Here is a 230686-nt window from a genome sequence, read left to right on the forward strand (position 1 = left end):
CCGCTTTGATGGCGGGCTGCGGCAAGTCAGAAACGACAAGCGGCAGCAGCGATGATCCGATCCAGCAAATCAAAGACAAGGGGAAAGTGGTTGTCGGAGTCAAATATGATACATATTTATTTGGCTACAAAGATCCGAAAACCGGAAAAGTGGAAGGTTTTGATATTGATATTGCCAAAGCGATTTCCAAGAAAATTTTCGGCGATAAGGTAAAAGTGGAACTCAAGGAAGTCACGTCCAAAACACGGATTCCGATGCTGCAAAACGGTGATGTGGATATGGTCGTCGCTACCATGACCATCACGCCGGACCGCAAAAAAGTCGTCGATTTCTCGGATGTATACTTTGACGCCGGTCAATCGCTCCTTGTGAAAAAAGGCAGCAAGATTCATAGCGTCAAAGATTTGAAAAAAGGGACAAAAGTATTGACGGTAAAAGGTGCGACGTCCGGAGACAACGTCAAGAAAGCCGCACCGGATACGCAAGTGCTCGAGTTTGAAAACTACCAGGAAGCATTCACAGCTTTGAAATCCGGAAAAGGCGATGCGCTGACAACCGACAATTCGATTCTTTATGGCATGGCTGCTCAAGATCCGGATTATCAGGTCGTTGGCGGTACATTTACGAATGAGCCGTACGGCATTGCGATGAAAAAAGGGAATACGAAACTCGTGAAAGCTGTAAACAAGGCTTTAAAAGAACTGAAAGACAGCGGAGAATACGACAAAATCAAAAACAAATGGATCAAAGAATAATAATCCGGAAAGGGGTGGGCAAAAAAATCGCCCATCCCTTTCCACTGATTGAACCGTAAAGGAGTGAAACAGGTATGCTCGATTTTTCGATCCTTACTGACTATTTAGATTTATACATGCAGGGCTTCGTCAATACGATTAAAATCAGCATTATCGGTCTGATTGCCAGTTTCATTCTTGGCAACATCATTGCCGTTTTCCGGCTGGCCCCTGTCAAGCTGCTGAATTTTATCGGCGCCTTCTACGTGGAAGTAGTCCGCAACATTCCGTTAATTCTGATCGGTTTCTTTTTCTACAACGGGCTCAGTTATTTCCATATTAACTTAAGCGGATTTATCGCAGGGACCATTGCGCTTTCCATCTACACAGCCGCCTTTATTGCAGAAGCCGTGCGTGCCGGCATCCAATCGGTCGATAGGGGACAGCTTGAAGCTGCGCGTTCCACAGGCCTGACTTACATCCAGGCGATGCGTTATATTATTTTGCCTCAAGCGATCAAAATCGTAATCCCGCCGATCGGCAACCAATTCCTGAACTTGGTTAAAAACTCTTCCATTCTTGGGGTTTTTGCAGGGCTCGACCTTATGTACTACGCCGATATCATCCACGAAAAAACGTGGATTACGTTTGATACGTATATTTTTGTCGGCATGTTTTATCTCGTCCTGACCATTCCGCTCAGCTTGCTGGTCAACTACCTGGAACGCCGGCTGGCAAGAAGCGAATAACGACGCATAAACAAATCATTTGGAACGATACAAGGAGGGGAACGTTATGGACTTTGCCGGAGCTTATTCAGGCGAAAATTTGGCATATTTACTGCAAGGCTTTGCGGTGACATTGAAAGTTGCCGTTGTGTCCATTATTTTAAGCTTCATCTTCGGCTGTGTACTCGGCATTTTGCGTTACACAAAAATTCCGGTTTTATCGAGTGTGGTTGCGCTTATAGTGGAAGTCATCCGGAACTTGCCGCTGATTTTGATTATTTTCTTTACATATTTTGCCTTGCCGGAAGTCGGCATCAAAATGAGCGTTACGATGGCGGCGATTGCAGCCCTGACAGTGTTCGAATCGGCCATGATAGCCGAAATCGTGCGCGGCGGCTTGAACTCGATTCCAAAAGGGCAGATTGAAGCCGCCCGTTCATCAGGCCTTAATTATATCCAAACGCTGTGGCATATCATCCTGCCGCAAGCTTTGAAAAAAATGATCCCGCCGCTTGTGAGCCAGTTCATCTCGCTGTTAAAAGATACTTCTCTTGCGATTATCATTTCGCTGCCGGAACTTTTGCACAACGCAAAAGGCATCTACAGCGGGGAAAGCGGCGCAAAATACATTATCCCGATTCTGCTTCTTTCCGCATTTATGTATTTCATCGTCAACTATTTGCTGTCCATCTTGGCCAGAAAACTTGAAAAACGCCTTGATCCGGATCGCTCCACCGCCAAGCAGCTCGCCAACACGACTGAAAACATGATTTAAAAGCGGAAAAAGGTATCTCAAAGCGATTGGGATACTTCTTTTTATAGTAAGTAAGATTTGTTTTAAGCTTTAGATGGATTTTGCTGGATTTCTGCCAAATGTAAAAGAGTAAACGCCAGTGATGGACGAAATCAACAAGAACTGCGCCACCTTCCCTACTCGATTGGAAAATGTGAATGGCTGAAGTAAAGAGGAATCGAATTCTGTCTGTCATCCGTATATCTTGCCGGACAATAATGAATGAGGAAGGAAAGAAAAAGAATATTTTAGAGAATTTTAGGAAATCTATATCAAAAATATTGAATATGGTGTATAATACATAATGTATCTTCGCTCCAAAATTATTTTATCTTTAAAATATTCATTTATTGATATTCCTCAAGATGAAGCAAGTATTATTAAAATTTAAGGAGTGTGATTGAGGAATGGTAACAATATACACTTCACCAAGTTGTACATCTTGCCGAAAAGCAAAAGCATGGTTGGAAAAGCATGATATTCCATATACGGAACGAAATATTTTTTCCGAACCTCTCACCATTGAAGAAATTAAAAGTATTTTAAGAATGACGGAAGATGGAACGGATGAGATCATCTCTACCCGTTCGAAAATATTCCAAAAATTAAACGTTGATTTGGACGCTCTTCCGCTTCAAGATTTGTTTGAATTGATCCAGGCTAACCCTGGTCTGTTAAGAAGACCGATTATTATGGATGAAAAGCGCCTTCAAGTGGGATACAACGAAGATGAAATTCGACGCTTTTTACCTAGAAAAGTACGGACATTCCAATTGTTGGAAGCTCAAAAAATGGTGAACTAAGCTTTTGCTTCGATAGACGTTTTTCGATAGGGCTGGTTTTCTTTAAGAAAATCAGCCCTATTTTTATGAGCTTTTCCATATCCTAGTGACATGTGACTCCAAGAATTATACAATGAATGGTAATCATAAATGGATAAGGTGGTCAAGATGAAGAATCATTTTCTTTCGATCCCATTATAATAGACAAAAAGAACAAGAAAAAGAGGCAATTTTCATTGGACAAAGGAGAAAGACATCCACATGAATAAACTTTGGCTTAGAATCTTCTTAACCTTTTTTGCGCTTTTGTTGGCCGTTCTCCTTGGGATTGGGTTTGTCATTGCGGACATCATGAAAAATACTTACATGGATATGATCCGAAACCAATTGTCCCAGACCGCTGATATCATTGTCAAAACGGTTGACACCAAGTCCATGTTTCAACATTCAAATGAGCTTCAAAACTATATTCACCACTATTATTCTTATCACGATCCGCGGATCACGATTATTAGAGCAGATGGGAAAGTGCTTGCAGACTCCGACCGTGATCCTCGCAAAATGGAAAATCATTCAAACCGTCCCGAATTTCGTGAAGTGATTCGCGAACATCGTTCATATGGGGAATCTATTCGCCGCAGCCCGACGCTTGGCTATAGCATGATTTACATAGCGAAACCGATCCAAAAAGACGGAAAGTCCATTGGCGTTGTACGGATTTCCGTTACTTTAAAAAAAATTGAACACACGCTCGATCAACTATGGATCAGTCTCGGTTTGGCCATGGTGATGACCTTAACGGTTTCCGGATTCATCGGATTCAGAATGGCTAAACGGTTTACACGGCCGATTGAAGCGAGCATTCAAGTTGCGAATCGCCTAATTGAAAAAGATTATGACAGCAGAGTGAAAACAAAGGCGAGCGGCGAGTTGAAACAGCTCGTGAATGCGATCAATGACTTAGCCATCAGTTTAAAGCAGCAGATGGAAGAAATCCGTGAAAACCAGCAGCGGCTGACTGGGGTATTGGCTAATATGGTAAGCGGCGTCATGCTCATTAACCCTGCTGGAAGAATTACTCTTGTCAACAGGGCGATGGAAAAAATTATCGGTGCTTCTTCTGAAAATTTAATTGGAAAGCTTCATATCGAAGCGGGGAAAAACTTTGGTCTTAGCCAGCTGATAGACCGTTCATTAAAAGAAGGAGTGCACATTCATGAAGAAGTGCATATTTATTATCCGAAAGAAAGGATACTGGATGCGCATATTGCCCCATATGTGGGCGATCATGAAGAAGTAAAAGGAGTCATAACCGTTCTTCACGATATTACAGACATTCGCCGGCTCGAAAAAATCCGCAGCGAGTTCGTAGCCAATGTTTCCCATGAATTAAAAACACCGGTGACTTCATTAAAAGGATTTGCGGAAACTTTGTTAGACGGGGCCATGTATGATGAAGAAACTTGCCGTACTTTTTTAAAAATCATTTATGATGAAAGTGACCGGCTGCATCGCTTAATTTCAGACATTCTGGATTTATCCAAAATTGAACAGCAGAGATTGCCTTTAAAGCCTGAGCCTCTCAACGTATCACAGGTTATTAACGAGACAGCGGAAACCATCCAAGAGACGATTCATAAAAAACGGCTTCATCTGAGTCTTCCGGATCATAAAGAAGTGGTGATCGAAGCGGAAAAAGATCGGCTGCAGCAAATCATATTAAATCTTTTAACGAATGCCGCGGCTTACACACCTGAAGGCGGGTACATCGATATAGAACTGCATGAAAGAGAAAAAGAAGTGGACATTGTCATAAGAGATACGGGAATCGGCATTTCCAAGCAAGATTTGCCTAGGATCTTTGAACGTTTTTACCGCGTGGATAAAGCAAGATCTCGTCAGTCTGGAGGAACAGGTCTTGGTCTCGCCATTGTCAAGCATTTAGTGGAGTCCCATCATGGCACTATTCAAGTAGAAAGCGAGGAAGGAAAAGGGACGGCATTCACCATTACTTTGCCGAAAAAGCAAATAAAATCGTAACTATGAACCGCACCCATCTCATTCATGGTGCGGTTTTTTCATTACATTTAATCGCTTTTGATCATAGATAAGACCTTAGTTTTACAGCTTCAAAACAATAAATATGACCGTCTTTACAATTTCTTAACATTCTATTAATACAGGCTTAATACCGCCCCATTATCTTAAAACTTGTAAGAGAGAACAGAACCTTATTAATTCATAGGGGGAAAAAAATGAGAAAAAGATTGATCGCATTGTTCACAATGGTACTGCTATTTGCCTTCGCGGCAGCAGGATGCGGCAACAATTCAAACAAGGATGCCGGCACTCCTAGCAAAACCGACAATAACAATGGAACAGCCCAATCTGGTTCCATTACAGCGGTAGGATCTACTGCATTACAACCTCTTGTACAAGAAGCAGCTACTGAATATATGAATAAAAACTCCGGTACAACGATCAATGTACAAGGCGGAGGAAGCGGAACAGGCTTAAGCAAAGTGCAAGAAGGTGCTGTCGATATTGGGAACTCCGACGTGTTTGCTGAAGAAAAAGACGGTATTGACGCCAGCAAACTAGTTGATCATAAAGTCGCTGTTGTAGGAATGGGACCCGTTGCCAATAAAGATGTGGGTGTAGATAATCTGACGAAAAAACAATTAATCGACATCTTTACTGGAAAAGTGAAAAACTGGAAAGAAGTTGGCGGTAAAGATCAAAAAATCGTTGTCATCAACCGCGCAGAAGGATCTGGAACAAGAGCTGTGTTTGAAAAAACGGCATTGGATGGTGCGACACCGATTAAATCCCAAGAACAAGATTCTTCCGGAACGGTTCAAAAAATCGTTAGCGAAACTCCAGGAGCAATTAGTTATTTAGCATTTTCTTACTTCAACGATCAAATGACTGCTTTAAAAGTGGACGGGGTTGAACCGACGGAACAAAATGTAGAATCAGGAAAATGGAAAATCTGGGCATATGAACATATGTATACAAATGGCGAACCATCCGGATTAACAAAAGATTTTCTTGATTATATGATGTCCGATGATGTTCAAAACAGCCTTGTTAAAAAATTAGGTTATATACCGGTATCAGGAATGAAAGTTGAACGTGATGCAAAGGGAACGATCACCCAAAAATAATTTTTGGGGGGTCTCTCCCTTTTTCTTACTTGTATTGGAAAGGGGAAACCGAATTGAGCGACAGAGTAGTTGAGTGGACAAAAATGAAGAGTGCTCGTGCGAAATCAAAAATATGGATTGAGCGGCGCGGGAGAATGGTGACACTTTTATGCGTCGCCTTTATGGTTTTTGTGGCGGCCTCTATTTTGTATTTTGTGACATCAAAAGGATTGAGCACGTTTGTGGTCAATAAAGCAAGCATTACCGATTTTCTTTTTGGAAAAGAATGGGATCCGGGGAAGTTAGACAAAGAAGGGAAGCCAGTAGTTGGCGCATTGCCGATGATTGTAGGATCGTTTGCCGTCACGCTGTTTTCTGCATTAATTTGTGCTCCATTTGCTATTGGTGGGGCTGTGTTTATGACGGAAATTTCCCCGAAATTTGGGAAAAGGATATTGCAGCCGGTTATTGAATTATTGGTCGGTATTCCATCCGTAGTGTATGGATATACTGGCTTAAGCTTAGTAGTGCCGTTTTTAAGAGATCATTTTTCAGGCAGCGGGTTTGGAATTGCCGCGGCGACGATCGTATTGACCGTCATGATTTTGCCGACGATGATGAGTTTATCGGTGGATGCCATTCTTGCGGTTCCGGCTTCATTGAGAGAAGCATCGCTTGCATTGGGGGCCACAAGATGGCAAACCATTTATAAGGTTGTACTCAGAACAGCGCGTCCGGGAATTTTGACAGCTATGATTTTTGGAATGGCTCGAGCGTTTGGAGAAGCTTTGGCTGTCCAAATGGTAATCGGAAACTCGGCCGTGATTCCAAAATCGTTGATGGAGCCAGCAGCCACCTTGACGAGTATTTTGACAATGGGTATGGGAAACACCGTTATGGGGCAAGTGGAGAATAATGCATTGTGGACATTGGCGCTTATATTATTATTGATGTCTTTAGTGTTTATTATGATTGTAAGGATTTTGGGACGCAGGAGGACTTTTGAATGAAAGCGAAAATAGCTGATCGTGTGGCAACAATCGTGTTTTATATCATCGCGCTATTACTCGTACTTCTATTAGTGGGGCTTCTTGGTTATATATTGCTAAAAGGTCTTTCGCATATTTCCTGGCATTTTATTACATCGCCTCCGGAAAGTTTTCAAGCGGGTGGCGGAATAGGACCTCAATTGTTTAACTCATTATATCTACTAGTGTTAACGATGCTCATTAGTATCCCTCTATCGCTCGGTGCCGGAATTTACATGGCAGAATATGCGAAAAAAAATATATGGACGAATATTTTGAGAACGGTCATCGAAGTACTATCGTCTTTACCGTCCATCGTAGTAGGATTGTTTGGTTTTCTCTTTTTTGTTATTTCGATGGGCTGGGGATTTTCCATCTTATCCGGTGCATTAGCATTAACATTGTTTAATTTGCCTCTTATGGTGCGGGTAGTGGAAGATTCGATAAGGGGAGTTCCATCTTCACAAAGAGAAGCAGGTCTAGCCCTCGGCGTTTCCAAATGGGAAACGATTAAACACGTCTTGCTGCCGGCTGCACTGCCTGGAATCATTACCGGTATTATTTTGGCATCAGGAAGAGTTTTCGGTGAAGCGGCCGCTCTCATTTATACCGCAGGAATGAGTTCTCCTAATCTGGATTTTACCAATTGGAATCCATTCAGCCCAACCTCTCCGTTAAATCCGCTGCGTCCTGCTGAAACTCTGGCTGTCCATATTTGGAAAGTAAACGGCGAAGCGGTGATACCGGATGTTAATGCCGTATCTAGCGGGGCTTCTGCTGTGCTTGTGTTATTTATATTAGTCTTTAATGTCAGCGCTCGTTGGATTGGAAAAAGAATTTATCGGCGGATGACATCAAGCTAAGGGAGGAAGAACAGAATGGCGACGACAACACTGATGAAAGAAAATAAAGCGAGCAGAAACGTTCGCTCAGGAGCTGTGACAATGACAGTCCCAGAAAGCAGTTCTGAAAAACCATTAAAGAGTGAAAATGTCATTTTAAAAACGAATAGTTTACGTGTTTTTTACGGAAACCATCTGGCGATCAAGAATGTCAGCGCCTCTTTTATGGAAAATCGGGTAACGGCTCTTATCGGTCCATCTGGATGCGGCAAATCCACCTATTTGCGAAGTTTAAACCGTATGAATGATGAAATTCCCGGATGCAGAATAGAAGGAGAAATTTTATACAGAGGCATCGATTTAAATCATCCGCAAGCGAATGTATTTGATATCCGGAAAAGGATTGGAATGGTATTTCAACGGCCTAATCCTTTTGCTAAATCCATTTTTGAGAATGTGGCTTTCGGACCGAAGCACCATGGCGTCAAAAATAAACAGCTGTTAGAGGAAATCGTTGAAAAAAGCTTACGGAAAGCAGCATTGTGGGATGAAGTGAAGGACCGGCTTCATCGTTCCGCGTTGGCTTTATCAGGAGGCCAGCAGCAACGGTTATGCATAGCAAGAGCTTTAGCAATGGAGCCAGACGTTTTATTGCTGGATGAACCGGCTTCGGCACTTGATCCTGTTTCAACGGGCAAGGTAGAAGAATTAATCGAAGAATTGAAAAAAGATTACACGGTGATCATTGTGACGCACAATATGCAGCAAGCCGCACGGATTTCCGATTATACGGCCTTCTTTTATATGGGGGAACTCGTTGAATTCGGGGAAACAACAGAACTTTTTACAAACCCGAAAAAGAAGCAAACGGAAGACTATATTACTGGAAATTTCGGTTAAAGTTTCAATCGGAGGAGAGAACAAGATGGCCATTGCGACCCAACAACAATCCATTATTCAGGCCCGTAATGTCAATGTTTATTATGGTGACTTCCATGCGTTGAAAAACATTCATTTTGAAGTGAAAAAACATCATATTACTGCACTGATTGGTCCATCCGGATGCGGCAAATCCACTTTTTTGCGTACTTTGAACCGTATGAACGATCAAATAGCTGGATTTCGCGTCGAAGGGGATATCATCATTGAAGGAAAACCAATATACAGCCCTAAAACAGATGTCGTTCAATTAAGGAAACGTGTCGGCATGGTATTCCAGCGGCCCAATCCGTTTCCTATGTCCATTTATGACAATGTTGCCTATGGACCAAGGATCCATGGAATAAAAAAGACTCGCGACTTAGATGAAATAGTGGAAAAAAGTCTTCGATATGCTGCTTTATGGGATGAGGTTAAAGACCGCCTTCATACTTCCGCCATGGGACTTTCAGGTGGACAACAGCAGCGTTTGGTCATAGCGAGGGTGCTTGCGGTCGAACCGGAGATCATTTTAATGGATGAACCGGCTTCCGCGTTGGACCCTATTTCTACTGCAAAAATAGAAGAATTGATTTTAGAGTTGAAAAAGTCCTACACCATCGTGATAGTGACGCACAATATGCAACAGGCGGCGCGTGTTTCGGACGAAACGGCCTTTTTCCTAAATGGTCAAGTTGTTGAATTTAACGATACGGAAACGATTTTTACTAATCCACAAAGAAAAGAGACAGAAGACTATATTTCCGGTCGTTTTGGATGATTTATTTTTCAGACAGGACAAAAGCGGTCGAGAAAAAGGATAGGGGGTTCGGCTAAAGTGCCTAGAAAATTATTTGAAATTCGTTTGCAGGAGCTGCATGAGACGTTGTTAAAAATGGGACTTCTGGTGGAAGAAGCGATTTTTAAAAGCGTGCATTCGCTGGTCGAAAAAGATTCGGAGCAAGCAACAAATGTCATCCATAACGATCCGAAGATCAATGATTATGAAATTGAAATTGAAAAGAAATGCTTTGAGTTGATCGCAACGCAGCAGCCGGTTGGCACTGATTTAAGGAAGATTGCGACCATGTTGAAAGTGGCAACCGATTTGGAACGGATGGCTGACCATGCAGTGAGCATTGCAAAAATCACCATCCGTTTGGAAAATGAAATTTATTTAAAACCGCTCATTAAAATCCCCCAAATGGCAGAATGTGTGAAAGAAATGGTTCACGAAGTGCTTGAAGCCTATATTTCCTTAAACGAGCTGACGGCGGTGAAAGTGTCCGAAAGGGACGACATGGTAGACCGTTATTTTTCACAGATTGTATTAGATTTAGTGGAAGACATGAAACAAAATCAATCACAAATTCATCAAGCGTCGCATCTCCTGCTTGCTGCTCAGCATTTGGAACGAATCGGAGATTATGTGACAAATATTTGCGAATGGATTGTGTATTTGAAGACAGGTACCATCGTCGAATTAAATAAATAGCAGCACCATTGTGAAGCAATAAATCTTTAAAGCATGCTGATTAAAAAGCGTGCTTTTTTTATGTGCGCCCGGCATGTACATGAACTATAGGGTGTAAGTCCCGAACCCCGAAGACAGAAGTAGAGGTTAGCCAAGAGCAAGGGTGTCCGTGGTGACGCGGAATCTGAAGGAAGCTGGAGGCAAAACACCGGTCCGAGGAACACGAACCTCATATAAGGCTAGGTATGATGGAGTGAGTTTGCATAACAAAACAAAGCTCTTTCTGTCGAAGGTCATATCGAGTAAATGAGGCGGATAGATGGTGTGAAAGTGCATGTACTTACCCGGGGAGGTCTGGCGGATATGTGAAGTACTCTTCATAACCTACTTAGTGATAAGTAGCTGAACCGTCAGAAGTCAGCAGAGGTCATAGTATTAGTTGGTCTAGAACAACTAAGAAGGACCGAACAATTAAGAGAGAATAGCCCTTGGTATTCAGTGAGTCATGATGAACACAGAAAACGTAGTACCTCACTTGAGGGAGGAAGCGGTGAATCCCGTGGGAGACCTCTTGGAGGGTGGAGTGACCACTGGCATAAAGAGAACAGCTATTCACGGAAGTTATAAAGACTTGCGTCAATTATCTTAATTGAACCGCCGTATACGGAACCGTACGTACGGTGGTGTGAGAGGACGGGAGTTAATCGCTCCCTCCTACTCGATTTTGGAAAACTCAAGATTCGAAAGAGAAAAATAAAAGGATCTAACAGCTGATTTTTTTAAGGAGAATGAATGATGGTTGATTGAAACAAAAAGTTATGTGAAAATATGTGAGAAAATAAAAATTTTCATCATTTTTTCACATATTTTTGATCATACATATTGAAACGTGGGGAAAAGAAAGCTACCTTTGAAAAGGAAGGAGGAATTGTATGATTCCGGTTGAAAGACAGCGGCAAATTGTAAAATGGCTTGAGACGGAAGAATTTTTAAGTGTAGCGGAAATAAGCAAGAGGTTAAACGTTTCAGAAATGACTGTTTATAGGGACATCAATGCATTAATGGATCAGAAAAAGATTGTGAAAACTTCGAGAGGGATTACAATACGAAAAGAGACGCAACCGTCTCACAACATCTGTTCTTATTGTCATAAAACATCCACTAGCCGGCATAGCGTCCAAATTATCAGGGTGGACCAGCGTATTGAAGAAACTTGCTGTCCACATTGCGGACTGTTGAGATATGACGATATCGAAGAAGACGTTTCGCAAATTCTTTGCAAGGATTTTCTCAACGATACGACTATCAGCGCTAAAACAGCTTACTATTTAATGGATGCCGATATTGATATGCATTGCTGCTATCCTCAAGTCCTTGTTTTTCAATCACTGAAACAAATTAGACAATTTCAAACTGGTTTTGGCGGGCAAATTTATACCTTTGACGAAGCCATCCAAAATATTCAACGAAAAATGAAAGGTTTCAGCTCAAGCTGCTGCGATTAAGGCATGATCACATTGGGAGTTGGAGACTTTGAAAAGTATAAAAGTCGGTTTAGCGATATTCATTATTTTTATGCTGTGTGTTTTTCATCCTTCGTTGTCGCAGGCTCATGCCTATATCATTCAATCTTCCCCGTCAGAGAATGAGGTATTGGATAAGGGACCAGCTAATGTAAAAATTACGTTTAATGAAGCCGTACAGCCCGTTTTTCATTCATTGAAAGTATTGGATGAGAAAGGAAAAAGAGTCGACAGGGGGGACGGACATGTTGAGAAAAACCATCCTTCTATATTGACAGCCAGCTTAAAAAAGAATCTACCAAAAGGTACATACGTGATCCGTTGGAAAGTGATTTCCGGCGATGGGCATCCTGTGGAGGGGACGATTCCATTCCGGATCGGAGACGGAAGCCAAAGCAATGCACCGTTGGCAAACGAAACAAAAGGATACTTTCCAAAAGCGGATATGATTTTAATTCGATGGCTGCAGTATGTGAGTTATGCTCTATTGATCGGGGTGATCTTTTTTCAGTTATGTATTTTGCCCCCTCAAAAAAATAGCCGTGAATCATTTCTCAGCCGCAGGAATTTGCTAGTTTGGATATCGGCTGTCGGAATAACTGTCAGCATCCTCCTTTCCTTGCCGTTGCAGGCAAAATTGGACGCCGATGTAAGCTGGTTGAACGCTTTTCAGTTTTCATATGTCAAAAATACACTATTTTATACGAATTTCGGACCTGTTTTTTTAGCGCAATGGATCCTTTTAATCTTTCTGTATCTTTTTCTGATAAAGGCTTTGCGCCATGACCGCAGCGGCTGGCTGATCGCTTCTTGGATGGTGGGGTTCGGACTGCTTTTAACAAAGGCATTCATTGGACATGCGGCCACAGCTGAACATCGATTGTTGGCGTTAATGGCTGACTTTCTCCATTTAGCCGCGGCATCGATTTGGCTCGGATCGTTGTTGTCCATATGTTTTCTGTTGCCGTCCAGTTTGTCTCAACAGGATCAAGAAGATTATAAGTCTTCTTATTGGAAGGCCATTCATCGCTTTTCCGTTTGGGGTATGGTCATTTCAGCGATTATTCTTGCAACGGGACTTTACAGCGGCTCGATTCATATTCCTAACTGGCATTCCGTTATTTCAACGACATATGGCCGCTTTTTTCTGGCGAAAGTCTTTTTATTTGTAGTGATGATGGCGTTTGCTGCTTATCATTGGGTTCGAGGCAGAAAAAAAGAAAAAATATTAGGGCGGACGGTTTGGATAGAATTCTCCGTCGGAATTTTGACGTTAGCCGTTGCCGCCATGTTGGCCAATATGCCTACTGCCTTCGAGGCAAATGGAGCTTTTCATGAAACAAAGAAAACAGAAAACGGCTATGTAGTTTCTTTGAAAGTAGACCCAGCTGACGTTGGGAAAAATTCATTTTATATCAATATTGTTAATAATCAAGGGAAATCCGTTCAAGGGCTTCAGCAAGTGGTGATGACATTGAATTCATTAGATATGGATATGGGAAATACAACGATTCAAGTACCAACCAAATCCATGGGATCCGGCTATGTAACTGGAACGATCCCTATGGAAGGGGATTGGAAAATACACATTCATGGTTTGACCCAAACGTTTGATTCGATTGATGCTGATTTTCAACTTTATATAAGCGATAAAAAATAAAAAGGAGTGGTTAAGATGAAACAATGGATTCGTAAGATCAGTAAAACGGCTTTGTTGCTTGCGGCAACCTTTTTCTTTTTCAACGGCATGGCCAGCGCCCATGTGACAGTGAATCCAAAAGTATCCACACCGGGAGGATGGGAAACGTATACGATCAAAATTCCGGTTGAAAAAAATGTTCCTACAACGAAAGTGGTTTTAAAAATACCGGCAGGAGTGGAGTTTGAGTCTTATCAGCCGGATCCAAACTGGAATATAAAAACAGAAAAAGATTCTTCCGGAAAAGTCAATACGGTGACTTGGGAAGCGAAAGGCAATGGAATATTGCCGGGACAATTTGAGCAATTTCAATTTATCGCCAAGAATCCGGATAAGGAAACGAAAGTGGCGTGGAATGCGTATCAATACTATAAGGATGGAAGCATTGTGGAGTGGACAGGAGCGGAAAACACAGATACACCGCATTCTGTAACAGAAATTACGGCATCGTCGCAAAAAACGGTGCAATCCGATGAGCAAGGTCACGACCATGATTCACCTGTTACATCTCTTTCTGATGAGAAAAAACAAACAGATCACAATGGGTCGTCCGCAGAAACGGTTTCTGTCGTGCTGTCGATCGCTGCTGTTGTTCTTTCTTTGATAGCCTTGATAGTGGCAAGTCGAAAAAAACGCTCATAACAAGTATTTTTTAAAAGGGACAGGGGATGCCTGTCCCTTTTTGAATATAAAGAAGGGAAGAGATTAGATCATTCTTTTTTAAAGCGTGTGGAACGAACGGTTTTTTTGCTAATTTGTTGTTCTTCTAAAAAAGAAAATTCATTTAGGTCAAATCAATCATTTCCACTTGAATATTTTAAAAATTTTAGATAGAATGACAAAACACAGTTCATTATGTTTTAGGCAAAGCAAGGAATTTTCGTATTGGGAGGGATTTTTATTTCCCTTTCCTGATGTTTTATCATAAAATAGAAGTACAAGGTAAAAATAATTGTAATGCAATCACCAACGAACAGAGCAGTGCTCGGGGGTGCAGTCCCTTCATCACCTTATATCCAGAAGGGAGAGGTAATCAATGGACATAGAACGTATAAATGAAAATACAGTCAAGTTTTACATTTCGTATGTTGATATAGAAGAAAGAGGTTTTGACCGCGAAGAAATCTGGTATAACCGGGAACGCAGTGAAGAACTCTTTTGGGAAGTAATGGATGAAGTGCATGAGGAAGAAGATTTCGCTGTGGAAGGACCGCTCTGGATCCAAGTGCAAGCTTTGGAAAAAGGGCTTGAAATCTTAGTGACGAAAGCGCAAATCTCCAAAGACGGTCAACGCTTAGAATTGCCCATTCCGGAAGAGAAACTGCGAGAATTCCCGATGGATGAGCGTTTTGAAGAGCTGTTAGACCAGCATTTCCACATTCGACCGTTAGACGGTGATGAAGAAGATTCTTTAGAATTTTTGCTGGTTTTTAATGATTTTGAAGACTTGATCGGACTTGCTGCCCAGCCAGGTCTGGACGACTTGCAAACAAAGCTTTTTGCCTATGACGATAAATATTATGTATATGTCGAATTTCCTGAGGAATTGTTTACGGAAGAAGATATCGATAATTATTTAAGCATCTTGCTTGAATTTGGGAAAGAAACCAATACGACGATCCATGTTCTGGAGGAATACGGAAAAGTCATTATAGAAAACGATGTATTCCGTACACTGCAAAAGTATTTCTCTTAACCGTATGTCCAAATTGATGCCGATTTCAAACGAAATCGGTTTTTTTGTACGGTTTTTCGGTTTTTTAAACGGCGCAGGGATTTGAAGCATGAATGTCGTAATCTTAAGGTTGGGAGGTGAGGAGGTGTTTACTGCCTATGATGAAAAAGGTACAGCCGTTCATTTATTGTCTTGCCGTGATAAGGAGGCATTAAAGCGATGGAAAAAGGAAAAACGTTTTTATTGCCCTTGTTGCCGCTCTCCGCTCACATTAAAAATCGGTTCAACGAAGATCCCTCATTTTGCTCATATTTCCAACCAAAAATGTCCTGCTTCTTCTGAGCGGGAATCGGAACGGCATTTATCGAGCAAACTTCTTCTTTATGAATGGCTTCGATATCAACGGCTCGATGTCCAATTAGAAGCTTATTTACCCTCCATTCAGCAGCGTCCCGATTTGCTTTTGAAAAATCCGCCATTCGCAATTGAAATCCAATGTTCTCCCCTTTCTGTCTCTCTTTTTCAAAAACGAACGGACTTTTATCGAAAACACGGCTTAAAGCCGCTTTGGATTTACGGAGGTCAGACCGTTTCACAAGATCGTTTTCGTCTTTTTTCTTTTTCTTCTTTTCAACAAATGTTTTTTCAATACTCACCACACTGGGGGTATTGGTTTCCTGCCTTCCAACCAGAAACGAAAATGTTTCATTTTTATCTTTTCCTCTTTCCGTTTTCGCCGGTCAAATTTTTCGGCGTACAAGTGAGCTTATTGATGGATCAGCTTGCTTTTCCGTTCTCTCTACGTAAACCGAGTGTCTCGCGCTTTTTTACCATGGCTCAGTGGCTTGAGGAAAAACGACGGTGGATCAGCCGTAAAATTCGTTATTCCAAAGCTTTCCGTGATCCGTTTTTGAAAACCGTTTATTTCAACGGCCAAAATCCTCAACTTCTTCATTCTTGCATAGGACTTCCCGTCAAACATAGCATCTGGATTCGAAGCCATCCCGTCGAATGGCAATATTATTTATGGTCCGATTTGCTTTACCGTGTCAAGATCGGTCAAACCGTTCATATTAAACAAGGATTAGTGGTTTTACTAAGACGTGTAAAAAAAGGGGAGTTGGTGATTCGCGAGTTTCCCCTTATTGAACCGATAACACTAGAAAAGACGGTATTTCAATATTTTCAATTACTTGCAAGCATGGATATTTTACTGAATATAGGGGGAGGAAAATTTAAAGTGCAAAAGAAAGCAATCGACGCTTCCACGGTGGACAAGCAGTATCAAGAGGAGAGGCTATTGCTGAACAAATATAAAGAGATTATATTAAATTCACTCCAAATTTGAGCACTCAAGCAGGATAATTTCGGAAATAAGTGTAAAATATATAGTGAAACTCTCATGCGAAGAGATGAACAAAAACGAATGGAATGCTGACGTTTTCGATGGAGGGATATTGATGACAGAAACACAGGCAAAGACGTTGCCTTCTCGCAATGAAGTGCCGGAAGAGCTGAAATGGAGGCTGGAAGATATATTTGCCTCCGATGAAGAATGGGAAAAAGAATTCGAAGCCGTTAAAGAATTGGCGAAAAAAGCAGCTACCTTTAAGGGAAAGTTGGGAGAAAGTGCCGATCGATTATATGAGCTTTTGACTTTTCAAGATGAATTGCTGCTGAGGATGGGAAAATTATATGCCTATTCTCATATGAGATATGATGAAGATACGACAAATTCATTTTATCAAGGGCTGGATGCGCGTGCGAAAAGCTTGTATTCACAAGTAGCCAGCAGCCTTTCTTTTGTCGTTCCGGAAATATTGAGCATCGATGAAAGCAAACTTGAAAAGTTCTTAGAAGAAAAAGAAGAATTAAAACTGTATCGCCACGCCATTGAAGAAATCAACCGCGAGCGCCCTCACGTTCTTGATGCCGATCAAGAAGCGCTGCTGGCCCAAGCTTCAGAGGTAATGAGTGCTTCCAGCAATACGTTCGGCGTTTTAAATAATGCCGATTTGGAGTTTCCGGCCATTGAAGACGAGAATGGGGAAAAAGTACAAATCACCCATGGCCGCTTTATTCAATTTTTGGAATCAAAAGATCGCAGAGTGCGCCGCGAAGCTTTTAAAGCGGTTTATGAAACATATGGAAAGTTTCAAAACACATTTGCCAGCACACTGAACGGCCAAGTAAAACGAGATAATTTTTATGCAAGGGTTCGAAATTATGAAAGTGCCCGCCAAGCGGCTCTGGCTTCTAACAACATCCCGGAGAAGGTGTACGATAATTTAGTGGAGACAGTGAATAAACATCTTCACTTGCTTCATCGCTATGTGGATTTGCGCAAAAAAGTGTTACAACTCGATGATCTTCACATGTATGACCTTTACACACCGCTCGTTCAAGATGTCGATATGAATGTAACTTACGAGGAAGCCAAAGACTATGTATTGAAAGGTTTAGCTCCTCTTGGAAACGATTATTTGAATGTCTTGAAAAAAGGCTTTGAGAATCGTTGGGTGGATGTTGTAGAAAATAAAGGGAAAAGAAGCGGCGCCTATTCTTCCGGATCCTATGGAACGAATCCTTATATTCTTTTGAACTGGCAAGACAATGTGAACAATCTGTTTACGCTTGCACATGAATTCGGTCATAGCGTTCACAGCTACTATACGAGAAAAAATCAGCCGTTTGTGTATGGCGATTATTCCATCTTTGTGGCGGAAGTTGCTTCGACATGCAATGAGGCGCTTTTAAATGAGTATTTATTGAAAACGTTGAAAGACGAAAAAGAGCGGATGTATATTTTGAATCATTATTTGGAAGGATTCCGAGGCACAGTCTTCCGTCAAACCATGTTTGCTGAATTTGAACATATCATCCATCAGAAGGAACAAAACGGCGAAGCATTGACATCTGAGCTATTGACTAAGGAATATTATGAATTGAACAAGAAGTATTTTGGCACGGGGATGACCATCGATGAAGAAATCGGTTTAGAATGGGCGCGGATTCCGCATTTCTACTACAATTATTACGTATATCAATACGCAACTGGATTCAGTGCAGCCCAAGCTTTAAGTTCACAAATATTAACCGAAGGGAAACCGGCAGTTGATCGTTACATCAATCATTTCTTAAAAGCGGGCAGTTCCGATTATCCAATTGAAGTGCTGAAAAAAGCAGGGGTTGATATGACGACACCTGAACCAATTGAACAGGCTTTGAAAGTATTTGAAGAAAAGCTGTCCGAACTCGAATCATTATTAGAGCAATAACAAAGGAGAAATAACGGCCATCAGTGGGGATTTCTCTCCGCTGATGGTTATTTTCGATTAACAGGGATGGTGAACGTCCCATTGAGCATTGGAAAAACATTACTTCTTTCCTTGAAATTCTCCATCATTTCCCCGCAGAAATTCATAGTTTTTAACGAAATCCTTTAAAACGTTTTCGATCGTTCAGATAACTAATAAATAGAAAAATCACAATAAATAAAATGGGGGAAGTAATGTAAAGGGGTACTAATTTCATAAGTCCAAGCAAATTGATCAATAATGTCAATAGAAGCAGAATGGTAAGAAATAGAATGGGAAGTTTTTTCAATCGAAACAGCCTCCTTCGCTGTTTTTTGCTCTATTTCATTATTATGAAAAGGGCATCCCATTCATTCGAATAAGGGGAAGAGCCCATCTTGATGTGCTCTTTTTCTAACATTCATTCGGAATTTGACAAATCTGTGAAAATTCGAGCAAACTCTTGAAAACTAAAAAAATAATTGATATATTAAAAACGTGAAGTTGATCACAAGCAAACATATACCCCTTTGTTTGACCGTGAAAAATTTCTCCCATCCCCTTTGTTCGAGAAAAGGCCTTGCAGTTTGTCACTGCAAGGCCTTTTCTCTTTGTGATGGACATTGACGAAAATCTACTAAAATAGTGTTCATTTCATCTTATGGTCATTTTAATCCTACTTTTTGGGGGCAACAAAGCTCCGGTGAATGGCTGTTGTTTAATGAATGAATGTTTGTTTTTGGACGGAAGAATAGAAAGTACTAATAGGCTGGAGAACAGGTAAGTCGAATAGATTTTTAGATGAGGGGAGTCGATAGGAGGGGAAAAAAGGCGGTATTAGGAAGATCGGACATAGACTGTTTTAGGCTTTATTTTTAAAAGGAGCTATCCGAGAGAACATTCTTCGTTGATATGGTGGAAATGCTATGTCCATTCGTTCAATGAAAGGCTGATTTTGTATCTACCTTGCACGTAAAGGTTTCCATTCATAAAAAAATGGGGAAGATGTTTCCCCACTTCTAATTTTTTCACTTTAAATTCAGCAGCTTTTGTTTTAGTTCGTTTTCCATTGTGGAAAGCTCTTGCTCGACTTTGTAACGTTTGGCGCGGCCTTCTTGTTGTATGTGCAACACTTCTTCTAATGTCGAGATCAAGTTTTCTTGAGTTTTTTTCAGTGTTTCAATATCGACGAGGCCTCTTTCGTTTTCTTGAGCCGTTTCGATGGTGTTTGCTTTTAGCATTTCAGCATTTTTCAGCAATAATTCATTCGTTGTTTTGCTGACTTGTTTTTGAGCTTCTACTGCATGACGTTGGCGAATCAGCGTTAACGCAATCGCGATTTGATTTTTCCACAACGGAATCGCCGTCATAATCGAGGATTGAATTTTTTCAGCTAATGTTTGGTTTGTATTTTGAATTAATCGAATTTGTGGTGCGCTTTGGATCGTAATTTGACGGCTTAATTTTAAATCGTGCAGACGTTTTTTCAGTCGATCAGCGAACTGCACCATATCATTTACTTCTTGATAAGCCATTTGGTCGCCGGATGTTTCCGCTTTTTTCCTCAGTTCCGGAATGATCTTTGTATGAAGTTCCTCTAATTTTAACTCGCCTGCCGCAATATAAATATTCAAAGCATGGAAATAGTCTTTGTTTTTCTCATACAATTGTTCTAACAATTGGATATCACGAAGCAATGTTTGTTTGGCAAGATCGAGTTTCACGCTAATGCGTTCGATTTGAGCGCTCGTTTTTTGATATTTGGATAATATTTCGTGAACCGAATGAGAAATTTTCCCAAACATCCGCAGGAAAAAGTTTTTCTTTTCCGGCTGCAGCTCTTCAGGTTTTACTTGTTCAAGCTTTTGCATCAATTCGCTTAAAATATCGCCGATTTCGCCAATGTCTTTATTTTGTACATGTTCAAGCATCGTTTGCGAGAAATGGAGTAATTTAGATTGCGCTTGCGTTCCGTATAAAATGATGGCTTGATGATCGGTGGGATCAATTTGTTTGCTCAGTTCATATGCTTTTTGACGATGCTCTTCAGGCAAAATGTCGACTAAACGGTTAGAATCGGCTTTATGGCCGACTTCCGTTTGATTCTCTTTTTGATCCAATATAAATTCGTTGCTTCCAAAAGGGTTGGCAAGTAAATCATCGATTCCATCACTGGAATGTTCAGGGGTTAACGATTTTTTTTCATCTGTCATTTTGTGCTGTTTCTCCTTTCATGACGTGAGAGCGGGTGTTTATGTCTGAGGGAGCGTTTTGCATATTCCAGTTCAAATTGGAGTTCATCCATATCGTTTGAAAGCAGTTGATATAAATCTTTCTCCACTTCATGATGCAATTCCTGTAAAGTGCGCTTCGTTTCTTGAACGCTTTGTATCATTTCTTTATTTTGAACGGGCTGTGTATTTAATAAGGCGTATTTTTCAATGAGTTCTACCATTGAATCCAGATGAACATAAAAAAATGACTCTGCCTGATAAAATCGCTTCGGTTCTTTTTTTATGAGACTATATATTTTTCTGACTAATTTGTACATGTCATAAAACAGTCTGAACGTATCGATTTGGCGAACACTTAGAAAAGCTTTTTGAAGACGTTTCATTTTTAGCTTCGCTTCTTTTAAATTTTTGCGGATAAAGCGATATTCTTTTCTTGATAAACCTTGCTGTTTCAAAAACTTTCCAGTCATCATCCATTTTAGCCATTGGTAGATCACGAAACCGGCAAAAATGGAAACTGCCGATGATAACCAAAATAAATGATGAAACAGAAAATATACGAGCGCCCAAATGAAGATCATCGACGGTATGGTAATGAGAATCCGAATCAAGAGATCTAAAATCCATTTCACTTTTCGGCAACTCCTGTCTATATTTGTCGTTCTTCTATTGTATACGATTCAAATGAAAAAAAGGATTCATCACTACTATATCAAAGATTAACAAAATGTTCATAATGATGAGAAACAAAAAATCCAAAAGAGGGTGGGCTTCAGTGGGAGAGAGGAAAGCATGGTGGAATTCTGTGCAGGATGGAATGGAAACGGTGTAAAGTAAAAGAAGATCGTTCATTCACAATGCTTTGCAACGTGTACATACACTGCTTCAAAATGCATTTTGAAAAATTTCGTCATAAAAAATAAAAAGCAAGTGATCCTTTTGTAAAAGAACACTTGCTTTTTAACCGATATATTTCCAAAAAACCCCGTGCTTTGCAGGTATTTTTTCCACTTTTCTTTGAAGCATAAGCTTCTTAAGCTCTTTTTCAGCATCGGCCGTCTCCCAATCATAGACAACAGCCACTTCTTTAGTGGCCACGAATTGATAATGTTTCAAAAATACTTCGAGCGGGGGTGGAGATAAAGGCTCAGGCGTTTCCGGCAGCATCTCTTGGATAATTTGAACATAAATTTCATATGGATAAGTTCCAGTAACTTTAATTCCTTCATCTTCGATATTCTCATTAAAAAACACCAAAGTTGGAATTTCATCTACTTCCATTTCCGAGGTGATTTTTAAATCGCATTGAAAAGCTTTTACTGCCGGATCGGCATGCAAATCGTTTTTAAATTCTTCTACATCGAGATTCGCTTCTTCTGCACTTTGTACAAGAACATCCATCTTCGTCACATTTTGTTTTTCTAAAAACAATCGTTCTTGCACCTTTCTTAAAAATCGGCTTCCGGCTTTTCTGCCTTGCAATTCGGCTGCTTTAATGGCTACAGAAACGATATAAGGAGAGGAAATAGGATTTTCCAGCCAGAGAGTTCCGTCACAGGACATCCCCGTCCGGCTTGCTGTTCTTTCCCAATATTGGGCCATGTTTTCATGCCTTTTTTTGCCGATATTTAATGCTGTCAATTTTCCCGTTAATATGTGTCTAAGACGAAAATACTGTCCATATTCAATGTGCAGTTTCTTTAAAATCGGTTCCAACGCCCAACATTGAGGACACAACGGATCAATAAAAAAGTAGATTTCCAGCGGTTTCTTTTCTTTGCTGCAGCAATTTTGGAAAAAAAATATTTGTTCCACTATACTTCACCTTGTTCTTCGGGTGTGTTGATCATATGATGGGCCGTCAGCGTCAGTCGCATTAAGAGAAATTCACGAAATTCCCCCGCCAGTCCCACTTTATCCATTGCCCTTTTCATGCAATTGAGCCAGGCTTCTGCACGTTTCGGTGTAACCGGAAAATTCATGTGCCGCGCTCTTAACATGGGGTGACCATGTTCTTGAGAGTATAAAGGAGGCCCCCCTAAAAATTGGGTCAAAAATTGTTTTTGTTTTCTGGCTGTTTCGGTTAGGTCATCAGGGAAAATAGGGGATAAATCAGGGTCTTTAGCCACATTGGCATAAAAAGCGTCTACTAAATCGGAAAGTTTCTTTTCACCGATGACATCATAAGGCGTTACCGCATTTTCAACCATTATTCAGGCTCCTTCAATCCTTAGTGTTAGTATTTTAAGCTTATTGTATCAGTGATAGAAAGAGAACTCAAACAAATAGCTTTTAACGGTGGGTTCGGTGCCCTCATCAACGTTGGCGTTCAAAATGCACCTAAGTTTCGCCGTAACGTATTTGCACATAAAAGCACATACAAATCGCAAAAAGATAAACATTTTTCAAAAATAGTATATCACATTTAGTGAAAAAGCGGAAAAAAGACCGGCGATAGATTTCAGCTCCCAGCTTCTGAAATAAGGTCGAATAGATGCTCAATCTCTTTCATATCCTGTTCAAGAAGATGGAAACTGTCATGCCGGATTTATATTATATATTATGCATAAAATTGTTGAGCAATATTGCGTACATAATTTTCTGTTTCTTGAAACGGCGGGATGCCTCCGTATTTTTCTACGTTTCCGGGACCGGCGTTATAAGCGGCTAGAGCAAGCTCAATATTATTGTCAAAGCGATCGAGAAGCTGCCGCAAATATTTGGTTCCCCCAAAAATATTTTCTTCGGGATCCATTGGATTGCTGACTCCAAGCGACCTTGCCGTTGCGGGCATCAATTGCATCAATCCCATTGCGCCGGCAGGGCTGACGGCGTTTGGATTGAAATTAGACTCTTGCCTGATGACGGCTTGAATCAGTTTTTTCGGAACGTGGTACGTTTCAGCCGCTTTCGTTATGTATTCATCAAAATCCGTTTTTACAGAAGAATCGTTTGTAGAAGCGATCACATCTGCGCCGGGCTTAGTGATCAAAGGAGGAGCCGAATGATGGTTCTCATAATCTTCTATGATTTCTAAGCCTTCTTTTAACGCTTCCTGGAAAATGACGCCAAATGAATTCAGCGGTTCCTCTTGAAAAAGTGTTTGTGACGACATGGATTGAACGGGAGAAGAGGCGATATTGCCAAGAGCGTTCAATTGCGTGATAAGCCCCAACCAATTGTTATTGACCATAATCCTTCCTCCTTGCTTCGTTATTTCGACATCAGTGCGTTATAAAAACGTTTGATTTTATTTTCCGTTTTTCTGACCGGGATACCGTATTGCTGCAATAGTGATAAGAATTTTTCTTTTCCGACATCATAATTTTCTACTTCATATTCTAGCTCAAAATCTTGAGTATTTAAATACCAACTCTTGTCCAATACGAGAATGCCATCTTTGTAAGGAATTTCAGCACGGCAAGTAGTCAGAGTGCCGAAGCATTTTAATTCTGAAAGTGGAACAGAAGATTGAATCAATGCCGACTTCACTTCTCCATCGGGGATCATGCCGGAAGTCAGCATCATGGTCGCTTCTTCCGAATTTAAAGTTTGATTGGTTTCAAGAAGGCCTTTTTCGTAAGGCTGTTTTAATGTAAGTTCAAAATGGTTGTTAGTTTCGCGAATTCTCAAAGCCATTTTCTTTTCTTTTAATAAAAAAGAAGGTGTATCAAAATAATGGTTTTTATGCGAAAAAAAGTCATTTTGGCTGACGCGGAAACGGTCGGCCAAACGATGGAATTCCTCTTCGGTCAACAGATTTTTAAACTCAATTTCTAGCTGCTTAGGCATGAAACATTCCTCTTTTCCGTTAAAAAATGATAATATAATTATGTCTTGAATCATGAAAAACATCAATGATTGCATCAAAAGTCCTGGAAGGGAGACAAAAGATGAGAAAGAAAATTCACTTTACAAAGTCCGAATGGGATGGAAAAAATCTCATTCTGAAAACCGATCAAAAGGAGACTTTTCCTGCTTTGAAAGCAAGCGGACAAATGATCGTCGATTCCGATCAATTCGCTTTTATTTATTTGGCGGAAGATAAAGACGAATATATATATCTTTACATACACGAGCCTGTTTGGGCGGATTTACATAAAGCGCTGCAAACGGACGCAGCAGTGAAAGCCGATATTGAAGGAGAAATATTGGAATTAACTCAATTTTCTGATGAACTTTCCTATTTAATCCACAACATAGAAGGAAACAGCAATTATGGAGAAGAAATGGTGGCAAAAGTAGAATCTGTTTTTTTCGAAAAGTAACGGCCGGTTATATAGAATAGGGGAAAAGAATATTTTCCTCTTGTGAGGTGAAGAAAGTGAATCACTGGGATCAATTTTTAGCGCCTTATAAGCAAGCTGTAGATGAGCTGAAGGTGAAACTGAAAGGGCTGCGGTCACAATTTGAATTGATGAACATTCCTTCTCCTATTGAGTTTGTTACCGGGCGGGTGAAACCGATCGCCAGCATTTTGGATAAAGCCAATCAAAAAGGGATTCCGCTGGATCAATTGGAAACGCAAATGCAGGATATAGCTGGTTTGCGGATGATGTGCCAATTTGTGGACGATATTATGAAAGTGGTAGAACTTTTGCGGATGCGAAAAGATTTTACGATTGTAGAAGAAAAAGATTATATTTCAAATAAAAAACCAAGTGGCTACCGTTCTTATCATGTGATCATCGAATATCCCGTCCAAACGATTTATGGAGAGAAAAAGATTTTAGCCGAGATTCAAATTCGTACGTTGGCCATGAATTTCTGGGCTACGATCGAGCATTCTTTAAATTATAAATATAAAGGCCGTTTTCCGAAAGAAATCGAAATGAGGCTGCAGAGAGCGGCCGAAGCAGCCTTTCAATTGGATGAGGAAATGTCGCAAATTCGAGAAGAAATTCAAGAAGCCCAGGCTTTTTTCACAAAGAAGAAAGAAGCGAAAAAGGATCACAATGACAAAATATCGGATCAAAAAGGGGGGACAGAAAAATGAAATTTGCGATCACGTCCAAAGGAGATGCGAAGTCCAATGCGCTTATGCACAAAATCCGAACGTATTTGCAGGATTTTGATTTAACCTATGACGATAACCAGCCTGATATTGTCATTTCAGTGGGGGGAGACGGCACGCTGCTGTATGCTTTTCATCGCTACAGTTCAAGGCTTTCCAAAACGGCTTTTGTCGGAATACATACGGGACATTTGGGATTTTATGCCGACTGGGTTCCCGAAGAAATCGAAAAACTGGTCATCGCGATCGCAAGAACCCCCTTTCAAGTGGTCGAATATCCCCTTCTTGAAATCATTATTCGCTACCAGCACGGAGGAAAAGAAACGAGATACTTGGCTTTGAATGAATCGACGGTGAAAAGCGTGGACGGTACTTTAGTGATGGATGTGGAAATCAGAGGATCCCATTTTGAACGCTTTCGGGGAGACGGACTCTGCGTATCGACCCCTTCGGGAAGCACAGCGTATAATAAAGCGCTGGGAGGAGCCATTATCCATCCTTCTATCAGGGCGATTCAAATTGCAGAAATGGCTTCCATTAATAATCGGGTATTCCGGACAGTCGGCTCTCCGCTTATTTTGCCTTCTCATCATACTTGTATGTTAAAGCCGGTTAATAAAATGGATTTTTTGATTACCATCGATCATTTAACGCTTCTACATAAGGATGTTAAATCGATTCAATATCGGGTAGCGAATGAAACGATCCGTTTTGCCCGTTTCCGCCCTTTTCCGTTTTGGAAGCGGGTGCGTGATTCTTTTATTTCCGAAGATTAACAACGGTGAGGAGCAATATGAAAACCTTTATGCCTTTCAAGCTTGAGTGGGTCATCCATGAAGATGCCGATGGTCTTCTCATTAGAGAATTTTTAGGAAAACAGCATATTTCCAAGCGAGCATTAACCGCAATCAAATTTTCGGGTGGAAAAATAATGGTTGATGGCAAGGAGCAAAATGTTCGCTATCGCTTGAAAAAAGGGGAGCAACTGATTGTCGTATTTCCCCCAGAAACGCCATCTGAAAGTTTGCAGGCAGAAAATATTCCGCTTTCGATTGTGTATGAGGATCCATACTTACTCGTGATTTCCAAACCTGCAGGAATGAATACGATTCCTTCCCGGGAGCATCCATCGGGAAGCCTTGCAAACGCACTATTAGGATATTATGAAAAGAAAGGGATTCAGGCGGCTCCCCATATTGTGACAAGGCTTGACCGCCATACGTCTGGGTTGGTGCTGGCGGTGAAAAGCCGCCACATTCATCATCTTTTCAGCGAAATGCAAAAAAGGCGCGGGGTGAAAAGAACGTATCAAGCCCTTGCGGAAGGAATTTTTTTAAACCAACAAGGAACGATCGAAAAGCCCATTGGAAGAAAAGAGTCAAGCATTATTGAACGCACTGTAAGAGAAGATGGCCAGTATGCCTGTACACATTACGAAGTGCTTAGGCAATACGACCAATTTGCCCATGTCCAGCTGACATTGGACACCGGACGGACGCATCAAATTCGCGTCCACCTGTCTTTTATCGGACATCCGCTGTTGGGAGATGATCTTTACGGCGGGAATACGAGCTTCATTTCAAGACAGGCCCTCCACTGCGCTAATCTTCAATTTTACCATCCTGTATTCCAAAGGGATATGGAGTTTAGTGAACCGTTGCCGTTGGATATGAAACAAATTCTTGCTTTCCATACTAAGATCGACCTCTAGTCTCAGTGGAATCTCAAGAGTTAATCCCATGTTTCTCGAAATTTTTCGGGGACGAAGGGCATCGTGGAAGGAACGCTCACCGTTTCGAGTTCGGGCCAACGAAAAGCGGTGAGGGCTCCGCCAAATACAGCCCCTGTATCGATATTGGCAGTTCGGTTAAGAATTCGTGGTTCTTTTACAGGAGTGTGTCCGTAAACAATCCAGGCTTTTCCTCGATAATATTTGGCCCAGTCTCTGCGAACGGGAGTTCCGTCCGCATGTTTTTCACCGGTAATGTCGCCGTACAAGACGAAAGTTTTGACGCGTTGATTGTTTTTTCCAATATCTTGTTCACGAATGCCGGCATGAGCGACGATCAATTGGCTTTCGTCTAGAATTTGATAAAGAGGGGCATTTTCATAGAGTTCCATGAACATGCGCCGATAATGGGCGGCATTTTTTTCGTGGAGAGCCTTCAGTTCGGCTACAGTCGTTTCCAACCCATGGGAAATTTGAACACGATTTCCGAGAAAGTAGCGATAGAGCTTGTTGCAGTGGTTGCCTGGCGAATAGTAACCAAGTTTTTGTTTCCAAAGCAGGTAGACCGTTTCTATCACTTTCAGAGACTGAGGCCCTCTGTCCGTCAAATCTCCAACAAATGAAAGCACCCTTCCCTTTGGATGGACAGGAATGCCTTTTTTCCAGTCGTATCCAAGTTTTTCGGTCAGCTCTACCAATTCTTGAAAACACCCATGAATGTCTCCAATAATATCGATGTTCATTTTCAATTCCCCCAAGTCGTCGTGTTTCTTTTTATTCTTTCCTTTTTGTCCATTGAGAAGTACATATTTCGTCTTTTTTCATTATTCAAAATAAAACATAATACGTGGAAAAAGAAAGGAATTGAAAAAGCAATAAGGAAAACGGATAGAACGCAGTGTTTTTGATTCACATGCAGAATCCGGAAGCCTTTTTATCAGGGCTTTTTTTCTGTATGGAAACATGCTAAACTTTTTATCAGGTTCTAATAACTTGTATTAGGAGGAAACGGAACATGGATCTTTTAAAAGGAAAAACGTTTGTGGTGATGGGGGTCGCGAATAAGCGGAGCATCGCATGGGGCATTGCTCGTTCCCTTCATCAAGCTGGGGCGCGTCTTATTTTTACATACGCAGGAGAACGTTTGGAAAAAAGCGTGAAGGAACTGGCAGAATCTTTAAACGAGGACTCGCTTGTTTTGCCGTGTGATGTCACCAATGACGAAGATATTAAAAAATGTTTCGCGGAAATAAAAAATCGCGTCGGGGTCATTCATGGTCTTGCGCATTGCATTGCCTTTGCCAATAAAGAGGATTTAAGCGGAGACTATGTGGACACTTCCAGAGATGGATATCTTCTCGCTCAAAATATCTCTTCTTATTCATTAACCGCCGTCGCCAGAGAAGCGAAAGAGTTGATGACAGAAGGTGGAAGCATCGTCACAATGACGTATTTAGGCGGTGAACGAGTGGTAACCAACTATAATGTGATGGGTGTGGCTAAAGCAGCTTTGGAGGCAAGCGTGAGATATTTGGCTGCGGATTTAGGGAAATATGGAATCCGTGTCAATTCGATTTCGGCAGGACCTATTCGTACGCTATCGGCAAAAGGGATCAGCGACTTTAACTCGATCTTAAAAGTTATTGAAGAACGCTCGCCGCTTAGAAGAACTACTACACAAGAAGAAGTTGGCGACACGGCTGTATTTTTATTCAGCGACATGTCACGTGGAATCACCGGCGAAAATATACATGTGGATTCTGGTTTTCATATTACGGCGCTTTAATCGAGTCGATGGGCTGGCTTGGAAAGGATGCTCTTTTCAAGCCAGCTTTTTTATTTATCAACAAATGGGCGGTCGCAGCATACAATAAGGAAGGTTCGATCAGAATGGAGGGTTGAGAATGGAACAAAGCCAAAGAATCAAACAGTCGAGACCGCCTTTATTGTATATCAGTCAGCCTAAATTTCCCCTGCCGAACACTCCGATGCAAAAGCAGTACACGATGGAAATACAGAGGAACGAGACTGTTGCAGAACCACCTATCTTGAACGCGGCAAAAGAACAGGACAATACCTTCGTTAAAGCGGACAAATTGGATGACCATAAAGACGATTCTAATCATCATAGCGGATGATGCCACATAGACATCAAACGAAAGTAATCAAAATGAGGAATCGTCCAATGGAGCAGATAGCCTACTTAAAAATTTTCAGTCAGCATTCATTCATTGAAAATAGTGGAATCCTTTACCGGAGCACTCTATTAAAAAAGGATCGAAAGTATCAAGATAAATCGAAATAAAAACCTGTCTGTTTGGATCCCCTCAAGGTAGACAGAAAAAGAAAACAAATGATTCTGTTTACGATTGAGGAGGCTTTTTTATGGAGAAATAAGGAAAAACATATGAAGCGGCATGCAAGAAAAAATCTATTGGCTTATATCTTAAGAATGGGAGATTTGAGACGCAGCAAAAAATAAGGAATCGATCATGCGATGATTCGCCGCCGGGTGAATCTTTTTTATTTGAGAAATTAAAAGGTTTTGAAGATAAGTCTGAATAGGCAGAAACGGAGAATTCGTTAAAAGAACTCTAAAAACATAAAAAGAATAAGAAAAAGAAAAAGCATACATAGTAGTTTCGTTTTTATCTCCTATTCGTTTTTTGCTTTATAATAAAATGATAATATTATTTTATTTTGGAATAAAAAGATATTTTTGGATGGAGAGTAAAAAAATGAAGGGCCTTATACTCGTCCTTCTCATCCTGATCGGAGGAGGTTTTCTAACGGACAAGTTTTATTTTCAAAAAGCTGCAGCACAAAAAACCATAATGGATCATATCGAGGAAAAAGGATATGCCGACCGGATAGGATCTAAAAAGATGGTTTATGACAGTAAAAAGGGGACTTATTATATGGTTGTTTCCTACAAAGATGAAAAAGGTGTTCGTTACGAATATTTTTACAATGGCGGTTTGATCCCTACTAAAGTTTTTGTTGCGGCATATGATCATGATTCAATTGAAAAAGGCACGATAGGAAAAGGGAAATATTTAGAGGAATAACAGCTCCTCAGGCAATAAGCAAGCAGAAAATGGAGAGAAGGATAATGGATAAAAAGATAAAAGAAAGCAAACTTTTAAAAAAATACGACGAATATAACATAGGGATTGTGTGCGCGCTTATTCTTTTCATTGGCGGGCTTTTAAGAGTCAGTATCTCTATTCAACTATTTTTATTGTCGCTAGTGGCGCTGGTAGACTTAATGGTGGCGGTGATAACGAACAAAAAGAAAGAGATGATCATGGATATTTGTGCCACCGTCCTTTTATGGATTGGCGCTGTGTTTTTAAAATAAAAAGAAAGGGTGAATCATGAAGGAGAAAAGAAATCATGATTTACTGAAGTATGGTTAGAGATTATTTTTGGGTAATGGGATCATTTAGTTTGATACGACTTTTGAACGTAATGCGGCTTTTTGCCGAAGCGTTTATTTGAATATTCGAAAAATAATATTGCTATCAGTCTATCATTTCGACAATTAATGCAAATTTGAACCTAATCCTAACTATCTTTTTGTATCTGAAGAAAGCTGTTTGAATTTGAAAGAATGAATTCTTTCTCTTTAACCAAATGGTTTAATATAGGTGTGATATCTGTTATATATAACTAAATGGTTAACCATAATAATGATGATCATTTAAATGAAAGTTTCATGCATTAGCTGATTCAACAGGATGAGAAATGATTCATGGGCTGGTGCTGAAAGATAGGACAGTTTCTGAACTAACGAAACCGTTTAATCTGTTTTTGGCTTCTATTTCAAAACAAGTGAAGATTTTAGAGCGAGCGAATTAGTCCATAAGATTGTAAATGGAAAAACTCACACGTGTTGCTTAAATACCGCATCATTATTTCAAGCTACAGAACGGCTGCTTTTTTTGAGAAATTTTGGAGTAAACGTTTTGATCTTCTTGAGAGTGAGTTATAAAAAACCAATAAAAAAATATTAAATCACCCGTGGTGCCAGATAAAATGAGATCAGCATAAAAATAGCCCTGCACGAAGGATCTCCTTTAAAATGAAAGTTCTACCAAACATTCAATAAGAAGGCAGTGTCACATATCTAATAAATTAAAAACTCATTTTTATTGGCGCTGGATTGGAACAAAATCGTCTATAATATATAGTTATTGTTTCCAATAACTCAAGGGATTATTTTGGCAGTGTTGAAAAAGAGGTTGAAGAGCAGCATACTGTTGCCCTGGCAACCTCATTATTCAACGTTTAAAATGAGCAAAAGAAATTTTCCCTTCTGATTTTGAGCGGTAGATCCCCGAATCTGTCCCCAAAAATGAAGCGGAATTTTTGCATTTAGCAAGTCATTTATACACATAACGAAAGAAAATCCCGCTTGTGTTCCTCATTTAAGACACATATTTCTTAAATTTTTGAATGTCGATTCACAATCAGTTCGGTCTTCTTATTTTTATTTCCGTTTTTTGGAAAACAAACGTGAAAAAAAACCTTTTTGTTTCTCTTTTTCTGCCATGGCGGCTTCGATTCTAGCTTTCCTGATTTCTAAAGCTTGATTCAATGATTTCATGAGTTGTCGATCACGTTTCTCCAATGACTCTTTGATGAATATTTCTTGTTCTTGAAATCGTTCCGTTAATTGTCTATTGAGCTCATTGAGTTCTCGAAGCTCTTTTACTATATCTTCCATCATGTTGAGTTTATCCAATTGATTCATTAACTCATTGAATCGGTTATCATATTGTGTTATATCGCTTGATTCTTGTTGATTTGACTGGACTTGTTTAAGTGTTTCGCCTTCCGCTTCACTTTGTATTTTTTGTTTCTGATTGATTACGATCATTTTCGCCATACGTTCCACTGGCACAGCACTTTTTTTAGATAAACTCTTTACTTCTTTGAAAACAAACACATCGTTATCCGTATAGATCCTGGATCCATTCTCGGTTTTCCTGAATCTATAACCTGCTTTTTCCAATGCTTGTGCATATTTTCTTACCGTCGATTCCGCTATATCGACCATATTCGCTATATCTTTAGTACTGTATTCTTTCCCTACATTATCGCTATTCATGTCCCAATCCCCTCGGATACACATATTCAACACGGGTCATATCGTGTCCTTCAAAGTCATCACACAATCTCGTTTCAACCTTTATCCAACTCATTTGTAATCTATACAATTCATGTTTTAATTGTGTGTTTTTCTCGCCTAGAACGAAAACAGTTTTTTCTTTGTTCATAATAAAACTAAGTAGCTCATCCTCATTAATGAATTTAGCCATTGAGTTATCCATTATTTAATGAGCCAGGATCCAATCATGGATTTTGTCATGTAAGTGAACTGAATTCAAAACCATTTTTTATGATCAATTGGATTATTTGAACAACCACAGTGCACTCATTGTTAGTCGTGATGGGAGAACATGGCTTTTACAAGATGCGGATCTTATAGTTGTTAACCATTTCCATTATAAAATAACGGGTTTGGAAAAAAATAAGACTTAGTTAACAAGCAATGTTGAGGAGATGACGTTATGAACATCGTAAAAGGAATTATGGCCATATTTGTTCTTTTCCTTTGTCTTTCCGGATGCGGCGGCATGGGCAGCAATCACACAAAAGACAGTCAATTGGCGTTGATGAAAACGACGGATCCCGAACCGATAAAATTATCCGACTCTTCCTCTAAGAAAGTAGCTGCCATTAAAAAAGAAGTCAGCCGGATGAATGAAATTTATGATGTTTCTGTGGTGGAAGGGAAAAAGGATATACTGGTTGCTTATAAAGTGAGGCATTTGTCGAGATTTAAAATGAAAACCATCGAAAAGAATTTAAAAGAGAGACTTGAGAAACAATATCCACACGATCATTTCGTTGTCTCAAGCGACTATAAAATATTTTTGGAATCCGTTAGATTGAAGGAAGATTTAGATGCAGGAAAAATATCCAAAAAAGAAGCCAACAAGCGTTTTCGGAAAATAATAAAACTGTCAAAAGAACTTACATAAAGGAAGGAGTATTCAAATGCCGAAACAGCAAAAAACCATGGTTCAACAGGAATATGAAGAAATTGAAAAAAAATATGAAACGAAAAGACCAGTGTTAAAAAATTGCGTGCGAGCTTTTTTCGTAGGAGGGCTGATATGCGCCATCGGACAAGCGATCACGTATTTTTATATTTACTTCTTCGATTTTACAGAACAAACAGCGGGAAATCCGACCGTTGCTACCCTTGTATTCCTGTCGATGCTCCTGACGGGATTTGGGGTTTATGATAGAATCGGTCAATTTTCAGGCGCAGGCAGTGCGGTTCCGGTTACAGGATTCGGAAATTCGGTTATTTCTGCAGCCATTGAGCACCGAACAGAAGGGTTCGTTCTAGGAGTGGGCGGCAATATGTTTAAACTAGCCGGATCGGTCATTGTGTTCGGTGTTTTTTCAGCCTTTGTGATCGCTTTAATTAAAACACTTTTGTTCAAATTCGGCGTTTTGTAATAGGGGATGAAACGTTCAAGTTCAAAAGATCTGCATTTTTAGGCATCTTTACTCCACGAAATGAAGATTAATCATCCGATTTCATTGTTCACGAATGCCGTAAGAGGCGTTGGCCGATGAAAGCGACTTTACAAATTGAACAGAAAAGGAGTGATTCATATGATCGCCATGTACTTTTGGGCTTTTGTCGTCGGTGGAGCGATTTGTGTTCTCGGTCAGCTTCTTTTTGACGTTGCAAAATTATCACCGGGCCATACGATGAGTTTATTGGTTGTTTTAGGTGCTATTGTGTCCGGATTTGGACTGTATGAACCGTTGATCGATTTTGCCGGTGCGGGTGCCACTACTCCGATTACCAGTTTTGGCAATTCACTTGTACAAGGAGCGATGCAAGAGGCAAGACGTCACGGCATTGTAGGGGTATTAACAGGAATGTTTGAAGTAACGAGTTCAGGAATTTCCGCCGCCATCATTTTTGGATTTATCGGTGCACTGCTATTTAAACCAAAGGGATAATCAAACTTTCATGGCAAAAGCCTATACAAGAACGTACACCTCCACATATGTTATTAATGAAATCACAAAGTGAGGTGACGATCATGGGCTTCGGATTTGGAGGATACGGTGGCTACGGCGGCTTTGGTGGCTGCGGTTGTGGCGGCTACGGCGGCTATGGCTACGGTGGTTTTTATGGCGGCTCTACGTTTGTGCTAATCGTCGTGCTTTTCATCTTATTAATTATAGTTGGCGCAAGTTTCTGCTAATTAATGTGTTCACCTATATGGAAAGGCAGAGGGCAACTGGCTCTCTGCTTTTTCAATTGTTGAGGAATTCAGGCTTTCTTTTGGTGCACGAAACGCTAAGGGTTGAATATGATAGCAGTAGCCAAAAGGAGGTCGGTAGAGAAAATGGATAATCAATTTTTTAAGAATATCGAAAAGAAAACAGGCGTCAATATGAAGGATGTCTTTGAATTGGCAAATTCTCTACAAAATGCTGATTTTCGAGATGAAAAAACCGTTCGCCACGTCATCCGCCGAGTTTCACAAATCGCGAACAAACCTGTTTCCAAAGAAATGGAGGATAAAATTGTTCGAACGATTATAAAAGATGGGAAAAAATTAGATTTCAATACAATTTCCCAAATGATGAACAAAAAGTCAGGGAAATAACTTGCTGACTGCCACTAAGTGATGAAAACATTGAAAAATAATTGAATTTTTGAAATGTTATATATAAACAGTGATCGAACATAGACGGGGGCAGCATCCCCCGTTTTATGGATTTGCGGCACCCACTATAGAAAAGGAAGTGAATGATTGTGGGCTATATCAATCCTAATCTTTCGTTTCATACTATCCAGTATCATGAACGGATTAGAAATCAAATGGCACGGCCTTATCAAATTCAAAGCATTCATCCTATAAAAATGAAATCCCCGTTTCAGAAGATGCTTGATAAAAAACTACCGTTGCCAAAAAAGAAAAAACATTCTAGTACCATGACAGAAAAAGAACAAGATATGAGAAAAAAGATCGATTTACGTTTGTAAAATGCCGGACATCCATGACGTTCATTGACATCATACATAAACGAGGCACCCGTTTAGAGGGCGCTGCACATAATGGGAGGTGGATACTATAGATAGTATTCACTTTTTGTGCGTTGAAATGAAGAAGGAAGCGATTGCAGTGCTCGGATAGGGTGTTTGACACAACTTATCAGGTCAGAATTCTTTCAGCATTGTCTTATGAGGGATTCCGGCATCCATAAACTCTTCGGAGACAACTTTATATCCAAGCTTTTCGTAAAAAGGGATGGCATGGACTTGGGCATTAAGCTTTAATGCCGGAACGTTTTGGCTTCTAGCGTATTCCTCGATGGCTTCCATAATCGCTTTTCCGACACCTGATCCGCGCGTTTCAGGAAGAACGCAAATCCGCTCTGCTTTTCCTTTGCCATCCACTATCCTGAACCTTCCGGCGCCTGCCGGATCTCCATGATGAAGAAGGAGAAAATGGACTGCTTCCTTTTCGTATTGGTCGATTTCCTCTTCTATTGGTACATGTTGTTCTTCCACAAATACTTTTTTTCTAATTTGAAAGACTTGTTCAAGCTCATGTTTTGTTTCAACGACTTTCACTTGCATGGGCTTATTCCTTTCCTAATAAGAATGTTTCATACACTGTCCACTGTCCGTTTTCCAATTGATACAGTAAATGGAATCGGTCTACTGTTTCTGTATGATCAATGCCAAGCATCCTAAGCGATCCATAAACATCGGAATGCTCATCATTCGATAAATCTTGTGCGATCGTAATGTGAGGCACAAAAGCGTATTTCGTATCATCGTCAGGAAATTGTTCATGAATATCTTGATACAGTTTTTCTAATTCTTCCGTCGGTTTTACTTTAAAATATACGACGTTGTTAACCGGTTGGAAAGAGCTTACCTTGAAGACATGCAACGTTAGGGGCTTTGATTTTTTGGCAATCCCGCTTAGTTTTTGTGCGATTTCGCTAATTTTGGCTTCATCCGCTTCAAATGGATCTTTTAAAGTCAGATGCGGAGGGATTAACGAATAGTGGGAATCATATCTTTTTCGATAGGAATTGGCCAAATCTTGGAGTTTTTTCGACGGGAATATCACAATTCCATATTTCATATTTTCATCCTCCTCACTATGCCTTCATTAGACATATGTAGTTTATTATAACAAATTTTCGAATGATTCAAAACTTATAGTTTGAAAATTCAAATGGCAAACATTTTCCGAAGAGCTCTTTTTAAATCAGGCTGCCAATATTTCCAAGAATGGTGCCCATCGAACTCATCATAAAATGGATTTAATCCCTTGCTTTCCATCAGCAAATGGAGCTCCCGATTCGGGCTTAAGAAATCCTTTACCTGTCCGTTTGTCATTTTCACCGCTGTTTCTTGTTGGCCGATGATATGATAAATATCCAAAAGATGCATTTGGTCGTTGTTCTCAACGGTTTTCAAAACTTTTTCGTCCACATATGGAGAATAAAGGATGATTTTCCCAAAAATATTTGGATATTGAAGCGCTGCCATTAAAGAAACCGTTGCCCCTAAAGAATCTCCGGCTAAACAGCGGCACATGCCCATTTGGTAAGTGGGGTAAGCATCGTCGAGGAAAGGTACCAATTCATGGGCAAGGAAGCGGATGTAAGCCGCATTCTGTTCCCCATCCGGATGGTATTTCCTCCGACGATCCTGAACATTTCGATAAGGAATACCCGCGATAATAATGTTTTCAATTTCTTTTTTCCCAAGCAGCTCATCGGCTAAACGAGGAATTCTTCCTAATTGAAAATAATCTTTGCCATCTTGTGTGATTAGCAAAGAATATTTGGAAAGCGGCGAAAAAGAGGGGGGCAAATAGACAAGAACAGGGATTTCTTCGTTCAATTCTTTTGAAAAAATAGTATGTTCTGTAACCGTTCCGCGTTGTTGAGACATTTGTCAACCCTCCAGTAAATAAAGTCAAGCATTTTTTTCGGGGCATTCCTTTGGGTCCCGTATTTGTTTTGGTTCTCTGGAACAATGGCCACCGGATGAGGGAAGATGACGAAAACAACCCATTGGTTAAACGTTTGCCTATCTAGTTTACCATAAAAATGCAAAATTTTCTTATAAGTTTTATTCCTGCAGATGGGAAAAAAGTTTCTTCTAGTTCATTTTATCGTCAACGAATTTTTGTCAGAAAAGGGGATGATCTGTTTCAGCCGGCTGACCGTCTTTTTGAACGTTTCATTTGGGGGAAACGGCCTGGAAACGCGGACAGTATGTGATCGATGGAAAATCTTCGCAAGTCTTGGCGCATAAAGCAGTAGGCGAGGATGGAGTGTTCATTTAGGTTGAGGACAAGAATGGTTCGCTGAGAAAATTTTCCGTATTTGGATTCGTAAATGATCGTAATGGGGAACCGCTCCCGCATGCTTCTTCTGAAAAGAGATTCCATTTGGTCGCACCTCCTTGTGGTGAATTATATAGAACATTTGTTCGATTGTCAAAGAAGCTTAGGTTGTATTTTTTTCCAAATGTCCTTTAAAAAAGATTGCAATTCATAGAACTCCCATGATTCCTGGGCGGAAAATTATCACTCAGCAAACGGACGAGTTTTTGTCTTGTTCGAATAAACCTGTCAATTGGTCAGTAAAATGGAATGAAAGCGATTTAAAAAGAGGGGGATCAGGGGAATGGGCATTCAAACAGTAACAGGAGAGCTGGCTCCTGAACAGTTGGGAAAAACGTTGATGCATGAACATTTCTTTTTTGATTACGCGGGATTTCAAGGAGACCGGACGTTGGCGGGGAGATCAATAGAAACGCTGTTGGAAGAAGCGTCCCGTGCGGCAGCGATTATGAAAAAACACGACGTGAAGACGGTAATTGACCCGACACCTAGTGATTGCGGACGTGATGCGACAATTTTGAAAGCGTTATCAGAAAGAACCGGCATTCACATTATTTGTGCATCAGGTTATTACTATGAAGGGGAAGGCGGTCCGGCGTATTTTAAATTCCGCCAAGCGCTTGGCACAGCCGAACAAGAAATTTACGACTTGCTGAAAACCGAAGTGACGGAAGGAATTGAAGGATCGGGCATAAAAGCAGGGGTGATCAAACTTGCCTCCAGCAAGGATCAAATCACGCCTTATGAACGAATGTTCTTTGTAGCAGCGGCGCAAGTTCAAAAAGAAACCGGCGTCCCGATTGTCACCCATACACAAGAGGGCACAATGGGACCGGAGCAAGCCAAACTTCTAGTCGAAAACGGCGGCATTCCGGAAAAAATTATCATCGGACACATGTGTGGGAACAACGATATCGATTATCAACTTCGGACGCTGGATTATGGAGTCAACGTTGCCTTTGACCGCTTTGGACTGCAAAATTTGGTTGGAGCTCCAACGGATGACCGCCGCATTGGAACGTTTATGGGATTGATTGCGCTCGGATTTGAAGACCGTTTGTTCCTCTCGCACGACACAGTCAACGTTTGGCTGGGACGACCGCCGCAAATGCCTCCGGAAATGAAAGAAGCTCTGAAAAACTGGCAGCCCGGACATCTTTTCGAAAATATCCTTCCGAAAATGAAGCAAGGCGGATTAACCGATGAACAAATCGATAAAATTTTTGTACGAAATATTCAAAGAGTATTCTCCTAAACCATAAATATCACTTCTTAAAAAGAGGTTGTTGTCATTGGGCAATTCATTATATTCATCCTTTTTCATAGAGAATGGCTCCTGTAATGGTGGTTTCATCCCCATTTAGCAGTTCGAATGGAGTCATTCTCTTTTATATGGAAATGGATAGGTCTTTCCTAATATAAACCCTGTTTCATCGGCGCACGATGAAAATGACAAAATTCAATTCTAGTATTTTTGAACTATTTTTGAAATTTATTGAATAGATAAAAATAAAAGGAGTCAGAGTGTAGACAAAAGGCATCCGAATGTGTGTATTCGGATGCCTTTTGACATTTTTATACTTTAAAGGTTGGGATTAGACCCCTCTAAGGGGTCTATTTTATGCCATTATTGGACTTTTCCATGCCCAGCAGGCCATCTTTTTCAAATTCATTGCAGCAAAAGTTAGCATCGCCTGCATGGACAATTTTTTTAGACCTCTTAAGGTTGTCCAACGCATACCATGCTTTTCCTTTGCATCAGCAAAAACACGTTCAATGGTTTCTTTCCGTCTTGCATAAATGCTCTTATTCTCTTGTGTATGCCGAAGATGATCAGCTTCCTCTAAATAAAATTCCCATACATGTCGCTGAATCAGTTTTTTATGCTCCTTACTTTGGGTGCACTTCGAGAGGAATGGACAATCTTTACACTGGACTGGATCAGAAAAATATTGACGATAGCCTTCCTTCGTCGTAGTTGCATATTTTAACACTTGTCCTTGCGGACAAAGATAACAATCGTAGTATTCATCGTAAACATACTCATGTTTTTTGAAATAACCATCCTTTGTACGAGGGCGAGTATAAGGTAAAGCAGGGGTCATATCATTTTCAAATATGTATTGGGCAACGGCGGGAGTTTTATATCCAGCGTCAGCAGCAACTACAACCGGTTTTCCATGTTTTTTGATGACTTTTTCAAGAAGTGGCTCCAATACGGAACTGTCATGAATATTCCCTGGCGTTACAATAGCCCCCAAAACAAAGCCATTTCGATCCGCAGCAGCATGGAATGAGTAAGCAAACTGTTTTGTTCGCTCGTCTTTTACGTAGTAACCACTTTCCGGATCAGTGGTACTTTCTTTTATTTCTTTATATTCTTCTTTCCCAAATTTATCTGGAGGAAATGGCTTTTTTCCATGTGCTTCTCGATCAGCATTTATCTCATCTTGTAGACGTGCTTGATAGGCTTTCGTTTCTTTTCGAACCACTTTCTTCACAAATTTATGCTTATTCGCACTCGCTTTGACATGAGTAGAATCAATAAAGACATGCTCACTGCTTATCAGCTTCTTATCTGCAGCTTCTTTCAAAATGCGATAGAATATCTGTTCAAATAAGTCTGTATCCTTAAAGCGTCGCTCGTAGTTTTTCCCAAACGTTGAAAAGTGAGGTACCTTATCATAAAAACCAAATCCAAGAAACCAACGGTAAGCCAGATTCGTTTCGATTTCCTCTATAGTTTTTCGCATGGAACGAATACCGAAGGTATATTGGATGAAAGCCATTTTAATCAATACAACTGGATCAATACTTGGTCGACCTCTTTCCGATGAATACATGTCTTGAACAAGCGAATAGATAAATGAAAAATCAATAGCAGCGTCGATTTTACGAACCAAATGATCTGCAGGTACAAGTTGGTCTAAAGCTATCATTTCTATTTGATCACGATTCATCTGTGTATTTTTTGTTAGCACTTCATCCACCTCAATTCATTACGGTATCTTAATTATACAAAAAAAGACTGTCGGCAAATCCGGTTTTTTCGGATTTGTCGACAGTCTGGAGTTTTGATGATACAATGAACGTGTAAAGAAAATAAAGAGGGGGAATTCTCATGAAAGGTGCAAGATGGCATAACGTTCGCGACATTCGAGTGGAGGAAGTGGAAGAACCGAAAGTAGAAAAAGGAAAAGTAAAAATCCAAGTGGAATGGGCAGGAATCTGCGGCAGTGATTTGCATGAATACGTTGCCGGTCCTATTTTTATTCCTGTCAAAGAACCTCATCCTATCAGCAAAGATGTAGCTCCTATCATTATGGGACACGAATTTTCGGGACGAGTAGTGGAAGTGGGCGAAGGAGTTACGAAAGTAAAAGTAGGAGATCCTGTCGTTGTAGAACCCATTCTTCGCTGTGGAAAATGTCCTGCATGTAAACAAGGAAAATACAATCTCTGCGAAAATTTAGGATTCTACGGTTTAGCCGGAGGAGGCGGTGGATTCTCTGAATATACTGTAGTAGATGAATACATGGTTCATAAAATGCCAGAAGGCCTTTCTTTCGAACAAGGGGCACTTGTGGAACCGGCAGCTGTAGCTTTACACGCCGTAAGATCGAGCAAAATTAAGGCCGGTGATAAAGCGGCTGTCTTTGGAACAGGTCCAATCGGGCTTCTTGTCATTGAAGCTTTAAAAGCAGCCGGTGCTTCCGAAATATATGCCGTAGAAGTTTCCGAAGAACGTCTTCAAAAAGCGTTGGAACTCGGCGCAACTGCTGTCATCAATCCGAAAAATGAAGATCCCGTCCAAAAGCTTCTCGAACTGACCGATGGAGGCGTCGATGTTTCCTTTGAAGTAACAGGAGTGCCGGCTGTTTTACAACAAGCTGTTGACAGTACGGCGTTCGAAGGAGAAACAGTGATCGTAAGTATTTGGGAAAAAGAAGCGAACCTTTTGCCCAATAACATCGTTTTAAAAGAAAGAAACGTAAAGGGAGTCATTGCATACCGCGATATCTTCCCGGCAGTCATGAATTTAATGAAACAAGGTTATTTCCCAGCTGAAAAGCTTGTAACGAAAAAAATTAAACTGGATCAAATTGTAGAAGAAGGATTTGAAAAACTCATCAAAGAAAAAGATCAAGTGAAAATTTTAGTCAAACCAGAATAAAATCTGAAACTTGCAGCAATATCCCCTTAGAAAGCAGTTATCTTGCGCTACCCTTTGATCAGACGTTTTCGTGAGAGGTGTCAGACCTCTGATGCTCCCAACATCGGAGGCCGCGCGCCTTTCTTTTTTTATATTTTATCATTCTACTTATTTTAATATGATCTTGCAAGCTCCTTGAATCATTTGATTTCTTGGATAGGATCTGCAAAAATCCAATTAGTACGCATTTAAAGGTATGAAAATTCTATCATTTTAAAAAATTCCTCATAAGTTCAAGTGTCTACATCATGATAAACGCGCTAAATTTCGTTATAAACGTACAATCATTAATGTAATGGCCGGATTTTTTGTGACCGCATGCCTCTCGAAAAGACGTCTGGAAATTCTGTGAATTTTATGGGTTTCAGACGTGCGCACAGAAAAAACTTTGGGGGTCTGATACGAAAGCAACATTGTTAATTCAATGGAAATTATTATGGAACAATGTAAGTATAAGCAGAAGTTTTTTATATTTCGCTTTTAATCTTTTCGAGTACTTTCGCTAAATCTCGGTGAATCATCCGGCCGCTAAACCGCATCACTTTCCAGCCGTTTTTCCGCAAATAAGCGTTTTTACGTCGATCATGTGCTTTTTGTTCGGGTGTTGAATGATACGCTTTACCGTCGCATTCAATAGCGATTTTATACGTTGGCAGCGCAAGATCGATCCGGTATTTACCACATGGCACTTGCGTTTTTACATAATAGCCGTTTAGGGACAGCGCATCGTAAAGTCGCAATTCGATAGGACTTTCGCATTTTTGACGATCAAGATCGCCGATGACCGAATAATCTTTTTCGAGTTTTAAGGCGAGGATATAAAAGACAAGACCAACGCTTATAAGGCCGAAAAATACGATGTAATCTACCATGTTAATCACCTCAATGTATTAGTATGTCCATTTTTATCTTTCCGGGAACAGGCAATTTATACGCGGGTTCTTTTTAAAATCTTTGAAGGTTTTTCGAGAACTATATAGAAAACAAATTGGGAAGATAACTACTAATAAGGAGGGAAGATATCATGTCGCAAGAATTTAACGTGACATTGAAAGAAGCAACACAATAAATTTTACAATAATTGGTATGTAATAAAAATTTGGTAATTATGAGAAAATATATAGGCCTTTATTAGATAAAGTAAACAAGGGTGAAATTCAGTCCATAAAAAGAGGATATAGAAAAAATTTCATTAATTTGTGAGAAAAATCGAATAGTATCACGAGTAATTTCGTTAATTGATCGTGGAATTCCGCATTTATCTAAATACTCGGTAAAACACGAATAGTTGTCGCGGTATTTTTTTAGAGTGTTAGGCGCTTGATCTTCCGCCTTTTTGATTGCAAAGAACGTTTCGGAAAGATCGTCTAGGTTGATCGTGGTTTTCCTCACGACATGTTCGTTCATTGTTTCGCATGAAAAAACACGCTCCTTTTCGAAGCGTGCAACATACCGGGTTAAGTAGGGTGAAACCTTTCGGACGAGTCTGCGCTTATGTCAACGTAAACAAAAAAGCGTCAAACCATTGAAAGTCACGGCTTGACGCTCGTTCAATGATTCCGACTGGTCTCGAACCAGCGACCTCCACCCTGTCAAGGTGGCGCTCTCCCAGCTGAGCTACGGAATCGACAATCAGTATTCGTTTAACTGACATGTCTTATTTTATTGGATGCATAAAAAATAGTCAATACTTTTTATCTTATTTTTTGCAACGGTATTTTTTACTTAAATTGCAATATTAAATGCAACAAGTATTGAAAGACCAGATAACCCATGATTAAGTAGAATCGGGACACTCTGCGCGACTTGACGTGGAGTGGCGGGCATGGTAGCCTGGTTGGCCCAGCCAGTACCGTATACCTGGCTTCATGGCTGGTAGCCATGCCCGCAGAGGCTCTTTGTCAAGTTGCTAAAAACCAACCCTTTGGGTTAGCTGGCTTAAGGTTAAGAAGCTAAGCCAGCTAACTCTATTTGGAAACACTCCTCAGGTGTACGATAATTGAGGATCTTCCTTGGAAGATGGTTACACCAATTTTCAACATAGGTAATGGTTTCGTCTGCCACAGAGGAAATGGGTCTCCCCTTTGGTATGAAGCGCCTAATAAGGCCATTATGACGCTCGTTGGTTCCTCGTTCACAGGATGTGTAAGGGTGTGTAAAATAAACCTCTGTTAGATCTTTTTCAACACTAAGGCCGAGGTCAGCAAATTCAGAACCGTTATCAGCCGTAATGGTTTTAAACACTTTAGAGAACCGATTACCATAAGACACTTTCAACTGAGATATGACTTCTGAAACGGATAGACTATCCTTGGCTGTCACTCTCAAAATTATTTCTTTACGGGTTTTGCGCTCAGTAAGAGTCAATAAGGCCTGATCTTTAGTCTTCTTGCCTATAACCGTATCAATTTCCCAGTGACCAAACTCTTGGCGTTCATTGACTTCAATTGGTCGCTCATCGATACTGCGTCCTAAGATCTTCTTATTCTTCCGGTTACGTTTTTTCTTGGTGTTCAGGGTAATTTTCATAGGTAGGTCAATGTTTTTAACGCCTATAAGTCCTAGATCAATATAGTTATAAAGGGTCTTGGTGCAAACCATTTTGTCTTTGAATTTCCCATCACGTTTGGCTCTCCCACATACCGCATCAGGAGACCATTTCTTATCAAGGATCTGAGTTTCGGCATACTTAATAAACTCGATGGCATCGTCTAGTTTTAGCTTGCGGCCACAGGCTTTCCTGTTTCTCTCATAGAGAAGTTGACCTGTGTCTGGAAAATAGACATGAACAATTTTCCCGTTGCTTTTTCTTTGTGGCACTGTACCTCTTCTTAACTCACGGGAGATGGTGCTTTTGTGACAACCAACATAATCTGCAATCTCCTGTTGAGTCTTACCAGCAGCGTGTAAGGCCGCAATTTTCCCACGGTCATAAGCCGTTAAGTGTTTGAAATGCCGAGCTCCTATGGTAGAATTAGTAATTGCCATAGATAAATCCTCCGTATCGATATTGTTTTAGTCGACTTAATCATACGTGGTTTATCTATGGTTTTTCATTTTTTATGCTTGTTGCATTTGATTATACAACTAGCCAACGGTATTTTTTATCTGCAAAAAATCAGACGTTTTCCATTTTATGCAGTAAAACAGTTATTTGCTTTCTTATGTTTCGCATCATTCTTCTAATAACTTCTGAACGTCTTGCTCGAAATCAACCGGTTCTTCCCATGGTTCATATCTATCCACGACTTGACCGTTTTTGTCAATTAAATATTTGGTGAAATTCCATTTAATATCATCGCCGACCAGCCATTCAGGATAGTCATTTGCCAGTTTTATTTTTAATAGCTTTTCTGTCATATTCGATTCATCAAATCCTTGGAACGGCGCCTTTTGTTTTAAATAATGGAACAAAGGATGAGCGTCTTTTCCGTTTACATCGATTTTTGCAAACATCGGAAACGTGACGCCAAATTTTAATTGGCAAAAAGAAGCTGCTTCGTTGCTTGTTCCAGGTTCTTGTTGATCAAACTGGTTGCATGGAAATCCCAGTATTTCGAAACCTTGCTTTTGATATTTTTCGTACAGCTTTTGCAATTCTTCAAATTGGTATGTAAAGCGACATTGACTAGCCGTATTCACCACTAAGAGCACTTTTCCTTTAAATTCTTCTAAAGAAACTTTATCACCGTATGCATTCTCTACTTCAAATTGATAAATGGACATGGGGAACACCTCTTTCATCTATTATTATTTAATAATTATTATAATATAAAAATACAGATAGGCAAAAAAAATTGCTCACAATGGCATGTTTGGAAATGCCTGCCCATAAATCAAAACATTTGAAAGAGAGTGCCTGCCTAAATGCCGCAAAATATCGGGTCGATTCGAGTTTTAGAGAAGGCAGGATTCCATAAAGAGGGGCTTTCCAAGAAGAATGTAAAGATTAACGGAAAGTGGGAAGATCATTTACACTTCGCCGTCGTGAATCCAAATGATCCAGAATAACTATGAGTTTCATAGAAAACAGAAGAATGATAAGGACTGTCAAAAAGGTTTTATCCAAGACCGTAAGCGATACGAATAGAATGATGATCTTTATAATTCCAAGGATAAGAGAAAGAGAGTTCTCTATCAAATTGTTTAAACGATATCAAAGGAGTGAACGAGGTCCAGTTCTGGAATCTAAGGAAATGGAAGTAAGCGGAGTGTCTACTCTAAAAAGAATAAATATTTTCCTAATTCTTCCGATATCAATAGTGTTTAAAAAATTTTTTTCGAGGAGTTATGATCATGTTAACAAAGATAAAAAAGTTTAAACTAGAACCGGAATATAAAAATCCTGTTTATAAAGTAAAGCTGGAGAGTCCAAAAGGCAAAGAATTGTATATTAAATTTGACTTTACTTATTCGATGAATCGTTACATGCCTTTAGAAGTTCATTATGACGGAGAAGATAAAGGAGCCAAACTTGCTTGGTATACGAACGAAGTAGAAAAAATGAATGTGGAAGATTTCCTGGAGGCAATCGCAAAGAAAATTAATAAAAAATATAATTTTGAGTTAAAGAATACATTATAATGGTAAGCTCCCTCACAGAAACATGCAAAATGAAAAGGTATAACGGTAAAAAACTTATCTATTACCACTCTGCATGGAAGAGAATCTGTAGATGATCGTTTACATATATAATTTGAATTGTATATCACACCGAACAGGGTGTGTTTTTTTATCTGCTGATACAGGCAGATCGAGATATTTGTTAACGATTTTTCCTGCAAATAATGGAGTCTGTTTTTTGGTTCTTATTTGGTTTTCTTTTGGTGCGAAGCCAGTCTGCCCATAAGAATAATTTTTCTCCACGTTCTAAGAACTCCCCATTCTCAAAGCACCCTCGATAAAGCATGTATAGATCATTGTTTTATGGCATGAAATAATCAAATCTGTTTATTCATAAAGTAGTATTTTATTCACTAGCCTTACCTTCAGGTTTCTCATCGCGTTCCTCCATCAGGATTTTTTTCATTTTCCAAGCTTAGCAGATGTGACAAAAGGGAATTAAACACAAAAAATAATACCGGCTGGCCGACTGTATAAAGTTGAAATCTAAATGGCTTGCGGCATTTGGAATGAAGACATGAATCTTGTCATCAACACCAAGATCCTTTCAGACAGTCACAACAACACAAGCACTAACCCATTCATAAACATAAACTAAATAAAAAATTCATTCTACTGCGGTTGATTTCAACCGTTCTTTCACAAAAGATCTGTTTGTTTATTCTCAGCGAGAGATGGAATCTCAAAAGACCAAGTACTTGATAATTTGGGACTGCTTAAGCGAGTTTGCTGTTGCAGAAGAGGATGAATTCAAAAAAGAAGTTTTAGCTAAGTAAAATTCGGACTTATTTAGAAAGAAGCCGAACAGCGGAATGTCCATTTCATTGGCAAAATTGGTTCGCGGATTGATCAGTCCAAAAGAATTTCAGCACGATCACATCACCATAAGATTGGGATTGCAGCATCAGAAGTCCGATTGAATCTGTCGGAAAAAAGTTTCTGCAAAACGATTGAAGCATGCAAATATGAAACGTCCATTTGGAATTTATACATCTAGAATGATAAAAGAAACCGGGAAGCTGGTTCAGAACGTGGATGATGGCATGATACTCCATTTGCTCGCGGTGGCCAGAATTTTATTGAATGTGCGGGGAGGATAACGAATTATGGTGCGAGTAGGGGATTGGGTGAAGGTGTGTTTAAAGGATTATGACGTGATTGGGTTTGTCATTGCGACTTACGGTTATTCAGCCGTTATTCAGAAAACGATTTATGTTCGAGACGGGATCATCATGATCACTCGGGAGGATCCGGTGAAATATTCACTAGGTTTATTAAAACCGATCCCTGAAACGATTCATCCAGATGATTTACCCGTGTTGATTGATATGGCATTAGATCATTATGATCGAGAATGGTTCGAGGAACTAACAAGGAAAAAGAATGTGCATAAGAAACGATAAGAACGGCGCCGCGAGTACTAGGATGAAGAAAAAATTGTCCAGCGATAGAGATGATGAAGGTGGAATATGGCAATGATTTCAAGAAAGTCATTGATTAGACAAAACAAATATGGCAAACATATGAGAAGGTGAACATTGGTTTGCAAGAGTCGAAGAATGATTAGGGGTTCCATTATGAATATTGAAAGTAACAAAAAAAGGCAAGATGGTTTTTGAAGAAAAGAGTGGAGATAAGCAATTGAATGGCAAATGTTTCATCATAAAGTTAAAAAGATCCCCATTTCATTCCGCAGGAAAATGAAAGTTGGGTATTAGTTGAAATGATTGTAAGCGCATTATCGGATCTATTTTTCTGAAATTCACTTTGAACGATTGACTTTATTGCAGATGTCAAGGTTCACCCCTTAGATTTTAAAATGAAGAGAAAGCGTCTTGAAATCTTCGTACAGGTTCAACCTAGTTACATACATCCAGAAGTGATAAAAAAGTTGGTCCAAACGGATCCATATAATTCTAATCAAAAACCTACTAGAAAAAGTCTCTAGTAGGTTTTTAGGTAAATTAAGCTATCATTATTTTAGACATGAAGAGGTAAGCAGCATATATGAATACGGAAAGCAAAACGGCATAAGACGGCTTCATCCAATTGGTCAAGAGAAAAACACAAAATACAAAAAGGGCTAAACCGAGCGCACCGAAAATACCACTTTTTTGAGCTGTATGAAACTCCTTTGAGCTCATGAATTTCATTTGCAGCGTCATGTTGGCCAATGTCATAAGTGGAAGTACAGTGATCAAACCAGATATAAACAAATTTTTGGATTTGCTGAAATAGGTCGCAAAGGCAAGGATGCAGCCGCCTAAGATAAACTTTGAAACATATTCCAACATTGTATGGGCACTCCTAAAAAATTGCGTTTTAAGTAATTATGACATAAAAAAATTGGAAGTAAACCCTTGAAAATGATCATTTGTTTATTTTATGAATATATCATAACCAATGGTGTTTCTTAGAAATACTAAAAAATACGTTTAACTGATGAGATAAACTTCCGCTGGAATGAGTAGGCTATTTTTAAAAAAGCACGTGCAAAGATATGCCGTTTTTGTATAGTGTATGTGCTGGAAGGCAGCAGAGTGATTGAAAACTTAGGAAAGAGAATTACAAGATCCTGGCACTTATGATGAATATTGAAATAGAATGGGAGATTTTAGTATGGATTCGATTCGAGTGACTAAATACAACCCTCAGTACAGAGATACGAACGATGTGTACACTAGAGAAGAGTGGACTAGTTTTTCAGATATTAATAAAGTGTTTCAAGGTAAGTTATTTTCCTTAAATGAATATTTACTTGTAGAGGAGAAATATATAAAAGCTGTAAAAACAATTTTAAAAGAAAAGAATATCAAGAACTTAAAAGTTCGTGATCTAGAGATATATTCTGAAGATCTAAACCTGAATCTAAAAGAGGGAGATAGTATAGGGCCCTTAAATTTAAACGAGGTAATGAAAATGATTCTTAGGGAAAACATTTGGTGTAAATTAGTTTCGGATGATTATTTTGAAATACATTTTGGCTACGATTATTATATGTATTTTGTGAGTAATGAAATTTCCAATCGTGTCATTGAGAGTGTGAAAGAAATTGAAGGATTATTTGTAGAAAAAAGAAAATCACCTTATATCCAATGAATGATTTGGGGTACAAATTTTTTCCAGTCGTTAAGCACTGTCTTTGCAAAAGCATTTTTTTTAAAGTGCAATAGTGATCTTCTTCAAAGTTTTATAGGCTTTATCATTTAAGTGAATTTTTCATATCGAAAACAAAAAGATTTGGAATGGTTTCAGTTCGTCCATCCGACAAATTGACGGAATATAGCGACTTTTTTTCTTTTTGATATTGACACTTAGCAGGGACGGTGATAATATACAATAAATCAAACTAAACAGGTATGATTTATAAGTTTAATAAAATTAATGCTATTATTTAGAAAAATAAGGGGGAGTTTAAATGGGGAAAATCGTGATTATTAACGGGAATCCTTCGTTGACATCGAGACTGAACGGAATCATTCAATATGTAGAACAAAAGCTGTTGCGAGAAGGGGTTGATATTGAACATATCCAAGTTGCGGAATTGCCGGCGGACGATTTAATCAAGGCCAATTTTGACAGCGACGCTATACGGAAAGCGAATCAAAAAGTAGAGGAAGCGAAGGTGATCATCATCGCGAGTCCGGTATATAAAGCGTCGTATACGGGTGTATTAAAGACCTACCTAGATTTGCTTCCACAAAAAGCTTTAACCGGAAAAATCATTCTGCCACTGTTTATCGGCGGCTCAATCGCTCATCTTTTGTCCATCGATTATGCGCTGAAGCCGGTACTATCCACGTTGGGCGCAAGGCACATTATCGGCGGGGTGTATGCGGTGGATACTTGGATAACCCGAAATGGAAACAACGACTATCATCTATCGGAAGAATTGATTCGTAGATTAGATGAAGCAGTCGCAGAATTGCTAGAAGAAATAGAATTAAGAAGCGGATTGCCGGAAAAGGTCAAGTAAACCGTCAAAGGCTAACGAAGCAAGACAGAAGCTAGATTTATACAAATATATTTCTGAATATTAACAATAAACTTATTTATTTTCTAGAAGAGATCTAACTCGAGTCAGTCAAGACTTTGTGGGAATTTTTTTGGTTCGCTGAAAATAGATGTAAGTCATAGGTTAGCGAACCATTTTTTTGAATTTCATCCGTAAGCGCTTTCGGACTCTCATCCCTTGCCATGACAGACGAATATGTATACCTTTTTTTACCATCCCTTGAATTCAGACAGGGCATGATAGATCGGAGTCCCGGACGATTGCTGTAAATATGGCACGTTATTCCGCGTTACCTCTGGAAGAAGACGGCGGATGCGTTGTTTCGCCTTGTTCACGATCGTCTGTTTGGTAGATGCCGTTTCCTCCGCCGGATGCGACGATTCTTCTCCTAAACGATGTCCGAAAAGACGAATCCCATCCATCCGGGCAATCATTGCCTTGAAAAACGCCCTGAGTCCCTTGTCTGTCCAACTGCGGCGGTATTTCACCCGATACGCCAGCTGGCTCATCACGCTTTCAGCCCTCCCCATCGGATACATGCCCGTTGTGTCCACTCCTTGCTCCTTCAGCCATTCCCGGTAATCACGGATGCATCCCGGCATCGATTCGATCCGGTGGATCAAGGCAGCCAGCTGTTGTTCTTTCGCTTCGTCCCCCAGCGTGCCGAGGGCGCTGTTCAGTTCCACAAGCAGCTTCTCTTCATCCTGCTTCGCCAGCTTTTGCCGAATCGCCTGCCACCGTGGATGGCCCGAGAGGCATTGGCGCAACTCACGCGCCACGTGGAATCGATCCAATTGGAAGCAGACCCGTCCTTTGAAATACTCCCGGCACGCGGTAATCCATGGAGCGCCGTCCCCGTTGATGACAAGAAGATCCCGACACGGATCATAGGCATATTCGTTCATCAAAAATTCCTCGAAGCCTTCCCACACCTCCCCCTTGCCTTCATGGACGTAATGGCGCTGATTCACGAATTCGATCCGTGAGCCGTTGCGCTTCCATCCTTCGTGAACGGTCAGGATTTTGTCTTCCTTGGCCCGTTTTCCCTTCCCTTGGAGAGAGACAAACAGTCCATCGGCCTCCACAAACAGCACCCGTCCATATCGCTGGTCAACCGGGCAGTGCAGCGGAACTTCAGCCTCGAGCACCAACTGGCGGATCGTCTCATGGCTCATCACCGGATACCCGACCATCTGGGCAAGCGTATGAGCCGCTTTGCGATAGGAAGAGCACTCCACAGCCAATCCCATCGCCGTTTCTTCTAGACAAGGGCTGATTGACTGCGATCCATCAAACGCTAAAAAGGAATCAAGCAAAAACGTGTAACGGTTTTGTTCTCGGTCTAAATAGTAGTTTCGCTCAAAGGTAACTTCGCCAAACAAGGTTTGAATCGTGGTGCGTCGTTTGTCTTTCAAGTGGTACCGGCGCTTGTCCCGGGTTTCCGCCAATTGTCGGTCGATGTCCTCCAACAGAGCCGTAAACAGCTCGGTGAAGGCGTTTTGCAAGGCTCGAAACAAATCAAGTTCGATCTCTTTCCATGTCAACGAATTTGTGGTAAGATGTTGTTGAATATTCATGGGACTCTCTCCTCCTGTTTGATGGTGTGAACAATGATCATCTTACCAGGGAGAGAGTCCTTTTTTCATGTTTCCTGCTTGGGATCCTACCGCGCTTTGCTTGGTGGCCCCGATGAGGGGATTGCGAACCTACGTTCCCAACCCCCTCATCGGGGAATTCTAAGAATTTCTCCCACAAACATTTTACTCACACTCTAACTCTATCGCGATCCATTTTTAAAAAGGGGTGAAGAAAATGTCTTTGAAGTTTGCTTATTGGGTTCCGAATGTTAGCGGCGGATTGGTGATTTCCAAAATTCCTCAAAAAACAGGCTGGTCCTTTGAGGATAATGCCAGATACGCTCAAATAGCTGAAGAAGCAGGATTTGAATATGCGTTGCTTCAAACGAGATTTCTGGCAAGCTACGGTGCGGAAAATCAATTGGAGGCTATCACGTTGGCATCCGCATTGGCGGCGGTAACGAAGAAGATTAAACTGATTTCGGCGGTGCTTCCCGGCTTATGGCATCCGGGGACGGTAGCCAAAATGATTTCCACCATTGATCAAATCAGCCATGGACGTGCCGCGATTAATATTGTGAGCGGGTGGTTTAAAGGAGAATTTAACGCATATGGCGAACCATGGCTAGACCATGACGAAAGATATCGGAGATCCGAGGAGTTTATCAATTTGCTTCGAAAATTGTGGACGGAGGAGGAAACCCATTTTCGCGGTGATTTTTACCGAATAAACGGCGCTCCTTTAAAGCCGAAGCCTTTGAGAGTTCCGGAGATTTTCCAAGGAGGAAATTCTTTCGCCGCACGAAAGATGGCATCCAGAGTATCTGACTGGTATTTCATGAACGGAAATACCATCGAAGGCATTAAAGCACAAATTGATGAGGTGAATTCGCTCTCGGCTGCAAATAACCGTAAGCTGAAATTTGGCGTCAACGCATTTGTGATTGTGAGAGATACAGAAGAGGAAGCTAAACAGGTGCTTCGTGACATTATTGCTTATGCGGATGGCGAAGCTGTGGAAGGATTCCGCAGCCAAGTGCGCTTTGCCGGCAAAGCTTCTCCGGAAAGAGAAGGAATGTGGGCCAATTCGGATTTCAACGATTTGGTTCAATACAACGACGGTTTTAAAACCGGATTGATCGGTACGGCGGAACAGGTGGCGGATCGCATAATCGAACTCAAAAAAATCGGAGTCGACCTTATCTTAACCGGATTCCTTCATTATGACGAAGAAATTCGATTATTCGGGGAAAAAGTGATTCCATTGGTTCGAGAAAAGGAAGCCATATTAAACGTGGATGCTGTATAAAAATGGACTTTTTATGAAAAGTGTAATGTTGAACGTAGCTGGGAATTGTTATGTACGTATAACTAAATGTGGCAAGAAGATTTGCGAGAAGAATCCCCCTCTATTGTTGAAAAAGATATTCGAACAATTACCAAAATCATTGATTAAAACAATGTGTTTCCAAATCTTTAAAACGGGATGGAATAGTGTGTTCCTAAAAACCGGGATGGATGCGGCTGGGATTGCATTTGTAAGTGCTCCATTATACAAAGAAGGAAGCATTTCTGCGGTACTTTCTAAATCCTAGATAAACAGCAGTGGGATGACGGTATATTTAGACGGACAAATTTATATCACCATAATTATGAATATTCGTAAAATTGGTTATTGATATAGGGAGGAATGAGGATTGGGGGCAGGGTCAATAGGTTTCCATTTAATGGTCAAAGAGGTCAGCAAGCGATTTAATAATGTCCAAGTATTGAATCATTTAAATTTGGAAATCGAACCTGGGGAATTTGTTGCGATTATTGGGCGCAGCGGCTGCGGCAAAAGCACTCTGTTGCGTCTTCTTGCTGGACTTGATGTTCCGACAGAAGGGGAAGTGCTTCTTGACAATAAAAGAGTCAAAGGAGTTCATCCCGATACGCGAATTCTTTTTCAAGATGCTAGATTGCTTCCTTGGAAAAGAGTGATAGCGAATGTACAAATCGGTGCAAGAAACGGAGACAAGGACAGAGCAGAGGAAGCACTACAGCTCGTGGGGTTGGAACATAAAGCGAAAGAATGGCCCGGCATATTATCCGGCGGACAGCGCCAGCGTGTCGCTCTTGCGAGGGCGTTGGCGGGTAATCCGCGCCTCCTGTTATTGGATGAACCACTTAGCGCATTAGATGCTCTGACACGTATCGAAATGCAAGAATTGATTGAACGAATTTGGCAGGAACAACGATTTTCTGCCGTTTTGGTCACACACGACGTCAGCGAGGCCGTCGCTTTGGCAGATCGTATCGTCTTGATCGAAAATGGGGCTATCTCTCTTGATATACCGGTAGATTTACCCCGTCCGAGAGAAAGAAATACTGGCTTTGCCTATTATGAAAAGCTCATTCTGGATCGTCTTATGGGAAAAGTGACTAAAGAGACTTTAGAATCTGCGTTTATGTTCTCTTCCAAATAATAGTTTATAAATGTTGAATATTTTTTATTCTAATTCAATCCATTGAAAGAGGGATCTTTCGGATGATCTCAAAAACGTATAAAATGGCCGTTATGATTTTCGTTATGACGCTGGTATGGATTCTTGATGGCTGTAGTCACTCCGTTTCCCAAGAATCCGAAGTGAAAACTGTCAAACTGGATTATGCTTACTACAATCCGGTGAGTCTAGTTCTGAAAGAAAAGAAATGGTTGGAAGATGATTTACGGAAGGATGGAATCGGAGTTGAATGGATTTTTAGCGCCGGTAGTAATAAATCGCTGGAGCTTTTAAATAGCAGGAGCATTGACTTTGGATCAACATCTGGAGCTTCGGCTTTACTCGGAAGGGCAAATGGAAACCCAATCAAATCGATTTATGTTTTTTCAAAGCCAGAGTGGACAGCTTTAGTTGTTCGTGCCGATTCTCCTATAAAAAAAGTAAAAGATTTGAAAGGTAAAAAGATAGCTGTTACGCGAGGAACGGACCCTTACATATTTTTGCTGCGGGCATTGGGTACTGCTGGATTGAGCGAAAAAGATGTAGAAATCGTGCAACTGCAACACCCCGATGGTAAAACGGCCTTAGAAAAAGGGGATGTAGACGCATGGGCAGGACTCGATCCGTATATGGCGCAAACAGAGATAGAGAAACACTCAAAATTGTTTTTCCGCCACCCGGATTGGAATACGTACGGATTTCTTAATGTAAGGGAAGAGTTTGCAAAAGACCATCCCGAGATTGTGAAAAAAGTGCTTAAAGCTTATGAAAAGGCTAGAAAATGGGCATTAGAAAATCCGGACGAGTTTGAGAAATTAGTGGCAGCAGAAAGTAAACAAAACGATAAAGTCGCCGCAAAAGTGATCCACCGGACAGATTTGACCAATCCGGTCATTGGGGAGGTTCACAAACGGACCATTGAAGCGTCGGGAGAAGTGTTATTGAAAAGCGGTGCAATGGAAAAATCCGTCGATATTAAGAAAACGGCCGACAACTTAATTGATCCGGAGTATATCGAAAACATCAACAAGAAGTAAAGGAGGCAAGCGGTTGCGTCAATGGAAGAAACATTTCTTTATCACAGGTATGGGGCTGATCATTCCAATATTCATCATCATCTTGTGGCAAACCCTTTCTATTAACGGTTTGATTCCCCCTAATATTATGCCTTCTCCCTTGAAGATTGTTTCCACCATCGTAGATTTGTTTCGGGGAGGAGAGCTCATTGAACACGTCGGAATTACACTATATCGGGTAAGCGTGGGATTTTTGCTTGGAACGGCTGTTGCTTTATTGTTTGGGGTATTGAACGGATATTTTCGTACGTTTCGGTATTTGTTGGATCCGCTTATCCAAGCCTTGCGAAATATCCCTTCCTTGGCTTGGGTACCGTTATTTCTTTTATGGATGGGCATAAGCGAGACTTCCAAAATATCCTTGATTGCTTTAGGTGTTTTTTTCCCGGTTTATCTTAATTTAGTGTCTGGTATTCAAGGAGTGGACCGACGTTTACTGGAAGTAGGATTAGTGCACGGTTATCATGGCTGGAGATTGATTCGTCATTTTTTTCTGCCTGCTGCTCTACCTTCGTTCATTGTAGGACTGAGAAGTGGACTTGGATTAGGATGGATGTTTGTTGTAGCGGCGGAGATCATGGGGGCAAGTAAGGGATTAGGCTTTCTTATGATGGATGGTCAAACGACAGGGCGACCAGCTATTATCGTGGCCAGCATTTTATTGTTTGCTTTGTTTGGAAAATGCACCGATTATTTCTTGGAGCTGGTAGGACGTCGAATTCTTGCTTGGCAAGACAGCTACCAATCCTTGGAAAGGGGAAACGTTTAATGAATAAGAATAGCATGATAAACAAGACACGTGGCAAAAAATATTTGGACAGTTTGAAAGATGGAAGAAACGTGTGGCTGAATGGGAGCATCGTGGAGGATGTCACTACGCACCCCGCCTTTACGGGAACGCTGTCTACCATCGAGCGGTTGTTCAATATGCTCGATCATCCGGAAGAGAAGCAATTGGTCGGCTTTCAACCGCCTGGTTCAGACACATATGTCCATAGTTCATTTCTTGTACCTCGAAATCAAGACGATTTGCGGAAGAGAAGCATCGCTTTTAAATATTGGGCGGATGAAACGCATGGAGTGATGAGCCGTCTTTCGGAATACGCCCGCTCACTCGTAACCGGGTGGTATGCTGCCAGAGAGCAGCTGGTCCAGTTGGATCCGCAGTTTGCATATAAGATTGCGGATTATTACGAGAAGGCACGCGACAATGATTTGTTTGTAGCCAATGCATTGCTCGATCCACAGGTCGACCGTTCCAAAGGATTGGAAGATTTCGATGCGGTCGACCGCATTCTGCATATCGTTAAAGAAACGGAGGATGGTTTAATCTTAAGGGGTGCCAAGATGATAGCCACCGCCGCTCCTTATTCACACGATTTTCTTATATTCCCTTTTCATAAAATCAAAGAGGAATATGCGAAACATGCACATGCCTTGATCGTTCCCGCCAATTCGCCGGGACTGCATATCGTATGCCGGGAACCGTTCACTTCTGATCGTGAACAAGATCATCTTTTGAGCGCTTCTTTCGACGAAATGGATGCTGTATTATTTTTTGACGACGTTCTAGTTCCTTGGGAAAGAGTGCTCATTCACGGGAATGCGGAAGCAGTATGGAAGTTTCGGATGAATCGGACCGCTAATTCTCTCGCTTTTCATCAAACGGTCGTGAGGCTGTTAAGCAAACTTGAGTTTGTGACCGGTGTCGCCATCGCCATTGCAGAAGCGATTGGGGTTTCCGGATATTTGCATATTCAAGAAAAATTGGGGGAACTCATTACCCAAGTCGAAACGATTCATTCGCTGTTGGTTGCCTCGGAGGCGCAAGCTAAAAGGGACGAGACCGGCACGTTTATTCCTGCTCTTAAACCAATTGATACAGCGCGCATTCTAGGATCTCAATATTATCCGCGTGCGATCGAAATTTTACAGCAAATCGGTGCGGGGGGCTTCGTTCAAGTTCCGTCTACATTGGAAGAAATAAACGGGCCCATTTCAGAATTAATGCATAAATATTTTGCCGGAGCAACCGTGGGAGCCGAAGAAAAAGTCAAACTGTTTAAGCTGGCTTGGGACTTGTTTGGGAGCCAATTGGGTTCCAGACACGAATTATACGAAAGATATTATGCAGGAGATCCTGTAAGAGCCTTGGCCAATATATATACGAATGCGGAAAAACAGCAATATACAAAGCCGGTTTGGGAGTTTTTGCAAAGTAAGTCTCACGTCAAAAATGGATCACGATCATGAGAACGGGCTGATGCACTAAAAGCTCTCTGAAGGAAGTCTCGCTTTATCCCGCATAAAGGAGAGTAAGCTCCCCCCGCAGGATGGGAAGAATCAAGAAAAGTCTGAGAGGAGCCACTCTCCCTAAATGCCCGATTAGTTCAACTAGCCTTCAGGAGGATAAGAAACCTCCTGAAGGAAGTTTCACTTTATCCCGCACATAAGGGAGAGTAAGCTTTTGAGATTTGGAAAAATCGAAGCAGGGCGATTTTCCTTTTTTATGAACATAAGTACTGTAGTTGTTAAAAAAGAAAAGCCCCCTAGTAAGGGCAATTTCGTGAAATGAACATTCATTACAGACCAGCATTTTCTGATATGTGATGTCATTTCCAATAATGAAAGCTTTTTTCTAATTGATTTTTGCATCACCAATGTCTAATGGCTATTATATAGCAAAAAAATGTAAATTCCTCTTATGCTTTTGTATCGATTTTATTTATTAAAGTTTCATCCTTGTCGACAAGGCCTAATTGAAATGCCTTGGATATAATATCTTTTACTTTTAATGTAAATTCAGGGTCTTTACTATAATTCATTTGTATTTGAAGCGCATCTTTATGAAATTTAGACATTTCCCCGGCGTTTTCCTTGTTTACAACTTTATTTTCATTCAAAAGTTCGTTAAATTGCTCAAAAGAAATATCTTTCGATTTTCCACCAACAAATTCAGTTCCATCCTTTATGCTTTTTTGAAACTCAGCAAATAATGTCAATCGAGTATAGGCAGAAAAATTTGGATCATTTGGTTTGATTTGCATTTTTTTTACCCCCTATTTATTAACTGTAATGAATGGATTGTCATAAATTGTATGATTGGGTGGATAAGGATATATTCTGACGTACCCATGAAACCGCAGAAAGTGGGATACCTATCTATTTTATTTTCCCTATAAGGATATTGGTTGAATCCGATACATAACCATCTGATAACGCCTGAAATGTACTAGATGCGATATTATTACCGTTGTTATTTACTCTTAATCTATTGGCTTGTATGGTTCCTTCAACATAGACTGCACAATATATCCATTTTCGCCACTCATCGGTGCACTCGCAGACTGTTGATTAAAACCAATTATTTCAAGTTCCTTTTCTCCGTCTGATGTTATCCCAATAAATGGAATGTATGTTAGCGTCTTTTTATAATTTTCCCAAGCATCAACCATAATTATTTTATACGAAAAATTTAAAAAATTGAACCTTTTGTACTATACAAATGAAAAAATTCTATATTTATGTCTTATTAATCCTATGAAAAGTTAATCTCGAATAATTCCAATAAAAGCTCTGGAAGGGTTTGATCGCATCCATATGTTTAATAGAGTTGTAGTTTGCAAAGTTTTGGATAACAGTTTTTGATTCTAACACCATACTGGCAGGCAAATGTCTTTTATATTCATTTCATCCGGATATGAATAGAACTACGTTGTTAGTCCGTTCTACCCAGTATCCGCTTTCCTTAATACCATAACTTTTTTGACCATAGTTTTATTTACGGATCCATAAAAATTGGGCTCAATTTGTCAATCCACTAACACAACCAATCTATTTTCAAGTTCCTCTTTCATCAGAAATTTTTTTATCATTTATACAATCTTTCCCTTTTCTGAAAACAACAACAGGTTAAAAAATAACACGATGAATGCGTCTGGGTGGGGGTTCCTAAGGGCTTAAGGCAAGTAAAAAGCAGACAGTCACAACGACACAAACATCAAACAATTCATAAACATAAACTAAATAAATCAAAAAGAATTCTACTGCTTCAGATTTAAATGTCTTTACTCAGCTGGTGAAATGGGACAATTCAAACGGTTTTTTTGCTGAAGAGGAGGTTGGAATCGAAAATTCCGGGTTTGTTGCGTATTTAAGAAACAAAATCACTATTTTGAAATTAGAAAAGCTCCTTTGTCCAAAACGTGATTCGGGACTGGAACGTTTTGTCGTTTTTGATGTTTTCTTTATGGACGAGCTTAAAGCCAAAATAATGACGAAACCATAAAACGGCTACTTTTAGTGAGAATTTATTTAGCTGTACTTGTAGAGAGACTACATCTGCAAAATGAAATGGTGGTTTGTAAGTTCGAATATCAATGTGTGTTGTCGTGATGAGTATTTTTTTGAAAAGCGAGAGTAAATGTAAGTGGTTACATTTATTGTTGGCGATGGGTGTTACGGAAGAGCGTATCGGAGTGATTTAGGATCTGGATTATTTAGAAGTGAGGCATTGCTTTAGATGGTGAGAATGAAAACTGAATGAGGGGAAGAGAATGGATCATGGTACGAGTAGGAGATTGGGTGAAGGTGCGTTTATCTGATTATGATGTGATCGGTTATGTAGTGTGGATTTTTGATTATTCAGTGGAAATTCAAAAAACGATTTGTGTCCGAAATGGTGAAATAGAGCCAATCGAAAAGCGACTGGGAACCTATTCGCTATATGAAATAAACCTTATTCCGGATATGATTCACCCTGAAGATTTAAAAGAATTGATTGATATGGCATTAGATCAACATGACCGGCAATGGTTCGAGGAACTAATGAAGAAGAAAAACAGGACTCTAACAAAACTGTACAAGCAGACGAGACAATGAATAGGATGAAAGAAATGACTCCTTTCTTAAAAGTTAATTTTTAAAAAAAGCGAAATTGCTTAAAAGCGCCCTTATTCTTCCATTGAGTAAGGGCTTTTTGTCCATTGTGAGGCGCGTCTACATTTAATGTAATGTATGGATAAATAGATTCTCCTAATGATCTTTGTACAAGGCAAAGAGTTTATATAGAAAAGGAATTATAGCAAAGATTGTCGAACTGATAGGGAAAGGCGGCAGTTGCTGAAAGACAAAAAAACGCATGGGGAGAGTTAGTGAATAAGAAATCCTTAATCGTCTCTAGATGTTAAGGATAATAAATTAGTTGAAGGGGGAGAGCGGTGTAATGATTGAACTTGAATATTTTGAACGTCCAGATTTTAATCAGCTGATTCGTTGGATTGATTCACCGGAATTTTTACTTCAGTGGGGAGGACCTCAATTTGATTACCCGCTGAACGAAAGTCAATTAGAAAAGTACATTGAGAATGCAAATCGTGATACCTCTGATACTTTGGTTTATAAAGTGATACATAAAGAAACAGGGAATGTGATCGGCCATATTTCTCTGGGGAAAATAGACAGGAAAAATAAATCAGCAAGAATAGGGAAAGTTTTAGTGGGAGAAAAAAATTTAAGAGGTCAAGGGATAGGTTCATTGATGGTAAAAGAACTATTGAAAATAGCATTTGAAGAACTAAAATTGCATAGAGTTAGTCTTGGCGTATTTGACTTTAATAAATCTGCGATCGCTTGTTATGAAAAGGTTGGTTTTAAAAAAGAAGGATTGCTCAGAGATTGCAGAAAAACAGGAAATGATTATTGGAGCTTATGGGAGATGAGCATTTTAGAACAGGAGTGGTTTGATCAAAAATGAATTCTTGATGCACACTGTGAAGGAAGAGCTGGACTTCCATCTGTGGTGCGGGATTAGCAGCAGAATTAGGTTGTAACTCAACTTTCGCAGTGAAAAATTTATGAATAATCCTTGATTTGATAGGTTTCTTTGGGTATCTCATATTCACTTGACACTGAAAAAATTCGTCTAAAAAACAAAAAGACACCTCTTTCTTTTGGTAAACTATTGGTGACCAAACCAAAAAAACCAAAGAAAGAAAGGTGTCACCATTATGATAACGAAAAAAGTGAATGGCTAGCCATTTTGAGTACAGATACCACGCTGTCTAATGAAGAAATCGTTCGAATCTATGGGATGCGTTGGGACATTGAAACCTTTTTTAAATTCAGTAAATCGTTTTTACATTTAGCCAAAGAGTTTCAAGGTCGTTCCTATGACATGATGATTAGCCATACTACCATTGTCTTCACTCGGTATATCTTGATTGCTTGGCAACTTCGGAAAGAAGAGGATCCGAAGACCATGGGCAACTTATTCTTGTTTCTATGTGACGAAGTAAAGGAGATGGACTTTAAAACGGCTTTACTACAATTGATTTCTCTTTTCCAAACTTTGGCTGAAGCTAAGGTTTATTTGAGTATGGACATTTTTCAGTGTCAACTGTCTAATTGGATTACTTCTTTACCTCGTTATATCAAGGACTGTCTCCATATTTCTGTGTGCGAAAGTTGAGGTTGTAACTAATTAATAGATGTTTACTTATAAAACAAACATTTTAATCATTAAAGTGGTCAAACCGGAAAAATATTAGAAAATTCTACAGAACAGGGAGAAATTTGCTTCCCCCTTAAATCCATACGGATAAAAAGCATGAATCGGGAATTCCGTTGGTGCTTCAATATTCGTTGTGTCCCGAATGATGAGGCTGCTGATATGGTTGATAGTATGGATAATGAGAGGAATGACGGATTTCGTTCTGGCTATGATGGGCCAATCTAGTTTGTTCCTTTTGATATTGCTCGCGATGACAGTTTTTGTATGGTCCTATAAAGGTATTGGGTTGAATAGGAGCGATCGTTTTTTTCCAATCATTTTCATTGAGGCAGTAGGTGTGGGCTATGATATTTGGTGGGGTAAATTTCAAAAGATCTGAACCTAAAATCACTTCAGGAGTCGGTGCGTTAAATATGGCTAGAAGATGTGTATGATCTTTCGTCGCTACTTCGTAATGCCACCATCCTTGTGGAACATTGGCCACTTGGCCTGGTTTTATGGGATAGTTATGGATTTGTTTGGTAAATGGATTGAATAAGGAAACGACGGCAGCTCCTGAAATACAATAAACCAGCTCTGCCGCATTTTGATGATAATGTGGCTCGATCACATTATTTTTGCTTAAGAAAATATCCAATAAAGAAATATTTTCTAATGTGTTTAACTGTTCGATCCCTAATACATTGATAAAGTTGTGTTTATCTTTTGTGAACGCATTGCTTTTGTTTACATCGAAAGTGAATTGAGTGTGAGGTGATGTGTAATCCATATACAAAACCATGGTTCATTCATCCTTTTATTTGAATATTGTGATTACAAACTAATTTATGTCAATGCGTATTAAGCAGTGCGTGTACCTATCATGATGGAAGAACTCAAAAAGTTTGCAACACAGCACTTGATGATACGAAACTCAGTAATCATTAAATGAAAAGGCACCGATATAAAATCGGTGCCCAAAAGTGGCTGTGTTGGCAGAGCTTTGAATTTTTACCAATCAAAGCCCGAGAAGAATGATATCAGTTTTGGTTTATTAATGTCGATGATAAAATAATGGTTTTATTTACAAATATTGTATTATATCCAAAAAATAAAAACGCCAAGATCTTTTCCGACATGCCAGAATCGTCTTGCCTTAGGGAAAATCTTGTATAGATATTGATGAAGTTGTCCTTATTTAAAATGCAAATTTTATCGTAAAGGATAGGCGGGTAAGATAGTTTCGATACCGCCACATGGGTGCGAAAAACGCGTTGGCAGTGCGGAAAGCTAGAGCATATGTCTAAGATCGTGGATCGTTTTTTTTTTTTTTTTCACTTATGAGATATTATGAAAATGCCCTACTACAAAAAGAAGGCAGTTTGCTGCATTAATAGCAGCATTTATTAGGGTAACCAGGGTCAACAACCACATTTCTTGTAACAGGCCTGTAAATATGTTTAGGTACATTGACGATGTTGTATCTATTGACATTTACGACTGGATGAATGTAGGGCACTTGGCGAGGGACAAAATGATCTCGGACACGATGTATTGGCGGACACACAATAGGTCTAGGACGATGATGCATCTATGAAACACCTTCTAATGTTTGTAGTATATTACATGCAAAAGCAAGTCCTTTTGAAACGACAGTTATCATGAGAAAAAGGTACAATTTTATAGAAGATATCCATTTCGCTAATATCTAGTTTGATGACGAAAGATTCGTAGAGAAAGGAATTTTGTATTTTTACGGTATTGTCGAAAAAGATGGTGATTTAGTGATTAGGTATTTATTAAGCAAGATCGATTTTCATCATCATTTTGATGAAAAACTGGCTGATTTCATGAAAAGAGATATAAAAGAAGAGAAAATAGTATTCATTCCAACATCACCTGATGAAAAGATAACCACTCAAAAATATGTTGAAGAAACTTTACGGTTTTTTGAAAAAGCCCAAATTCATTTTAAAAAATCAGTCACTTTATACAGTGATATGGATCCAGAAGCAATGTCAAAAGAAATAAAGGGTGCTTCAGTTCTATATTTAATGGGTGGAAATACCTTGCGGCAGTATAATTTTATCGTTCATCACAATCTTCAATCCGTTTTAAAAGAATTTAAAGGAGTCGTAATCGGAATCAGTGCTGGTGCCATAAATATGTGCAGAAAAGCAATCCTTACACCTATCCATGAAGTAGAAGAAGTGCACCTATATAATGGTCTCGATTTAGTAAGTTTCAGTGTCGAGGTCCATTTCGAACACAGCAATAAAATCTACGAACAAATGGTTTTAAATATTGCTGGAAAGATTGATAACGAATTATATTGCATTTCGGATTTCTCTGCCATTAGGTTGGACGATCATAATCATATGTCCATTATTGGAAGCGGAGTTTATAAAGTTTCGGGGAATGAGATATTAAAATTGTCATAACTAAAACACGGTATAAAATATATAGAAAGATGATTCGACGATAGAGATTCTTTGTCATAGTAGGTTCAACTGGCGAGCATTTAAATCCGTGTTTTCTATGATGATCAATGGCCGAATGGGAAGGAAGAGTTCGCTCATTCAAAAAGGAGATGATTGAAAACATCATCTCCTTTTACAGTGTTCTCTATGAAGGAAAGATCTATTTTATTTCATAATGGAGCATGAATATGCAATATCATGCAAATAAATGGAAGTTGGATATTAACTCGCTTTTTTCAAGACTTCCTTTTTTTCTTTTCTTCCGATTCGATAAAACCAAAAACCTAAAGCGGCAAAGAATATAGGTCCTACTATAAGCGGTGCATATTGTGATACGGTCGTGTCCGGAGCGGGAATCAAAGTTAATATGATGGTTCCTGTAACGGAAATCAATCCAATGCCTGCAACCACATAAGCTAATGCATTTTTCTTTATTTTGAACGGTCTGACTGTTGCCTGGTCCGTCTTGCGCAATTTGATATAAGCACAAATTAAAAAGAGATAAGGAATAAAGAAGGCAAGAGTGGCCATAAGGACCAGCATGTTCAAAGCTTTCGATATAGTCGGAACAAAACCGGAAAGCACTAATATAACGGATACGCCTGCAGCTTGCCAAAGAATCAGGTTGGCGGGCATATCTGTTTTATTCATTTTTGTTAGAAATGGGGGCAGAATCGCTTTTCCGCTGTTATAGAACATGACGCTCGGATTCAAAATTAAAAAAGACAATGCACCCATCGTTGAAATGGCAAAACAAATCCCAAGCATTTGCGATAATGAAAACGGTAAATGGAACTGTTTTGTCATTTGATCCGCAAATAAGAATAAAGCCGTCGCCGTTTGATCCGGTTTGATGTTAAACACAAATTGAAAAGCGATGGTCCCAAGAATATAGATTCCTCCAATGATGACTGAAGAAATCAAAATGGCTTTTGGAAATGTTTTTTGCGGATTTTTTACGTCGCCAGCGATGGTACCCAGCATTTCCATTCCTGCAAAGGCGAACATCAATGTTGACAAAAACATCACTGTATCTAATGAAAGATGATTAGGCGTCATCGTCCGTACTGAAAATTCTGTTGCTGAATGATGTCCGCTTAAAATACTGGCGAATCCAAAGCCGAAAATTAAGATGACTGGCACAATTAATCCAAGCGGGGTTCCGATGGCCGCCAATTTCTCGCTCATTCGGGTGCCACGCAATGTCAATAACGTAATAACCCAGAAAATAGTTAGGGATATCACTGTTGTTAATATTTTGTTATGGATCATTTGCTGTTGATTGATGGCATAAGCAATATTCACGATGATTCCAAGTAATAGGGATGGATAATAAGTGAAATTTGCCACCCAATAAAACCAACTGCATAAAAAGCTTGCTTTTTGGCCAAAAGCACGGTTTACCCACGCACTCACTCCACCTTGTTCGGGATAGGTTGTCGCCAACTCCGCCACGATTAAACTAATCGGAATAAAGAATAAGAACGCGGCTAAGACCCAAAATATGATAGCAGACGGTCCAACCGTAGCCGCAAAAGGAATATTTTTTAAACCTAATATGGTATTTGTACTGATGATCGTTAAACCCAATACACCGATCTTCTTTTTTTCTGTCATTGCTGTTTACCCTTTCTTAGTGATTCATGTAATAGATACGATTAATAATACATAGGGTAGAATAATTATGCAACTCATTTTATTAAAATAATATTTTTTCATCAATTATAATTATTTTGTTAATTTTGTTTTTTAGTAGGATGTTCTTTATTATAAAGCCCTCAATTTTCATAAACTCACCGGCAGTCTTGTGTTTATTTACACTCCGTTCAGAAAAAAGTTAAATAAAGATTTTCCCAACAGTGGACAAAATGATTAGAATCGTATCTTGATACAATTTCAACATTTACGAGGTCAATAGATTGCCCTTGATATGAATAGTCAACTATTGTGCTTTAAAAGCGTGATCCATCTGTCTTTCATTGATAAGCATGAAATGCTGTTGCGTAAAGTAAAAAGGGCCGAAAAATCACAAAAGCGTTCCGTCAAAACGGAACGCTTAAATCAGCTTTAACTGACATGACTAAGAAAAAAGCTGATGCAATGCTTATTTTCATTTCTACTGAATCTTTCATTCATGTGTATAGGATGTCAGAGGAGAGGGTGTGGCTATGAGATCGTTATGTGAAATTATTCACAAAAATGAACAGGTTTAGTTGTGTAGTTGAGTTGTTATAGGGGAATGCCGCCACTAAAGCGGATGAATGGACAAGAAAGCCATCATTCTGTTTATAGTGTGAAAGCTAAACTTAGTGATCTTAAAAACACGGTCGATTTTCTGATCCAACAAGGCAGGAATTCATTCTCCATCCAAATAAAACTTTTCAAATAGTTCGATTGGCTTGCGGTTAAAAGATTATAAGAGTGTCATCTCCCTATCAATCACTTCAATCCGTTTTTCTTTTAGAATTAATAATATAGTAACTGATCACTAAAGCTAAAATAGATAAAGTGTACAAAAATGTATTCATGGGATTTTCATGACATACAATGATCAAGCGTATCATGGCAGTAATGCCAATATATACAAAGTAGCGCAACGGGAAGTGATAATTCCCTTGGAAATTTTTATAATCATCGAAATGAATTCGAAATACAAGAAGAATATCAGGAAGCGTTCAAGAAGATGATAGTGGATTTCAACTCCTTGATTAAAGACGACAAAACGAATAGAATAAACGATCTCCTTACCAAGCAAAAAACATAAAACAACGGCAAGTAAAATCAATGCTATATTTAGGATAGCTTGAAAAATTGCCGGGATCGTCGAATTGGAATATTTTTTTGGATTTAATTGTCTCATTTATACACCTCCAACATAACATTTTTGCTGTTGCCTAAATCATTATGATATGTAATCCATCTTTGTGGACCTGCTTCACTTTTTCATCCTGGATAGTCAAAGTTGAAAGATTTGATTACACTGTTGCAACTCGTGATTTGTACTCCGCATTTTTTGGAATGGATAGCGTTCTTTTCCCCTTTTTTCGATTGCAAGGTAAAAAACTTAACATACATATCCCTCCTTTTTTAATGTAAGAATGATATAAGGAGAATCCTGTTTTATCTATCTAATATGAAGAGTGTTTTCTCCTTAATAAATGACGATCGAAATAAAAAGGATTGCTGCTGACTGGGTATGTTTCAATTATCTTAGTTTTTTCCATATTATTTAAAACACTTAATTCATTTTGGAGTATAGCTCAATGTGTAGAATTGCTTCTAGCGGGAGCATTTATCCGTCTAAAAGCAGATGAATATAGACCGAATTTCGATTGGGAGACAGAACAAAAATTATGGAGTGACTTTAAGAAATATTTTATTGTTTCCCTCTATTTTTGCCAGCAATAGTTGGAACTTTTTTTTCTCTAATATCCATCCCGATCCTGACGATATTCATTTGGTATCTGCTAAACAAGCAAGAAGGTGGTTTTTTTGAATGAAATGCAATTAGATAACGGGGTTTATTATTTATGTCCTTCTAGATGTTAATTGTTTATTTGGTTACAAGAGAGAAAGAATCAATAAAAGGGAGCATTGATTTTTATGAATATATGCTGATTCTTCAATGGAATTCTTTGGATATTATCCCCGCGACAATACGGATTGCGGTTATTTTTTCAGACCCTGATGCTCGAGAAGGATCAGTTCTCCTAATAGGAATGCAATAAATTGGAAAATGATGAACTGATGATTGAACCGCTTTGTACGGTTCGGTTTCCAATGGACGGGGTTGATGGTAAAATATTTTTGGAAAATAAGCGATTTTTTTCTTTGCACCTGTTAGAAGAAAAACTCTGTCAACCCCAATAAAGGCTGGATTAAAACGGATTCATAATTTACAAAGATGTTGATGGCGCAGCTATAAAGATATGAAATAGAAGAAATATTATATTGATGGAATTGCTGCTTCAAAAAACATATCGGACGGACCAAGAAGGCGTTGGTTTCAATATGCGGCAAGCAGCTTGGTTCCTTTGCGGCATATCGGTGTAGCTTTGACAGCGACACGCCAATTTATGAAAGCGGGTACAAAACGTGGGCGAAAAAAGAACATCTCGTTGGAAGAATACAAGAAACACTCTAAATACGGCTTTAATCGAATCAGATTGCGAAAGGGTTGTTCTTTGTTATCCTCGAAAAGCTACCAATTGCTCGAAAGCTTAATAAATTGGTATCGAAAAACCTGCTGTCGGAAAAGAGATCATTTTTCATGTGCAAAATAAACCAGTATAGCGCAATTAAGGAACTACAAGAATGTCGGTTCAATGGTAACAGCACACCAAAACTCAGCCTATGAATAAAGCTGGTTTAAAGCCTTGGTTTTTGTGTTTCCCGGTGCCTTGCTTATCGCTTCTTAGCGGCAACACAGTATGTCACCATTGAAATTTACCAGCTTTTAAATAGGTTATAACTAATCATATAATTGTAAATAAATATTTTAATCTTTTGATAATAGTGATACACTATAATTGGTTATATTTGATCCAGAAAAGATGTGTGACACGGCTGCTTTATGGCTTGTTGTGAGCGCATACATCTTTTCTGTAAATCTTAGGGTATAAGGACGGGACTTTAAATATGAGTAACAGACATACTACAACAGACGTTATCTTAATTGGTGCAGGCATCATGAGTGCGACGTTGGGAACGCTGCTGAAAGAATTAGCACCGGATTGGGAAGTTACAGTTTTTGAGAAGCTCGACAAGGCAGGTGAGGAAAGCTCTAACGAATGGAATAATGCGGGAACAGGACATTCTGCATTGTGCGAGTTGAACTACACTGTCGAAAAACCGGATGGATCCATAGATATCAGCAAGGCTATCAGAATTAATGAGCAGTTTCAGGTTTCAAAACAATTTTGGTCTTATCTTGTAAAAAACAATCTAATTCGTAATCCTCAGGACTTCATCCGGCCATTGCCACATATCAGTTTCGTACAAGGGGAACAAAACGTACAGTTTTTGAAAAAACGTTTTGAAGCATTGTCCGGCAATCCTCTGTTTCAAGGGATGGAATTTTCCGATGATCCGGGAAAACTGAAGGAATGGATTCCACTTATGATGAAAGACCGGACAATCAATAAACCGATAGCGGCAACAAGAATCGAATCCGGAACAGACGTCAACTTTGGCGCATTAACGCGTATGTTGTTTGACCACTTAAAGAATCAAGGCGTCGATATCCACTACAAACATAAAGTCCAAGATATTAAACGTACCAGCGACGGATTATGGGAATTGAAAGTAAAAAATCTCGATAGCGGTACTGTCGAACTCCATACTGCAAAATTCCTCTTTATCGGCGCCGGCGGCGGAAGTCTGCCTTTACTGCAAAAAACCGGCATTCCTGAAAGTAAGCATATTGGAGGATTTCCGGTAAGCGGATTATTCCTGGTATGTAACAATCCGGAGGTTGTAGCGCAGCATCATGCAAAAGTATACGGCAAAGCTGCAATTGGTGCTCCTCCAATGTCTGTTCCGCATCTTGATACACGATATATCGACAACAAAAAATCATTGCTCTTTGGACCGTTTGCCGGCTTTTCGCCAAAATTCTTAAAAACCGGTTCAAATCTGGATTTATTTGCTTCCGTAAAACCGCATAATCTCGTAACGATGTTGGCGTCAGGCATCAAAAATATGTCATTGGTAAAATACCTGATCCAACAACTTATGTTATCGAAAGAAAAGCGTATTCAAGAGTTGCGAGAGTTTGTCCCGAACGCCAAAAGCGAAGATTGGGATATTGTAGTAGCGGGTCAACGTGTACAAGTGATCAAAGATACGGAGACCGGCGGCAAAGGAACGCTTCAATTTGGTACAGAAGTTGTTAGCGCCGCTGATGGTTCGGTCGCTGCATTGCTCGGTGCTTCTCCGGGTGCTTCTACTGCCGTTCACGTTATGCTTGATGTGATCAAAAGATGCTTCCCGCAACATCTAAATGCGTGGGAACCGAAAATAAAAGAAATGATTCCTTCTTACGGCGTGTCACTATTGCAAAACCCAGAACTTATTCATGAAATTCATGCATATACAGCGCGGACGCTTGCATTAGAGGAAAAAAAACAAGCAAATCCGGCATAACCGAAAAACCCGTATGTGAAAGGAAGCATCCATTTTAGCAAATGGAGGCTTCCTTTCGTTTTTTCAAGTACCTTGATTGGTTTAGTCGACAGAAGTCAATTGATGACAGAAGAAGGGGTTAATAGGTAACTTAACGATGTAACTAGTGGGCAAGAAAAGGATTTTGCAATCAGTATTGATCGCAGCTTGAAAAAAATAATACAACAAAAGAAAGGTATAATGAAAAATCGGCTTGATTCTAACTGCTTGAATATTCCGTATAATGCTGTCTAAGGGGGTATATTTAAATGGAAATAGTTTATAAATACAATGAACCGGTAAAAGCGGAAGACGTTATACAAGTATTTAGGAATAGTGGCATCACTCGCCCGATTGGCCAAAAAGAGCGGATTCAGAAGATGTTGGATCACGCCAATCTTATTCTGACGGCTTGGGACCATAATAGATTGGTTGGAATAGCCCGCGCATTAACGGATTTCAGTTATTGTTGCTACCTCTCTGATTTGGCTGTCGATAAAGATTATCAAAAAAGAGGGATTGGCAAGGAACTCATAGAGAGGATAAGGAAAATTATCGGTGAAGAGGTCGCCCTCATCCTGTTATCGGCACCAAGTGCAATGGATTATTATCCAAAAGTTGGTTTTGATAAGGTTGATAATGGTTTTATTATTCGCCGTAAGCGTTGATGGCTGTGATTTTGTTTGTAAAAATCCACAAGATCATTTAATACGGCTTTATCAAAAATAAAAGCTGATTTATTCAGCCCGACAGCCCGAAGCTGCACCTTGAAAAGCTTTATGTCATCCAGTCAACTACAAAAAAGAGGGCGCTCGATAGTGCACCCAACGGATTGACATTAGAGCCTTTCATTCATTCAATATTATGATCTGGATTAAAAGTAATCTAAGTTTATAAGTGTTGATTTTTTAATGAACAAAAAGAATTGACCTAAATTACGGTCAGTTCTTTTTTCATAATAGATTTAATTACTTTTCTTTTTTATTAGGTAACTGGTAAACAAAGAAGTATAGTATTTCCACTATTATCCCAAGTGCGAATTAGAATATGGCTATGTACAAGACGCCTAGATTGCTTGCTGACAACTTCTCGGAGAACAGTGTGTAAATAGCGGCAAATAACCAACATAAAGTGAATGTGAAAGCATATTTAACAACTGTAGATAAGAACTTATTTTTAATTTCATTTAAATTTTTAGACAATAGTTCTGCAACGAGAAAAAACGCGGTCACATAACCGATAAAATTCAGGGTGAACCATAAATTTTTTATGAATCCTCCATTTTCAATGTTCACTTCAGGAAGGGAATTTAAAAATTTCAAACCAAAGAAAAAGATTGAAACCGGTATTGATAAAATGACTAGACAAAGGATTGCGACAAGTATAAGGGCAATTATGGCATCGCTATAGTATTATCTCTTTTTGCTCATTTTAGGATCCCTATCCTACAAATAGTTACAGTATTGTAATTATTATACATCTCATTTATGGTATAATAAAGTAATTACTAGAATTATATTCCATCTTTCAGTTTTGACGGGATTGTTGATGAAAACAATTAACAATCTTCATTTTTGAACAGAAACTATTATATTGAAAAATGGAAACCTTGGATTTTAACCTACTTGTTCATTATCAATCGTAGATTATTAGCCATGACAGGGTGGGGCTGCTGGTTCGAGACCAATCGGAATCATTATGAAACCCTATTACTTTGTGTATTCGTTAATAAAATCCTGGTTGTTGAGATATTTCGTACAAAAGTGGAAGCTATTTTTGTGTTGTTTCTTTTTCCTTTTGTGTCAAGCAATTCTCTAGACAAAAATGATTTTCTCCATGTTTTTGAATACTTTGCCATTTTCACAATACCTCTTCTTTAGCACTTGCTCCCTTTCGTATAGTTGTCACTTATGTAACAATTTAACTCTACCAGTCTGTTCTATCCCGCTTGATATGAATACATTTTATTATTTTTTGCCACTAGCATTGCAGTAATTAAATCTGATGATTCAAAATACTAAGAATGTTCAATTTTTTATTGATTTCGAAACAAAAAAATCCTTTACAATGGAAGTACAGGTGGTTCCTGCCCAAATCCAATCGTAAAGGATAACCATTATGGACAAGAATACACTAATTTCATCATTTGGTAAATGGGTTTCACCCATAAATATTCAAAAACTTAGCGAACAAGTCAAAGAATTGAAACAGGACTATTACACAAAAAAGCTGACAACAGAAGCCTATATTAAACTTTTATTGGTAGCCCAGCTGCTCGAATTTAAGAGCTTAGAGGAAATGAGTGATGCACTTGTAGACGAAGATCTTCAAAAAGCACTCGGATTTGAATCGATAAGTGCCTCTCAGCTATCCCGAAAAAACAATCAGATCCACCCACTAATTCTTGCAAATTTGTTCTTGGATCTTGTTTGGAAAATTCAACGGTACCATTATAAAAACGGAAAGAATATGCCACTGAAAATCATTGATTCAAGTACACTCCCGTTGAACTTGACCCATTATAAATGGGCAAAATTCCGGAAAACAAAAGCTGGTGTAAAGCTACACTTACGGCTCGTTTTCATGGATAAAGACACCGTCTATCCTGAAAAAGCAGTGATTACGACAGCAAAAGAACATGACCGAAATCAACTCGAAGTCCTAGTGGATGATCAAGAAGCCATGTATGTGTTTGACCGCGGTTATGTGGACTATGAACGTTTTGATCGGATGACAGATGATGGCTATTTCTTCGTTTCAAGACTGAAGAAAAACGCAGTCATTCGTGAAGTCTATACATTTTCACTTCCTGATGATTGTCACGTTCTATCCGATAAAATGGTCTACATTGGTACCACACAAAATCGTACTGAAAATGTCTTTCGTCTACTAGAAGTTATGGACACAAAAGGGAACTTACTTCGTTTCATCACCAACCGATTTGATTTAAAACCAGAAGAGATAAGTGATATTTACCGATCTCGCTGGGCTATTGAACTCTTTTTCAAATGGCTCAAGCAACACGTAGAAATTAAGCACTTTTATGGAATGAGTGAAACAGCTATTCAAAATCAAATTTTCTTAGCCCTGATCACGTATTGCTTACATGTTCTCATTCAATTGGAGATGAAAAGTAAGAAATCCCTACTTCGAATTACTCGTTGGTTAAAGAGAGCTCTGTGGAAACCAGCTTATGTTTGGTTGCGAAAATTTGATGGGCGAGCCAGTCCATAATCTCCCTTTTGTCGTTGTCGCTCTGGTTTAACTGTATATATTTACCAAATGGGCAGTGCCACCTTTCTTTAGGTTTTGTCTTTTTGGCACAAATTCACAAAAAATAATTAACAGAAAATTCTAACTATATTTATGCAATGCTAATGATTTTTTGCATCATCAATACGTTGTTAACAGAAAAGTCAAACATCATTAACAGATTTTTCAAATTATTATATTGAATTAACAATTTTGGTAATTTACCATTAAATTGTACCCGGGTATTACTGAAATTAACTAATATAACAAAAGGAGGAAATGTGTTATGAAAAGGGGAGTAATTGTAGAGAACAAAGGATGCTCAGCATGTTCCATTGGTGCATTATGTCTAGCTGATGGACCGGTACCTGATTTTGAGGTTGCTGCTATTTCTGGTACTTTCGGGCTTGTGGGGTAAAATTTTAGGGGATTGTTCCAAATAGGTGTCAAGCCTTCACAATGAATAAAATATTTAATTTACCAGTTCATGCATTTGTTAAGGCTCAGACATCATTGGGACGCCCCCCTTGTAAATTGTACAATACAGAATATAAAAATAAATTTTTTATAAGGAGGGATGGAAATGGCCTTAAAAAATAAATATCCCTATATAGGGGATCATATAAGAATTCATAAACTACCATCAGGCGGTGTTCTTGAAATCGATTATTTAAGAGAAGATGTTTCCGCTTCGGATTTTGAGTATCTAGATTTAAATCAAACTGCTTATGAGATTTGCATGCGTATGGATGGCACCAAAACGATTGAAGAAATCTTACAAGCACAATGTGATAAATACAATGAAAATATACATGACCATGAGGGATGGTATTATGATATGATCCATATGCTTTTGAAAAAGCAAGTTATAAAAATAATGGATCAGGCTAAATACAAACTTATACAAGTAAGCGGAAGCAATGAATATCCAATGCCATTACATGCTACATTTGAACTAACACACAAATGTAATTTAAAATGTGAACATTGTTATCTAGAAAGTTCCCCTCAAGCACAAGGGACAATTTCTTTAGAAAAATTTAAGAAAGTTACAGATATGTTATATAAAAACGGTGTACTAACCTGTGAAATTACCGGTGGGGAAGTATTTGTCCATCCAAAAGCAAACGAGATTCTAGCATATGCATTAAACAAATTTAAAAAGGTAGCGATCTTAACAAATGGAACATTATTAAGGAAAGAAAGTGCAGATCTTTTAATAAAATATAAACATAAGATCATTGTGGGCATTTCCTTAGATAGTGTCCGGCCGGAAGTACATAATCGTTTCAGGGGAAAAAAGCATGCCTTTGAACAGACTTGTAAAACGATTAAGTTACTCAGCGATAATGGCATTTTTGTTCGAGTTGCTATGTCTGTTTTTGAAGATAATATGTGGGAAATACGTGAAATGGCCAGTTTAGTAAAAGAACTGGGAGCTAAGTTATTTACTTATAATTGGGTGAATGATTTTGGTAGAGGAAAAAATATAGAACTTCCCACTGTGAACGCAAATGTATATCAAAAGTTCTTATCCTATGAAAAGGAACTACTTGAAGAATTCAAAGATTTAATTCCGATTATTCCATATGAAAGAAAAAGGGTAAGTAATTGTGGAGCTGGATGGCGTTCTATAGTGGTAGATCCATATGGCAATGTTCGGCCATGTGCCTTATTTCCGAAAACATTCTCTTTAGGAAATATTTTAACAGATTCATATGAAAATATATTTAAATCGCCAATTGTCCACAAATTATGGAAATTACAGTCTCCCAAATTTAGTGAACATTGTAAGAAAGGCTGTCCTTTTAATGGATATTGTGGAGGCTGCTATTTGAAAGGATTAAATGCTAACAAACATCATCGTACAAATACTTGTTCTTGGGCAAAAAATGAGAATCTGGAGGATATTCTCCAGCTTGTTTAGGAGGGTTTTTCATGTCAGAAAATCGACAAAATCGCGGAAGTCAACGGAGGGTATTTCAATATATTATTTCATTGATCTTTTTTGCGGCAGCTATTACTTATTTCGTAAAAGGTAATTGGGGTTTAGCCGTTTTCTCTCTAATCATAGCCATTGTGTTTGTCGTTCGAGCAACAAAGGATGTGAAACGATGAATCCTATTTTAGACATTCAACATCTATCCGTATGGTATGATAAAAACAACTTTGTTTTGGAGGATATCAATCTTTCTTTGAAGCAGGGGTATGTTTACGGATTGCTAGGAGTCAATGGCGCTGGAAAAACAACTTTGTTAAATACTTTAACCGGAATAAATCGTTCTTTTAGTGGCTTTTTTAAAATGGATGATATAAAAGTGGAGCCTGATGCAAAATTACATCAATGGCATGAATCTAAAAAAAAACGATATTTTGCCGCTGATTATCCAATGCTGTTCACAGAGATGTCTGCTCGTGAATATGTTAAATTCGTTCATAAGCTTTATCAAAAAATATATAAAGAAGAAGAATTTCTTCAATTAGCTGAAGAGTTTCATTTTACGAAATATGTTAGCCGACGTATTTCTGAATTATCACTTGGAAATCGACAAAAGGTTGTTCTAATAACAGGTCTGTTGCTGAGAGTTCCTCTTTTTATTCTCGATGAACCACTTGTCGGTTTAGATGTAGAGTCCATAGAAGTATTTCATCAAAAAATGAAAAAGTATTGTAAGAATGGAGGAACTATTCTCTTTTCATCCCATCTTCTTGAAATCGTAAAGAGGTTTTGTGACTATGCAATTATTTTGCATAATAAGAAAATCCTTTCTGTAGTAAAAATAAATGAAAATTTAGATTTACATAAGGAATTTTTTGAGGTAATCCGAAATGACTGATTTCTTGCTCATCTTTCATTTATTCATTAAACAGTACTATGGAAAATATAAGAGAAAAGATTTCATCCAAACAATAATTGGTCTTGGCATTCTTGTTCTATTTGAAATTGGTTTAATCAAACAGGCGCATTTAAACGAAAGTATTTTATTAAAAGGTTATATTGTGGGAGCTCTTCTTTTTATAAACGTATATATCACTTCTCTATCTGTAAATACGCAGTGGAAAGAAAAATTTATGGATGTCATTTGCATCATGCCTATTCGGCCACGTGTTTTTTGGACTTCGCAAATACTTTTTCTTTATATTGATATGTGTTTAAGAAGAACATTGTTTTTCATTATACTCCCTATTGTTTTATTTGTTGACCACCATCTATCTGCAAACGATTTATTGGTTTGGTTATGCAAATTTTTGTTTTTAACCATATATTCTATTGTGATTGGCATTGCATTAGGAAATTTGTTGAATAGAAAACAAACACTGTATATGTTCTCTCATATTGCAGCTCTGCTGCTTGTGTTTTGCTCCATGTACCGTTTGCCAATATTGTATATATTGGTATGCATCATCCATATAGGCTGGGTGATCGTTGTAGATTTTCCAAAATTCTTGCAGGTTTCCAACCAGTCTGATAAAAATTCAAAATCACGACATATCGAATTTTCCTTTTATAAAAGGGAATGGAACAGATTTCTTTCATCTAAAGCAATGATTTTAAACTATGCCGTAATGGTTGCTTTTATTGTTTTCTTCTCCTATAACCTAATGAAATTAAAAATGGTTGGATCGGCTACGGTTTTTTTCATTGCTGTTGCATTATTGTTAACCTGTTCACCAATTGCATTGCTTTATTCGATTGAAAAACATAATAGAAAACTATTATTAGCATTGCCTATTAAGAAATGGTCACTATTTTGGCAGAAATATGCTTTCTACATAGGATTGCTGCTGACTGGATATGTTTCAATTATCTTAGTTTTTTCCATATTATTTAAAACACTTATTTCATTTTGGAGTATAGCTCAATGTGTAGAATTGCTTCTAGCGGGAGCATTTATCCGTCTAAAAGCAGATGAATATAGACCAAATTTCGATTGGGAGACAGAACAAAAATTATGGAGTGACTTTAAGAAATACCGGTCGTATTTTTATTGTTTCCCTCTGTTTTTGCCAGCAATAGTTGGAACTTTTTTTTCTCTAATATCCATCCCGATCCTGACGATATTCATTTGGTATATGCTAAACAAGCAAGAAGGTGATTTTATTGGATAAGATACAATTAGATAAAGAGTGGAAAATCAGTTTGTTTCCGACAAAAAAATTTTCAACTGTGTCTATTGCAGTCTATTTCTATGATAAGCTTCAGGACTCAGTAAAGTTTGAAGAAAATACTCTATTTTTTTATTGGTTTAGTTCCTTGAAAAAGAAAATACTGGTTGAAAAGTTTGGTTTTGATGTTGCTGAACGATTTGTTTGCTCGACAAGCCTTTTTTTTAATAATCAGCTTAAAACATATGGAACAAGAATCATTCATCCTAAGTATTCTGACTGTTATGATCAAGATTTAGAAAACATTGTTGATGAACTTGTTAATGTTTTGATTCATACGAAGGATTTAACAGAGGATTTAATGAGAAAAGCTAAGCAAGATCTAATTGCAAAAATCCAAAGACAATTTGCAAATCCGTTCGCATATTCTACGGCTCGTCTTTTGGAAACTGCCTTTCAAAATAAAAGGTACGGAACAGATGTTTTCGGTAACATAGATATTTATCAAAATCTTGATTTCTCTTTTTTGCGAAAAGCAGAGGAATATCTGGATTTTCTCCAACAACAAGACAAACATATTTTTATTTTGGGGAATCTCCGTTTAAATGGATCGACATTTCAAAAAGAAGACAGATTTCTTCATTCTAAACCAGTAATAGTCAATAGCAATTTTTACGAAACTGAGGTTCGAAAAGATTCTATCAACCAGACGATTATTACGTTAGGATTTTCTTGTGTCAATATAGAATGTTTTCAAGATTATTTAAACATGCAATTAATTGACGGGATGCTTGGTAAATATGGTCATTCCAAATTATTTGAAAGATTAAGGAAAAAAAATATAGCACCTTATCATGTTATAAGTCGTTACGATATGATGTGCAACGTCCTACTTGTCTCTGTCTGCGTACCTTGTAAATACGAAAAACAAACAGTAGATGAAATGATAGAAAATATATTAAGATTTGAAATCGATTCTGCCTACTTAGAAAAGACAAAACAGTTTTTTAAGAATGAAGTCTTTTATTTGCTTGATACACCTGAAGGGACAGTGTCCTATTTAAATATGATAAAAACATTCGCTGTTTCACTAGATGATATTGAACTAGAACTCTCAAAAATTACATGTGAAAGCTTATCCAATTTTTTTTGTGATAATGTGGAATACATTGGTGCACATGTTTTAAGGGGGAGTAAAATTGGGGAAATTTGATTTTTTTCATAAATTAGAGTCTATGACAGAAAAAGCGTTTTTAAGAAACAAATTGACTATCTATCGAATAAAATATCCGAATTCATATATGAGATTGGTTAACATTCAAGTGAACTTTGGAAGCAGAGATTATATGCTAAAATCGCAGAATAATATCCAATATTTACCTTATGGTACAGCCCATTTTCTTGAACATCTAATGTTTTGGAAAGGCAATCATAATGTGTATGAGGATTTCTTTAAAAGAAATGCAATTTTAAATGCATTTACCACATATACAGATACAAATTTCATGTTCAATACAAGGCCTGAGTTTGTTTCTGAAAATTTAGAGGAATTGTTTTCGATTTTAAACCAGCACCAACTGAATGATGCAATAGTTGAGCAGGAAAAGCGAGTTATAAAGAATGAAATCGACACAGCCAAAATGGATCAATGGGTAGACAAACATTATAGAATGCTGCACTTATTGTGCAATGGATCCCCTGTAAGTATATACCCGGCGGGTAATCACAGTGATATAGATTCGCTGACAACGAAAGAATTAAAAACTGCTTATCAAACATTTTATCAACCGAAAAATATGAAATTATTTATAATAGGCGGAAGAGAAGAGTTAGATGATATAATTTCTCATAAACTTGAAAGCTATGAAAATAATCAGGAGCATTGCAGCTTAAGCAGACATTTGGAACCCCATTGCGACTTGCTTTCAAAGGATGTTTTTCAAAATTATAAAAGCAACATAGGAATCTCGGGATTTATGATAGGAGTTCTACTGCCCCGTTCCAAAGACAATGAACTATTGTTAAAACAGAAGGTATACTGGGAAATTTTTTTGCGGGCTTTATTCCACATAGGTTCTCCCTTTATTCAGGAGCTGCAGAAATCTAACAAAATATTTCTTCAAAATCTAGCAATGCATACCCATTTTACTGAAGATGTAAGTTTTATAATATTGGATTTACAAGGCGAGAAGTCAGAAATATTGTTTGAAGCATGGAATGCTAATATTCTGAATGACAGGAAAAAGGTATCTCAATGGCTTTCCTATGGAAAAGAAGTTTTCTTAAATAAAATTATTTATGAGAGTGATTATTTACGAAAGCTATTTGATTGGATTTCTGACTATGCGTACTATGATTGCTCTCTTTTAAAGGTATATCAAATCGTTGAAAACATGCGGGATGATGATTTTTTACGACTGATGCACTTTTTTATTGAAGCGAAAAAAGTTTATATCTCATATACATAGAGGTGGTAAAGTTTGAAAATAAAGAAAGAGACCCTTATAGTCATTGCGTCCCTGATGTTTTTGTATATGTTATTAGAATATATTGGATTAATTCAACATGCGGTTAAAATGGTAGCTTTCTATTTTCAGTTTTTGAAGAATGATTATTTAATAATTTTATCACTAGCTTTATGCACTTCTATTGTACTTTTACCTGCTTCTTTATATTTATATAGCCTTCAAAAGTCTATAAAAAAGATGACAGAATCTTTTCGAATCATTCAACAAGAGCATGAAAACTGCTGCCGTCCACATGAACAATATTACTGTGAAAAATATTTTCTAGACTTGCAAAATTTACGCAGAAATTATAAAAATGTCAACCAAACCATCGCGATAGGAGCAATCTTATATCAAGTAGCAGTGTTCGGCTTTTTCATTAGCATTGTTAATCACATACAATTTGATGATCATTCATTTATGATTATTGGATCGATCCCATATATAAAATGGCTATTATTGTTTATTTTAATGATTATCCTTGCAACTCAATTTAGGACATACCTGATAAAAATGTTAAAAAAACAACGGAATATGCAAAAGATTTTAAGTTTAGCTTTCTTCATGATAAGTATATCCTGGTTAACTACGTTTCGACCCAGTGAAATTATATTTCTTATAGCCTTACTGCTCATTCAGCTAACTGGCAGCATTTTGTTAAATAAATGGAGTCATTTCTATAGTAAGGGAAAGTCTTCATTAGTCCATTAGGACATATTTGACATTCGGCAATTGAAAATTAGAAATGGTATATATGAGTTGCTGAGTACACGTGTATTGAGCTTTAATGAGCCTTTCCCTGCAGGAACGCGTCTAAACGAACGAGTCCCCACCTCTGCCGAAACAGTCGAAATAGTGTTGCTCATTTTCGTCTGTTTTTTTAAAATTTTTTCGGCAAATGAAATCACTTTTTTCTGTTGGTTTAAGCAAAAAATCTCTTTCTTGTAATCAACGGTTCACTGTTAATTCTACCAATTGGGAAGCAACATGGCTCTTTTCTTATTTTGGACTTAACTCTACTTAAGAATGCTTAAGTTTACTTTTCTATTAAAATTTGGAAATAAAAACCTATTGGTTGACACAATCGCCATGTTGTATTTATAATGGTTACAACGACGATGGAGGGACAATCATGAAGAGAATCAGCAGCCGTTTTTCAGTGGCGGTGCACATCTTGTTGTTGGTGCATCGGTATCCTATGCTTACTTCTGAAGAAATTGCGGGCAGTGTGAATACAAATCCAGCTTTCATCCGAAAAATCCAATCGAAATTAAAAAAAGCGGGATTGATTGATGTGCGGCCCGGTGTAGGTGGCACTTATCTTTTAAAGGATGTCGATGACATTACGTTGCTTGATGTTTATCATGCTGTTGAGGTAGTAGAACAGAATGAACTGTTTCATTTTCACGAACATCCTAATCCGAATTGTGAAGTCGGAGCGCATGTGGAATCGGTTTTTCGTTCCCATGTAAGGAAAGCCCAATTAGCCATGGAAAAAGAACTGGCACGAACCACTTTAAAGGAATTAACGGAAGAACTGGGGAAAAAAATTAGCGCTGATTCATGCTAATTTTTTTAATTAAGTTGTATCCAAATTGTTTACATCTAAAGTTTGACCTTCATCGTTGGAATAAAGAAAAACAAAAAAACGACTTGAAAGGAGAAAATATAATGAAAATTGGTATTATTGGGGCAGCTGGAAAAGCAGGGAACCTTATTTTGAAAGAAGCTTTAAATCGAGGCCATGATGTGACAGCCATTGTTAGAAATGCATCGAAAGTGAAAGAAAATGTGAGCGTGATTGAAAAAGATCTTTTTGATCTTACTACAGAAGATTTGAAAGCATATGATGTCGTTGTCAATGCATTTGCTGCACCCATTGGACAAGAACATCTTTATATTGATGCAACCAACGCTTTGATTGAAGTTTTGAAAAACGCTCCGAATACAAGATTAATAGTGATCGGCGGCGCAGGCAGCTTATATGTAGATGAAGAAAAAACCACTCCATTATACAAAACTCCTGATTTCCCGGACTTTATTTATCCTACTGCTGAAAACGCAGCGAAAAGTTTGGAAATTTTGCAGCAAACGGATTCTATTAAATGGACGTTTATCAGCCCGGCTGCTGAATTTGACTATGAAGGGAAAAGAACAGGCAGCTATCAAAAAGGAAAAGATCATTTGATTTTCAATTCCAAAGGAAAAAGTTATGTAAGTTATGCTGATTTTGCCATTGCGCTTGTAGATGAAATTGAAAATCCGCAACATATCAATGAAAGATTTACGGTAGTTTCGGAATCTGAATAATCAGGGTTAATGTTTGCATTTGAAATAAGAAGTTTGGAAATAGACAATCGATCATCATTAAAGAGTCTGTCCCAACAAAGGACAGGCGCCTATTTGCATTTCTTCCCTCGATGCACATCAATCAAGCTCAGCACCAATTCTTCAAGAGAAGCATACAAATGCAAAAAATAGGTGGAAGAATGGGCAGACCACAAGCAAATGACAATGGACAGTGAATGAAAGCGGGAGAATGGCCGCAAATGGCGACTGGTGGTGCTATTACTGTTTTGTTTTTTAATCCCGATCAAGAAAGTCCGCTGTGATGATTCTTCATTGTCTTAAATAGGCTCCCCTATTCATTGCAAGTGCCCTTGTCATTCAGACCACTCCAATTCCAATCTCGATGATGTTGATTTGATCAAAAATTTGAAATAGGCGCTCTTTCGAAAAAGATTCATGACAATTTCATACATGCGGACCATACGAATGTCGAAAAATAATAGCAACTGGTTTTCGTGAATGGGGGAACAGCAAAAAATTTGTCGTTTAATCTACCTGTTAGAAGGGTATAGAAAAAGGGGAGGTGTTGTTGTTGATTGAATTTAAGAATGTGACAAAGAAGTATGAGGACGGTTTTGTCGCCATTAAAAACCTTAACTTGACCGTTCATGACCACGAATTGTTTGTGTTGATTGGTCCTAGCGGCAGCGGGAAAACGACGACGATGAAAATGATGAATCGTTTGATTGAGCCTACAAGCGGTGAGATTTTCATCAATGGCGAAAACATTGCAAAGAAAAATCCGGTGAAGCTGAGGAGAAATATTGGCTATGTCATTCAGCAAATCGGATTAATGCCGCATATGACCATTCGCGAAAATGTAGCTCTCGTTCCAAAGCTAAAAAAATGGGACGAAAAACGCTACATGAAAAAAGTGGATGAATTAATTGAAATGGTTGGTTTAGATCCTAAGGAAGTGGGGGACCGTTATCCGGATGAATTATCGGGCGGGCAGCAACAAAGAATTGGTGTAATACGGGCATTGGCTGCCGATCCTGAAGTGATTTTAATGGATGAACCGTTCAGCGCCCTCGATCCAATCAGTCGTGAACAATTGCAAGAGGAGCTGACCAGACTTCAGCAAGAATTAAAAAAAACGATTGTCTTTGTGACTCACGACATGGATGAAGCGATCAAAATCGGGGATCGCATCTGTCTCATGAAAGATGGAGAAATTGTTCAATTAGATCGGCCGGAGGTCATTTTACGCCACCCTGCCAATGAATTTGTCCGCCAATTTATTGGAGAGGAACGTTTGCAAGATGCCTCTAATATACCTGATTTAGAAGAATTGATGATTCCGCCCATTACAGCTTATCCGACAAGAGGATTAGCGGAAGCGTTAAAATATATGCGCAACAAACGGGTAGACCATTTGGTGATAGTCGATCGATACAATCAATATTACGGCGTCGTGAATATTTGGGATATGAGAAAAGCTTATAAAGATGAACAATTGCATCTTATTGATATCGTTCAGAAGGACTTTCCTACTTTGAAAACCAGCGATTCTCCAGAAAAAGCACTGCAAATGGTGAACGAATCCAAAACGGGATTTGTACCTGTTTTAGATGAAAAAAATAAAGTGAAAGGGATCATAAATCGCTCAAGCATTGTCAGTTATGTTGTCAGTCAATTGGCGATGAATAAAGGAGAGTGATTTGCATTAATAGTCTTTGGAAAGAAACAGCAGATGTATTTGTAAACAAATGGAATGACATTGGGAGACTGTTATTAGAGCACATGTATTTGTCGCTAGTGGCGATTGCGCTTGCCATTATCATTGCTGTCCCACTAGGGATCTATTTAACAAGGCATAAAAAGTTGGCCGATCCTATCATGGGCATCGCCTCGGCCATACAAACGATACCAAGTCTGGCTTTGTTAGTATTTTTAGTTCCCTTTATTGGAACCGGAAAGCCGCCCGCTATTGTAGCATTGACGATATACGGACTTCTTCCCATACTTCGCAATACGTATTTAGGAATATTAGGGGTAAATCGCAGTATCGTTGAAGCTGGTATAGGAATGGGAATGACCAGCAGACAAGTATTATGGATCGTTCAATTGCCTCTCGCCCTAAGTGTTATCATGGGAGGAATCCGTACAGCAGCCGTATTGGTCATTGGTGTAGCGACGATGGCAGGTTTAATTGGAGCTGGCGGATTAGGTGATTTCATTTTTAGAGGATTGCAAACATATAATTCCGCTCTTATTTTAGCCGGTGCTATTCCTTCAGCGATTATTGCGATTGTATTTGACCAAATATTAAAACGAGTTGAAAATCGAGCAAAACCTGGAATAAAAAGAAAAAAATGGTCGAAAGGCGCCAAAATTTCTCTTGTTTCCATTCTAGTCCTTGTGATTGCAGCCGTATCAGGGTTCGGAATTTATCAATCAAAACAAAAAGAAAATACAATTGTGATTACGGGAAAAAATTTTACGGAACAAGAAATTTTGGTTCATATGTATGGAAAATTGATAGAAGATCGCACCAATTTGCATGTTCAATATAAGTCTTTTATTAGCGGAACGGTGCCGGTATTTGAAGGAATGCGAAAGGGCGATTATGATTTAGCTGTTGAATACACTGGAACTGGATTGATGAACATCCTAAAAGAAAAAATCCATACAACAGATCCAAATGAAGTCTATCATCATGTAAAACAACAGTATGAGAAAAAGTATCATTTAATCTGGTTAAAACCAATTGGATTTAATAATACGTATTCACTTACCATTCGCAATGAGGATGCGAAAAAATGGAATGTAAAAACCATTTCGGATCTTGCGAAAAAAGCACCCCAATTAACTCTTGCTTCCGATCCTGAATTTTTAGAACGAAAAGATGGATATCCTGGTTTACAAAAGAAATATGGAATTAAGTTTAAAAATACCATGTCCATGGATCCGGGAATTATGTATAGTGCTTTAAAAAATCATAAAGTAGATGTTATTGATGCTTTTACAACTGACGGACGCATACCAGCATTCCATTTATATGTGTTAAAAGATGATAAACATCAATTTCCTCCTTATAATGCAGCACCGGTTATACGCGAAGAAGTGCTGAAAAAACATCCGGAATTGGAAAAAGTGATTAATTTACTTGCAGGAAAGATCACAAATGAAAAAATGCAGCAGTTAAATGCAGAAGTCGATTTGAAAAAGAAAGATTATGATGACGTGGCTGAACAATTTTTAAAGGAGGAGGGGCTGATTCAAAAGTAATCCTCTTATGAGAAAAAATGTAGAGAGGAATGAAAATGGGGCCCTCTCATAAGTCGGTTAAACCGGCTTATGAGAGGGCCTTTTAAGTTGATTCACAAATGGATAAAAAATGCTATAAAATTAGAGACTAAATTGTATTGGGAAGCTTTTCACGCCAAATACAAATGGACTTTGAATGGGCTCAAGTTCTGTATGTTTTGCTAGTTCTAGTTTAGAGAAAGTGGTTAATAATACTGAAAAAGCAACTTTTGCTTCCAGTCGAGCTAAAGGAGCGCCTAAACAAAAATGGATGCCATATCCAAAACCTAAATGTGGATTTGGGTGGCGTTCCAGCATAAAACGATCCGGTTGTTCAAACTTTTGCTCATCCCGATTAGCTGCCGCTACCCAGCTAATCACTTGAGATCCCTTGCGAATCGTATGGCCTCCAATTTCGACATCTGCCGTCGCAGTACGTCCAATTGCTTGGATTGGAGGATAGAATCGAAGAGTTTCTTCAATTAAGTTGGGAACCAAAGAAAAATTTTTTCGGACTGTTTCTTGAGTATTTGTATCTTCTACCATATATCGAACAGCATTCACAATGAGATTCGTTGTCGTTTCATTACCCGCGACTAATAATAAAATACAGAATCCGAGCAACTCTTCTTCCTTTAGTCTTTCTCCGTCCACTTCTGCTGCCAATAATAAAGAAATTAAATCATCTTTTGGGCTTCTTTGTCGCTCCTGTATGATTTCTTTAAAATAGTCATTCAGAAACTTGGCTCCTTCACGTCTTCTTTTCATCATCATATTGAAGGCCTCGTCCGAATCATCCTCGGCTCCAGACACAAGAATATCAGAATAGTTTTTAAAAAGTTCCCTGTCTTTTGCCGGGACTCCCAATAATTCCGCAATGATAATGACGGGAAGCGGAGCGGCAAAATCACGAATCATTTCCAATGTTTCTTTTTCCTTTGCTTGGTCCAACAGGGAGATTGTAACGTCCTGAATTCGTTGAGAGAGCTCGTTGACAGCTTTGGGAGTAAACGTTTTATTAATAAGATTTCTCATTTTTGTATGTTTGGGCGGATCCATTATCAATATACTGTTTCTTTTGTCGCCGATCCCACGATTAGAGGAAAATAATGCAGGATTTTTTAAGATGAAATGAACATCTTCGTATCGAAATACATCCCAACATTCTCGAATGGGGTCATATCTTACCGGTGTTTTTTTTCGCAAAGTGTTATAAATAGTAAAAGGAAACAACTGATCTTGTACAGATTGAATCTCTTTCATAGGAATCAGATTTGCGTAACGTTTTGTTTCGTAGGAGGTTTTCTTTGCAGTGGCCATGATTTCATCTCTCCTTTAATTTTTATCGGGAATATTCGCCAGTAATGTTTTTCCTTTTTACCATAACATTCTAAAAAATTACTATCAACAGACATATTATGCAAAAAATGTCAATCAATCAAAATGCCTAAAAATTTGGTTTTGATCCATATCTCCTATTGGTCTTTCTACTTACCATGGTGGAGGTTGGTTCCATTTGCATAACGTTTATGGCGCTTTTTTGCGTTCCAACTAAAATCTATCAAGTTGAACCACTATAAATTTAGTTAGTCTATATGACAGCCAATAAAGGAAGGAAAAAGAGGATTTACTTGAAATGTAATATAGAAGTTGAGGGATTTTAAAAACGAAAGATATATAATGAAACTTTTATTCAGCGGTATGAAGGAATGAATATAATCTCATCTTAATAGTCGTAGTTTTACTTACGTGCTTCTTGGTTTCTTCAATTGGAAACATTGGTATCAGGAACGTGGGCAAGAATGATCATGCCAATGATGAAGAGAATAACAAGGCTAAACACACCTGCATTGGTGTTTCCTGTGAGCTGTGCTGTGAAACTGACTAATAATGGACCTAAAATAGAAGCAAACTTTCCGAAGATGTTATAAAATCCGAAAAATTCATTGGCGTTCTTTTTGGGAACAAGCTTCGCAAAATATGAGCGACTTAACGATTGAATGCCTCCTTGAGAGCTCGCAACAAGCATCGCTAATATCCAGAAGTCCAACGTTGTTTTTAAGAAGTAGGCATAGATGCAAACGATGATATAGACGAAAATGCCTGCATAAAGCATCTTTTTCTCTGTGAATTTTTCGGCCAATCTCCCGAACAGAATGGCAAACGGAGCAGCAACGACTTGGGTGACAAACAAAATCACTAACAGATCGGAAGAACGGATGCCTAAATCCGTTCCATACGCTGTGGACATCGTAATGACGGTACCGACACCGTCAATATAGAAAAAATACGCGAGTAAGAATAAAAACAGAGTGCGGTACTTTTTGATTTCTTTTAGTGTTTTCAGAAGCCGTTTAAAGCTCTCTGCAATGGGATTCGCTTCACGTTGAATATAAAAGGCTGCCGGACGTTTCGAAACATCGGTATGGTGAATAATCCCCACCAGATGGCGGTCATAAGGAAGGCTATTTTGCTTGCAGATGCGGTGGAAAGCGGAATTATTTTACTTTGAGCTAAAATAATGATCGCGATGCTTACGATAAACGGGATTGTGCTGCCGATATAGCCAAAGCTAAAGCCGCGAGCAGATACACGATTCATGCGTTTATCTGTGGTTACGTCGACAAGAAAAGCATCATAAAACACAGTGGCCCCGTTCGATCCGATGGCAGACAGGGTATAAATGATTAACAAGATAAGCCATTGATCACTTGGGATAAAAGCCAATAAAGCCGTAAAGGATACACCTAGGGCAAAAAAGAACGCAAAAAACCGTTTCTTCAATCCTTGATAATCGGCAATGGTCCCTAAAATAGGCCCTAACATGGCTATAATAAAGGTGAAAATGGAGATGGTGTAGCCTAAGTAAGCCGTAGAATCAGCAGCGCTGACGCCGGCATTTTGGGCAGCCGCTTTATAATATAAAGGAAAGACAGCTGTCGTAATGATAAGAGAATAAGCAGAGCTTGCCCAATCATAGAAAACCCAGCTGTTCTCTTCTGTTGTAAACTTTTTCATCATTTTGCCCCCCAAGTAAGCCCTACCTATCTCACATTTTACTTAAAAATTCGTTTGAAAAGACATAAGATTTAAAATTTAACATTCTTTACAAAAAAATAAATTTTTTAATTTGGGATTCTCCTGTGTTGCTGACAAAATGTAAAAAAACTCCAATGTAAATGTTATCAATGGAATATAATTCTAACCTTTGAGATGTGATTATTGCCTTAAAGTGTGGAGATGTCAATGTTGTTCCAGGAATATACAGTAAAAAAACAGATTTCTCTAAAACATACTTATTTTAATGGAGCTATCTACCTCCAGAATGAAAAAGAGAATGTGCCGAAAGTAGTTATGTTATGGCGGTAAGAAAAAGAAATACGGAACTCTTAAATTTTTTGAATGATATGATATTAAAATTTCGAGAAACAGGTAAGATTCAAAAAAATATCTAGGAAACCGAAACTTGTTTGTGTAACGAACCGTGTGCGGCTCCGCCAATATGGGTAGGAGATTTTTCGCTAATGAATTCGTGCCCCGGTTTTGCATCAACAATCAGATATCGTCCATTGTGGGAATGAAAAGAACTATAAAGGCGGGCAAGGGCATCCGGATAATTTCCGTATTGGATGTCATTTTCCTTTATCGCCAGATCCAAGATCGAAGCGTCCCCTTCCAACGTCCAAGACTGGTTATACGGATCCGTAAATTTGCCGTTAGGGCGGAATTGAAAGGTATCTTTCGCTTTTTCATTCGCCACATGAATCCAATCATTTTCTTTCCACGCAATAAAACCAATCCTTGAATCGTGTTTTAATTTAGAAGCAATCTCAGAAAAAGAAATGTTGTGATCCAATGTGTAGATAAAAGCCATCCGCTCATTCACAGCAAGGACAATTTGATCATTTTCCTTGATGGGTTCACCCAATTTAGAAATTCGGTAATTCTGTAATAAGGAGTTTAATGAAATGAGGGATTGGTTTTTGTCTTTTCCAATTGGGGATTGACCGCTGTCTCCCATGACAATCCACACTGCTTTTTTGAGCGCTTCGTCCCACGAGTCATAAGAATTTAAAATGTTTTGAAGCTGTTTATCGGCTTTTTCAATTCCCTTTATAGCCATTGGTCCATTTTATGAACAGTATGGTCATTGCTTGGCAAATAGGCAATTGTAAAAGCAGGAAGTTTCTTTTTTTGAATCAGGTATTTGACTTCTTGTGCGGAAAAGTGATCATTAAATCCAACATTTTGCCAGAAATGGTTATAACGGTTGTTCGGATCAAATTGTGAAAACCGTCCGAACGAAAACAAGATCGGTCCATTTGTCTTTAATTGTTTAGGCAATAAACGAAAGAAGGAAATAGGTTTTGGAACGTCAAGAGTTTGCTCATAATCGCCGCGGTATATAAGACCGTTAATCGAAGCAGAATGTTTTTTATTCTTTTCCAACTCTTCATGAATCGTTGTAACCAATTTGCTTAAATGTTGATTATTTAAATGATACAAAATGTCTTTTAAAACCTGTTTGGTACCAAGAGCAACAATTTCTTTTTTTCCGCTGCCATAATTGACAATCCGTTTTTCTTTTTCGTCGTACCAGACGAGCCCGGGGATATTATGATGGTCCGGATACGTTCCGGTCAGCAATGTACTGTCGATCGTTACGGACATGGTGGGATAGGAACTAACCACATTTGGATAATATTGTCCATTCCGTATAAGAAATTCAAGCGCCGGAACTCGTTTTTCTTTCATCGCTTTCTGTAAAGGTTCATCCATCAAGGAGTCAATCATTAAGAAAATGACAGGTCTTTTAGGCTGTGTAACCTGGTTTTCAACTTTTGTAAAATTGGAGTTAGAGGAGTTGTTTGAGAACAAGAAAAATAATAGGAGAATCAATCCTGTTACCGATAGTATTAAAATGATTATTTTCAAAGTGACTCAACCCTTTTTATAGTTATCTGTTTCGTTTAGTTCAAGTTATAGTATGGCAAATGACAACCTAACTATTCTTTTACGGGACAATCAACGTTTGGATACACTTCCTAATTTTGTTTTGAAAGGAAAAAGGCAGCTGTCAAAAAAAGCTGCATAGTAAAAAAACCTTTTGAGTAAATTATTTTTTACCTATTCCTTTTTCTTATGGGATGTATATATCGCATTATGTATAAATATAAGAAAGGAGTTTTTTAAAACAGTCATGGTGCAAATGATAAAGGATATTGTGGAAGAAATAAAAAAAATGATCGTAGCGTTAATTGAATTTGATTATGAAGAGGCTTTTGAAGAAATGAACAAAAAATAAAAATAAGGGTTTGGCCCCTTTTGGATCATTATGGTTCAAATAACATATAAAGCACTGGGTTCGATTCTAATCCGGATAGGAGTTTGTTCCATCATTTCCCCATCCTCATGAAAACTATACGGTATAGGCGGTTTAAACTATGGAAATTTAAGCAGCCGGCATGATGATAAAAACTTTTGGATGAGTGCCGGTGGAATTAATAAAGCTGATATGCGGATGATTGGGTGGGATATTTTGTTTATAAAGGGATTTAATCCCGAGAAAAACGCGATGGAAATCAGTTTGCCGCCCAACATTTCTCCTAAAAGGGCTTCGGTTGATGCGATTGAGCATTGGATGATCTATAAAGAGCATCCTAGTGTAGGTGCCATCGTTCACATACATGCTTGGATGGATGGAGTACAGGCAACCGAAATTAATTACCCCTGTAGTACCATTCAATTAGCTGAAACGGTAGCCGATTTAGTAAGGAAGGCAGATGATCCATCTAGAGCTATCATCGGGCTAAAAAATCATGGCCTTACGATTACCTGTCATAATTTGGATGACATTTTTGATTGAATTGAAGGACGAGTTGTTTCACAAGTTCCAATGTTATAGATCACATTGGTTGGATAATGAGATCAGGTCTAAGGGAATGCTTGTCAAGGTTATCTCCGAACGGTTTGGCCACAATAAAATGATTACACTTGATACTTCTCACAAATTCTTCCAACTATGGAGGAAGAAGAGACACGCAATATAGATGAAATGAAAAAATATTTTCGCATGTGACAATAGGTTAGTTTCGCAATTGCTACTTTGGGTCAGATTGATATTGATATAAAAGAAATTGAGCAGTATTGTAAGTTTATCAAGAGGTCCAAGTTTGGGAGTGGGAAAGATTAGGCTAATTACAGTCCCACTCTCGCACGAATTTCTTAAAAATGGGGATTCTATCAACTGTTTTCATTTTGTGCCGTGAAGAAGACTTTTCGGATTTTTCTGTTGACATGGATGTCGACGCTGGTTTGGATATTGAAATAATTCCTTTCATTTTGAAGTAATCGGTCTACTTCTTTTGTGAGAGCAGCGAGCAGTTTTTATAAAATAAAAAATTCTGAAGATTTTATGAAACTATCGTTCTAAATTAGCCAAAAATCCCTTTTGCTTTTAATTCAAGAATCTCTTCTTTCGAATAACCTAATTCTTTTAACACTTCTTCTGTATGTTCTCCTAAAAGACTGCCTATATGTTTATATTGTGCTTTTCCTGCAGAAAATTTGATGGGGCAGGCCAGTTGCTTTTGAGTTGTTCCATCCTTTTTAGGAACTTCTACGACCATTTCACGAGCTTTTAATTGAGGATGTTTCGTTGCTTCTGAAAAGGAAAGAACAGGTTCTACGCATGCCTGTGCATCTTGGAAAATATTGCGCCACTCTTCAAATGTTTTTTGTAAAAATGTCTGTTGAAGCTCTCTTTTAAACACTTGCAGATCTTCCGGTCTTTCGCTCATTGCAAGATGGATTAAATCAGTTCTTCCAATTCCTTCGCATAATGCTTTTCGAAACGGCGATTCCAGACTTCCAACTGAAAAATAGCGGCCGTCTTTTGTTTCATAATAATCATAAAAAGTTCCGCCGTTTAGCAGCATTTTTTCCGGTTCTATTTCCACACCGCATGCCAATGCACCCGCTCCGTAAATGGCGTTTAAAGCAAAAGCTGCATCTGTCATACTGATATCGATCCATTGACCTTCCCCGGTTTTTTCTCGATGGTAAACAGCAGCTAAGATGGCAATGACAGCGTGCAGTGATCCCCCGGCAACATCTGCTATTTGTATACCAGAGGCAACAGGTTTTTCTCCTTTTCTTCTCATATTATCGGCCACACCGGAGAGCGATAAATAATTGTTGTCATGTCCGGGGCGATTTTTATATGGACCTGTTTGGCCGTAACCGGTAATGGAACAATAAATAATGCGGGGATTGATTTTCTTTAACGCTTCATATCCGACACCTAACCGATCCATGACACCCGGTCTGAATTGTTCCATAATAATATCATATTTTTTCACTAGACGTTTCACGATCTCCACAGACTCTTGTTGTTTTAAATCAAGGGCTATCGAGCGCTTCGATCGATTTAAATAACTGTGGGCGGCCGATTGACCATTGTCCATCGGAGGAAATTGCCTGATTAAATCAAATCTCGTGGGAGATTCGACTCGCAAGACATCAGCGCCTAAATCAGCTAACATCATCGATGCATATGGTCCAGGCAGGAGAATAGAAAAGTCGAGTATTTTTAAACCTTGTAAAAGCATCACACCACCTGCTTTTTATATATTTGGATCGTTTTCATCTATCAGCCTGTAAAGAATATAGATGATTTTGTAGCTATCGGCATAAAGTAACAGAACTTAGAATTAAATTATTTCCAATTCATTCTTTCCAGCAACGAAGTGATATGGGCGAGGTGATGTTTGGAATGCCAGGCATATAAAGCAAGAGCTTGGTTTAGATCCATGATTTTTCCGCTTACCGGATGTATAAAGCGGCGAGAAAAATCTTTTTCGTCAAGCGAGCGAAGCAAATAAACCCAGCGGCTATGTACTGTTTCCAGCAACGAAATCGAAATGGCTGGATTCATCTGAAAGCTGTCAGGAAGTTCTGCCCATTTCTTTTCGTTAAAAGGTTTAATGGTGGGTTGATCCTCTGTTAATGCCAATTTAAACCGAATATATCCGTTCATATGACTGTCAGCAAGATGGTGGACCACTTGCAGCAACGTCCATCCACCTTCACGATAAGGCGTTGTAAGTTGTCCCATGCTTAAGTCTTTTACAGCGTTCTGTAGGAGGTCCGGCAATTGTTGCAGCACGTGGATAAAATGTTGTCTCATGTCTTTATCGATGGGGTCCGGCATGATAAATCGACCAATCGGGTATTTTAAATGTTCCATCGGACAACCTCGTTTCGCAATTTTTTTAAAATACAGAAAAAATATAGCATAAAAAGAGAAAAAATTGAACAATTCCCGAACAATATTCATGAAGACTCTTGGTTTCAACATAATAGCTGTTCATGAAAATAAAGAGCCGTCGAAGTGAAATGACTGTGGTAAACGAAGGGACGAGGAAAAATAGAAAAAATCACCGTGCATAGGACGGTGATGCGGTGAACATCTTGCAGGGGCGGCCATGTATCCGACAAGAAAGAGTCTGATCATACGTCATTTTTTCATGGTTGAATAAAATGAATCGCTTTCCTGCTCGGTCTTTTGATTGACGCGCCAAATCAAATATTCGGTTTGAAGTTGCGACCAGATAAATCCACTGATCATTAGCCAAAAATAAAGTTTTCGAACTTGGCTGCTTTCTTTTCTTCTATTCCAAATGGCCGAAAAGAAAGCAGTTATGACATGCGCTGCTATAGGGAGGAAAATTCTCAATTTGTATCACCTGTTTTGATGAATTGATCGTGTCACGGCTGAGTAATACCAAAACCTTTCCATTGTGATATTTAGTATGTGTAAAGAGAGAATGGAATATGACGAATTACATAAAAGAATATTGACATTGTCGAACCAATACATGTGAATTGAGCAAAAAGTGGCAGGCTGCTGCGAATGGAATTTTTAAGCATTCAACACGAAAAATCGTCTAAGATGATGGGTCTATTCGTTCAACTTGCCATCCAAAAAGAAAAACTTCACTCATGGAAGTTTTACTTTAAGGGTCTATATCAAAGCTTTCAGCGCTTTTGCAAATCGATGAATTCCTTCTGTAATGGAATCTGTATTGACACGACCGTAAGTTAACCTTAAATAACGGCGATGAGATCCAAGGATGCTTCCCGGGGCGAAAACCATTCCGTTTTTAACGGCTTGTTGAAATAGTAATGTTTCATCCACTTGGTCGCTATTGTACTGGCACCATAAGTGAATGCCTCCGTTCGGTAGAAAAAAGCGAACGTTTCCGTTTAATTCTTTCTGCAGCGCTTGGATGGTTAAATCTCTTTTTTTCTTCAATTCTATCTTCAAGTTCTCAATATGTTCATTGAAATGCTCAGATCGTAATAGATTAGCGGCAATCCATTGCGGTAAATTCGGCTGTCCAAAATCCATTTGTTGTTTAACGTCCGTTAGTCGGTTAATGACATTTTGCGGCCCTAAAATCCATCCAATTCGAAGCCCTGATGCGACGATTTTGGATAAAGAACTAACATAAAGAACGAGGCCTTCTTGATCCATGGATTTCAATGTAGGTGCGGGAGGTTGATGATAGCCGAGAAGGCTGTATGGATCATCTTCGACAATGGCGATTCCATATTTCGTGCATATATCCATCACTTTCTTCCTTTTATCGAGGTCTAAGGAAACACCAGTCGGATTGTGATAAGTAGGATTTAAAAATAACATTTTGAGACGATGCTTTTTGTGTATAGCAATGATCTGTTCAGGATCGATTCCATTCTCATGAACTGGCAGAAAATGGGTGTTGAGCCCTTTAGAATGAAAAATAGGTAATGAATAAGCATAGGAAGGATCTTCGATTGCCACCGAATCTCCGGGATGGAGCAATCCGCGGATAATAAGATGAATGGCTTGCTGAGCTCCTGATGTAACCAGAATGGAAGAAGGGGTGGATTCAATTTGACGGTATTGTTTCAGATGATCGGAAATGGCTTCGCGCAGTTGGAGATTTCCCTGAACATTTTCATAGCCTAAAAAATGGTTTTTGAACAGGGTGTCAGAAATGCTCTGCATCAATTTTGCAGGCCATAAATCGGCGCTTAATTCTCCGATCGCAAAATTGATCAGTCGATCATCGGAACCTATATAGCGGTAAATTTGCTGATTTAAAGGATTATTCGGTTGATCAAAACCTTCTTTTACATATTGATCCCAATTTGGCACTCGACTGTGCCCGTTTTTCCATACTTTTTTATTCACAACTGTTCCGTATCCTACAATACGCTTGACAAGACCGGTCGAACGCAGCTCTTCAAAAGCAGCATTCACGGTGCTTCTGTTCACATCGAGTTGATGTGCTAATTCTCGTTCAGAAGGCAATCGGCTGCCCGGTGGAAACTCTCCGTTGATAATTCTGGATTCTAAATAATTGGCAATTTGCTTATACAATGGCAGTTTGTTTAATTTATTCGGTCTCCATTCCATTGCAAAACCTCCTGTTACAAGCCATTCTGTTTTTGTGTAAAATTATTTAACATTATAAAACAAGAAAAAAAGCAACTTTCCCCTTGAAAAAAATTCGTTGATTCATAGAAAAAACTAGATGATACCAAGGATTTATGAGGTAGATGAAAAATGGTCGGCAAAAAAAGTCATTCATTGGCTGGTTACAAATTCCTGCCCGACACTTACTATAAGTAATATAACATAACAATATATGTTATACAATTTAACGTCATTATATTTCAGAAAAATCATATTAGGGGGAATTTTATGAATCCAACTAAACGAAAGCCCAATCCGATACCATATGATTCTCAACTGGAAACTTTACTGGTTGATCTTCATAACAAAGGAGTTCGCACGGGAGGCCTTGTAAAAGGAGGGAGGAGAGGGGGAGCAGGTCCGACGGATGATCAAGCTTTTCTACTGGGAGGGCAAGCGGTGATGCTCCCAACGTTCAATGGACCGGCTGAACAGTCCCCCTATTCCTTAACAAAAGGTCCTGACGGTTTTTCGTTACAGCATGATGGAAAAACGATATCTTCCGTTTTTCTTGAAGCCATTCGACGTCCGAAATTTTATGATTTAAAGACGAAAGATGGCATTCCCTACAACAAAATTGCTGTCCTGCATGGATCCGATGTGTTGGCAAGCACCGTCATTCAAAGTTGTATACGCTGGGCTCCGGAAAAGCGCTGCAAGTTTTGTGCGATTGGAAATTCTTTGGCAGAGGGAAATACGATTGGGATCAAAACACCAGAGCAGCTCGCTGAAGTGGTTCAAGCAGCTGAAGAGCTGGATGGAATCAAACACATTACTTTAACGACGGGTACACCCAATGAAACGGATCGTGGAGCCTTATATTTGGCCAAATGTGTGGAAGGGATTCGCAAAGTCAGTCAACTTCCTATTCAAGTTCAATGCGAACCCCCTGAAGATGATTCCTTGTATCAAGTATTAAAGGATGCAGGTGCGAACTCGATTGGACTCCATGTGGAATCTTTTGATGAAGAGGTACGAAAAAAAGTGCTGCCATCCAAGTCCAAGATATCGCTTGACACCTATTTCCGGGCATTTGAAAAAGCCGTGTCCGTATTTGGAAAAAATCAGGTTAGCACTTATGTCATCATGGGCCTTGGCGAGGATTTGGAAAAAACCATTGAAGGATGCAGAAGAGCAGCACGTATAGGCGTCTATCCTTTTGTCGTTCCTCTTCGCCCGCTTCGAGGTACAATGCTGGAAAATGCCAGTCCCCCGTCCAGTGAATGGATGTTAGAGGTCTACCGCCGTGTTGCGGAAGTACTGAACGAGGAAAAATTGTCGTCAGCCAACAGCTCGGCCGGATGCGCAAAATGTGGCGCTTGTTCCGCTCTGCATTTGTTTGAACATAAAAAATAGGAGGGAGAAGGTTGAGAAATTGGGAGATTAGAGTGGCGCAAAACAAGGAGGAAATTTTGGCGGCTTTGGCGTTAAGACGGCTCGTTTTCGTAAACGAACAGCGCTTGTTTGAGAAGGATGATTCAGATGAGCATGATCAAAGAGCCATTCACATAAACGCTTGGTCTCGGAAAAATCCTCTTCTTCTTGGCACTGTACGCTGTTATCCCGAACTGGAAAATCCCAAAGTATGGTGGGGAGGAAGGCTTGCTGTTCATCCTGATTATCGCATAAAGGGAATTGGGGTTTATTTGATTCGAGCGGCCGTCGAAATAGTGAAAAATCAAAAGGCTGATCGATTTTTGGCTTCTGTTCAATTTCAAAATGTCACATTATTCGAAAAGTTGGGGTGGAAATCTGTAGGAGAACCGTTTCATTACCATGGGCATCCACATCAAATAATGGAGGTTGATCTAAATGTGTATGATGCATCATCATCCCCAAATGCCGATAAACGGCAATCGGTCGGAATCAAGTGATTCGTTCACCGAAGGGAATCACGATTCTTTAAGGGAAGAAAAACCTCTTAAGATGGGGTTTGGAAGAAAAGTCTTTAATGTTCATAGCCATGTTGGAGTTTTGGATCCTTGGCCTTTTTACGAATCAGAAGAGCCTATCTCACCGGCTGAACCGGGTCCGGCAAATTCGGAGGAATTGGAGCGTTTTATGGCCTCTAGGGGAATTGAAAAGACGCTTGTTCTCCCTAATTACGGTATTCCTGTTCAAGAACAGCCTTTTTCATTGAATGAACTGGTCGTTCGATTATGCCGTGAGGGGGGAGGAAGAGTGGCAGGTGCTCTGTGGGTATCCGGATTGCCGCAAAACCGGGAATTAACGGAAAAAGCCTTAAAGATGCTGGATGAGCCCGGCATATGTGCGCTAAAGATGAGCTATTTGCTGGGAGGCACTCCGGATCCGAGAAAATGGGACGAAGAATCGTTAAAGCTTCATGAGAAAATCTTTCGGGAAGCGATGGAAAGGGATATTCCGATCCATTTTCATACAAGTCCGCATGGAACATCGGATATTAGGAACTTTTTTGAATTAATCAAACGTTATGGAAAAGATCTTAAGATCCATCTCGTACATATGGGGGGAGGCAGCAGTGGTCATATTCGCCTGATCTCTCAATGGAAAGATTTGATAGAAGGCGGATACAAAATCTATGTTGATTCAAGCTGGGCCATTGGTTTTGGCGTCCGCAAACTGTTGAAAGAAATCGATCGAACGGGAATAGGCGTAGATCGTTTCTTGTTTGGCTGCGATGAGCCTTGGAGCGATTATGAAAGTGAATTTTGGAAAATCCAAGGCGCCCCCATTTCGGATGAAATCAAGGAACGCGTTTTTTGGGCAAATGCCGAAGAACATTACTTTAGCAAGTTGGCATAAGAGCCAATGGCTCTTTCACCATATATTCTTTAGACCAATATTTATTTCAATGGAGGTAATGAAAAATGGCCAATTTAACTGAAAATGAATTGAAATCTTTAAATGAAATTCCTCATCCGTCTTTGCCGACGGGAAGCAAATTGTACGGGGAAACAAAAGTATTTCCCGATTATAAAGCAAATCCTGGCGAAAAGTTTTTGGCTTTAGTACATGGTATTGCGCATGAATCTTCGCTATCTTATATCGCTGTTTTGCAAGCGATTCGCGCACAAAGGAAAGGTTTTGAAACAGCCATCTATTTTTACGGAACAGGAGCCATGAACGCCGTAGCGACCAGGGGATTTCCGACGGTTGGAAAAGAAGCCTTCGGCGGTATGTTCAATATTAATGAAGGATTGAAAAAGTTTATCGATGAAGGCGGAAAAGTATATGTCTGTCGATTCGGATTGGGTCTTCATGGGATAAGAGAGGAAGATTTGATAGAAGGAGCTATTCCGTGTCATCCTCTTGATTTGCAAGATTGCTTAATTGAGTATCATCGAAGCGGTGCTTTTATTTTAAGTACTTTCCAAATTTAAGTTGCAGTGCCCCTCTGCTGCTGTGGGCAGGTGGAGGGAGCCATTTTTATTTCGTAAGGAGGAAGAAAGATGACGATTTATTTAGATAAACAGGTTAATCAAAAAGAGTTTACGATAACGGCGGAGTTGGTGCCTCCTCGCCATTGGAATCCTCGTTCCATCATTGAAAAGGCCGTTTTATTCAGAGGATATGTAGATGCGGTCGATATTAGCGATAATCTTCTTGCGGTCGCCAGAATGTCGCCTGCCGTTTGCGCATTCTTTATTAAGCAAATAGGCGTAGAACCGATTGTTCAAATCAATTTACGTGATCGCAATCGCTTGGGAATTCAAAGTGATTTGCTTGGCCTTGCCGCTTTAGGAATTCGCAACATTACTATTTTAGGAGGATATCCTGCCAAAGTCGGCACTGAACCGGATGCTAAGGAAGTGTACGATCTTCCAACGATGGAATTGGTGAAATATGTGAATCGATTCATTCAAGAAGGAAAGCTTTTTGACGGCACTGTCATGGAGGAGCCTCCTCAAATGACGATTGGAACAGTGGAAAATATTGTGGGAAAACCTGTGAAAGAATTAATCGACCGTCTCGAAGCAAAAGTGGAAGCGGGTGCCAAATTTGTACGGACACAGCTCGTTTTCGACTTGGATATATTGGAAGAATGGATGGAGGAAGCCCGTCGTCGCGATCTGCATAACCGAATCACCATCATGGCTAGCATTATGCCGTTACGTGACCTTGCTCACGTCGAGAAAGCGTTAAAAATACCGGGGGTTGCCGTACCTGACTGGGTGAAACAACGATTGGCTGCCCACAATGACAGGGAGGAAGGACTCAAGATCGCCACGGATATTATGAAGAAAGTACGTGAGATTGAAGGAATTCGCGGCATCCACATTCGTCCGCTTGGAGGAGGAGAAGAAAGCATTGGAACCATTATTGAAAATGCAGGTTTCACTTCTTTAAAAACAGCTGTTTCGTGAAAAAGAGAGAGTAAGTGTAAGAAATGCTTGAAAAGATGTCGCCATATTCTTCTAGCAGTAAAATTTTTCGAATAGGCAAGCGGTTCGGCAGTTATCACCGTTTTACACCAGTGAATAATGGAAACAACCTCAATCTTAAGGACAATCGTATTCATCATGCCGTATGAATACGGACAATTGAATACGATTATACCGACAAAAAGAAGGGGCGACTTCCCTTCTTTTTGACAAAGTCTTTTTTTCAGTAAATGGTGTTTTTGATCTCTAATCAATGATCAAGATCACTCACTTCTGATACTGAATGATTCGCTATCGTCTGTTAATGGAACCTGGAAGCAGAAAAGAAATTCGGAGCGCCATATGAATACGCACATGTATCGAAGAATAGTTTTTACAAAAGGATGATACAAAATGACCCAATTCCAAAGGCTTATGAGCAAGTTGCAAAATACTGCTGTGCTGCAACGCAAAAAAGCGATTTATCCCCCATTGTCCGTATTTAAAGATGTATGGAATTTTCATTTCGTGCTTGATCCCATAGGGGATGATGCGGCGATTTTGACAACCGATGATGGATATCTTCTCTTTTCTTGTGATGGCATCCTGCCGCAGCTCGTCAAAGAAGAGCCTTTTTGGGCAGGATATTGCGCGGTGCTTGTCAGTGTAAGCGATATTTACGCGATGGGCGGCAGGCCGATGGCCATTGTGAATCTGCTTAGTGCTCCTGATGAAGACTTGTCCGTTTTAATTGCGGAGGGTATGGCAGAAGGGTGCCGCAAACTTGGAGTGCCAATGGTGGGAGGACACTTTTTCCCGGAGGAAGCACCCGGAGTGGCAACAGCCATTATCGGGAAAGCCAATCAAGTGCTGAGAGCAACACAAGGAAAACCGGGACAATCCATCATCATTGCCATTGATATAAACGGAAACCCGTATAAACACTATTTACAGTGGAACAGCACCAGTATGCTGGAGCCTCGGGAGTTGCAGAGAAAATTGGAAGTAATGCCGAAGTTGGCCGAATCTGGGCTTATTTATGCGGCAAGAGATATCAGCAATGCCGGCGTACTCGGAACTGTAGCGATGCTGGCGGAAAATTCAGGATGCGGGGCGGTCGTCAACCTGGAGGCCATTCCCATACCCCCCTCAGTAGAAATGGAAACATGGCTGCAAATGTATCCTGGTTATGGGTTTGTTTTAACGGTCAATGAAGAGGATGAGGAAAAAGTGATCCGTTGTTTCCGGGATGAAGGCATTGCCGCCGGCGTGGTCGGGCAATTGAAATCCAACTTGAATATTGTGGTGACGTCAGGAGAAGAAAGCGCCGTTTATATTGATTTGTCTAAAGAAGCATTGGTGGTGGGGAAAAATGGAATATGATGTTCGAGTGAAGGTGGCTGCCGTTCAATTTGAACCTGAACAAGGACAATTGGATGAAAATCGGCGCCAAATGTTTGAAAAGGCCGTAGCAGCTGCCAAACAAGGAGCAAAGCTGATCGTGTTTCCGGAAATGGCAACGAGCGGGTACGTGTGGGAAAACAGAGAAGAAATTAGCCCCTTTGTTGAATCGATTCCGGGAGAGACAACAGATATGCTTTCCGCCGTTGCGTCACAGTATGATTGTTACATTGTTACTGGAATTCCGGAGAAGGATCATAATACAGGAGTCTTTTATAATTCCGCTGTTTTAATCGGTCCGGAAGGAGTTGTCGGGAGTTATCGAAAAACCCATTTGTTTTCGGCAGACCCTAGGTGGGCGCGAGAAGGAAAAAATGACATTCCTGTTTTTGATACACCGATCGGCAGAATCGCCATCCTCATTTGCATGGATGCGATGTATTTTGAGCCGGCTAGGCTGGCTGCTTTAAAAGGGGCCGATATCATGGCTTTTCCGACTAATTGGGTTGGCCGAGGAAACAAGCCGCCAAGTAAAACGTGGCGATTAAGAGCTAAAGAAAACGGATTATATTGGATTGCGGCCAATCGTTGGGGAACTGAGCGTGGTGCTCAATTCACCGGGGGAAGTGCGGTCATTGATCATTCGGGAGAAGTGATTGATTCGCTTATTTCGGGAGATGGCATCGTATTTGGAGAAATTAAACTACCTGTCCATCAACAGAAACAGATTTTGAAAAATCGAAAACCGAAAGCTTATCAAGATATTCTGCTCAATACTTATCTTTGGGAAGAGGGAGAAACAAGAATTTCGCCTAAACGGGAGCCTTTTGATATTCTCACTATTTCTTTGGAGTATCAACAGTCCATTTCTTTTATCGAAGACCAACTTCGTCATATGATACAAACGTTTACATTTACGAGCTCTCATCGCCTCATTATTCTTCCGGAAATCACCTTTTTTGAAAAAGAGATACAATTTCATGATTATCAACATGTATTGGAAAAGATCGCTTCCGAATTTAGCGTTTATATAGTCGCTTCCATGAAAATGGAAAATCGTCGAGCTAATAGTCTGCTTGTCGGTCCTTCCGGTTGTCTTGGGAAATATTCGCAGGTTCATAGTGATCAAGAAGACGATTCAGTGAAGTCCTCTTTTTTGACCGTTGAGCTGCCGTTTGCAAGGGTTGGGCTTCTTACAGGAGAGGATATGCTATTCCCTGAATCTTACCGCGTTCTTGCCAAACAAGGAGCGGATATTATTGCGGCTTCTTCCGACGGAAATGAACATTATGATATTTGGATGCAGCGAATCTGGGCATATGAAAATGATGCCATATTGGCAGCGGCCGCACCTCCTTCGTCCGAAAAAAGCATGATATTCTTGCACAGTCAAGTTTCGCTCGATTTAAAAGAAAGGGAGTCGCAAATTTTATTTCAGCGTTTTACCCCAGATATGACCGCTAAAGTGAGAAGACGCCCATTTCTTAGACGACTGAATCATCATTTGTATGATGGCATTGTACGGAATCCTATTTATACGAAAGCAGGTGCAAATAGTTGAAACTATTAGGAATATCAGGAACGATTATAGGAGCGAAGACAGCTTCTCTTGTTCATCAAGTACTTGAGGAAGCAAAAAAAGTCGACCATGAATTGGATACAGAGCTATTGGATTTAAGACAGTATCAATTGGAATTTTGCAATGGGAAGCCGTTGACAGAATACAACCATGATACGCAAAAAGCCATAAATGCCATTGCTTCGGCTGATTGCTATATCATCGGGACACCGATTTTTCAGGCTTCTTTATCTGGTGCATTAAAAAATTTATTGGACTTAGCACCGGTAACGGCTTTTCGGAACAAAGTCATCGGCTTTGTGGCAACGGGCGGTACTTACCAACATTTTCTAGTGATTGAAAATCAATTAAAGCCGATCGCAGGGTACTTTCGAGCTTATACTGCACCTGAGTATGTTTATGCCCATAGGGAACATTTCAACGAAAGAAATGTCATCATCGATGGAGAAGTGAGGGAACGAATCCAGAAATTAGCAAAGCAGGTCGTGAATATGTCAAAAGCCCTATCCCCGGTTTCTATTTAGATGATCAATAATGTTTCCTTGATTGTTGTTAAAATCATTATTGTATAAAAGCAGGTCCTTGCCATTCGGGGCAGGACCTTTTGTTTGTATATATGCAAGTTGCATGAAAAAGTTTTCGGCTAAAAAGTGGCAGACATGTATAAAAAGTTGTAAAGTTTTATTAAATGCAGCCGATAATGAAGTATGTCTACTTGAAAACACGGATTATTCTTTTCCAAATAAAAATGGTAGACAAAAAAATAAAAGTACGGTATTATAATCTCGAATTAAAGATATTTAATTTAAAGAAAAAATCTTTTGTATGATGTTGTTGTCATTAAGACAACAATAAAATATCTTTAATAATATCACAACAAAAGAAAGGCGGAAACATAATGGCAAAAGTTTTATACATTACTGCACATCCATTTGATGAAACAAAATCTTTCAGCATGGCTGCAGGAAAAGCGTTTATCGACACTTATAAAGAAGTAAATCCAAATGATGAAGTTATACACATTGACCTTTACAAAGAAAATATCCCACAAATTGATGCGGATGTATTAAACGGATGGGAAAAACTTCGCTCTGGAAAAAAATTTGAAGAACTTTCTGCAGATGAACAAGCAAAAGTGGGACGCCTCGCTGAGTTATGCGACCAATTTGTAGCCGCTGATAAATATGTGTTCGTCACTCCAATGTGGAATTTTTCTTTCCCGCCCGTTATGAAAGCATACATTGATTCGGTTGCAGTAGCTGGAAAAACATTTAAATACACCGAAGAAGGTTCTATCGGTTTGCTAACAGACAAAAAAGCACTACATATCCAAGCACGGGGCGGTATTTATTCAGAAGGCCCTGCAGCCGATATGGAAATGGGTCATCGTTATTTGCAAGCGGTAATGAATTTCTTTGGTGTTCCTTCTTTTGAAGGTTTATTTATTGAAGGACAAAATGCTATGCCTGAAAAAGCGCAAGAAATCAAAGAAAAAGCCATTGCTCGTGCAAAAGATTTAGCTCATACATTCTAATTTCAACCATCAGGCTTTTGCTTCCACACCCGATATATGAAAAAACAGGCTGGTTCAATACTCTTTTAGCGATGTTGAACCAGCCTTTCTTTATGCAAGATCCGTTTTTCTTTTGATTTTAAATAAGAATGGAAGGATCGTCATAAGTGAAAAGATTTTGTTTTTGTCATTTGTGATAAACTTTCACGGTCCTTTTATTTTTGCTGAAGCCCATGCATCAAAAATTGAATGGTTCGTTCAATTTCTGCTTTTTCCGTTTCATCATCCCAGTTGTGATGCGGCAATACGATAAACCGAGTGATGAAAAATCCAACTATGGTTGTAATGATCATCCGAATGGCAGACTCTGGAGGGATCATGACAATCTCTCCCTTTTTTTGGAAATGTTCAATAATTTTTTTAAACTTCTCATACACATGTTTCGTAAAAATAAACTGCAATTGCTCCTTGATTTCAGGAAGAAATGCAATTTCCTGCCAGAATACACGAATTGCAGGCAAATATTTCTTAACAAAATCATAACGATTTTTGAGAAGCACTCGAATAAAATCTTCGAAATGTTGATATTCGTTTTCAAATACTTCTTTCACAAATTCCTTTGCCAAAAACGGAGCAACGGATTTAATCAGTGTTGGATTCACAATCGCTAATAATAAGTCTTTTTTCGTCTTATAATGGCGAAAAATCGTTCCTTCAGCCACGCCTGCCCTTTTGGCGATTTCACTCGTCGAAGTAGAGGCATATCCTTTTTCAGCGAAAATTTCAATGGCCGCTTCTAAAATTTTTATTTGCTTTTCGCTCAGTTTGACATCTTCACCGTTCACTTTCAACAGCTCTTTGATCCACTGTTGCTCGTTCATTCATACTACCCCTTACAGTTTTCGGTATTTTTTTAATGCTATCACATTTAATATCATAAACAAAACGGAAAAGCCAAGTAATACATAGGCGTCTTGGGCAATTTCATTCCAGCCGTTGCCGCGAATCATAATTTCCCGAAGCGCATCCGCTCCGTATGTGAGAGGCATAACAACGCTTAATGAACGAAGCCACTCTGGCATGGTTTCTAGGTTAAACAACCCGGAAAAGAAAATTTGCGGGACAATGACCAACGGTATAAATTGAAACATTTGCAGTTCATTATTAGCAAAGGCAGACAGCAACGTTCCCAAAGTTAAAGCGGTCATGGCCAATAAAAATGTAATAAAAAGGACGTATAAGAATGAGCCTTCCATTATCATGTCAAGAATATCAATCGCAAACCAAGAGATTAAGCTCGCCTGAAAAGTGGTAAAAATCCCAAATCCGATGACATACCCTACTACGATTTCCCAACGTTTTAAAGGAGTGGCTAGTATTCGTTCCAATGTTCCTCCTGTGCGCTCGCGAAGGAAAGAAACACCTGCGATTAAGAATACGAAAAAGAATATGAAAAAGCCGATTAACACCGGTCCGAAATAATCGAATAACGCCATATCTTCTGAACCGTGTAAATAAGACGTTTTTAAATGCATGGATGGTGTTTGAGGAGCTAATTCTTGCATCGCTTTTTGCACCGTCAAAAGGACAGCTTTATTCACATTGGGATCGCTTCCTTCTAACGTCATCTTTGGAGCTCCCTTATCCATTTCCATAAAAGCATCCACTTGCTGCGTTTTTAATTGGTGATGAGCGGTCGTTTTTGTCATTTCTTTAACATCCGCATCATGTTTGGCTAACTTCTCAATAACAACTTCAGGAACGTTGGGATCAACCGCAATCGTTGGTTTATAATCTTTTCCATTAAACACAAGATTCATTAAAAAAAGGATAAACATGGGAGCCACAATCATGAGCGCAAGTGTACGTTTGTCTCGGAAAAATTGGCGAATGATACGAATGACGATCGCGCGGACTCTCATTGTCGTGCACCTCCAAAATATAAAAATGCTTCTTCAATGGTTCGAGAATTCGTCCGGTTCTTTAATTCCTCCGGACTGCCTAACGCGATGAGGCGACCGTCGCGAATCATGGCAAGACGTCCACATTTGTCTGCTTCATCCATGACGTGAGTAGTTACGACAATCGTTGTTCCGTTTTGTCGAATTCGGTCCAGTTCATCCCAAATGGCTTGGCGAAGCAATGGGTCAATTCCGACTGTTGGCTCGTCTAGGATTAAAACTTCCGGCTCATGTAATAAAGAAACGGCAAGTGACAAACGCCGCTTCATCCCACCGGAAAATTGGCTGACGCTCTTTTTTAAATGATCTGTTAAATTCACCAGCTGCATGACTTCGTTGATACGCTGCTTTTGCTTTTTCCCTTTTAATCCATAAATAGAAGCGAAAAACTGTAAATTTTCAAGAGCTGTTAATTCATTGTATAAGGCATCAGACTGTGCCATAAAACCAATTTGTTTCATGACATGAAGGTTTGGCATTTTTGTATTCAACACATCGATCGTTCCCTCGGTAGGTTCATCGATTCCAGCGTACATTTTGACAATTGTCGTTTTTCCAGCCCCTGAAGGTCCGAGCATTCCAAAAATTTCCCCTCTGAAAACTTCTAATGATACATCTTCAATGACTTTCTTTTTCCCAAAACGTTTAGACACGTGTTCCAAAGAAATACACGGTTTTTCGGGCATAGAGTCTCCTTCCTTTCTTGAGTGATTACTCACTTTTATACTAAACGGAAAAAAAGGATTTTGTAAAGTGAGTAATCACTCATTTTTATAATAATCATTCACTGTTGGCAGTATCTTTTCCTTTTTTGATATGGTTTAGAAGGGGAAGGCCTTAAAAGTGTGAATTTGGAAAATTATATTCATTCTGTTCATAAGGCAAGTGAGCAACTGCTTCGAAAAGAGAGGAATCTGGGAATAGTACAAATGGAACACTATATGCTTTAATAAAGTATTTTATTCACGGAATCGAAGTCTTATCTTTTCGTTGAAAGAAATTCATTTTTTAATGATCATATCTTTTGTGTAAGTGAAACCGATCTTATAGATGAATGACACCTTTTTATGAAATTTTTCACATTTTTTTATTTTTATCTTGCAAATCGGAATCATTACGTTTTAAAATGTGCTAGTAAGGATCGATTATCTATTGGTGGAATAAACAGGTTAGTCCAATGAAAACATTCCAAAGATAGAAGTATCGCTTTGAAAAAATGAGTGCCCAAATACATAAACATTTACTTGGCGATACTGTGATTTTGGGAATGGTTGCTGGATAAAAAGAGGGGGGAGTCTCAAATAGATAAAATTCATTCATACAGCTAAAGGCAACAGAAAGCCGCATTTACTTAGATAAGGAACGATCGGATCGAAGAGATGTTTCTTTTAAAATTTTTGATTAGCAGGGGAATTTGGCAGAGCCGGAGGCAAAACCGTATTTTCAGCAAACTGGTGGTATCGTGACAATCATTAAATCGTAATAATTTCGATTATCAAAAAGAGTATTTCTACGTAGTGGATGGGACAATTATGGAGAAAGTATTCAAATAAGTTGGGGTGAAACATAAGGTGATCGAATGACGGGATTGGTCATGATTGGTATTCATATGAACCAATTAGCCATTGAACAATCGTTGGATCAGTGTTTGCTAACGGAAGAAGAGAGTCAACAAGATTGGTCTTTATTTAAGGATCCAATTCCACCATTTTTAGCATCTTATTAACCTAAAGGAGCATTCCTGTAATGAGGAAATTTGAGGTTTGATAAAAAAAAGTCCCCTTGGTATAGTACAGGGTGTCAATGCGCGTTGACCCCGAATTTCAATAAACCAAGGAGGACTCAAAATGAATTATACACAAAATCAAAAAATCTCTCAAATTACACCATCAACTCTCATTGTAGGTATTGATGTAGCTAAAGAAAAGCACGTTGCCCGTTTTCAAGATGACCGAGGCTTAGAATTTGGCAAGAGATTGATCTTTGAAAATCGTATACACGGCTTTCAAACCTTATTAGATTGGGTTAATCATATTCAAAAAGAAAATCATAAGGACCACGTGATTTTTGGAATGGAGCCAACAGGTCATTATTGGCTAAATCTTGCTTACTTTCTTAAGGCAAAAGGATATGATGTAGTGCTAGTGAATCCCATGCACGTCAAAAAAAGTAAAGAGCTTGATGACAATTCGCCTACAAAAAACGATACAAAAGATGCTCGTGTCATTGCACAGTTAATGAAAGATGGGCGATACTCCGTACCGAACCTATTAGAGGGCGTATACGCTGAACTAAGGGAAGGCGTCAAATTACGAGATCAGCTCATCAAACAGCTTATGATCATTGAAGGGCGGATTGAAAACGTCATTCAGCGCTTTTTCCCAGAGTTTTTCGATGTGTTTGGAGATTGGAAAGGTAAAGCAGCCTTTTATACCTTGCGCATGTTTCCATTTCCCTCTCATATTCAAAAGTTGTCACCAGAAGAAGTGCTGCAAAAATGGAAACCGTATGTACAGCGTGGGGTTGGGCTGAAACGAGCAACCCGACTCGTAGAAGTAGCGAAAAAGAGCGTTGGGATTGAGACAGGAATCCAGTTCGCAAAAAGAGAATTGGATTGCCTATTGGATCAATATGAGCTTTACAAGAAACAGTTAGCACAACTAGATGAAGAACTAGAAGGTGTTGTTGAAAGCATACCAGGTGCGAAACAAATGACCAATATCCCGGGACTTAGTTACACTACCATTGCTTTGTTCTTTGCGGAAGTAGGAGATTTAACCAAGTACAATCATCCGCAACAATTAGTCAATCTGGCAGGGCTTTCTTTAAGAGAACACAGTTCAGGAAAGTATAAAGGGCAAACACGCATAACCAAAAGGGGTCGAAGACGTTTACGAAAAGCATTATACCTGGCCATTCGACCATTGGTTGCCCATAATCCTGTATTTAAAGCCTTGCATCATTACTATACCAATCGGCCAGACAGGCCGTTAAAAAAACAACAGTCTCTGATTGCCTTGTGTTGTAAATTATTACGTGTGTTATTTGCCATTGGTAAGAAACAGTGTGAGTTTGATGGATTAAAGCTATTAAAGGGATTACCTCAAATAAAAGCATTACAGGCTGCATAAAAGCTTTCAAACGACTTGTTATTCTGACAAACACCAATAGTGCAGAGTTGGAGTATATTTTCACCATTCGGGCATTAGACCCTGTAAAGGAGCATATCCAACCTCCACCTCATGGGTACGCAGGACGAAGGAATGTGTGGATCTTAAAATCCAGTGATACATGGGAGGGTGAGCGACCATGAGAAGTGTGGAGACTTCTTGCACGGTCATACATGATATTACAGATATTGTAAATCTGTATTATAGGATGCACCTTACCATGTAAATATATTGAATAAATACAAGTAATATCCACTCATTTGAGGTGAAGAAGCTATTATGTGTTAGCGAAATTTAAAGAAAACGTGAGAATTTTGAAGAAAATTAAAGTTTATAGAGGGAGGAGAGAAAATGAGAGTCAAAATTACATTAGCTTGCACAGAAACTGGAGATCGAAATTATATTACTACGAAAAATAAACGTACACATCCAGAGCGTTTAGAATTAAGAAAGTATTCACCGCGTTTAAAAAGATATACATTGCATCGGGAAACGAAATAACGTCAAACTCAGTTTGTCAAGAAATGAACGTAGTATCGATTCTCTTATCGCTAGGATGTTTCTTTATGTGGGAATTATATGAAAAGACGACATCGCTTTACCATCATCGCAAGACAGGGTGAAAACATGAATTTTCAACTTCCGCCAAAAAAAGAAAGGCATAGATTGTTTGGATCTGTCTCACCGGGTACAAAAATAAAACCAACTCAAAAACACGAGATGGTAGATATACAAAGTCAAAAGAATCATTTCTTAATTTCTATCGATCAAGTTGGTATCAGCAACGTAAAACTGCCTGTTAACGTAAATAGTCTACTGTCTCCGAAACAACAAACGACCATAGCGACGTTTTCTTTAACTTCCAGTCTACCGCATAACCAGAAAGGGAACAACATGAGTCGGTTTATGGAACAGTTAGAACAATACAGGCATAAAGGATTTACGTTGAATTTTTCTACTTTACATGATTTTGCACGAGAGTTGTCACAACGAATAGAGCAAAAAGATACGAAAATAGAAGTGAGTTTCCCGTGGTTTTATGAACGTACAGGACCTTCTTCGGAGTGAACAGGTCTTAACCATGCCCATGCAAAAATGGTGACTCAATACCATCAGCAATCGGGCTTTACAAATGAAGCGGCATTAACTTGCGGAATTACAACGTTATGCCCTTGTTCAAAAGAAATAAGTGAGTACGGGGCCCATAATCAGCGGGGATATGTGGCCATGAGGTTCAACTTTCACCTCGTTATCAAGATGAAACGGACTGGAAGAAAGTTTTATTACATGCAGCAGCATCTAATGCGAGTGCATGTATTCATCCTGTATTGAAGAGAACAGATGAAAAGATAGTAACCGAACAAGTTTATGAAAATCCGCGTTTTGTAGAAGATATGGTACGTCTTGTGGCGGCAAATCTTTACGAAATAGAGTGGATGGAATCGTTTACAATCGAATGCAGAAATGAGGAATCTATTCATCTGCATGATGCTATAGCTTCCATTACCGTTCAAAAATAATGATAAACGGATTAATGGTTTAGAAAAAATCCCGCGTTTTCATTTATAAATTAAAACGGCAACAATGGTAATCTCCTTATCAATAAACAGTTCTTGCGACGAAATGTAAAATAAAGTATTCGTTTCTTTGAATTTATTGGTCGAAAAGAACGCTTCAAATCATTTTCAATGTTCAGGAGGAATGATGATGAATAAAAAGAAAATACCGGTTACAGTATTGAGCGGGTATTTAGGTTCTGGCAAAACCACGATACTCAATCATATTTTGAACAATAGGGATGGCTTAAGAGTTGCCGTAATAGTAAATGATATGAGCGAAATTAATGTAGATGCAGATCTGGTAAAGCAGGGTGGAGGGTTGTCTCGAACGGATGAGAAGCTTGTTGAAATGTCTAATGGCTGTATTTGTTGTACACTTCGAGAAGATCTATTAATAGAGGTTGAGAGAATCGCTAACGAAGGAAACATCGACTATATTCTCATCGAGTCTACCGGGATTAGTGAGCCTGTACCAGTTGCCCAAACTTTCTCTTATATTGATGAAGAAATGGGAATTGATTTAACTAAATTTTGCCGATTAGATACTATGGTAACAGTAGTAGACGCTTATCGTTTTTGGCACGATTTTCAATCAGGCGACAGTTTACTGGATCGCAAGGAAGCGGTAGGAGAAAACGATACGAGAGAAATCGCAGACTTACTGATTGATCAAATTGAATTTTGTGATGTTCTGATCATCAATAAATGTGATCTTGTGACGAAAGAGGATTTGGACATACTTGAAAATGTACTGAAAACTCTCCAACCGGATGCTAAAATCATCCGTACGATCAATGGAGTAATCAGACCAAATGAGATATTAAATACGGGTCTATTTGACTTTGAAAAAGCAAGTTCTTCCGCTGGTTGGATAAAAGAATTAACAAGTGGACATCAAAATCACACACCGGAAACAGAGGAATATGGCATTTCTTCTTTTGTATATGCAAGGCGTCTTCCTTTCCACTCAGAACGATTTAACAATTGGATCCACTCTATGCCCAAAAATATCGTGAGAGCGAAAGGGATTGCCTGGTGTGCAACTCGAAATGATTTGGCATTGCTGCTGTCGCAGGCGGGTCCTTCTGTATCCATAGAACCTATTTCTTATTGGGTAGCCTCCCTGCCTATGCGGGAACAAGAACAGATTTTTAGAGAAGAGCCTCAACTATTAGATGATTGGGATACTCAGTTTGGAGATAGACATACGAAACTTGTTTTCATAGGTAGAGATTTAAACCCACCTGAATTGATAGAAGATTTAGATAAATGCCTTCTAACTCCTGATGAGTTTGATCGTGATTGGAAATTATCGGAAGATCCATTTCATTGGAATTTGCAGCAGCGATAAAAAGAATGTGTTTTTTTGCCAAATAGACAGTTTATAGAATTTTATGAGCAATGATCGGTTCACTCTTTCTTATATTCATATAATACATAGAAAGGAGAAGTTATGCTGTTAAGAAAATTTGTTTCTTATGAAAGATTCATGGAAGAATCTAAAAACAATTTAACGAAAAGAGAATTAGAACAATTAGAAAAGAATAGGGACAAATTTAGAAAAACGCTTTCTTGCAAGACGAATAAATGAGAAGAAGTTTTAGTCCTACAAATGCATCCATATGACGGACAGATCAGCATGCAGACAAAGCGAAGCACTTAAAGCTTTGTCTACATGCTTTTTTTATTGTAAAAAACAAGGATATTCCAATAACAGGGGACTATATATGTTTATGTTCGAAATAATAGGGCCAATAAAGCAAATGAGAAACTTTACGCTAAGGGGAATGGATATCTTGATGTCCATCCTAAATCTAAAACGTGAATTTTCCATCCCCCAAATGTTATACAGCCTCAGCACCTCAAACACGAGTGAGCGTCATCATAATATCGCTTAAAAAACGAAATATTCCTAATTATCTGTCTGCAAATGAGACAATGCCGATCTGCTGGTATTATGAAAACTAGATACTTCCTTTAAAAAGCTTTCCCTTCACTTAGTGGTAAGATTGTGTTTTCAACTGCTTCCTTTTCGATATCTCTTCCGATAGGTTCCCATTTTATTAAAACGGTTGCGATCAATCCAATCGTGGGGATAATTGTCAAGAAAAGGATGGTAGTTTGAAAACCTACCAAAGACAGGACGACAGGAAATATAAAAAAGCCTAATATACTTCCGACACGGGTTGTACCTTGTCCCCAGCCCGTTCCTAAACCACGCAATTCCGTAGGATAGGAAAGAGTCGCCATCGCCATTCCTTGTGAACCTGGACCAAAAGAGTGACCAAATATAAATAAAGCGAGAAAAATTGTAGGTAATATGACAGAGAATTGATTACCCGTTATACCTAAGGTCAATAAACTGCCCGCAGCGATAACGTAACCTATAATCGCAAGTCTTCGAATTCCTAATTTTTCTGTAAGGTATGATTGAGTAAATCCCCCTATGACCCCAAATATATTAAAAAATATCGTCCCAATAATGGCGTAAATCAAATCTTTTCCAAAAATCATAGAAGAAATGGTAGGGATATAAAAACCAACAGCGAAATATTCCATGCTTTGTGTGCAAGTTATTACAGAGGCTAATAATGTACGTATTTTATATTTTCCATGGAAAATCGCTTTATACGATAGTTTTTTTGCAGGAATTTCAAGGTTTTGGTCCTTGTTGGGAACAATCACAGCTTTTATTTTATAAGTTTTCTCCAAAACATTTGCTGCATCCTTTAGAGGCAAGTGATAGGCTGCCCACATCGGACTTTCATTCATGAACAGATATCTTGTGATCAAGACGATAAGAGCGGCTACTGCTCCAAAACCAACCGACCATCTCCAAACGTCTTCTTGTTGTTCAAAAAAATAAAAAGGGAAAACAACGAAGCCTGTAACGGTGGCGGCTAAGTACCATAACGGGCACCACAAGTTTACATACTGTCCTTTCTTCTTCAAATTGCTATACTCAGCAATAAAGCTTAAAGCAACTGGCACATCTAACCCGACGCCTATCCCCATCAAAAAACGGAAGATGGCGAGCCAGAATAAATTAGGGGAAAGTGCTGCTCCTAAAGCAGAAAATACCATAAAAAACAAGTCTATAAGAAACATCTTATTTCTTCCAAACTTATCTGTATAATATCCTCCGAGTGTAGCGCCTAACAAAGCACCTAAAGCCATGATCGCTGTAAGACTCCCCAGTTCCGTGGGGGAGAGATGAAATTGCTCTTTTAATTGATCTGTTCCAATGCCCAGACTAGTGAAATCATAGGCATCTACAAAAATCCCTCCTAATGCGACTAAAATAATTTTCTTTCCTTTTGGGGTGACGGGATTGGAATTGACAAAGTCAATAATATCCTGTCTGGAATGAATCTTGTATTCCCGAATACTCATCTCCTTACTCCTTTCCAATAAAGTTTGAGATTTATTTTAAACACATTATTCCTATAAATCAAGTTGGTTTTTAATATAGAATGGAAAAAATGAAAATAAAACTTTAAGGTATTGACTTTTAAATGGTCTGTTGCTAATATTTAGAAAAATAAATCAATTAATTCCGATAAGAATAGTATTGATTATAGTATTCCAGCATAACATCTGAGTTCCTTTTTACAAGGCGTATTTGAATCTCTTTAGCTTATTAATCACTACATTAGGGAGGAAATCTATATGCCAAACAATAATCTAATCTATTGGGAGCCACCCGTTCGAAAAGAAAAGAAAAACTCCCTAAGGGAGAACAAGTATTTAAATATGCCGGATTTGAGTTTTTTTCATTGGTGCCATCAACAATACGGCATCAATAGAGGGGTCTATAACACCATTGATCACTGGTTTTATGAACATGGGTTGGAAGAGATTATTTCTCGACGAATCTATATATTAGCTTTTCTTAAATTTGTCAGGGAGACAGAAAATGGATCCGGGCAGCATAAATTTATCCGTTTTGGAAATGGGGGACTTACAAAAAAATTGATTGAATTTTTTCATACTAAATAATTCAAGCGAGATATCAAGACACAACTGGCATTTTCCAAATGAAATCACTGGCCGATTTCAAGCCATAAACAGAAAAGAATCCTTATTATTTTCATTTTTTCTATTGATAGGTGACTGGACAACCAGAACCTCCTATAATTTGCCGCAAGGATCAGAATGGCAACATAGGGGGTTTTCTTTTTTAAAAAGTGAAAACGTAGATGTCTTTCGTTTACGGAAATTTCAATTATTTTCTTCCTGCGGAAGTGTGGAAACCGCTATACGACCCATTTTCAAACTCCCTATAGCAAACGGATCGTTAGAAGATTCTATTATCTCAATTGAATTTGCGAAAGAACGCCCGCAAGACTTTGGTTATTCGACAACGGTGTATTCTTAAGAGAAAAATGAATGTTTTCACTTTTATTGCGTTAAAACATAGTTAATTAATAAGAATAATAGAATTTATAATGAATGAGGAGGAACCTTATGTCTACTTATAACGATTCAAAGCTAAACGAAATTCTTGCAGCAATTAATAATTTAGATTATGGATCCATATTAATTACGATACATGAAGGAGAGATTACCCAATTGGATATTACGGAGAAAAAGAGATTTCCTCTTACAAAAAATCGAGTCACTGATATTCAAAAATCAGCCTCTAAAAGATCATTCCGGTAAAAATTTTTTATCGAACCTTAAGCCTTTTAAGCACGGATAGGCCGACTGAAAGAATAGACAGTTTATAACTGCTTTAGAACGAAACAGAAACGAAGATTCGTAATCATCATTTAAATTTGAAAAGGGGTATATTAAATGAGTTTAACTGTAAATCCTGTCGAACAGCTATACAATGAAGTGAAAGAATTTCGAAAAGCTGCGCATTCCGTTAATCCTTTATTTTTAAATCGATGGTCTCCTCGCGCATTTTCCGATCGGAAAGTTTCTGATGAAGATTTGTATAGTGTACTTGAAGCGGCTCATTGGGCTCCTTCTTCCTATAATGACCAGCCTTGGCGTTTTATTGTGGCGAAAACATCTGAGCAATTAACAACTTTCCACCAATTTCTTCATCCTTTTAATCGAACTTGGGCAGAAAAGGCTCCCGTTCTTGTTCTAGTTGCTTCAAACAAACAAAGAGAGAATGGTGATCCTAATGGTGCACATGCGTTCGACACTGGCGCTGCTTGGGGATATTTAGCAATTCAGGCCACTTTGCTCGGTCTTGTAACACATGCCATTGGAGGATTTGATCGAGAGGAGGATCGCAGATTGTTAAATATTCCGCAAAATTTTGATCTACATGCCGTGATTGCTATTGGTTATCAAGGCGAAAAAGAAATACTTGATGAAAACTTGCAGAAGCGTGAAAATCCAAATACGAGAAAACCTTTAAAAGAATTGGTTTTTGAAGGGAAAGTGAGCTCGTAAAATTCTTAAGATGAAGGGTTTCTATAATCCATTTCAGTGTGGATTTCATTCTAAATCAGAGTAGAGTTTGCTTATTGGAAAAATATTGGGGCTGCTAGGTCATACGAATCCTCCTGTGCAATTGAACAAGTAGTCTTGATATGTTAAAATGAACAAAAATAGTCATTATTACGATTTTCGGAAAAATTTTTATAAAATCGAATCGTTATACACCACTAGGGGTGCTTTTGAAAAGCTGAGAGAGGCATAATGGCCTTAACCCTTATCACCTGAACTAGGTAATACTAGCGTAGGGAAGCGGTGTTGTCGTCATCTTTTTCGAAAGACATGCTTTGTTTTTCGATTGGATGATGCCGCCGCCACTTCTTTGAACAAGAAGTGGTTTTTTTATGCATATAAGGGGGAGAGTATTCGGTGAGCCAAAATTTACATCGGATTGTTGAACAAGTCGATCAACGAAAACAAGAATTGATTGATCTATTGAAAAAGCTTATTTCTTTTAGAACTCCTGCCCCGCCGGCCAGAAATACAAAAGAAGCGCAATCATTTGTGGCAGAATTCTTGAAGAACCTAGGTTTTAAGATTGATATGTGGGATGTTTATCCCGGTGATCCTAATGTGGTGGGAGTTTTAAAAGGAAAGAACTCCCAAAATTATAAGAGTCTGATTGTAAATGGTCATATTGACGTCGCAGAAGTGGATGAAAATGAGGACTGGGAAGTGAATCCTTTTAAACCAGTAGTGAAAGACGGAGTAGTAGTGGGGCGTGGTGCTGCAGATATGAAGGGCGGGCTAGCCGGAGCACTGTTTGCTATTCAATTGCTTCGTGAAGCAGAGATTGAATTGCCAGGGGATCTCATCTTTCAATCGGTTATTGGGGAGGAAGTAGGCGAAGCAGGAACGCTGCAATGCTGTAAACGCGGGTACAAGGCTGATTTTGCAGTTGTTGTAGATACAAGCGACTTACATATTCAAGGACAAGGCGGTGTTATTACCGGCTGGATCACTGTTAAAAGTAAAGAAACGTTTCACGATGCAATGAGAAGAAACATGATCCATGCCGGTGGGAGATTGTTTGGCGCAAACGCGATTGAAAAAATGATGAAAGTAATAGAGGGGTTACAGGAGCTGGAACGTCATTGGGCTGTAACGAAAAGTTATCCGGGATTCCCTCCGGGATCCAATACCATTAACCCGGCAGTGATTGAGGGCGGAAGACATGCCGCTTTTATTGCGGATGAATGCCGATTATGGATCACGGTCCATTATTATCCGAATGAATCTTATGAAGAGGTTGCAAAAGAAATCGAGGAGCATCTAAAAATGGTAGCTCAAGGAGATGTGTGGTTAAGAGAAAATCCCCCCACTTTTAAATGGGGGGGCACTTCCATGATTGAAGATCGCGGTGAAATTTTTCCATCGCTGGAAGTGGATCCTACGCATCCCGGAGTACAATTGTTAGCCCGTTCGCACCGAGACGTTTGTAAAACCGATCCTATCATAGATGTGTCCCAAACAGTCACTGACGGTGGATGGCTAGGTGAAGCCGGTATTTCTACAGCGATTTATGGACCGGGTGATTTGCACAACGCTCATGCTGTGAATGAACATATATCGATTGATCAATTGGTCGATTATACGAAAGTCATGTTGACCTTTATTTATCAATGGTGTCATACGAAATCCGATGGAAAAAAGGAGTGGCTATGATGAAATTTAGTAAAAGATTATACGAAAAAATACAACCTATTTGGAGAAAGAATCATTCTCATCCCTTTGTACAGGAAATGGGAGATGGCTCTCTTGATCCAAGAAAATTTCGATTTTATATGATTCAAGACTACCTATACTTGATTCAATATTCCAAATTATTTGCATTGGGTGCCGTTAAGGCTGATGATGTAGAAACAATGGGGAAATTTTCAGCGCTTTTGCATTCCACCATCAATGAGGAGATGTCTCTTCACCGCCAATATGCGAAACGATTTGACATTTGCGAAGAGGAGCTTGAAAAAGCCAAACCTTCTTCCACTACACTGGCTTATACGCATTATATGCTGCATGTCGGCCAAAATGGTACGCTTGCGGAACTTGTATCCGCTATACTTCCTTGTATGTGGAGCTATTGGGAGATTGGTAAAGAATTAAGCCGTTTGCCGGGGGCTAGTGATCATGAACTTTATGGAGAATGGATTCAAATGTACAGCTCGGAGGAATTTGGAGAACTCGCTCAATGGTGTATCCATCTTCTCGATGATCTTGCAGCAGGAAAACAAGAATCAGAACTTGCGAGACTGGAAGAAATTTTCTTGAACACGACTCGATTTGAATACATGTTTTGGGAGATGGCTTACAACGAGGAAATGTGGCCAACTGAACGGGAATGATAAAGTACTGACGACTTGCCGGAATATCATAAAACCCTCACGCTGTGCGATGAGTACTATTTTATATATGAAATAGATGGTGTAAAAAATTTTATGGATTATGCCGAAAATGATAGCTGAAATGACAGCTATAGATATCCCGAACGATGATTGGTGTTGATGAAAGTTGACGTTTCAAAGGATTTTTTCGTTTTAGAACGCATTCAGCAAACCATTTCCAGCCTCCCGGGAAAAGCGGGAGGTTTATAGATAAAGAAAAGTTTTAAATATGAAGGAGATCTTCAATACAGTGGCGAATATGTTGGATAGGCTTAGAGGAACCTTACCCAAGTCATTTTTCATGCGTATAATGACATTGAATCCTCCTCATCATCAAAATGACAAAGCATTAATTAAACTCTTTTTATAGGCACCTGCTTAAAATGGAAGGTTACATACATACAAGTCCTATACGGGCAATTTTGTGTCGTGTTTGGACATTCTTGCTGCGTTCTTGTTATAAAATGAATGGAAGGAGCTTCTGTTCGCGGGATGATTGAATTAAGCCATGAAAATGGTCGGATAAATCGTGATTGGGTGAAAAAATGCCATTTTCAAAAAATATGTAGGGAGAGAGACTATGTCTTATAAAATCGTCTTTTTCGACATTGACGGCACATTAGTCAATAAAGATTCGACCATACCTCTTGACACAAAAGAGGCCATTCGAAAGCTGAAAGAGCGAAACATTGAAGTGTCTTTTGCGACTGGTAGAGCCCCATTTCATTTTCGTCATATTGCTGAAGAATTAGGAATTGATTCTTTTGTAAGCTTTAACGGTTCGTACGTTGTATATAAAGGGAAAGTCATCTTTGAAAAACCGATTCATCCCGCCAGTTTGGAACAATTGGAGCAATATTCCCATCGATTCAACCATCCCATCGTTTATTTGAGCCATAAAGAATGCTATGCGAACAAAAAACAGCATCCCCATGTAGTCGAAAGTTTTCAATTTCTCAAGCTGGAGTCGCCTGGTTTCCAACCGTATTATTGGAAGGATACTAGTATCTATCAAGCATTGCTCTATTGCCAAGAACATGAAGAGACTCATTACCTTGAGAAATTTAACGATCTTTCTTTTATTCGTTGGCATCCGTTGTCGATGGATGTGCTTCCTTCCGATTTATCGAAGGCAAAAGGGATTGCAGCTATGCTGCAGCACTTGAAACTATCCCCTGATGACGCGGTAGCATTCGGAGACGGTTTAAACGATAAAGAAATGCTTTCTTATGTTGGAATGGGCATTGCGATGGGAAACGCCCATGAAGAGGTAAAGCCTTTTGCTGATTTCACGACCAAGCACGTGAATGAAGGGGGCATTCGATACGGGCTGGAGTATTTAGAGCTGATTTAACGGTACGATGAGTTCAATCGGTGTGTATTTCTTACCATTTTATAGGGGAATATTGAACGGCTTTTTTGTCAGACGCTATACATTGCCCTCTAAAGAAGCAATTTTTTTCAGAAGAAAAGGGTTCAAACTAAAAAAATACTTACAGTTTAAAGCAGAATTCGATCTGGTTTTTAAAATGACGGCTTGTCGACAAAGTCAAAATTGCTTGACAGTCTGCAAGCCTTTTATTATTGGTTAATTCACAATGAATAAAAGTTTTATCTTAAACGTGTCATTGTTTCCTTGTAAGAATCATGATGTTGTTTTCCATTAGGCTATTCAATAGCCAAGACGTTTCAATAATAAGAGGGAAGACATTTTCTCTATTGTCTTTACGTTTGTATGCGTAAAAATCTTTCTTGAGAATATATTGTAATGGCAGCAAAGTTCGTTTATAATACGTTATAAATCGTAATCATTACGATTTATAACAAAAAGGAGGGATTCAATGCACTGGTTCTGAAACGATCATTATGTATGTATACTTTCATAATAAGCAAATAAGCAGCTTATCTAGTAAATCGTAATGATTATAATTATCAATTGATGAATGTTGGATGATGAAAAGGCTTATTTTTTTAAAAGGATGAAAAAAATGGCTAAAAAATCAAAGATCGTAAAAGAAAAAAAACGTCAAGAAATGGTTGAGAAATATGCCGCCCTGCGCAAGGAATTAAAGGAAAAAGGAGATTATGAGGCATTGCGAAAGTTACCGCGTGATTCATCTCCAACGCGATTGAGAAATCGATGCGAAATAACTGGGCGGCCACGTGGATACTTAAGAAAATTTAAAATGTCCCGCATTGCTTTTCGTGAGTATGCTCATAAAGGTCAGATTCCGGGCGTGAAAAAATCAAGCTGGTAATTTTCTTTGATTCAATGGACTAAGATTTAGAAGTGAAAACATTTTTGCAATGAATAATCGTGTTCTTTTCTTTTTCAAGAAAGTAAAAGAATGGAGATTAGAACTTTTACTTGACTACACTGTAGTTCTAATAGTATTATTCTAACACGACAAAATCGTAATCATTTTGATTTGCAAATATCCATTCCGTTTAAGATAAATCAATAAAAAAGGAGAAAAGAGGATGAAACGCTTCCGATTCATGGTTTTCTTGGCATTGCTGATGTGTTCATTAGCGATTGCAGGATGCAGCAACAATGAAAGCCGATCTAATTCGAAAGATTCTAAGCTACATATTGCGACTACATTCTACCCTATGTATGAATTTACGAAAAACATTACAAAAGACAAAGCGCAAGTAGATCTTTTAATTCCTGCCAATGTAGAGCCGCATGATTGGGACCCATCTCCTAAAGATATCGAAAAAATTCAAAAATCAGACCTGCTGATTTATAACAGCCCTGAGCTGGAAACATGGGCTCCTGATCTCCAAAAAAGTATAAATAATGTAAAATTTGTGAATGCTAGTAAAGGGATTTCTTTGATAAAAGGGGCTAAAGAGGAAGAAGAAGGAGATAAAGGATCTCATTTAGATCCTCACGTATGGCTGGATCCGGTATTAGCTCAAAAAGAAGTGGAAAACATTACGAAAGCCATTGTGGCAAAAGATCCTGAACATAAAGCCTATTACGAAAAAAACAGTCAAGCATACATTCAGCAACTGAAACAACTTGATCATTTATACCGCACGACACTTGAAAAAGCACCAAAAAAGGAATTTATTACACAACATACTGCTTTTAGTTATTTAGCCAAAGAGTATGGGCTGAAACAAGTTCCCATTTCGGGACTTACTCCTGAACAAGAGCCTAGTCCGGCACGATTAGCGGAACTCAAAAAATTTGCCCAGAAGCATCAGGTGAAAATCATTTATTTTGAAGAGATTGCTTCACCTAAAGTAGCCCAGACTTTGGCGAATGAGGTAGGTGCGAAAACGGAGGTATTAAGTCCTTTAGAAGGTTTAACCAAAGAAGAGCAAGATAAAGGTCTTAATTATGTGAAAATCATGAAAAGAAATCTAGACTCTTTGAAAAAATCATTAATGAATCCATAATTTTGTGCAGAAGCCATTAATTTTATAAGTGTGCGTCTTTGAAAAATAGGCGCCCACTTTTTATTTGTTCTATAGGAAAGGGGGAGAAGCTGTTGAAATTAGTATCTTTAGATCATGTTGTATTTGGATATTCGCATACTCCCGTTTTAAATGGAGTGTCCTTTGAGATTCATAGCGGGGAATTTGTAGGAATTACAGGACCAAATGGAGCTTCTAAATCAACGATGCTGCGTGTGATGCTAGGTTTGCTAAAGCCTTGGGAAGGAACGGTTACCATCAGCAAACAAAATATTCAAGGAAAACGATTAACCATCGGATATGTGCCTCAACAAATCGCCTCTTTTAATGTTGGTTTTCCAAGCACCGTATTAGAGTTAGTTCAATCGGGAAGGTTTCGACGCGGGAAGTGGTTAAAGAGATTGAGTCAAACCGATCATAAAAAAGTAGAAAATGCGTTAAAAATGGTGGGAATGTGGGAATTTCGCCATCATAAAATCGGGGATTTATCAGGTGGTCAAAAACAAAAAATTTGTATTGCACGAGTATTGGCATCTGATCCGGATTTACTCGTATTGGATGAACCTACAACAGGAATGGACTATGAAAGCCGGCAAGGTTTTTATAAATTTATGCATCACCAAGTCAAACAACATCATCGCACGGTCATTATGGTGACTCATGAGCAGAATGAAGTAGAACCGTATTTAGATAAAATCATCCATTTAGAAAGGGGAGAGCAAGGCGGATGGAAATGTTTAACCTGGAATTCATGCAACGGGCGTTTTGGGCTGGCGGATTAATTGCCATTATCGCTCCAATGCTCGGAGTTTTCCTTGTTTTAAGGAGACAAGCTTTAATGGCTGATACATTATCTCATATTTCTCTAGCCGGGGTAGCCATTGGATATTTCATCCATTCGCCTATTATACTGTCCAGTATTTTAGTCGTTATCGCAGGAGCCATTGGAATTGAATATATGAGGAGGGCGTATCGAACCTACTCAGAAGTATCCATCGCTATTTTAATGGCAGCAGGTTTGTCATTCGCTTTGTTCCTGTTAAGCTTGACAGAAGGCGGAATGACCACAAATATTGAACAATATTTGTTTGGCTCGATTGTGACCATTACGGATCGGCAGTTATATGAAATGATAGGAGTCACAATACTCTTGTTGCTTTATTTTCTTTTTTTAAGAAGGCCTTTATATTTGCTTACATTCGATGAAGATACTGCTTTCACCAGTGGGGTGAATACGAACCTTTTATCGCTGTCTTTTAGCGTTATGACAGGATTGTGCATTTCAATTATTATCCCCATGGTTGGAGTGCTTCTAGTCTCAGCACTATTGGTTCTGCCCGCTGCTTTTGCTATCAGAATGGCAAAGGGATTTAAAATGGTGTTCATCACAGCGATTGCAGTAGCAGGAATCAGCATCTTTTCCGGACTTATTTCATCCTATAAGCTGGGGACTCCACCCGGGGCGACGATTACATTATTGCTTGTTGTCATTTTATTGGTTGGATTTGTGATTCAAAAATTATTATTACAAATGAAGAGATTCATAACACATCAACCTAAAAATATGGATTCCTGATATTCCTAGAACAAAATGAATTCATTAGGCTCTTTCCAACTTTTTCTGTTCAAATATTTGATTTATCAAGTATTGTATGTGTCAAGGAGCTTAAGCAAGAACTCTTGCTTAAGCTTTTATACTTTATGCTCGCATTCTGCCTGGCTATCTCTTTTGATTAGAAGCGATGCAGCGAATTTCTTCCCCATTGTTTTGTCTTATTTTGTTCAGTACTTAGCCTCATCGTAAAATCAATCCGCTTTTTCATGGAATTTTGAATTTTGATATAATGAATCACATCATTCCATCTTTTCGATGAGTCCATAAGCACTATTTGTATGAAACGCAGAAATGAAAGTATATCCTCCGAAATTTGTTCATTCTATCAAAATGACTGGACCATCTTTTAATCAGGGAAGAGTCATGTAAAAATCGTACCGCACGCAACCCTATTCTTTATTGCTTGCTTCAGGTCGATTCAAGTATAGAGAAAAGAAGAGGGTTGCGTGTTTTCTTTTTACCAAGATATAGATCCGTTTGAAAATAGACTTCCCGAAAGCAAAGGAAGAAATGCCGCAAAACGGGAACAGCTTCTGGTGACGGATTGATGACTTTTCTATAGATGAAAGAAAATTATTTTAAGCCTGTATTGGCTTTGACCGTCACTTCAGCGAATTTTTTGTCATCTCGTTTTGGCGACAAAACGGTACCTAAATAAGCTCCTAAAAATCCGATTGGCACGGATATGATGGCAGGATTGGTTAATGAAATAAGCGGTTTTCCGACTATAATCGCGGTGCCTGGTTCCGGGGCAATCACGTTTGGACTTATGATGACGAGTATAAGGGATGAAGCCAGACCCGAAAGCATTCCTGTAATGGCTCCTGCCGTATTAAACTTTTTCCAGTAAATCGTAAATAGAATGACGGGCAAGTTGGCGCTGGCTGCCACGCAAAATGCTAATGAAACGAGAAAGGCCACATTCATTTTTTGGGCAAATAAAGCTAAAATGATGGATAATGCAGCGACGGAAATACAAGAATAACGAGCAGCTGACACTTGTTGTTTTTCCGTTATGTTTCCTTTTTTGATAATCTGCCCGTAAATATCATGTGCAAAAGCAGAGGCCCCCGATAAAACGAGCCCCGCTACAACCGCTAAAATCGTTGCAAAAGCGACGGCAGATACGAAAGACATGAGGAAATCTCCGCCCAACACTTGCGCCAGCAACGGAGCGGCCATATTCCCCGCTGCGTTCGCTTGAATGATTTTTTCGGACCCGACAAAGGCAGCGGCGCCGAAGCCAAGAAAGATGGTCAAAATGTAAAACAATCCCACGACCCATGTGGCCACAGCGACAGAACTGCGGGCCGTTTTTGCGTCCTTTACGGTGAAGAAGCGCATTAAAATATGAGGAAGGCCTGCTGTTCCAAGAACTAATGCCAGCGTAATCGAAATCGTATCGATCGGATCTTTATATTTAATTCCAGGATGCAAAAAGTTTTCGCCATGAGGTGTAGCGTTTTTAACTTCAGTAAACATATTGAACAGATTAAAATGAAATTTCATTAAAACTTAGAAAGAAATAATGACCGTTCCAAGCATTAACAAGGCGGCTTTGATGATTTGCACCCAGCTTGTGGCGGTCATTCCGCCGAACAGCACGTAAATTGTCATCATGATGTCGACAATTAAAACGGCGATCCAATAATCAATGCCGAGCAATAATTGGATGAGTGCTCCCGCTCCGACAAGTTGAGCGATCATATAAAAGATCACAATGGCAATGGTGTTGATGGCCGCAACTGCGCGGATTTTCTTTTGGTCGAACCTAGCGGTAATCATGTCTGCCAAAGTATATTTTCCAAGGTTTCTCAATGGCTCCGCCACGACGTACAGAACAACTAAATAGGCAACAAGATAGCCAATACTGTAGAAAAACCCGTCAAATCCGTTTAAGGCAATCGCTCCGGCAATTCCCAAAAAGGATGCGGCAGACAAGTAGTCGCCTGCAATCGCCAAACCGTTTTGCCAGCCGTTGAGTCCGCCGCCGGCTGTATAAAACTCGCTAGCTGTTTTGGTTCTCTTCGCTGCCCAGTACGTAATCACAAGGGTAATGCCTACAATAATAACAAATAAAATAAATGCCGTTATACTCATACGTTACTCCCCTTGTTTTTATATTCTTCCAAAATGTTTCCTGCCATATCATCGAATTTGTTTGCCTTTTTGACATATACCGTACAAAGCGTCCAAGTCATGATAAATTGTGCAAATGCGAAAATCCAAGCCCAAGAAATATCGCCGATGGCATAGTTGTTTAACACTTTAGTGAATGAGGTCAGAAAAGGAAGCGCAAAGTAAAAAACGAGAAAGAATACTGTGAGTGGTACAAGAAGTTTTCTTTTTGATGAAACAAGATGTTGAAATGGTTCGCTGGCAGCGATTTTTTCGTAGTCGATCGTTGTGCTTTCCAGCGGGGATGATGATTGCAACTCTTTGTTTTCCATATTCGTCACTCCTTTATAAATGATTCAGTTATGAAATCGCTTACATATATCAGAACCATGAGTTTATTTTAAAAAAACAATGGTCCATACGCAATATATTTTTAGAAAATTTTGATAATTTAAGTGGGTATTATCATACTCAGCCGCTATGCTTTAAATTTTCTGGGGCAAGGAGTACTTTAGTAAAATTCGAAATAAGCACCAACTCATGGATTGGAGAAAAACTCAACGAGGCCTTTTATATGATAAGGAAACCTTTTTGACATTTCTTGTGTGCATCACAAAATAATGAGGACAAAAAATAAGTATCGATAACCGAAAAGTGGCGAATCATAACCATTAGGGAGGGATACTAATATGGCTCAAGATGTTCTTTGTGAAGTTCATAATTGTAAATATTGGAGCAATGGAAACAAATGCAGTGCAGATACTATTTATGTGGTCAGTCACAAAGGAAAACAGGCATCGAGTACTGAAGAAACAGATTGTAAAACATTTAGACCAGAAGCTTAATTCGCTAAGGGGTAGCCAATATTTGGTTACCCTTTATTGTTTTTAGATGATTTACATTCGAATTTGAATCATTCATTTCTTATTTTATGGCTTTTATCCCAATCATATGGAATTCATTTTCTCATTCCATTATTGGAAGAGGACAAGAGTAGGTACTTTGTCATTCAATTCTATTAATGGATGACGGGTTAGGTTTCCGTTTTGAATTTGATTTTTAAGAGTGAAGCTTGAAAACAACAGAAACTAGGAAAAATTAAAAGATTTAAAACCTTTTTAAATAATATACCCTTTTTTCTAATTTAGGAAAAAATTATCATTTTTTCAAAAAGATATTGACTATGATAATCATTATCAATTAAGATAATACTTGCAATCGATAATGAAAATCATTCTCAATATATGAATTGAAACCCCCTCTTTCTGTTATGAATGGAGAATGAGAAAAATAAAGGAGTGGTGAAGGATGAAAGCACCTGTTTTTGCACATATAGGAAATCAAGACCTATTGGCGATGCAAGAAAAAAGAGAATCGAATGCCAGGTCATATCCAAGAAGGCTCCCTCTTGCGATTAAAAGAGCTGAAGGCATTTATATAACAGATATGAATGGCAAGCAGTACATTGATTGTTTGGCAGGTGCGGGTACGCTGGCATTGGGTCACAATCATGAAGTGATACGAGAAGCCATTGAAAAAGTCCTGCAAGCGTATGTGCCATTGCATACGCTTGACCTAACCACACCAATTAAAGAAGCCTTTATTGATGAACTATTTGCTTCTTTACCTTCTTCGTTTGCTGAAAAGTCAAAAATCCATTTTTGTGGACCAACGGGAGCTGATGCAGTCGAAGCTGCTTTGAAACTTGTGAAAACAGCAACGGGAAATCGAACGATATTATCATTTCAAGGAGGGTATCACGGTTCGACTCATGGAACGTTAAGCATCTCCGGAACGACAAACCCGAAAAAGAGGATTCACGCGCTTGTTCCTGATACCCATTTTCTTCCTTATCCGTATGCCTATCGCTGCCCGTTTGGTATAGGAGCAGAAGGACACCGTATCAGCAGCACATACATTGAACATTTATTAGACGATCCAGAAAGTGGAATCGTTTCGCCGGCAGGAATTATTGTGGAAGTGGTTCAAGGAGAGGGAGGTTCGATTCCAGCCCCGATCGAATGGCTCAGAGAACTTCGACGAATCACTAAAGAACGTAATATTCCTCTTATCATTGATGAAGTGCAAACAGGTATCGGTCGAACGGGAAAAATGTTTGCTTTTGAACATGCAGGAATCGAACCGGACGTTCTTGTTTTATCCAAAGCCATCGGAGGAAGTTTGCCTTTATCCGTCGTTCTTTATGACAGAAGTCTTGATCAATGGGAGCCAGGGGCCCATATCGGAACGTTTCGCGGAAACCAAATGGCAATGGCAACGGGAAAAGCTACTATACAGTTTGTGAAAGAATATCACTTGCCAGAGCATGCTCATGAATTAGGACAATATGCCATGGGGCAATTAAAACAAATGCAAAAACAAGTTTCTTCCATCGGTGATGTAAGAGGCAGGGGTCTTATGATCGGGATTGAAATCATTGATCCGACCAAACAACCAAATACGATCGGAAGTTACCCTGCCCATCCAGAGCTTGCCAAGAAGATTCAGCAAGAATGTTTTAACCGCGGGTTGATTTTGGAAGTTGGGGGTCGTTTCAGCTCCGTCATTCGACTGTTGCCGCCGTTAATTATTTCAAAAGAACAAATCGGTGATGTGTTGCAGCGCTTTTATAAAGCAGTAATAAATGCTGAATCTTATTTTGGATTGCGCTAGAAGGTGATGGGTATGAATTCCAATTTTCAAAAATGGTTTCTTCATCCTGACGGTAAAAGCGAGGAAACCTATCGCTTACTCATGAATGAGATCATGACATTAATATGTGAACAAACGAAAAAGGCGAAAAAGCCATTTTCCGGGACAAGCTGTTTGGAGATAGAGGAAAAAGTGAAGGAGGCGCTCCACATACCAATCGCCGGCCAAGAAGTAGCGAAAGTGATGGCGGAAATTCAAGACGTTATTGTGGGAGATTCGTTATGGATTTCCCATCCTTCCGCTATGGCACACCTGCATTGTCCCCCTTTGCTTCCATCGATTGCGGCAGAAACGATGATTGGAGCGTTAAATCAGTCGATGGATTCATGGGATCAAAGCCCCTCTGCTACCTATGTGGAAGAGGCGCTTGTGAAATTTTTTACTCAAAAAATTGGCTATTCTCATGAAGCTGATGGTGTGTTTACAAGCGGGGGCACTCAATCTAATTATATGGGATTGCTGCTTGCTCGGAATAAAGCATGTGAAACGTACTTCAAGGTGAATGCCCATCAAAAGGGTTTGCCATATGAAGCAAATAAGCTGCGCATCCTTTGCTCGGAGCATGCTCATTTTACTGTGCAGCAGTCGGCCGCACAGCTTGGATTGGGAGCGAATGCCGTAGTGACAGTATCGACAGATGATCAGCAGAAGCTGTCCATAGATGATGCGAGGGACAAACTGAAAAAGCTTCGTCGAGAAGGATTGATTCCTTTTATGATAGTAGCGACAGCAGGGACAACAGATTTTGGAAGCATTGATAGTATAAGTGAGACGGCACGATTGGCAAAGGACGAAGGATTATGGCTTCATGTCGATGCCGCCTATGGCGGAGCGCTTCTCTTTTCACATCAATATCGGTCTTTATTAGATGGATTGCATTTGGCTGATTCGATCACCATCGATTTTCATAAGTTATACTATCAATCCATCAGCTGCGGTGCTTTTTTTGTGAAAAATAAGCAAGATTTTCACCGTATTGCTTATCATGCGGATTATTTGAATCCTGAGGAAGATCAGGAAAAAGGGATGATCCACCTTGTTGAAAAAAGTGTTCAGACAACGAGGCGTTTCGACGCTTTGAAATTATGGATGACTTTCAAATTATTAGGGACCGATCTCTTGGGGCAGATGATTGATTATACGATTGATTTAGCGAAAGAAACGGCATCTCTCATGAAAAAAGATCCTTGTTTTGAAGTACCGGTCCATCCGGAAATGAATGCCATTCTGTTCCGCTATTTACCGTCACAACGTATGGAAGACCGAAAGTATGTGGATGAAATGAACCGTAAGATGCAGCAAGCCCTTTACGAAAACGGCGAGTTGATTATAGCCAAAACAAAACAAAATGGAAAACTATATTTAAAATGCACGATGCTTAATCCGCTTAATACGATCGATCATATGAAGAACCATATAGAACGGATGAAGAGATTGGGAGAAAAAATAGAGAAAGAGCAAGGAGAGAAAAGGCATGAATATTCCATTCATTACGAGCCACATTACAATGCAAAACTTAATTAATTGTTATGTAAAAGAGACGGGAAGAGGAGAATGGAAGCATCCGGATGACATTCCTGTTCAAGTCCAAATACCAGATGTTCCCTATGTATTAGTACTTTCTTTTGGTCAGCAGTCTGTTACAGTATATGTTCCTGTTCAGTATAAGTCGCCAACAGGCCGCCACCTCTATTCATCTCCTATTTATTATCAATTGAGAGATGGGGAAATGGAAGAACTCGACTATGTCACATTGGCTTTGTTGATTCAAAAAGAATGCAGACTCGAATCGGACAAGCCCATTCATTCAGACGAACTGATCCTTCGTATCCTTTTAAGCTATCAGAATATGAAAACCATTCTTACAGAAAGAAAGGAGGATATAGAAGAATGCTATCAAAAAGAAAAAACCTACCTCCAATCGGAACAGTCATTGATCGTCGGACACCAGCTCCATCCGACGCCGAAAAGCCGACAAGGAATCGATGAAGATGAAGAGCATATCTTTGCTCCTGAACGAAAAGGAGCTTTTCAGCTTCATTATTTTCGAATTGTGAATGAACTGGTGGAAGAAGATTCTGTATTGGCAAAAAAGGCATCCACTCTTATTAAAGAAGAACTGTTGTATGATCCTTTGGTTTCAAAAGCTTTTAAAGAAAAATATTGTCAGAAAGATGGTTTTTCTCTTATACCAGTTCACCCGCTTCAGGCAAGGAAGCTTTTGGGGAATGAATATGTGTGTGACCTGATCCAATCAGGGAAAATGGCTTATCTTGGACCTCATGGAAGAAAATATTATCCAACTTCTTCCGTACGAACTGTATACCACCCAGAGGCAAAGTTCATGTATAAATTTTCGATTCCGGTGAAAATCACCAATTCGTTGCGTATTAATAAGCGAAAAGAGCTGCATCGCGGGGTGGAAGTGAGTCGTTTGCTTCACGGAGAGATTCGTGAACAATTACAAGAACAGCACCCTTCATTTCGCATTATTGAAGATCCTGCTTATATTTCGTTAAAATCCGATTCTTATGAAACCGGATTCGAAGTCGTCATTCGTGATAATCCATTTCAAGAAGGAAATGAACTTCGGACTACTTTATTAGCGGCGTTATGTCAAGACCATATTACAGGAGGACGTTCCCATCTAACCAACATCATTTTGGACATTGCACATCGAGAAGGGACTTCCGTTGCGGAAGTGAGCGAGGAGTGGTTTGCTCGTTATTTAGAGATCAGTTTGCGGCCTCTTTACTGGTTATACGAAACGTATGGGATTGCCTTAGAAGCCCATCAGCAAAACTCCATCGTCAAACTGGACGAAGAAGGTTATCCATCCACTTTCTATTATCGCGATAACCAAGGCTATTATTTTATGAGATCAAAAGCGGAAGCTCTTAAAAAACTGGTTGGCACTTTAAACGAAAAAAGCGACACAGTATGCGACGATGCTATTGCAAAGGAGCGTTTTTGCTACTACGTATTGTTTAATCATTTATTTGGTTTAATCAACGCGTTCGGAGTGAACCGTTTAATAGATGAAAATCGTTTGTTGATCATGGTTAAAGAAGAGTTGAATCAATTAAAAGCTCAACTGGGTGATCGTACGAATTTGATAGAATCTCTGCTAACGGAAAGAGAGCTGCCGAGCAAGGGGAACTTACTGACAAGAGTGCATGATATGGACGAGCTTGTAGGGTCTCTTGCATCGCAATCCGTTTATGTTCGAGTACCTAATCCAATCGTTGCTGCGGTGGGTGAATGGCATGAAGTGTAATATCATGGCTCAACAGAGCTATCCATTTGAAAGGTATGATCCCGTCATTCAAAAAAAGATTACATTTCGGCCGGTTCGTTTAGAAGAAGATGTGAGTCGGCTTCATTCATGGATGCATGAGCCGCATGTCATTCCCTTTTGGAACTTAAATATCCCTTTTACCGAGTATAAAGCACATTTACAGAAATTTCTGCATGACGATCATCAAATACTTCTCATTGGAGAAATGGACGGAATTCCAATGAGCTATTGGGAGTCCTACTGGGTGAAGGATGATATTATCGGGAAATATTATCAATTTGATGAATATGATCAAGGCATTCATTTATTGATTGGACCAAAGGAGTTTTTAGGAAAAGGCTACATTTATCCGTTATTGTTAACCATTTTGCATAAAAAATTTCAAGTACAAGAAACGACTCGCATTGTGGCCGAGCCCGATGTGAAAAATAAAAAAATGATTCATATATTCCAAAAATGCGGTTTTCAGCCCGTAAAGGAGGTCGATCTCCCTGATAAAACAGGATTATTTATGATTTGTGAGAGGAAAGGATTTGAAAAAAGATGGACAGATTGGCAAGAGAACAGATTTTAGATGTAATTGGCGTCGGAATCGGCCCTTTTAATCTTGGATTGGCTGCTTTACTGGAAAAAACAGATTGTCGTTCCATATTTTTTGATCGAAAAGATCAATTTGACTGGCATCCGGGAATGTTGTTGGAGGGAACGACTCTGCAGGTACCTTTTATGGCAGATGCCGTAACGATGGTCGATCCAACAAGCCGTTTCAGCTTTCTCAACTATTTACATGAGCATAACAGGTTGTATCGTTTTTACTTTTTTGAAAAATTCCTAATCCCACGTACAGAATACAATCACTATTGTCAATGGGTGGCCAGCCATCTTCCACAGCTTCAGTTTGGATGTGAAGTAGAGAACATTGAGCAAACAGAAGAAGGATATTATCGAGTGACCGTTTATTGCCAGAAAGAAAAGGAAAGAAAAACGTATCACACAAAACATGTAGTAGTAGGCGTAGGAACGAGACCGTACGTTCCCGATAAGTTTCAAAACGTTCTTGGTGATCGAGTTTTTCATTCTGGACAGTATTTGACCAAGCGAGATAATATTTTGAACGCGAATTCGATTACGGTGATTGGATCCGGACAGAGTGCAGCGGAGATTTTTCATGATCTTTTGTTAAAGCAGCCGGAACATGATTACCAATTGAACTGGTTTACAAGATCCAAAGGATTTTATCCGATGGAATATTCTAAACTTGGTCTTGAGCATTTTTCGCCAGATTATACACGATATTTCTATAGGCTGCCGAAAGAAAAGAAAAAAGAAGTTTTGAGCAAACAAGCGCTGCTATACAAAGGGATCAGCTTTAAGACCATTGCCGACATTTACGAGTTATTGTATGAACGGACAGTGGGAAATAAAGTGCTGAATGTTCATCTGCAAGCATTAACCGAATTAGTGTCTATAGAAGAGTGGGATCATCTATATCGTTTAACGCTGTACCAACATGAACAAGAAAAGAGTCACCAATTGAATAGTGATGTTGTGATCCTGGCAACGGGATATCATCCTTATATCCCGGATTGTTTGCAAGGAATCAAGCATATCGTGGATTGGGATGAGGACGGACAACTTGTCATTCAGGAAAATTATAAAGTGAAGTTGAACAAGGAAGGGCAAAACCACATATTCGTTCAAAACGGCGAACTTCATACCCACGGTGTCGGTGCACCTGATTTGGGACTAGGCGCCTTTCGAAATGCAACGATTATCAATCAGTTGGCAGGAAAAGAAATTTACCAAACCTATGAAAAAAATGTGTTTCAACAATTCGGGCTGTAGAAAAAAGAAATGACGAACAGGGAAAAAGGATTTATTTACAGTTGTCTACTGTTTACGTTGATATCAGAAATGCTGTTATCCCCGTTTTATCCGCAGCTATTTTCCGACTATTTTCAAGTGGATGGGGTGCAAGCGACGAGCTTCTTTATCATTTGTTGTCGCCTTGTTGTGATTGTGATGACACCATTGTGGGCGATGATTTGGAAATTAAGAGATTTTCAGAAATGTATACCAATCTTGTTGACGGCTATGGGAGGGTGCAAAATCCTCCTCCCTATGGGCCATACTTTCCTCTATTTTTTAATCGTTTCACTTATTTTACTCTGTTTCCAAAGCGGAATTTATTTGCTTTATCCGACGCTCGTGGCTGCAAGCAAAAATGAGGAAGAAAAAGTAAGAGCCACGACGACTTATTTATGGATCTTTCATGGGAGTGTGGTCGTATCGGGAATGGCTGGAAGCTTTATGGTGAACCAGCCGTTCCCGTTCGATAGCTATTACGTTTTTGCATTCATAGATTTCGTTTTTGCGATCGCAAGTGGCTTTATTTTCTCTCGCAATGAAGCGATGAGAAAAAGGGGGTGTGTAAAAAAGAAAGAAGATTCCGTTAAAAGAAAAAGTAGAAGGTGGTCGGTGGAATTTTTAGGATATTTGCTCACTGTCTTTCTCTTTTATATTGGACATAATGCCATACGTCCCTACTTTACGGTTTTTCTTGACGACAGATTTGGCCTAACAAAACAAGTATCAAGCTTGTTATATGTATTACCAAGTATTGTGGCGATTGTACTGCAATTTTTATTGCCGAAGCGTTGTCTAAAAACGCATATGAAAGCCATCTTCATTAGCTTAACGGGTATAACCGGGGGATTGCTTATTATCCAATCGGCTGCCGGAAGCATATGGTTGTTTGTTTTCATTCGAATCTTGTATGGTATGTGTTTTTTTGTAAGTCTGGCGGCATTAGATCTTTTATTTTTCCAAATGGGAATCGGAAAAAAAGCGCCATTGTCTTATAGTATTGTCTCGTCGATGCAAAATGTTTCCCTGCTTTTATCACCGATGGCTGCTTTGATGATGGTGCAGCATAACGGCTTGGAAGCACCTTTTCTCCTGTGTGGTTTTCTTTTATTGGGTTCGACACTGAGCATAATCTTGAGTTCTATCCATATGGATCCATCATCTTCAAATTCAATGAAAAGGAGAGTTGAACGTCGTGAAAATTTGTGAAACTCCTGTCCATATGATAACAGAAAAAGCTTTTCAAGAAGCCGATCAACGACTTTTAGCCAAAATGATTCAAGAGTTCATGTATGAGGAAATTATAATACCTAAGGTATTCAGTGAGGATGAGTCAGAAGGCATTCGGTATTGCGAATGGAAAGATCAAAAAGGAAATGTTTACTATTTTCAGGCAAAACCTCGCCTATTTGACAGTTATTATGTTTTACCAGAGAGCATCAAAGTGGTAACGAATGAAAAAAGCGATATACCACAGTCTCTTGCTTTTTTGTTAAGTATAAAAGAGGAAGGAAACATGTCAAGTTCTACGGCGGGACATTTAGTAAAAGAGTATTTACATACATTAGTAGCGGATACTCATTTGAAAGAAAGATCCAAGTTATCGCAAGACCTGATTTTATTAGATTATTCGGAATTGGAAGGAGAAATGACGGGGCATCCTTGGATCACATACAATAAAGGCCGTATTGGATTCGGGTATGATGACTATGTCAAATACGCACCGGAGCAAAAGAAAAAGGTCCAGCTGTCATGGATTGCCGTTCATCGAAATATTGGCACTTTTCATTCGGTAGACGGTTTAACTTATCAGCATGTGATCGAACAAGAACTTGGTGAAAAAACCTATCAGCTTTTTCTGAAAAAGCTGGAAGAAGCAGGAGTCAAAGCGAAGGATTATTATTTCATGCCCATACATGCCTGGCAATGGAACAATGTAATTGTGTCTATGTTTGCTGCTGAAATAGCAAGAAAAGAGTTGATTCCGTTAGGAGAAGGAGAAGATGAATATCTGCCTCAACAGTCGATTCGCACTTTTGTGAATGTAACAAGCAAAGAAAAGTTTCATGTGAAGCTGCCGATGAGCATTTTTAATACACTTGTATACAGGGGATTGCCGAGCGAGAGGACGGTGATCGCTCCCGAAGTAACGACGTATATGAAAAATATTCTGGAAAACGATTGGTTTTTAAAGGAAGAATGCCGCCTTGGTCTGTTGGGAGAAGTGGCGACCATCAATGTCGATCACCGCACGTATACGAACTTAAAAGGAGCTCCTTATCAATATCTTGAAATGCTTGGTGTGGTGTGGAGAGAAAGCGTCTATAAGGAACTGAAAGAAGGTGAGCGAGCGATTACACTTGCAGCATTGCTGCATGTAGACCATGAAGGAACTCCGTTCGTATCCAAATTAGTGGAACGATCTGGTCTTACGGTAGAACAATGGGTGAAAAAGCTTGCAAAAGCGATTCTGCCACCGTTGCTTCATTATTTATATCAGTACGGTACCGTGTTTTCACCGCATGGCCAAAATACGGTGCTTGTGTTAAAAGATTACAAGCCAGAGCGCATCATTATGAAAGATTTTGTCGATGATGTCAATATTAGCGACCAGCCTCTTCCGGAACTTGAGGTATTGTCTCCCGAGTTGAAAAAAGTATTGCGCAGCGAGCCGCCTGAAGGATTGACACAATTTATTTTAACCGGATTATTTATTTGCCATTTCCGGTATTTAAGCAACATTTTACAGGAAAAAGAACAATTTTCTGAGTATCGTTTTTGGGGCATTGTTCGTGAAGAAATCCTATCATATCAAAGAAAATTTTCGCATTTACAAGACCGATTCAAGCTCTTTGATTTGTTGCGTCCAACGTTTACAAAGTTGGCACTGAATCGAAATCGCATGTTCGATTATGGTTATGCAGACGGAGAGGATCGTCCGCATGCCAGCGAGTATGGAGAAGTGTCGAATGCACTGTATGAAGTAGCCATTCAGACTAGCAAGAAGAAGTAATTATCGTTTTTGCGTTAAAAACGTTTATGATCCCACCCCCTATCATATAAATTCTCAATATTAAAGGGCGAACTTCAATGAATGAACCATTCATTGAAGTTCTTTTACATCTTGTAAAAGAGAAACCATGGAAGTATTAATTAGTCATAAACAAGGAGCAGTTCTCTGCCAATCTTCAAATAAGATCTGCCTGTTGTGAATGGATGATTTCATGTTTTTTATTAGCCGTTATAAAGATTAGCAGAACACCTGAAAATGATGAATCTAAATGAAACAGATAGCCGACCAGTTGTACAAAAAATGAGTAGAATAAAGTAGAAAGGATTCATTCGATTCATATGATCATTTTCATTGCAAATAAGCCGGTCGTTTTATAAAAAACAGCATGTTTGTTTGTTATTTCGTTTTCTTGATTAGTAGTCCGCTGCTCGTAGTGTTGGGCCGGCTTTTTGTACAATCCGGCGTCCTTTTCCGTGGGGAAGACACATCGGTGTGCCGAAAATAGGGTCAACCGCAATTTGGCAATCGATTTGAAAGACATCTTTGACAAGTTCGCATGTTACCACTTCTTCAGGTTTTCCTTGGTCATATACCTTCTTATCATGAATGGCGACCAAATGATGAGCATAGCGACACGCTAAATTTAAATCGTGCAGCACCATTACAATCGTGCGTTTTTTTGTTTCATTTAATTCAAACAGCAAATCTAAAATTTCAATTTGATGAGCCATATCTAAATACGTAGTAGGTTCGTCTAATAAAATCGTGTCAGTGTCTTGGGCCAGCGTCATGGCAATCCACGCTCTTTGCCGCTGGCCACCTGAAAGGGAATCCACAGGACGATCTGCCAGAGTCTCCATTCCTGTCAGTTTTAATGCTTCTAGAACTTTATTTTCGTCTTCCTCTGACCATTGTTGAAACCACCTTTGATGGGGGTAGCGTCCTTGTTTAACCAACTGCAATACGGTAATCCCTTCCGGTGCAATAGGGCCTTGAGGGAGAATGGCAAGCTGTTTTGCCACTTCTTTTGTTGGCAGCTTCAAAATCTGCTTTCCATCTAATAGGATCGTCCCGTTAGCCGGTTTAAGCAATCGAGCTAAAGATTGTAACAATGTGGATTTGCCACATCCATTACTGCCAATAAACACCGTAATTTCCCCTTTAGGGATTTGTAAGTCCAACTCTTCAATGATGATGTTGTCTCCATATGATAAAGTCAATGATTTTGTTTCAATGGCTTCCATGTCATTCTCTCCTTTCTAAGCAATTACTGATTCCTTTGTTTCAATAAAAGATAGACAAAATAGGGGGCTCCAATAGACGCCGTAAAAACACCAGCCGGAACTTCAATGGGTAAAAACAGTGTTCTTCCGACCAGATCAGCCAGTAAAACTAAAAGAGCTCCCATGATAGCAGATGAAGGAAGCAGATACCCAAAGGAAGATCCGACTAATCTCCGACTGATATGAGGGGCCAGCAATCCTACAAAACCAATCGTTCCTCCAAAAGCAACTGCGCTGCCGATTAAACCTGTGCAAATCAATAAAAACAGGAAACGATATGTATGGACACGATTTCCTGCACTTTTGGCGATTGGTTCGCCTAATTCTTGAATGTTTATGTCCCGAATGATGAGGAAACTGATCAACATTAATATAGTCGTAATCGGCAATAGTATGTTTACATCTTGCCAGTCAGATCCATAGACAGTTCCCGTAATCCAAATATTGGCTTGACTCGCACGGTAAATAGGACTGGTAATCATAAAGAGTGTCGTAGCGGCCTTCATGAAAGCAGATAAACCGATTCCAATTAACACTAAACGAATGGGGGAAAGATTCCTGCCATGGTTGGCTAAGATATATAAAAGCAGTGCAACGACGGTGGCTCCTACGAATGCGCTCAAAGGCAACCATTGAATGCTGACGGTCAAATTATTATCTTTGTCACTAAAGAATGTCAAAAAGAGCACAACCGCAGTAGCGGCTCCTCCTGTAATCCCCATAATGTCAGGAGAAGCTAGAGGATTGCGCGTCATTCCTTGTAGAATGGCGCCAGCTACAGCCAAACTGCTTCCCACTAAAATAGCAATGAGAATCCGAGGAAGTCGAAAATGGGTCACCACTAATTGTTCAAATGCATTTCCTTTTCCGACTAATACCTCGATCACATGAAATGGGTTGATAAACGTTTCTCCTAAACTTGCGCTGATTGTAAAACAAGCAAGCAAAAGGATAAAAAGAAACAGAATAAGAAATAAAGACTTTTTATTGATTAAAAAAGAAAAGTACTTGGTTCGCAAAGTCAGTTGATTTTTCATAACGCTTCTCCTTTCTTGCGCGCTATGTAAATGAAAAAGGGAACCCCTATGAAAGCCGTCAACACGCCGACGGGTACTTCTTCAGGCATTAAAATATATCTGGCTCCAATATCCGCGATAATCAAAAAAATTCCACCTAAAACAGCGCAATAAGGGAGAACCCAACGATGGTCATTTCCCACCAGCCAACGGGCAACATGCGGAACCATGACACCCACAAAACTGATCGGACCGGCAACCGCAACGGCTCCTCCGGCCAAGAGGACTACCATTAAAGACATAAGGAGTTTGACCATCCCTGTTCGTTGGCCCAATCCCTTCGCCAATTTCTCACCCATGACTAAAATATTGATTTGCTTTCCTAATAAAAAGGAACAAGCAAGAGCAAAAATCATATAGGGAAGTACTGCAAAAAGAATCTCAAGCTTTCGTCCTTGAACAGATCCCGCCAGCCAAAATAAAACTTGATCTAAAGAAGATTCGTTGATAACAAGCATCCCTTGGGTCAATGAGCCGAACATAGCCGCAATCGCAGCACCCGCCAATGTCATTTTCATCGGTGTAAGACCATCTTTACCAAGTGATCCAAGGCAGTAGACAATAAAAGAGGCAATGGCAGCTCCTAGAAAAGCGATCCATGTAAAGGAATGGAGCGAACTAATAGAAAAAAAGGTAACAGCGACTACTATAAAGAGGCCGGCACCTGCATTTACTCCCATAATGTCAGGAGAGGCAAGAGGATTTTTGGTAAGAGCTTGCATAAGAGCTCCCGCTACAGCTAAACAACCACCTACCGACGCGCCAATCAAAGCCCTTGGCAAACGAACATTTTTTATCACAAGTTGAGTATTTGAGCCGTTAAAATGTTGAAAAGTATCTATCACTGCTCGTACGTTTGTATCGGTGTATCCTAAGATGATGCTCAAGCCAATACAAATCGCTAAAAGAATGAATCCCCCGATTAATCCAACCAATCGTGTCGTAAAGCTGCTTAACATAAGGTCTTTCTCCTTGTCTATTTAATCGATTTCAACATACTTGTTCATTAATAGTCTAGAAAATTAATAATAAACTGTCAATGACTATGATAATCATTTTCAATTAATCATTGACAACCGGCTCTATCACTCATAATATGGTATTTGAGAATGAAAATTACTATCAATTATCTCGGGAGGGAATAATATGCAAATGGTTTCTACCAAACTAACTACTTTTTTACTTATTCTTGTTGCTGTCTTTGCTCTGGGAGCTTGTAGCAGCAGCGGAGATACATCTTCGAAGAAAACCACCGCTTCTCCGAGCACCAGCTATACGGTCAAACATGCCATGGGTACTACAAAGATTAAAGGGACACCGAAACGTGTTGTAATTTTAACCAATGAAGGGACAGAAGCTTTGCTTGCGATGGGTGTGAAACCGGTTGGAGCTGTTCAATCATGGGAAGGGAATCCTTGGTATGATCATATTAAAGATCAGATGAAAGGCGTCAAAGTAGTAGGTACAGAAGACCAACCAAATTTAGAAGAAATCGCTTCATTGAAACCGGATTTGATTATTGGGAATAAAATGCGCCAAGAAAAAATTTATAAACAATTAAGCGCTATTGCGCCTACTGTTTTTTCTGATGTACTACGCGGGGATTGGAAAGAAAATTTCAAACTTTATGCGAAAGCTTTACATAAAGAAAAAGAAGGCAATGAAGTCATTGCCAAATTTGATAATCGTGTAAAGGAATTAAAGCAAAAGCTAGGGGACAAAACAAAGATGAAAGTTTCTGTCGTTCGATTTGTTCCAGGAGATGTTCGGATTTATCATAAAGACACCTTTTCTGGAGTGATTTTAGACCAACTAGGATTTGCTCGCCCTGCCTCACAAGATAAAAACGACTTTGCAGAACAACACGTAACAAAAGAGCGTGCGTCTGCTATGGATGGCGACATTCTTTTCTATTTCACTTATGATACCGGTGACAATAAAGGAAATGAATTAGAAAAGGATTGGATTTCTGATCCGATTTTCAAAAATTTATCCGTTTCGAAGAATCATAAAGTTTATAAAGTGGACGATGCTATTTGGAATACGGCAGGCGGTGTCATCGCTGCTAATTTAATGTTAGATGATATTGAAAAATATTTTCTTAATGATCAGCAATCTTAAGAAGAATGTTGTTGTGAATGTTTTTTGTTGTTGAAACTTGGATTCATACACGTTTTTCATAAAAAGATTGATGTCATCATATCGTATTATGGCTGAATTTTTACTCGATTGATTTTACTCAAACGTTTTGTAAAAGCCTAGGCTGACTCCATAACATGTCGAGTCAGCCTGCATGTACGCTGCGAGTTCCTTTTTAGTCAAAAGCTTTCTTACTTTTTTTGCAATAGGTGTGGAATTTGTTTTTAACGCTGATTTGAAGAATATAAAATCAGATATTTCGATATCCTTATATCCTGTTTCGGCTTTGCATTTTATCTTTTTCTGAAAAGGGATTTTCTCCGCTTTCGCTTTATTGATTTTTTTTCGTAGGATCACACAAATGACGTAAGGGACTAAGCTGTGTTTCTTAAGAAATAATCTTGACACTAGCGATTTCAAGTTTATAATTGATAATGATTATCATTATAAAAGTTGGTTTTCATGACATAAAAGCGATTTCGCGGATAAAACCAAACAATACAGGCGGAGATCGGGTCATTTTAAAAGAAAGGAGGATCGCAATGCCTTACTTAGCTACTGAAAATCTTGATATTTCATATGGAGAAAGGAAAATCGTTGAGGATCTGAATTTGAAAATACCTGAAGGGAAAATGACCATTATTATAGGTCCTAATGGCTGTGGAAAATCCACTACGTTGAAAACGTTGGCGCGCATCCTGCAACCGAAGAAGGGCACTGTTTATTTGGACGGGAAAGCCATTCATAAACAATCGACGAAGGAGATTGCCAAGAAGATGGCTATTTTGCCGCAGGCACCGGATGCGCCATCAGGGCTGACGGTTTTTGAACTGGTCACATATGGCCGTTTTCCTCATCAAAGCGGTTTTGGAAGAATAACAGCGGAAGACAAAAAAATCATTCATTGGGCGTTAACTGTCACAGGAACATTACCATTTAAAGATCGTCCGGTTGATGCTTTATCTGGCGGGCAAAGACAGCGTGTCTGGATTGCCATGGCACTTGCCCAACAAACGGACTCCATCTTACTAGATGAACCTACCACGTATTTGGATTTAGCGCATCAACTGGAAGTACTCGAGCTTCTCAAGGAATTAAATAAAAAAGAAGATCGAACAGTTGTCATGGTTTTGCACGATTTGAATCATGCAGCGAGATTTGCCGATTATATGGTTGCTATGTGCGATGGGCGAATCGTATGTGAAGGGGAACCAGAGAAAGTGATGACGACTGAAATATTAAAGAAGGTCTTTCAGATTGACGCAGAAATTGTGCAAGATCCGAGAACCAAAAGGCCTGTGTGTCTGACTTACGATTTGCTGAAAGATGAGCAACTTGACATTGGAAAAGCGGCGGGGATCTGATATAAGGAGAAGGTGGAGCTTATGGAGATGCTAAAACCGGAATCTGCCATCGAATCGGTCATTGTGTCAAGAAGAACGATTCGAGTAACAAAAGAAATTCCCATTCCTATGCAAGAAGTGGAACACTTGTTGGAAATGGCTGCTTATGCACCCTTTCACAGCAAAGTAGAACCTTGGTCTGTCACCATCGTATCTACTGAGGATGAGAAAAAGTATTTTTTGAATTGTGTGATGAAAAGTTACGAAAGAACCGGAGTGTTGGCTGCTTATTCTGAAGAGCGTGTGAAAAAGATAAGAGAGGCGTATGAGCAGTATTTTTCATCAACTCCTATTACGTTAATTGTAGCAACGGATCTCTTTGGAGATGAACAAAAAGACTTTGAATCCATAGGAGCTACTTGTGCGTTTATTCAAAACCTTCAATTATTATGTTGGGAGAAAAATATAGGGGTTGTGTGGCGGACTAATCCTTATATTCATGATCCGATATTTGCAAAAGAGTTAGGGATCCCTTCTTCTAAAAAAATCATAGGTTCTGTTCATTTAGGATACATAGATGAAGAGAAAATACCGAAAGCAAAACCGAGAAGAGCATTGCAGGAGTGGGTTCATTCTCTTTCACTTTCCGTCGATACAAAACTCTAGCAATTGTTCAAAAAGCCCATTTATATAACATCATCAATTAGTCATTTTAAGAAATGTAGGAGGAAACACCATGAAGAACAAAATGTCTTTAGCACTTATCATGGCTCTATTTTTATCATTTTCAATATTTTCCGGATGTTCTAATCAAAAAGAAGAAGCCAAAGAGGATAATAAAACTAGAGTGGTCAGCACGCTGAAAGGCGATGTGAAAATTCCGGCGAATCCGAAACGCATTGCGGATATTTCCGGTGCCAGCGAAGACTTGGTCATCTTAGGTCATACGCCGGTGGCGACCGCTAACAGTGATGCCTATAACATAAAAGAGTTCCCAAGCTATCTGAAAGATAAAATGAAGAATGCGAAAATTGTAGGCTACAACATGAACGATACGATGGATGTAGAAGCGATATTGGATACGAATCCTGATTTGATTATCATGAGCGAAAGACAAGAAAAAATTTATGATCAATTGAAAAAGATTGCACCCGTTGTTGTAATGAAGGATTATGGAAATGACTGGAGAGCCAGAATGATGGATGTTGCCAAGTTATTTGGTCAAGAAAAAGATGCCAAAAAATGGCTGAGCGCTTATGACCAAAAGGCGAAAGAAGATGGAAAAGAAATTGCAGCTAAAAATGGGGATCAAACGTATTTATCCGTATTAGCGAGCGGCGGCCAATTTTTTGTATTAGCCGATGCCGGTGTGGGTTCCATTCTTTATGATGACATGAAGTTGAAAAAACCAGCTAATCTGCCAAAACAAAAAGGAATTACATTGCCTGTAGTGACGATTGAAGGATTATCCAAAATTGATGCCGACCACATTATTATGATTGCCACCGATGCAGATAAGAAAAGTTTAGAAAGCAATCCTGTGTGGAAATCGATGAGAGCTGTGAAAGAAGGGAATGTAACATTCCTTAATAGCTCCCCTTACTTTACTCAATGTTATCAACCAATCGGAAAAGAACTTCTGCTAGATGACATTAAAGAAAAAGTAACAAAGAAATAGGATAATCAGCAGGGTTGACGAAAGGAATAGTCCTACCTTTTGTCAGCCCGTATTGCTTTTTCAGGAGGAGCAAATACACAATGGATGAAATATCACAAGTATATCATCAAAAATTGACGTCTCGGCGAGTCATCATGACGATTTCTCTCTTGATAGTTGGGTTGATACTGTTGGTTTTTGGTATTGGACTTTCCATCTCTCTAGGAGCGAAAGACATCAGTTTTTCGACCGTCATGAACAGTATCTTTACGAGAAAACATGCTTTAGACTCTCAAATTGTGAGAGATGTGAGATTGCCTAGAGCAGTCGCAGCGGCTCTGGTTGGAGCATTCCTGGCCGTATCAGGCGCCGTTATGCAAGGAATGACAAGGAATCCGATTGCAGAACCCTCCGTTTTAGGCATCACTCAAGGCGCCACTCTCACTATATCCATTGCTTTTGCAATGCAAGCGAAAATAGGTGGCGCAGGCTTTATGTTTATTGCGTTTATAGGTGCAAGTTTGAGTGGATTACTAGTATATTTTCTCAGCTCCAGGTCGAAAAATGGTGTGGATCCCGCCAAGCTGGCTTTAGCCGGAACAGCGCTCGGGACTTTGTTTATATCAGTGGCGGTGGCCATTGCCATGTACCACAATTTATCACAGCAATTGAGTTTTTGGATTGTAGGTGGATTGACAACGGCAAAATGGGAAGGGGTCCAGTTGCTCTTTTTCGCAGGGATTTGGGGAGTCATTGCGGCCATCATCCTTTCACCGAGCATTACCATCTTAAGCTTAGGGGAAGAAGTTGCGATTGGTCTAGGGAAAAAGACAAATACTGTAAGAATAATGGGAATCATCATCGTTATTTTGTTAAGTGGTAGTTCCGTAGCAGTGGCGGGAAATATTGCTTTTGTAGGGCTTATAGTGCCTCAGATAGTAAGAAGTTTGGTTGGGCCGGATTATCGATTGATTATTCCTTGTTCATTTGTGTTGGGGGCTACTTTGCTAGTGTTTAGCGATATCATCGCAAGAATGATCAATCAGCCTTACGAAACTCCCGTAGGTTCCATAACAGCTCTATTAGGAGTGCCGTTTTTTCTGTATCTTGTAAGAAAGGGTGCTAGAGTGTCATGATCACATATGGTAAACGGAAAAGAGTGATTTGGATTACAACGGTTTTTATAATTCTTATTCTATTCACGATTCTGATTAGTTTACAATTAGGCTCTTTTTCGATCAAACCATGGGAAGTCGTTCAAACCTTTCTTGGACAAGGTACTAGAAAACAAGAAATCGTTCTCTTTAGTATGAGACTCCCCAGAATTGTGATGGCGATACTGGTAGGTACCGCTTTAGCCGTATCTGGCGCCATTCTTCAAAGCATCACCAAAAACGATTTAGCGGATCCTGGCATCATGGGAATTAGTTCGGGAGCGGCGTTAGCTGTCGTGATGTACATATATTTTATGAACGGGAATGTTTACGACGGGGTAAGTAATTTAACTATATGGACGATGCCTGTTGTAGCTTTCTTTGGATCGATATTGGGGGCCGTGCTCATCTACTTGTTTGCCTGGAAAAAAGGGATCAATCCTACAAGATTGATTTTAATCGGGATCGGAATAAACTCTGCTTTTCAAGCTCTCATGATTATCTTTCAACTTCGATTTACCACACAGGAATTTAATAGAGTAATGGTTTGGATTTCAGGCAGCATATGGGGGACTAGTTGGATATATGTCATCACCATATTACCATGGATCATAGTCTTTCTGTTTTTCGCAATTTATAAGGCAAGATTTTTAGATGTTTTCCTTTTAGGCGATCACTTGTCCATCGGATTAGGCGTTCAAGTGGAAAAAGCACGACGGATACTGATTCTTTTTGCGGTTGCATTGGCCGGAGTCGCTACTTCTGTCGCAGGAACGATCTCTTTTTTAGGTCTGATTTCTCCGCATATTGCCAGAAAATTAGTAGGTCCGAAACATAAGTTGTTATTGCCCGTGTCAGCCTTAGTAGGGACGCTCCTTTTGTTAATATCCGATACGATCGCAAGAAATATTGTAGCACCCGCAGAGATACCGGTTGGAATCGTTGTGTCGATCATTGGAGTTCCATACTTTCTTTATTTAATGGTAAAAGAATAATGTTTAATGATCATGTAAGAGCTCCTTTTTTGCACTTGCTGTATATACATATATTTCTTAGAAAAGATTGTACTAAAAGAACATAAACTTTTTTCGAACTTTCTAATAAGGAGAAAGAAGCGTTTTTTTGTCTTGCTAAATTTAGAACATCATCTCATCCAATTGTCCCGTAAAAGAGCTTTAGACATTGTTACTTTGTTGAGTTTAGTTTGGGATCTGGATCGTTTGTAAAACTTCTTCCAGTTCTAAAATAGACGGGCATATATACACTTTTGAATGATAAGAAGGGTCTGGCAAAGTGGAAGAAGGATGGATCCATACAGCTTTAAGACCGGCTTTCACCGAACCTTCTATATCATTTAACCAAGAATCTCCAACGTAGATAGCCTCTTCACGATTCTTATTTAATTTATCTAAAACATAATAAAATGCTTTAGGATCGGGTTTTTCAAAACCGATCTCCTCTGAAATAAAAATATGGGTAGGTTTAATGATTTGATCCAGTCCCATTCTCTTTATTTTTTCTTTTTGCTCTGATTTTTTCCCGTTTGTTAAAATCGCAAGTTCATAATGGCTTTTTATGGACGTCAACAGATTATGTAGCGTAAAGTCTGGAGTGATTCTATCTAATAAATTCTGAAAAAACTCTTGAAAATACTGCTGAGATTCTTCGACCGTAATATCCATTTGAAAATCGTTTAACGTTTTTATTAATCTTTGTTGGCGCAATTCATCTAAAGATATGACATTTTGGGAATGGAGGTTCCATAATTCTTTATCATATCTTTTAAATAAAGAGAGAAATTTATGATAATCAAGGTTTTTCGTTAAATGAGAAGAGTGGAAAACATCCTTATTTGCTTCTTCCCAATACGATTGAAAGGGCAATAATGTATTATCTAAATCCATTAAGACTAGTTTAATCAATAGGATCCTACCTTTCTTTTGGAGATCAATTTCATTTTCTTCTAAGGAAAAGGCCAAGCTGCCAAACCACAGAAAAGTAGTTTTATTTTAATTCTTGAATGATAAAAAATCTGTAGTGGAAAAAAATGAAAATTAGAATACATCTATATATTAGTATTAAAAAGTGCATTTTCGCAATGAAAATTGATAAAAATCAAAAAATTTTAAACTATGTGAGATCCATAATTCACTCTTCTGTCTAAGGCAGCTACCTTTGTCGGGTCTAAGCTGCAAGAACCTATAAGAGATACGCATCACTTTACTGTGGAGTAAAGACTTTTCCAAAACCTCATAATGAATGTCCCTTAACAAGGAGCCTTTGGGATTCAGGAATAAGATGGGATTATCTTCTTTAGAAGATTTGTGAGATTTTTCAAATGGATCATCCTAGGCCGAGAAGAAAAATAGCTGAAAAAACATTCCGTTCAAAATACTATACGAAAAGACATATATTTAAGCAAATGAATATAAAAACTATTCAAATAATAAAATAGAATGATATTTTTACTATTTTATTGACAATTTATTGGTATAATATACTAGAACACCTATCATCATAAAAATAGCTACAAGGATGTTTACCAGTATTCTTTTCATTACTTTTAACTTTCATATTTTTGTGGAAACATACATTGTCTCTTTAGAAGCAAATGAAAAGAGCTTATGCGTCAATCACCACTTCATTTTCATAGATCTATTCATAGGGATGACGTTATTTCACATGGATAGATTAAAGTATTCCTTGCCTAAGTATATTTTTTTTCATTTCAGCTGTTTTTCTCAAAGTCTTTAACAGAAGTTGTCATTCGCAATGTAATCGAATACAATTAAGCAACATAGAATAAAAAGAAAGAGAGTTGTGCAATGGTCAGTATCAAAGATGTAGCAAAAAGAGCCAATGTTTCAACGGCTACTGTATCGAGAGTGTTATCGAAACCGGAAACAGTAAAAGAAGAAACGACGAAAAAAGTGTTAAAAGCTATTAAAGAATTAAATTACCAGCCGAATGCATTAGCCCGGCAATTAAGGAGGCTCGAAACCAAAACTATTTTGGTGGTTGTGCCTGATATTACGAACCCCTTTTTTTCAAAGGTGCTAAGAGGAATTGAATCTGTAGCCATCGAAAATGGATATCAGGTTTTATTAGCGGATACGGGCAATCATATTGAAAGAGAAAAAGGTTATTTCAATATACTTCGTCAAAAAAAAGCGGATGGCATGATTTTATTAACGGCAAGAGTTGATCCGCATCTCATTGAAGAAATCGCCCATGAATATCCCGTAGTTCTGGCATGTGAGTATATTGAGGGTTCCAATATTCCAACCGTTTCAATTGACAATGTAAGTGCTGCCCGAAAGGCAACGGAACATTTAATTCAATTGGGGCATAAGAGAATAGGGTTTATCTCGGGACCCCTCAATGTCGTGTTGGGGAAAGATCGATTAAAAGGATTTTATCAAGGAATGGCGCAAAATAATCTGGAAGTGGAACCGGTTTTGGTACAAGAAGGAGATTTCTCGTACGAGAGCGGCTTTAACATTATGATGAAATTTTTAGCCCTTATGAATCCCCCGACCGGTGTGTTTGTGGCTAATGACGAAATGGCTTTTGGAGCCATACAAGCCATAAAATCGAAAGGGCTGCATGTTCCCGATGATATTTCGGTCATTGGATTTGATGATATAAAATTCTCGGCGATTTTTGAACCGCCCCTTACGACCATCTCGCAGCCGACGTTTGAGATTGGGAGCCTGGCCATGCAACTATTGATAAGATTAATCAATAAAGAAGAAATGCAAAAAAATCAGTATATACTGGAAGATCAACTAATCATAAGAAAATCGTGCTCTCCATACAAAAGGGAATGAAACTAGATGAAAAAAGGGGTTCAATCTTATTCGATTTTCAGTAATGATACTCTGCCCAATATGAATAAGGTGGTAGAGTCTTATTTATTATATAACTCAGCTTTCGCAGTCCAAAATCTTGTTTAAATGCTTGATGTAAATGGTTTTGGGAAGTACAAAATTATCATTTGACATTTTTTAAAACATAAAGAAAGACACCTATTCTTTTGGTAAAATATTGGTGACGAAACCAAATCCAAAAGAAAGGTGTCACCACTATGATAACGAATAAAGACTACTTTGCGCAATTACCAAAAGAAATTAAACAAGGATTTTCCGAATTAAATATTGGATATCATTTAAGAAAAGCGAATATTACGAAACTTTCCGGGTATTCTTGTCTTACTGTTTTCAAACTGATTTTTCTTTTAGTCTTCCAATATAAGAACTGGTTTCGTGCTTTTATGAGTAAACGATCTCAGGATCTGCCCGGAAAGGATACAGTCTATCGCTTTTTAAATACACCAACCTATCATTGGAGAAAGTTTCTGCTTTCATTAAGCAGTGAAATGATCCGTCTGCTTCAACCATTAACTTCAAAAGATCGTGTCACAGCTTTTGTGATTGATGATTCTGTCTTTTCAAGAAACCGTAGTAAGTCGGTTGAACTGTTGGCTAAGGTTTTTGATCACTCTACCCATCAGTACTTGAAAGGGTTTCAAATGCTTACCCTTGGCTGGACCGATAGTTTTACTTTTATTCCCGTTGATTTTGCTCTTCTAAGTTCACCGAAAAAGGAAAATCGCCTGCAAGAAATCAATACCAATATTGATAAACGAACATCTGGCTATAAGCGTCGCCAGGAAGCTCTGAAATCAAAACCGGACGTGGCTTCAGCTTTACTTGATCATGCGCTTGAAAAAGGGATTATAGCTGACTATGTTCTCATGGATTCCTGGTTTACACAAGCGCCTTTAATTGAGAAGATTACGAACAAAGGGTTATTTGTCATTGGCTTGGTGAAGCAATTAAAGCAGCGATACGTTTACAATGGTGAACGTTTCACACTGAATCAACTTTACAAATTGGCAAAACCTCACATGGGTAAAAAAGACATTCGCGGATCCGTTTATGCTACTTTAGACAATGGAATTCCAGTAAAAATTCTATTTGTACGAAACCGTAATAAACGGAGCGAATGGCTTGCCATTCTCAGCACAGATACAACATTAGAAAATGAAGAGATCATTCGTATTTACGGCATGCGTTGGGACATTGAAGTCTTCTTCAAATGCAATAAATCCCTTTTAAATTTAGAGAAAGAATTCCAGGGACGTTCCTACGACATGTTAATTAGCCATACAACCATTGTTTTTACACGATATATTCTCATTGCTTGGCAAATGCGAAAAGAGGAGGATCCTAAGACGATTGGCAACCTTTTTTACATCCTTTGCGAAGATGTAAAAGACATAGATTTTATTACTGCCCTTCAATCACTTATTGACCTTTTCCAAACTTTGGCGGAAGCCGAGGTTTCTTTGAACATGGACATCTTTAAAAATCAAATGAATAAATGGTTGGCCACTATACCTAATTATATCAAGCAATGCTTAAATATTTCTGTGTGCGAAAGTTGAGTTATTAAAAGAAAAGAACTTAAAAGTATCAGCAATGTTGCCCGCTCCAGGCGGCGGGCCGGGGATGAATCCGAGTTCTCCTCTGGCGGAAGAAAGAAAGTTTACCATCAACCATTACAAAGAAGTGGTACGGCTAGCTTCTGAATGGGAATGTCCAACCGTTATCTGGGTTGCCGGCTGGGTTGTCCATGGCACTTCTCAACAAGATGCGTGGAATTATAGTTTGCAAGGTTTAATAGATGTAGCCAATTTCGCCAAAAAACATGGGGTGACGATGGTAGTAGAACCTACTCCTGCGGACAGCAATTTAATTGAAACAGCCGATGATGCCTTGCTTTTAAGGGAACAAACAGGCTTATCCAATGTAAAAGTAATGTTTGACACTTTCCATGCTTTATACAGAAATGAAGTGCCAAGCGATTATGCTTATCGAATGGGAGAATACCTTCACCACGTCCACATTTCTGATCATGACCGACTTCCGCCCGGACAAGGAAGAGGCGATTTTCCATCTTTATTAAAAGCGTTAAAAGATATTCATTATAACGGTTATTTGTCAATGGAAGTAGGATTTCATACGAGACAATCAGAACCTGATTGGTATGCAAGAACGTCAATCGAATATTTAAAAGCGAAATTAGCAGAATTGGATTAATGGAAAAAAAAGAGTTCAACCGATGTCAGGAAGAGCTTGCCGGATCCAAAAGGTTGTGTCCACTATAGGGCACAACCTTTTTTAGCATAAAAAGAAAAATTCCTGTTATTTGGGTGTTGATTCGGCAGGAAGAAACAGCTTTTATTCGAATACTATGTGAACAATCAAAATAAAATTCAAAGGAAACCAATGTTTTATGGAGGTTTTGATCGATCTCATAATTTTTTCACTATACGATAAATGCTTTATTTGATCCTGCCATCACGCTCATTTTTATTTTGTTCTTTCCTTTTGCGGATTGAACAAAAAATACCATTCAATAAAATTTTCCAATCTACAACATAAGAGTTGACAAAAGATTGGATGTGCGTTACTATTATCTCAAATTCAAGATACTTGGATTTAAGATAATGAGGTGGAAGAAAACGAATATAAGGGGGGTGGAAATAACAAGATGATGATGTCTGTTGGTTTTTAGACAGGATGGAATAGTGGAACGTTTCCTTAGTATGAATAAGGAAAGCGCACCCTAAGCACGGGGCGAGAATGGGCCCCTTCAATATAGATCAAAATAAATTTTAAAGGAGGAGAAAATGATGATGAGTATTGGTTTGTTAATTATTCGTTTAGTGATTGGATTATCGTTTGTCGGCCATGGAGCTCAAAAATTGTTCGGCTGGTTTGGAGGCTATGGAATAAAGGGCACCGGTCAATGGATGGAATCGATTGGCATTAAACCAGGTGCAACGATGGCTTTTCTGGCCGGTTTAGCAGAATTTGCAGGGGGATTGTTATTCGCTCTAGGATTACTAACACCTCTTGCGGGAATCATGATCGCTGCGACCATGATCGTTGCGATTGCAAAAGTTCACGGACCGAATGGATTTTGGGCGACACAAAATGGTTATGAATTGAATCTTATATTAATTGCAGTTGCCATTGGGGTTGCTCTTACAGGTCCTGGCCAATATGCTTTGGATGCCGTTCTTTTCTAAAACGATTTTGTCCAAAATGTGAGGGAATCAAAAGAGAATTTAAAGTAAATGAGTATGGAGGGGCAATAGAGTGAATCAGCCATTATAGAATCCATTATAGAAAATTTGCCCCTTCTTTTTTAACATGCAAAAGCGAGGAAGATACTTGTATTTTTAGAAAATGATCCATACTTGCTTCATCAGGAAAGGAATCAATCTATTCAAGGAGAGAAGAATGATGGGGAAGAAAACAAAAGGGATCCATCACATCACAGCCATTGTGGGGAATCCGCAGGAAAATGTCGACTTTTATGCTGGTGTGCTGGGATTGCGATTGGTGAAGAAAACGATTAATTTCGATGATCCGGGCACTTACCACTTTTATTTTGGCAATGAAGCCGGAAAACCGGGCACGATTATCACCTTTTTCCCATGGCCAGATGGGCGCAGAGGGAAAATCGGCGACGGACAAGTGGGAGTGACAACATATGTTGTTCCAAAAGGCGCTATGCTGTTTTGGGAACAAAGGCTCGAGAAATTCCACGTTCCATTTTCCAAACTAGAACGATTTGGCGAACAATATTTACGTTTGAGCGATCCTCATGGGTTGGAAATAGAATTGGTGGAGAGAAAAGAAGGAGACAACAGCCAATGGAGTTTTGGCGGCGTGACCTCTGATGTCGCCATTAAAGGTTTTGGAGGAGCCGTTCTTTTCTCTGCCGATCCTGAAAAAACAGCTGAATTGCTCGAAAACGTACTGGGGCTTGAACAAGCAGGAGAGGAAGGAGAATATATCCGTTTTCGGTCGACAAGCGACATTGGGAATGTGGTTGATTTGAAAACATCTCCAACCGGCCGCGGTCAAGTAGGGGTCGGAACGGTCCATCATATCGCTTGGCGTACAGAGAATGACGAGGATCAGTTGGATTGGAAAGAACGCATCGAAAAACACGGATATCAAGTAACGCCTGTACAGGACAGAAATTATTTTCACTCTATTTACTTCAGAGAATATGGGAAAATTTTATTTGAAATGGCCACAGACCCACCGGGATTTGCCATTGATGAAGAACCGGAAAAATTAGGAGAAAATTTAATGCTGCCTGAGTGGTATGAACCGTACAGAAGCAAATTGGAACAAATTTTGCCGTCTATTCAAGTAAGAGAATTGGACAAAACTCAGAAGTAAAAATTTCTTTTTAAAAGCAGGACTAGATGATTGGGATTCGATCATTGATCCAATCCATAAGAAAATCGGAAATTGAATGAGCCGTCTTCCTTGTTATGAGGTATGAAAGGAGAAAAATCATGAGACATCTATTTCAACAAGGCCGCGATCCGGCGAAGCCCACTTTTCTTTTGCTTCATGGAACAGGGGGCAATGAATCGGACCTATTGCCTCTGGCCGGTATGATCGACCCGGATGCTTCCGTTTTAAGTGTACGCGGAAATGTGCTGGAAAACGGAATGCCTCGTTTCTTTAGAAGATTGGCGGAAGGCGTATTCGATGAAAAAGATCTTGTGTTCCGTACGAAAGAATTATATGAGTTTCTAGACGAAGCATCAAAGAAGTATTCATTCGATCGAAAAAATATAGTGGCTATTGGATATTCCAACGGAGCTAATATCGCCGGAAGCTTACTGTTTCATTATCAAGATGCGTTGAAAGGAGCCATTCTCTTTCATCCGATGGTTCCAAGAAGAGGGATTGATTTGCCGCATCTGTCAGAGACAAAGGTATTCATCGCAGCGGGCACAAATGATCCCATCTGTTCTCCGCAGGAATCATCGGAACTTCAACTTTTATTAGAACAAGCACATGCGAAAGTTGACATTCACTGGGAGAATAAAGGCCATCAATTAACATTGGATGAAATTCAAGCCGCTGCTAAATGGTATCAAGAAATGTTTTGATATCTAAAAACCATGTATTCTGATATTTTGTGCGAATTTTGAAAAAGATGATGATGCGAAATGGAGCAGCTTTGTGGACAATAAGCAAATGAGAAATGTTTGGCTGAATTGAACAATGAGGAAAACATAGCAGCAACATTAACAATCGGAAAATGGAAGCAGGTTGAATGGAATCATTTTTGAACGTTGTCTGTTTTGGCTTTAAAAGAATAAAAACATACTATTATAACGGCAAGGCACGAATGACCACCTCATTCATGTATTTTCAAATATATTTTTCATGATCAAGATTGTTACTTTACAGTTTTTAATTACAATAATAAAATTACTTACGTAAAGTAACTATATAAATTTTGAAAACTACTTTTTTACAACTGAAGGTAAGTAAATGAATTTCATTATTTATTCAAAGAGAGGGAATTAATATGGAATTTCATCCCGCCCCATACGTTTGTGGGACAAGTGGACTTAAAAGTGGCCAATTTAGAACGTTCTCTTGCGTTTTACCAAAACGTGATAGGTTTTCAAATACTGGAACAATCAAAAAAGAAGGCGGTCCTTACAGCGGATGGAAAAACGCCTCTGGTAACCATTGAGCAACCGGAAAATGTGATACCGAAACAGCCGCATAGAACCGGTTTGTACCATTTTGCCATCCTACTGCCTACACGTTCGGACTTGGCGAAAGTATTGCTGCATTTTATTCAAATTCGCTATCCATTGCAAGGGGGATCGGATCACCTTGTAAGTGAAGCGCTCTATTTAGCGGATCCTGACGGAAACGGAATTGAGATTTATGCAGATCGTCCATCATCTACATGGAATTGGAACAATGGGGAAGTGGTCATGTCAACAGAGCCGCTGGATGTAGAAAATTTGCTTGCAGAAGGAAGAGATGGATCGTGGAAAGGACTTCCTTCCGATACAGTTATTGGACATATTCATTTGCACGTTTCCGAATTGCAAAAAACGGAGCAATTTTATCGTGAAGGGCTTGGATTTGATATTGTAAGCCGATATGGTCGACAGGCGTTATTTATCTCGACAGGCGGCTATCATCATCATATTGGATTAAATACTTGGAACGGGGTGGGAATACCTGCGCCTTCAGAAAATAGCGTCGGATTGAAAAAGTTTTCTCTTGTCCTCCCGAGCGATGAAGCTCGAAATCAAATCATCGACCGGTTGCGGAAAATCGATGCTTCCGTGACAGAAGAAAACGATATATACATGACAAAAGATCCTTCAGGAAATCAGATTCAGCTTTTGGTGTAAGTTTGAATCATTTTCCAATATTTTCAGCTTAAATCCAATGCTCTCTGAGAAGTTGATTTTTAAACCAATAAACGTTCTTGCAGCACTCTTCCTTAAATCGGGTGAAAGAGTGCTGTTTTTTTATAACGGGCCTATGCATGTCTCTTTCATTCTATACGTGAAATGATTTTAGAAAGGAGAAATGAAAACATTTTATATTTTGTCATAATAGATAAGTCCTGAACGGAGCATTGTTGACAGAATAATTCTTTCTAGCACAAAATATGGACTGAATATGGATGCTTTGCCATAATGGTGAATGGATTAAGATGTATGGATGTATCTCACCAGGCTATGCGAGTAAGAATTAGTGCAAAATAATTTACATTTTTGCATGAATGATTTAAGATGAAAACAATTATTTTTTCCTTAAGTAAACTTTTTTGTAGAAGTATTACTTTTAGGTGTTTATGCAAAATTGAGAGGATCATTCGTAATGAACAATCATGATAAGAATAAACAAATTATTTATACAGCCCAGGCGGTTTTAGAGGGCAAAATCAAAGGATGGAAAGGCATTTTTCCTTTCTTGGGTCCGGCGTTTATTGCTTCTGTCGCCTATATGGATCCGGGCAACTTTGCAACCAATATCACAGCGGGATCTAAATATGGCTATGCGTTGTTATGGGTGATTGCGGCATCCAATTTAATGGCGGTGCTGATTCAATCTTTATCCGCTAAATTAGGAATTGCAACAGGCCGTAACTTGCCTGAGGTAGCAAGGGGATATTTTTCAAAACCTGTTTCCGTCTTTTTATGGATTCAAAGTGAATTAGTGATCATCGCAACGGATTTGGCTGAGTTTATTGGTTCATCATTAGGGCTTCACTTGCTTTTCGGGGTGCCTATGGTTCCTGCCGCTCTTATCACCGCTATTGCATCTTTTGTGATTTTGGAATGTCAGCGACGTGGTTTTCGTTCATTGGAAACCGTGATTGTCGTCATGATTTCCATGGTGGTTTTATCGTTTGCCGTCCAAATGGTTCTGGCAAAACCTGATGTGGGAGCCGTTGCCGAAGGCTTGTTGACGCCGAAGTTTATAGGAGCAGACAGTGTTCTGCTCGCTTCCGGCATTCTCGGGGCGACGGTCATGCCTCATGCTATTTACCTTCATTCTTCTTTGACTCAAAATCGTATAGTGGGAAAAGGCGAGTTAGAGAAAAAGAAAATATTTCAATTTGAGTTTTTGGACATCCTTTTTGCGATGTTAATATCGGGTGCCATCAATATGGCCATGTTGATTGTAGCCGCGGCCTTATTCCATAAAAATGGTTATGTTGTAGAAGATTTGGACAAAGCCTTTTACCTTTTCCATCATTTATCCGGTACTGCAGCTGCCGCTTTTTTTGGTTTTGGTTTGTTAATTGCTGGCTTGTCGAGCTCTTCCGTCGGGACGATGGCCGGTGATGTGGTGATGCAAGGATTTATTAACAAAAGAATACCTATTTATGTCCGGCGATTCATTACGATGGTGCCGCCGTTGGCCATTATTATAAGCGGCATTAATCCTACAAAAGCGTTGGTCGTCAGCCAAGTTGTTTTATCTTTTGGCATTGCTTTCGCTTTAATTCCGCTCATTATTTTTACAAGCAAGCGAAAAATTATGGGGATTCTTGTGAATCATCGCATGACAACCGTCATTAGCTGGATTGTCGCAACGCTAGTCATTTTACTAAATCTTTTTATCCTTTTTCATACTTTTGTTGGATAGATTGAAAAACTTAAAAAAATAAAATTGTGTTCATCCATCAGATGCACTGTCATAAAATCATGAATGAGTAAAACCTTTACGAATTTCAGCATAAAATGAGGATTCGTAAAGGTTTTTTTATGAATAAGATGTAATAGTGAGCATGTTCTAGATTCATTCTTCCACTGGCGTTCTCTATTGTCAAAAGTCTGCTTTTTCATTAACCTGTATAAGGACTCTTTTTCAATCTCCTTTTCAGCCTTTGCCGGGATTACTGCTTTTTCGTCTTGAAACCGGGATTATAATAAAACGTGGAATGGATGAAGGGGGAAATGGTTACAATGCCGATCTTTCGGGAGCTTGGAGAAGTCGTGCGATCTATTCTATTATTTTCAAAGAATGGGTTTGAGAAATTATCTATATTGTAATAATGGATAGAAAATAAAAAATTCCGGCAGAACTTTTAATGGTATAGATAGGTCTTTTAGAATGTCATCATCATGATGACATTTCATTTTGATCGTACGGTGGATGGAAAGGACGAGTGAATGGACTGTATCCATGATCGCCTAACTTCCGAACTCATAATGGATTCTTCCCGAAAATAAACAAAGGCTAAATTCTTTTTTCTTGCGAGATAGGATTTTTAGAAGATATGAGTTTTTCTACCGTTGAACGAATGGTGAAAATGATAAAAAGACCAATTTTTCATCCAAGGGAGAGTGCAACGTCATGAAATCAGTAAAAAAAGCGATCATCCCGGCTGCCGGGTTGGGAACACGTTTTTTGCCTGCGACAAAAGCGATGCCAAAAGAAATGCTTCCCATTGTTGATAAGCCTACCATTCAATATATTGTGGAAGAAGCCATTCATTCTGGGATTGAGGATATTATCATCGTGACCGGCAAAGGAAAACGCGCGATAGAAGACCATTTTGATCATGCATTTGAATTAGAAAAAAACCTTTATGACACAGGAAAGCTGGATTTGTTGGAAAAGGTTCAGCAATCATCGAACATGGTTGACATCCATTACATTCGTCAAAAAGAACCGTTGGGTTTGGGCCATGCGGTTTGGTGTGCTCGTAAATTTATTGGAGACGAGCCTTTTGCCGTGTTATTAGGGGATGATATTGTGGAATCGGAAACTCCTTGCATCAAGCAGCTAATGAATGTATATGAAAAAACGGGAGCATCCGTCATTGGCGTTCAGCCTGTTCCTTTGGAAGAAAGTCATCGTTATGGAATGATTGACCCGATGGCTCAGAATGGCCGACTGTATGAAATCAAAAATTTAGTGGAAAAACCGAAAAGAGGACAAGCCCCTTCTAATTTAGCGATCATGGGTCGTTATATTCTGACGCCAGAAATCTTTTCTTACCTAGAAAAACAAGAAAGAGGGGCAGGGGGAGAAATTCAGCTTACCGACGCCATTCAAAAATTGAGCAAGACTCAAAAAGTGTTTGGCTACTGCTTTGAAGGGAAACGATATGATGTCGGAGAAAAATTGGGCTTTATTTTGACGACTATTGAGTTTGCTTTAAAAAATGAAGAATTAAGAGAGCCTATACTAGAAAAATTGAAACAACTGATAAAACAAGAAGAGAGAATGGTTTAAAACAAATAGATGGGGTGCGTGTATACGGAATGATGGCAAAATTAGCTTCGAATTGGACGAAAGAACAAAAATGGATTATTATTGCTTTTGCATTAATTGGAGTATATCTCCTTCCTATGTATGTATTAGGGGAAAATTCACATATTCGGGTTCATGATAATATGGACTCGAACATTGCTTGGTATAGGGTGTTAAAGCGAAGCGGGGAATTATTCGGACCTGTTAATGCTACCATTCCACAAGTAATCAATGGGTTGCCGCGTAATGCATACGGTACGGAGTTTAGTGGGATCGAATGGCTGCATCATTTGTTTCCTCCAATGTTAGCTTACGCATTAAGCCAAACGATCACACGGGTATTCGCTTTTATAGGCATGTATTTGCTTTTAAAAAAGCACTTTGTTAAAGCAGACGATGCTTATCTAATTCGAGTGGGAGTGTCGCTTGCTTTTGCGCTGACTCCTTTTTGGCCTTCCGGCATGTTAAGCACGCTTGGACAGCCGCTTGCTTTATGGGCATTTTTGAATATAAGAGAACGAAAAGCGACTTGGAAAGAATGGTTGACGATTACTTTGCTTCCTTTCTATTCAAGCTTCGTTTTAGGGTTTTTCTTTTTTCTGGTAGCCATGGGACTCCTTTGGCTGCGCGATGTGATGGTCAAACGTGATTGGAATCTCAAGTTTTTTGGCAGCATAGCGTATATGACTTTCCTTTTTTTGGCAATTGAATATCGGCTGGTTTATTCGCTGGTGTTTCCGACAGAACCGACGAGCCGGAATGAATTTGTCAGTTCTAAATTAGGATTTTGGCATTCTGTTCGTCTTGTGTTTAAGAACTATTTCTTAGGGCATACGCACGTAATGACCCTGCACACTTTTGTGATTGTTCCGCTTTCTTTTATCGTCATGGCGATCATTATTCAGAAGAAACAATGGAATCAAGAAAGAAACTATGTTCGTTTGTTTATCCTTAACTTCGTATTATCGGTCTGGTATGCCTTCTGGTTTTACAAAGGATGGGAGCCATTAAAAGAAAGGTATCAATTGCTAAATACGTTTAATTTTGCTCGTTTCCATTTTTTACGGCCAATGATCATTTATATGATGTTCGCGGTAGGTGCTTATATTCTCTGGAAAAAAGGGGTTCAATGGAAAAGATTTGTGAAGGTATGTTTAGTGCTGCAGCTTCTTATACTTTTTGCAGCCAATCCAGAGATTTATTATCGTGCCAATCACTCGCCGTCGTTTAAACAGTTTTATGCCACTCATCAGTTTGAAGAAATAGCGAAATATATCGGAAAACCAAAATCTTCTTATCGGGTGGCGAGCATAGGGCTTCACCCTGCCATTGCCCAGTATAACGGGTTTTACACATTGGATACCTATAATAATTTTTATCCTTTGTCGTACAAGCACCAATTTAGGAAAATCATTGCGAAAGAACTGGAGAAAAATAAGCAGTTGGAGACATACTTTGATCAATGGGGCGGCAGATGTTATATTTTTGTAAGTGAATTAGGAAAGCATTACGACTTCCGAAAAAATAGCAAGAAAAAAATTCATCATCTTCAATTGAACATTGATCAATTTAAGAAAATGGGCGGACAGTATATATTTTCATCCGTACCTATTATGAATGCGGAGGAGGACGGCCTTCACTTTTTAAAGGCTTTCGACGAACCGAATTCAGCGTGGAGAATTTATTTATACAAAGCAAAATAAAGAATTCTGAGGAGGAATTTCTTTGAATTACCCAGTTTTAACCATCGTCGTTCCTTGTTATAACGAAGAAGAAGTTTTTCAAGAAACGTCTAAACAATTAACACAGGTGATCAAAGAATTAATCGATGAACATTTAATTTCAAAAGAAAGCAATATTTTATTTGTGGATGATGGCAGTCGAGACCGTACTTGGGAATTGATTGAAGCAGAAACGAATCAAAATATTTATGTAAAAGGTTTAAAGCTTGCTCGAAATGTCGGGCACCAAAATGCCTTGTTGGCGGGATTAGCAACCGCCAGCAAACAAGCCGACTGCGTGATTTCCATTGATGCGGATTTGCAAGATGATATTCGTGCCATCCGTACGTTTGTAGAAAAATATTGGGAAGGTTATGACATTGTGTATGGAGTACGAAATAAACGAGATACCGATACGTTTTTTAAACGGACAACCGCTGTCGCGTTTTATCGGCTCATGAACAAAATGGGCATTAACCTTATTTTTAATCATGCAGATTTTCGTCTTATGAGTAAAAGAGCTTTGGAAGAATTACTAAAATATAAAGAAGTGAACCTTTTCCTTAGAGGGATTGTGCCGTTAATCGGCTTCCCATCTACTAAAGTGATGTATGATCGAAAGGAACGTTTCGCCGGGGAATCTAAATATCCTTTGAAAAAAATGCTGGCCTTCGCTTTTGATGGAATTACATCGTTTAGTGTAGCTCCCATTCGATTTGTGACGTTATTAGGGTTTCTTTCTATTCTTTTAAGTATTTTGATTGGCGGATATGCTCTTATTCAAGAATGGCGGCACCATACCGTATCAGGATGGACTTCTCTCATGCTCTCCATTTGGTTGATTGGGGGCTTGCAATTATTGGGGATTGGACTGATTGGAGAATACATTGGAAAAATCTTTAAAGAAGTAAAAAAACGTCCTCGATACGCGATCGAAACGGACTTGTATACAAAAGAAGCAAAACAGTCATCTCCTGCTCCTAAAACATCCGAGAATTGATCAGCGAGGAGGTCCAGCTCCCAATCAGGCCTCCTCGAATTTTGGTGAAATCCTGACAGCGTTCGAATGACGTGACAGGCTATGATTTTTGCCTTCCGGTCAAAAGACGAAGGAGGTATCTTTATGTGGGATCATCTAAAAGAAAAAATGGGAATGCTTCTGAAGTTTTGTACGGTAGGAGTTGGAAATACACTTATTGATTTTATCGTCTTTTTTGTCCTCACCGGTTTACATGTCCATTACTTATGGGCACAAGGATGTTCTTATCTTGCCGGTATGATCAATAGCTACATATGGAACAGGAATTGGACTTTTAAAGCAGAAGAAAAAGCTAACATTCAAGAGCTGCTTCGATTTCTAACCATTAATTTGGCTGCCTATGCGACTACTCTTCTTTTACTTTCTTTATTTAAGCAAAAGTTTGAATGGCCGTTGGCTGTAAGTAAGATTTTTGCAACATTGTGTGGGATGGCCATTACTTTTATGGGCAGCCGACTTTGGGTATTTAAAAGCGGTTTGTCTAAAGGCCAAAGCTAAAGAAGGGTATTCCATATTTACCTTTAAAAAATCGCTCTTTCTGAATGATCATTGAATGCTAGTTTTCCATTTTCTTTTTTCATGCGAAAAAGAGGCTCGGAACATTGGGGCGTTTGACCATTGTGACGAGCCTTTTTTATAAAAACTTAAAAGCGGATTCATTGTGTATAAGCTTTGAAGCATATGATCGAGATATTGGGGTTATTTGATTGCTTGAATGCAAATCCTTGCCTAAAGATTAGTTGAAAGAAGATTATTCCGTTTTTTGTTCATCGAGATCAGCGCCCGTTTCTGATTGTTCCAATATATGATTTAATTCACCGATATCCCCTTTTGCATTAATGATTTCAATGAGTTGATTTAAACCTTGCGTCGTTTTATCAGATTCCTCTTGATTCAAGCTGTCAGTAGTTTTATTTTCCGCGCTTTTCATAATAATCCTCCCATCCATTAAGCTATTAGTAGTTTTTCAAAAAAGGAAGTGTTTATACTGATTTTTTAGGAGAATGAATTGTAAAAAGTGAAACTTTCGCAAGGTTAAGCAGAAGATATTTTTCTTTATTGTCCCTTTTTTGGAGGCTTGTCAGCAACGAAATGAAATTCCCCGTTTTAAACGTCCACCGTTGGTAATAAACAAACAGGTATGTATTTCTTTTGCTACCTTTTCGCTGATACTAGGTTTGAAAAGAAAGGTCAAAATCATGATTTTAAGGGGGTTAATAATTTTTTGTAAAATAATGAAATTTTTATATAAAATGTAAAAATGATGTAAAAAAATATTGAATTTCCATCTCCAAGTCTAACGGTTTGATAGAATAAGACAAAACATTACCTTACGATTCTAGTTTTTCAAACATGTCAATTAGGAGTGAGAAGCATAGTAAAAGGGGTTAAGCTTGGTCAACTTAATAAGTTTTAAGGGGGATTATGAAATGCCTATTATTTCAAAGGCTTACCAAAAGTTTGCAGCGGCTGTGGCAGCCTCAGCAGTTTTTACCTCGGTTGTTTCTTCTGTGTCTGCAGCTAGTTTCACAGATGTCACTGGCCGTTATAAGGATGCAGTAGATTTTGTTGTATCAAAAGGGGCGAAAGGGCTAACTGAGACTTCATTCGGTGTCAACGAATATATAAAGCGTGTAGATGCAGCTGTTTTACTTGCAAACGTGCTTGATCTGAACACGAAAGAAGCTCCAGAATCAGGTTTCAAAGATGTTCCTGCTAACGCAAAAGGGGCTGTCAATGCTTTAAAAGCAGCGGGAATCACCTCCGGAAAAACAAAAACGACTTTTGGTTCTAATCTCTACATTACTCGGGGAGAACTGGCCATTTGGCTGAAGAAAGGATTTCATCTGATGGGTTCTTCGGCGAATTCATTTTCTGACCTTTCCGAACGATACAAGCCTGCTGTAAGTGCATTAGTTGCCAACAAAGTCACAAAAGGCATTTCTTCTAAGGAATTTGGGGTAAATCATTATATCAAACGTGGAGACTATGCGATCTTTTTACACCAATCAAATCTTGCGAAAAAAGGAAAATTTGATTTGCACATTTTGCATACCAATGATACTCACGCACATTTAGACAATATAGCACGAACCATTACAGCGATTAAACAAGAAAGACAAGAGCATCCGAATTCACTGTTAGTAAGTGCTGGGGATGTTTTTTCCGGAACTTTGTATTTTAATGAATTTAATGGGTTAGCAGATTTGAAGTTTATGAATTACATTGGCTATGATGCCATGACATTTGGGAATCATGAATTCGACAAAGGAACAGAAACACTGGCTAACTTCGTGAAAGAAGCGCATTTTCCGTTTGTTAGCGCCAATGTGAATTTCTCAAATGATCTTCATTTAAAGGCCAGTTCACATGATGAAATATCAACTCAACCTAAAGATGGTCAAATTTATAATGGCATTGTAAAAACGGTGAATGGAGAAAAGATCGGAATTTTCGGTCTGACAACGGCTGAAACGAAAGATATTTCCAGCCCTGGCAAAGATATTGCGTTCGAGGATTATATAAAATCGGCGGAAAAAGCGGTTGATGCGTTCAAGGCTCAAGGAGTGAATAAAATCATAGCATTAACTCATATCGGCTTTAACGATGGCGGCGGTGATAACGATCTTACATTAGCGAAGAAAGTAGAAGGGATTGATGTTATCGTCGGGGGGCATTCCCACGATAAGCTTGAAAAACCAGTTGTGGATACAACAGGAGAAGAGCCAACGGTTATCGTTCAAGCCAATGAATACAATAAGTACCTTGGAGCGCTAGATGTTGAATTTGATCAGAAAGGGAAAGTAGTTGGCGAAGACGGCCATCTTATTGAGATCGATCAAAAAGACCATGATGCTTATGTGCTTCAAGATGATGCTGAAGCAGCATCTTTATTAAAGCCATATAAAGAACAGATTGACGAAAAGAAAAAGGTGATAGTCGGAAATTCCGCTGCTCAACTGGATGGTGAAAGGACAGATGTTCGTACTAAAGAAACGAATCTAGGCAATTTGATTACAGACGGAATGTTGGCCAAAGCAAAAACAATTAATCCCAATACCGTTATCGCCCTGCAAAATGGAGGCGGGATTCGAGATTCGATTGATGCTGGTCCGATTACATTAGCAGAAGTTCAAACGGTCATGCCGTTTGGAAACGCGCTAGCTATTCTAAATTTAAAAGGTTCAGAAATTAAAGCTGCCCTAGAACACAGCGTTAGCTCTGTTCCTGAATCTAATGGTGGATTCCTCCACGTATCCGGATTAAAATTCACCTATGACAGCAGAAAACCAGTTGGTAAAAGGGTTTTATCGATTCAAGTAAAAGGAAAGGATGGAACTTATCAGCCATTGAATGATTCTGAAAATTATTTTGTTGCGACCAACACATTTACGGCGAAAGGCGGAGATGGGTACGATATGTTTAAAAAAGCTTCCGAAGAAGGACGTCTTAGTGAACCAGGATTTGTAGATTGGGAAATTTTTGTAGATTTTATAGAAGCTCAGCCAGACAAATTGGTGAATCCAACTGTGGAAGGTCGTATTGTCAATATAGCAAACAATTAATTTTTGTAAAGACAAACGTAAAAAACAATAAAAGCGTATTGATAAAAACAAGACTTTAAATTAAAGCCATAAATCTGAAAGTAGACAAAAAAGGAGCGTTCTGCCTTTTTCGATCAAAAGGTGAATTATAAGATGCAACGTTTTTATTGATGATGAAGAAATGTAAATTTTAGGATATGGTATTTCAGGAAGAAAAGAAAGAAGCAGTTTCACCCATAAAACGGTCCTAAGCATCAACTTTGCTTAGGACCGGAATTGATTTTCTAACCTCAATGAATAGAAAGCGACAGCATCTTCTTGCTTATCTTACAAACAACCCTACCACCATCGCAGTTAAAAAGGAGACCAAAATACCTGAAACGAGCAGACGCCAAATATTTTTGGCGATTAGTTTTGTTTTCTCCTCATTGAATAATGATTTCACGCTTCCCAAAATAATTCCTACAGTAGAAAAGTTACAAAAAGAAACAAGAAACGTGGAAATGACAGCCTCTGTGTGCGGATTCAGCTTATTCAGTATAGGGTGTAGTTTCCCCATTGCTACAAATTCATTCGTCGCTAATTTTTCACCCATAAATTGAGAAACGGTAAATACTTGGGAATGTGTAACTCCCATTAAATAGGCAAAAGGCGAAAAAAGTACGGCAAAAATATTTTCCAGTGAAAGGTTTTTATGGATCAATCCTAAAACGCTATCGCTGGCAGTAATTAATGCTGTAAATCCGATCAGCATGGTGGCGATGATTAAAGCTAGTTTTCCTCCAGTCAGCATACTGTCTGCCAACATATCGAAGAAGTTTCTTCTCTCTCCGGATTTTGCAGGGTTGTAAACGACGTCTTCTTCTTTCGACACTTTATATGGATTTAAGAATGATGTAATGATTAATGCTCCAACGTCATTTAATGGAATGGCAACTAATACATATTTAGGATCGATGAGCTGCATATATCCGCCGAGAACTCCAACGCTGACACAAGACATTCCTACCATACAGGCGGTCAGCAGCCGTTTATCATCCATTTTGTTCAGTTGTTGTCTCGTTACCGCCAACGCTTCATTGTTTCCTAAAAACATGACTTGAGTAGCGAAAAAACTTTCAAAGCGGGGAGCACGCGTCAATTTAGAAAGCACAAAACCGATGCCGTTGATTAAAGCTGGAAGGATGCCGAAATAAGTTAAGATATCGAAGAAGGCAACAATAAAAATAATCGGCATTAATACGCTCATGAAAAAGGACGGTGTACCATTTAAAGATACTAGGTCACCAAAGACGAAATTGATACCGGACATAGAGCAATGGATAAGCCATAAGAAAAACTTTGAAACGATTTGGATGAATTGTCCACCTATTTTAGTGGTTAACATAAACCAAGTAATAACCAATTGAATAACAAACATCAAAAGGATAGAGACAAAATCTATGCCTTTACGATTGATAGAGCATAAATAGGCAATAGCAAAAACAACGATAATTCCAATGATGTTAATGATAAAAGACAATGAAATTCCTCCCTGAACCTACGCAGGTTTGATGAATAAAAGATTTTAAGCGTTCTTATGTTGTCCGGTCTTTTTTTCGTTTATACTTTTCGAGCGTATTAGTGAATCGATTTTAAAAAACATACAAAAATCGACGTCAAAATCCCTCGCAACGACGAAATAAAATTCTAAAAATAATAAATAGTCGTTTCAAATTAAATTTTAAATGCAGGGTGGGGAATATGCAAGATCAAATAAGTGTAAAAAATGTGCATTTTCAAGGGGATTATTGACAGTTCAAAAAGAAGTTTTTAATTTTTAAAATTTTAAAATTATAGTGAACATAGAAAAACTAAAGTAGAATCTATATAATGTCAAAAAATGCCGGTTTCATTTATTCAATCAACATATTATTTCTTCATACATGGAACCATTTCGGCGTCCAGAAAAACGATGCGGAAATGCAACTAAAATTCGAATAATAACGATCGTTTTGATTAAATCGAGTTTGAATACCCCTTGCCCTCTCAAATGAGTTTTTGCATGGTTTTGTCTTCTCAGAATCATGGTTTATGATAGAACGAAACTGGAAATAAACTTCTGCAGCTCGCCAAAAGACAGGGCATATATAAAGGGAGCGGAATAAGCATTTAACTTAAAACGCTCCCTTTGTATGGTCGTTTAAGAAAGTACTTTATTCATCGTTTCTTTCAAAACAGCGGCTGAGTGGTTGAATTTTTCTTTTTCTTCTTCATTTAATTTCATTTCGATGATTTCACGAACCCCATTTCGGTTAACGACGGCGGGTGCACCGATGTAAAGATCTTCTTGACCGTATTCTCCTTCAAGCAGAACGGATACAGTCAGAATGCTGTTTTCATTCTGAAGGATCGCTTTAGTGATGCGGACAAGAGACATTCCGATTCCGTAATAGGTGGCTCCTTTTCTTTCGATGATATGGTATGCAGCATCCCGTACGTTTACAAAGATCTCATCCAGATCTGCTCTAGTGATTTCACCCTTTTTGATAAAGGAATCGAGTGGTTCAATACCAATAGTAGCATGGCTCCAAACCGGAAGTTCTGTATCGCCGTGTTCACCAATAACAGCTGCGTGAACATTTCTTGGATCGATATTTAAACGTTCTCCAAGTTGAAAGCGCAGCCGGGCTGAGTCGAGTACAGTGCCGGAACCGATGACACGTTCTTTAGGAAGTCCTGATTCTTTCCAGGTCACATAAGTAAGGATGTCGACTGGATTTGTAGCTACTAGGAAAATTCCGTCAAATCCGCTATTCATAATATTTCGAATTATCTCTTTAAAAATCTTAGTGTTTTTTTCGACTAATTGCAGACGGGTTTCTCCCGGTTTTTGTGCTAATCCGGCTGTTATGACGACTAAATCAGCTTGTCTACAATCTTCATAATCTCCGTTCCAAATTTTTGCAGGAGAAGGGGCGAACGGTATTCCGTGATTAAGGTCCATGGCTTCGCCTTCCGCTTTTGCTTTGTTGACATCTATCAATACTATTTCTTCAGCTACACCTTGATTGATTAGGGAGTAAGCATAGCTGCAACCTACTGCACCAGTTCCAACGATAACAACACGATTTACTTTTTCTTTTTTCATGATAAGAAACTCCTTTCATCATTTCTGGTTGATGTGAAATGTGTGAGAATCTAACCAAACCCATATGTAAAAAATGGTTTACATAGGGTAAGTCTACAAATTTATGTACTGTTAGAACATAATTTCCTGTTAGCAGTAAATGTTATGCCAACATTCATTTAAAAGATGCTGCAGCCAAAGACACACGTGAAAGGGTACGGTTCTTCATAAAACGTTGATAATTTAGAAGAAAAAGGAATGGCTGCAGCGATTTACAAGTTCATTATACAACACTAAATGTGAATTTATTCACAATATAAATGAATAATTTGTGAACTTTTTCACACACTGATTTATTTTATTTTTGGATGAAACCATTTTTTTATAGAAACAGGATGAATCGGCGTTTTCTTGCTAAAAAACGGGCGAATGGGAAATAGGGCCAACATGTTTTAAAGTCCATACAAAAACCCCCTATAGTCATTTAGGTATCATTCGTTTCTTTCATTTCCATTGCCTATAGGGGATCTAATCAAATGACCAATTTATTCTTTTTTATCGTTAAAATCATGATCTTCCGAAAACTCGGCGTTATATGCCAGTTTATGATTGGCTCTCATTTTTGTCCGCCTGTTCGTTTGAACGTCCAGAAAACGATTCAGAATAAATTGATGAATAAACGCTTCTGCTATTGTGATGATAACGGCTGAAATAATGCTTCCCCAAGCAATCTGCATATAGTTATTAAGAAGAATACTGCCAAAAATCCAAACGCTCGTATAGGCAAGAAGAAAATCAACTATTGATGCAGACGTATTTCCAAAATAGGGAAGAATCAACCGATCTCCTATTAAAAAAGACATAATCGTCGTCAGTAAGCTGAAAGAAAAAATATCCAAATAGGTAGCATCAAAAAATAGATCGAGACCTACTGCAAATGCGATTAGGCAAGCAATAAATTTTATAAGTAAAATGCCAGCGTATTTCATCATTCAATCCTCCTTTGTCCATATTTTGAATCAAAAATCAGAATTTTATACTTGTGTCAAATAATTTTGTGAAAAACCATTAGGACATTTCACGTGATCGAATTCAGAAAAGGATTCGTTTATTGAAATCTTCTCTATAATCGTGATGAAAAAGGGGAAAAGAAAAAAAGAAAAAAAGAAAGCCTTAAAACTTCCTAGTCAATGGGCTGAATTAGATCGGGCGAGTTATTTTTCGGTGAATTGACCAATTGAGAAACTTCGTACGCTTCCATGCATTGCTCATCATAAGGCTTTAATAAATTCTTTAATTTTTGAGGGTCGCTAATAGTTGGGTCCAACCATAACGGTTCATCCTGCGGTTTTAATATCACTGGCATTCTGTCATGAATAGACGCCATGAGAGGATTAGGTTTGGTTGTAATGATGGTGCAAGAAAATATCGAGTCGCCATTCGGCGATTTCCATTGTTCCCATAATCCAGCCATCGAAAATAACTCGTGGGATTTTAATAAAATTCTCATCGGAATCTTTTGATTGTTCACTCGTTTCCATTCGTAAAAGGAGTCGGCTACAATAAGGCAGCGTTTTTTTTGAAACGCATGCCGATAACTAGGTTTTTCAGTAAGAGTCTCAGCTCTGGCATTCACTAATTTATGGCCAATGGACACATCTTTTGCCCAAGGCGGAATTAATCCCCATCTTAAAAAGCCCATTCGGTTGGTTTGACCATCATTGATGACGGCTAGAACCGATTGGGAAGGGGCTATATTGTAGCTTGAGGAATAATCTTCATCCTTAAATGAATATTCAGCGCTAAAACGTTCAGCAATTTCTGCAATGGAAGCCGTTAGTGTAAATCGTCCACACATACCATTCACCTCTTAAAAGTATTATATATTGTAGCAGTTACATGTAGTAGAGATAGGATGAAAATGGTTTTGAGCATCCAATAGACGTTCATTCTTATTGAATGTTCAGCAATTACAAGAAAATACGATGTAAGATGCGGCAAAAGCCTCATGCTTCATAATAAATCAATCTACTTGACTAAACACCCCATAGGGTATACTATCCATTGTGAGTATAGAATATACGAGATATGGGAGATGCTTATGGTTGGATTGCTGATATTATTCATCATTTTTATTTGCTTAAAAGAACTTTATAAACGTTACTATCCGGTTAAAGGCATTCCGTGTATAGATCAAAGGAAACAGCGCCAAGATGGCCAAATTACGTTCTTGGATATCAGGGACTATAATGAAGTCATGAAAACGGACGGTCATACATCTTTGAATATTCCATATGCATACTTAAAATGTTTTTATAAAGATATTCCCAAAAACAACATTCATTTGATTGCGCAAGATCCACTGGAATTGAATCTAGGTCTTCGGTTTTTAGCGAGAAAAGGGTTTAAAGTTAAAAGTTATTCATTATCGAACTGTTCGTGTGATCAAAAAAGGATAAAGGGGATAGCCGGGAATGGAGTATAGTAAAGATATTAAAAACCGCTTAAAGCGAATCGAAGGACAAGTTCGCGGAGTACTTCGTATGCTGGACCAAGAGGAAGATTGTAAAGAAGTAATTACCCAATTAAGTGCAGCAAGAAGTGCTTTGGATCGGGCGATTGCACTAATAGTGGCGACAAACTTAGAAAAATGCATTCGTGAACAAATGGAAGAGGGAGAAGATCAAGCTCGTTCTGAGGTCATTAAAGAAGCGGTGCAGCTTCTCGTAAAAAGCAGATAAATCGATTAACTGGCTGGCATTTGGCATTTAAAGCAAAGTGTCCATGAATTTGGATGGCTATTCGAAAGTGTAATAAGAGGTGGCTCTCTGCATTTCAAAAAAGGGAATATCAGCAAGGCAGTTTGAAGGTCATAGAATATGGATTGGACCTTTAATAACGATTTTAAGGTTCATCAAACCGAAGCATATCTTTTGTTTTATCGGGAAAGAATCATTATAGTAAATTCGAAAACGTCATGAGACTCAATTAAAGGAGGTACATCAAATGGCGAACAATAAACGTATTCTCATGGTTGTGACGAACCATACAACGATTACGGATGATCACAAGACGGGACTTTGGCTGGAAGAGTTTGCGGTGCCTTATTTGACCTTTAAGGAAAAAGGATATGATGTCAAAGTAACGAGCATTAACGGCGGAGAAGTTCCTCTTGATCCAAATAGCATAAAAGAAAAAAATCCGGATTGGGTTGAAGCGGAAAAAGAATTAAAAAACACAGCGAAATTAAGCAAAGAAGATGCCGCTGGATTTGATGCAGTGTTCCTCCCTGGAGGGCATGGCACCATGTTTGATTTTCCGGATAATGAAACGTTGCAATATGTATTGCAGCAATTCGCCGAAGATGGAAGAGTCATTGGCGCTGTTTGCCATGGTCCGGCGGGGCTTGTCAACGTCACCTATAAAGACGGTACTCCATTAGTGAAAGGGAAAAAAGTAGCCGCTTTTACGAATGAGGAAGAAAGGGAAACGCAGCTGGACAGACATATGCCATTTTTACTGGAATCCAAGCTGCGTGAAAAAGGGGCGAACTTTGTTTCAGGTGAAAAGTGGTCCGATTTCTCTGTCCGCGACGGAAATTTGGTAACAGGACAAAATCCACAATCCAGCAAAAGCACGGCTGAAAAAGTGATTGAAGCGATTGAAAATCCGGAATAACAGACCTGGAACTGTTCTAAATAGAAGTTGAATTTACGATTTTTCACACCGTTCGTCTTGTTGAACGGTGTGTTTTACTTGTGAATGGAAAAATAAGACAAATGAATGGATGGATCCTGATAGTAGTCGAATCTATAAAAATGTGCTATAGTAAACAATCAGAATGATGAATGATCATTTGAACAACTCCATAAGAAATCCGTGCATAACGCGCGGGAGAGGTTCGCGAACTCCCTCTATAAAAAACTAAGGAGAGACATCCGTCCAGGAAACAATGTCCGGGCTGCCGTTTTTGCATGTCTGTCAAAGCACGTTTCCCTTTAGTTCGTACGAAATGGAAAGATGCTTTTTATTTGATTTGATTTTAAAAGCGGCAGTCAGCTGTTTGTTTCTTTGCTGATGGATGGGGGAGGTTGCGTCATTTTTCTGCGCAATCTTTTTTATTATGTTGACGATTGCTCAATAATGGACTTCGTGGACCCGGAAGGCCTTGTTCGAATGGAGAAAAAATTCAATAATGACAATTTATATAAGAAAAGGTGAAGATCATGTTGAATGAGGAAAAAGCGGTTGTGGTATTCAGCGGAGGACAAGATAGCACAACATGCTTATTTTGGGCTTTGAAAAATTTTCAAGAAGTTCAAGCGGTGACTTTTGATTACGGACAACGTCACCGAAAAGAGATAGAAGTGGCAAAAACGATTGCTCATGATCTTGGAGTGAAGCACACAGTGCTGGATATGTCTTTATTAAATCAGCTCGCTCCTAATGCACTGACTCGTAAAGAGATTGAGATTGAGCAAAAAGAGGGGGAGCTCCCTACTACTTTTGTGGACGGTCGAAATTTGTTATTTCTATCGTTTGCTGCGGTGCTGGCAAAACAATCGGGAGCTCGCCATATTATTACAGGAGTTTGCGAAACGGATTTTTCCGGCTATCCAGATTGCCGGGACGTTTTTATCAAATCCTTAAATGTGACGCTTAACTTAGCAATGGAATACGAATTTGTCATTCACACCCCGCTGATGTGGCTGAATAAAGCACAAACTTGGGAACTTGCCGATCAGTTGGGAGCGCTCGAATATGTCCGTGAAAATACGTTAACTTGCTATAACGGTATTATGGCTGACGGATGCGGCCATTGCCCGGCTTGTAAACTACGGAAGCGGGGATTGGACGAATATTTAGCCAAAAAGAACGGGGGTAGTAAGTAATGCTCCAACAAATTTATCCGCAAGTGCAGCATGATTATACGTATGAATTAAACAAAGATCTGCAATTTGCAGCTGCTCATTTCATTCCTCATCCAGATGCAGGACAGTGCCGTAATGTACATGGCCATACGTATTTTGTCAATATAACGGTTGCAGGTGACGAGTTGGATGATTCCGGATTTTTGGTGAACTTTCAAGCGTTGAAAAAAATTGTTTCGTATCCATTTGACCATACACTTTTGAATGATCACCAAATGTTCAGTGAAAAACAGCCTGAAAACTTTCCTTCCACCGAAGTAGTGGCACGAAAAATATACGAAATGATACAAGCTTATTTGGACACATTGCCGAACAAGCCAAAATGCTTGCAGGTGTTCTTGCGCGAAACACCGACCAGTTATGTAGTTTATCGGCCGAAGAGAGGGAAGTAATATGGCTAAGAAGGTGCCTGTATTAGAAATATTCGGCCCGACCATTCAAGGAGAAGGCAGCGTAATCGGTCAAAAAACAATGTTTGTCCGAACGGCCGGCTGCGACTATTCATGCAGTTGGTGCGATTCTGCTTTTACGTGGGACGGATCGGCAAAAGCAGACATTCGACAAATGACGGCGGAGGAAATATGGAAGGAACTCAAACAACTGGGCGGTGATTGTTTCAGTCATGTGACGATTTCCGGAGGCAACCCGGCGCTCATCTCTGGCCTTTCAGAATTCATTGATTTGCTGAAAGAGGAAGGAATCCGTATAGGTCTTGAAACGCAAGGGAGCCGCTGGCAAGATTGGTTTTGGCAAATCGATGATTTAACGATTTCACCGAAGCCTCCTAGTTCAGGGATGAAAACCAATTTTTTCGTGCTGGATGACATCGTGAAAAAGCTTCAAGCGAAAAACCACCAAACTTTTAGTTTAAAAGTGGTAATATTTGATGATCGTGATTTTGATTATGCTGTCTCCGTCCATCAACGCTACCCCTCTGTTCCTTTTTTTGTCCAAGTAGGAAATGACGATCCAGCTACGGCCGATGATGATCAGTTGATTAAGCATTTATTAACAAAAATGAAATGGCTTGTAGAAAAAATTTCTGTATCGCCTGAAATGAATGATGTTCGGGCACTGCCGCAGCTCCATACTCTTTTATGGGGAAATAAACGAGGGGTTTAAACAAAAAAAGTAGAAAAGGAGGAAGCCGAAATGGCAGGAAGAAATGAGGAAGAATTGCAAGGAGTCACGTTGTTAGGCAATCAAGGAACAAAATATGTATTCGACTACGCACCAGAGGTTCTCGAAGTATTTGACAACAAACATCCGAACCGCGATTATTTTGTAAAATTCAATTGCCCGGAATTCACAAGCTTGTGTCCAAAAACGGGCCAGCCGGATTTTGCTACAATATATATTAGTTATATTCCTGACAAAAAAATGGTCGAAAGCAAATCGTTGAAGCTCTATTTATTTAGTTTTCGTAATCACGGAGATTTTCATGAGGATTGCGTGAATATCATTATGAACGATTTAATCGATGTCATGGATCCTCGCTATATTGAAGTTTGGGGAAAATTCACTCCTCGAGGCGGAATCTCGATCGACCCGTATGTCAATTACGGACGTCCCGGTACAAAATATGAAAAAATGGCTGAATATCGATTAATGAATCACGATTTATATCCTGAAAAAATCGACAATCGCTAATATTTCGCTCTCTGCGGAACTTCCGCAGAGGGTTTTTTAATGGATTCGGCTGTGATGCGGCTGCTTTTTTATCATAAAATTTCAAAGAGTGGTTTTAAATTGCAGAATATTAAGTTTATTATTTTTTAAAGGGGGAGAAAAATGTCTAAATCCATAAAAGCATTTGTATTTGATGTGTATGGAACTCTTTTTGATGTACATTCTGTGAAAGAAGCAGTGGAAACTTTATATCCTGGAAAAGGTGAGTCTATTAGTCAGACTTGGCGGAAAAAGCAAGTAGAATACTCTTTTTTACGTCAACTCATGGGAACATACCGCTCTTTTTGGGAAATAACAAAAGATGCTCTCCGCTATGCCCTGAAAGAAAATGAACGGAGCATACCGTCTGAAATTGAGGAATTTTTAATGGAAACTTATTTGCATCTTACTCCTTTTCCCGAAGTCCATGAAGTTTTGCTTCAATTACGGAACAAGACTTTGGCTGTGTTTTCAAATGGGTCGCATGATATGCTAGATCCATTGATCGATCATTCTCCATTTGGCGAACTTTTTGATGATGTCATCAGCGTTGATGAAGTAAAACAATATAAACCAACTCCAGCCGCCTATGATCATGCATTACATACGCTAAAAGTTTCACGAAAAGAAGTATTGTTCATTTCCTCAAACGGATGGGATATATCTGGTGCAAAAAACTTTGGTTTTCGTACCGCTTGGATTAATCGGAACAAATTGCCGATAGAAGAGCTGGAATTATATCCGGATGCAATATATGAAGATTTAACCGGTATTTTGGAATGGATATAGAGAATAGTAGGCCCCTTTTTTTAAATGTGTTCTTTTTAAAACTGAATTATTTGAAAAATCCCAATGGAATCCGTTGCGCCCTTTTTAAAAAAGGGCTATTTTGTTTTCACTCTTTGACCAGCTTGTTTATATGATGAACTGAAGACAGTGATCTGTCTTTCTTAATAAGCAGTTGGTATTTTTATCTAATTTATGAATAATATATTTGATCAATTAAGCAAGAAAGGAGGGAAATAAGATGGCAGGTACAAAAACATTTGTAAATACAAGCCCGGCCACTTTACAAGTCACTCTCTTTGTTCGTGAAGGAAATGACCCGCTAAGTCAAGATGGGACGGTTTCTTTTGTACTTGATCCGGGAGAAACAGAGGTCGTTGGCTTTGGAAACGCTCAAAACTCTTTCCTGAACGGAATTTCTTTGTTTACTATTTTTGCAGGAGATCTTTATAGCAAAATTCAATTTGTAACCGTAGTTGGAAGTGAGCTTGATAATCTTCTTAATACTAATGATGTGATTACAATCACAAAGGAACTAACCGATTACGTCTTATCTGGAGGCAACAGCAGTCTAGATGCAGTAAATAATGCTCTAACAGTGGCTGAGATGCGGGCTGCTCTTGAAAATCCACAATTAGGGCTTGATCTTACAGCATACAACAGCCTAACAGAGGCACAAAAAGATCAAGCAGCCGGAACCGTATTAACGAATCGACCCGTTTCAGGATATCCTACCGTGGCAAGTGTACAAGAAGCTCTTAATCATGCAATAGATCAACTCGTAGATCCGAACAATATATTTGTTCTTGCAGGCTCAGTTGATGGAAATGGAAGCAGAGCGAATCCTTTTGGTAGCATTACAGAAGGTATTGCAGCCGTAAATCCGGGAGGAACGGTCCATGTATTAAGTGGAACATACCCTATCACCACTCAAATTGCCGTCAATAAGGAAGGGATTACTTTAAAAGGCGAGCCAGGAACATTGCTTGTATTGCAGGCCGATCTTATTCCATTGTTAATTTTATCGAATAATACGACGATTGATGGTTTAACCATAACGAGTGATACTCCTTACCAGAAAGAATTCATCCAAGTTGCCGGAACGAATACAAGTTTGATGAATAACACAATATTCGGTCCTCCACAAGCATTGCCAATGTCTGACTGGGTAGTGAATCGGGCAGTAGTGCCTCAGGTTAATGTAACGAATTTAATAGTTGAAAATAATACGTTTTATTCGTTGCGGACAGGTATTTATATCAATCCAAATGTAATAACGGGTGCTATGAATAATAACGTGGTTTATAATACAAAAGGTGGTTTTTTAGTGGATCGGGCATTCACGACATTTAATGGTAATTCATGGGGAATCCCGGCAAATGAGTTTGATATTGTCTTGCTAGCTGGAACTACAACAGGACCACCATACGATGATTTGGCTGCCTTAAGTGCCGAAAATAATCATGCAACCATTTCGGACCAAAGATCACAATAAAGTTTAAAAAACTGCAAGGCATTATTTCCTAATTAGAATTCAGGTTAAGTGGTAGTAAGTAGAGCCTTTTTGTCCGGAATGAATAGTTAGGGTTTCTTGATATGACTTTGTTTTTACACCGTTCGTACGTGACGGTGTTTTTGTTTTGTGAACATGAAGATTTTTTTGTTCATAATTAAGATTCCTACATATTATTAAGAAAAAACGGACCATACATTTGCAAGTTACATCCCCCTATCATTAAACTAGTGATAGGAAGAAAGAATATTCAAGTGGATGAAGAAAAAGGCGATTAAGTTGAAAAGCAAGGAGACGATGCAAAGGATGTTAGAAACAAAAACAAACCATAAAGAAGCAGATCTACATGACTATTGTTCCATCGTAGCCAAGACCAATGGAATTGATCCAATCGGTTCAGCTCCGGTTCATCAGCGCTATATTTTGGTGGAAACGCCATTTCCATGGACAAAAAAAGTAGAACAGTCCCCAAAAATGAATGAAAAATTGTTGGAAGTATTAAAAGAGGCGGAAGAGCAAGAAAAAAGTTTCCGGTTTTTAGCGTTTCATTCGGATACTCTCCCTTCTCCTGATGGGTATTCGCGCGTCTTTTTGTTTGAACGACCGGACTCTTTTTTGGCTCATTATGAAAAACGGGAATATTTGCTTCCGAGTCAAAAAGTTCACGAGTTGGTGCGAGGTTTTTTAGCCAATACCGCTTCTTTAGAGAAATTTGATGAGTACTTGCAGCCTTCATCCCATATCAGAGAGCTGTTTTTATGTACACAAGGCAGCCGCGATCGGTGCTGTGGAAAGTTTGGCTACGAACTGTATAAGGAAATTCAGGAACGTCTTTCATTAAATCCTGATTCTTGTTTACGCGTATGGCGTTCCAGTCATTTGGGAGGCCATCGCTATGCGCCGACTATGCTTGACTTGCCGGAAGGACGCTACTGGGGCCATTTGAATCCAAATCAACTGGATGCTCTATTGTTCCGGAAGGGTGCATTTTCTGATCTAGCCGGTTCTTACCGAGGCTGGGGAGTTATTTCTCCATTTGAACAAGCAGCAGAGCGGGAAGCCTTTTTGAAAATGGGCTGGGATTGGATAGAAATGATGAAACAGTCGAAGATCGTTGAAAAAAGCGAGAATACGGCTCGGGTACGAATTGATTATCATTCACCAGACGGCCAACAGCAAGGAACTTATGAAGCCGATGTAAAAATTGAAAGAACGATCAAAGTTTGGGGATGCGGGGCAGAACCGAGCGATGTGAAACAATATAGAACGACTCGATTGGATAAAATGAATCATTAATCCGTTTCAATAGGAGCCGTGAAGAGCACGGTTCATTTGCGGTCCTACATTGATTGCGACGATTCCGTTTGTTCCGTAATCGATGTAGGGCCTTTTTTTGGCAGAAAAAGAATATTTTATGGATAAGTGAATGTTTTTTCTTTTTTTGGAGAAACTAAATAAAGAATGAATTTATATGTTGGAGGTTTTAATATGGAACGAGGCACTGTTAAATGGTTTAATGCTGAAAAAGGATACGGATTTATCGAATCTGATAGTGGATCCGATGTATTTGTTCATTACAGCGCCATTCAAGGAGAAGGATATAAGACGTTGGAAGAAGGACAACAAGTGGAGTTTGAAGTGGTTCAAGGAAATCGTGGACCTCAGGCGGAACATGTAGTCAAACTATAATGAGGATGAATCAGGGGGTGACTTCGTTATAGTCACCCCCTTTTCAATGAAAAGGATTTATAGCCTGAATGAAAACCGATTCTTTCGCCGTTTAGCATCAACCAAACCACTCTGAAGTGATCATCTAACCGTAACAAAATAAGGTCAACCTGATTCTTTTCCATTTAAATCAATGTCCACATCTCATCCAAAGTCATGAGTTTGATCGACCGCTTGCCATCCATTCGAAATTTTGGCCGGGAACCCAACTTCTTTCCGAAATCAACAATGAAGAGTTTTGGACAGTTGTAATAAAAAATTATAAAAGATAAGTTTTCGAACCTATTTTAGAAATGATTAGATTGGAAAAAAGGCTGGAATGCTGGTGCACGTGGTGATGATCACGATTTATTTTTGGTTTGTAAGGAAGTAAAGACCGAAAATTCAGGCGAGTGATTTGATTGGTTAAAAAAGCGGATTGATTGGGATTTTGCTTTCTTTTTGTATTTAATATATCAATGATTCTTTGCCTGGTTGTAATCCCGATTCCATGTGCATAATAGAGACGTTCATCCAATACGATCGCATTTTCTCCTTGCCATTCCGGAGTATTAGGATCATGATCAGGATTGATAAAATAAACGCAATCTCCGGGTAAAAAATCCGTTCCTTTATGACTGCGGAGATCAAGATCTTGGTCATATTGCCAATCGTATAGATAAAGATTTGAAAAAAGGAGATTAAACTGTTCTTTATCAATGATTTCCAAAACTGCTTTATAAAAGACGATCACCATGGCTGTAGCACATTCAAAAGCATACTTTCTGCCGTTACGGAAGATGTCTTCAATCGCAGTTTGAGGCAAAACATTAGTTTTGAGGGCAAAGGCGCCTTTTTCGGTAAGCGTCCAATATTTTTCGTTGCATTTAGATGTACTAAAAGTGGCAAAATGGACACCGCTTTTATACAACCGTTTAGCCGCTTGAATGATTTGAAGTCTAATCGCCAGTTCAAATTCAAGTTGCTCCTTTGTTTCATACTCATAAACCGTACTGTATTTCCCCATTAATTGAAGGATTGTAGATGCTTCATTGGATAAAGTCCCCAGATCCATTTGGCTGAAATCTTCTAATTTTTGATTAATAATGATCAATCATAACCTCTCCTCGTTTTAGAGAATCGGAATAAAGGAATGAAAAAAATCGCTATACTGCATATAGTTTAATTATTTATATGAATGATCGAAGAATAATGATAAAATTTGTTCCTGTGGAAAAGGTTGGTACCGTCAAGAATTTTGTGTAAGAGAGTATTCTCAGATACGTTTTTTTAATCTTGGAGGAGGTGTTTAGTTGTCTTATATGAGACTGAATATTCAGTCTCATATAAGACAACTTAGTCTCCCTAGACTCTGTTCTTCATGAACAAAATTTGGTCTTTCAGTATCTTTCTTCAAACATATCTTGAAGTGCCTTGTATGCCGTAGAAAACCCTTTAAGTTTTCTAGTGGACCATTTTTCATTCAAGTCCTGTACCGTTAAGAACGTGATTTTTTCTGCTGCTTCAATACTGGTTAAGCTGTTCATCGTTTTGAGTCGTTTACGTATATCTTTAATCGTTCGTTCAATAGCATTGGTCGTGTAGATGACACTACGAATACTGGTCGGATATTTCATGAATGTTAGGAGGACATCTAAATCCTGTTCCCAAGATTGGACTTCTCTAGGATACTTTTTAGACCACTTGTCTTTAAACTCATGAAAGGCTTGAATGGCTGCGTCTCTTGTCATCGAACGATAGATCAGCTTTAGGTCTTCAGCCACTTCAAATTGGTCTTTTTTCCTTACCTTGTTTAACGTATTTCTTACTTTGTGGACCACACATCGTTGAACATCGGCTTTCGGATAGACGGCTTTAAAGGCTTCTTCAAGACCTGGGAGTCCATCAAAAACACCAAGTAAGACTTCATGAGCACCGCGTGTATAAAGGTCTTGGAGAATCTCTTGCCAGCCATGCGCGCTTTCTTGACCTCCAACGTAAAAGCCAAGAATTTCACGATAACCTTCTTCATTGACACCAAGAACAACGTAAATGACTTCTTTGGCATACGTATCACGACGAACTTTTATATAAAACCCATCAAGATACAACACAGAATACCGTTTGTTTAATGGACGTTGTTGCCATTTTTGAATATCCTCCAACGCGGCATCTGTAATATGACTAATCGTGGTAGGAGAGTAGGTTGAACCAAGAATTCTTTCGATAAACTTCCCAATTTCTCGAGTGCTCATCCCACTTTGATACATTTTAATAATCGCCTGTTCCAGCCAGCCGTCTTGACGTTGATAAGGCTCAAACAGTTGAGTCTGGAAATCCCCGTTGCGATCTCTTGGAACCGTAAGAGCTTCTATTTTCCCGTACTTTGTATCAAGAGTACGGTGATAATAACCATTTCTTGAGTTTTGAACGTGTTCCTGTTCCACTTGGAGGAAATTTTTGATTTCTTCTCTCATGATGAATTCAAGCTTTTCTTGAACAAAATCTTTTATCATATTTTCCAGTTGATTTGCGAAATCTGAGTTGAGTATACTATTACTCATAAGGTAGGGTATCTCCTTTCAGTTTTGTTTGGTCGCAAATCTGAGAATACCCTGCCTTTTTCTTTTTTTCTAGTAGAAAAATTTGCTTACACAAAATAATTTACATCATCAAAAGGTTCAATAAATCTGAAAATAACCTTAAAATGTTGATATATCGGGGCACTATCTTTTAAAAAGGATGTGTAACAATATTTAATGCTCGTTTTCAAATGATTTAGGCAGAATGACGAAAGAACAATTTTGAAAATTAGAAAAATTTGATTTCTAATACATTCAATCAAGCAAAAGAGATCGTTTGGAAAATCCGAAAGGCTAGGATGACGAATGAATTCATCAATAGGTGAAAAACGAAAGAAATAATTGATTCCAACCTGAACAAGGTTCTGAGTGAAGAAGCTCTTTGAAAAAAATCCGTTTCCTATTTTGGGAAAATTCAAAAATTTTCTTGTGCATAGAATTAAAGAAGCTGTATGAGAAGAATAAATCTTTGATGGACCATAAGATAAAAGAAAACAGGAAATCATGGATTTTCGGCGCTGGAAAAGACGCATAATAGTTTGTTTTTATAAAAAATCGTTTGTGCACTCGCATTCTAAACAAAGTATCGGGAGAAAAACATATAGATAACGTTTTAAAATCGGATGGATGCTTAAATGATAAAATGATGATTCGCATAGGGAGAAGGTATGGACGTGAAAAAAGAATTGGAGGTTTTAAAGCCTGTTGTTCACCAGCTGTTTGACTATTTCCATCATCATCCGGAAAAAAGCTGGCATGAGTTTGGAACGACACGCTTTATTGCTGAACAGCTGAAAACATTCGGCTATCAACCAAAAACGTTTACGGATTGTACGGGAGTTGTGGTAGAATTCGGCCAAGGGAAAAACGGAATATGTGTCGGGGTCAGAAGCGATATGGATGCTTTATGGCAAGAAAAAGACGGAATATGGCAAGCCAATCATTCATGCGGCCATGATGCCCATATGGCCATTGTTCTTGGCGTGATGCTTTTGTTCAAAAAAATAAACTATAGTCCTCCCGGAAAGTTGATGTTTCTCTTTCAGCCTGCAGAAGAAAAAGGTACCGGGGCGCTGAAAATGATTGAAAAAGGCGTTATTGATAGCTTGAACTATTTATACGGCATTCATTTGCGGCCTATTCAAGAACTTCGCTTTGGTCAGGCTTCACCAAGTATCAAACATGGCGCATCAGCATTTCTTCAAGGCAAGATTCATGGAGAAGATGCCCATGCCGCCAGGCCTCATTTAGGGCAAAATGCCATTGAAGTTGGAGCCGCTTTGGTTAACGCTTTGAATCAAATTCATTTCGATCCCAGAATCCCTTATTCTGTGAAGTTGACAAGTTTTCATGCCGGCGGGGAAGCGGCAAACCTCATTCCGGGAAAAGCTTCTTTTCGAATGGATATTAGAGCACAAACGAACGAGACTATGCAGCAGCTAATGGAACATGTATCGAAAATATTCCAATCATTAGAAATTCAATTTGGCGTTAAGATCCACGCTAAAATGGAAGCCGATGTGAAAGCTGCTTCCATCCATCCGGAAGCAGAAAGAATCATGTCCAAAGCGATTATCCAAACATTGGGGGAAGAAGGGCTGGTTCCTGGCATGCTGACAACGGGGGGCGAGGATTTTCATCATTATACTTTCCATAAACCAGATTTAAAAGCTACGATGCTCGGACTTGGCTGCGATCTGCGTCCAGGGCTTCATCATCCAAACATGACCTTTCAAACGGAAGCAATCTTTACCGGTATCGAAATATTGGCTAATGCAGTGATGCGCACGTTCGAACTGTCGGATAAGGACAAGGCCGGATGAATGGTATAATGAAAATCGATCGTTTCTAATAAACTCACAATCCGACAATGGGCCAAAAATAGTGATGAAAGCTTATTCATCAACGGAATATCGGTATACCTGTCAAACTTTTTGAATGGACGTGTTTTTCAGTATCTTTAATGTGGCAACGAAATAGGACCGTTTCTGTTTTTTCCTGGGAAATAATTGATAGGATTTTACGATGATGGTTGGATCTCTGTTTATTCACCTAACCATTACAATTTGCTATATCGAGCGATCCTAAGCGGTCATGAGCTGAAGAAAATCATTGGCGCAGAAATTGTCATCAAACAAGACTTGTTAATTTAATTATGTTCAGTCGGGAATGGTTGTAATGAAATTTGTAAGAATGCAAAAGAATCAGTTCAATTTACCTGCTGGTTCCGAATGTGCAACGATATAGAAGGGGATGACTTGTATGATTATTGAAAAAATAAGCATGCGCCATATGAAAATGAAAATGAAACTTCCTTTTGTCACCAGTTTTGGCACCATCCAAATGAAAGATTTCATTTTAGTTGAGGTGCAAGATGAGAGCGGGAATATAGGCTGGGGGGAATCCGTTGCCTTTAGCGCACCCACCTATACTGAAGAAACGTTCCAAACCAACTGGCACATTTTGGAAGATTTTTTAATCCCCCTGATAAAGGGGCGGGAGATTTCTCATCCACATGAAGTAAATTCGATATTTCAGCCGATTCGCGGGAATTATATGGCAAAATCCGCTATTGAAACGGCCATTTGGGATTTATATGCAAAGCGCTTAAACAAACCGCTTTACCAAGTGATTGGGGGGAAAAAGCGACAAATAGAGGTTGGTATCAGCCTTGGCATTCAAAAATCCATCGATGATTTGCTGGAAATGATCAAAAACTATGTGGAACAAGGATATAAAAGAGTGAAAGTGAAAATCAAACCTGGCTGGGATGTAGAAGTGATCAGACAAATCCGTCATTATTTTCCGCAGCTCCCTTTGATGGCCGATGCCAACTCTGCTTATCGTTTGGAAGATGTTCCGTTATTGAAACAATTGGATGACTTTCATTTAATGATGATAGAGCAGCCGTTGGCCCACGATGATATCGTCGATCATGCGTTGGTTCAAAAGGAACTGAAAACGCCGATATGTTTGGACGAAAGCATTCATAGTCTTGAAGATGTAAGAAAAGCTGTTGAACTTGGAAGTTGTCAAATTATTAATCTGAAAATCGGCCGCGTTGGCGGATTAGGAGAGTCTATCAAAATTCACGATTTTTGCAAAGAACATCACATTCCGCTTTGGTGTGGAGGAATGCTTGAAGCAGGAATCGGCCGCGCCCATAACGTTGCCATCACTACTCTAGATCAATTTACTTTGCCAGGGGATACGGCTGCCTCATCTCATTATTGGGAACGTGATATCATTCAACCGGAAGTGACCGTCGAGAATGGATGGATTCATGTCCCTGAAAAACCCGGAATTGGCTATGAGCCAGATTTCGAAGCGATTGATTCTTTTACTTGCCACCAAAAAGTTTTTTAATGGATGTTAGACAAAATGATTTTTTGGCAAACCTTTTTGTCATTTTTTGTCCGTTTGACAGTTTACACTTTGATTGGCTATGATAAATTCAAATACAATTAGTTAATAGGAAAATAGGTTGGCAAAAGCCGTGCTGTCGAGCTCTTGCCATGAAAAGGGAAGTCCGGTGAAAATCCGGCGCGGTCCCGCCACTGTGAATGGGAGCTTTCTAAATGGTTTGCCACTGTTTGCTGTTTTGCAGATGGGAAGGCTTTAGAAAGCGATGATCATGAGCCAGGAGACCTGCCTATTTTTTCTTGCGACGTTATACCTACGAGGATAGGGTGCGTCAGTTTGTTGCTGGCTATTTTTGTTTTTGTTGGCACCCTATCTCGTTAGGTGTGCCTTTTTCTTTTGGTTATTTTTTATTATTACATATCGTTGAGGAGGGGGATTTGTGTTTTCTATTAAAAAGATAGCTGTCACGGCTTTAATGTCTATTTTCATAATAGGCCAATTGGCATTTGGTTTTACTGCTTTCGCGTCGGAACCGTCAAATAGCAGTATAACGGCTGAACAGCAGCAATCAGAAGTAGGAGTGACCATCATCGGGGACAATGGTCCGATCTTGCAAACAACGGCGGTCGATGTCCCTTCTGGAAGTACGATTTTGGACGTTTTGCAAAAAGCAGCCCTTGAAAACCATCTTTCGATCGAAACGAAGGGAAGCGGTGAAAACGTTTATGTAGACGGTATCAATGGTTTACATGGAGGCGACCGCGGACCGGCTAGCGGCTGGATGGTGTATGTCAATGGGCTTTCAGTTCCTGTCAGTGCCGCTGTATATCAAGTGACCAACCATGATCACATTCAGTGGGAATACACGACTGATTATACGAAAAATCAGAAAGTAGATGCCCGTTTAACGATCATCGGGAAAGATGGAAAACCTATTGTTTCGAATGTAAAAAGAACAACCGAAGGCCATGCGACGGCTTACGATTTGTTAAAATCGATTGCGGATGATCAAAAGATTCCTCTTGATGTTGCTTATAGTAAAGACTTTGGTTTTTACGTTCAAAACATCGGAACAGAACCGCTTGAATCTCATGATACATGGGGGCAATATTGGGCATTTTATGTCAATGGCCAAATGGCTTCCGTCGGTGCATCGTCCTATGTACTGCAACCGGATGACAATATTACTTTTAAAGTCGAAACGTGGGGAACGAACGAAAATAACGGAAACAACGGGAATAATGAAAACAACGGAAATAGTGGAAATACCGGAAATGAAGGCAGCGGCAATGGTCAAAATGGATCAAATGGGTCCAATACATCGCCGGTAAACGAACCGAATAAGGTCAGTGAAAACGAAATAAATGACATTTTAAAAACGACGGTGAACCATATTCTTCAATCGGGAGTCGACAGTCCGTGGGAGGCTGTTGCCGTTCATCAAGCCGGAATGAAAGTTCCTGCATCTTATTTAAATGACATAAAGCAACAAGTGATAGAGACAAAAGGAGAGTACCGGAATATTACCGATTATGAAAGAGATGTTATTGGTATAACGGCTGCAGGAGGAGATCCTCGCGATATAGCAGGATATAATTTGGTGGAGAAAATCTACAACAGTGACTATTGCGAAAAAAACGAAAGCTGTCCAATGACACGCCAAGGCACAAACGGAATCTTGTATGCCTTAATTGCTTTGGACAGCGGAAATTATCCAGTTCCATCAAACGCTAATTGGACGAGAGAAAAATTAAAGAAACGCATTTTAGAATTACAGGAAGCGGATGGCAAGTGGACGCTATATAACGGCCAAGGTTCACCTGTCGATATGACCGGAATCGCAATCGCTGCTCTGGCTCCTTATAAGGATGAACCGGAAGTGGCTGCCGCTATTAAACGAGGTGTCGATTGGCTGTCTGCTGAACAGAAGGAAAATGGTGGTTTTGCAGATCCTCAACTAGGGGAAACAAGTGAAGCAGCATCCGCAGCCATTATAGGTTTGACAGCAGCAGGAGTTGATCCTCAAGGTGCTGCATTTACGAAAAAAGACGGCAATTTGTTGAGCTATTTGATCCGTTTTTATAATGGTGCAGGACAATTTCGCCACACGGCAACGGGTGATGCAGATGAAGTGGCAACCGAGCAAGGTGCCGAGGCGATGGTCGCTTATCAACTTTTTGCTGATGGAAAAGGTTCCGTTTATCGGATGGCACAAAATCCAAATCCGGCGAAAGAAGGGACCGACAATACCCAAACGAGCAACAATCCTAATTCAGAATCAAAAAATGAGAACAGCGGTCTCGTAACGAACAATTCAAAAGAAAAAAATGATCACGATCAATCCGGATCCAAAACTTCACACGCGTCTTTGGGCGGCAAATTGCCGAATACTTCAACGAATATCTATAATCTTCTTTTGGCAGGAATCATTCTGATCATAGCGGGTGTTCTGTTATATGTTTATAACCGGAAATACCGGGAGAGAGGCCATGATTAAAAAGATCTCTCTTTTGTTCATTGCTGGGGGCTTTCTTTTCATTGCCTGCGCTGGATGGCAGAAGCTGAAAATGGATGCGGATCAAAAAGATGCGCTTCGAAAAGCGGAAAAAATTGTGCATTCTGAACATAAACAAGGATCTTTTCATCCTGTGCGCGGAGAAGTCGTGGGTACTTTAGAGATACCAGCCTTAAAACGGAAGCTGCCGATTGTCGAAGGAGCTTCTCCGGAAGATTTAGAAAAAGGGGTCGGCCATTATTCAGCTTCTGCCTATCCGAAACAACATAATCAAATTGTTCTTTCCGGCCACCGGGATACGGTGTTTCGACAAATAGGAACGCTGAAAAAAGGCGATCAGTTGATCATTCGATTGTCGTACGGATCCTTTTCTTATACCATTCGCCGCATGAAAATTGTGGACAAGGACGATCGTTCTGTCATTCATTCCACCGCGCCGACTGAGGAGTTAGTTTTAACGACATGCTACCCATTTCGTTATGTGGGAAATGCACCGAAACGTTATATCATCTATGCTTATCCGGAACATTCCCAAGGGGGTGACGGTAAATGAGAATATGGAAAAATGCGTTCTTACTACTATTCTCTTTTTTGTTGATCTTGTTTACGGCAGGCTGTCAAAAGGATGAAGTCGTGCCTCATTCCAATAACGACCATCATAACGCAGCGGCTGTTCAGTCATCTTCGGACAAAACATCTTCAGACGGTAAAGAAAAGGAGATAAAAACTTCCAAAGAAGATCATAATCAAAATAAAGATCAAACTGCAGATGCGGAAAAGTCGTCCCATTCGGCCGCAGATTCGTCCAAAACCAGCAATGAAAAAGAAACAAAGTCGAAATCGACTGATTCAGCTGCAAAGTCAAAAAACGGATCGTCCAATGCCAATGCGGAGAAAGAGAATAGCAAAGGGAACAGCGAACAAAAATCAACGGCTGAAAAGAGCAATGCGACGACAATCCATACTCCACAAGCACCAAAGAGTCAATCGACTGTGAAACCGGAGCCGGCCAAAAAACCATCTTCGAAACCAGCCGCAACGCCTGTTCCAAAACCGGCCCCAAAATCGGCCTCAAAACCGGTTAACAAACAAACGGTAACGGTATCGATTCGTGGAGATTCACAAACGGGAACCATCCTTTCCCCCACTAAAGTACCGTTGCAAAATGGGGATACGGCGTTGGAAGTGACATTGCGAATCGCCAAGCAAAAGGGCATTCCGGTCAGTATACGCGGCAGTCATTCCACGGCTTATGTGGAAGGAATTTCGAATCTTTATGAATTTGATCATGGTCCGTTAAGTGGTTGGACGATAAAAGTCAACAATAAGTACGTTTCTCGTAGTGCAGGTGCTGTCGCCGTCAAGGCGGGGGATGTGATTCAATGGATTTACACGAATGACTATACAAAGGATACACAACCATGAAAAAAGGAATTCATTCTTACCATCCATTCGTTTGCTTTCTTTATTTTGCCGGGGCGATGGTGTCTGCCATGCTTTATCAGCACCCAGTCTTTTTAGCGGCGGGTGCTGTGCTCTTTCTTATATTGAATATTTTGTTGGACTCAGGTAAGACGGTGCGTAAATGGCAGGGGATGATGATCACCATTCCCGTATTTTTTTTGGTACTCAATCCATTGACGAATCACCGCGGCAGTCATATTTTCTTTTATTTCAGCGCAAATCCCGTCACATTGGAATCGTTTTTGCAAGGATTGATGCTTGCGCTTACTTTATTTAATTTAATGGCGGCTTTTGCCGCTTACAACCAAGTGATTACGTCGGAAAAATTTTTATTTTTATTTGCGAAATGGCTCCCGCAATGGGTCCTGTTGGCTATGCTGGCCATGCGGTTTGTTCCACTCTTACGAAGAAGGCTTTATGAAATTGAAATGGTCCAAAGAGGAAAGGGACGATCTGTCACAGAAGGCACCTTCATACAAAGAGTAAGAAATGGTCTGGAATTCGTGCAAATATTGTTAACTTGGTCGCTTGAAGAGGCAATTCAAACCGCCGATTCCATGGCGGCAAGGGGTTATGGAATTCAGAAACGGAGCCGTTACATTCCTTTTCGGATGAAGGGAAAAGATTGGTTTGCGATGGTTTATTTGCTTGGTTTCGGAACGGCAGTGGCTTTTGGATGGTGGCTTGGGGACGGCGTGCTGGCAGTCTATCCGATTTTGGAACCACTATTATTGCAAGGCAGAGAGTGGTTTTTCCTGCTCATGTTCGTTATGTTTGTAGGGTTTCCAATAGGAATTCAAGTAAGGGAGGCACTGCTATGGCGTTATTGGAAGCGAAAAATTTAACTTTTACGTACCCGGATGCACCAGAACCTGCTCTATCTGATATCACTTTTACAGTAGAGCCGGGAGAATTTATTCTCCTTTGCGGCCCTTCCGGTAGCGGAAAGTCCACTCTTCTGCGTTTGTTAAAGCGAGAAGTCCGTCCGCATGGAAAGATAGAAGGGGAGTTGTTTTTGGACGGATGTTCTTTTATGGAAGTGCCGGCCAAACAAATGGCACAAGAGATTGGCATGGTTTTTCAAGATCCGGAAAATCAAATCGTTATGGACCGGGTGATGGAGGAGTTGGTTTTTGGTCTTGAAAATTTGGGATATTCAACGGAGGACATGCGAAAGCGTATAGCCGAAATGGTTCATTTTTTTGGCTTGGAAGGATGGTTGGAGCGAAAGACATTTGAATTGTCAGGCGGCCAGAAACAATTGGTCAATCTTGCTGCTGTTTTGTTGTTGCATCCGCGTATTCTTCTTTTAGACGAACCTACTGCTCAGCTTGATCCGGTGGCTGCAAGTGAATTTATGACCATGCTCCGGAGAATGAATGAAGAATTTGGGCTTACCGTCATCATCGCGGAACATCGCTTGGAGGAATTGTTTTCACTTGCAGACCGCGTAATGGTTTTGGAAAAGGGCAAAAAGATTTATGATGCCCCATCGCGTGAAGTCGTTTCTCAATTGGCAAAACATCCTTCTTCTCAGATCTATCCCTATCTTCCCAGCCCGGCCCGCCTATATTTAGAACATAGTCAAAAGCCTGCCTCAGAAAGCATTCCGCTGACAGTAAAAGAAGGAAGAAAATGGATTTCGACTCTGAAAGGGACCTCCGTTCCCACCCAGCCGTTTCAAGAGGATATTACAAATAAAAAACCTTTGTTGGCTTTAAAAGGAATTAATTTTCAATATGAAAAGGAGACTAGACCAATACTGGATCAATTGTCGCTTTCCGTGTATGAAGGGGAGTGGCTGTCGGTAGTTGGAGCGAATGGATCGGGAAAATCTACGTTGCTGAAAGTCATGGCCGGTCTCCAAAACCCGCAGCGTGGTGCCGTTATCTTTAATGGAAAGAAACTGAAAAAGCCAATTCCATCAGAAATTGCTTTTTTACCGCAAAATCCGAAACTTTTCTTCCTGCAGGATACAGTGGAAACGGAGTTAGAGGCCATCATCGATAAGCACCAAATTCAACATGGAAGAGAAAAGATGGAACAATTAATGGAGATGTTTCAATTGACGCCTATTAAAGACCGTCATCCTTATGATTTAAGCGGAGGAGAAATGCAAAAGGCGGCTCTTGCCGGTGTGATGCTGATGAATCCGCGACTTCTGCTTATAGATGAACCGACAAAAGGATTGGATCCGGAAGCAAAACTTCAGTTTGGGAAACTGTTAAAAAATTTAAGGGCTAATGGGGTTACGATTGTAATGGTTACTCATGATATTGAGTTTGCTGCTCAATACTCGACTCGCTGCGCCATGCTGTTCCAAGGAGAAGTAACGATTACCGCTCCTACTAAAACGTTTTTTCAAGGAAATACGTTTTACACGACTGTTGCCAATCGGATTTCCAGGGGCGGACGTGTCCCGGAAGTGTTAACGGTAGAGGAGGCTAGAGAAAAATGGCGCTTTCTAGAATGATTCTCATCCTGTTAGCGGTTATTTTATTTGTGATTCTAGCCTTTTTGCCTTTATCGGTACAGCGCCATTTTTTATGGATCAGCGTGATTTTTATGATCGGCACGTTTCTTCCTTTTGTCATTCGCTTTGAGAGGCGGAAAGCAGCCGGACGAGAGCTGGTGTTGTTGGCGGTTTTAGGAGCGATTGCCGCAGTAAGTCGGGTTCCGTTTGCTCCTCTTCCAAGCGTTCAGCCTACCACGTTCGTCGTGATTGTCACCGGGCTCGCGTTTGGACCAGAAAGCGGGTTTGTGGTCGGCGCACTCGCAGCACTCGTTTCCAATATGTTTTTAGGACAAGGCCCCTGGACGCCTTGGCAAATGTATGCTTGGGGTATGATCGGGTTAACGGCAGGTTTGATGCGACGAACAAGGCTGATGAAAAATACGGTTGGCCGCTGTGCTTATGGATTCGTGGTGGGCATTCTATTTGGATGGGGTATGAATCTCATGTATGTCGTCTCTGTTATGAACCACATCACTTGGCCGCAAATAGTAGCGTATTACAGCGCCAGTTTTCCATTTGATTTGGCTCACGGGCTTTCCAATGTCTTCTTTCTGGCTTTATTTGCAAAAAGCTGGATCAAAGTTCTACAACGTTTTCAAAAAAAATACGGCTTATTGGAACAATAAACCAATAAGCCGCATGGATCATGTCGAAGGGGATTCAATAAAGATTTTTCTTTCATACGGATCCCGTCAAGCGTTTTTTAGAGGAAAGAGGCTTCCAGTTAAGAAGAAGGTTTCCTACCGTTATAGAACATAACAGGCTGAAAGAAAAAAGAAGGGATGATCTACCTCCATTGAATTTTATCCATTACGGAGGTTGGCCATCCCTTTTTCTTTATAGTTCTTCAGGATCCAATGTCATTTTTCGATCATTTGCACAGTCTTTGCATACATCTAAAATATCATATTCCCATTGTTCATCTTCCACTTCTTCTTTTCTTCCGCATATTTCGCAAATTCTAGGCATCAAGGCATCCTCCTTATTGATGAACATTTTTACAGTGATCTCATTGAATATGGTCGGGAATGTCAGGCGGCTGATGTTCCATCATCTGACATTCAAATCCGTTATCGATCATGGCTTGTCGAAAATCTTCCAAAGTGGCTGCATTTTCATCGAATGAGATTGCAACGGTTTTTTTCTCGGCATTCATTTGAATATTTCGTACTCCCCACACATCGTGAAGCACTCTGCTTACCGTATCCTTATCTGATTCTGTCATATTTGGAATGGAAATCATGCGTGTGATCAATCTTCTCACCATCCATGGCCAAAGTTTTTCAGCTTTCTTTCAATTGCTTCTGACTTTCCAATCCCTTACCAACGCCATGCAAGAAATGGAGCATCATGGAAAGGGCCGAGTTGATATATGGGTCTCGCACTGCTTTCATCATGCCCCAGAGGCTTAGCGATTGTTGCTTTTTTGTAGGTTGGTCCAATTGTTCAATCCCTTTTTTCATAGCGTTAAAAATAGTTTCCAATTGTTCTGATTCGAGTGTGGCCAATAATTGAAAGCCGTTTTTAATCACATGATGATATTTGGGCTGATTGATTTGTTCGATCATCACCGTGCCCACTTTTTCACGTGACTTTAAGAGGCCGTATAGAATGTCCAATACACCCGATTTTTGCATCTCTTGAAGTATATCCAGTGTTTTTAGAACAGCTTCTCGACTGTTCGCTATTTTTTCCCCGATTTCTGCTAAAGCTTCTGATGTTTCTTCAAGGGGATCGGGATGTTGTTTTTCAATTGCACTAATGGGCTTGGCCATCGATGATTCCCTCCCTATTGATTTCCTCCGGTATCGGCGTAAAGTCAGAACGTTTCCATTTTCGTTCTACTTCTGCTCCTATATGCGGCTGTGGATTTCCAAACCTGTAATTTACTTTTGGCAACGGGCTTTCTCCTTTTGGTTCAAGAACTTCCATTTTCACTTGCATTTCTTTGTAGTTAGGGGTATGAGTCACCCGATCATGATAACTGCTTGTTAGTTTATTAACGGCATTATATTCTTTGTTCCCGTTCATCGGAAAATACAATTCGTGTCCTTTGACTCGATCGGTGACCAAAACTCGGACTTTTGTTTCTCCATACGGTGATGTCAGACGGACAAGAGCTCCGGTTTCGATATTTCGTTCTTTCGCTAGCTCCGGAGAAATTTCCAGCCACGTATCCGGCACTTTATGAGTAATGCCTTTTGAGCGATAAGTCATATTTCCTTCATGGAAATGTTCTAACAAACGGCCATTGTTCAAATGGAGATCATAGCCATCGCCTGCTTCAAAAGGTGGTGTCCAATCAACCGGAAACAATCTTGCTTTTCCGTCGGGAAATCCAAATCGGTCTTTAAATAACAGCGGCGAATCTGTTCCATCTCGATCAACAGGCCATAAGAGACTTTCCCATCCTTCCAGTCGATCGTAACGGACACCGGCAAAAACAGGAGCCAACTTAGCCGCTTCATCCATAATTTCAGACGGGTGGGTATAGCGCCAATCGGCACCTAGACGATTAGCGAGATCGCGGAAAATTTCCCAATCCGGTTTGCAATCGCCAAGTGGTTCCATCACTCGGTAAAAGCGCTGGATTCTTCGTTCCGTATTCGTGAACGTTCCTTCTTTTTCCAGACTAGGCGCAGCCGGAAGCACCACATCCGCATATTGGGCCGTTTTGGAAAAGAAAATGTCTTGAACGACGAAAAACTCCAATTTTTCAAATCCAGCGTTCACATGATTGATATTGGAATCCACTAAAGCCATTTCTTCACCAAACAAATACATTCCTTTCACTTTTCCATCATGAATGGCTTCTACTATTTGATGGTTGTTCAGTCCTGGTTTTTCCGGCAGTTTCACGCCCCATGCTTTTTCATATCGTGCGCGTACTTCGTCGTTTTCAACAGGCTCGTATCCCGGAAACCATGCAGGCATTGTTCCAAAGTCGCTTGCTCCTTGAACATTGTTGTGTCCGCGAAGTGGGTAGGCACCTGCTCCATGTTTTCCAAAATTTCCTGTCACTAGAAGCAAATTGGCGATCGCGGTGCTTGTATCGGTTCCGCCCAAATGTTGCGTAACTCCCATCGCCCAAAGAATGCAGGTGCCTTTTGCTTCGTGGATCATAGTGGCTATCTTGACAAGAGTGTCTTTGGATAAACCGGTTTTTTCTTCTGCATAATCCAATGTGAATTTTTCCAGCGAGCGAATATATTCCTCGACATTATTCACTCGGTTTTGTAAAAATGTTTTATCTTCCCAGCCTTGATCCAGAATGTATTTTGTTACGGCAGACAACCAGACGAGATCGGTTCCGGGCTTCGGATGAATAAAGAGATCAGCTCGTTCGGCCAGTTCATTTACTCTCAGGTCTGCTACTATTAATTTTTGTCCATGCAGTTTGTGGGCTCGTTTGATTCTCGTTGCTAAAACAGGGTGGGATTCCGCAGGGTTGGCTCCAATCACGATGACTAAATCGGCACTAGCAATATCTTGAATAGTGCCGGAATCGCCGCCGATTCCAACCGTTCTCATCAAACCGGTGGAAGCAGGGGTTTGACAATAACGAGAGCAGTTGTCGACATTATTCGTACCGAAAACAGCTCGCGCCAGTTTTTGAAATAAATAATTTTCCTCGTTGCTGCATTTAGAGGACGAAATAAATCCAAGAGAGTCGGGACCGTATTTTTCTTTTATAGATTGGAATTTTTCTGCGATTAAATTCAGTGCTTCATCCCACGTTGCTTCGACAAAATGATCGCCTTTCCGGATAAGCGGTTTAGTCAGTCGTTCTTCGCTGTTCACAAAGTCCCAGCCGAATTTTCCTTTGACACAGGTGGAAATCCCGTTCACCGGCGCTTCTGGCTCAGGCTGAACCTTTAATATTTTTCGGCCTTTTGTCCATATTTCAAAGCTGCAGCCGACGCCGCAATAAGTGCATACCGTTTTGGTTCTTTTGATCCGAGCTTCTCTCATGCTTGATTCCATATTGGAAATAGCGAAAATCTCTTGATAACCTGGTTCCACTTCTTTCGTAAAATCAATCATCGGTTCTAAAATATTTTTCGGAATACCTGTTAAGTAGCCGGCTTCGCCCAACATGGACTTTTCCATTAAAGCATTGCAAGGACAGACAGTTACGCAGTGTCCGCACGAAACACAGGATGATTGATCGATTGGAACATCATTGTCCCAAATGACACGAGGTCGTTCTCTGTCCCAAGCAATGCTGAGAACTTCACTTACCTGTAGGTCTTGGCATGCTTCGACGCATAGACCGCAAAGAATGCACTGATCCGGCTCATAGCGATAAAAAGGGTGGGAATGATCGGGTGGATAAGGCTTTGGCGTAAATTCATACTTTTGATGTTCGATTTGCAAGTATTCGGCGGTATTATGGACTTCACAGTTGCCATTATTGTTGTCGCAGACTGTGCAATAGAGTTCGTGGTTGGCCAATATCCGTGACATTCCTTCCAATTGTGCTGCCTTCGCCTTGTCTGATAAAGAGTTTACCCGCATGCCAGGCTTGGCTTTCGTTGCACAAGCCCGCTGCAGTTCCCCGTCTATTTCAACATAACAAGTGTCACAAGTTTGCAGCACACCAACGCCGAGATCCGGCTGATACGAGCAAATTCCGGGGATATATTGGTTATGATCCCGCGCCGCTTCAAAAACCGACTGATCTTCTCTTGCTTCGATTTCAACGCCATTTACAAAAATGGTAAAGGTCTTATTTTCCATCTGCATATCACCTGTTTATTTAAAAGTTACCATCCGATAAAAAGTATGGGCAAATGAAGTGGTGAATATACATGAGAAACTGCAAAGGAAATTTACTGTAGATGTATCTTTGTTTGAAGTTTTTGCGGATTTGACTTTTTCATTTTTAGAGAACATGAATGAAAGGGTTTTCCCACAATTTTTAAATGGAGTAGAACGATTTTTATTGTCTATCGCTTTTCAAAAGGTCAAAACGTATCTTTTTATAATGAACGGTTGAGGAACATTGTTGCGGGAAGATACATGAACAGGAGAGTAAACGTAGCGATGGCTATAGTCCAATTTTTTCAATGGCGATAAAGGCCAAAATGAGAAAAGCGAATAAAGAGTTCTTATAAGTGAAAAATAGGGATAAACGATTTGGAAAGGGGAAGACAAATGGCAGCCCAAAAACGACAAAATGGTGAAAATTCAGCAGGAAGATATTTTCATCCCGAAGATAATCAAGATTCATCAGAAGTGGCTTCTGGTTTGGCCAAAACGCATGAACAAGTCAACGATACGGTGACGGAAGGAACCATTGACGAGAAAATAGAACAATTGGATGGTGAAGATCGTTCTCTTTCCAGTAGAGGTTATGAAGAGGGGTCAAAGGAATAAGGCTTCAAGTTATGTATGTGTGTTATAGTGATCAGTTCTGGGATGGGTCTAAAAATAGTTTCTTCTTACACTTTTTTTAAAAAGGTCGTCTGAAACAAGGGGTGAATGTCCTTTGTGTGCTTGTCGGAGAAAAAGGGAAGGAAAAGTGTAAAAAAAATATCATGCTTGTAGGCATTAAGATCTTAACCTGCAACAGAAATACATGCTGGTAAATAAAAAAGGGATATTCCGATGCGAATATCCCTTTTCATTTTATATATATATAAATGTTAGCTGCTCTTTTACATAGACATACGTTGTATTAAAAATTGTTTTTTGAGCGGGGAATCATGAGTTGTAGACATAACAAATCGAAAGGAAAGTCTAGGTTTATCGAAAACTCGAAAAAAAATAATTTAAAATTATTATAATTTGGAGTTGACTTTCATTCTCAATTATATAAAATAAAAAGTGTATTAGATAATAATAATTTTAAAATAAAAATAATGATTGATAAAGGAGCGGAGAGAATGAAGAAAAAGTTAACCACGAACCAGGGAGCGCCAGTAGGAGATAATCAAAATTCTCGCACAGCTGGGGTGAATGGGCCAACCTTGCTGGAAGATTATCAATTAATTGAAAAACTGGCTCATTTTGATAGAGAACGTGTTCCTGAACGGGTTGTTCATGCTCGGGGAGCAGGGGCTCATGGAGTGTTTGTGACCAAAAACAGCATGAGCAAATATACGACAGCAAAATTTCTTCAAGAACCGGGAACGGAAACTCCTGTTTTTGCAAGGTTTTCCACGGTGATTAATGGAAATCATTCTCCGGAAACATTGCGAGATCCACGAGGTTTTGCGGTGAAATTTTATACAGAAGAAGGAAATTATGATTTTGTTGGAAATAATCTTCCCGTTTTCTTCATTAGAGACGCCATTAAATTTCCGGATATGATCCATGCTTTTAAACCGGATCCAAGAACAAACTTGCAATCAAAAGACCGTTTTTGGGACTTCTGCTCGCTTTCTCCAGAATCCACCAATATGCTTCTTCATGTTTTTACGGATGAAGGGATTCCGGCGACATATCGTCATATGAGAGGTTCAAGCGTTCATGCTTTTAAATGGATCAACGCTGAAGGGAAAACAGTGTATGTAAAATTGCGCTGGGTGCCGAAACAAGGAATCAAAAATTTAAGTATTGAAGAAGCAGCGAAAATTCAAGCTCATGAACATAGCCATGCAACGAAAGATTTATATGAAGCGATTGAAAACGGCGATTTTCCTCAATGGGATTTATATGTTCAAGTACTTGATCCGAAAGATTTTGATCGATTTGATTTTAATCCGCTCGATGCGACGAAAGATTGGTTCGAGGAAGATATTCCGTACGAATTTGTCGGGACGATGACTTTAAATCGCAATCCAAAAAATTATTTTGCGGAAACTGAATCAGTAGGGTTTAATCCGGGCGTGTTAGTTCCAGGAATGTTGCCATCTGAAGACAGATTGCTTCAAGGGCGTCTATTCTCCTACTCGGATACTCAACGGCATCGGATCGGACCGAATTATTTGCAACTTCCGATTAATTCCCCGCGTGTAGAAGTTCATAATTATCAACGTGATGGCTATATGCCGTTTAAACAGCAAGAAAGCCCGATCAATTATGAACCGAACAGCTATGAAAATGAGCCGAAAGAAGACCGGTCTTATGTTGAGGAACCGCAGCCGATAAATGGAGTTGCTGCTAAACAAGCTTTCTATAAACCAAACAATTTTGGTCAAGCCGGACAAGTGTGGAGAAAATATTCAAAAGAAGTACAAGATACAGTGATTAAAAACTTAACGGATGATTTAAGCCAAGTAAAAGATCAAAAGATTACGATTCGTTCGATTATGAATTTTTATCAAGCAGATCAAGGGCTGGGACAACGATTGGCAGACAGTTTAAAAATCGACATCACACCTTATGTGAAGGAACTGGCCAAATAAAAAGACCATCCGTTAGAATCGCCTTCTGGTTGAATTCCGGAGGCGGTTTTTTATGGATAAAAGGGGATACCTATTTTTGAAGAATGCACTAAATCCCGCATAATAGACTGTAAAATCCCGGTTTTGGAAGGATGACTGATGGACTGTTTAAGCAAGAAAAGAAAAAGAAGAAATAAATGATTACGTGATTTTAATTGGTGGGAAAAACAATGGAGTACTTGTTTTGGCGTTAGAAATGAGAGAATCTTAGACAGAACGGTTGTTGGAAACGTAAAAATAAAAAAATCCTTCCCATCATGATTTAAAAGATAGGAAGGATCTATCAAAGTGGATGAAAGGGGTTATGTTAATAATTGCAGAAATTGCTTCGTCCGTTGTTCTTTAGGACGTGTAAAGATTTCTTCAGGTTTACCTCTTTCCACAATCACACCTTGGTCCATAAAGACGACTTCATCTGCCACTTCTTTTGCGAATCGCATTTCATGGGTGACAACGACCATCGTCATTCCTTCATTGGCGAGTTCTTTCATAACATTTAACACTTCACCGACGAGTTCGGGATCTAAAGCGGAAGTTGGTTCATCAAACAGCATTAATTCCGGTTCCATGGCTAAGGCGCGTGCAATTCCAACCCGTTGTTGCTGCCCTCCGGACAGTTGGAACGGATATTCATCTTTTTTATCAAGCAAGCCCACTTTCTGCAAGAGTTTTTCTGCTTTTTGAATGGCTTCATTTTTCGGCAGTTTCTTTACGATAATGGGTCCTTCCGTTACGTTTTCCAAAACCGTCTTATGCGGAAAAAGATTATACTGTTGAAAGACCATCCCGGATTCTTTGCGTAAAGCGGCAATTTCTTTTTTTGAAACAGGTTGTGAAAAATCTATTTTTACATCTCCGATTTGAATCGTCCCGCTTGTTGGAATTTCAAGGGCATTCAGGCAGCGCAGAAAAGTGGTTTTTCCGGAGCCGGATGGACCGATAATCACTATGACTTTTCCTTTTTCGATGCTCATGTTGATCCCTTTTAAAACTTCAAGTTGATCAAATTGTTTTCGTAGATCATGAATTTTAATCATGCCGATGCTCAATACTCCTTTATAAAAGGCTTGTTATTGTACAAAAGCTTTTTTAATGGCTTACATACTTGTCGAAACGACCTTCCAATTTCTGTTGAATGATGGAGAGAATGAAACAAATAATCCAATAGATTAAAGCCGCTTCTGAATAGAGAAGTAAAAATTCATATGTGGTTGCGGCAATTTCTTGGGCTTTTCTAAACATTTCTGTAACCAAAATCAGTGATGCAAGAGAAGTATCTTTCACCAAACTAATAAAAGTGTTGGATAAAGGCGGGATCGATACTCTCACCGCTTGTGGCAAAATGATTCGTCTTAATATTTGCGAATAGTTCATATTAATAGAGTATCCCGCTTCCCATTGACCTTTTGGAATCGATAAAATCGCTGCACGTATGATTTCTGACGCATAAGCTCCTACATTAAGAGAAAAACCGATCACGGCAGCCGGGAATGGATTGATGGTGATATGAATGGATGGCAGACCATAGAAAATAATATATAATTGCACAAGCAACGGAGTACCACGGATAATCGATACGTAAAAACGCGCTATCCACTGAAGCGGTTTAATGCTTGAAATTCTTGCGAGTGCTGTTAAAAGAGCAAGAATCAAGCCAATAGAAAACGTAATCAGAGTTAAAGGCAACGTATAATACAAAGCCCCCTTCAACATAGGGAGAAGGGAACTTTGTGCAATTTGCATATAATGACTAGGATCTTGTAATTGGATACTATTTAGATACATCTTCACCAAACCATTTCTTAGAGATTTTGGCTAGAGTGCCGTCTTTTCTCATGTCATCCAATGCTTGGTTTACTTTATCTACTAATTGTCCTGAACCTTTACGGAACATGAAAGCACTTTGAGAAGCATCATCGCTTTTAGCTACCACTTTAATCGGAGCATTTGGTTTTTGTTTTTTATAATCAAGATAAGACAATGAATCGTTTATCGTGGCATCTACCCGATTGGATGTTAATAATTGAATCGCTTGTTCAAATCCGTCTACGCCCACGATGTTTGCGCCGTTCTGCTTAGCAAGATCCGCAAAGTTGCTTGTGAGTGATTGGGCGGATTTTTTCCCTTTCAGATCTGCGAATGAATGAATATTTTTGTTGTTTTTATTCACAATCACTACCGCTTTAGAGACCGTGTACGGTTTGGAGAAATCGTATTTCTTTTCGCGGTCAGGGCGAATTCCTACTTGGTTTGCAATCATATCAAAACGTTTAGAGTTTAAACCTGCAAACATGGAATCCCATTGCGTTTCTTTATATTCTGTTTTGACTCCAAGGCGTTTTGCCACTTCGTTCGCTACATCGATATCATATCCTGTTAGTTTTCCGCTTTTATCATGGAAAGTAAACGGAGCATATGTACCTTCTGTACCGATGACGAGAACGCCTTTATCTTTGACTTGACGATAAAGATCGGAGTCGTTGGATTGAGAAGTCTTATTCTTGTCTGTTGATTGACCGTTGCCGCATGCTGCTAAAACGAGCATAAGCGTAGCAACAGCAAACCACTTAAAGTATTTTTTCATGCTGTAAACCTCCAATGTGTATAGAGTTACTTTGATATGGATAAAAATAGGTACTTAGACCTTTCTATCACCCAGCAGTATGTATTTTAACCCAAAGACCACAAATAATCCAACAATAAATTTTTAAAGCATTAAAGGGGCCAGGCCCCTTTAATGCTTTAAATAAAGTATGCGATGACGATGATTCCGATGATGATTCGATAGATTGCGAACGGAATGAGTTTGACTTTGGATAAAATTTTCAAAAAGAAGACAATGGCTAGCATGGCAACAATAAAGGCGGTAATGAAGCCTGCAGCAAAGTAGTTCAAATCATGAATCGATAAGTATTGATAGCTCTTTAACAAGTCAAGTCCGCTGGCAGCGACCATCATGGGGACAGCTAGCAAAAAGGAATATTCAGCAGCGGTTTTATGGTTGGCACCAGCAAGGAGTCCTCCTGAGATGGTCGATCCTGCTCTTGAAAAACCAGGCCATAGGGACAGGCATTGATACAAACCGATAATGAAAGCCTGTTTATACGATAAGTGATCCAAATCTTGGGTGGATTCGGTTTTGCTCTTTTTTTCCGCATAGATCATTAAAAAAGCTCCCAAAAATAAACCGATACCGACGGTGAAGGGAGAGAAAAGTACGTTTTTAATGACATCATGAAAGAGAAAACCTAATACAGAGGCTGGAATCATCCCGATAATAATATGTAGAAGGTTTAAACCAGATCGCTTTTTGAAGTTAAACAGGGAAAGGAACCGTTTGAAATAAAGAACGACCACGGCAAGTATCGAACCCAATTGGATAACAATTTCAAAAGTTTTTGCTTTGTCGCCTGTAAATGAAAGAAAATGACCCACAAGAATTAAATGTCCTGTGGAAGAAATCGGAAGAAATTCGGTCAGCCCTTCCACGCATCCTAGCACAATCGCTTTGATGACTTCTAGCACAATCCCACATCCTTTTCACAAAATATGCTTAATTATACCATATGGGAGAAAAACAGGACATGAGAAATATAGACTCATAAATGACAAGATTCGATGAAGGATTTTGCTGAAAATGGGAAAATATTCACAAGTGAACGGCGTTTTGATCGAACCGTTTTGGCAGATGTGAAACAAAAGAGGAAATGGATGAAAGGCTGTCATCTTTTCAACCTTTCCATAACGATGATAAAAAATCATTGCTTTTTTTTACCTGATCGGTTACATTTAATTAAAAGATGGAAAAATTCGAATAATTTCGTTCTTATCGAGAGAGGTGGAGGGACTGGCCCTGTGAAACCTCAGCAACCTGCTGCAATCCACGATTGCTGTCAAGGTGCTAAATCCAGCGGATTTATCCGGAAGATAAGAAGAGGACTGTCATTAAAAAGCCTTCTTCTTAGAAGGCTTTTTTATTTGAAACTATTCATGAACAGTGTTAGGAAATCGACTTGATTTGTAAAAATTTCTTTTTTCCATCATGTCGTCCTATCAAAACCATTTCAAGAGGAGATGCATGCAATGGAACGTTATCATTTGCAAACCAAACTGGCCCAAATAGGCAACCGGAGCGAGGAATCCACCGGCGCGATCAATCCTCCCATTTATTTATCGAGCGCTTACCGACATAAAGAGATAGGTCAATCGACTGGATATGATTATATAAGAACAGGAAATCCGACGCGAAAAATCGTTGAAAAAGCCATTGCCGACTTGGAAGGAGGCGATGCGGGTTTTGCATTCAGTTCAGGAATGGCAGCGATTCAAACGGTTTTGAGTTTGTTTCAATCAGGCGATGAACTGATCGTTTCCAAAGATTTATACGGCGGCACTTATCGATTGTTTGAAAGAAATTGGAAAAAATTCGGTTTAACCTTTATTTATGACGATTTTCAAGATATCTCCAAAGTAAGAGAAAAAATCACGGATCGAACGGCAGCGATTTTTCTTGAAACGCCGACCAATCCGCTTATGCAAGAAGCAGACATAGAGCAAACAGCAAAATTAGCAAAAGAATACGGGCTTTTATTGATTGTGGATAATACGTTTTATACCCCCGTTTTGCAGCAGCCGCTTCTTCAAGGGGCCGATATTGTCGTCCATAGTGCTACGAAATATCTTGGCGGACATAATGACGTCCTTGCAGGCCTTGTCGCCACAAAAGGAGAAGAATTATCTCAAAAAATCGGCGAATATCAAAATGCGATCGGAGCGGTCTTATCTCCATTTGATTCATGGCTATTGATTCGAGGGATGAAAACGCTCGGATTAAGAATGAAGCAGCATGAAGAAAATGCCCGGAGAATCAGTGAATTTTTGCGATGTTGTAGCGAGGTGACCGATGTTTTATATCCTGGAAGAGGAGGAATGCTATCTTTCCGATTGCAAAAAGAGGAATGGGTCAACCCTTTTTTACAAAGCTTGCAGTTAATTTCTTTTGCTGAGAGTTTAGGAGGAGTCGAAAGCTTTATTACGTATCCGGCTACGCAAACACATATGGATATTCCGGAAGAAATTCGCATTAAAAACGGGATTGACAATCGGCTTTTGCGTTTTTCCATCGGCATTGAAAATGTGGAAGATTTGTTAGCCGACTTAAAACAAGCGTTTCAAAATATGAAAGGGTGATCCGCATGAGTAATAAAAAATTGATCGATCGAAAATTTTCCATTCAAACAGAGTTGCTCCATAATTCGCATAAATTCGATCCGGTTACGGGGGCAGTAAGTGTTCCCATTCAATTAGCTTCCACTTTTCACCAAACTAGTTTTGATGAATTTGGAAAATACGATTACAGTCGTTCAGGAAATCCAACACGCGAGGCTCTTGAGTCAGTGATTGCCCAGCTTGAGGGCGGTTCGAGAGGTTTTGCTTTTTCATCGGGAATGGCGGCGATTTCAACAGCTTTTTTGTTATTGTCCCAAGGCGACCACGTATTGGTGACAGAGGATGTCTATGGCGGAACCTATCGCATGGTTACAACTGTATTAAACAGATTCGGCATTGAACATACGTTTGTAGATATGACGGACTTGGATGCCGTCGCGAGAAATATAAAAGAGAATACGAAGGTCATTTATGTAGAAACACCTTCCAATCCATTATTAAAAATTACGGATTTAAAAGAAATTGTAAAATTGGCAAAAGCGAATCGATGTCTTACTTTCGTTGATAATACGTTTATGACGCCTGCCTTGCAGCGACCTTTAGACTTTGGGGTTGATATTGTTCTTCATAGTGCGACAAAATTTTTAGCCGGTCATAGTGATGTGTTAGCCGGGCTGGCTGTTGTAAAAGAGAAAGAATTGGCGGACAGACTGTATGCCTTGCAAAATGCATTTGGCGCTGTATTAGGGGCGCACGATTCTTGGTTAGTCATGAGAGGATTAAAAACTTTGCATGTGAGGTTGACGCAATCTTCCCATTCGGCTTTGAAAATTGCTGAGTTTTTGGCTCAACATCCAAAAGTCGAACATGTTTACTATCCGGGATTGAAATTCCATGAAGGACATTTGATCCATGAAAGCCAATCTGAAGGTGCGGGAGCCGTTTTGTCCTTTGCGTTGAAAGACGAAGAAGCGGTTCGAACTTTTGTGCAACACGCAGAAATCCCCGTGTTTGCAGTGAGTCTGGGAGCGGTGGAATCTATTTTGTCATATCCAGCTAAAATGTCTCACGCGGCAATGCCCAAAGAAGAACGAGAAAAAAGAGGAATTACAGACGGGCTGTTACGTTTATCCGTTGGCCTTGAAAACCCGGACGATTTGATTCGGGATTTGGACCATGCTTTGAAATACGTATAATGCTTTCATCGAGAAAAAAGGGCCTTTACGTCTGGAATAACAAGAGTCATCGGTTTTGTTCATATAGTTTTGAAAGCTGGCCTATAAACAGTGAATAGGAAAACAAGCCTCTCTAACTCACCAAGGATGGAGATAGTTAGAGAGGCCTTGATCATAAATGAAATGGCTTTTTGACTGGGTATATATGTAAAGGGCAGAAAAATTCCTTTTTAGAATGAAAAAAGGAAATTGAACTGCCCGCAAAGTGTTCATATAAACAAAGTGGAGGTATAGGTTTGCGATTAGAAGTACTGATTAAGTTCTGGCTGCTCTTAAAATCAAGCCAACAATAAAAACAAGAATAATGGATCCTATTAAGGCTGGAATGATCGCGATACCGCTAATATCAGGGCCCCAATCTCCCAGTATCAAACCGCCAAGCCAAGCCCCAATAATCCCAGCGATAATATTTCCAATGATTCCCCCGGGAATGTCTTTCCCTAAGATAAGACCGGCTAACCAGCCGATAATTCCTCCAACAATTAAATATAGAATAAACGATAACATCTTCATCATCCTCCTTTATTTGAAGTATTCCCCAACCACGGTGATTTTAAATACTGGAATAAAGTTGCATGTTTGACAACTTGTTATCGCTTTTCCAGGTTTATTAAAATACATATTGTATAATCGATATCGATGGAAAGGAGTATGTGGGATGGAAGATGTCAATGAAACGATGAAATTGATTCAAGAGCTTGTATCGATTCCCAGTCCGACAGGATATACAGAAAACATTATTCGTTATGTGGAGTCTTTGTTGAAAGATACAACGTTCGAAACCAAGAAAACCCGAAAAGGCGGTTTATTGGTGACGGTGCCGGGAAAAGATTCATCCAAACACCGGTTTGTAACTGCCCATGTTGATACGTTAGGAGCGATGGTTAAAGAAATCAAAAAAGACGGACGGCTGAAATTAACGATGATCGGCGGATTTCGCTGGAATTCCGTTGAAGGCGAATATTGCTGTATTCATACCGATTCCGGCAGCGTGTATACTGGAACGATACTGATGCACCAACAGTCTGTTCATGTTTATAAAGAAGCGGGAGAGGCAAAAAGAAATGATGAAAATATCGAGGTGCGCATCGATGAAGAGGTAAAATCTGCAAACGATGTTCAATCGCTGGGAATTCAAGTTGGTGATTTTGTTTCATTTGACCCGAGGGTTGAAATGACAGCGTCGGGTTTTATAAAATCGCGCCATCTTGATGATAAAGCAGGTGCGGCGATTTTAATTCAAACTTTGAGGAGGATTCAAAAAGAAGAACGTATATTGCCATATACGACTCATTTTTTGTTTTCTAATAATGAAGAAATCGGTTATGGTGGAAATTCCAATATTCCGGAAGAGACAGTGGAATATTTGGCGGTCGATATGGGGGCAATCGGGGACGGACAGTCTTCAGATGAGTATTCTGTGTCAATCTGTGCGAAAGATTCTAGCGGACCTTATCATTACGGACTAAGAAAGCATTTAGTTCAGCTGGCAAAAGAACATCAAATTCAATATAAAATCGATATTTATCCTTTCTACGGCTCGGATGCTTCAGCGGCTATGAGAGCGGGACGCGATCTCGTCCACGGTCTGATCGGCCCGGGAATCGATTCTTCCCACGCATTCGAACGAACTCATCAAAAGGCAATCGAAAATACGGAAAAGTTGCTGTATGTCTATTTATATTCGCCAATGGTAGAAGAAGTGTGACTTTAAACAGAAATGACTGCCTTTATCGACAGCGTGTCCTGCTCAAAAATAAAAACGATGCTTATTTATATGAAGATAGTGCAGCATCCAAAGTTATTGAAATGACTGCATTTTTATAGGAAGGGGAAAACAAAATGAAAATTCGTAAAACAGAAATAAACGGAAATGAAACGAATATCTTTATTTACGAAAATAAAAAAGAGGATTACTTCGTCGTTTCTATTCCTGAAATAGAATGGTCCATCTTTTTTACATATGAAGAGGAAAAGGAACCGCTTTTAAGGAAAATGAGTGATTCTTTGTCAAAGGCATTGTCAGAAAACGAATCAGATGAAGTGGCAAAGCGGATTTATCAATGGACAAGAGAGATGTAGGGATGTGAGGTGCCGCTCAATGGAAAGAAAGGGACACCTTATGAAAGAACGGACAGTGGAAACCGCTGTTGCGTCACTGCAATGGTTTATTTTTTTACTTGCCAATTCCATTGTACTTCCTATTGTCGTTGGACAAGTCTACCACTTGTCCGTCGATCAGATTGCCGAACTTTTGCAGCGGACTTTTTTGGTTGTTGGCATATCTTCCCTGCTTTCCGGCTGGATTGGTCACCGATTGCCGGTTGCCGATGGGCCGGCGGGAATTTGGCTTGGCATCTTCGTGTTGATGGGGGAAATGGCAGCCGCGGAGCATTCTCATCCATTCCAAGTTTTACAATTGCTTGAAGGCGGAATGTTAGTTGCGGGAGGGGTATTGCTTGTCATTGGAGCCATGGGGCTGATGAATTATATGCTTGAGTTGTTTACGCCTCTCGTGACAGGAGTCTATTTAATTCTTTTATCACTCCAACTTTCCGGTGTGTTTTTAAAAGGTATGATCGGTGTTGGCGATTCCGGAGGAGAAATAAAAGCAGACCATGTGCTCGTATCTTTTATCGTCTTTGTATTAGTATTTATTTTGTCTGTATGGGGAAGGGGATTTTTCAAAAGTTACGCTGTCCTCATTGGGATTCTTCTCGGCTGGTTAACCTTTATAATGCTAAATGGATTTGAACAAAAGGCTCCGGCTGTCTCTTCAGTTGTCTCATTTCCTAAGTTTTTCGCTTGGGGATGGCCAAAATTGGACGCAGGCATGGCGGTTTCTGCTGTTTTAGTTGCTTTTGTATTAATCAGCAATATTATTGCCAGTGTGGCGGCCATGCAGCAAGTAGTTGATCGGCAAGAGGAAAGGGGAAGACTGAACCGAGCCGGAATCATCAGCGGGGTTAACAATCTGTTGTCTTCCTTATTTTCTACTGTTGGGGTTGTCCCATTGTCCATTTCGGCGGGTTTTGTCCGTATGACGGGCCAAACCCGTATGAAGCCTTATATAATCGGTTGTGTACTTTTGATTGTCAGTTCATTTTTACCGGCTGTCTATCAAGCGTTGTCGCTTTTGCCGGGTCCGATTGCATACGCGGCCATGTTAGTAACATTTACTCAAATGTTGGGAATTGGATTGAATTCTATTTTGAAATCCCCTCTGGATGAAAGACGCTTGACGATTGTCGGCATGTCTCTTTCGCTAGGAACGGCCATTATGTTTTTACCTCAATCTGTGTTTCAAGGGTTGCCGGCCATTGTGCAGTATGTGGTCAGCAACGGTATCATGATTGGAATGCTTCTTGCTTTATTGTTGGAACACATTTGGCGACCGGAAAGGAAGCAAGTGAGCAGATTAGATTAAAGGCCATTTTTCCGTTAGACATGCCGAGATCCTGATTTCAAAGTCTTTTTTATGGTGAAATCACGTTGAAATTCTGATTTTGAAAGAATATGATAGAAAAGGTAACGATCTTAAGGCCATTCTCGGGCCATTTAAGTTGAATTTTGGAAAGGAAATTGATTCTATATGGCATCATTACAGGAAGAAGTCCGTTCGCGAAGAACGTTTGCAATTATTTCTCACCCGGATGCGGGAAAAACCACTCTTACGGAAAAGCTGCTTCTTTTTGGGGGCGCCATTCGGGCAGCAGGAACGGTAAAAGGAAAGAAAACCGGAAAATATGCTACTTCCGATTGGATGGAAATAGAAAAACAAAGAGGAATATCCGTCACTTCGTCCGTTATGCAATTTGAGTATAACGGCTACCGGGTCAATATTTTAGACACACCGGGCCACCAAGATTTTAGCGAGGACACATATCGTACACTCATGGCCGTTGACAGCGCCGTCATGATTATCGATGCGGCGAAAGGGATCGAAGCACAAACGATTAAATTGTTCAAAGTATGCCGCATGCGGGGCATTCCGATCTTCACTTTTATTAATAAGCTTGATCGGCAAGGGAAACCACCGCTTGAACTGTTGTCTGAATTAGAAGAGGTTTTGGGAATCGACTCTTACCCGATGAATTGGCCGATTGGCATGGGTAAAGAGTTCTTTGGAATTTATGACCGTTTTTATCACCGCGTTGAACAATTTCGAGTAGAGGAAGAAGAACGGTTCCTTTCTCTGGATGAAAATGGAGAAATCATCGGCGACCATCCAATAAAAGAATCCGATTTATATACACAAACTTTGGAAGAAATTTTGCTGTTGGATGAAGCGGGAAATGAATTCTCAGAAGAGCGTGTCAGAGAAGGAACATTGACTCCGGTCTTTTTTGGAAGTGCATTGACCAATTTCGGCGTACAAACCTTTTTAGAGACGTATTTGCAATTTGCCCCCGAACCTCAGCCTCGGCTATCTGATCAAGGGGAAATAGATCCTTGCAGTGATCTTTTTTCAGGATTTGTTTTTAAAATCCAGGCCAATATGAATCCCGCTCACCGTGATCGAATTGCGTTTGTTCGAATTTGTTCCGGAAAATTCAATAGAGGGATGTCAGTGACCTTATCCAGAACGGGGAAAAGCATGAAGCTTAGTCAATCTACGCAGTTCTTGGCCGATGATCGCAGTACTGTGGACGAAGCAGTCAGCGGCGATATTATCGGATTATATGATACCGGAACTTATCAAATTGGTGACACGATTGTAGAGGGCAAAAAATTATTTCATTTTGAAAAACTGCCGCAGTTTACGCCGGAGCTGTTCGTTAAAGTGTCTCCAAAAAATGTGATGAAACAAAAAAGTTTCCATAAAGGGATACAGCAGTTAGTTCAAGAAGGAGCCATTCAGCTGTTTAAAACTTATCGCACTGAGGATTATATTCTCGGGGCTGTCGGACAATTGCAATTTGAAGTATTTGAACATCGGATGAAAAACGAATATAACTCAGAAGTATTAATGGAGCCGATGGGGTCCAAAATCGCTCGTTGGATTGAAAATGAAGACGCCGTGAATGATTCTTTATCCAGCAGCCGCAGTTTGCTGGTGAAGGATCGCTTTGACAGAAAGGTCTTTTTATTCGAAAATGATTTCGCACTTCGCTGGTTTCAAGAAAAAAATCCCGATATTCATTTATATAATCCAATGGACTAAAGAAAGAATCTTTTATTGTTGATAAACTTTAAATACTTTTTTGAAGGGGCCGTCGATGGATGGGCCCCTTCAAATTGGAATGGATGATCATGGCGCCGACAGCGGAAAATCTTTTTGCAGCAAAAGGAAAATCCATCTTACAAAGTGAACCTTACACTGGCTGATGTTTAATTTGTCTTAAAACGAATAAACTATGGATAAGCAGAAATCAGGAGGCAGGTTCTATGAGCAGCGGAATTTTTCAACTTCAAGAAGATCAACTGGCTGCCAACCGGCGAAAGAAAATATGAAAAGGCTAACAAAGTTGGAGGCAGTGCTTTGGAGCATCGCGTTTCCCGGCTTTCCTCAGCTTTTAGCTGGTGAATGGGTAAAAGGGATTTTATTGGTTGTATTGGAAATTTACGTTAACCTTCTTAGTCATTTTAACGAAGGCATTATACTTAGTTTTTTAGGAAAAACGAAAAAAGCAGCTGAAATTGTCGATTATCAGTGGCTTATGTTTTATCCGTGTTTGTATATGTTTTCGATGTGGGATGCCTATAAAATGGCTTCGAATGAGAAAGAAAAATATGCGTATTTTCCATTTGTTTTTTCAGCTTATACCGTCACGCTAGGCTTGATTTACTCGCCGAAAGTCTATGTTGGCTCTGCATTTTTAGGTCCAATTTTTACTCCGATGCTCTTTTTGCTTCCTGGCTTGGTCGCCGGTATACTGATGAGAATCTTTTTGTTGCATTTTCAGAAAAAATAATGTTTACAATTTCTGTTTCGAAACATATAATGTTAATAACAATATGAATACCTTGGCTATTAAGTCAAAGGGGAGTAGCAATGGGCTGATTCAGCCTACAACAAAGTCGTCAATTCATGGAGCTTTCCATCGGCTTTGTTGGCATGAACATTGGATCATGCATCGCAAGACCTTTGCCTGTACGATAACGGGCAAAGGTCTTTTTTTGTGAAACTTTTGTAAATCAAGGGAGGAGGAGAAAAATGGATATTGCATTGCTGATGGAATATGGATGGGTTTTGTTGATTCTGGTTGTATTGGAGGGAATTTTGGCAGCTGATAATGCGGTTGTTATGGCCGTGATGGTCAAGCATTTGCCAAAAGAAGAGCAAAAGAAGGCGTTGTTTTACGGTTTGGCCGGAGCGTTTCTTTTCCGCTTTAGCGCCTTGTTTTTAATTTCTTATTTAGTGAATGTCTGGCAAGTTCAAGCCGTCGGAGGATTGTATTTACTGTATATCATGATCAATCATTTAATCAAAAAATGGAAACGTGAGGAGAAAAAATCGGAAAGCCCAAAAAACTTGGAAGGAACCTCTTTTTGGCTGACGGTTCTAAAAGTCGAAATAGCGGATATTGCCTTTGCAATCGATTCGATGTTGGCAGCCGTGGCGATGGCCATCACATTAAGTCCTATTGGCTCGTTCCAAATAGGTGGAATTGACGGCGGACAATTTATCGTCATGTTTCTTGGCGGTATGATTGGGTTAGTGTTAATACGATTTGCCGCTTCTTGGTTCGTCCAGCTGCTAGAAAAATATCCAACATTGGAAACAGCGGCCTTTTTAATTGTGGGGTGGGTTGGTGTAAAATTGATTGTTTTCACGCTTGCTCATCCTAAAATTCATATCCTAGACGAGCATTTTCCGGAATCTATCGGCTGGAAATCCGTTTTCTGGGGTGTTTTGATTGCCATCGCCGTTATTGGTTATGTGGTGTCGCGAAAAAAAGAAATGGTTAAAGAGAATTTTGGTAGACAATAAGAAGAATGAAGACAAGCATTCACAAAAGAGGCGGACTTATTCATATTCGATATGGTCTAGCCTCTTTTGTTATGGTTTTATAGGTTCTGAAAAATGTTTGAAAGCGACTTTTCAAAACCTTCTCAAGAGAAGGTCTTGATCTTGAAATTTCGTTATTGGTTGAACGTCATGATTCTTGATTTTGTGATCCAGCTAGTTCGGATTGGGCATGCTTCACAAGTCGTTTTGTTATTTCTCCACCGACAGACCCGTTGGAGCGGGAAGCAGTGTTGGAGCCTAGCTGTACGCCGAATTCTTCGGCAATTTCATATTTGATGGAATCAAGATATTGTTCAATTCCTGGTATTAATAATTTATTTCGACTGCCTGCCATTGGTGCATCCTCCTTTAAAAACTTTAATATTAGACCATTCGTGTTCAATGGTCCATTCAATTTTATTTTTTCCCCATGACGGCAAATCATGAAACAAAAATTTGGAATAAGCATTTCTTCGTGAACTGTTCGATCTGTTTATTCGTGTGTAGGTCAGGATAATCGTGTTTATTTTGGTCATGATAGAAAATAACCGAATGGAAGGGAGGTACTTTTATTGCCGAAGCGAAAAGCGGAAAAGAATGCGGTGGAAAAATACAGCAAAACACCGAAAGAAAATGTGAAGGAAACGGATTTTTCCGTTGAGTTTGCCAATGGCGAAGAAGCGATCAAACACGCCAACCGCAATTCCAAACAGGGAAGAAAGGGTAGAGGATAATGAAAAAAAAGAAACCTTCATTGCAAGTAGAGTATGGCCTTGAATTTGGAGATGTGAACGCCTCTAAATTATATGATATCACCCATAAAGAAGCGAAAAAAAAGCAAAATAAAAAGAAGGAATGCTGAGCGCTCAGCATTCCTTTTCATGTAAGAAAAAAGAAACAGGTTCACCTGTAGCGGGCTGATAATAGACAAGAAGATAGCTTGGCGAATCGACAATGTTTCCTGTTTGAAAATAATGCTCTATATCGAAAGGAATTTTTTCTAAAATTGTGTGTTTGTACAAATCTTTTTCATCCAGATTGAGGCTTGCAAAGTTTTTGCCTAATAATGTCGGTTCTTCTAATAAGCGTGCATATACCGCTGCCCGTTCTTTTTTATCCAAAACTGTGTTCCACCATGGTTTTCGCGGCTTGTAGCGAGCGTTAGTCAAAAAGTCGTATTTCATGAATCCTTCAATCAAAGGCCATTGTTCTACTCGTTCATTTTGCAGAAATTCTTTAAGCCGTAAGAAAAGGTCTTCTCGTTGATGGCCTATTCTTGACCATTTTCGCTCTTCCCAATAGCTTCCAAACGATTGGAAAAAATCGAATGGAGAAGGAAAAACGTGGGAGACGAGAAATTCTACCGTTTGATCCATTCGATGATCGTTCCAATATTTTTCAAGTACATCTTCCACTTGCTTGATTTTGACAATATCTTCAAAATCCAGAACATGATTTTGCAAAATTTCATACGGAGCATGATCCATATAAATATATCCGTATTTACGGGCGTTGATTCTCAAACCGGTTCCCCGGAGCATTTTTAAAAAACCAAGTTGGAGTTCTTCCGGTCTAAGTGCAAATACGTCGTTGAACGTTTTCCGGAACGATTGGTAATCTTCTTCCGGAAGGCCGGCAATTAAATCTAAATGCTGGTCAATTTTCCCGCCTTCTTTTATCATCGTGACGGTCCGTGTCAGTTTTGCAAAATTTTGTTTTCTTTTCACCAGTTCGTTCGTTAAATCATTGGTCGATTGAACGCCGATTTCAAACCGAAATAATCCAGGGGGTGCTTCACGGTTCAAAAATTCAATCACTTCCGGCCTCATAATGTCTGCGGTGATTTCAAATTGAAACACGGTGCCCGGGAGATGTTCTTCAATTAAAAATTGAAACATATCCATGGCGTAGCTTCGGCTAATATTAAATGTTCGGTCTACAAATTTGATGGTCTTCGCTCCATTCTTCATCAGGTAACGGATATCATCTTTTATTTTTTCACGGTTAAAGTAACGAACTCCCACTTCAATCGAGGAAAGGCAAAACTGGCATTGAAAAGGACATCCACGGCTCGTTTCAATATATACGATCCGGTTGGGAAGATCCGGTATATCCTCTTCGAATCGAAACGGCGACGGCATTTCCCTTAAATCAAACTTGTTTGCAGGGGGATTGATCTGGACTTTACCTTCCTTGATAAATCCGATTCCGGGAACTGTGCTGAAATCTTGATTCCCGTTGATTTCATCAAGCAGCTGTTCAAACGTTTTTTCCCCTTCGCCCATCACAATAAAATCTGCTTCCGGAATTCTTTTGAGCCAATAAGGGACATCGTAAGAAACTTCAGGACCGCCAAGGACAATGATTACATTTGGCATAATTTTTTTGACTAATTTGATTACTTTAATCGTTTCTTCGATATTCCAAATATAGCAGCTAAATCCTAATACATCGGGTTTTCGGTTGAACAAATCGGTCGCAATATTCATGACGGGATCTTTAATGGTATACTCCGCAATTTCCACATTGTATTTTGATTGAACATACGCTTTTAAATAGCGTATCGCCAAGTTCATATGTATAAATTTAGCATTCAATGTACTGACAACTATGCGCATCGATGTTACTCCTTTTTCTATTCGATTTCAATATTTTTTCATTTGTTCAAACGTGCGAAAATCACTAAATCTATTTTATAAAAGTACGGGAAAAAAGGACAACACGTAGAAAAGTTTCCATAATAAATCTCCCTTCCAACATCTGGAAAATTTTTCGTCGCTTGGAAGGGAGACGGTTTTTTGGTATCGTCCAGCTAGTAAAACAAAAAACAATGGTCTTTTTTACTGTTTAGCAGGAAATGTTCATCTTTTTCCGAATACTATTTTATGTACGAAAACGATGCTAGCTTTCCATGTATTTCGATGATTTTTTCAAATGGAGGATCATCTTTTTTAATTTTCCCCACTTCATCTCAATAATTGGTTGTGCGACGGCTGTCATGTAAGAGCTGGACAAAAAGACAGTCAGCAAAAACGATACGATCAGCAAAAGAATGACAGACTCCACCGAATTTTTCATGTCGCTTTCACGGAAAGTTTTGACAAAAAAGCCGTGCAAAAGATACACATATAACGTATTTTTCCCCCAATGAGTAAAGAAAAATTTTCGTTGGGGAACAAAAGCGAAAAAGCAGCAAACCATCAAAATATTAATGGCGTATATGCCGATTCGTAAAACCATCCCGGTAAAGTTATCAGAATGGAGCTGCGCATAAGACTTGGACCCCAAAAGCCAATTTTCATTTAAGTTCGGATGAAAATAAACCGACACCAGGACGGTCAACAAAACCATTAGAAAAAGGATCCTTGCTTTTGTCGTGATGATAGACGAAAAATGTTCTTTCTTTAAATAAAATCCGAGCAAGAAAAACGGAAAGAACACAAACGTCCGTGAAAAACTGAGAACATCCAAATGATCTTCAAAACATCCAACCACAAGGCCCAAAATCAAAGAAATAAAAAGAGAAAGACTTTCTTTTAATTGAAAGATTTTCACGAACAAAATCAGCAGCACATTCCAGAAAAATAAACTGAGCAAAAACCACAAGGACCATTGTGGAACGAACGGCTCGATTTGAAAAGTATGTTCTTGGTAAAGGAAATAGTAAAAAATGGTATATATCATTTGGAAGATCAAATAAGGAATCAATAATTTTTTCGCCAATTTTTTTACATATCCTTTTTTGTAAAACCCTTTAGCGAAATAGCCGGAAACGAGTGTAAACGCCGGCATATGGAACGTATAAATGGTCATGTACAAGGCTGTAATCACGGAATTGTCATGAATATAAGACTGTATGATATGACCGAAAACAACGAAAAAGATGAGTATAAATTTTGCGTTGTCAAAGTAGAAATCTCTTTTTGACATTCGAATGATCACCTTCATTATGAAGTATCCATCATGGCGCAAAGGCCAAAAACATTTATAGTTATACCCTAACAACCACTCATATAAACCCGATTGATTAAGGAATGAACGTTTAGTGTTTTCAAAACTTAGGAGGCGAAGGAATGGAAAAGAAGGAGAAACGGCAAAAGGTCGCAGAACGGCTGTCCGATGAGAACACTTTACAATTCTATCAAAAGATACTGGAAGGCTCAAGGGAAGCTATCATTGTCACTACTATGGACTCAAAAATCATATATGCCAATCAAGCGGCTGCTGATTTGGTGCATTTGACGAAACGTGAATTGATGGAGCATGAATGGAAGGATTTTTTTCCGGCTGTTCCAGAGGAAATTTTGGTTTATTTTAAAGAGGAGCTGCATGAACACGGTAAACTGGAAGACGAAACGGTCCTTCATTTAAAAGATGGCACGATGAAATTTGTGCAAATCACGATTCAACGCGATGAAAATCTCCAGATGGTTATATACTATTTGCGTGACATCACCTACTTAAAAGAAAAAGATCGCTTTGCTGTTACGACTTCCATGATGTTGAGAAATATTTACAGACACGCATCGAATGCTATTCTTCTGTTTGACTGCCAAGGCAACATATTGGATGTGAATCCTGCGTTCTGCCGAGAAATGTCTGTTACCATGTCGGAAGCAAAAACGAGAACGGTTGCTTCTTTTGTTCCAAAAGAATATCAAAACCAATTTGAAGAGATTCAAGAGATGATTCAGCTGGGGAGAAAAACAGTCGGAGAAATCCCGATGATCCATGCCAACGGTATGACGATTTTTGATTATATTGTGATTCCCGTCAAAGACTTAGGGATCAATTTGGCGATCATGCAAGGCATGAACGAACATGAGCAGATGGAAATCAGATTAAAAAAAAGCGAAAAAATGTTTGAGGAATTGTTTAATGAAGCTGTAGATGCGATCGTGTTTTGGAACCGGGATGGTTCGATCATTAAAGCGAACCGCTCAGCGCTGAAGGTGTTTGAATGCACTTTAGAAGAACTGCTCAACAGAAACCTTATTGATTTTATTGATAACATAGATGACTACGAGAAAGTGATTAAGCAGCTGAACCGAGATGGACAAGCCAGGGAAGAAATGCTTTTTCAAATGCCTAATGGACAAAAGAAGCATCTGGAATTTACAGTGAAAATGCCATCCGATGGACAATATCATCTTAGTATTTTCCGAAATGTCAGTGACCGTTATCGGATGGAAAAAGAATTGAGAGAGAGTGAAGAGCGTTTTCGCAAAGTTTTTGAAGAATCGATGGACGGCATGATTTTATGGGACGAACATTATGTGATTAAAGATATTAATCATGTGGCTTGCCGCTTGTTAAAAGCGGAAAAAGAAACGTTCCTGAATCAGGACGTAAGGGACGTTATGAAATCTTATGCCAGTAGAGAAGAAGAGAGAAATTACTTTTGTCAGGTAAAAAAACATGGACAGGCGAAATTGCTTTTAACGAAAAAATGCGGTGAGGAGACGAAATATTTTGAGCTGGCTTCCAAACTATATTTAAATACTCATCTGAATTTAACGGTGATTCGGGACGTGACGGAACAAATCAAAATACAGGAGCAGTTGAGAAAATCGGATACGTTGAATGTGGTCGGCGAGCTGGCGGCAGGCATCGCCCATGAAATCCGGAATCCCTTGACGGCGATGAAAGGGTTTATCCAACTGTTGGAGCATAATTTAAATGGTCAATATGCAATGTATTTTGAAGTCATTAAAACAGAATTGGAAAGAATTGAATCGATCATTACCGAGTTTTTAATATTGGCCAAGCCTCAAGCGGTTCAATTCCAAAAAGTCGATATCGGAAAAGTCATCAGACATACAGTTGACCTCCTTACGCCACAGGCCTTAATGACCAATGTTCAGCTTATTATGGAAATGGATCAAAACTTGCCGGTTGTTTATGCGGAATCCAATCAATTAAAACAAGTATTTATCAATATTATTAAAAATGCCATTGAAGTGATGCCAAAAGGCGGGAATGTCTTGATTCAAAGCAAAGTGGAAAAAGAGTATATTTGTATTATGATATCGGATGAAGGGACGGGCATTCCGGAAGAAAAGATCAAGAAGCTAGGCGAGCCGTTTTACACGACAAAAGAACGGGGGACGGGGCTTGGTTTAATGGTCAGCTTCAAAATCATTAAAGAACATAATGGAAAAGTGGAAGTAAAAAGTAGTGTTGGCAAGGGAACAACATTTTATATTTATTTGCCTGTTAAAAAGGAGTAAGAGAGAAAGATGAAATTATTTTTAACGATGAACAGTCCGATCGGAAATTTGACGATCGTATCGAGCAGAGAACGAATCATCGGACTGGAATTTGGTGAAAAAGCGGAAAATGAAGAGATAAAGAAAGCGGAAAAAGACGCCTTATTATTGGAGGCCAGAGGACAGCTTTTGGAGTATTTTGACGGAAAAAGAAAGGTTTTTCAGCTTCCAATTTTTCTGAAAGGAACGGAATTTCAGCTTAAAGTATGGAACGAACTTCTTCATATTCCTTATGGAGAAACAAGAAGCTATCAAGAGATTGCGGCAGCGATTGGCAATAAGAATGCCGTCAGAGCGGTAGGACAAGCGAATAAAGCCAATCCGATGCCGATCATTATCCCTTGTCATCGAGTGATCGGGAAAAACAATCAGTTGATTGGTTATGCCGGAAAACAAATTGATAAAAAAGCCATTCTTTTAGAACTCGAGAAAACGAGTCTGTTTATGATGGTGTGACAGTTTTATGGAGATGTATATGTTTGGGATTTCAAACGTATGAGAGAGTTTTTCTTCAAAATGGGATGAAAGATTCAGACGGATCAATCAAAATATGTCAAAATATGATCAGTAATGCCATTTTATGTCTTATTTTTCCGAACCTATTTACATTTTCGAAAAATCTTGAGATAATCCTACGGTAAAATACTTATGAAATGCGAGAGATGAGAGAATTTAGCGGATCTCGAAGCGTTTATGATACGGCTGTGTTGGAAAAAAAGAATAATCTGGGGGAAGTAAAGTGAGTGATTGTTTTTGGTATGATCAGGCGTATTTGATGGAAAAAATTCAGGAAAAACGAGAAGAGATGATTCGGCTTGGCAGTTTAATGGGACTTGATGCTAAAGAAACCATTCAATGCAGCCAAGAATTGGATCAGCTTTTGAATCGTTATCAATACTTCTACGACAAAACGCAAACCAATACGATCAAAAGATACCGGTCCGGAAAAAAAGTGGCAGTCCGTATTCGAGAAGCGACATTTTCTTCTTGTATGGCCAGTATGGTCTGACACTGTGGATAGCTAAGCCAGGCAGGAGAAGATTCCCTTCCTGGCTTTTTTGTTATTTCGTTATATCATCCCTTGTATCTTCTTTTAGCGGCAAAGTAATCCGAACTTGGGTGCCTATTTTGAGCTTGCTTTCAATCGCAATTTCTCCGCCAAAAGATTCAATGATACGTTTACATACGACCAGGCCGAGCCCTGTTCCATTTTCTTTCGATGTAAAAAACGGGGTAAAAATCTTTTCCAAGTTTTCTTGAGAGATCCCCTCTCCGTTATCGGCGATCGTAATCAAACAAGAACGGCTTGCTTTCGTGACGGTTAATTGGAGAATTCCCCCATCTTTCATCGCCTCAAGAGCATTTTTGGTTAAATTTAAGAGCACTTGCTTCATCTGATCCACCGTGCAGTATAGAATCGCAGGCTCATCTGGAAGTGAATACTCATATTGAACGTTGTATAAGTTTGCTTCTGAATAAATCAATGGATTCAAATCAACAATAATGTCACGAATATCGGTGTACGACATTTTTTGAACCGTCGGCTTTCCTAAAATAAGAAATTCGCTGACAATTTGATTGATGCGGGCAATTTCTTTATTAATAACCGAAAAATAAAAACGATCCGTTTGATCTTGATATTTCTCGCTTAAAAGTTGAACAAGCCCTTTAATTCCCGTTAAAGGATTTCGAATTTCATGAGCAATGCCGGCCGCAAGCGTTCCTATCAATTCCAGTTTTTGAGCCTCGATTTGAACCCGTTCCAGTTTCGTTTGTCTTTTGAGCATAAAATATTTAAAGACAAGGAAAAGAATATGAAAAAAAATAAACGGAATGATAGCAAATAAGATGGTTGAACGAATCACATCCCGATAATAACGGTTGTCTGCCGTAAGAACAATATTCCAAGGCAATTGCTCAAGCGGATAACGAATCTTATTTTCTGTATCGTTATTTTTCGGTGGTTTGTTGACAGTAAAAATGGTCTTTCCTTTTGAATTCTCAAATGATATAGCCTGATCGGGAGTCAATTGTTTCATGATATTTCTTATATAATCGACTTGTATATGGGCTACCAGCACCGCTATGACTTTATTATTCGACAAAATGGGAGAAGCGGCGGCAATAACATGCTGATTATCAATCTTTTCCTGATGATCGGATACGACCGTATGTTTGGTTAAAAGAACTTCTCGAAAGTAGTCCATATATCTAAAGTTATAGTGTTTTAACAAGTCGTTTGTTCCGGTGACCACGTTGCCTTTTAAATCTAGAATATACATTCCTCCATAACGCGGATCCTGATTTTGAGTCTTTTTTAAGATCATTTTGACTGAATCCAAATCATTCAGCATCGGATCCAGACTATAAGCTAAAATGTTTAATCCCGTGATCGTTTCCCCAATAAATTGATCGATTTGGTTTTGATGAATGGAGGCGATCCATTCAATATGTTGACGATAATTGTCTCTTTCATTGTCTAATAAAATACGGTAGAACAGCATGATGGTTAGAATACTTGGGACCACCACAACCCAAAAATAAATCCATTTTTGTTTTTTCTTATTTATTCGCATCAAAATTCGCCCTTACTATTATGGTTCCCGCAGATTCGTGATTCAATGATCTCTTCTGCGATGTTGAAATCTACTTTATTATATCAGAAACTTTGAAATGAGAAGTGCTAGAAAAAAACCTTTGGAAAAAAAGTCAAAATGAGAGAAAATCAATCGTTTGATGTTGTTTTCCCTTTAAAATGATCGAAAAAAAGTAATTTGAATATAAGCATCTTTTAATAGGAGCAAACGTTTAAACTTGACAAGGTGAAATCAATCTGATGGGATATGTATAAAACAGAAGGAGTGGTTGTGTTTTTACAGGATTTCTGCATGACCTTTTGACAGACGAAAGAAGAAATGGAAAGCGGCTTATATTTTAAAAAGCAGAAGAGAACCGGAAATGGTTTGCGAGCATTCATGGACGATTTATTTGTAGGAGAAGACGTCAAAAATGGCGCTTTCAGCGGTCTACAGTGATTTTCCGATTGAAAAATAAAAAATTGGCATGACCACTTTGTTTATTCACCCAAAGTCTAAGTAATATAATGTTGATATGCAGGAAGGAATTTTGATCAATATTGCGAAACCACATGGCCAAAGAATGGAAAGATTATGTTACAATGAGGAAAAAGTCTTGTCTGGACAAATGTTTCAAACGTTAATAGGTGATGGTGCGGTGGCATTGGTGAAAATCTGTTTTGTATAAAAGAAAAACAGATGATATCAGCAATGGGGACATGCTCGATTGCTTGCCGAAATTCAACAAGTACAAATAGACGAAGCTGCTGGCCATCATGATTATTGGACAGTGATTGAGCCGCAAAGAATGCAGAATTTATGAATAGAAGGAACTGATTGAGAAAATGGAAGAAAAAAACATACAAATGTCCTTGAAACTATTTGTTGTACTGTCAAGAGCATATAAAGTCGTCAATGAAGAAACGAATGAATGGATTTATCAAAATGGGTTAAATCCTACGGAATTTGGCGTATTGGAATTGTTGTATCATAAAGGCCCGCAACCGTTGCAGCAAATTGGAAGCAAAATTTTGCTGGCGAGCGGCAGTATTACTTATGTAGTAGACAAATTAGAAAAAAAGGGGTTGGTAGAGCGGGTCGCATGCCCTACCGATCGCAGGGTGACATATGCTGCCATTACGGAAAAAGGAAGGGCCGTTATTGAAGAGATATTTCCAAAGCATGCTGAAAACATTCATTCACTGATGAGCGTTCTGGACGACGAGGAGAAAGAAACGGCTATCCGTTTATTAAAAAAAATTGGACTTGCCGTGAAGGATTTATCCACATAGAACCCATATTTTCTATAGGAAAATTCTTCATTCCGTCTGTTTGCTCTTTCATTCGAATCAGAAAGGCTTTTATGCGATTCTATGATCCTTCTGACTTGCTGTAAAGTAAAAAAAGAGGCTGACACGAGAATACGGCTTTGTGGAGTTAAATCTATTTAATAGACCGTATCCTCTTTTAGTGTCTGCCTCTTTTCATTCAAGACCAATATCAGTTTGCAGCAATGACGATGTGATCATTTTCCAGCACGGCTTTTAAATGTTTTACATCCGGATGGTCCAACATATAATCGGCAATCGGATCTTCTAAATGTTCTTGAATGACTCGGCGCAACGGACGGGCGCCAAACTCTGGATGATAGCCGAGTTCAGCTAGTTTCATTTTTGCTTCAGGCGTTACTTCGATCGTCATTTCTTGTTCTTTTAATGATTCGTTTAATTCCGCCAACATCAAATCGACAATCTTCTTCAATTCTTCTTTTTCTAAAGGTTTAAACTCAATAATGCTGTCAAAACGATTGAGGAATTCTGGTTTAAAGTAATTTTTCAACGAATCCAGCACGGAACTTTCGCTTTTGTCATTTCCCTTTTCAAATCCAACCGTAATCGTTTTAACCGATTGTCCTGCGTTGCTTGTTGCGATAATAACGGTGTCTTTAAAGCTTACAGTTCGTCCTTGACTATCTGTCAAGCGACCATCTTCTAAAATTTGCAAGAACATATGTTGAACGTCTGGATGGGCTTTTTCAATTTCGTCCAACAAAATGATGCTGTATGGATTGCGACGAACTTTTTCTGTTAATTGACCAGCTTCTTCATGACCTACATAGCCAGGAGGAGAACCGATCAATTTTGACACGCTGTGTTTTTCCATATATTCACTCATATCGAGACGAATCATGGCATCTTTTGAACCGAACAATTCTTCGGCAAGCGTTTTGCTTAATTCCGTTTTCCCAACTCCGGTAGGACCGACGAACAAGAAAGAGCCAATAGGTCGATTTTTCGCTTTAAGGCCGGCGCGGCTTCTTTTGATGGCTTTCGCCACTTTTTTGACTGCTTCATCTTGGCCGATGACTTTTTTCGCTAAGTTTTCTTCTAAATGTTTCATTTTTTCTTGTTCATCTTGCTGTAATTTGCCGACCGGAATTCCCGTTTTCTTTTCAATAATCTCTTGTATATGAGCGACAGTGACGACCGGACGAATGTTTGAATCCGCCTCGCTGTTCAGTTGTTTTTCAAGGCTGGCTTCTTCGTCTCTTAATTTAGCAGCCAGTTCATAGTGTTCTTCTTGTAAAGCTTTTTCTTTTTCTTTCGCTATTTGGTTCAACCGCGCTTGAATGGCGTCTTTATCGTTTGTCGTAATGGTTAAGTTCAATTTGGAACCAGCTTCGTCCATTAAATCAATGGCTTTGTCTGGCAAGAATCGGTCTTGGATATAACGATGTGATAAATGGACGCAGGCTGCTAACGCATCATCCGTGTATTGGACGCCATGGTAATCCTCATAACGTTTCTTCAAACCTTTCAGTATTTCCAAAGCTTTTTCCGGTGCTGGTTCATCCACTTGAACAGGTTGGAAGCGGCGTTCCAAAGCAGCATCCTTTTCAATTTGTCGATATTCTTTCAATGTGGTGGCACCGATCACTTGCAATTCTCCACGTGCGAGCGCCGGTTTCAAAATATTTCCGGCATCCATAGACCCTTCAGCGGATCCGGCTCCCACTAAAAGATGAATTTCGTCGATAAAGAGTATAATATTTTTTCTTTTTTGCAGTTCTGCAATTAATTGTTTCATTCTTTGCTCAAATTGTCCGCGAATTCCTGTATTCGCGACGAGTGAAGCGACATCCAGCAAATATACTTCTTTATTTTTCAATTTGGAAGGAACGGAGCCTTCGGCGATTTTCAGAGCCAACCCTTCGGCGATTGCCGTTTTTCCGACACCTGGTTCACCGATCAGAACCGGATTGTTTTTATTTCTTCTATTTAAAATTTCAATCACACGGTTGATTTCTTCGTCGCGGCCAATAACAGGATCGATGATGCCGGCTCTTGCTGCATTTGTTAAGTTGCGGCCAAACTGGTCAAGAAAACTGTTGCCGTTTCCGGCTTGTTTTGGCTGTGCTTGGTATGGAAAAGCGTTTAGCGTTCCGTTTTCAAATGGAGGTTGTTCCCCGAAGCCTTTAAAGAAATCGTCGAACGGAAATCCACCAAAATTCATAAACATAGGCATCCCTCCTTGTAATTGAGCGATCGATTGTTTTTCTTTCTCATAACATTCTTCGCAAAAATGGTAATCTTTCGATTGTCCATTGATTTGCAAATGAAGGCTTATATTGGCAGGTTTTTGATGGCATTTTTCACAGAGCATTTATTTCAACCTCCTTAAAAGGTTTTGACTTTGACTAACTTTGACTTTTAAGGTGCTCGTAAACAGCAGATGAATTTAAAAGGATCATCTGTTAGTGTCAACTGATTTTCGTCAAAGATCATCGAGAAAGTTTGACTAAATTTGACCTTTCGCTTTTATTATAGTCTGACCATTTTTGACTTTCAAGTGTTTTGATGAAATTTTTTTGTTCTTTTTTAAAAAATTTTTTTAAGAAAAAATTTTTTTCTCACCCTCACGAAGTGATTTTCTTAAAATAAAATTTTTTGCTTTCCGCTTATGAAAGGGGATGGTTTCACATACATATGGACAGAGGGGAAAGAATTGGGGGAGTATTCGTGAAGGCTTTTTATGGCGCTCTTCAAATTGCGTTTGTTTACGTAGGAACAGTGATTGGAGCGGGATTTGCAACGGGAAAGGAAATCGTGGAGTTTTTTACTCAGTTTGGATTCATTGGGTTCCTCGGAATCATGGTAAGCGGCTATTTGTTTATTGTTATGGGAACGAAGACGATGAGAGTATCGATCAAGTTAAAAGCTCAATCTTATGAAGAATTAAATGAATATTTATTTGGCAAAAAACTTGCTTTCTTTTTTAATATGGCCATGCTGGTCATGTTGATCTGTGTATCCGGCGTTATGCTAGCTGGGGCTGGAGCGCTTTTTGAGGAACAATTAGGATTATCGAAGCAATTGGGGATTTGGTTGACGATTTTTGGAGGGGTTATTGTGATCATCAATGGAACGAAAGGACTATTGGCTGTCAATTCATTTGTTGTTCCGCTGATGATCACTTTTAACCTTATTGTGTTTTTGGTTTCATCCCAAACACCGGAATTTTTTTCTTCTCTTTTTTCATCAGCTTCTTCCGATATTAGTATTCAATCCATAGTAAGTCCTTTCGCTTATACGGCTTTTAATTTGGCTCTTGCTCAAGCAGTATTAGTTCCTGTTGCCGCAGAGATCAATGACGAAAGAACCATCCGATGGGGGGGAATCATTGGAGGATTATTTTTGACGATCATTCTCCTTTCCAGCCACTTTGTTTTGTTGCAGCTTCCTGACGTAACTAGCTTGGAAATACCGATGGCAAGCGTTATGAATAACGTCGCCTATGGAATTTCAGGCATTTATTTATGTATTATTTATGGAGAAATTTTTACTTCGATTATCGGAAATATATATGGATTGGAAAGACAATTGAGTCATTACTGGCCAATTCAGCCTATTCTTCTTTATATCAGCGTTTTTTTGATTGCTTTTTGCTTAAGCCAGCTTCATTACGGGCGATTGTTATCCTTTCTTTATCCATTATTCGGATACTTTAGTTTTTTGTTCTTCTTTCTTCTTTGGGTAAAGCCTATCAAATAATGGGAGCGGGATTTCTCTGCTATGGGATAAAACGTCGAAAGAAAAAGATTAAATGGTGATAAATGAAATGAGAGAGGGGAGAGGTAGAGGGAAGGGAAGCGATGATCAGCTTCCCTAAAGAAAGTTATTTCACTTGAATGGTATCCGCCATTTTTAAAAAGGCATCTGAATGCGAGCTGTCTTTGTCATCATAAATGGTAATCTTTATCGGCTGGGTGCTCGATGGTATCACATAAGCAGTGACCACTGCATCTTGAGTGCTAGTCCGATAGGCGGTAGCGTTTTTAAACGTGCTTGTATTTGGCGGCGAAATCGTTTTTACCTCATCATTAATAGCTTTCAACTGATCGAAAGCCGATTGTTTAAATGTATCCCAATTTTGGGTTTTTTGCATTAATTCAATTCGCATAAACAGCTGGTCTTTATCTTTAAAGTACACAACATCTTTGTATGGTTCTTCGGCTGTTAGTTCATAGTGGGGAAGAACATACATGGAAAACCCTTGGTTGTCGCTTTCTTCCAATACAGCTGTATCGGTTTTGTTTTGTCCGCCTATGGAATATTGAATTTTTTTCTCGAATGGGCGGACGTTTTCGGATTGTGTACTTTCTTTGGATTGTGAGCTATCCTTAGGTTGAACGCTGTCATTGGTTGAAGCCTTTTTTTCAGTCTGATTGTTTGAGGAATCGTTTGCTTTCGCTGATTCCTGTTTATTTTGCTTGTTTTCTGAGCTGGCGGTATTTTGATTTTCGCTTTCTTGATTGGATTCGTTTGATTGAACGGCTTGTTTTGCAGCGTCCTTATGCTCTTTTGTTTCGACAGTATTAGATGATGCCTGGTTTTCGTTTTCAGATGTTTTTTCATTCGTTCCGCATCCGGCTAAACTGAGAGTTGACAATAATGCCAATGCAAGAACAGTGTTGGTCCAACTTTTCATGCCATTTCCTCCTCTATCCTTTTGTTGTATAACCGGCAATGCATCGAGATTGGCATCAGGGAATAAGCATTGAGAACAGGAAATCTCAATGAATATACATTGCCTGTTTCTGCTTCTGATTCTATTTTAAAGGAAATCTGCTTCAAATGATTTACAATTTCTTTTCAAATTCGGTTCAAAATCCTTTTTTTGTAAAGCCGAAACTGAAAAAAGATATACTGGGCTTTCTCCGAAAAAACGTTTCTATAGATGTCAAACCTTCGATGTGAGAGCATGGACCTATTTTTGTACGATCGTATAATTTTTATGGTTGACCACTGTTTTTTCTTCTAAATCCAACTCTCTGAAGTTTTCCATATAAGTTAAATCCACAATCACCGAATTTTCGTTCACCTTCTCGACGATCCCCCTCAATCCGCCTTTAAACTCAATGATATTTCCTACTTCTGCTTTGATCATAACCCTCTCTCCTTTGAATTATAGTCCGAAATAAGTCACTCATAGGACGGAGTACAAATTTTGCATAAGACGCGATTAAACAACAGCAAGCCCGCATTCCTGCTTGCAAGATGTGGAAAATAATTAATAATAGTTTGCCCTATAAGAATCAAAAGGTAAAGTCTTTTTACATAAAAATGTATAATTTTTCAATAATCTTTTTTATAGCATTTTGAAAGCAATAGTCTTATAATAATTTTTGTTTGAAAATCGCTATTTTCGAAGGAGATCTTTCTTTTTCTCAAAACATGGAAACATCGTCGGCTGGCTTGGATAATGAATTCCCAAAATGAAAAGTTCACTCTAAAATCATCATGACTACGAACGTATAGCTGTACTGTGCGCATTGATGATTTTGCTGTCTTGGTGTTTTTTTGAACTTTAAAAGATGATCGAACCTATTGCGCTCGCTTTCTAGCTTAAAGACCATATTCGGATTTGGCAGATAAGCACGAATAGGGGGGAATCTCTTGAAAGAAGAAGAAATACAATCCATTTTGGACAAATTGAAAAACGAGGAAATTCACGAGTTTTTAGTGAAAAAAGAGGATTTTATGCAGTTTCGCTCCCATCTTGTTAAGCGGCCGGATTTCAAACATTTTCGTGGAGTGGCCCAAAGAGGGGGAGATGTGCTGTTTTATTATGATAAAGAACCTCGAAAGTAAATGTCTTTAAAAATATTTAATAAGGAGTATACGATCATCCGGTTCTCCTTTTTGGGCTGCCATTTGACCGGCGATTTTCCACAAAAAGCCCCTGCCTTTAAGGATGGAAGCACCGAAGAATGTCCCACGTTGGTAACTTTTCCTATCATTTGATTCGAACAAGTTGTTAGAAAGCCATCGTTAATAAAAGTTTCATATAATTATCAAATATTGTAAAAACATATATAAATTCACAATGTCATTGATTGTAAAATTATCAATAATATAGTAATCTATTGTAGATGAAAGACTTCGATTTTTCTGGGGATAAAATTCGAAATGTGGTGACGAAATGTGAATACTAACCGTTCCCCGGCTATACTCATCCAGTTAATTGAAGAAAAAAGAATCGCGATGATTGCGGTCGGGATTGAAAAAGGGTTAAACAGTGAAGAGACAATAAAATTAAGCAAAGAACTTGATCTGTTATTAAATGAATACGATAAACAATTTGCGATTTCAAAATCCTAGACTTCTTTCATAGGGTCTATTTTTTTTATATTCTTTGAAAGAAAAATGAAGAGAAGTCTTCTTTGATGACGGC

The 230686-nt window shown here is 39.3% G+C and carries 206 protein-coding genes, 1 tRNA gene, 6 pseudogenes and 4 riboswitches (1 of these 217 running past the window's edge); of the genes and pseudogenes, 150 read left to right on the plus strand and 63 right to left on the minus strand.

The genetic code is table 11. From position 1 onward, the window contains the following. The 17 genes from NST81_RS05330 to pepF form a co-directional block, all read left to right on the plus strand. Window positions 1–755: the 3' portion of a glutamate ABC transporter substrate-binding protein gene (locus NST81_RS05330; protein ID WP_003353676.1), read on the plus strand. 52 nt of this gene lie to the left of the window's left edge; 755 of the gene's 807 nt are visible here — the last part of the coding sequence; its start codon lies beyond the left edge, outside the window; the stop codon is at window positions 753–755. A 74-nt stretch (window positions 756–829) separates the two neighbouring features. After that, window positions 830–1483, plus strand: coding sequence for an amino acid ABC transporter permease (locus NST81_RS05335; protein WP_003353675.1), 654 nt, complete (start codon window positions 830–832; stop codon window positions 1481–1483). A gap of 46 nt (window positions 1484–1529) precedes the next feature. Next, entirely contained in the window at window positions 1530–2237 is a 708-nt protein-coding gene (locus NST81_RS05340; protein WP_003353673.1) for an amino acid ABC transporter permease, read from the plus strand. A gap of 425 nt (window positions 2238–2662) precedes the next feature. After that, the gene (spxA, locus tag NST81_RS05345) at window positions 2663–3058 is read left to right on the plus strand and encodes a transcriptional regulator SpxA (protein WP_003353672.1); all 396 of its coding nucleotides are present in this window, start codon (window positions 2663–2665) and stop codon (window positions 3056–3058) included. A 240-nt stretch (window positions 3059–3298) separates the two neighbouring features. Beyond that, window positions 3299–5077, plus strand: a complete 1779-nt coding sequence (pnpS, locus tag NST81_RS05350; RefSeq protein WP_328203492.1) for a two-component system histidine kinase PnpS — start codon at window positions 3299–3301, stop codon at window positions 5075–5077. 215 nt (window positions 5078–5292) lie between these two features. Further along, the gene (locus NST81_RS05355; RefSeq protein WP_327797942.1) at window positions 5293–6204 is read left to right on the plus strand and encodes a phosphate ABC transporter substrate-binding protein PstS family protein; all 912 of its coding nucleotides are present in this window, start codon (window positions 5293–5295) and stop codon (window positions 6202–6204) included. A gap of 83 nt (window positions 6205–6287) precedes the next feature. Further along, window positions 6288–7193 (plus strand): phosphate ABC transporter permease subunit PstC, encoded by a 906-nt coding sequence (pstC, locus tag NST81_RS05360; RefSeq protein ID WP_341030474.1) that lies wholly within the window; start codon window positions 6288–6290, stop codon window positions 7191–7193. Continuing rightward, window positions 7190–8074 carry a phosphate ABC transporter permease PstA gene (pstA, locus tag NST81_RS05365; RefSeq protein ID WP_341028750.1) on the plus strand — a complete coding sequence of 295 codons (885 nt, stop codon included), beginning with the start codon at window positions 7190–7192 and terminating at the stop codon, window positions 8072–8074. Before pstC ends, pstA begins: the two co-directional genes overlap by 4 nt. A 15-nt stretch (window positions 8075–8089) precedes the next feature. Continuing rightward, window positions 8090–8953 carry a phosphate ABC transporter ATP-binding protein PstB gene (gene pstB / locus NST81_RS05370; protein ID WP_445662356.1) on the plus strand — a complete coding sequence of 288 codons (864 nt, stop codon included), beginning with the start codon at window positions 8090–8092 and terminating at the stop codon, window positions 8951–8953. A gap of 25 nt (window positions 8954–8978) precedes the next feature. Further along, window positions 8979–9752 (plus strand): phosphate ABC transporter ATP-binding protein PstB, encoded by a 774-nt coding sequence (gene pstB / locus NST81_RS05375; protein ID WP_003353665.1) that lies wholly within the window; start codon window positions 8979–8981, stop codon window positions 9750–9752. 57 nt (window positions 9753–9809) lie between these two features. Beyond that, window positions 9810–10466 (plus strand): phosphate signaling complex protein PhoU, encoded by a 657-nt coding sequence (gene phoU, locus NST81_RS05380; protein WP_003353664.1) that lies wholly within the window; start codon window positions 9810–9812, stop codon window positions 10464–10466. Between the two features lie 911 nt (window positions 10467–11377). Continuing rightward, window positions 11378–11950 carry a DeoR family transcriptional regulator gene (locus NST81_RS05385; protein WP_327797940.1) on the plus strand — a complete coding sequence of 191 codons (573 nt, stop codon included), beginning with the start codon at window positions 11378–11380 and terminating at the stop codon, window positions 11948–11950. A gap of 28 nt (window positions 11951–11978) precedes the next feature. Next, window positions 11979–13628 carry a copper resistance CopC/CopD family protein gene (locus NST81_RS05390; RefSeq protein WP_341028751.1) on the plus strand — a complete coding sequence of 550 codons (1650 nt, stop codon included), beginning with the start codon at window positions 11979–11981 and terminating at the stop codon, window positions 13626–13628. 15 nt (window positions 13629–13643) lie between these two features. Beyond that, entirely contained in the window at window positions 13644–14309 is a 666-nt protein-coding gene (locus tag NST81_RS05395) for a YcnI family copper-binding membrane protein (protein WP_341028752.1), read from the plus strand. A gap of 394 nt (window positions 14310–14703) precedes the next feature. Next, on the plus strand, window positions 14704–15363 hold the full coding sequence (gene mecA / locus NST81_RS05400) for an adaptor protein MecA (protein WP_327797936.1): 660 nt from the start codon (window positions 14704–14706) through the stop codon (window positions 15361–15363). A gap of 124 nt (window positions 15364–15487) precedes the next feature. After that, the gene (locus tag NST81_RS05405) at window positions 15488–16690 is read left to right on the plus strand and encodes a competence protein CoiA (protein WP_341028755.1); all 1203 of its coding nucleotides are present in this window, start codon (window positions 15488–15490) and stop codon (window positions 16688–16690) included. A gap of 112 nt (window positions 16691–16802) precedes the next feature. Beyond that, window positions 16803–18620: an oligoendopeptidase F gene (gene pepF / locus NST81_RS05410; protein WP_341028758.1), complete on the plus strand. Its 1818-nt coding sequence runs from the start codon at window positions 16803–16805 to the stop codon at window positions 18618–18620. A gap of 151 nt (window positions 18621–18771) precedes the next feature. Here the strand turns inward: pepF and NST81_RS05415 are convergent, their stop codons facing one another. The 7 genes from NST81_RS05415 to NST81_RS05445 form a co-directional block, all read right to left on the minus strand. Continuing rightward, window positions 18772–18948 carry a hypothetical protein gene (locus NST81_RS05415; RefSeq protein ID WP_003353655.1) on the minus strand — a complete coding sequence of 59 codons (177 nt, stop codon included), beginning with the start codon at window positions 18946–18948 and terminating at the stop codon, window positions 18772–18774. 718 nt (window positions 18949–19666) lie between these two features. Further along, on the minus strand, window positions 19667–20851 hold the full coding sequence (locus tag NST81_RS05420; RefSeq protein ID WP_341028761.1) for a toxic anion resistance protein: 1185 nt from the start codon (window positions 20849–20851) through the stop codon (window positions 19667–19669). Further along, window positions 20848–21504, minus strand: coding sequence for a 5-bromo-4-chloroindolyl phosphate hydrolysis family protein (locus tag NST81_RS05425; RefSeq protein ID WP_003353653.1), 657 nt, complete (start codon window positions 21502–21504; stop codon window positions 20848–20850). Before NST81_RS05425 ends, NST81_RS05420 begins: the two co-directional genes overlap by 4 nt. 328 nt (window positions 21505–21832) lie before the next feature. After that, window positions 21833–22687 carry a ClpXP adapter SpxH family protein gene (locus NST81_RS05430; protein ID WP_003353652.1) on the minus strand — a complete coding sequence of 285 codons (855 nt, stop codon included), beginning with the start codon at window positions 22685–22687 and terminating at the stop codon, window positions 21833–21835. Further along, complete coding sequence (locus NST81_RS05435; RefSeq protein ID WP_003353650.1) at window positions 22687–23082, minus strand: globin domain-containing protein; 396 nt, start codon at window positions 23080–23082, stop codon at window positions 22687–22689. Before NST81_RS05435 ends, NST81_RS05430 begins: the two co-directional genes overlap by 1 nt. Before the next feature lie 350 nt (window positions 23083–23432). Continuing rightward, window positions 23433–24065 carry a lytic transglycosylase domain-containing protein gene (locus tag NST81_RS05440; protein ID WP_053083219.1) on the minus strand — a complete coding sequence of 211 codons (633 nt, stop codon included), beginning with the start codon at window positions 24063–24065 and terminating at the stop codon, window positions 23433–23435. A gap of 20 nt (window positions 24066–24085) precedes the next feature. Further along, entirely contained in the window at window positions 24086–24664 is a 579-nt protein-coding gene (locus NST81_RS05445) for a CYTH domain-containing protein (RefSeq protein WP_048622895.1), read from the minus strand. Window positions 24665–24765: 101 nt separating this feature from the next. On the opposite strand from NST81_RS05445, the gene NST81_RS05450 reads away from it, so the two are divergent. The 4 genes from NST81_RS05450 to NST81_RS05465 are packed head-to-tail and all read left to right on the plus strand — an operon-like array spanning window position 24766 to window position 27597. After that, on the plus strand, window positions 24766–25140 hold the full coding sequence (locus NST81_RS05450; protein ID WP_082142253.1) for a UPF0738 family protein: 375 nt from the start codon (window positions 24766–24768) through the stop codon (window positions 25138–25140). A 56-nt stretch (window positions 25141–25196) separates the two neighbouring features. Continuing rightward, a complete protein-coding gene (locus tag NST81_RS05455) occupies window positions 25197–25868 on the plus strand; it encodes a GTP pyrophosphokinase (protein WP_003353646.1) in 672 nt (223 codons plus the stop codon). Beyond that, a complete protein-coding gene (locus tag NST81_RS05460) occupies window positions 25865–26662 on the plus strand; it encodes an NAD kinase (RefSeq protein ID WP_003353645.1) in 798 nt (265 codons plus the stop codon). The genes NST81_RS05455 and NST81_RS05460 overlap by 4 nt, the downstream gene beginning before the upstream one ends. A gap of 17 nt (window positions 26663–26679) precedes the next feature. Continuing rightward, on the plus strand, window positions 26680–27597 hold the full coding sequence (locus NST81_RS05465; RefSeq protein ID WP_327803815.1) for an RluA family pseudouridine synthase: 918 nt from the start codon (window positions 26680–26682) through the stop codon (window positions 27595–27597). 20 nt (window positions 27598–27617) lie between these two features. On the opposite strand, the gene prpE is transcribed toward NST81_RS05465, so the two are convergent. Next, the gene (prpE, locus tag NST81_RS05470; RefSeq protein ID WP_341028769.1) at window positions 27618–28358 is read right to left on the minus strand and encodes a bis(5'-nucleosyl)-tetraphosphatase PrpE; all 741 of its coding nucleotides are present in this window, start codon (window positions 28356–28358) and stop codon (window positions 27618–27620) included. Window positions 28359–28630: 272 nt separating this feature from the next. Between prpE and fabI the strand changes: the two genes are divergently transcribed. The 4 genes from fabI to NST81_RS05490 all read left to right on the plus strand — a co-directional run bounded on the left by fabI (window position 28631) and on the right by NST81_RS05490 (window position 30976). Continuing rightward, window positions 28631–29401, plus strand: coding sequence for an enoyl-ACP reductase FabI (fabI, locus tag NST81_RS05475; RefSeq protein WP_327803812.1), 771 nt, complete (start codon window positions 28631–28633; stop codon window positions 29399–29401). Between the two features lie 118 nt (window positions 29402–29519). Continuing rightward, on the plus strand, window positions 29520–29753 hold the full coding sequence (locus NST81_RS05480; protein WP_048622900.1) for a hypothetical protein: 234 nt from the start codon (window positions 29520–29522) through the stop codon (window positions 29751–29753). A gap of 600 nt (window positions 29754–30353) precedes the next feature. After that, window positions 30354–30683, plus strand: coding sequence for a DUF3139 domain-containing protein (locus NST81_RS05485; protein WP_341028771.1), 330 nt, complete (start codon window positions 30354–30356; stop codon window positions 30681–30683). Between the two features lie 44 nt (window positions 30684–30727). Beyond that, window positions 30728–30976 (plus strand): hypothetical protein, encoded by a 249-nt coding sequence (locus NST81_RS05490; RefSeq protein ID WP_003353635.1) that lies wholly within the window; start codon window positions 30728–30730, stop codon window positions 30974–30976. Between the two features lie 1131 nt (window positions 30977–32107). On the opposite strand, the gene NST81_RS05495 is transcribed toward NST81_RS05490, so the two are convergent. Beyond that, on the minus strand, window positions 32108–32728 hold the full coding sequence (locus tag NST81_RS05495) for a MerR family transcriptional regulator (protein WP_048622904.1): 621 nt from the start codon (window positions 32726–32728) through the stop codon (window positions 32108–32110). 463 nt (window positions 32729–33191) lie between these two features. Between NST81_RS05495 and NST81_RS05500 the strand changes: the two genes are divergently transcribed. From NST81_RS05500 to NST81_RS05520, 5 genes are all read left to right on the plus strand, one after another. After that, a complete protein-coding gene (locus tag NST81_RS05500; protein ID WP_270584208.1) occupies window positions 33192–33665 on the plus strand; it encodes a YhcN/YlaJ family sporulation lipoprotein in 474 nt (157 codons plus the stop codon). A gap of 16 nt (window positions 33666–33681) precedes the next feature. Further along, the gene (gene spoVAC / locus NST81_RS05505; RefSeq protein WP_003353629.1) at window positions 33682–34152 is read left to right on the plus strand and encodes a stage V sporulation protein AC; all 471 of its coding nucleotides are present in this window, start codon (window positions 33682–33684) and stop codon (window positions 34150–34152) included. Window positions 34153–34311: 159 nt separating this feature from the next. Continuing rightward, the gene (spoVAE, locus tag NST81_RS05510; RefSeq protein ID WP_327797926.1) at window positions 34312–34668 is read left to right on the plus strand and encodes a stage V sporulation protein AE; all 357 of its coding nucleotides are present in this window, start codon (window positions 34312–34314) and stop codon (window positions 34666–34668) included. Window positions 34669–34751: 83 nt separating this feature from the next. After that, the gene (locus NST81_RS05515; protein WP_270584206.1) at window positions 34752–34916 is read left to right on the plus strand and encodes a YjcZ family sporulation protein; all 165 of its coding nucleotides are present in this window, start codon (window positions 34752–34754) and stop codon (window positions 34914–34916) included. A 144-nt stretch (window positions 34917–35060) separates the two neighbouring features. Continuing rightward, entirely contained in the window at window positions 35061–35324 is a 264-nt protein-coding gene (locus NST81_RS05520; protein WP_003353626.1) for a stage VI sporulation protein F, read from the plus strand. 554 nt (window positions 35325–35878) lie between these two features. Here the strand turns inward: NST81_RS05520 and NST81_RS05525 are convergent. From NST81_RS05525 to NST81_RS05535, 3 genes are all read right to left on the minus strand, one after another. After that, window positions 35879–36301, minus strand: coding sequence for a GNAT family N-acetyltransferase (locus NST81_RS05525; protein WP_048622908.1), 423 nt, complete (start codon window positions 36299–36301; stop codon window positions 35879–35881). A gap of 4 nt (window positions 36302–36305) precedes the next feature. Beyond that, complete coding sequence (locus NST81_RS05530) at window positions 36306–36818, minus strand: YjcG family protein (RefSeq protein WP_003353623.1); 513 nt, start codon at window positions 36816–36818, stop codon at window positions 36306–36308. Window positions 36819–36907: 89 nt separating this feature from the next. After that, window positions 36908–37636 carry an alpha/beta hydrolase gene (locus tag NST81_RS05535; protein WP_341028783.1) on the minus strand — a complete coding sequence of 243 codons (729 nt, stop codon included), beginning with the start codon at window positions 37634–37636 and terminating at the stop codon, window positions 36908–36910. Window positions 37637–38376: 740 nt separating this feature from the next. On the opposite strand from NST81_RS05535, the gene NST81_RS05540 reads away from it, so the two are divergent. Beyond that, window positions 38377–39348 carry a phosphotriesterase family protein gene (locus NST81_RS05540; protein WP_341028785.1) on the plus strand — a complete coding sequence of 324 codons (972 nt, stop codon included), beginning with the start codon at window positions 38377–38379 and terminating at the stop codon, window positions 39346–39348. 364 nt (window positions 39349–39712) lie between these two features. Here the strand turns inward: NST81_RS05540 and NST81_RS05545 are convergent, their stop codons facing one another. Next, complete coding sequence (locus NST81_RS05545) at window positions 39713–41074, minus strand: IS1182 family transposase (RefSeq protein WP_341028786.1); 1362 nt, start codon at window positions 41072–41074, stop codon at window positions 39713–39715. Window positions 41075–41214: 140 nt separating this feature from the next. Between NST81_RS05545 and NST81_RS05550 the strand changes: the two genes are divergently transcribed. After that, a complete protein-coding gene (locus tag NST81_RS05550; protein WP_341028789.1) occupies window positions 41215–42267 on the plus strand; it encodes a 2,3-butanediol dehydrogenase in 1053 nt (350 codons plus the stop codon). 506 nt (window positions 42268–42773) lie between these two features. Here the strand turns inward: NST81_RS05550 and NST81_RS05555 are convergent. From NST81_RS05555 to NST81_RS05570, 4 genes are all read right to left on the minus strand, one after another. Then, complete coding sequence (locus NST81_RS05555) at window positions 42774–43178, minus strand: endonuclease domain-containing protein (RefSeq protein ID WP_174521043.1); 405 nt, start codon at window positions 43176–43178, stop codon at window positions 42774–42776. A gap of 682 nt (window positions 43179–43860) precedes the next feature. Continuing rightward, window positions 43861–43933 (minus strand) — tRNA-Val (locus NST81_RS05560). Between the two features lie 317 nt (window positions 43934–44250). Continuing rightward, window positions 44251–45294 carry an IS30 family transposase gene (locus NST81_RS05565; RefSeq protein ID WP_048622401.1) on the minus strand — a complete coding sequence of 348 codons (1044 nt, stop codon included), beginning with the start codon at window positions 45292–45294 and terminating at the stop codon, window positions 44251–44253. A 186-nt stretch (window positions 45295–45480) separates the two neighbouring features. Then, complete coding sequence (locus tag NST81_RS05570) at window positions 45481–46032, minus strand: glutathione peroxidase (RefSeq protein WP_341028793.1); 552 nt, start codon at window positions 46030–46032, stop codon at window positions 45481–45483. Between the two features lie 141 nt (window positions 46033–46173). Here NST81_RS05570 and NST81_RS05575 point away from each other — a divergent pair. From NST81_RS05575 to NST81_RS05585, 3 genes and pseudogenes are all read left to right on the plus strand, one after another. Further along, window positions 46174–46317, plus strand: a pseudogene (locus NST81_RS05575) (GNAT family N-acetyltransferase); the annotation flags it as partial. Between the two features lie 285 nt (window positions 46318–46602). After that, a complete protein-coding gene (locus NST81_RS05580) occupies window positions 46603–46890 on the plus strand; it encodes a hypothetical protein (RefSeq protein WP_341028797.1) in 288 nt (95 codons plus the stop codon). A 1145-nt stretch (window positions 46891–48035) separates the two neighbouring features. Next, a complete protein-coding gene (locus NST81_RS05585; RefSeq protein WP_048622918.1) occupies window positions 48036–48332 on the plus strand; it encodes a hypothetical protein in 297 nt (98 codons plus the stop codon). A gap of 561 nt (window positions 48333–48893) precedes the next feature. On the opposite strand, the gene NST81_RS05590 is transcribed toward NST81_RS05585, so the two are convergent. Beyond that, window positions 48894–49223 (minus strand): GlpM family protein, encoded by a 330-nt coding sequence (locus tag NST81_RS05590; protein WP_327798144.1) that lies wholly within the window; start codon window positions 49221–49223, stop codon window positions 48894–48896. 325 nt (window positions 49224–49548) lie between these two features. Between NST81_RS05590 and NST81_RS05595 the strand changes: the two genes are divergently transcribed. Next, window positions 49549–50028, plus strand: coding sequence for a hypothetical protein (locus NST81_RS05595; protein ID WP_340404612.1), 480 nt, complete (start codon window positions 49549–49551; stop codon window positions 50026–50028). A gap of 319 nt (window positions 50029–50347) precedes the next feature. After that, window positions 50348–50905, plus strand: a complete 558-nt coding sequence (gene ssuE / locus NST81_RS05600; protein WP_341028803.1) for an NADPH-dependent FMN reductase — start codon at window positions 50348–50350, stop codon at window positions 50903–50905. 248 nt (window positions 50906–51153) lie between these two features. Here ssuE and NST81_RS05605 read toward each other — a convergent pair whose 3' ends face one another. Beyond that, window positions 51154–52521 (minus strand): ISLre2 family transposase, encoded by a 1368-nt coding sequence (locus tag NST81_RS05605; protein WP_003355652.1) that lies wholly within the window; start codon window positions 52519–52521, stop codon window positions 51154–51156. Between the two features lie 235 nt (window positions 52522–52756). Between NST81_RS05605 and sfnG the strand changes: the two genes are divergently transcribed. The 5 genes from sfnG (at window position 52757) to NST81_RS05630 (ending at window position 58336) form a co-directional block, all read left to right on the plus strand. Then, window positions 52757–53830, plus strand: coding sequence for a dimethylsulfone monooxygenase SfnG (gene sfnG / locus NST81_RS05610; RefSeq protein ID WP_341028805.1), 1074 nt, complete (start codon window positions 52757–52759; stop codon window positions 53828–53830). Between the two features lie 418 nt (window positions 53831–54248). Further along, window positions 54249–54989, plus strand: coding sequence for an ABC transporter ATP-binding protein (locus NST81_RS05615; RefSeq protein ID WP_445662369.1), 741 nt, complete (start codon window positions 54249–54251; stop codon window positions 54987–54989). Between the two features lie 62 nt (window positions 54990–55051). Continuing rightward, the gene (locus NST81_RS05620) at window positions 55052–56044 is read left to right on the plus strand and encodes an aliphatic sulfonate ABC transporter substrate-binding protein (RefSeq protein ID WP_048622922.1); all 993 of its coding nucleotides are present in this window, start codon (window positions 55052–55054) and stop codon (window positions 56042–56044) included. 13 nt (window positions 56045–56057) lie between these two features. After that, entirely contained in the window at window positions 56058–56852 is a 795-nt protein-coding gene (locus tag NST81_RS05625) for an ABC transporter permease (protein WP_341028808.1), read from the plus strand. Beyond that, window positions 56852–58336, plus strand: a complete 1485-nt coding sequence (locus NST81_RS05630) for a 4-hydroxyphenylacetate 3-hydroxylase family protein (protein WP_341028811.1) — start codon at window positions 56852–56854, stop codon at window positions 58334–58336. Before NST81_RS05625 ends, NST81_RS05630 begins: the two co-directional genes overlap by 1 nt. A 449-nt stretch (window positions 58337–58785) precedes the next feature. Here the strand turns inward: NST81_RS05630 and NST81_RS05635 are convergent, their stop codons facing one another. Continuing rightward, complete coding sequence (locus NST81_RS05635; RefSeq protein WP_341028814.1) at window positions 58786–59130, minus strand: hypothetical protein; 345 nt, start codon at window positions 59128–59130, stop codon at window positions 58786–58788. Window positions 59131–60646: 1516 nt separating this feature from the next. On the opposite strand from NST81_RS05635, the gene NST81_RS05640 reads away from it, so the two are divergent. The 3 genes from NST81_RS05640 to NST81_RS05650 all read left to right on the plus strand — a co-directional run bounded on the left by NST81_RS05640 (window position 60647) and on the right by NST81_RS05650 (window position 62552). After that, complete coding sequence (locus tag NST81_RS05640; RefSeq protein WP_341028817.1) at window positions 60647–60964, plus strand: IDEAL domain-containing protein; 318 nt, start codon at window positions 60647–60649, stop codon at window positions 60962–60964. Between the two features lie 343 nt (window positions 60965–61307). Continuing rightward, entirely contained in the window at window positions 61308–61838 is a 531-nt protein-coding gene (locus NST81_RS05645; RefSeq protein ID WP_048622927.1) for a GNAT family N-acetyltransferase, read from the plus strand. A 129-nt stretch (window positions 61839–61967) separates the two neighbouring features. Further along, a complete protein-coding gene (locus NST81_RS05650; RefSeq protein ID WP_061778487.1) occupies window positions 61968–62552 on the plus strand; it encodes a transposase in 585 nt (194 codons plus the stop codon). Window positions 62553–62715: 163 nt separating this feature from the next. On the opposite strand, the gene NST81_RS05655 is transcribed toward NST81_RS05650, so the two are convergent. Continuing rightward, the gene (locus NST81_RS05655) at window positions 62716–63375 is read right to left on the minus strand and encodes a cupin domain-containing protein (protein WP_048622928.1); all 660 of its coding nucleotides are present in this window, start codon (window positions 63373–63375) and stop codon (window positions 62716–62718) included. Between the two features lie 943 nt (window positions 63376–64318). On the opposite strand from NST81_RS05655, the gene NST81_RS05660 reads away from it, so the two are divergent. Beyond that, the gene (locus NST81_RS05660) at window positions 64319–65014 is read left to right on the plus strand and encodes a Type 1 glutamine amidotransferase-like domain-containing protein (RefSeq protein ID WP_341028821.1); all 696 of its coding nucleotides are present in this window, start codon (window positions 64319–64321) and stop codon (window positions 65012–65014) included. A gap of 261 nt (window positions 65015–65275) precedes the next feature. Here NST81_RS05660 and NST81_RS05665 read toward each other — a convergent pair whose 3' ends face one another. Next, on the minus strand, window positions 65276–66670 hold the full coding sequence (locus tag NST81_RS05665; protein ID WP_048622930.1) for an APC family permease: 1395 nt from the start codon (window positions 66668–66670) through the stop codon (window positions 65276–65278). 827 nt (window positions 66671–67497) lie between these two features. Further along, a pseudogene (gene psiE, locus NST81_RS05670) lies at window positions 67498–67913 on the minus strand (phosphate-starvation-inducible protein PsiE). A gap of 1778 nt (window positions 67914–69691) precedes the next feature. On the opposite strand from psiE, the gene NST81_RS05680 reads away from it, so the two are divergent. The 14 genes from NST81_RS05680 (at window position 69692) to NST81_RS05750 (ending at window position 86661) form a co-directional block, all read left to right on the plus strand. Then, window positions 69692–71197, plus strand: a complete 1506-nt coding sequence (locus tag NST81_RS05680; protein WP_341028823.1) for a malate:quinone oxidoreductase — start codon at window positions 69692–69694, stop codon at window positions 71195–71197. Window positions 71198–71484: 287 nt separating this feature from the next. Beyond that, complete coding sequence (locus NST81_RS05685) at window positions 71485–71883, plus strand: GNAT family N-acetyltransferase (RefSeq protein WP_003354187.1); 399 nt, start codon at window positions 71485–71487, stop codon at window positions 71881–71883. Between the two features lie 1450 nt (window positions 71884–73333). Next, the gene (locus NST81_RS05690; RefSeq protein ID WP_003352762.1) at window positions 73334–74449 is read left to right on the plus strand and encodes an IS4 family transposase; all 1116 of its coding nucleotides are present in this window, start codon (window positions 73334–73336) and stop codon (window positions 74447–74449) included. Window positions 74450–74753: 304 nt separating this feature from the next. Continuing rightward, complete coding sequence (locus tag NST81_RS05695) at window positions 74754–74885, plus strand: subtilosin A family bacteriocin (RefSeq protein ID WP_048622935.1); 132 nt, start codon at window positions 74754–74756, stop codon at window positions 74883–74885. A gap of 165 nt (window positions 74886–75050) precedes the next feature. Beyond that, a complete protein-coding gene (locus NST81_RS05700; protein ID WP_048622936.1) occupies window positions 75051–76394 on the plus strand; it encodes a subtilosin maturase AlbA in 1344 nt (447 codons plus the stop codon). A gap of 11 nt (window positions 76395–76405) precedes the next feature. Next, complete coding sequence (locus NST81_RS05705) at window positions 76406–76585, plus strand: hypothetical protein (RefSeq protein ID WP_048622937.1); 180 nt, start codon at window positions 76406–76408, stop codon at window positions 76583–76585. After that, a complete protein-coding gene (locus NST81_RS05710) occupies window positions 76582–77304 on the plus strand; it encodes an ABC transporter ATP-binding protein (RefSeq protein WP_341028829.1) in 723 nt (240 codons plus the stop codon). The genes NST81_RS05705 and NST81_RS05710 overlap by 4 nt, the downstream gene beginning before the upstream one ends. Next, window positions 77297–78577, plus strand: a complete 1281-nt coding sequence (locus NST81_RS05715) for a hypothetical protein (RefSeq protein ID WP_048622939.1) — start codon at window positions 77297–77299, stop codon at window positions 78575–78577. Before NST81_RS05710 ends, NST81_RS05715 begins: the two co-directional genes overlap by 8 nt. Then, window positions 78570–79787 carry an insulinase family protein gene (locus NST81_RS05720; RefSeq protein WP_328203340.1) on the plus strand — a complete coding sequence of 406 codons (1218 nt, stop codon included), beginning with the start codon at window positions 78570–78572 and terminating at the stop codon, window positions 79785–79787. The genes NST81_RS05715 and NST81_RS05720 overlap by 8 nt, the downstream gene beginning before the upstream one ends. Continuing rightward, window positions 79774–81042, plus strand: coding sequence for an insulinase family protein (locus NST81_RS05725; RefSeq protein WP_328203343.1), 1269 nt, complete (start codon window positions 79774–79776; stop codon window positions 81040–81042). The genes NST81_RS05720 and NST81_RS05725 overlap by 14 nt, the downstream gene beginning before the upstream one ends. A 1171-nt stretch (window positions 81043–82213) precedes the next feature. After that, window positions 82214–82651, plus strand: coding sequence for an Rrf2 family transcriptional regulator (locus NST81_RS05735; RefSeq protein WP_048622943.1), 438 nt, complete (start codon window positions 82214–82216; stop codon window positions 82649–82651). 101 nt (window positions 82652–82752) lie between these two features. Beyond that, on the plus strand, window positions 82753–83391 hold the full coding sequence (locus NST81_RS05740) for an NAD(P)-dependent oxidoreductase (protein ID WP_048624403.1): 639 nt from the start codon (window positions 82753–82755) through the stop codon (window positions 83389–83391). Window positions 83392–83962: 571 nt separating this feature from the next. Continuing rightward, complete coding sequence (locus NST81_RS05745) at window positions 83963–85090, plus strand: ABC transporter ATP-binding protein (protein ID WP_003354191.1); 1128 nt, start codon at window positions 83963–83965, stop codon at window positions 85088–85090. After that, a complete protein-coding gene (locus tag NST81_RS05750; protein WP_341028834.1) occupies window positions 85087–86661 on the plus strand; it encodes a glycine betaine ABC transporter substrate-binding protein in 1575 nt (524 codons plus the stop codon). The genes NST81_RS05745 and NST81_RS05750 overlap by 4 nt, the downstream gene beginning before the upstream one ends. A gap of 120 nt (window positions 86662–86781) precedes the next feature. Here NST81_RS05750 and NST81_RS05755 read toward each other — a convergent pair whose 3' ends face one another. The 4 genes and pseudogenes from NST81_RS05755 to NST81_RS05770 all read right to left on the minus strand — a co-directional run bounded on the left by NST81_RS05755 (window position 86782) and on the right by NST81_RS05770 (window position 91614). Further along, window positions 86782–87999: a cytochrome P450 gene (locus tag NST81_RS05755; RefSeq protein ID WP_341028835.1), complete on the minus strand. Its 1218-nt coding sequence runs from the start codon at window positions 87997–87999 to the stop codon at window positions 86782–86784. A gap of 445 nt (window positions 88000–88444) precedes the next feature. Beyond that, window positions 88445–89700 (minus strand): annotated as a pseudogene (locus NST81_RS05760) (MFS transporter). Window positions 89701–90130: 430 nt separating this feature from the next. Then, the gene (locus NST81_RS05765) at window positions 90131–90802 is read right to left on the minus strand and encodes a hypothetical protein (RefSeq protein ID WP_244878042.1); all 672 of its coding nucleotides are present in this window, start codon (window positions 90800–90802) and stop codon (window positions 90131–90133) included. Next, window positions 90793–91614 (minus strand): alkaline phosphatase family protein, encoded by an 822-nt coding sequence (locus tag NST81_RS05770; protein ID WP_341028837.1) that lies wholly within the window; start codon window positions 91612–91614, stop codon window positions 90793–90795. Before NST81_RS05770 ends, NST81_RS05765 begins: the two co-directional genes overlap by 10 nt. 481 nt (window positions 91615–92095) lie before the next feature. On the opposite strand from NST81_RS05770, the pseudogene NST81_RS05775 reads away from it, so the two are divergent. Further along, window positions 92096–92545 (plus strand): annotated as a pseudogene (locus tag NST81_RS05775) (class II aldolase/adducin family protein); the annotation flags it as partial. 568 nt (window positions 92546–93113) lie between these two features. On the opposite strand, the gene NST81_RS05780 reads toward NST81_RS05775, so the two are convergent. The 3 genes from NST81_RS05780 to pdxR form a co-directional block, all read right to left on the minus strand. Continuing rightward, window positions 93114–94289 (minus strand): CaiB/BaiF CoA transferase family protein, encoded by a 1176-nt coding sequence (locus NST81_RS05780; protein WP_445662357.1) that lies wholly within the window; start codon window positions 94287–94289, stop codon window positions 93114–93116. A gap of 107 nt (window positions 94290–94396) precedes the next feature. Next, window positions 94397–94927: a YfiT family bacillithiol transferase gene (locus NST81_RS05785; RefSeq protein ID WP_341028840.1), complete on the minus strand. Its 531-nt coding sequence runs from the start codon at window positions 94925–94927 to the stop codon at window positions 94397–94399. A gap of 777 nt (window positions 94928–95704) precedes the next feature. Then, window positions 95705–97144, minus strand: coding sequence for a MocR-like pyridoxine biosynthesis transcription factor PdxR (pdxR, locus tag NST81_RS05790; RefSeq protein WP_327824299.1), 1440 nt, complete (start codon window positions 97142–97144; stop codon window positions 95705–95707). 288 nt (window positions 97145–97432) lie between these two features. Between pdxR and NST81_RS05795 the strand changes: the two genes are divergently transcribed. From NST81_RS05795 to NST81_RS05835, 9 genes are all read left to right on the plus strand, one after another. Further along, window positions 97433–98560: an MSMEG_0568 family radical SAM protein gene (locus NST81_RS05795; protein ID WP_270583331.1), complete on the plus strand. Its 1128-nt coding sequence runs from the start codon at window positions 97433–97435 to the stop codon at window positions 98558–98560. A gap of 11 nt (window positions 98561–98571) precedes the next feature. Then, on the plus strand, window positions 98572–99078 hold the full coding sequence (locus tag NST81_RS05800; protein WP_050807358.1) for an MSMEG_0567/Sll0786 family nitrogen starvation N-acetyltransferase: 507 nt from the start codon (window positions 98572–98574) through the stop codon (window positions 99076–99078). Beyond that, complete coding sequence (locus NST81_RS05805) at window positions 99017–99988, plus strand: amidohydrolase family protein (protein ID WP_270583332.1); 972 nt, start codon at window positions 99017–99019, stop codon at window positions 99986–99988. Before NST81_RS05800 ends, NST81_RS05805 begins: the two co-directional genes overlap by 62 nt. Window positions 99989–100053: 65 nt before the next feature. Next, window positions 100054–100566: an MSMEG_0572/Sll0783 family nitrogen starvation response protein gene (locus tag NST81_RS05810; protein WP_270583333.1), complete on the plus strand. Its 513-nt coding sequence runs from the start codon at window positions 100054–100056 to the stop codon at window positions 100564–100566. Between the two features lie 69 nt (window positions 100567–100635). Continuing rightward, on the plus strand, window positions 100636–101550 hold the full coding sequence (locus NST81_RS05815) for a methylenetetrahydrofolate reductase (protein ID WP_327804485.1): 915 nt from the start codon (window positions 100636–100638) through the stop codon (window positions 101548–101550). A 411-nt stretch (window positions 101551–101961) separates the two neighbouring features. Continuing rightward, window positions 101962–102930 carry an AIR synthase related protein gene (locus NST81_RS05820; protein ID WP_327824301.1) on the plus strand — a complete coding sequence of 323 codons (969 nt, stop codon included), beginning with the start codon at window positions 101962–101964 and terminating at the stop codon, window positions 102928–102930. Further along, window positions 102920–104509 carry a nitrilase-related carbon-nitrogen hydrolase gene (locus NST81_RS05825; RefSeq protein WP_327804487.1) on the plus strand — a complete coding sequence of 530 codons (1590 nt, stop codon included), beginning with the start codon at window positions 102920–102922 and terminating at the stop codon, window positions 104507–104509. The genes NST81_RS05820 and NST81_RS05825 overlap by 11 nt, the downstream gene beginning before the upstream one ends. Then, a complete protein-coding gene (locus NST81_RS05830; protein ID WP_341028851.1) occupies window positions 104506–105051 on the plus strand; it encodes an NADPH-dependent FMN reductase in 546 nt (181 codons plus the stop codon). The genes NST81_RS05825 and NST81_RS05830 overlap by 4 nt, the downstream gene beginning before the upstream one ends. Window positions 105052–105425: 374 nt before the next feature. Continuing rightward, a complete protein-coding gene (locus NST81_RS05835; RefSeq protein WP_048622952.1) occupies window positions 105426–106061 on the plus strand; it encodes an FMN-dependent NADH-azoreductase in 636 nt (211 codons plus the stop codon). Window positions 106062–106255: 194 nt separating this feature from the next. Here the strand turns inward: NST81_RS05835 and NST81_RS05840 are convergent, their stop codons facing one another. Genes NST81_RS05840 through NST81_RS05850 form a run of 3 tightly spaced genes read right to left on the minus strand, consistent with a single transcriptional unit; the run spans window position 106256 to window position 108687 of the window. Then, complete coding sequence (locus tag NST81_RS05840) at window positions 106256–106921, minus strand: TetR/AcrR family transcriptional regulator (RefSeq protein ID WP_048622953.1); 666 nt, start codon at window positions 106919–106921, stop codon at window positions 106256–106258. Window positions 106922–106933: 12 nt separating this feature from the next. Continuing rightward, the gene (locus NST81_RS05845) at window positions 106934–107962 is read right to left on the minus strand and encodes an ABC transporter permease (RefSeq protein WP_341028854.1); all 1029 of its coding nucleotides are present in this window, start codon (window positions 107960–107962) and stop codon (window positions 106934–106936) included. Continuing rightward, entirely contained in the window at window positions 107959–108687 is a 729-nt protein-coding gene (locus NST81_RS05850) for an ABC transporter ATP-binding protein (protein ID WP_341028855.1), read from the minus strand. Before NST81_RS05850 ends, NST81_RS05845 begins: the two co-directional genes overlap by 4 nt. Window positions 108688–109580: 893 nt before the next feature. Here NST81_RS05850 and NST81_RS05855 point away from each other — a divergent pair. The 5 genes and pseudogenes from NST81_RS05855 (at window position 109581) to NST81_RS05875 (ending at window position 114081) form a co-directional block, all read left to right on the plus strand. Beyond that, window positions 109581–109727: a hypothetical protein gene (locus NST81_RS05855; protein WP_156179221.1), complete on the plus strand. Its 147-nt coding sequence runs from the start codon at window positions 109581–109583 to the stop codon at window positions 109725–109727. 121 nt (window positions 109728–109848) lie between these two features. After that, on the plus strand, window positions 109849–111132 hold the full coding sequence (locus tag NST81_RS05860; protein WP_048622726.1) for an IS110 family transposase: 1284 nt from the start codon (window positions 109849–109851) through the stop codon (window positions 111130–111132). Between the two features lie 390 nt (window positions 111133–111522). Further along, entirely contained in the window at window positions 111523–111672 is a 150-nt protein-coding gene (rpmG, locus tag NST81_RS05865; protein WP_048622957.1) for a 50S ribosomal protein L33, read from the plus strand. Window positions 111673–111798: 126 nt separating this feature from the next. Continuing rightward, a pseudogene (gene folE2, locus NST81_RS05870) lies at window positions 111799–112691 on the plus strand (GTP cyclohydrolase FolE2). A 187-nt stretch (window positions 112692–112878) separates the two neighbouring features. After that, window positions 112879–114081 (plus strand): GTP-binding protein, encoded by a 1203-nt coding sequence (locus NST81_RS05875; RefSeq protein WP_341028860.1) that lies wholly within the window; start codon window positions 112879–112881, stop codon window positions 114079–114081. A gap of 626 nt (window positions 114082–114707) precedes the next feature. On the opposite strand, the gene NST81_RS05880 is transcribed toward NST81_RS05875, so the two are convergent. Then, window positions 114708–116123 (minus strand): MFS transporter, encoded by a 1416-nt coding sequence (locus tag NST81_RS05880; protein WP_341028862.1) that lies wholly within the window; start codon window positions 116121–116123, stop codon window positions 114708–114710. Between the two features lie 276 nt (window positions 116124–116399). Between NST81_RS05880 and NST81_RS05885 the strand changes: the two genes are divergently transcribed. From NST81_RS05885 to NST81_RS05930, 10 genes are all read left to right on the plus strand, one after another. Then, window positions 116400–116729: a hypothetical protein gene (locus tag NST81_RS05885; protein WP_244878045.1), complete on the plus strand. Its 330-nt coding sequence runs from the start codon at window positions 116400–116402 to the stop codon at window positions 116727–116729. Window positions 116730–117197: 468 nt separating this feature from the next. Further along, window positions 117198–117392 carry a YezD family protein gene (locus NST81_RS05890; protein WP_048622960.1) on the plus strand — a complete coding sequence of 65 codons (195 nt, stop codon included), beginning with the start codon at window positions 117198–117200 and terminating at the stop codon, window positions 117390–117392. A gap of 135 nt (window positions 117393–117527) precedes the next feature. After that, window positions 117528–118142, plus strand: coding sequence for a nitroreductase family protein (locus tag NST81_RS05895; RefSeq protein WP_341028863.1), 615 nt, complete (start codon window positions 117528–117530; stop codon window positions 118140–118142). A 207-nt stretch (window positions 118143–118349) separates the two neighbouring features. Further along, window positions 118350–118455: riboswitch (TPP riboswitch) on the plus strand. A gap of 101 nt (window positions 118456–118556) precedes the next feature. Next, a complete protein-coding gene (locus tag NST81_RS05900; protein WP_048622962.1) occupies window positions 118557–119852 on the plus strand; it encodes an acetylornithine deacetylase in 1296 nt (431 codons plus the stop codon). Beyond that, on the plus strand, window positions 119852–120529 hold the full coding sequence (gene tenA / locus NST81_RS05905) for a thiaminase II (protein WP_040341359.1): 678 nt from the start codon (window positions 119852–119854) through the stop codon (window positions 120527–120529). The genes NST81_RS05900 and tenA overlap by 1 nt, the downstream gene beginning before the upstream one ends. A 619-nt stretch (window positions 120530–121148) precedes the next feature. Beyond that, window positions 121149–121922 (plus strand): Cof-type HAD-IIB family hydrolase, encoded by a 774-nt coding sequence (locus NST81_RS05910; RefSeq protein ID WP_341028868.1) that lies wholly within the window; start codon window positions 121149–121151, stop codon window positions 121920–121922. 634 nt (window positions 121923–122556) lie between these two features. After that, window positions 122557–122826 (plus strand): 30S ribosomal protein S14, encoded by a 270-nt coding sequence (gene rpsN / locus NST81_RS05915; protein WP_048622964.1) that lies wholly within the window; start codon window positions 122557–122559, stop codon window positions 122824–122826. 223 nt (window positions 122827–123049) lie between these two features. Beyond that, complete coding sequence (locus NST81_RS05920) at window positions 123050–123979, plus strand: metal ABC transporter substrate-binding protein (protein WP_341028869.1); 930 nt, start codon at window positions 123050–123052, stop codon at window positions 123977–123979. Window positions 123980–124071: 92 nt separating this feature from the next. Then, complete coding sequence (locus tag NST81_RS05925) at window positions 124072–124779, plus strand: metal ABC transporter ATP-binding protein (protein WP_003354222.1); 708 nt, start codon at window positions 124072–124074, stop codon at window positions 124777–124779. Next, window positions 124725–125573 (plus strand): iron chelate uptake ABC transporter family permease subunit, encoded by an 849-nt coding sequence (locus NST81_RS05930; RefSeq protein ID WP_327797594.1) that lies wholly within the window; start codon window positions 124725–124727, stop codon window positions 125571–125573. The genes NST81_RS05925 and NST81_RS05930 overlap by 55 nt, the downstream gene beginning before the upstream one ends. Window positions 125574–126185: 612 nt before the next feature. Here the strand turns inward: NST81_RS05930 and NST81_RS05935 are convergent. Further along, a pseudogene (locus NST81_RS05935) lies at window positions 126186–127712 on the minus strand (solute symporter family protein). Further along, the gene (locus NST81_RS05940) at window positions 127709–128062 is read right to left on the minus strand and encodes a DUF485 domain-containing protein (RefSeq protein ID WP_048622970.1); all 354 of its coding nucleotides are present in this window, start codon (window positions 128060–128062) and stop codon (window positions 127709–127711) included. The pseudogene NST81_RS05935 and the gene NST81_RS05940 overlap by 4 nt, the downstream one beginning before the upstream one ends. A gap of 357 nt (window positions 128063–128419) precedes the next feature. On the opposite strand from NST81_RS05940, the gene NST81_RS05945 reads away from it, so the two are divergent. The 8 genes from NST81_RS05945 to NST81_RS05980 all read left to right on the plus strand — a co-directional run bounded on the left by NST81_RS05945 (window position 128420) and on the right by NST81_RS05980 (window position 138619). After that, window positions 128420–128575: a DUF1540 domain-containing protein gene (locus NST81_RS05945; RefSeq protein WP_082142263.1), complete on the plus strand. Its 156-nt coding sequence runs from the start codon at window positions 128420–128422 to the stop codon at window positions 128573–128575. 463 nt (window positions 128576–129038) lie between these two features. After that, a complete protein-coding gene (locus NST81_RS05950) occupies window positions 129039–130403 on the plus strand; it encodes an aspartate aminotransferase family protein (protein WP_341028876.1) in 1365 nt (454 codons plus the stop codon). A gap of 12 nt (window positions 130404–130415) precedes the next feature. Beyond that, window positions 130416–131966 carry a pyridoxal phosphate-dependent decarboxylase family protein gene (locus NST81_RS05955; RefSeq protein WP_341028878.1) on the plus strand — a complete coding sequence of 517 codons (1551 nt, stop codon included), beginning with the start codon at window positions 130416–130418 and terminating at the stop codon, window positions 131964–131966. Further along, window positions 131917–133719, plus strand: coding sequence for an IucA/IucC family protein (locus NST81_RS05960; protein ID WP_341028880.1), 1803 nt, complete (start codon window positions 131917–131919; stop codon window positions 133717–133719). Before NST81_RS05955 ends, NST81_RS05960 begins: the two co-directional genes overlap by 50 nt. Continuing rightward, window positions 133709–134314: a GNAT family N-acetyltransferase gene (locus NST81_RS05965; RefSeq protein ID WP_341028881.1), complete on the plus strand. Its 606-nt coding sequence runs from the start codon at window positions 133709–133711 to the stop codon at window positions 134312–134314. The genes NST81_RS05960 and NST81_RS05965 overlap by 11 nt, the downstream gene beginning before the upstream one ends. Continuing rightward, window positions 134284–135585 (plus strand): lysine N(6)-hydroxylase/L-ornithine N(5)-oxygenase family protein, encoded by a 1302-nt coding sequence (locus NST81_RS05970; RefSeq protein ID WP_341028884.1) that lies wholly within the window; start codon window positions 134284–134286, stop codon window positions 135583–135585. Before NST81_RS05965 ends, NST81_RS05970 begins: the two co-directional genes overlap by 31 nt. Before the next feature lie 9 nt (window positions 135586–135594). Beyond that, the gene (locus tag NST81_RS05975) at window positions 135595–136815 is read left to right on the plus strand and encodes an MFS transporter (RefSeq protein ID WP_341028887.1); all 1221 of its coding nucleotides are present in this window, start codon (window positions 135595–135597) and stop codon (window positions 136813–136815) included. After that, window positions 136802–138619 (plus strand): IucA/IucC family protein, encoded by a 1818-nt coding sequence (locus NST81_RS05980; RefSeq protein ID WP_327797604.1) that lies wholly within the window; start codon window positions 136802–136804, stop codon window positions 138617–138619. The genes NST81_RS05975 and NST81_RS05980 overlap by 14 nt, the downstream gene beginning before the upstream one ends. A gap of 413 nt (window positions 138620–139032) precedes the next feature. Here NST81_RS05980 and NST81_RS05985 read toward each other — a convergent pair whose 3' ends face one another. From NST81_RS05985 to NST81_RS05995, 3 genes are read right to left on the minus strand one after another with little or no spacing between them, the layout of a single operon-like run. Continuing rightward, window positions 139033–139863: an ABC transporter ATP-binding protein gene (locus tag NST81_RS05985; protein ID WP_327804404.1), complete on the minus strand. Its 831-nt coding sequence runs from the start codon at window positions 139861–139863 to the stop codon at window positions 139033–139035. Between the two features lie 23 nt (window positions 139864–139886). After that, window positions 139887–140939, minus strand: coding sequence for a FecCD family ABC transporter permease (locus tag NST81_RS05990; protein WP_341028890.1), 1053 nt, complete (start codon window positions 140937–140939; stop codon window positions 139887–139889). Continuing rightward, a complete protein-coding gene (locus NST81_RS05995) occupies window positions 140936–141937 on the minus strand; it encodes a FecCD family ABC transporter permease (RefSeq protein WP_341028892.1) in 1002 nt (333 codons plus the stop codon). Before NST81_RS05995 ends, NST81_RS05990 begins: the two co-directional genes overlap by 4 nt. 193 nt (window positions 141938–142130) lie before the next feature. Between NST81_RS05995 and NST81_RS06000 the strand changes: the two genes are divergently transcribed. The 6 genes from NST81_RS06000 (at window position 142131) to NST81_RS06025 (ending at window position 148266) form a co-directional block, all read left to right on the plus strand. Continuing rightward, window positions 142131–143099 carry an ABC transporter substrate-binding protein gene (locus NST81_RS06000; protein WP_040341383.1) on the plus strand — a complete coding sequence of 323 codons (969 nt, stop codon included), beginning with the start codon at window positions 142131–142133 and terminating at the stop codon, window positions 143097–143099. Between the two features lie 560 nt (window positions 143100–143659). Further along, entirely contained in the window at window positions 143660–144481 is an 822-nt protein-coding gene (locus NST81_RS06005) for an ABC transporter ATP-binding protein (RefSeq protein ID WP_341028894.1), read from the plus strand. A gap of 21 nt (window positions 144482–144502) precedes the next feature. After that, the gene (locus NST81_RS06010; protein ID WP_003354244.1) at window positions 144503–145126 is read left to right on the plus strand and encodes a nitroreductase family protein; all 624 of its coding nucleotides are present in this window, start codon (window positions 144503–144505) and stop codon (window positions 145124–145126) included. Window positions 145127–145196: 70 nt separating this feature from the next. Next, complete coding sequence (locus tag NST81_RS06015; RefSeq protein ID WP_341028898.1) at window positions 145197–146138, plus strand: ABC transporter substrate-binding protein; 942 nt, start codon at window positions 145197–145199, stop codon at window positions 146136–146138. Window positions 146139–146218: 80 nt separating this feature from the next. Continuing rightward, on the plus strand, window positions 146219–147253 hold the full coding sequence (locus tag NST81_RS06020) for a FecCD family ABC transporter permease (RefSeq protein WP_048622984.1): 1035 nt from the start codon (window positions 146219–146221) through the stop codon (window positions 147251–147253). Next, the gene (locus NST81_RS06025) at window positions 147250–148266 is read left to right on the plus strand and encodes a FecCD family ABC transporter permease (protein ID WP_048622985.1); all 1017 of its coding nucleotides are present in this window, start codon (window positions 147250–147252) and stop codon (window positions 148264–148266) included. Before NST81_RS06020 ends, NST81_RS06025 begins: the two co-directional genes overlap by 4 nt. A gap of 204 nt (window positions 148267–148470) precedes the next feature. On the opposite strand, the gene NST81_RS06030 is transcribed toward NST81_RS06025, so the two are convergent. Next, window positions 148471–149193, minus strand: a complete 723-nt coding sequence (locus NST81_RS06030) for an HAD family hydrolase (protein ID WP_341028901.1) — start codon at window positions 149191–149193, stop codon at window positions 148471–148473. A gap of 903 nt (window positions 149194–150096) precedes the next feature. Here NST81_RS06030 and NST81_RS06035 point away from each other — a divergent pair. The 12 genes from NST81_RS06035 to NST81_RS06090 all read left to right on the plus strand — a co-directional run bounded on the left by NST81_RS06035 (window position 150097) and on the right by NST81_RS06090 (window position 164160). After that, window positions 150097–151101 carry a LacI family DNA-binding transcriptional regulator gene (locus NST81_RS06035; protein ID WP_341028903.1) on the plus strand — a complete coding sequence of 335 codons (1005 nt, stop codon included), beginning with the start codon at window positions 150097–150099 and terminating at the stop codon, window positions 151099–151101. Between the two features lie 257 nt (window positions 151102–151358). Further along, the gene (locus NST81_RS06040; protein ID WP_087960047.1) at window positions 151359–152720 is read left to right on the plus strand and encodes an IS4 family transposase; all 1362 of its coding nucleotides are present in this window, start codon (window positions 151359–151361) and stop codon (window positions 152718–152720) included. Beyond that, entirely contained in the window at window positions 152704–153375 is a 672-nt protein-coding gene (locus NST81_RS06045) for a sugar phosphate isomerase/epimerase family protein (RefSeq protein ID WP_341030475.1), read from the plus strand. Before NST81_RS06040 ends, NST81_RS06045 begins: the two co-directional genes overlap by 17 nt. A 596-nt stretch (window positions 153376–153971) precedes the next feature. Further along, a complete protein-coding gene (locus tag NST81_RS06050; protein WP_048622989.1) occupies window positions 153972–154370 on the plus strand; it encodes a DoxX family protein in 399 nt (132 codons plus the stop codon). Window positions 154371–154587: 217 nt separating this feature from the next. Then, on the plus strand, window positions 154588–155538 hold the full coding sequence (locus NST81_RS06055) for a ring-cleaving dioxygenase (protein ID WP_341028905.1): 951 nt from the start codon (window positions 154588–154590) through the stop codon (window positions 155536–155538). Window positions 155539–155657: 119 nt separating this feature from the next. Beyond that, complete coding sequence (locus NST81_RS06060; RefSeq protein ID WP_048622991.1) at window positions 155658–156263, plus strand: alpha/beta hydrolase; 606 nt, start codon at window positions 155658–155660, stop codon at window positions 156261–156263. A 474-nt stretch (window positions 156264–156737) separates the two neighbouring features. Then, window positions 156738–157538 carry a VOC family protein gene (locus NST81_RS06065; RefSeq protein ID WP_244878048.1) on the plus strand — a complete coding sequence of 267 codons (801 nt, stop codon included), beginning with the start codon at window positions 156738–156740 and terminating at the stop codon, window positions 157536–157538. A 475-nt stretch (window positions 157539–158013) separates the two neighbouring features. Beyond that, window positions 158014–159288: an Nramp family divalent metal transporter gene (locus tag NST81_RS06070; protein WP_341028909.1), complete on the plus strand. Its 1275-nt coding sequence runs from the start codon at window positions 158014–158016 to the stop codon at window positions 159286–159288. A gap of 711 nt (window positions 159289–159999) precedes the next feature. Then, the gene (galU, locus tag NST81_RS06075) at window positions 160000–160884 is read left to right on the plus strand and encodes a UTP--glucose-1-phosphate uridylyltransferase GalU (RefSeq protein ID WP_270584292.1); all 885 of its coding nucleotides are present in this window, start codon (window positions 160000–160002) and stop codon (window positions 160882–160884) included. A gap of 29 nt (window positions 160885–160913) precedes the next feature. Then, window positions 160914–162605 carry a DUF6044 family protein gene (locus NST81_RS06080; protein ID WP_341028912.1) on the plus strand — a complete coding sequence of 564 codons (1692 nt, stop codon included), beginning with the start codon at window positions 160914–160916 and terminating at the stop codon, window positions 162603–162605. Between the two features lie 22 nt (window positions 162606–162627). Further along, a complete protein-coding gene (locus NST81_RS06085; RefSeq protein ID WP_327797630.1) occupies window positions 162628–163623 on the plus strand; it encodes a glycosyltransferase family 2 protein in 996 nt (331 codons plus the stop codon). Window positions 163624–163746: 123 nt separating this feature from the next. Beyond that, window positions 163747–164160, plus strand: coding sequence for a GtrA family protein (locus tag NST81_RS06090; RefSeq protein WP_048622997.1), 414 nt, complete (start codon window positions 163747–163749; stop codon window positions 164158–164160). Window positions 164161–164413: 253 nt separating this feature from the next. Here the strand turns inward: NST81_RS06090 and NST81_RS06095 are convergent, their stop codons facing one another. Continuing rightward, window positions 164414–164593 carry a hypothetical protein gene (locus NST81_RS06095; protein ID WP_003354263.1) on the minus strand — a complete coding sequence of 60 codons (180 nt, stop codon included), beginning with the start codon at window positions 164591–164593 and terminating at the stop codon, window positions 164414–164416. 499 nt (window positions 164594–165092) lie between these two features. On the opposite strand from NST81_RS06095, the gene NST81_RS06100 reads away from it, so the two are divergent. Beyond that, complete coding sequence (locus tag NST81_RS06100) at window positions 165093–167228, plus strand: 5'-nucleotidase C-terminal domain-containing protein (RefSeq protein WP_341028914.1); 2136 nt, start codon at window positions 165093–165095, stop codon at window positions 167226–167228. Between the two features lie 301 nt (window positions 167229–167529). Here the strand turns inward: NST81_RS06100 and NST81_RS06105 are convergent, their stop codons facing one another. The 4 genes from NST81_RS06105 to NST81_RS06120 form a co-directional block, all read right to left on the minus strand. Then, window positions 167530–168729 (minus strand): NupC/NupG family nucleoside CNT transporter, encoded by a 1200-nt coding sequence (locus NST81_RS06105; protein WP_048622998.1) that lies wholly within the window; start codon window positions 168727–168729, stop codon window positions 167530–167532. A gap of 660 nt (window positions 168730–169389) precedes the next feature. Beyond that, a complete protein-coding gene (locus NST81_RS06110) occupies window positions 169390–170337 on the minus strand; it encodes an L-lactate dehydrogenase (protein ID WP_341028916.1) in 948 nt (315 codons plus the stop codon). Window positions 170338–170861: 524 nt separating this feature from the next. Further along, window positions 170862–171305, minus strand: a complete 444-nt coding sequence (locus NST81_RS06115) for a YndM family protein (protein ID WP_341030476.1) — start codon at window positions 171303–171305, stop codon at window positions 170862–170864. 194 nt (window positions 171306–171499) lie between these two features. Then, window positions 171500–172174 carry an SOS response-associated peptidase gene (locus tag NST81_RS06120; RefSeq protein WP_048623001.1) on the minus strand — a complete coding sequence of 225 codons (675 nt, stop codon included), beginning with the start codon at window positions 172172–172174 and terminating at the stop codon, window positions 171500–171502. Window positions 172175–172417: 243 nt separating this feature from the next. Here NST81_RS06120 and NST81_RS06125 point away from each other — a divergent pair, with 243 nt between their 5' ends. From NST81_RS06125 to NST81_RS06175, 11 genes are all read left to right on the plus strand, one after another. Then, window positions 172418–172801: a sulfurtransferase gene (locus tag NST81_RS06125; protein ID WP_341028919.1), complete on the plus strand. Its 384-nt coding sequence runs from the start codon at window positions 172418–172420 to the stop codon at window positions 172799–172801. Then, the gene (locus tag NST81_RS06130) at window positions 172791–173057 is read left to right on the plus strand and encodes a metal-sensitive transcriptional regulator (protein ID WP_003354269.1); all 267 of its coding nucleotides are present in this window, start codon (window positions 172791–172793) and stop codon (window positions 173055–173057) included. Before NST81_RS06125 ends, NST81_RS06130 begins: the two co-directional genes overlap by 11 nt. A 265-nt stretch (window positions 173058–173322) precedes the next feature. After that, window positions 173323–173994, plus strand: coding sequence for a type 1 glutamine amidotransferase domain-containing protein (locus tag NST81_RS06135; protein WP_003354271.1), 672 nt, complete (start codon window positions 173323–173325; stop codon window positions 173992–173994). A 212-nt stretch (window positions 173995–174206) separates the two neighbouring features. Then, window positions 174207–174250: riboswitch (PreQ1 riboswitch) on the plus strand. A gap of 295 nt (window positions 174251–174545) precedes the next feature. Further along, on the plus strand, window positions 174546–175208 hold the full coding sequence (gene queC, locus NST81_RS06140; RefSeq protein ID WP_445662358.1) for a 7-cyano-7-deazaguanine synthase QueC: 663 nt from the start codon (window positions 174546–174548) through the stop codon (window positions 175206–175208). Continuing rightward, the gene (gene queD, locus NST81_RS06145) at window positions 175208–175639 is read left to right on the plus strand and encodes a 6-carboxytetrahydropterin synthase QueD (RefSeq protein ID WP_048623003.1); all 432 of its coding nucleotides are present in this window, start codon (window positions 175208–175210) and stop codon (window positions 175637–175639) included. Before queC ends, queD begins: the two co-directional genes overlap by 1 nt. 1 nt (window position 175640) lies before the next feature. Next, on the plus strand, window positions 175641–176369 hold the full coding sequence (queE, locus tag NST81_RS06150) for a 7-carboxy-7-deazaguanine synthase QueE (protein WP_341028923.1): 729 nt from the start codon (window positions 175641–175643) through the stop codon (window positions 176367–176369). A 30-nt stretch (window positions 176370–176399) separates the two neighbouring features. Next, window positions 176400–176897 carry a preQ(1) synthase gene (gene queF / locus NST81_RS06155; protein ID WP_048623005.1) on the plus strand — a complete coding sequence of 166 codons (498 nt, stop codon included), beginning with the start codon at window positions 176400–176402 and terminating at the stop codon, window positions 176895–176897. A gap of 141 nt (window positions 176898–177038) precedes the next feature. Next, window positions 177039–177704, plus strand: coding sequence for a haloacid dehalogenase type II (locus tag NST81_RS06160; protein ID WP_341028926.1), 666 nt, complete (start codon window positions 177039–177041; stop codon window positions 177702–177704). Between the two features lie 238 nt (window positions 177705–177942). Further along, on the plus strand, window positions 177943–179196 hold the full coding sequence (locus NST81_RS06165) for a right-handed parallel beta-helix repeat-containing protein (RefSeq protein ID WP_341028927.1): 1254 nt from the start codon (window positions 177943–177945) through the stop codon (window positions 179194–179196). Between the two features lie 324 nt (window positions 179197–179520). Beyond that, the gene (locus NST81_RS06170) at window positions 179521–180510 is read left to right on the plus strand and encodes a sucrase ferredoxin (RefSeq protein WP_340397248.1); all 990 of its coding nucleotides are present in this window, start codon (window positions 179521–179523) and stop codon (window positions 180508–180510) included. A gap of 192 nt (window positions 180511–180702) precedes the next feature. After that, window positions 180703–180903 (plus strand): cold-shock protein, encoded by a 201-nt coding sequence (locus tag NST81_RS06175; protein WP_003355029.1) that lies wholly within the window; start codon window positions 180703–180705, stop codon window positions 180901–180903. A 298-nt stretch (window positions 180904–181201) separates the two neighbouring features. On the opposite strand, the gene NST81_RS06180 is transcribed toward NST81_RS06175, so the two are convergent. Continuing rightward, a complete protein-coding gene (locus tag NST81_RS06180) occupies window positions 181202–182035 on the minus strand; it encodes a protein-glutamine gamma-glutamyltransferase (protein WP_341028930.1) in 834 nt (277 codons plus the stop codon). Between the two features lie 286 nt (window positions 182036–182321). Then, window positions 182322–183485 carry an IS256 family transposase gene (locus NST81_RS06185; RefSeq protein WP_048623008.1) on the minus strand — a complete coding sequence of 388 codons (1164 nt, stop codon included), beginning with the start codon at window positions 183483–183485 and terminating at the stop codon, window positions 182322–182324. 692 nt (window positions 183486–184177) lie between these two features. On the opposite strand from NST81_RS06185, the gene NST81_RS06190 reads away from it, so the two are divergent. From NST81_RS06190 to NST81_RS06225, 8 genes are all read left to right on the plus strand, one after another. Next, the gene (locus NST81_RS06190) at window positions 184178–185326 is read left to right on the plus strand and encodes a M20 peptidase aminoacylase family protein (protein WP_341028931.1); all 1149 of its coding nucleotides are present in this window, start codon (window positions 184178–184180) and stop codon (window positions 185324–185326) included. 439 nt (window positions 185327–185765) lie between these two features. Then, window positions 185766–186869 carry an o-succinylbenzoate synthase gene (menC, locus tag NST81_RS06195; protein WP_003355026.1) on the plus strand — a complete coding sequence of 368 codons (1104 nt, stop codon included), beginning with the start codon at window positions 185766–185768 and terminating at the stop codon, window positions 186867–186869. Between the two features lie 98 nt (window positions 186870–186967). Further along, a riboswitch (cobalamin riboswitch) is annotated at window positions 186968–187173 on the plus strand. A gap of 132 nt (window positions 187174–187305) precedes the next feature. Then, window positions 187306–189363, plus strand: a complete 2058-nt coding sequence (locus tag NST81_RS06200; RefSeq protein ID WP_341028933.1) for a DUF4430 domain-containing protein — start codon at window positions 187306–187308, stop codon at window positions 189361–189363. Further along, window positions 189356–189934: a class D sortase gene (locus NST81_RS06205; RefSeq protein WP_341028934.1), complete on the plus strand. Its 579-nt coding sequence runs from the start codon at window positions 189356–189358 to the stop codon at window positions 189932–189934. The genes NST81_RS06200 and NST81_RS06205 overlap by 8 nt, the downstream gene beginning before the upstream one ends. Beyond that, window positions 189931–190806, plus strand: coding sequence for a DUF4430 domain-containing protein (locus NST81_RS06210; RefSeq protein ID WP_341028936.1), 876 nt, complete (start codon window positions 189931–189933; stop codon window positions 190804–190806). Before NST81_RS06205 ends, NST81_RS06210 begins: the two co-directional genes overlap by 4 nt. Next, a complete protein-coding gene (locus tag NST81_RS06215) occupies window positions 190803–191690 on the plus strand; it encodes an energy-coupling factor transporter transmembrane component T (RefSeq protein ID WP_341028939.1) in 888 nt (295 codons plus the stop codon). The genes NST81_RS06210 and NST81_RS06215 overlap by 4 nt, the downstream gene beginning before the upstream one ends. After that, window positions 191663–193318, plus strand: a complete 1656-nt coding sequence (locus tag NST81_RS06220; RefSeq protein ID WP_003355018.1) for an ABC transporter ATP-binding protein — start codon at window positions 191663–191665, stop codon at window positions 193316–193318. Before NST81_RS06215 ends, NST81_RS06220 begins: the two co-directional genes overlap by 28 nt. Continuing rightward, complete coding sequence (locus NST81_RS06225; RefSeq protein WP_048623015.1) at window positions 193300–193986, plus strand: ECF transporter S component; 687 nt, start codon at window positions 193300–193302, stop codon at window positions 193984–193986. Before NST81_RS06220 ends, NST81_RS06225 begins: the two co-directional genes overlap by 19 nt. A gap of 211 nt (window positions 193987–194197) precedes the next feature. Here the strand turns inward: NST81_RS06225 and NST81_RS06230 are convergent, their stop codons facing one another. From NST81_RS06230 to fdhF, 4 genes are read right to left on the minus strand one after another with little or no spacing between them, the layout of a single operon-like run. After that, complete coding sequence (locus NST81_RS06230; RefSeq protein WP_255287989.1) at window positions 194198–194329, minus strand: hypothetical protein; 132 nt, start codon at window positions 194327–194329, stop codon at window positions 194198–194200. Window positions 194330–194369: 40 nt separating this feature from the next. Then, window positions 194370–194615, minus strand: coding sequence for a heavy-metal-associated domain-containing protein (locus tag NST81_RS06235; RefSeq protein ID WP_003355015.1), 246 nt, complete (start codon window positions 194613–194615; stop codon window positions 194370–194372). A gap of 28 nt (window positions 194616–194643) precedes the next feature. Then, on the minus strand, window positions 194644–195135 hold the full coding sequence (locus tag NST81_RS06240) for a DUF1641 domain-containing protein (RefSeq protein WP_341028941.1): 492 nt from the start codon (window positions 195133–195135) through the stop codon (window positions 194644–194646). Beyond that, window positions 195119–198100, minus strand: coding sequence for a formate dehydrogenase subunit alpha (gene fdhF, locus NST81_RS06245; protein ID WP_328201851.1), 2982 nt, complete (start codon window positions 198098–198100; stop codon window positions 195119–195121). Before fdhF ends, NST81_RS06240 begins: the two co-directional genes overlap by 17 nt. 417 nt (window positions 198101–198517) lie before the next feature. On the opposite strand from fdhF, the gene NST81_RS06250 reads away from it, so the two are divergent. Both NST81_RS06250 and NST81_RS06255 read left to right on the plus strand, forming a co-directional pair. Then, window positions 198518–198739 (plus strand): YozQ family protein, encoded by a 222-nt coding sequence (locus tag NST81_RS06250; RefSeq protein WP_341028943.1) that lies wholly within the window; start codon window positions 198518–198520, stop codon window positions 198737–198739. A gap of 509 nt (window positions 198740–199248) precedes the next feature. After that, entirely contained in the window at window positions 199249–200712 is a 1464-nt protein-coding gene (locus tag NST81_RS06255; protein ID WP_270584710.1) for a catalase, read from the plus strand. Between the two features lie 341 nt (window positions 200713–201053). Here NST81_RS06255 and NST81_RS06260 read toward each other — a convergent pair whose 3' ends face one another. The 4 genes from NST81_RS06260 to bacA all read right to left on the minus strand — a co-directional run bounded on the left by NST81_RS06260 (window position 201054) and on the right by bacA (window position 204276). Then, window positions 201054–201788, minus strand: a complete 735-nt coding sequence (locus NST81_RS06260; protein WP_327797652.1) for an amino acid ABC transporter ATP-binding protein — start codon at window positions 201786–201788, stop codon at window positions 201054–201056. A 52-nt stretch (window positions 201789–201840) separates the two neighbouring features. Continuing rightward, a complete protein-coding gene (locus NST81_RS06265; protein ID WP_327804326.1) occupies window positions 201841–202536 on the minus strand; it encodes an amino acid ABC transporter permease in 696 nt (231 codons plus the stop codon). Further along, window positions 202523–203335, minus strand: a complete 813-nt coding sequence (locus NST81_RS06270) for an amino acid ABC transporter substrate-binding protein (protein WP_327824367.1) — start codon at window positions 203333–203335, stop codon at window positions 202523–202525. The genes NST81_RS06265 and NST81_RS06270 overlap by 14 nt, the downstream gene beginning before the upstream one ends. 158 nt (window positions 203336–203493) lie before the next feature. Then, entirely contained in the window at window positions 203494–204276 is a 783-nt protein-coding gene (bacA, locus tag NST81_RS06275; protein WP_048623022.1) for an undecaprenyl-diphosphate phosphatase, read from the minus strand. A 298-nt stretch (window positions 204277–204574) separates the two neighbouring features. Beyond that, window positions 204575–204685: riboswitch (SAM riboswitch) on the plus strand. A gap of 149 nt (window positions 204686–204834) precedes the next feature. Between bacA and NST81_RS06280 the strand changes: the two genes are divergently transcribed. Beyond that, complete coding sequence (locus NST81_RS06280; protein WP_048623024.1) at window positions 204835–205941, plus strand: methionine biosynthesis PLP-dependent protein; 1107 nt, start codon at window positions 204835–204837, stop codon at window positions 205939–205941. A 5-nt stretch (window positions 205942–205946) separates the two neighbouring features. After that, window positions 205947–207116: a cystathionine beta-lyase gene (gene metC, locus NST81_RS06285; protein ID WP_371836632.1), complete on the plus strand. Its 1170-nt coding sequence runs from the start codon at window positions 205947–205949 to the stop codon at window positions 207114–207116. A 294-nt stretch (window positions 207117–207410) separates the two neighbouring features. Here the strand turns inward: metC and NST81_RS06290 are convergent, their stop codons facing one another. Then, window positions 207411–207662 (minus strand): GlsB/YeaQ/YmgE family stress response membrane protein, encoded by a 252-nt coding sequence (locus tag NST81_RS06290; RefSeq protein WP_048623025.1) that lies wholly within the window; start codon window positions 207660–207662, stop codon window positions 207411–207413. A 151-nt stretch (window positions 207663–207813) separates the two neighbouring features. On the opposite strand from NST81_RS06290, the gene NST81_RS06295 reads away from it, so the two are divergent. The 6 genes from NST81_RS06295 (at window position 207814) to NST81_RS06320 (ending at window position 214089) form a co-directional block, all read left to right on the plus strand. Next, a complete protein-coding gene (locus NST81_RS06295; protein WP_341028949.1) occupies window positions 207814–208863 on the plus strand; it encodes a M42 family metallopeptidase in 1050 nt (349 codons plus the stop codon). 134 nt (window positions 208864–208997) lie between these two features. Next, entirely contained in the window at window positions 208998–209237 is a 240-nt protein-coding gene (locus tag NST81_RS06300; protein WP_048623027.1) for a YueH family protein, read from the plus strand. 40 nt (window positions 209238–209277) lie between these two features. Next, window positions 209278–210582, plus strand: coding sequence for a purine/pyrimidine permease (locus NST81_RS06305; RefSeq protein WP_341028952.1), 1305 nt, complete (start codon window positions 209278–209280; stop codon window positions 210580–210582). 165 nt (window positions 210583–210747) lie between these two features. Continuing rightward, window positions 210748–212319, plus strand: a complete 1572-nt coding sequence (locus NST81_RS06310; protein WP_327797657.1) for a peptide chain release factor 3 — start codon at window positions 210748–210750, stop codon at window positions 212317–212319. Between the two features lie 286 nt (window positions 212320–212605). Next, window positions 212606–213070 carry a hypothetical protein gene (locus NST81_RS06315; RefSeq protein ID WP_048623030.1) on the plus strand — a complete coding sequence of 155 codons (465 nt, stop codon included), beginning with the start codon at window positions 212606–212608 and terminating at the stop codon, window positions 213068–213070. 242 nt (window positions 213071–213312) lie between these two features. Then, window positions 213313–214089 carry a TerC family protein gene (locus NST81_RS06320; RefSeq protein WP_048623031.1) on the plus strand — a complete coding sequence of 259 codons (777 nt, stop codon included), beginning with the start codon at window positions 213313–213315 and terminating at the stop codon, window positions 214087–214089. A 166-nt stretch (window positions 214090–214255) separates the two neighbouring features. Here the strand turns inward: NST81_RS06320 and NST81_RS06325 are convergent, their stop codons facing one another. Next, window positions 214256–214462: an alpha/beta-type small acid-soluble spore protein gene (locus NST81_RS06325; protein WP_003354995.1), complete on the minus strand. Its 207-nt coding sequence runs from the start codon at window positions 214460–214462 to the stop codon at window positions 214256–214258. 217 nt (window positions 214463–214679) lie between these two features. Here NST81_RS06325 and NST81_RS06330 point away from each other — a divergent pair, with 217 nt between their 5' ends. Next, window positions 214680–214841 (plus strand): hypothetical protein, encoded by a 162-nt coding sequence (locus NST81_RS06330; RefSeq protein WP_003354994.1) that lies wholly within the window; start codon window positions 214680–214682, stop codon window positions 214839–214841. Next, window positions 214841–214969: a hypothetical protein gene (locus tag NST81_RS06335; RefSeq protein ID WP_003354993.1), complete on the plus strand. Its 129-nt coding sequence runs from the start codon at window positions 214841–214843 to the stop codon at window positions 214967–214969. The genes NST81_RS06330 and NST81_RS06335 overlap by 1 nt, the downstream gene beginning before the upstream one ends. 4 nt (window positions 214970–214973) lie before the next feature. On the opposite strand, the gene NST81_RS06340 is transcribed toward NST81_RS06335, so the two are convergent. Continuing rightward, window positions 214974–216725 carry a B12-binding domain-containing radical SAM protein gene (locus NST81_RS06340; protein ID WP_341028955.1) on the minus strand — a complete coding sequence of 584 codons (1752 nt, stop codon included), beginning with the start codon at window positions 216723–216725 and terminating at the stop codon, window positions 214974–214976. Between the two features lie 283 nt (window positions 216726–217008). Beyond that, entirely contained in the window at window positions 217009–218037 is a 1029-nt protein-coding gene (locus NST81_RS06345) for an acyltransferase family protein (protein WP_040340829.1), read from the minus strand. A gap of 143 nt (window positions 218038–218180) precedes the next feature. Here NST81_RS06345 and NST81_RS06350 point away from each other — a divergent pair, with 143 nt between their 5' ends. From NST81_RS06350 to NST81_RS06360, 3 genes are all read left to right on the plus strand, one after another. Beyond that, window positions 218181–220337 (plus strand): PAS domain S-box protein, encoded by a 2157-nt coding sequence (locus tag NST81_RS06350; protein ID WP_327797661.1) that lies wholly within the window; start codon window positions 218181–218183, stop codon window positions 220335–220337. Between the two features lie 9 nt (window positions 220338–220346). Continuing rightward, window positions 220347–220832 (plus strand): methylated-DNA--[protein]-cysteine S-methyltransferase, encoded by a 486-nt coding sequence (locus NST81_RS06355; protein ID WP_048623034.1) that lies wholly within the window; start codon window positions 220347–220349, stop codon window positions 220830–220832. A gap of 283 nt (window positions 220833–221115) precedes the next feature. Next, window positions 221116–221385, plus strand: coding sequence for an aspartyl-phosphate phosphatase Spo0E family protein (locus tag NST81_RS06360; RefSeq protein ID WP_048623035.1), 270 nt, complete (start codon window positions 221116–221118; stop codon window positions 221383–221385). 52 nt (window positions 221386–221437) lie between these two features. On the opposite strand, the gene NST81_RS06365 is transcribed toward NST81_RS06360, so the two are convergent. After that, the gene (locus NST81_RS06365) at window positions 221438–222952 is read right to left on the minus strand and encodes an ATP-binding protein (RefSeq protein ID WP_048623036.1); all 1515 of its coding nucleotides are present in this window, start codon (window positions 222950–222952) and stop codon (window positions 221438–221440) included. Window positions 222953–223797: 845 nt separating this feature from the next. Here NST81_RS06365 and NST81_RS06370 point away from each other — a divergent pair. Then, a complete protein-coding gene (locus tag NST81_RS06370; protein WP_003354359.1) occupies window positions 223798–224244 on the plus strand; it encodes a MarR family winged helix-turn-helix transcriptional regulator in 447 nt (148 codons plus the stop codon). A 208-nt stretch (window positions 224245–224452) separates the two neighbouring features. On the opposite strand, the gene NST81_RS06375 is transcribed toward NST81_RS06370, so the two are convergent. Next, the gene (locus NST81_RS06375; RefSeq protein ID WP_328200885.1) at window positions 224453–226615 is read right to left on the minus strand and encodes an ATP-dependent Clp protease ATP-binding subunit; all 2163 of its coding nucleotides are present in this window, start codon (window positions 226613–226615) and stop codon (window positions 224453–224455) included. Between the two features lie 356 nt (window positions 226616–226971). Between NST81_RS06375 and NST81_RS06380 the strand changes: the two genes are divergently transcribed. Then, the gene (locus NST81_RS06380; RefSeq protein WP_327798104.1) at window positions 226972–228003 is read left to right on the plus strand and encodes a YkvI family membrane protein; all 1032 of its coding nucleotides are present in this window, start codon (window positions 226972–226974) and stop codon (window positions 228001–228003) included. A 124-nt stretch (window positions 228004–228127) separates the two neighbouring features. Here NST81_RS06380 and NST81_RS06385 read toward each other — a convergent pair whose 3' ends face one another. Beyond that, the gene (locus NST81_RS06385; protein WP_341028962.1) at window positions 228128–228940 is read right to left on the minus strand and encodes a hypothetical protein; all 813 of its coding nucleotides are present in this window, start codon (window positions 228938–228940) and stop codon (window positions 228128–228130) included. 279 nt (window positions 228941–229219) lie between these two features. Beyond that, complete coding sequence (locus NST81_RS06390) at window positions 229220–229399, minus strand: YkvS family protein (protein WP_003354364.1); 180 nt, start codon at window positions 229397–229399, stop codon at window positions 229220–229222. Between the two features lie 509 nt (window positions 229400–229908). Between NST81_RS06390 and NST81_RS06395 the strand changes: the two genes are divergently transcribed. Next, window positions 229909–230103 carry a hypothetical protein gene (locus NST81_RS06395; RefSeq protein ID WP_003354365.1) on the plus strand — a complete coding sequence of 65 codons (195 nt, stop codon included), beginning with the start codon at window positions 229909–229911 and terminating at the stop codon, window positions 230101–230103. Between the two features lie 333 nt (window positions 230104–230436). Continuing rightward, window positions 230437–230613 (plus strand): aspartyl-phosphate phosphatase Spo0E family protein, encoded by a 177-nt coding sequence (locus NST81_RS06400; RefSeq protein WP_234395482.1) that lies wholly within the window; start codon window positions 230437–230439, stop codon window positions 230611–230613. Window positions 230614–230686 lie beyond the last annotated feature (73 nt).

It is taken from the genome of Bacillus sp. FSL W8-0223, from assembly GCF_038006805.1.
Taxonomy (GTDB): domain Bacteria; phylum Bacillota; class Bacilli; order Bacillales; family DSM-4216; genus Bacillus_O; species Bacillus_O smithii.

Excerpts from the sequence above, each read along its gene's own strand:
- NST81_RS05335 (WP_003353675.1), top strand. The coding sequence starts at position 830 with ATGCTCGATTTTTCGATCCTTACTGACTATTTAGATTTATACATGCAG.
- NST81_RS05340 (WP_003353673.1), top strand. The coding sequence starts at position 1,530 with ATGGACTTTGCCGGAGCTTATTCAGGCGAAAATTTGGCATATTTACTG.
- spxA (WP_003353672.1), top strand. The coding sequence starts at position 2,663 with ATGGTAACAATATACACTTCACCAAGTTGTACATCTTGCCGAAAAGCA.
- pnpS (WP_328203492.1), top strand. The coding sequence starts at position 3,299 with ATGAATAAACTTTGGCTTAGAATCTTCTTAACCTTTTTTGCGCTTTTG.
- NST81_RS05355 (WP_327797942.1), top strand. The coding sequence starts at position 5,293 with ATGAGAAAAAGATTGATCGCATTGTTCACAATGGTACTGCTATTTGCC.
- pstC (WP_341030474.1), top strand. The coding sequence starts at position 6,288 with ATGAAGAGTGCTCGTGCGAAATCAAAAATATGGATTGAGCGGCGCGGG.
- pstA (WP_341028750.1), top strand. The coding sequence starts at position 7,190 with ATGAAAGCGAAAATAGCTGATCGTGTGGCAACAATCGTGTTTTATATC.
- pstB (WP_445662356.1), top strand. The coding sequence starts at position 8,090 with ATGGCGACGACAACACTGATGAAAGAAAATAAAGCGAGCAGAAACGTT.
- pstB (WP_003353665.1), top strand. The coding sequence starts at position 8,979 with ATGGCCATTGCGACCCAACAACAATCCATTATTCAGGCCCGTAATGTC.
- NST81_RS05385 (WP_327797940.1), top strand. The coding sequence starts at position 11,378 with ATGATTCCGGTTGAAAGACAGCGGCAAATTGTAAAATGGCTTGAGACG.
- NST81_RS05395 (WP_341028752.1), top strand. The coding sequence starts at position 13,644 with ATGAAACAATGGATTCGTAAGATCAGTAAAACGGCTTTGTTGCTTGCG.
- mecA (WP_327797936.1), top strand. The coding sequence starts at position 14,704 with ATGGACATAGAACGTATAAATGAAAATACAGTCAAGTTTTACATTTCG.
- pepF (WP_341028758.1), top strand. The coding sequence starts at position 16,803 with ATGACAGAAACACAGGCAAAGACGTTGCCTTCTCGCAATGAAGTGCCG.
- NST81_RS05420 (WP_341028761.1), bottom strand. The coding sequence starts at position 20,851 with ATGACAGATGAAAAAAAATCGTTAACCCCTGAACATTCCAGTGATGGA.
- NST81_RS05435 (WP_003353650.1), bottom strand. The coding sequence starts at position 23,082 with ATGGTTGAAAATGCGGTAACGCCTTATGATGTCATCGGTGAAAAGAAA.
- NST81_RS05440 (WP_053083219.1), bottom strand. The coding sequence starts at position 24,065 with ATGGTCAATAACAATTGGTTGGGGCTTATCACGCAATTGAACGCTCTT.
- NST81_RS05445 (WP_048622895.1), bottom strand. The coding sequence starts at position 24,664 with ATGCCTAAGCAGCTAGAAATTGAGTTTAAAAATCTGTTGACCGAAGAG.
- NST81_RS05450 (WP_082142253.1), top strand. The coding sequence starts at position 24,766 with ATGAGAAAGAAAATTCACTTTACAAAGTCCGAATGGGATGGAAAAAAT.
- NST81_RS05460 (WP_003353645.1), top strand. The coding sequence starts at position 25,865 with ATGAAATTTGCGATCACGTCCAAAGGAGATGCGAAGTCCAATGCGCTT.
- NST81_RS05465 (WP_327803815.1), top strand. The coding sequence starts at position 26,680 with ATGAAAACCTTTATGCCTTTCAAGCTTGAGTGGGTCATCCATGAAGAT.
- prpE (WP_341028769.1), bottom strand. The coding sequence starts at position 28,358 with ATGAACATCGATATTATTGGAGACATTCATGGGTGTTTTCAAGAATTG.
- fabI (WP_327803812.1), top strand. The coding sequence starts at position 28,631 with ATGGATCTTTTAAAAGGAAAAACGTTTGTGGTGATGGGGGTCGCGAAT.
- NST81_RS05480 (WP_048622900.1), top strand. The coding sequence starts at position 29,520 with ATGGAACAAAGCCAAAGAATCAAACAGTCGAGACCGCCTTTATTGTAT.
- NST81_RS05485 (WP_341028771.1), top strand. The coding sequence starts at position 30,354 with ATGAAGGGCCTTATACTCGTCCTTCTCATCCTGATCGGAGGAGGTTTT.
- NST81_RS05490 (WP_003353635.1), top strand. The coding sequence starts at position 30,728 with ATGGATAAAAAGATAAAAGAAAGCAAACTTTTAAAAAAATACGACGAA.
- NST81_RS05495 (WP_048622904.1), bottom strand. The coding sequence starts at position 32,728 with ATGAATAGCGATAATGTAGGGAAAGAATACAGTACTAAAGATATAGCG.
- NST81_RS05500 (WP_270584208.1), top strand. The coding sequence starts at position 33,192 with ATGAACATCGTAAAAGGAATTATGGCCATATTTGTTCTTTTCCTTTGT.
- spoVAC (WP_003353629.1), top strand. The coding sequence starts at position 33,682 with ATGCCGAAACAGCAAAAAACCATGGTTCAACAGGAATATGAAGAAATT.
- spoVAE (WP_327797926.1), top strand. The coding sequence starts at position 34,312 with ATGATCGCCATGTACTTTTGGGCTTTTGTCGTCGGTGGAGCGATTTGT.
- NST81_RS05515 (WP_270584206.1), top strand. The coding sequence starts at position 34,752 with ATGGGCTTCGGATTTGGAGGATACGGTGGCTACGGCGGCTTTGGTGGC.
- NST81_RS05520 (WP_003353626.1), top strand. The coding sequence starts at position 35,061 with ATGGATAATCAATTTTTTAAGAATATCGAAAAGAAAACAGGCGTCAAT.
- NST81_RS05525 (WP_048622908.1), bottom strand. The coding sequence starts at position 36,301 with ATGCAAGTGAAAGTCGTTGAAACAAAACATGAGCTTGAACAAGTCTTT.
- NST81_RS05530 (WP_003353623.1), bottom strand. The coding sequence starts at position 36,818 with ATGAAATATGGAATTGTGATATTCCCGTCGAAAAAACTCCAAGATTTG.
- NST81_RS05535 (WP_341028783.1), bottom strand. The coding sequence starts at position 37,636 with ATGTCTCAACAACGCGGAACGGTTACAGAACATACTATTTTTTCAAAA.
- NST81_RS05540 (WP_341028785.1), top strand. The coding sequence starts at position 38,377 with ATGGGCATTCAAACAGTAACAGGAGAGCTGGCTCCTGAACAGTTGGGA.
- NST81_RS05550 (WP_341028789.1), top strand. The coding sequence starts at position 41,215 with ATGAAAGGTGCAAGATGGCATAACGTTCGCGACATTCGAGTGGAGGAA.
- NST81_RS05555 (WP_174521043.1), bottom strand. The coding sequence starts at position 43,178 with ATGGTAGATTACATCGTATTTTTCGGCCTTATAAGCGTTGGTCTTGTC.
- NST81_RS05565 (WP_048622401.1), bottom strand. The coding sequence starts at position 45,294 with ATGGCAATTACTAATTCTACCATAGGAGCTCGGCATTTCAAACACTTA.
- NST81_RS05570 (WP_341028793.1), bottom strand. The coding sequence starts at position 46,032 with ATGTCCATTTATCAATTTGAAGTAGAGAATGCATACGGTGATAAAGTT.
- NST81_RS05580 (WP_341028797.1), top strand. The coding sequence starts at position 46,603 with ATGTTAACAAAGATAAAAAAGTTTAAACTAGAACCGGAATATAAAAAT.
- NST81_RS05585 (WP_048622918.1), top strand. The coding sequence starts at position 48,036 with ATGGTGCGAGTAGGGGATTGGGTGAAGGTGTGTTTAAAGGATTATGAC.
- NST81_RS05590 (WP_327798144.1), bottom strand. The coding sequence starts at position 49,223 with ATGTTGGAATATGTTTCAAAGTTTATCTTAGGCGGCTGCATCCTTGCC.
- NST81_RS05595 (WP_340404612.1), top strand. The coding sequence starts at position 49,549 with ATGGATTCGATTCGAGTGACTAAATACAACCCTCAGTACAGAGATACG.
- ssuE (WP_341028803.1), top strand. The coding sequence starts at position 50,348 with ATGGGGAAAATCGTGATTATTAACGGGAATCCTTCGTTGACATCGAGA.
- NST81_RS05605 (WP_003355652.1), bottom strand. The coding sequence starts at position 52,521 with ATGAATATTCAACAACATCTTACCACAAATTCGTTGACATGGAAAGAG.
- sfnG (WP_341028805.1), top strand. The coding sequence starts at position 52,757 with ATGTCTTTGAAGTTTGCTTATTGGGTTCCGAATGTTAGCGGCGGATTG.
- NST81_RS05615 (WP_445662369.1), top strand. The coding sequence starts at position 54,249 with ATGGTCAAAGAGGTCAGCAAGCGATTTAATAATGTCCAAGTATTGAAT.
- NST81_RS05620 (WP_048622922.1), top strand. The coding sequence starts at position 55,052 with ATGATCTCAAAAACGTATAAAATGGCCGTTATGATTTTCGTTATGACG.
- NST81_RS05630 (WP_341028811.1), top strand. The coding sequence starts at position 56,852 with ATGAATAAGAATAGCATGATAAACAAGACACGTGGCAAAAAATATTTG.
- NST81_RS05635 (WP_341028814.1), bottom strand. The coding sequence starts at position 59,130 with ATGCAAATCAAACCAAATGATCCAAATTTTTCTGCCTATACTCGATTG.
- NST81_RS05640 (WP_341028817.1), top strand. The coding sequence starts at position 60,647 with ATGGTACGAGTAGGAGATTGGGTGAAGGTGCGTTTATCTGATTATGAT.
- NST81_RS05645 (WP_048622927.1), top strand. The coding sequence starts at position 61,308 with ATGATTGAACTTGAATATTTTGAACGTCCAGATTTTAATCAGCTGATT.
- NST81_RS05655 (WP_048622928.1), bottom strand. The coding sequence starts at position 63,375 with ATGGTTTTGTATATGGATTACACATCACCTCACACTCAATTCACTTTC.
- NST81_RS05665 (WP_048622930.1), bottom strand. The coding sequence starts at position 66,670 with ATGACAGAAAAAAAGAAGATCGGTGTATTGGGTTTAACGATCATCAGT.
- NST81_RS05680 (WP_341028823.1), top strand. The coding sequence starts at position 69,692 with ATGAGTAACAGACATACTACAACAGACGTTATCTTAATTGGTGCAGGC.
- NST81_RS05685 (WP_003354187.1), top strand. The coding sequence starts at position 71,485 with ATGGAAATAGTTTATAAATACAATGAACCGGTAAAAGCGGAAGACGTT.
- NST81_RS05690 (WP_003352762.1), top strand. The coding sequence starts at position 73,334 with ATGGACAAGAATACACTAATTTCATCATTTGGTAAATGGGTTTCACCC.
- NST81_RS05695 (WP_048622935.1), top strand. The coding sequence starts at position 74,754 with ATGAAAAGGGGAGTAATTGTAGAGAACAAAGGATGCTCAGCATGTTCC.
- NST81_RS05700 (WP_048622936.1), top strand. The coding sequence starts at position 75,051 with ATGGCCTTAAAAAATAAATATCCCTATATAGGGGATCATATAAGAATT.
- NST81_RS05705 (WP_048622937.1), top strand. The coding sequence starts at position 76,406 with ATGTCAGAAAATCGACAAAATCGCGGAAGTCAACGGAGGGTATTTCAA.
- NST81_RS05710 (WP_341028829.1), top strand. The coding sequence starts at position 76,582 with ATGAATCCTATTTTAGACATTCAACATCTATCCGTATGGTATGATAAA.
- NST81_RS05715 (WP_048622939.1), top strand. The coding sequence starts at position 77,297 with ATGACTGATTTCTTGCTCATCTTTCATTTATTCATTAAACAGTACTAT.
- NST81_RS05735 (WP_048622943.1), top strand. The coding sequence starts at position 82,214 with ATGAAGAGAATCAGCAGCCGTTTTTCAGTGGCGGTGCACATCTTGTTG.
- NST81_RS05740 (WP_048624403.1), top strand. The coding sequence starts at position 82,753 with ATGAAAATTGGTATTATTGGGGCAGCTGGAAAAGCAGGGAACCTTATT.
- NST81_RS05755 (WP_341028835.1), bottom strand. The coding sequence starts at position 87,999 with ATGGCCACTGCAAAGAAAACCTCCTACGAAACAAAACGTTACGCAAAT.
- NST81_RS05765 (WP_244878042.1), bottom strand. The coding sequence starts at position 90,802 with ATGGCTATAAAGGGAATTGAAAAAGCCGATAAACAGCTTCAAAACATT.
- NST81_RS05780 (WP_445662357.1), bottom strand. The coding sequence starts at position 94,289 with ATGCTTTTACAAGGTTTAAAAATACTCGACTTTTCTATTCTCCTGCCT.
- NST81_RS05785 (WP_341028840.1), bottom strand. The coding sequence starts at position 94,927 with ATGGAACATTTAAAATACCCGATTGGTCGATTTATCATGCCGGACCCC.
- pdxR (WP_327824299.1), bottom strand. The coding sequence starts at position 97,144 with ATGGAATGGAGACCGAATAAATTAAACAAACTGCCATTGTATAAGCAA.
- NST81_RS05795 (WP_270583331.1), top strand. The coding sequence starts at position 97,433 with ATGAATCCAACTAAACGAAAGCCCAATCCGATACCATATGATTCTCAA.
- NST81_RS05805 (WP_270583332.1), top strand. The coding sequence starts at position 99,017 with ATGTGTATGATGCATCATCATCCCCAAATGCCGATAAACGGCAATCGG.
- NST81_RS05810 (WP_270583333.1), top strand. The coding sequence starts at position 100,054 with ATGGCCAATTTAACTGAAAATGAATTGAAATCTTTAAATGAAATTCCT.
- NST81_RS05815 (WP_327804485.1), top strand. The coding sequence starts at position 100,636 with ATGACGATTTATTTAGATAAACAGGTTAATCAAAAAGAGTTTACGATA.
- NST81_RS05820 (WP_327824301.1), top strand. The coding sequence starts at position 101,962 with ATGACCCAATTCCAAAGGCTTATGAGCAAGTTGCAAAATACTGCTGTG.
- NST81_RS05825 (WP_327804487.1), top strand. The coding sequence starts at position 102,920 with ATGGAATATGATGTTCGAGTGAAGGTGGCTGCCGTTCAATTTGAACCT.
- NST81_RS05835 (WP_048622952.1), top strand. The coding sequence starts at position 105,426 with ATGGCAAAAGTTTTATACATTACTGCACATCCATTTGATGAAACAAAA.
- NST81_RS05840 (WP_048622953.1), bottom strand. The coding sequence starts at position 106,921 with ATGAACGAGCAACAGTGGATCAAAGAGCTGTTGAAAGTGAACGGTGAA.
- NST81_RS05845 (WP_341028854.1), bottom strand. The coding sequence starts at position 107,962 with ATGAGAGTCCGCGCGATCGTCATTCGTATCATTCGCCAATTTTTCCGA.
- NST81_RS05850 (WP_341028855.1), bottom strand. The coding sequence starts at position 108,687 with ATGCCCGAAAAACCGTGTATTTCTTTGGAACACGTGTCTAAACGTTTT.
- NST81_RS05855 (WP_156179221.1), top strand. The coding sequence starts at position 109,581 with ATGACGGGATTGGTCATGATTGGTATTCATATGAACCAATTAGCCATT.
- NST81_RS05860 (WP_048622726.1), top strand. The coding sequence starts at position 109,849 with ATGAATTATACACAAAATCAAAAAATCTCTCAAATTACACCATCAACT.
- rpmG (WP_048622957.1), top strand. The coding sequence starts at position 111,523 with ATGAGAGTCAAAATTACATTAGCTTGCACAGAAACTGGAGATCGAAAT.
- NST81_RS05875 (WP_341028860.1), top strand. The coding sequence starts at position 112,879 with ATGAATAAAAAGAAAATACCGGTTACAGTATTGAGCGGGTATTTAGGT.
- NST81_RS05880 (WP_341028862.1), bottom strand. The coding sequence starts at position 116,123 with ATGAGTATTCGGGAATACAAGATTCATTCCAGACAGGATATTATTGAC.
- NST81_RS05885 (WP_244878045.1), top strand. The coding sequence starts at position 116,400 with ATGCCAAACAATAATCTAATCTATTGGGAGCCACCCGTTCGAAAAGAA.
- NST81_RS05890 (WP_048622960.1), top strand. The coding sequence starts at position 117,198 with ATGTCTACTTATAACGATTCAAAGCTAAACGAAATTCTTGCAGCAATT.
- NST81_RS05895 (WP_341028863.1), top strand. The coding sequence starts at position 117,528 with ATGAGTTTAACTGTAAATCCTGTCGAACAGCTATACAATGAAGTGAAA.
- tenA (WP_040341359.1), top strand. The coding sequence starts at position 119,852 with ATGAAATTTAGTAAAAGATTATACGAAAAAATACAACCTATTTGGAGA.
- NST81_RS05910 (WP_341028868.1), top strand. The coding sequence starts at position 121,149 with ATGTCTTATAAAATCGTCTTTTTCGACATTGACGGCACATTAGTCAAT.
- rpsN (WP_048622964.1), top strand. The coding sequence starts at position 122,557 with ATGGCTAAAAAATCAAAGATCGTAAAAGAAAAAAAACGTCAAGAAATG.
- NST81_RS05920 (WP_341028869.1), top strand. The coding sequence starts at position 123,050 with ATGAAACGCTTCCGATTCATGGTTTTCTTGGCATTGCTGATGTGTTCA.
- NST81_RS05930 (WP_327797594.1), top strand. The coding sequence starts at position 124,725 with ATGGAAATGTTTAACCTGGAATTCATGCAACGGGCGTTTTGGGCTGGC.
- NST81_RS05940 (WP_048622970.1), bottom strand. The coding sequence starts at position 128,062 with ATGGAAAACAAAGAGTTGCAATCATCATCCCCGCTGGAAAGCACAACG.
- NST81_RS05945 (WP_082142263.1), top strand. The coding sequence starts at position 128,420 with ATGGCTCAAGATGTTCTTTGTGAAGTTCATAATTGTAAATATTGGAGC.
- NST81_RS05950 (WP_341028876.1), top strand. The coding sequence starts at position 129,039 with ATGAAAGCACCTGTTTTTGCACATATAGGAAATCAAGACCTATTGGCG.
- NST81_RS05955 (WP_341028878.1), top strand. The coding sequence starts at position 130,416 with ATGAATTCCAATTTTCAAAAATGGTTTCTTCATCCTGACGGTAAAAGC.
- NST81_RS05960 (WP_341028880.1), top strand. The coding sequence starts at position 131,917 with ATGAATATTCCATTCATTACGAGCCACATTACAATGCAAAACTTAATT.
- NST81_RS05965 (WP_341028881.1), top strand. The coding sequence starts at position 133,709 with ATGAAGTGTAATATCATGGCTCAACAGAGCTATCCATTTGAAAGGTAT.
- NST81_RS05970 (WP_341028884.1), top strand. The coding sequence starts at position 134,284 with ATGGACAGATTGGCAAGAGAACAGATTTTAGATGTAATTGGCGTCGGA.
- NST81_RS05975 (WP_341028887.1), top strand. The coding sequence starts at position 135,595 with ATGACGAACAGGGAAAAAGGATTTATTTACAGTTGTCTACTGTTTACG.
- NST81_RS05985 (WP_327804404.1), bottom strand. The coding sequence starts at position 139,863 with ATGGAAGCCATTGAAACAAAATCATTGACTTTATCATATGGAGACAAC.
- NST81_RS05990 (WP_341028890.1), bottom strand. The coding sequence starts at position 140,939 with ATGAAAAATCAACTGACTTTGCGAACCAAGTACTTTTCTTTTTTAATC.
- NST81_RS05995 (WP_341028892.1), bottom strand. The coding sequence starts at position 141,937 with ATGTTAAGCAGCTTTACGACACGATTGGTTGGATTAATCGGGGGATTC.
- NST81_RS06000 (WP_040341383.1), top strand. The coding sequence starts at position 142,131 with ATGGTTTCTACCAAACTAACTACTTTTTTACTTATTCTTGTTGCTGTC.
- NST81_RS06005 (WP_341028894.1), top strand. The coding sequence starts at position 143,660 with ATGCCTTACTTAGCTACTGAAAATCTTGATATTTCATATGGAGAAAGG.
- NST81_RS06010 (WP_003354244.1), top strand. The coding sequence starts at position 144,503 with ATGGAGATGCTAAAACCGGAATCTGCCATCGAATCGGTCATTGTGTCA.
- NST81_RS06015 (WP_341028898.1), top strand. The coding sequence starts at position 145,197 with ATGAAGAACAAAATGTCTTTAGCACTTATCATGGCTCTATTTTTATCA.
- NST81_RS06020 (WP_048622984.1), top strand. The coding sequence starts at position 146,219 with ATGGATGAAATATCACAAGTATATCATCAAAAATTGACGTCTCGGCGA.
- NST81_RS06025 (WP_048622985.1), top strand. The coding sequence starts at position 147,250 with ATGATCACATATGGTAAACGGAAAAGAGTGATTTGGATTACAACGGTT.
- NST81_RS06035 (WP_341028903.1), top strand. The coding sequence starts at position 150,097 with ATGGTCAGTATCAAAGATGTAGCAAAAAGAGCCAATGTTTCAACGGCT.
- NST81_RS06040 (WP_087960047.1), top strand. The coding sequence starts at position 151,359 with ATGATAACGAATAAAGACTACTTTGCGCAATTACCAAAAGAAATTAAA.
- NST81_RS06050 (WP_048622989.1), top strand. The coding sequence starts at position 153,972 with ATGATGAGTATTGGTTTGTTAATTATTCGTTTAGTGATTGGATTATCG.
- NST81_RS06055 (WP_341028905.1), top strand. The coding sequence starts at position 154,588 with ATGGGGAAGAAAACAAAAGGGATCCATCACATCACAGCCATTGTGGGG.
- NST81_RS06060 (WP_048622991.1), top strand. The coding sequence starts at position 155,658 with ATGAGACATCTATTTCAACAAGGCCGCGATCCGGCGAAGCCCACTTTT.
- NST81_RS06070 (WP_341028909.1), top strand. The coding sequence starts at position 158,014 with ATGAACAATCATGATAAGAATAAACAAATTATTTATACAGCCCAGGCG.
- galU (WP_270584292.1), top strand. The coding sequence starts at position 160,000 with ATGAAATCAGTAAAAAAAGCGATCATCCCGGCTGCCGGGTTGGGAACA.
- NST81_RS06080 (WP_341028912.1), top strand. The coding sequence starts at position 160,914 with ATGATGGCAAAATTAGCTTCGAATTGGACGAAAGAACAAAAATGGATT.
- NST81_RS06090 (WP_048622997.1), top strand. The coding sequence starts at position 163,747 with ATGTGGGATCATCTAAAAGAAAAAATGGGAATGCTTCTGAAGTTTTGT.
- NST81_RS06095 (WP_003354263.1), bottom strand. The coding sequence starts at position 164,593 with ATGAAAAGCGCGGAAAATAAAACTACTGACAGCTTGAATCAAGAGGAA.
- NST81_RS06100 (WP_341028914.1), top strand. The coding sequence starts at position 165,093 with ATGCCTATTATTTCAAAGGCTTACCAAAAGTTTGCAGCGGCTGTGGCA.
- NST81_RS06110 (WP_341028916.1), bottom strand. The coding sequence starts at position 170,337 with ATGAAAAAAGAAAAAGTAAATCGTGTTGTTATCGTTGGAACTGGTGCA.
- NST81_RS06115 (WP_341030476.1), bottom strand. The coding sequence starts at position 171,305 with ATGAAATACGCTGGCATTTTACTTATAAAATTTATTGCTTGCCTAATC.
- NST81_RS06120 (WP_048623001.1), bottom strand. The coding sequence starts at position 172,174 with ATGTGTGGACGATTTACACTAACGGCTTCCATTGCAGAAATTGCTGAA.
- NST81_RS06125 (WP_341028919.1), top strand. The coding sequence starts at position 172,418 with ATGGTTGGATTGCTGATATTATTCATCATTTTTATTTGCTTAAAAGAA.
- NST81_RS06130 (WP_003354269.1), top strand. The coding sequence starts at position 172,791 with ATGGAGTATAGTAAAGATATTAAAAACCGCTTAAAGCGAATCGAAGGA.
- NST81_RS06135 (WP_003354271.1), top strand. The coding sequence starts at position 173,323 with ATGGCGAACAATAAACGTATTCTCATGGTTGTGACGAACCATACAACG.
- queD (WP_048623003.1), top strand. The coding sequence starts at position 175,208 with ATGCTCCAACAAATTTATCCGCAAGTGCAGCATGATTATACGTATGAA.
- queE (WP_341028923.1), top strand. The coding sequence starts at position 175,641 with ATGGCTAAGAAGGTGCCTGTATTAGAAATATTCGGCCCGACCATTCAA.
- queF (WP_048623005.1), top strand. The coding sequence starts at position 176,400 with ATGGCAGGAAGAAATGAGGAAGAATTGCAAGGAGTCACGTTGTTAGGC.
- NST81_RS06160 (WP_341028926.1), top strand. The coding sequence starts at position 177,039 with ATGTCTAAATCCATAAAAGCATTTGTATTTGATGTGTATGGAACTCTT.
- NST81_RS06165 (WP_341028927.1), top strand. The coding sequence starts at position 177,943 with ATGGCAGGTACAAAAACATTTGTAAATACAAGCCCGGCCACTTTACAA.
- NST81_RS06170 (WP_340397248.1), top strand. The coding sequence starts at position 179,521 with ATGTTAGAAACAAAAACAAACCATAAAGAAGCAGATCTACATGACTAT.
- NST81_RS06175 (WP_003355029.1), top strand. The coding sequence starts at position 180,703 with ATGGAACGAGGCACTGTTAAATGGTTTAATGCTGAAAAAGGATACGGA.
- NST81_RS06185 (WP_048623008.1), bottom strand. The coding sequence starts at position 183,485 with ATGAGTAATAGTATACTCAACTCAGATTTCGCAAATCAACTGGAAAAT.
- menC (WP_003355026.1), top strand. The coding sequence starts at position 185,766 with ATGATTATTGAAAAAATAAGCATGCGCCATATGAAAATGAAAATGAAA.
- NST81_RS06205 (WP_341028934.1), top strand. The coding sequence starts at position 189,356 with ATGATTAAAAAGATCTCTCTTTTGTTCATTGCTGGGGGCTTTCTTTTC.
- NST81_RS06210 (WP_341028936.1), top strand. The coding sequence starts at position 189,931 with ATGAGAATATGGAAAAATGCGTTCTTACTACTATTCTCTTTTTTGTTG.
- NST81_RS06215 (WP_341028939.1), top strand. The coding sequence starts at position 190,803 with ATGAAAAAAGGAATTCATTCTTACCATCCATTCGTTTGCTTTCTTTAT.
- NST81_RS06220 (WP_003355018.1), top strand. The coding sequence starts at position 191,663 with ATGGCGTTATTGGAAGCGAAAAATTTAACTTTTACGTACCCGGATGCA.
- NST81_RS06225 (WP_048623015.1), top strand. The coding sequence starts at position 193,300 with ATGGCGCTTTCTAGAATGATTCTCATCCTGTTAGCGGTTATTTTATTT.
- NST81_RS06230 (WP_255287989.1), bottom strand. The coding sequence starts at position 194,329 with ATGCCTAGAATTTGCGAAATATGCGGAAGAAAAGAAGAAGTGGAAGAT.
- NST81_RS06240 (WP_341028941.1), bottom strand. The coding sequence starts at position 195,135 with ATGGCCAAGCCCATTAGTGCAATTGAAAAACAACATCCCGATCCCCTT.
- fdhF (WP_328201851.1), bottom strand. The coding sequence starts at position 198,100 with ATGGAAAATAAGACCTTTACCATTTTTGTAAATGGCGTTGAAATCGAA.
- NST81_RS06250 (WP_341028943.1), top strand. The coding sequence starts at position 198,518 with ATGGCAGCCCAAAAACGACAAAATGGTGAAAATTCAGCAGGAAGATAT.
- NST81_RS06255 (WP_270584710.1), top strand. The coding sequence starts at position 199,249 with ATGAAGAAAAAGTTAACCACGAACCAGGGAGCGCCAGTAGGAGATAAT.
- NST81_RS06260 (WP_327797652.1), bottom strand. The coding sequence starts at position 201,788 with ATGATTAAAATTCATGATCTACGAAAACAATTTGATCAACTTGAAGTT.
- NST81_RS06265 (WP_327804326.1), bottom strand. The coding sequence starts at position 202,536 with ATGTATCTAAATAGTATCCAATTACAAGATCCTAGTCATTATATGCAA.
- NST81_RS06270 (WP_327824367.1), bottom strand. The coding sequence starts at position 203,335 with ATGAAAAAATACTTTAAGTGGTTTGCTGTTGCTACGCTTATGCTCGTT.
- NST81_RS06280 (WP_048623024.1), top strand. The coding sequence starts at position 204,835 with ATGGAACGTTATCATTTGCAAACCAAACTGGCCCAAATAGGCAACCGG.
- metC (WP_371836632.1), top strand. The coding sequence starts at position 205,947 with ATGAGTAATAAAAAATTGATCGATCGAAAATTTTCCATTCAAACAGAG.
- NST81_RS06290 (WP_048623025.1), bottom strand. The coding sequence starts at position 207,662 with ATGTTATCGTTTATTCTATATTTAATTGTTGGAGGAATTATCGGCTGG.
- NST81_RS06295 (WP_341028949.1), top strand. The coding sequence starts at position 207,814 with ATGGAAGATGTCAATGAAACGATGAAATTGATTCAAGAGCTTGTATCG.
- NST81_RS06300 (WP_048623027.1), top strand. The coding sequence starts at position 208,998 with ATGAAAATTCGTAAAACAGAAATAAACGGAAATGAAACGAATATCTTT.
- NST81_RS06305 (WP_341028952.1), top strand. The coding sequence starts at position 209,278 with ATGAAAGAACGGACAGTGGAAACCGCTGTTGCGTCACTGCAATGGTTT.
- NST81_RS06310 (WP_327797657.1), top strand. The coding sequence starts at position 210,748 with ATGGCATCATTACAGGAAGAAGTCCGTTCGCGAAGAACGTTTGCAATT.
- NST81_RS06315 (WP_048623030.1), top strand. The coding sequence starts at position 212,606 with ATGAAAAGGCTAACAAAGTTGGAGGCAGTGCTTTGGAGCATCGCGTTT.
- NST81_RS06320 (WP_048623031.1), top strand. The coding sequence starts at position 213,313 with ATGGATATTGCATTGCTGATGGAATATGGATGGGTTTTGTTGATTCTG.
- NST81_RS06325 (WP_003354995.1), bottom strand. The coding sequence starts at position 214,462 with ATGGCAGGCAGTCGAAATAAATTATTAATACCAGGAATTGAACAATAT.
- NST81_RS06335 (WP_003354993.1), top strand. The coding sequence starts at position 214,841 with ATGAAAAAAAAGAAACCTTCATTGCAAGTAGAGTATGGCCTTGAATTT.
- NST81_RS06340 (WP_341028955.1), bottom strand. The coding sequence starts at position 216,725 with ATGCGCATAGTTGTCAGTACATTGAATGCTAAATTTATACATATGAAC.
- NST81_RS06345 (WP_040340829.1), bottom strand. The coding sequence starts at position 218,037 with ATGTCAAAAAGAGATTTCTACTTTGACAACGCAAAATTTATACTCATC.
- NST81_RS06350 (WP_327797661.1), top strand. The coding sequence starts at position 218,181 with ATGGAAAAGAAGGAGAAACGGCAAAAGGTCGCAGAACGGCTGTCCGAT.
- NST81_RS06355 (WP_048623034.1), top strand. The coding sequence starts at position 220,347 with ATGAAATTATTTTTAACGATGAACAGTCCGATCGGAAATTTGACGATC.
- NST81_RS06365 (WP_048623036.1), bottom strand. The coding sequence starts at position 222,952 with ATGCGAATAAATAAGAAAAAACAAAAATGGATTTATTTTTGGGTTGTG.
- NST81_RS06370 (WP_003354359.1), top strand. The coding sequence starts at position 223,798 with ATGGAAGAAAAAAACATACAAATGTCCTTGAAACTATTTGTTGTACTG.
- NST81_RS06375 (WP_328200885.1), bottom strand. The coding sequence starts at position 226,615 with ATGCTCTGTGAAAAATGCCATCAAAAACCTGCCAATATAAGCCTTCAT.
- NST81_RS06385 (WP_341028962.1), bottom strand. The coding sequence starts at position 228,940 with ATGAAAAGTTGGACCAACACTGTTCTTGCATTGGCATTATTGTCAACT.
- NST81_RS06390 (WP_003354364.1), bottom strand. The coding sequence starts at position 229,399 with ATGATCAAAGCAGAAGTAGGAAATATCATTGAGTTTAAAGGCGGATTG.